This is a genomic window from uncultured Planococcus sp. (assembly GCF_947501725.1).
Classification (GTDB): Bacteria; Bacillota; Bacilli; order Bacillales_A; family Planococcaceae; genus Planococcus; species Planococcus donghaensis_C.
The window spans coordinates 1-220,212 of record NZ_CANMXD010000007.1 but is presented as its reverse complement, the minus strand read 5'-3'; the positions used below and the strand labels follow the sequence as shown (position 1 = coordinate 220,212).

General features: G+C 41.0%; 202 protein-coding genes, 10 pseudogenes and 1 CRISPR repeat array. Of the genes and pseudogenes, 112 read left to right on the top strand and 100 right to left on the bottom strand.

Features of this window, described 5'->3' with window-relative positions:
- The first annotated feature begins 545 nt into the window (after positions 1-545).
- Positions 546-1,625: an NAD/NADP-dependent octopine/nopaline dehydrogenase family protein gene (locus Q0785_RS12405; RefSeq protein ID WP_298830169.1), complete on the top strand. Its 1,080-nt coding sequence runs from the start codon at positions 546-548 to the stop codon at positions 1,623-1,625.
- Between the two features lie 41 nt (positions 1,626-1,666).
- Positions 1,667-1,939: pseudogene (locus Q0785_RS12400) on the top strand (alanine dehydrogenase); the annotation flags it as partial.
- A 22-nt stretch (positions 1,940-1,961) separates the two neighbouring features.
- On the opposite strand, the gene Q0785_RS12395 reads toward Q0785_RS12400, so the two are convergent.
- On the bottom strand, positions 1,962-2,651 hold the full coding sequence (locus Q0785_RS12395; RefSeq protein WP_298830167.1) for a FadR/GntR family transcriptional regulator: 690 nt from the start codon (positions 2,649-2,651) through the stop codon (positions 1,962-1,964).
- A gap of 335 nt (positions 2,652-2,986) precedes the next feature.
- Here Q0785_RS12395 and Q0785_RS12390 point away from each other — a divergent pair, with 335 nt between their 5' ends.
- On the top strand, positions 2,987-4,417 hold the full coding sequence (locus tag Q0785_RS12390) for a sodium:solute symporter family protein (protein WP_298830165.1): 1,431 nt from the start codon (positions 2,987-2,989) through the stop codon (positions 4,415-4,417).
- A gap of 779 nt (positions 4,418-5,196) precedes the next feature.
- Here Q0785_RS12390 and Q0785_RS12385 read toward each other — a convergent pair.
- The 12 genes from Q0785_RS12385 to Q0785_RS12335 form a co-directional block, all read right to left on the bottom strand.
- Positions 5,197-6,627, bottom strand: coding sequence for an aldehyde dehydrogenase family protein (locus Q0785_RS12385; protein ID WP_298830163.1), 1,431 nt, complete (start codon positions 6,625-6,627; stop codon positions 5,197-5,199).
- On the bottom strand, positions 6,624-7,826 hold the full coding sequence (locus Q0785_RS12380; RefSeq protein WP_298830161.1) for an iron-containing alcohol dehydrogenase: 1,203 nt from the start codon (positions 7,824-7,826) through the stop codon (positions 6,624-6,626). The genes Q0785_RS12385 and Q0785_RS12380 overlap by 4 nt, the downstream gene beginning before the upstream one ends.
- Before the next feature lie 62 nt (positions 7,827-7,888).
- Complete coding sequence (locus Q0785_RS12375; RefSeq protein ID WP_298830159.1) at positions 7,889-8,659, bottom strand: glucose 1-dehydrogenase; 771 nt, start codon at positions 8,657-8,659, stop codon at positions 7,889-7,891.
- Between the two features lie 116 nt (positions 8,660-8,775).
- Positions 8,776-9,105: a substrate-binding domain-containing protein gene (locus Q0785_RS20395; RefSeq protein ID WP_366522839.1), complete on the bottom strand. Its 330-nt coding sequence runs from the start codon at positions 9,103-9,105 to the stop codon at positions 8,776-8,778.
- Positions 9,106-9,114: 9 nt separating this feature from the next.
- Entirely contained in the window at positions 9,115-10,131 is a 1,017-nt protein-coding gene (locus Q0785_RS12370) for an ester cyclase (protein ID WP_298830157.1), read from the bottom strand.
- 33 nt (positions 10,132-10,164) lie between these two features.
- Positions 10,165-11,760, bottom strand: a complete 1,596-nt coding sequence (locus tag Q0785_RS12365; RefSeq protein WP_298830155.1) for a sodium/solute symporter — start codon at positions 11,758-11,760, stop codon at positions 10,165-10,167.
- Between the two features lie 69 nt (positions 11,761-11,829).
- The gene (locus Q0785_RS12360; RefSeq protein WP_298830153.1) at positions 11,830-12,588 is read right to left on the bottom strand and encodes an aldolase/citrate lyase family protein; all 759 of its coding nucleotides are present in this window, start codon (positions 12,586-12,588) and stop codon (positions 11,830-11,832) included.
- 31 nt (positions 12,589-12,619) lie between these two features.
- Positions 12,620-13,324 carry an alpha/beta hydrolase gene (locus Q0785_RS12355; RefSeq protein ID WP_298830151.1) on the bottom strand — a complete coding sequence of 235 codons (705 nt, stop codon included), beginning with the start codon at positions 13,322-13,324 and terminating at the stop codon, positions 12,620-12,622.
- A 3-nt stretch (positions 13,325-13,327) separates the two neighbouring features.
- Complete coding sequence (locus Q0785_RS12350; protein ID WP_298830149.1) at positions 13,328-13,948, bottom strand: cupin domain-containing protein; 621 nt, start codon at positions 13,946-13,948, stop codon at positions 13,328-13,330.
- Positions 13,949-14,059: 111 nt separating this feature from the next.
- Complete coding sequence (locus tag Q0785_RS12345; RefSeq protein WP_298830148.1) at positions 14,060-15,253, bottom strand: ester cyclase; 1,194 nt, start codon at positions 15,251-15,253, stop codon at positions 14,060-14,062.
- Between the two features lie 422 nt (positions 15,254-15,675).
- Entirely contained in the window at positions 15,676-16,710 is a 1,035-nt protein-coding gene (locus tag Q0785_RS12340) for a LacI family DNA-binding transcriptional regulator (protein ID WP_298830147.1), read from the bottom strand.
- A gap of 912 nt (positions 16,711-17,622) precedes the next feature.
- Positions 17,623-17,973, bottom strand: a complete 351-nt coding sequence (locus tag Q0785_RS12335) for an SMI1/KNR4 family protein (protein ID WP_298830146.1) — start codon at positions 17,971-17,973, stop codon at positions 17,623-17,625.
- 572 nt (positions 17,974-18,545) lie between these two features.
- Between Q0785_RS12335 and pepT the strand changes: the two genes are divergently transcribed.
- Positions 18,546-19,781, top strand: coding sequence for a peptidase T (gene pepT, locus Q0785_RS12330; RefSeq protein ID WP_298830145.1), 1,236 nt, complete (start codon positions 18,546-18,548; stop codon positions 19,779-19,781).
- A gap of 382 nt (positions 19,782-20,163) precedes the next feature.
- Here the strand turns inward: pepT and Q0785_RS12325 are convergent, their stop codons facing one another.
- The 6 genes from Q0785_RS12325 to Q0785_RS12300 all read right to left on the bottom strand — a co-directional run bounded on the left by Q0785_RS12325 (position 20,164) and on the right by Q0785_RS12300 (position 23,545).
- Positions 20,164-20,580, bottom strand: a complete 417-nt coding sequence (locus tag Q0785_RS12325; RefSeq protein ID WP_211656294.1) for a GNAT family N-acetyltransferase — start codon at positions 20,578-20,580, stop codon at positions 20,164-20,166.
- A 35-nt stretch (positions 20,581-20,615) separates the two neighbouring features.
- Positions 20,616-21,122 (bottom strand): CueP family metal-binding protein, encoded by a 507-nt coding sequence (locus Q0785_RS12320; protein WP_298830144.1) that lies wholly within the window; start codon positions 21,120-21,122, stop codon positions 20,616-20,618.
- 423 nt (positions 21,123-21,545) lie between these two features.
- The gene (locus Q0785_RS12315) at positions 21,546-21,800 is read right to left on the bottom strand and encodes a hypothetical protein (protein ID WP_298830143.1); all 255 of its coding nucleotides are present in this window, start codon (positions 21,798-21,800) and stop codon (positions 21,546-21,548) included.
- A gap of 129 nt (positions 21,801-21,929) precedes the next feature.
- On the bottom strand, positions 21,930-22,079 hold the full coding sequence (locus tag Q0785_RS12310) for a hypothetical protein (RefSeq protein WP_191715259.1): 150 nt from the start codon (positions 22,077-22,079) through the stop codon (positions 21,930-21,932).
- Between the two features lie 135 nt (positions 22,080-22,214).
- Positions 22,215-22,613, bottom strand: coding sequence for a hypothetical protein (locus Q0785_RS12305; protein WP_298830142.1), 399 nt, complete (start codon positions 22,611-22,613; stop codon positions 22,215-22,217).
- 482 nt (positions 22,614-23,095) lie between these two features.
- Positions 23,096-23,545 carry a hypothetical protein gene (locus Q0785_RS12300; RefSeq protein ID WP_298830141.1) on the bottom strand — a complete coding sequence of 150 codons (450 nt, stop codon included), beginning with the start codon at positions 23,543-23,545 and terminating at the stop codon, positions 23,096-23,098.
- A 309-nt stretch (positions 23,546-23,854) separates the two neighbouring features.
- Here Q0785_RS12300 and Q0785_RS12295 point away from each other — a divergent pair, with 309 nt between their 5' ends.
- On the top strand, positions 23,855-24,472 hold the full coding sequence (locus Q0785_RS12295) for a recombinase family protein (protein ID WP_298830140.1): 618 nt from the start codon (positions 23,855-23,857) through the stop codon (positions 24,470-24,472).
- Positions 24,473-24,527: 55 nt separating this feature from the next.
- Here Q0785_RS12295 and Q0785_RS12290 read toward each other — a convergent pair whose 3' ends face one another.
- The 14 genes from Q0785_RS12290 to Q0785_RS12225 form a co-directional block, all read right to left on the bottom strand.
- A complete protein-coding gene (locus Q0785_RS12290) occupies positions 24,528-25,307 on the bottom strand; it encodes a hypothetical protein (protein ID WP_298830139.1) in 780 nt (259 codons plus the stop codon).
- Positions 25,308-25,388: 81 nt separating this feature from the next.
- Positions 25,389-25,526, bottom strand: coding sequence for a hypothetical protein (locus Q0785_RS12285; RefSeq protein WP_298830138.1), 138 nt, complete (start codon positions 25,524-25,526; stop codon positions 25,389-25,391).
- Between the two features lie 188 nt (positions 25,527-25,714).
- Positions 25,715-25,846, bottom strand: coding sequence for a hypothetical protein (locus tag Q0785_RS12280; protein WP_298830137.1), 132 nt, complete (start codon positions 25,844-25,846; stop codon positions 25,715-25,717).
- Positions 25,847-26,038: 192 nt separating this feature from the next.
- Positions 26,039-26,164, bottom strand: coding sequence for a hypothetical protein (locus tag Q0785_RS12275; RefSeq protein ID WP_298830136.1), 126 nt, complete (start codon positions 26,162-26,164; stop codon positions 26,039-26,041).
- Between the two features lie 11 nt (positions 26,165-26,175).
- The gene (locus Q0785_RS12270) at positions 26,176-27,075 is read right to left on the bottom strand and encodes a hypothetical protein (RefSeq protein WP_298830134.1); all 900 of its coding nucleotides are present in this window, start codon (positions 27,073-27,075) and stop codon (positions 26,176-26,178) included.
- 73 nt (positions 27,076-27,148) lie between these two features.
- Positions 27,149-27,286 carry a hypothetical protein gene (locus Q0785_RS12265; RefSeq protein WP_298830133.1) on the bottom strand — a complete coding sequence of 46 codons (138 nt, stop codon included), beginning with the start codon at positions 27,284-27,286 and terminating at the stop codon, positions 27,149-27,151.
- A gap of 210 nt (positions 27,287-27,496) precedes the next feature.
- Positions 27,497-28,057, bottom strand: a complete 561-nt coding sequence (locus Q0785_RS12260; RefSeq protein WP_298830131.1) for a hypothetical protein — start codon at positions 28,055-28,057, stop codon at positions 27,497-27,499.
- 94 nt (positions 28,058-28,151) lie between these two features.
- The gene (locus Q0785_RS12255; RefSeq protein WP_298830129.1) at positions 28,152-29,021 is read right to left on the bottom strand and encodes an ATP-binding protein; all 870 of its coding nucleotides are present in this window, start codon (positions 29,019-29,021) and stop codon (positions 28,152-28,154) included.
- Between the two features lie 313 nt (positions 29,022-29,334).
- Positions 29,335-29,940: a hypothetical protein gene (locus Q0785_RS12250; protein ID WP_298830127.1), complete on the bottom strand. Its 606-nt coding sequence runs from the start codon at positions 29,938-29,940 to the stop codon at positions 29,335-29,337.
- Positions 29,930-30,757, bottom strand: a complete 828-nt coding sequence (locus Q0785_RS12245; RefSeq protein ID WP_298830125.1) for an ImmA/IrrE family metallo-endopeptidase — start codon at positions 30,755-30,757, stop codon at positions 29,930-29,932. The genes Q0785_RS12250 and Q0785_RS12245 overlap by 11 nt, the downstream gene beginning before the upstream one ends.
- 11 nt (positions 30,758-30,768) lie before the next feature.
- The gene (locus Q0785_RS12240) at positions 30,769-31,113 is read right to left on the bottom strand and encodes a helix-turn-helix transcriptional regulator (RefSeq protein ID WP_298830124.1); all 345 of its coding nucleotides are present in this window, start codon (positions 31,111-31,113) and stop codon (positions 30,769-30,771) included.
- 619 nt (positions 31,114-31,732) lie between these two features.
- Positions 31,733-32,959 (bottom strand): ABC transporter permease, encoded by a 1,227-nt coding sequence (locus Q0785_RS12235; protein WP_298830122.1) that lies wholly within the window; start codon positions 32,957-32,959, stop codon positions 31,733-31,735.
- Entirely contained in the window at positions 32,946-33,845 is a 900-nt protein-coding gene (locus Q0785_RS12230; protein WP_298830120.1) for an ATP-binding cassette domain-containing protein, read from the bottom strand. Before Q0785_RS12230 ends, Q0785_RS12235 begins: the two co-directional genes overlap by 14 nt.
- Before the next feature lie 365 nt (positions 33,846-34,210).
- Positions 34,211-34,690 carry a hypothetical protein gene (locus Q0785_RS12225; protein WP_298830118.1) on the bottom strand — a complete coding sequence of 160 codons (480 nt, stop codon included), beginning with the start codon at positions 34,688-34,690 and terminating at the stop codon, positions 34,211-34,213.
- Positions 34,691-35,187: 497 nt separating this feature from the next.
- On the opposite strand from Q0785_RS12225, the gene Q0785_RS12220 reads away from it, so the two are divergent.
- From Q0785_RS12220 to Q0785_RS12210, 3 genes are all read left to right on the top strand, one after another.
- The gene (locus Q0785_RS12220; protein ID WP_298830116.1) at positions 35,188-35,511 is read left to right on the top strand and encodes a hypothetical protein; all 324 of its coding nucleotides are present in this window, start codon (positions 35,188-35,190) and stop codon (positions 35,509-35,511) included.
- Between the two features lie 415 nt (positions 35,512-35,926).
- Positions 35,927-36,520: a type IV toxin-antitoxin system AbiEi family antitoxin domain-containing protein gene (locus Q0785_RS12215; protein WP_298830114.1), complete on the top strand. Its 594-nt coding sequence runs from the start codon at positions 35,927-35,929 to the stop codon at positions 36,518-36,520.
- The gene (locus tag Q0785_RS12210) at positions 36,517-37,383 is read left to right on the top strand and encodes a nucleotidyl transferase AbiEii/AbiGii toxin family protein (protein ID WP_298830112.1); all 867 of its coding nucleotides are present in this window, start codon (positions 36,517-36,519) and stop codon (positions 37,381-37,383) included. The genes Q0785_RS12215 and Q0785_RS12210 overlap by 4 nt, the downstream gene beginning before the upstream one ends.
- A gap of 279 nt (positions 37,384-37,662) precedes the next feature.
- Here the strand turns inward: Q0785_RS12210 and Q0785_RS12205 are convergent, their stop codons facing one another.
- Together Q0785_RS12205 and Q0785_RS12200 are read right to left on the bottom strand one after the other, a co-directional pair.
- Positions 37,663-39,021, bottom strand: coding sequence for an aspartate aminotransferase family protein (locus Q0785_RS12205; protein WP_298830110.1), 1,359 nt, complete (start codon positions 39,019-39,021; stop codon positions 37,663-37,665).
- Between the two features lie 20 nt (positions 39,022-39,041).
- Positions 39,042-40,511: a CoA-acylating methylmalonate-semialdehyde dehydrogenase gene (locus Q0785_RS12200; RefSeq protein ID WP_298830108.1), complete on the bottom strand. Its 1,470-nt coding sequence runs from the start codon at positions 40,509-40,511 to the stop codon at positions 39,042-39,044.
- Positions 40,512-40,659: 148 nt separating this feature from the next.
- Here Q0785_RS12200 and Q0785_RS12195 point away from each other — a divergent pair, with 148 nt between their 5' ends.
- The 3 genes and pseudogenes from Q0785_RS12195 (at position 40,660) to Q0785_RS12185 (ending at position 45,331) form a co-directional block, all read left to right on the top strand.
- Positions 40,660-42,282: a PucR family transcriptional regulator ligand-binding domain-containing protein gene (locus tag Q0785_RS12195; protein ID WP_298830106.1), complete on the top strand. Its 1,623-nt coding sequence runs from the start codon at positions 40,660-40,662 to the stop codon at positions 42,280-42,282.
- A 258-nt stretch (positions 42,283-42,540) separates the two neighbouring features.
- Positions 42,541-43,947: an amino acid permease gene (locus Q0785_RS12190; RefSeq protein ID WP_298830104.1), complete on the top strand. Its 1,407-nt coding sequence runs from the start codon at positions 42,541-42,543 to the stop codon at positions 43,945-43,947.
- A 183-nt stretch (positions 43,948-44,130) separates the two neighbouring features.
- Positions 44,131-45,331, top strand: a pseudogene (locus Q0785_RS12185) (IS3 family transposase).
- Positions 45,332-45,413: 82 nt separating this feature from the next.
- Here the strand turns inward: Q0785_RS12185 and Q0785_RS12180 are convergent.
- The 6 genes from Q0785_RS12180 to Q0785_RS12155 all read right to left on the bottom strand — a co-directional run bounded on the left by Q0785_RS12180 (position 45,414) and on the right by Q0785_RS12155 (position 52,641).
- A complete protein-coding gene (locus tag Q0785_RS12180) occupies positions 45,414-47,240 on the bottom strand; it encodes a DNA/RNA helicase domain-containing protein (protein WP_298830102.1) in 1,827 nt (608 codons plus the stop codon).
- Positions 47,241-47,306: 66 nt separating this feature from the next.
- Positions 47,307-48,155, bottom strand: a complete 849-nt coding sequence (locus tag Q0785_RS12175) for a site-specific integrase (protein WP_298830100.1) — start codon at positions 48,153-48,155, stop codon at positions 47,307-47,309.
- Positions 48,156-48,289: 134 nt separating this feature from the next.
- Positions 48,290-49,801, bottom strand: a complete 1,512-nt coding sequence (locus tag Q0785_RS12170) for a primase C-terminal domain-containing protein (RefSeq protein ID WP_298830096.1) — start codon at positions 49,799-49,801, stop codon at positions 48,290-48,292.
- Positions 49,802-50,300: 499 nt separating this feature from the next.
- Complete coding sequence (locus Q0785_RS12165; protein WP_223643453.1) at positions 50,301-50,654, bottom strand: DUF5388 domain-containing protein; 354 nt, start codon at positions 50,652-50,654, stop codon at positions 50,301-50,303.
- 1 nt (position 50,655) lies between these two features.
- Entirely contained in the window at positions 50,656-51,486 is an 831-nt protein-coding gene (locus tag Q0785_RS12160) for an AAA family ATPase (protein WP_223643451.1), read from the bottom strand.
- A 930-nt stretch (positions 51,487-52,416) separates the two neighbouring features.
- On the bottom strand, positions 52,417-52,641 hold the full coding sequence (locus tag Q0785_RS12155) for a helix-turn-helix transcriptional regulator (RefSeq protein ID WP_298830093.1): 225 nt from the start codon (positions 52,639-52,641) through the stop codon (positions 52,417-52,419).
- A gap of 449 nt (positions 52,642-53,090) precedes the next feature.
- Here Q0785_RS12155 and Q0785_RS12150 point away from each other — a divergent pair, with 449 nt between their 5' ends.
- From Q0785_RS12150 to Q0785_RS12055, 20 genes are all read left to right on the top strand, one after another.
- Positions 53,091-53,582, top strand: coding sequence for a helix-turn-helix transcriptional regulator (locus Q0785_RS12150; RefSeq protein WP_298830091.1), 492 nt, complete (start codon positions 53,091-53,093; stop codon positions 53,580-53,582).
- Positions 53,583-53,874: 292 nt separating this feature from the next.
- Positions 53,875-54,066: a hypothetical protein gene (locus tag Q0785_RS12145; RefSeq protein ID WP_298830089.1), complete on the top strand. Its 192-nt coding sequence runs from the start codon at positions 53,875-53,877 to the stop codon at positions 54,064-54,066.
- 27 nt (positions 54,067-54,093) lie between these two features.
- Positions 54,094-54,321, top strand: coding sequence for a hypothetical protein (locus Q0785_RS12140; RefSeq protein WP_223643441.1), 228 nt, complete (start codon positions 54,094-54,096; stop codon positions 54,319-54,321).
- A gap of 71 nt (positions 54,322-54,392) precedes the next feature.
- Positions 54,393-55,514 carry a hypothetical protein gene (locus Q0785_RS12135; protein ID WP_298830083.1) on the top strand — a complete coding sequence of 374 codons (1,122 nt, stop codon included), beginning with the start codon at positions 54,393-54,395 and terminating at the stop codon, positions 55,512-55,514.
- Between the two features lie 24 nt (positions 55,515-55,538).
- Positions 55,539-58,109, top strand: coding sequence for a VirD4-like conjugal transfer protein, CD1115 family (locus tag Q0785_RS12130; RefSeq protein ID WP_298830081.1), 2,571 nt, complete (start codon positions 55,539-55,541; stop codon positions 58,107-58,109).
- The gene (locus tag Q0785_RS12125; RefSeq protein ID WP_298830078.1) at positions 58,106-58,324 is read left to right on the top strand and encodes a hypothetical protein; all 219 of its coding nucleotides are present in this window, start codon (positions 58,106-58,108) and stop codon (positions 58,322-58,324) included. Before Q0785_RS12130 ends, Q0785_RS12125 begins: the two co-directional genes overlap by 4 nt.
- A gap of 42 nt (positions 58,325-58,366) precedes the next feature.
- Complete coding sequence (locus Q0785_RS12120; RefSeq protein ID WP_298830076.1) at positions 58,367-58,765, top strand: hypothetical protein; 399 nt, start codon at positions 58,367-58,369, stop codon at positions 58,763-58,765.
- 31 nt (positions 58,766-58,796) lie between these two features.
- Positions 58,797-61,379 (top strand): pLS20_p028 family conjugation system transmembrane protein, encoded by a 2,583-nt coding sequence (locus Q0785_RS12115; protein ID WP_298830074.1) that lies wholly within the window; start codon positions 58,797-58,799, stop codon positions 61,377-61,379.
- Positions 61,380-61,425: 46 nt separating this feature from the next.
- Positions 61,426-61,716: a DUF5592 family protein gene (locus tag Q0785_RS12110; RefSeq protein WP_298830072.1), complete on the top strand. Its 291-nt coding sequence runs from the start codon at positions 61,426-61,428 to the stop codon at positions 61,714-61,716.
- 2 nt (positions 61,717-61,718) lie between these two features.
- Entirely contained in the window at positions 61,719-62,348 is a 630-nt protein-coding gene (locus Q0785_RS12105; protein ID WP_298830070.1) for a hypothetical protein, read from the top strand.
- Between the two features lie 11 nt (positions 62,349-62,359).
- Positions 62,360-64,318: a type IV secretion system protein VirB4 gene (locus Q0785_RS12100; RefSeq protein WP_298830068.1), complete on the top strand. Its 1,959-nt coding sequence runs from the start codon at positions 62,360-62,362 to the stop codon at positions 64,316-64,318.
- 1 nt (position 64,319) lies between these two features.
- Complete coding sequence (locus Q0785_RS12095; protein ID WP_298830066.1) at positions 64,320-65,435, top strand: lysozyme family protein; 1,116 nt, start codon at positions 64,320-64,322, stop codon at positions 65,433-65,435.
- Between the two features lie 3 nt (positions 65,436-65,438).
- Positions 65,439-66,068, top strand: coding sequence for a hypothetical protein (locus Q0785_RS12090; protein WP_298830064.1), 630 nt, complete (start codon positions 65,439-65,441; stop codon positions 66,066-66,068).
- Positions 66,069-66,914, top strand: a complete 846-nt coding sequence (locus tag Q0785_RS12085) for a hypothetical protein (protein WP_298830062.1) — start codon at positions 66,069-66,071, stop codon at positions 66,912-66,914. It begins immediately after the preceding gene.
- A gap of 209 nt (positions 66,915-67,123) precedes the next feature.
- Positions 67,124-67,378, top strand: a complete 255-nt coding sequence (locus Q0785_RS12080) for a hypothetical protein (RefSeq protein ID WP_298830061.1) — start codon at positions 67,124-67,126, stop codon at positions 67,376-67,378.
- Entirely contained in the window at positions 67,368-68,510 is a 1,143-nt protein-coding gene (gene mobP2, locus Q0785_RS12075) for a MobP2 family relaxase (RefSeq protein WP_298830059.1), read from the top strand. The genes Q0785_RS12080 and mobP2 (Q0785_RS12075) overlap by 11 nt, the downstream gene beginning before the upstream one ends.
- A 15-nt stretch (positions 68,511-68,525) precedes the next feature.
- Positions 68,526-68,981: a hypothetical protein gene (locus Q0785_RS12070; protein WP_298830057.1), complete on the top strand. Its 456-nt coding sequence runs from the start codon at positions 68,526-68,528 to the stop codon at positions 68,979-68,981.
- Between the two features lie 18 nt (positions 68,982-68,999).
- A complete protein-coding gene (locus Q0785_RS12065) occupies positions 69,000-69,284 on the top strand; it encodes a hypothetical protein (protein ID WP_298830055.1) in 285 nt (94 codons plus the stop codon).
- 33 nt (positions 69,285-69,317) lie between these two features.
- Complete coding sequence (locus tag Q0785_RS12060) at positions 69,318-70,253, top strand: DUF3991 and TOPRIM domain-containing protein (RefSeq protein WP_298830053.1); 936 nt, start codon at positions 69,318-69,320, stop codon at positions 70,251-70,253.
- 8 nt (positions 70,254-70,261) lie between these two features.
- Positions 70,262-71,692, top strand: coding sequence for an ArdC-like ssDNA-binding domain-containing protein (locus Q0785_RS12055; protein ID WP_298830051.1), 1,431 nt, complete (start codon positions 70,262-70,264; stop codon positions 71,690-71,692).
- A 445-nt stretch (positions 71,693-72,137) separates the two neighbouring features.
- Here Q0785_RS12055 and Q0785_RS12050 read toward each other — a convergent pair whose 3' ends face one another.
- Positions 72,138-72,479, bottom strand: a complete 342-nt coding sequence (locus tag Q0785_RS12050; RefSeq protein ID WP_298830050.1) for a hypothetical protein — start codon at positions 72,477-72,479, stop codon at positions 72,138-72,140.
- Between the two features lie 237 nt (positions 72,480-72,716).
- Here Q0785_RS12050 and Q0785_RS12045 point away from each other — a divergent pair, with 237 nt between their 5' ends.
- The 6 genes from Q0785_RS12045 to Q0785_RS12015 all read left to right on the top strand — a co-directional run bounded on the left by Q0785_RS12045 (position 72,717) and on the right by Q0785_RS12015 (position 84,932).
- Positions 72,717-74,426 carry an S-layer homology domain-containing protein gene (locus Q0785_RS12045; protein WP_298830048.1) on the top strand — a complete coding sequence of 570 codons (1,710 nt, stop codon included), beginning with the start codon at positions 72,717-72,719 and terminating at the stop codon, positions 74,424-74,426.
- On the top strand, positions 74,413-74,664 hold the full coding sequence (locus Q0785_RS12040; RefSeq protein ID WP_298830046.1) for a DUF3006 domain-containing protein: 252 nt from the start codon (positions 74,413-74,415) through the stop codon (positions 74,662-74,664). The genes Q0785_RS12045 and Q0785_RS12040 overlap by 14 nt, the downstream gene beginning before the upstream one ends.
- A gap of 122 nt (positions 74,665-74,786) precedes the next feature.
- On the top strand, positions 74,787-75,149 hold the full coding sequence (locus Q0785_RS12035; RefSeq protein ID WP_298830044.1) for a YolD-like family protein: 363 nt from the start codon (positions 74,787-74,789) through the stop codon (positions 75,147-75,149).
- 881 nt (positions 75,150-76,030) lie between these two features.
- A complete protein-coding gene (locus Q0785_RS12025) occupies positions 76,031-78,697 on the top strand; it encodes a hypothetical protein (protein ID WP_366522836.1) in 2,667 nt (888 codons plus the stop codon).
- A 388-nt stretch (positions 78,698-79,085) separates the two neighbouring features.
- Entirely contained in the window at positions 79,086-83,762 is a 4,677-nt protein-coding gene (locus Q0785_RS12020; RefSeq protein ID WP_298830042.1) for a hypothetical protein, read from the top strand.
- A 195-nt stretch (positions 83,763-83,957) separates the two neighbouring features.
- Positions 83,958-84,932 carry a CBASS cGAMP-activated phospholipase gene (locus Q0785_RS12015; RefSeq protein WP_298830040.1) on the top strand — a complete coding sequence of 325 codons (975 nt, stop codon included), beginning with the start codon at positions 83,958-83,960 and terminating at the stop codon, positions 84,930-84,932.
- 180 nt (positions 84,933-85,112) lie between these two features.
- Here the strand turns inward: Q0785_RS12015 and xerS (Q0785_RS12010) are convergent, their stop codons facing one another.
- The 10 genes from xerS (Q0785_RS12010) to Q0785_RS11965 all read right to left on the bottom strand — a co-directional run bounded on the left by xerS (Q0785_RS12010) (position 85,113) and on the right by Q0785_RS11965 (position 97,124).
- Complete coding sequence (gene xerS / locus Q0785_RS12010; protein ID WP_223643620.1) at positions 85,113-86,240, bottom strand: tyrosine recombinase XerS; 1,128 nt, start codon at positions 86,238-86,240, stop codon at positions 85,113-85,115.
- Positions 86,241-86,361: 121 nt separating this feature from the next.
- A complete protein-coding gene (locus Q0785_RS12005) occupies positions 86,362-87,105 on the bottom strand; it encodes a Fic family protein (protein ID WP_223643618.1) in 744 nt (247 codons plus the stop codon).
- 168 nt (positions 87,106-87,273) lie between these two features.
- Entirely contained in the window at positions 87,274-87,870 is a 597-nt protein-coding gene (locus Q0785_RS12000; RefSeq protein ID WP_298830036.1) for a hypothetical protein, read from the bottom strand.
- 210 nt (positions 87,871-88,080) lie between these two features.
- The gene (locus tag Q0785_RS11995; protein ID WP_298830035.1) at positions 88,081-89,112 is read right to left on the bottom strand and encodes a stage II sporulation protein P; all 1,032 of its coding nucleotides are present in this window, start codon (positions 89,110-89,112) and stop codon (positions 88,081-88,083) included.
- A 123-nt stretch (positions 89,113-89,235) separates the two neighbouring features.
- Positions 89,236-90,675, bottom strand: coding sequence for a M23 family metallopeptidase (locus tag Q0785_RS11990; protein WP_298830033.1), 1,440 nt, complete (start codon positions 90,673-90,675; stop codon positions 89,236-89,238).
- A gap of 615 nt (positions 90,676-91,290) precedes the next feature.
- Positions 91,291-91,623: a hypothetical protein gene (locus Q0785_RS11985; RefSeq protein WP_298830031.1), complete on the bottom strand. Its 333-nt coding sequence runs from the start codon at positions 91,621-91,623 to the stop codon at positions 91,291-91,293.
- Positions 91,624-91,698: 75 nt separating this feature from the next.
- Positions 91,699-93,792, bottom strand: a complete 2,094-nt coding sequence (locus Q0785_RS11980) for a heavy metal translocating P-type ATPase (RefSeq protein WP_298830029.1) — start codon at positions 93,790-93,792, stop codon at positions 91,699-91,701.
- A gap of 244 nt (positions 93,793-94,036) precedes the next feature.
- On the bottom strand, positions 94,037-96,454 hold the full coding sequence (locus tag Q0785_RS11975; protein ID WP_298830027.1) for a heavy metal translocating P-type ATPase: 2,418 nt from the start codon (positions 96,452-96,454) through the stop codon (positions 94,037-94,039).
- Positions 96,455-96,554: 100 nt separating this feature from the next.
- Positions 96,555-96,758 (bottom strand): copper chaperone CopZ, encoded by a 204-nt coding sequence (copZ, locus tag Q0785_RS11970; RefSeq protein ID WP_298830025.1) that lies wholly within the window; start codon positions 96,756-96,758, stop codon positions 96,555-96,557.
- Between the two features lie 78 nt (positions 96,759-96,836).
- Positions 96,837-97,124 carry a metal-sensitive transcriptional regulator gene (locus tag Q0785_RS11965; protein WP_142830125.1) on the bottom strand — a complete coding sequence of 96 codons (288 nt, stop codon included), beginning with the start codon at positions 97,122-97,124 and terminating at the stop codon, positions 96,837-96,839.
- A 331-nt stretch (positions 97,125-97,455) separates the two neighbouring features.
- Here Q0785_RS11965 and Q0785_RS11960 point away from each other — a divergent pair, with 331 nt between their 5' ends.
- A complete protein-coding gene (locus Q0785_RS11960; protein WP_149457027.1) occupies positions 97,456-97,788 on the top strand; it encodes a four-helix bundle copper-binding protein in 333 nt (110 codons plus the stop codon).
- A gap of 64 nt (positions 97,789-97,852) precedes the next feature.
- Here Q0785_RS11960 and Q0785_RS11955 read toward each other — a convergent pair whose 3' ends face one another.
- From Q0785_RS11955 to Q0785_RS11945, 3 genes are all read right to left on the bottom strand, one after another.
- Entirely contained in the window at positions 97,853-98,527 is a 675-nt protein-coding gene (locus Q0785_RS11955) for a response regulator transcription factor (RefSeq protein ID WP_298830179.1), read from the bottom strand.
- Positions 98,520-99,908 carry a HAMP domain-containing sensor histidine kinase gene (locus Q0785_RS11950; protein WP_298830019.1) on the bottom strand — a complete coding sequence of 463 codons (1,389 nt, stop codon included), beginning with the start codon at positions 99,906-99,908 and terminating at the stop codon, positions 98,520-98,522. Before Q0785_RS11950 ends, Q0785_RS11955 begins: the two co-directional genes overlap by 8 nt.
- A 106-nt stretch (positions 99,909-100,014) precedes the next feature.
- On the bottom strand, positions 100,015-100,923 hold the full coding sequence (locus Q0785_RS11945; protein WP_298830016.1) for a F510_1955 family glycosylhydrolase: 909 nt from the start codon (positions 100,921-100,923) through the stop codon (positions 100,015-100,017).
- A 215-nt stretch (positions 100,924-101,138) separates the two neighbouring features.
- Between Q0785_RS11945 and Q0785_RS11940 the strand changes: the two genes are divergently transcribed.
- The 3 genes from Q0785_RS11940 (at position 101,139) to Q0785_RS11930 (ending at position 104,110) form a co-directional block, all read left to right on the top strand.
- Positions 101,139-101,747: a YdhK family protein gene (locus Q0785_RS11940; RefSeq protein WP_149456944.1), complete on the top strand. Its 609-nt coding sequence runs from the start codon at positions 101,139-101,141 to the stop codon at positions 101,745-101,747.
- A gap of 220 nt (positions 101,748-101,967) precedes the next feature.
- The gene (locus Q0785_RS11935) at positions 101,968-103,419 is read left to right on the top strand and encodes a UDP-N-acetylmuramoyl-L-alanyl-D-glutamate--2,6-diaminopimelate ligase (protein WP_298830014.1); all 1,452 of its coding nucleotides are present in this window, start codon (positions 101,968-101,970) and stop codon (positions 103,417-103,419) included.
- A 28-nt stretch (positions 103,420-103,447) separates the two neighbouring features.
- Positions 103,448-104,110, top strand: a complete 663-nt coding sequence (locus tag Q0785_RS11930; RefSeq protein ID WP_298830012.1) for a class I SAM-dependent methyltransferase — start codon at positions 103,448-103,450, stop codon at positions 104,108-104,110.
- 712 nt (positions 104,111-104,822) lie between these two features.
- Here the strand turns inward: Q0785_RS11930 and ccsB (Q0785_RS11925) are convergent.
- The 4 genes and pseudogenes from ccsB (Q0785_RS11925) to Q0785_RS11910 form a co-directional block, all read right to left on the bottom strand.
- Positions 104,823-106,007 carry a c-type cytochrome biogenesis protein CcsB gene (gene ccsB, locus Q0785_RS11925; RefSeq protein ID WP_149456941.1) on the bottom strand — a complete coding sequence of 395 codons (1,185 nt, stop codon included), beginning with the start codon at positions 106,005-106,007 and terminating at the stop codon, positions 104,823-104,825.
- A complete protein-coding gene (locus Q0785_RS11920; RefSeq protein WP_298830007.1) occupies positions 106,004-107,644 on the bottom strand; it encodes a cytochrome c biogenesis protein ResB in 1,641 nt (546 codons plus the stop codon). The genes ccsB (Q0785_RS11925) and Q0785_RS11920 overlap by 4 nt, the downstream gene beginning before the upstream one ends.
- Before the next feature lie 12 nt (positions 107,645-107,656).
- Positions 107,657-108,192: pseudogene (gene resA / locus Q0785_RS11915) on the bottom strand (thiol-disulfide oxidoreductase ResA).
- Positions 108,193-108,235: 43 nt separating this feature from the next.
- Entirely contained in the window at positions 108,236-108,943 is a 708-nt protein-coding gene (locus Q0785_RS11910; protein WP_149456938.1) for a cytochrome c biogenesis protein CcdA, read from the bottom strand.
- A gap of 618 nt (positions 108,944-109,561) precedes the next feature.
- Between Q0785_RS11910 and Q0785_RS20390 the strand changes: the two are divergent.
- Together Q0785_RS20390 and Q0785_RS20385 are read left to right on the top strand one after the other, a co-directional pair.
- Positions 109,562-109,708, top strand: a pseudogene (locus Q0785_RS20390) (NlpC/P60 family protein); the annotation flags it as partial.
- Positions 109,663-109,827, top strand: a complete 165-nt coding sequence (locus tag Q0785_RS20385; RefSeq protein ID WP_366522838.1) for an NlpC/P60 family protein — start codon at positions 109,663-109,665, stop codon at positions 109,825-109,827. The pseudogene Q0785_RS20390 and the gene Q0785_RS20385, both read left to right, overlap by 46 nt.
- On the opposite strand, the gene Q0785_RS11905 is transcribed toward Q0785_RS20385, so the two are convergent.
- Positions 109,822-109,989 (bottom strand): hypothetical protein, encoded by a 168-nt coding sequence (locus Q0785_RS11905; RefSeq protein ID WP_298830004.1) that lies wholly within the window; start codon positions 109,987-109,989, stop codon positions 109,822-109,824. The genes Q0785_RS20385 and Q0785_RS11905 overlap by 6 nt on opposite strands.
- Before the next feature lie 439 nt (positions 109,990-110,428).
- On the opposite strand from Q0785_RS11905, the gene Q0785_RS11900 reads away from it, so the two are divergent.
- Positions 110,429-110,809 carry a hypothetical protein gene (locus Q0785_RS11900; protein ID WP_149456936.1) on the top strand — a complete coding sequence of 127 codons (381 nt, stop codon included), beginning with the start codon at positions 110,429-110,431 and terminating at the stop codon, positions 110,807-110,809.
- A 512-nt stretch (positions 110,810-111,321) separates the two neighbouring features.
- On the opposite strand, the gene Q0785_RS11895 is transcribed toward Q0785_RS11900, so the two are convergent.
- Positions 111,322-112,392, bottom strand: coding sequence for a YncE family protein (locus Q0785_RS11895; protein ID WP_298830000.1), 1,071 nt, complete (start codon positions 112,390-112,392; stop codon positions 111,322-111,324).
- A 1,085-nt stretch (positions 112,393-113,477) separates the two neighbouring features.
- Between Q0785_RS11895 and Q0785_RS11890 the strand changes: the two genes are divergently transcribed.
- From Q0785_RS11890 to Q0785_RS11880, 3 genes are all read left to right on the top strand, one after another.
- Positions 113,478-114,971, top strand: coding sequence for a multicopper oxidase domain-containing protein (locus Q0785_RS11890; RefSeq protein ID WP_149456935.1), 1,494 nt, complete (start codon positions 113,478-113,480; stop codon positions 114,969-114,971).
- A 315-nt stretch (positions 114,972-115,286) separates the two neighbouring features.
- Positions 115,287-116,726, top strand: coding sequence for an MATE family efflux transporter (locus tag Q0785_RS11885; RefSeq protein WP_142830107.1), 1,440 nt, complete (start codon positions 115,287-115,289; stop codon positions 116,724-116,726).
- 24 nt (positions 116,727-116,750) lie between these two features.
- Entirely contained in the window at positions 116,751-117,467 is a 717-nt protein-coding gene (locus tag Q0785_RS11880; RefSeq protein WP_298829992.1) for a hypothetical protein, read from the top strand.
- 440 nt (positions 117,468-117,907) lie between these two features.
- On the opposite strand, the gene copZ (Q0785_RS11875) is transcribed toward Q0785_RS11880, so the two are convergent.
- The 5 genes from copZ (Q0785_RS11875) to merR form a co-directional block, all read right to left on the bottom strand.
- Entirely contained in the window at positions 117,908-118,114 is a 207-nt protein-coding gene (gene copZ / locus Q0785_RS11875) for a copper chaperone CopZ (protein ID WP_101802113.1), read from the bottom strand.
- A 52-nt stretch (positions 118,115-118,166) separates the two neighbouring features.
- Positions 118,167-119,171 carry a type I glyceraldehyde-3-phosphate dehydrogenase gene (gap, locus tag Q0785_RS11870; RefSeq protein WP_068870869.1) on the bottom strand — a complete coding sequence of 335 codons (1,005 nt, stop codon included), beginning with the start codon at positions 119,169-119,171 and terminating at the stop codon, positions 118,167-118,169.
- Between the two features lie 402 nt (positions 119,172-119,573).
- Complete coding sequence (locus Q0785_RS11865) at positions 119,574-119,900, bottom strand: YnfA family protein (RefSeq protein WP_101802364.1); 327 nt, start codon at positions 119,898-119,900, stop codon at positions 119,574-119,576.
- A 128-nt stretch (positions 119,901-120,028) separates the two neighbouring features.
- The gene (merA, locus tag Q0785_RS11860; protein ID WP_298829975.1) at positions 120,029-121,669 is read right to left on the bottom strand and encodes a mercury(II) reductase; all 1,641 of its coding nucleotides are present in this window, start codon (positions 121,667-121,669) and stop codon (positions 120,029-120,031) included.
- A gap of 2 nt (positions 121,670-121,671) precedes the next feature.
- Positions 121,672-122,073, bottom strand: coding sequence for an Hg(II)-responsive transcriptional regulator (gene merR / locus Q0785_RS11855; RefSeq protein WP_101802362.1), 402 nt, complete (start codon positions 122,071-122,073; stop codon positions 121,672-121,674).
- Between the two features lie 307 nt (positions 122,074-122,380).
- Here merR and Q0785_RS11850 point away from each other — a divergent pair, with 307 nt between their 5' ends.
- Entirely contained in the window at positions 122,381-122,998 is a 618-nt protein-coding gene (locus Q0785_RS11850) for a recombinase family protein (RefSeq protein WP_298829967.1), read from the top strand.
- 85 nt (positions 122,999-123,083) lie between these two features.
- Here Q0785_RS11850 and Q0785_RS11845 read toward each other — a convergent pair whose 3' ends face one another.
- The 12 genes from Q0785_RS11845 to Q0785_RS11790 all read right to left on the bottom strand — a co-directional run bounded on the left by Q0785_RS11845 (position 123,084) and on the right by Q0785_RS11790 (position 137,764).
- A complete protein-coding gene (locus Q0785_RS11845) occupies positions 123,084-123,209 on the bottom strand; it encodes a hypothetical protein (RefSeq protein ID WP_298829965.1) in 126 nt (41 codons plus the stop codon).
- A 69-nt stretch (positions 123,210-123,278) separates the two neighbouring features.
- Complete coding sequence (locus Q0785_RS11840; RefSeq protein ID WP_298829962.1) at positions 123,279-123,851, bottom strand: hypothetical protein; 573 nt, start codon at positions 123,849-123,851, stop codon at positions 123,279-123,281.
- A gap of 36 nt (positions 123,852-123,887) precedes the next feature.
- On the bottom strand, positions 123,888-125,012 hold the full coding sequence (locus tag Q0785_RS11835; RefSeq protein WP_298829960.1) for an SAVED domain-containing protein: 1,125 nt from the start codon (positions 125,010-125,012) through the stop codon (positions 123,888-123,890).
- 16 nt (positions 125,013-125,028) lie between these two features.
- The gene (locus tag Q0785_RS11830) at positions 125,029-125,514 is read right to left on the bottom strand and encodes a hypothetical protein (protein ID WP_298829957.1); all 486 of its coding nucleotides are present in this window, start codon (positions 125,512-125,514) and stop codon (positions 125,029-125,031) included.
- A complete protein-coding gene (locus Q0785_RS11825; RefSeq protein ID WP_298829955.1) occupies positions 125,504-126,661 on the bottom strand; it encodes a nucleotidyltransferase in 1,158 nt (385 codons plus the stop codon). The genes Q0785_RS11830 and Q0785_RS11825 overlap by 11 nt, the downstream gene beginning before the upstream one ends.
- 116 nt (positions 126,662-126,777) lie before the next feature.
- Entirely contained in the window at positions 126,778-127,794 is a 1,017-nt protein-coding gene (locus Q0785_RS11820) for a type II TA system antitoxin MqsA family protein (RefSeq protein ID WP_298829953.1), read from the bottom strand.
- Between the two features lie 49 nt (positions 127,795-127,843).
- Positions 127,844-128,185: a hypothetical protein gene (locus Q0785_RS11815; RefSeq protein ID WP_298829952.1), complete on the bottom strand. Its 342-nt coding sequence runs from the start codon at positions 128,183-128,185 to the stop codon at positions 127,844-127,846.
- A 141-nt stretch (positions 128,186-128,326) separates the two neighbouring features.
- Complete coding sequence (locus Q0785_RS11810) at positions 128,327-129,223, bottom strand: tyrosine-type recombinase/integrase (RefSeq protein ID WP_298829950.1); 897 nt, start codon at positions 129,221-129,223, stop codon at positions 128,327-128,329.
- Between the two features lie 217 nt (positions 129,224-129,440).
- Entirely contained in the window at positions 129,441-132,443 is a 3,003-nt protein-coding gene (locus Q0785_RS11805) for a DEAD/DEAH box helicase family protein (protein ID WP_298829948.1), read from the bottom strand.
- A 13-nt stretch (positions 132,444-132,456) separates the two neighbouring features.
- The gene (locus Q0785_RS11800; protein WP_298829946.1) at positions 132,457-134,358 is read right to left on the bottom strand and encodes a site-specific DNA-methyltransferase; all 1,902 of its coding nucleotides are present in this window, start codon (positions 134,356-134,358) and stop codon (positions 132,457-132,459) included.
- Positions 134,359-134,361: 3 nt separating this feature from the next.
- Positions 134,362-135,183, bottom strand: a complete 822-nt coding sequence (locus Q0785_RS11795; protein ID WP_298829944.1) for a PD-(D/E)XK nuclease family protein — start codon at positions 135,181-135,183, stop codon at positions 134,362-134,364.
- Entirely contained in the window at positions 135,176-137,764 is a 2,589-nt protein-coding gene (locus Q0785_RS11790; RefSeq protein WP_298829942.1) for an ATP-dependent helicase, read from the bottom strand. Before Q0785_RS11790 ends, Q0785_RS11795 begins: the two co-directional genes overlap by 8 nt.
- A 643-nt stretch (positions 137,765-138,407) precedes the next feature.
- On the opposite strand from Q0785_RS11790, the pseudogene Q0785_RS11785 reads away from it, so the two are divergent.
- From Q0785_RS11785 to Q0785_RS11770, 4 genes and pseudogenes are all read left to right on the top strand, one after another.
- A pseudogene (locus tag Q0785_RS11785) lies at positions 138,408-138,919 on the top strand (recombinase family protein).
- 113 nt (positions 138,920-139,032) lie between these two features.
- Positions 139,033-139,776, top strand: a complete 744-nt coding sequence (locus Q0785_RS11780) for a hypothetical protein (RefSeq protein WP_298829940.1) — start codon at positions 139,033-139,035, stop codon at positions 139,774-139,776.
- Between the two features lie 315 nt (positions 139,777-140,091).
- The gene (gene relB / locus Q0785_RS11775) at positions 140,092-140,304 is read left to right on the top strand and encodes a type II toxin-antitoxin system RelB family antitoxin (protein WP_149457001.1); all 213 of its coding nucleotides are present in this window, start codon (positions 140,092-140,094) and stop codon (positions 140,302-140,304) included.
- A gap of 6 nt (positions 140,305-140,310) precedes the next feature.
- Positions 140,311-140,574, top strand: coding sequence for a type II toxin-antitoxin system RelE/ParE family toxin (locus tag Q0785_RS11770; protein WP_149457000.1), 264 nt, complete (start codon positions 140,311-140,313; stop codon positions 140,572-140,574).
- Positions 140,575-140,671: 97 nt separating this feature from the next.
- On the opposite strand, the gene Q0785_RS11765 is transcribed toward Q0785_RS11770, so the two are convergent.
- The 3 genes from Q0785_RS11765 to Q0785_RS11755 all read right to left on the bottom strand — a co-directional run bounded on the left by Q0785_RS11765 (position 140,672) and on the right by Q0785_RS11755 (position 142,100).
- Positions 140,672-141,079 (bottom strand): hypothetical protein, encoded by a 408-nt coding sequence (locus Q0785_RS11765; RefSeq protein ID WP_149456999.1) that lies wholly within the window; start codon positions 141,077-141,079, stop codon positions 140,672-140,674.
- Positions 141,080-141,082: 3 nt separating this feature from the next.
- Positions 141,083-141,718, bottom strand: a complete 636-nt coding sequence (locus Q0785_RS11760; RefSeq protein WP_298829933.1) for a hypothetical protein — start codon at positions 141,716-141,718, stop codon at positions 141,083-141,085.
- Between the two features lie 226 nt (positions 141,719-141,944).
- Positions 141,945-142,100: a hypothetical protein gene (locus Q0785_RS11755; RefSeq protein ID WP_298829931.1), complete on the bottom strand. Its 156-nt coding sequence runs from the start codon at positions 142,098-142,100 to the stop codon at positions 141,945-141,947.
- A gap of 306 nt (positions 142,101-142,406) precedes the next feature.
- On the opposite strand from Q0785_RS11755, the gene Q0785_RS11750 reads away from it, so the two are divergent.
- Positions 142,407-142,694, top strand: coding sequence for a hypothetical protein (locus tag Q0785_RS11750; RefSeq protein ID WP_298829929.1), 288 nt, complete (start codon positions 142,407-142,409; stop codon positions 142,692-142,694).
- A 691-nt stretch (positions 142,695-143,385) separates the two neighbouring features.
- Here Q0785_RS11750 and Q0785_RS11745 read toward each other — a convergent pair.
- Positions 143,386-144,240: a site-specific integrase gene (locus Q0785_RS11745; RefSeq protein WP_298829927.1), complete on the bottom strand. Its 855-nt coding sequence runs from the start codon at positions 144,238-144,240 to the stop codon at positions 143,386-143,388.
- 143 nt (positions 144,241-144,383) lie between these two features.
- Positions 144,384-145,889 carry a primase C-terminal domain-containing protein gene (locus Q0785_RS11740; protein ID WP_298830177.1) on the bottom strand — a complete coding sequence of 502 codons (1,506 nt, stop codon included), beginning with the start codon at positions 145,887-145,889 and terminating at the stop codon, positions 144,384-144,386.
- A gap of 121 nt (positions 145,890-146,010) precedes the next feature.
- A CRISPR array of direct repeats spans positions 146,011-146,300; the repeat unit is 24 nt; unit sequence AAGTAGATATTTCTACTTTTCTAC.
- 529 nt (positions 146,301-146,829) lie between these two features.
- On the opposite strand from Q0785_RS11740, the gene Q0785_RS11735 reads away from it, so the two are divergent.
- The 3 genes from Q0785_RS11735 to Q0785_RS11725 all read left to right on the top strand — a co-directional run bounded on the left by Q0785_RS11735 (position 146,830) and on the right by Q0785_RS11725 (position 149,130).
- Positions 146,830-147,645, top strand: a complete 816-nt coding sequence (locus tag Q0785_RS11735) for a ParA family protein (RefSeq protein ID WP_203341333.1) — start codon at positions 146,830-146,832, stop codon at positions 147,643-147,645.
- Positions 147,638-148,099, top strand: a complete 462-nt coding sequence (locus Q0785_RS11730) for a hypothetical protein (protein WP_149456993.1) — start codon at positions 147,638-147,640, stop codon at positions 148,097-148,099. The genes Q0785_RS11735 and Q0785_RS11730 overlap by 8 nt, the downstream gene beginning before the upstream one ends.
- A 758-nt stretch (positions 148,100-148,857) precedes the next feature.
- Entirely contained in the window at positions 148,858-149,130 is a 273-nt protein-coding gene (locus Q0785_RS11725; RefSeq protein WP_149456992.1) for a hypothetical protein, read from the top strand.
- Positions 149,131-149,137: 7 nt separating this feature from the next.
- On the opposite strand, the gene Q0785_RS11720 is transcribed toward Q0785_RS11725, so the two are convergent.
- Entirely contained in the window at positions 149,138-149,362 is a 225-nt protein-coding gene (locus tag Q0785_RS11720; RefSeq protein ID WP_298829923.1) for a helix-turn-helix transcriptional regulator, read from the bottom strand.
- Positions 149,363-149,799: 437 nt separating this feature from the next.
- Between Q0785_RS11720 and Q0785_RS11715 the strand changes: the two genes are divergently transcribed.
- From Q0785_RS11715 to Q0785_RS11615, 21 genes are all read left to right on the top strand, one after another.
- A complete protein-coding gene (locus tag Q0785_RS11715) occupies positions 149,800-150,291 on the top strand; it encodes a helix-turn-helix transcriptional regulator (protein ID WP_298829921.1) in 492 nt (163 codons plus the stop codon).
- Positions 150,292-150,586: 295 nt separating this feature from the next.
- The gene (locus tag Q0785_RS11710; RefSeq protein WP_298829919.1) at positions 150,587-150,781 is read left to right on the top strand and encodes a hypothetical protein; all 195 of its coding nucleotides are present in this window, start codon (positions 150,587-150,589) and stop codon (positions 150,779-150,781) included.
- Positions 150,782-150,802: 21 nt separating this feature from the next.
- The gene (locus Q0785_RS11705; protein WP_149456988.1) at positions 150,803-151,030 is read left to right on the top strand and encodes a hypothetical protein; all 228 of its coding nucleotides are present in this window, start codon (positions 150,803-150,805) and stop codon (positions 151,028-151,030) included.
- Positions 151,031-151,102: 72 nt separating this feature from the next.
- Positions 151,103-152,224: a hypothetical protein gene (locus Q0785_RS11700; RefSeq protein WP_298829917.1), complete on the top strand. Its 1,122-nt coding sequence runs from the start codon at positions 151,103-151,105 to the stop codon at positions 152,222-152,224.
- 15 nt (positions 152,225-152,239) lie between these two features.
- Positions 152,240-154,765 (top strand): VirD4-like conjugal transfer protein, CD1115 family, encoded by a 2,526-nt coding sequence (locus Q0785_RS11695; protein ID WP_298829915.1) that lies wholly within the window; start codon positions 152,240-152,242, stop codon positions 154,763-154,765.
- On the top strand, positions 154,762-154,998 hold the full coding sequence (locus Q0785_RS11690; protein WP_298829913.1) for a hypothetical protein: 237 nt from the start codon (positions 154,762-154,764) through the stop codon (positions 154,996-154,998). The genes Q0785_RS11695 and Q0785_RS11690 overlap by 4 nt, the downstream gene beginning before the upstream one ends.
- On the top strand, positions 154,995-155,429 hold the full coding sequence (locus Q0785_RS11685; RefSeq protein ID WP_298829911.1) for a hypothetical protein: 435 nt from the start codon (positions 154,995-154,997) through the stop codon (positions 155,427-155,429). Before Q0785_RS11690 ends, Q0785_RS11685 begins: the two co-directional genes overlap by 4 nt.
- Positions 155,430-155,472: 43 nt before the next feature.
- The gene (locus Q0785_RS11680; RefSeq protein ID WP_149456983.1) at positions 155,473-155,871 is read left to right on the top strand and encodes a membrane lipoprotein lipid attachment site-containing protein; all 399 of its coding nucleotides are present in this window, start codon (positions 155,473-155,475) and stop codon (positions 155,869-155,871) included.
- 31 nt (positions 155,872-155,902) lie between these two features.
- Positions 155,903-158,269 (top strand): pLS20_p028 family conjugation system transmembrane protein, encoded by a 2,367-nt coding sequence (locus Q0785_RS11675; RefSeq protein WP_298829907.1) that lies wholly within the window; start codon positions 155,903-155,905, stop codon positions 158,267-158,269.
- A gap of 56 nt (positions 158,270-158,325) precedes the next feature.
- Positions 158,326-158,619: a DUF5592 family protein gene (locus Q0785_RS11670; RefSeq protein ID WP_149456981.1), complete on the top strand. Its 294-nt coding sequence runs from the start codon at positions 158,326-158,328 to the stop codon at positions 158,617-158,619.
- Positions 158,620-158,621: 2 nt separating this feature from the next.
- Positions 158,622-159,251: a hypothetical protein gene (locus tag Q0785_RS11665; RefSeq protein WP_149456980.1), complete on the top strand. Its 630-nt coding sequence runs from the start codon at positions 158,622-158,624 to the stop codon at positions 159,249-159,251.
- Between the two features lie 11 nt (positions 159,252-159,262).
- A complete protein-coding gene (locus tag Q0785_RS11660) occupies positions 159,263-161,221 on the top strand; it encodes a type IV secretion system protein VirB4 (protein ID WP_298829903.1) in 1,959 nt (652 codons plus the stop codon).
- Position 161,222: 1 nt separating this feature from the next.
- Positions 161,223-162,344, top strand: a complete 1,122-nt coding sequence (locus Q0785_RS11655; RefSeq protein ID WP_298829901.1) for a lysozyme family protein — start codon at positions 161,223-161,225, stop codon at positions 162,342-162,344.
- A 3-nt stretch (positions 162,345-162,347) separates the two neighbouring features.
- The gene (locus tag Q0785_RS11650) at positions 162,348-162,989 is read left to right on the top strand and encodes a hypothetical protein (protein ID WP_298829900.1); all 642 of its coding nucleotides are present in this window, start codon (positions 162,348-162,350) and stop codon (positions 162,987-162,989) included.
- Entirely contained in the window at positions 162,990-163,835 is an 846-nt protein-coding gene (locus Q0785_RS11645; protein WP_149456977.1) for a hypothetical protein, read from the top strand.
- Positions 163,836-164,054: 219 nt separating this feature from the next.
- On the top strand, positions 164,055-164,309 hold the full coding sequence (locus Q0785_RS11640; protein WP_149456976.1) for a hypothetical protein: 255 nt from the start codon (positions 164,055-164,057) through the stop codon (positions 164,307-164,309).
- A complete protein-coding gene (mobP2, locus tag Q0785_RS11635; protein WP_298829897.1) occupies positions 164,299-165,441 on the top strand; it encodes a MobP2 family relaxase in 1,143 nt (380 codons plus the stop codon). Before Q0785_RS11640 ends, mobP2 (Q0785_RS11635) begins: the two co-directional genes overlap by 11 nt.
- Before the next feature lie 137 nt (positions 165,442-165,578).
- Positions 165,579-166,034: a hypothetical protein gene (locus Q0785_RS11630; RefSeq protein ID WP_149456974.1), complete on the top strand. Its 456-nt coding sequence runs from the start codon at positions 165,579-165,581 to the stop codon at positions 166,032-166,034.
- 18 nt (positions 166,035-166,052) lie between these two features.
- On the top strand, positions 166,053-166,334 hold the full coding sequence (locus Q0785_RS11625; RefSeq protein ID WP_149456973.1) for a hypothetical protein: 282 nt from the start codon (positions 166,053-166,055) through the stop codon (positions 166,332-166,334).
- Positions 166,335-166,380: 46 nt separating this feature from the next.
- Positions 166,381-167,316: a DUF3991 and TOPRIM domain-containing protein gene (locus Q0785_RS11620; RefSeq protein ID WP_149456972.1), complete on the top strand. Its 936-nt coding sequence runs from the start codon at positions 166,381-166,383 to the stop codon at positions 167,314-167,316.
- Between the two features lie 8 nt (positions 167,317-167,324).
- Complete coding sequence (locus Q0785_RS11615; RefSeq protein ID WP_149456971.1) at positions 167,325-168,755, top strand: ArdC-like ssDNA-binding domain-containing protein; 1,431 nt, start codon at positions 167,325-167,327, stop codon at positions 168,753-168,755.
- A gap of 219 nt (positions 168,756-168,974) precedes the next feature.
- Here Q0785_RS11615 and Q0785_RS11610 read toward each other — a convergent pair whose 3' ends face one another.
- A complete protein-coding gene (locus Q0785_RS11610; RefSeq protein WP_298829893.1) occupies positions 168,975-169,730 on the bottom strand; it encodes a C40 family peptidase in 756 nt (251 codons plus the stop codon).
- Between the two features lie 924 nt (positions 169,731-170,654).
- On the opposite strand from Q0785_RS11610, the gene Q0785_RS11605 reads away from it, so the two are divergent.
- The 15 genes from Q0785_RS11605 (at position 170,655) to resA (Q0785_RS11535) (ending at position 182,112) form a co-directional block, all read left to right on the top strand.
- Positions 170,655-170,990 carry a hypothetical protein gene (locus tag Q0785_RS11605; protein WP_298829891.1) on the top strand — a complete coding sequence of 112 codons (336 nt, stop codon included), beginning with the start codon at positions 170,655-170,657 and terminating at the stop codon, positions 170,988-170,990.
- A 326-nt stretch (positions 170,991-171,316) separates the two neighbouring features.
- Positions 171,317-172,051: a sulfite exporter TauE/SafE family protein gene (locus Q0785_RS11600; RefSeq protein ID WP_298829890.1), complete on the top strand. Its 735-nt coding sequence runs from the start codon at positions 171,317-171,319 to the stop codon at positions 172,049-172,051.
- A gap of 73 nt (positions 172,052-172,124) precedes the next feature.
- Positions 172,125-172,937, top strand: coding sequence for a prolipoprotein diacylglyceryl transferase (gene lgt, locus Q0785_RS11595; protein ID WP_298829888.1), 813 nt, complete (start codon positions 172,125-172,127; stop codon positions 172,935-172,937).
- A gap of 18 nt (positions 172,938-172,955) precedes the next feature.
- Positions 172,956-173,849 carry a cytochrome c oxidase assembly protein gene (locus tag Q0785_RS11590; RefSeq protein ID WP_149456967.1) on the top strand — a complete coding sequence of 298 codons (894 nt, stop codon included), beginning with the start codon at positions 172,956-172,958 and terminating at the stop codon, positions 173,847-173,849.
- Between the two features lie 4 nt (positions 173,850-173,853).
- Entirely contained in the window at positions 173,854-173,979 is a 126-nt protein-coding gene (locus Q0785_RS11585) for a hypothetical protein (protein WP_262499814.1), read from the top strand.
- On the top strand, positions 173,976-175,382 hold the full coding sequence (locus tag Q0785_RS11580) for an ATP-binding protein (RefSeq protein WP_149456966.1): 1,407 nt from the start codon (positions 173,976-173,978) through the stop codon (positions 175,380-175,382). Before Q0785_RS11585 ends, Q0785_RS11580 begins: the two co-directional genes overlap by 4 nt.
- On the top strand, positions 175,379-175,576 hold the full coding sequence (locus Q0785_RS11575) for a hypothetical protein (RefSeq protein ID WP_149456965.1): 198 nt from the start codon (positions 175,379-175,381) through the stop codon (positions 175,574-175,576). The genes Q0785_RS11580 and Q0785_RS11575 overlap by 4 nt, the downstream gene beginning before the upstream one ends.
- 4 nt (positions 175,577-175,580) lie before the next feature.
- Complete coding sequence (locus Q0785_RS11570) at positions 175,581-176,627, top strand: F510_1955 family glycosylhydrolase (RefSeq protein ID WP_298829886.1); 1,047 nt, start codon at positions 175,581-175,583, stop codon at positions 176,625-176,627.
- 134 nt (positions 176,628-176,761) lie between these two features.
- Positions 176,762-177,328, top strand: a complete 567-nt coding sequence (gene resA / locus Q0785_RS11565; RefSeq protein WP_298829885.1) for a thiol-disulfide oxidoreductase ResA — start codon at positions 176,762-176,764, stop codon at positions 177,326-177,328.
- Between the two features lie 27 nt (positions 177,329-177,355).
- Positions 177,356-179,257: a copper resistance protein CopC gene (locus Q0785_RS11560; protein ID WP_298829884.1), complete on the top strand. Its 1,902-nt coding sequence runs from the start codon at positions 177,356-177,358 to the stop codon at positions 179,255-179,257.
- A 58-nt stretch (positions 179,258-179,315) separates the two neighbouring features.
- Positions 179,316-180,026: a cytochrome c biogenesis protein CcdA gene (locus Q0785_RS11555; RefSeq protein WP_149456961.1), complete on the top strand. Its 711-nt coding sequence runs from the start codon at positions 179,316-179,318 to the stop codon at positions 180,024-180,026.
- 127 nt (positions 180,027-180,153) lie between these two features.
- Positions 180,154-180,846, top strand: coding sequence for a response regulator transcription factor (locus Q0785_RS11550; RefSeq protein WP_149456960.1), 693 nt, complete (start codon positions 180,154-180,156; stop codon positions 180,844-180,846).
- Between the two features lie 66 nt (positions 180,847-180,912).
- Complete coding sequence (locus Q0785_RS11545) at positions 180,913-181,155, top strand: SHOCT domain-containing protein (RefSeq protein ID WP_149456959.1); 243 nt, start codon at positions 180,913-180,915, stop codon at positions 181,153-181,155.
- 79 nt (positions 181,156-181,234) lie between these two features.
- Entirely contained in the window at positions 181,235-181,498 is a 264-nt protein-coding gene (locus Q0785_RS11540) for a hypothetical protein (protein WP_149456958.1), read from the top strand.
- A 71-nt stretch (positions 181,499-181,569) separates the two neighbouring features.
- Positions 181,570-182,112 carry a thiol-disulfide oxidoreductase ResA gene (gene resA / locus Q0785_RS11535; RefSeq protein WP_298829870.1) on the top strand — a complete coding sequence of 181 codons (543 nt, stop codon included), beginning with the start codon at positions 181,570-181,572 and terminating at the stop codon, positions 182,110-182,112.
- A gap of 345 nt (positions 182,113-182,457) precedes the next feature.
- Here the strand turns inward: resA (Q0785_RS11535) and Q0785_RS11530 are convergent, their stop codons facing one another.
- The 5 genes from Q0785_RS11530 to Q0785_RS11510 all read right to left on the bottom strand — a co-directional run bounded on the left by Q0785_RS11530 (position 182,458) and on the right by Q0785_RS11510 (position 188,181).
- On the bottom strand, positions 182,458-183,120 hold the full coding sequence (locus Q0785_RS11530; RefSeq protein ID WP_298829868.1) for a class I SAM-dependent methyltransferase: 663 nt from the start codon (positions 183,118-183,120) through the stop codon (positions 182,458-182,460).
- Between the two features lie 184 nt (positions 183,121-183,304).
- Positions 183,305-184,723, bottom strand: a complete 1,419-nt coding sequence (gene lpdA / locus Q0785_RS11525; RefSeq protein WP_298829866.1) for a dihydrolipoyl dehydrogenase — start codon at positions 184,721-184,723, stop codon at positions 183,305-183,307.
- Positions 184,724-184,952: 229 nt separating this feature from the next.
- Positions 184,953-187,136, bottom strand: coding sequence for a heavy metal translocating P-type ATPase (locus Q0785_RS11520; protein WP_298829864.1), 2,184 nt, complete (start codon positions 187,134-187,136; stop codon positions 184,953-184,955).
- The gene (locus Q0785_RS11515) at positions 187,123-187,488 is read right to left on the bottom strand and encodes a metalloregulator ArsR/SmtB family transcription factor (RefSeq protein ID WP_298829862.1); all 366 of its coding nucleotides are present in this window, start codon (positions 187,486-187,488) and stop codon (positions 187,123-187,125) included. The genes Q0785_RS11520 and Q0785_RS11515 overlap by 14 nt, the downstream gene beginning before the upstream one ends.
- Before the next feature lie 78 nt (positions 187,489-187,566).
- Positions 187,567-188,181: a CadD family cadmium resistance transporter gene (locus tag Q0785_RS11510; protein WP_298830174.1), complete on the bottom strand. Its 615-nt coding sequence runs from the start codon at positions 188,179-188,181 to the stop codon at positions 187,567-187,569.
- A 450-nt stretch (positions 188,182-188,631) separates the two neighbouring features.
- Between Q0785_RS11510 and Q0785_RS11505 the strand changes: the two genes are divergently transcribed.
- Positions 188,632-189,480: a cation diffusion facilitator family transporter gene (locus tag Q0785_RS11505; protein WP_298829860.1), complete on the top strand. Its 849-nt coding sequence runs from the start codon at positions 188,632-188,634 to the stop codon at positions 189,478-189,480.
- A 189-nt stretch (positions 189,481-189,669) separates the two neighbouring features.
- Here the strand turns inward: Q0785_RS11505 and Q0785_RS11500 are convergent, their stop codons facing one another.
- The 3 genes and pseudogenes from Q0785_RS11500 to Q0785_RS11490 all read right to left on the bottom strand — a co-directional run bounded on the left by Q0785_RS11500 (position 189,670) and on the right by Q0785_RS11490 (position 192,784).
- On the bottom strand, positions 189,670-191,583 hold the full coding sequence (locus Q0785_RS11500; RefSeq protein WP_298829858.1) for a heavy metal translocating P-type ATPase: 1,914 nt from the start codon (positions 191,581-191,583) through the stop codon (positions 189,670-189,672).
- Between the two features lie 270 nt (positions 191,584-191,853).
- Positions 191,854-192,360: pseudogene (locus Q0785_RS11495) on the bottom strand (IS630 family transposase); the annotation flags it as partial.
- A gap of 97 nt (positions 192,361-192,457) precedes the next feature.
- Complete coding sequence (locus Q0785_RS11490) at positions 192,458-192,784, bottom strand: metalloregulator ArsR/SmtB family transcription factor (protein ID WP_298830172.1); 327 nt, start codon at positions 192,782-192,784, stop codon at positions 192,458-192,460.
- A 330-nt stretch (positions 192,785-193,114) separates the two neighbouring features.
- Between Q0785_RS11490 and Q0785_RS11485 the strand changes: the two genes are divergently transcribed.
- Positions 193,115-194,563: an N-acetylmuramoyl-L-alanine amidase gene (locus Q0785_RS11485; protein ID WP_298829856.1), complete on the top strand. Its 1,449-nt coding sequence runs from the start codon at positions 193,115-193,117 to the stop codon at positions 194,561-194,563.
- A 164-nt stretch (positions 194,564-194,727) separates the two neighbouring features.
- Here Q0785_RS11485 and Q0785_RS11480 read toward each other — a convergent pair whose 3' ends face one another.
- Complete coding sequence (locus Q0785_RS11480) at positions 194,728-194,976, bottom strand: hypothetical protein (protein WP_225218477.1); 249 nt, start codon at positions 194,974-194,976, stop codon at positions 194,728-194,730.
- Between the two features lie 316 nt (positions 194,977-195,292).
- On the opposite strand from Q0785_RS11480, the gene Q0785_RS11475 reads away from it, so the two are divergent.
- Positions 195,293-196,780, top strand: coding sequence for an alpha-amylase family glycosyl hydrolase (locus tag Q0785_RS11475; protein WP_298829855.1), 1,488 nt, complete (start codon positions 195,293-195,295; stop codon positions 196,778-196,780).
- A 384-nt stretch (positions 196,781-197,164) separates the two neighbouring features.
- Positions 197,165-198,577 carry a M23 family metallopeptidase gene (locus Q0785_RS11470; RefSeq protein ID WP_298829854.1) on the top strand — a complete coding sequence of 471 codons (1,413 nt, stop codon included), beginning with the start codon at positions 197,165-197,167 and terminating at the stop codon, positions 198,575-198,577.
- Positions 198,578-198,646: 69 nt separating this feature from the next.
- Here the strand turns inward: Q0785_RS11470 and Q0785_RS11465 are convergent.
- Together Q0785_RS11465 and Q0785_RS11460 are read right to left on the bottom strand one after the other, a co-directional pair.
- Positions 198,647-200,754 (bottom strand): annotated as a pseudogene (locus Q0785_RS11465) (heavy metal translocating P-type ATPase).
- Entirely contained in the window at positions 200,751-201,140 is a 390-nt protein-coding gene (locus tag Q0785_RS11460; protein ID WP_298829853.1) for a metalloregulator ArsR/SmtB family transcription factor, read from the bottom strand. Before Q0785_RS11460 ends, Q0785_RS11465 begins: the two are co-directional and overlap by 4 nt.
- Before the next feature lie 194 nt (positions 201,141-201,334).
- Here Q0785_RS11460 and Q0785_RS11455 point away from each other — a divergent pair, with 194 nt between their 5' ends.
- From Q0785_RS11455 to Q0785_RS11405, 11 genes and pseudogenes are all read left to right on the top strand, one after another.
- Positions 201,335-201,898, top strand: a complete 564-nt coding sequence (locus Q0785_RS11455; protein ID WP_298829852.1) for a copper resistance CopC family protein — start codon at positions 201,335-201,337, stop codon at positions 201,896-201,898.
- Positions 201,899-202,993 carry a CopD family protein gene (locus tag Q0785_RS11450; RefSeq protein WP_298829851.1) on the top strand — a complete coding sequence of 365 codons (1,095 nt, stop codon included), beginning with the start codon at positions 201,899-201,901 and terminating at the stop codon, positions 202,991-202,993.
- A gap of 28 nt (positions 202,994-203,021) precedes the next feature.
- A complete protein-coding gene (locus Q0785_RS11445; RefSeq protein ID WP_298829850.1) occupies positions 203,022-203,708 on the top strand; it encodes a DsbA family protein in 687 nt (228 codons plus the stop codon).
- Positions 203,708-204,148 (top strand): disulfide oxidoreductase, encoded by a 441-nt coding sequence (locus tag Q0785_RS11440; RefSeq protein WP_142830156.1) that lies wholly within the window; start codon positions 203,708-203,710, stop codon positions 204,146-204,148. The genes Q0785_RS11445 and Q0785_RS11440 overlap by 1 nt, the downstream gene beginning before the upstream one ends.
- 104 nt (positions 204,149-204,252) lie before the next feature.
- On the top strand, positions 204,253-204,960 hold the full coding sequence (locus Q0785_RS11435; protein ID WP_298829846.1) for a cytochrome c biogenesis protein CcdA: 708 nt from the start codon (positions 204,253-204,255) through the stop codon (positions 204,958-204,960).
- 28 nt (positions 204,961-204,988) lie between these two features.
- Positions 204,989-205,525 (top strand): thiol-disulfide oxidoreductase ResA, encoded by a 537-nt coding sequence (gene resA, locus Q0785_RS11430; RefSeq protein ID WP_298829844.1) that lies wholly within the window; start codon positions 204,989-204,991, stop codon positions 205,523-205,525.
- A gap of 13 nt (positions 205,526-205,538) precedes the next feature.
- On the top strand, positions 205,539-207,197 hold the full coding sequence (locus Q0785_RS11425) for a cytochrome c biogenesis protein ResB (protein ID WP_298829842.1): 1,659 nt from the start codon (positions 205,539-205,541) through the stop codon (positions 207,195-207,197).
- Complete coding sequence (gene ccsB, locus Q0785_RS11420) at positions 207,194-208,378, top strand: c-type cytochrome biogenesis protein CcsB (RefSeq protein WP_298829841.1); 1,185 nt, start codon at positions 207,194-207,196, stop codon at positions 208,376-208,378. Before Q0785_RS11425 ends, ccsB (Q0785_RS11420) begins: the two co-directional genes overlap by 4 nt.
- 210 nt (positions 208,379-208,588) lie before the next feature.
- Entirely contained in the window at positions 208,589-209,482 is an 894-nt protein-coding gene (locus Q0785_RS11415) for a hypothetical protein (RefSeq protein WP_298829839.1), read from the top strand.
- Between the two features lie 137 nt (positions 209,483-209,619).
- Positions 209,620-209,901, top strand: a pseudogene (locus Q0785_RS11410) (redoxin domain-containing protein); the annotation flags it as partial.
- Positions 209,902-210,139: 238 nt separating this feature from the next.
- Positions 210,140-210,664, top strand: coding sequence for a lytic transglycosylase domain-containing protein (locus Q0785_RS11405; protein WP_262499819.1), 525 nt, complete (start codon positions 210,140-210,142; stop codon positions 210,662-210,664).
- 103 nt (positions 210,665-210,767) lie between these two features.
- Here the strand turns inward: Q0785_RS11405 and Q0785_RS11400 are convergent, their stop codons facing one another.
- Complete coding sequence (locus tag Q0785_RS11400; RefSeq protein WP_149456931.1) at positions 210,768-212,654, bottom strand: LTA synthase family protein; 1,887 nt, start codon at positions 212,652-212,654, stop codon at positions 210,768-210,770.
- A gap of 612 nt (positions 212,655-213,266) precedes the next feature.
- Here Q0785_RS11400 and Q0785_RS11395 point away from each other — a divergent pair.
- The 3 genes and pseudogenes from Q0785_RS11395 to Q0785_RS11385 all read left to right on the top strand — a co-directional run.
- Entirely contained in the window at positions 213,267-213,614 is a 348-nt protein-coding gene (locus Q0785_RS11395; protein WP_262499809.1) for a hypothetical protein, read from the top strand.
- A 72-nt stretch (positions 213,615-213,686) separates the two neighbouring features.
- Positions 213,687-213,818 carry a hypothetical protein gene (locus Q0785_RS11390; RefSeq protein ID WP_262499810.1) on the top strand — a complete coding sequence of 44 codons (132 nt, stop codon included), beginning with the start codon at positions 213,687-213,689 and terminating at the stop codon, positions 213,816-213,818.
- A gap of 183 nt (positions 213,819-214,001) precedes the next feature.
- Positions 214,002-214,478: pseudogene (locus Q0785_RS11385) on the top strand (transposase); the annotation flags it as partial.
- A gap of 281 nt (positions 214,479-214,759) precedes the next feature.
- Here Q0785_RS11385 and ctaG read toward each other — a convergent pair.
- The gene (gene ctaG, locus Q0785_RS11380) at positions 214,760-215,683 is read right to left on the bottom strand and encodes a cytochrome c oxidase assembly factor CtaG (RefSeq protein WP_149456932.1); all 924 of its coding nucleotides are present in this window, start codon (positions 215,681-215,683) and stop codon (positions 214,760-214,762) included.
- 155 nt (positions 215,684-215,838) lie between these two features.
- On the opposite strand from ctaG, the pseudogene Q0785_RS11375 reads away from it, so the two are divergent.
- Together Q0785_RS11375 and Q0785_RS11370 are read left to right on the top strand one after the other, a co-directional pair.
- A pseudogene (locus Q0785_RS11375) lies at positions 215,839-216,510 on the top strand (response regulator transcription factor).
- A gap of 479 nt (positions 216,511-216,989) precedes the next feature.
- On the top strand, positions 216,990-217,727 hold the full coding sequence (locus Q0785_RS11370) for a hypothetical protein (protein WP_298829821.1): 738 nt from the start codon (positions 216,990-216,992) through the stop codon (positions 217,725-217,727).
- Positions 217,728-218,014: 287 nt separating this feature from the next.
- Here Q0785_RS11370 and xerS (Q0785_RS11365) read toward each other — a convergent pair whose 3' ends face one another.
- Positions 218,015-219,127, bottom strand: a complete 1,113-nt coding sequence (xerS, locus tag Q0785_RS11365) for a tyrosine recombinase XerS (RefSeq protein WP_298829819.1) — start codon at positions 219,125-219,127, stop codon at positions 218,015-218,017.
- Positions 219,128-219,243: 116 nt separating this feature from the next.
- Positions 219,244-219,987, bottom strand: coding sequence for a Fic family protein (locus Q0785_RS11360; RefSeq protein WP_298829817.1), 744 nt, complete (start codon positions 219,985-219,987; stop codon positions 219,244-219,246).
- Between the last annotated feature and the right edge of the window lie 225 nt (positions 219,988-220,212).

The window sequence follows — 220,212 nt, the reverse complement described above, 5'->3', positions numbered from 1 at the left end:
ACTATCTTCTTGGCATACTAATTGTCTTAAAAGATTTCTAGAGGGAAAGTAGTTCCGATAATCCCTCATATGTCAACAATGTCTTTATTTAAGAACTGGAATAGCTTTGCCAGCCATCAAATCTTCACAGATAAGATTGCGCTTTTAAAAAAGGCTGAGACAATTCTTTCATACTATAAATCGAATCCTTCATTTTCTTCAACTAAATCGCACACACTCCTTTTTAGAGGACTTTATAGCTCTTCCTGTCTCTTCCTTCTCTTCAGAAAACAAAGAATCCACTGTTCAAATTTCAGATTTTTTTATAACTTAAAAAATCTGCCCTTCGCATTTTACAATCTCTAGAGGTTTCCATAGTGGCATACTTTTACTCATAACTCCATCCTCTTTAGAAATAGATTTTTCTACCAAGCTTGTAAATTTATAAAGAAAGTCTTTTAAATTTTCAGATAAGAATGTATACTTAGTTTAATTGTTGGACATTTGGACATTAAGCCATTTAGTTTGATAATTAACATAAAATAATTCTTGAAAGGATGAAGAATATGAACGAGCCTAATTACGCAATAATCGGTGCTGGTAATGGAGGACATGCTTTTGCAGCCCACCTCAATCTGATGGGATTTAATGTTAATTTATACGATGTTGATCCAGAAAGGGTTAGAGAATTACAAAAAACACAAACAATAAAAACCACCGGTGCAGTAAACGGAGAAGCGCATATTGATTTAATTTCAAATAATATTGAAGAGGTTATCAAAGGGACGGATATTATTATGGTTGTAATTCCATCAGTGTATCATGCGAGCATTGCCCAAAAAATGGCACCTTATCTTGCAGATGATCAAATTGTAATATTGAATCCTGGTGCTACAGGAGGGGCCCTAGAAGTAAGCTTTATTTTCAAGAAAGAGAGTAACGCGAAAAGAGTTATAGTGGCGGAAACGAACACGCTGTTATATGCATGCAGAAGTCCTAAAGTTGGAGAAGTTATTATCAGTGGGGTGAAGGATTGTGTAAAAGTTGCGACCATCCCTAGCGAAGAGGCAAAAAGAATAGAAGGGTTATTGAATTTATCTTTTCCAGAGTTTAAATCTGTCCCAAATATCATGTGGACAAGTCTAGAAAATGTAAATGCATTGTTGCACCCTGCACCCACTCTTTTAAATGCTGGGAGAATTGAAACCAAAGTACCTTTTAAATACTATCTAGACGGCGTAACACCATCTATAGCTATGTTAATAGAGAAAATGGATGAAGAACGTTTGCGAATCGGAAAAATATTGGGCATAGAATTACCTTCTATTTTGGAGTGGTATAAATCAAGCTATGGGGTTGAAGGAAATTCACTATATGAAAGCATTCAAAAGGTAGAGGCCTATCAAGAAATAAATGGGCCTACTACTTTAAATACTAGATATCTTTTTGAAGATATACCTACTGGTTTGGTACCACTATCAGAACTGGGTAAAATGGTGGGCATAAGTACACCAACCATTGATGCAATAATTGACTTGGGAAGTGTTATTTTAAAAAGAAACTTTAGAGAAGATGGACGGTCATTGAGTAAGTTAGGGCTAGAAGAAAAAGGAATTCACGAAATTCATACATTACTTTCGATATAGTTGACTTCCCACAAAATTTCATTCTTTATTCAATGAATTAAATGGCCATTGGACTGGGAGCGAACGTCACCATTCTAGATGTTAACCTGGATTGGCTTCGCCAACTGGATGATTAATTCGATGGAAGGCTGAAGACATGGGCTTCCAACCCGTTGAATATCGCCAACTCAGTAAAAAAAGTCGATTTATTAGTCGGCTCCGTGTTGATTCCCAGAGCGCGCGCACCTCAACTCGTCACCGAAGAAATGGGCAAAACCATGCAGCCCGATGCAGTGATCGTCAATGTCGCCATCGACCAAGGCGGTTCTATCCAGTTGCGAAATAAAACGATAAAATTTAGTTTAAATTAAGATCTTCGAATGCATGGAGAAAGTGATCAAACATAGCGTCTCTAGCCTTTTCAGGTTCTGCTTCCTTTATTGCTTTCACAATTTTCACATGATCTTCAAGAGTTCTTTGTTTATTAATTTTATCTTGGTATACGGGGGTACGCTGTGCTTTTAATTCATCTGAATAGCTTTGAAATAACTTAATAATATACTTGTTTTGAGACAAGGTAACAATTAGCATATGGAATTCGAAGCCTTCAAGTGCATAGTTTTTGTCCTTTATTAGTTTCTCACCCAAAGTTTCTAAAAGAGATTCAAGTATTTCAATTTCCTCTGCGCTAGCATTTTGAGCCGCCAAGAATGCAGCTTGTGCTTCAAGAGCCATTCTAAAATGGAGAAAGTCAATTAAAGAGCTTCTGTGATCAGTAAGCAACTCAACTAATTCTGTATTTTCTATTTTCCGCAGTGCATTTTCAGTAACAAATGTCCCTTTCCCTGCTGAAGAGTGAATTATTCCAAGGATCTGCAAGCTTTTGAGTGATTCTCTAATAGAGTTCCGGCTAACTTCAAAGGTAAGGGCTAGTTCTTTTTCACCAGGAAACTTATCTCCTGGCTTCCAACTTCCCCTTTTGATCTCATTTATAAGTTGATTAATGATATCTTGATAAAGAGAACTTTTAGTAGCTGGTGTAATCATTATGCTCCTCCTTTTGTACAAATATCCTATAATGTACTTCTACTATACACCATCAGTTACTTATAAATATAACTTTACTTTATAATTGTATTATTATTAATTTTCTATAATTTAAAAATAAAAATTAAATTATTAGAAAAGTATATCTTTTCAAAAAAACAGTTGATACAATTGTTGGACATTACTACATTCAGACTTATCAGAAGGGAGATTTGGAAACAAATATCTACTAAATAGTTATTAATGATAAATTGAAAATTAGATAATGAACTAAAGTAAGCGATTTCATTTTTGAACATAATTCATTTCAGGTTATCATTTTAAGGAGGGGTATTATGAGTCCATTATTTGTTATCATTGCCAGCAGTTTGGGAGTTCTTATTTTTAGCGGGGCTATTGCGTTGTATATAGGAAGTAAAAATAAAGGAAGTGAAAATTGGGAAGTGGGAGGACGTTCACTCCCCGTTTATGTGGTCATTGGGACTCAATTTGCTACTGCTATGGGTGGAGGAATGCTAGTAGCCCATGTAGGAATTGGTTATGCATCTGGATGGTCTACCTTAACTTATGGATTAATTCTTAGTGTCGGTATTCTTACATTTGTGTTGATCGCACCTTGGCTCAGAAGCAAAAATTTCACCACTCTGCCAGATGTAATTCGTAGTATATACGGAAACCACCCTGTCTTAAGCGGAATGACTGCTCTTATGACCATTATTGTTCCTTTCGGTTGGGTAGCTACGCAACTTGTTGCATTTGGAAAATTATTAGAGCCCATCACGGGTATTTCTCCAACTATCCTAATGTTTTTCTTAGCTATATTCAGTTTAGTCTTCATTATTCCAGCAGGTCTTACTTCAATTGCCTGGACAGATTTCATTTTTGGAGTAGGAATGCTCATTATGACTGTCATATCCTCTTTTATGGTTATTAGTATGGCTGGAGGATGGAATGAAGTAATAAGTAGCAATCCAGCTACATCCTGGGAATTTCCTAGCGGTCTCGGGGCTGTGGGCATGTTGACCATTGTATTATGGACACTTTCGATTATTCCGGGGACATTGACCAATCAAATGTATTACCAACGAATTTATGCAGCCAAAAACACCAGCAGTATTCGCACTACTTTGATAGCAACTGCGATTATTATTATGCTCGTAGAAATTTGGGCGGCCGTTATGGGAATGTCGATTTTCACAATGAACCCTAATTTAGCAGGTCCAGAGTTAGCTGCTGGATGGTTTTTAACTCAAGTGCCTACTTGGTTCTTGGCTTTATACGCTAGTTTTATTATCGCTACAATTATGTCTACCGTTAATAGTGGGGTTCAATCTGTTGTTGTAAATATCACTAGAGATTTGTATCAGAATCATATCAATCCGGATGTAAGCGAGAAAAAACTTCTAGCTATGTCACGTTGGACTTCGGTTGTCATTATTGCCATAGCTTATGTTTTAGCAACTCAATTTACAGGTGCATTAAATTGGCTCGTTGCAACTTATGCATACTCTGCTGGTGCTCTGCTAGTACCAATATTCGGAGGGTACTTATTAAGAAACACATCTATAGTAACGCCCTATGGCGGTATTGGAGCAATGATATTCGGAATATTGGGTACCGGCATTGCTCACGCCATGGGCACCACTATTCCTTATGTCATTTATGGCTTAGGACTATCTTTAATCGGGTTATTTTTAGTCAGTTTCCTTACTCGAAATAAAGATTTTCAATCGAAAATGTTAATTGAACAGAAAAAATCTGTGTAAATAATTATTATTATGTTCAATAGGATAAACGGTAACAGAGGATGAGCTCACTTTCTACTGAGAGGTAGAAAGTGAGCTCATCTTTTTACCTTTCATTAAACATTTAGAACAAATTTCATATTCAATAATAGCAAAATAAACTGGTTTAACAAATCGTTTTTGAACATAAGTCTCAAATGGTTCTTTCCGCAGTTAGTTGAATTTACGCTCTTCGAGCAGTAATTATTTATTCCGTAGAAGTTCAAAACTGTTTCTGCCATACATCACGCGTTTAATGATTTCCAGCATATTGATGCTTCCTTCAGTTAAGCCTGCTCGTGGACAGACTTGCATCCTCTCCGCCTTGTCTAGCGAAAACCATGGTGTTCCTTGCCCTCAGCGAAAGTTCGTTCGATGGTGTAGTGAGGTCTTCAATAAAGGAAAAATCAATCAACGCATCTACCGTATCGAGACAGTAACCTGTTCATGAAGATAGTTTTTAACAGGACTAATCATGAGACCTCGCTCCTTCATTTTCTTTCAGGTCACCGTAAAAAAGTAACGAATAAACAAAAAAGGGAGAGTTGATGCTAATCAAAGCGCACCTTCTCTCCCTTCGTATTCCTGCAACTTCCGATAAGGGGTCATATGTTAACTATTTTTATAAAAATGAGAAAACACCTTTCAATGTTCTAATCTACTCAGAAAAAACAAAAGGTGTTTTTAATACAATATTTAGTTCACTGTACCATAAGCTCCTCCCTTATTTACTTTATTAATATAGACGATTACTTAACGATTTAGTCGGAAACCTTAAACACCACTAATTTTAATTCGGTCATCTCTTCTGTTGCATACTTTATTCCTTCACGCCCTGTACCACTGTTTTTCACACCGCCGTAAGGCATCTGATCAACTCGGAAAGATGGGATATCATTAATAATGACTCCTCCTGCCTCAATTTGCTCAATTGCTTGGAAGGACTTTTCAATTGAAGTAGTGTAAACACCTGCCTGAAGCCCATACTGTGAATCATTTACATACCTGAGTGCCTCTTCAAATTTCTCATACGTATTAATTAATACAATTGGCGCAAACGCCTCTTTACAATTTAATGATACATGCGCAGGAACCTTGGCGATAATAGTTGGATCAATAACCGAACCCTCTCTCTTTCCGCCACATAAAATTTCTGCTCCTGCATTTTTAGCTTCTTCAATCCATTCTTCAGCTCTTATAGCTTCTTTCTCCTGAATTAAAGCAGACATATCAGTTGATTCATTTGCAGGATCTCCGATTTTCCATTTTTCAACACTTTGAAGCATTGCTTGGCTAAATTCCTCATACAGTTCTTTCTTAACAAATATTCGTTGTAGAGAAATACATACTTGACCAGCAAAAGTGAAAGCTCCTTCTACACATCTATTTGCTACACTTTGAATATCCTCCACATCATCAATTACAACTGCTGAATTTGAACCTAACTCTAAAGTGGATTTTTTCAAACCGGACTTCGCCTTAATATCAAGCCCTACTTCTAAACTGCCCGTAAAGGTAATTAATTTAATATCGGGATGTGTAACCAGGATATCTCCTATATCACCACCCTTTCCAATCACAACATTTAGTGCACCAGCTGGAAGTCCAGCTTGCTCAAAAATCTCTGCTGTTTTTAAAGCACTCAACGGTGTTTGCGAAGCAGGCTTTAGTATAAGAGTGTTCCCAGCTGCAAAAGCAGGTCCTAATTTATGCGCTACTAGATTAAACGGAAAGTTAAATGGCGTAATTGCACCTATCACACCCACTGGTTCACGTCTAGTAAAACCAAATCTACCTTTACCACCTTTTGCAGCATCCATAGGTATAGTTTCTCCTGTAAGCTTCTTTGCTTCCTCCGCCGCAAATTTATACGTTTCAATTGTTCTTAATATCTCACCTCTGGCGGATTTAAGAGGTTTAGCATTCTCTTTAGTCAAAATAAGTGCGCATTCCTCAAACTGTTCCTCCAATAAATGAGCGACTTTCTCTAAAATAGTTGACCTTTCTAAAGCTGTTAGTGCTTTCATTTTTTCTTGAGCTAACTTTGCACTTTCAATAGCTTCGAAAACATCTTCTTTTGTTGAAAAAGATACTTGGGCTACCTTGTCTCTGTTATAGGGAGACTTCAATTCATAAGAAGTTTCTCCTTCTCTCCATTCACCATTGATAAACATTTTTTCTATATTAGTCATTTCCCATTAACACCGACCTTTCCATGATACGCATTTTCATATATTTCTTTGATCATTCTTTCAGACAACTTATAAGGCGTATTGGCTAATAGTCTTTCCACTTTTGAAGCACTTTCCGCTAATTCGGCTAATGCAATTTCTGGAATATCTAAATCTTTTAGATTTTTCGGCAAGTTGAGTGTATCTAATAATTCAAATAAATATTGGACTACAGATGGGAGTGCTTCTCTCGGCTGGCTAGAGTAATCACCTAATTGTAAGAATGAAGCTACTTCGACCATCTCACGAGTACATGTCGTCCCAATTTTATTAAATACATATGGCATTAGCAAGGCATTTGCTACACCATGCTCAATGTGATATTTTCCCCCAAGCGGATATGCCAAGGCATGAACTGCACCTACACCTCCATTAGCAAGCGATACTCCAGCTAAAGCACTCACCCAGCTCATACCTGTACGAGCTTCTAAATTAGAGCCGTTGTGGACCGCACTAGTGATATACTCAGGGAATAATCGCATAGCTTTCTCAGCAAAAATCTTGGTAAGTGGTGTAGCCTTTACTGATATATAAGATTCAATAGCGTGTGTAAAAGCATCTATGCCAGATGATGCAGATACTCTTGGAGGACATGAAATCGTTAACCCTGGATCAATTATAGCCAAGTCAGGCAGTAATGCCGGACTAACTATACCTCTTTTTAACTCTTTTTCTTCATCACCAAAAATAGCGTTCATTGTCACTTCAGACCCCGTGCCAGATGTTGTCGGTACAAGAATGCATGGTGTTTGACGCTTTCCAATCTGTTGAGTGCCACTCAGATAAAGATCAACGTCCTCAGTCAGGAGAAGAGCAGCCGAGGCCTTTGCTACGTCTAACGCACTTCCTCCTCCAACACCTATTACAAGATCAACATTTTCTTCTTGAAGTTTCTTAGTTACATTCTTAACTAACTTGAAGGTTGGTTCACCTGATATATCTGTAAATGTATAAATTGGAACATCTGTAGATTTTAACACCTTTTTTAACTTGTCTACTATACCTGCTTGTGCTACCCCTTTATCACTTACAATCGCTATTTTTTTTGGAGAGTATTTTTGGATCTCCTCAGGCAAACTTTTGTGGGCTCCACACCCGAATTTAAAATTAGTGGGCATTCTGAAATCAGAAATATTTAGTTTTTCATTCGTAATTACCATAGATATCAACCACCTAACTTTATTTTATAATTTAGGAATACTTATTCTTTAAATTGAAAATTTCACCAAACTGTCCATCCGCCGTCGACAACAAGTGTATGGCCTGTCACCATGTCTGATGCACCAGAGGATAAATACAAAATTGCGCCATAGAGATCCTCTGATTTAGCCAAACGTCCAAGCGGTATTCTACTTAACACTTCATTTTTGAACTTTTCATCTTTAAACATATTCTTAGTCATTGAAGTTTCAATGAAAGTAGGTGCTATAGCATTAACATTTATTTGGTAAGGCGCCCATTCAATAGCGAGCGCTTTCATCATTTGAGTGACACCACCCTTACTTGCACAATAAACTGAACGATTATAATACCCTACAAAGGCCATTTGAGATGTAATATTTACAATCTTTCCTGCCTTCTGTTTTTGCATATATCTACCAACTTCTTTTGTTATAAAGAATAAGCTTTTAACATTTAAGTCAGTGACCAAATCCCATTCTTGCTCAGTAATTTCTATAGCCGGTTTAGGAATGTTTGTTCCAGCATTATTGATTAATATATCAATTTTTCCGTACTCTTTGAAAACCTGCTTTACTATTGTCGAAGTAGATTCAATATCCATTAAGTCCGCCGGTATCGCTAAGACTCGGCGGCCTTTCGCTTCTATTTCTTCGGAAAGCATTTGAAGTTCTTCTTCATTGCGGGCTATAATAGCTAAATCCGCTCCTGCTTCAGCTAAAAGCAAAGCTATGTTCCGGCCGATTCCTTTACTTGCACCAGTAACTATCGCTACCTTGCCTGATAAATTAAAAATTTCTTGAATAGAAAGCAATTACTTTACCTCCTTACCACGTTGTGTTTTTCGCACAGATGTTGCCGATCTAACAATCAATTCTGGTTTTAATGTTATTTGGAAAGGTAGTTCATTATCATCGTTGTTAACAACATTTAGTAATTTTTTAAAGCCATTTTCGTCATATCCTGTTTGTTCTGTGAAATAGTAGTTAGATTAATATGAGGATTGGCGGCAATATCAATATTGTCAAAGCCTACAATAGAAAAATCCTCTGGAACTTTTAATCCCATTTCTGTTAACAAGTCAATCACTATCATCGCAATTTGGTCAGAAGCAGTATATAAACTTGTAGGCGGGTTTTTACCATTAAGGATTTTTTCTAAGAAATTCTTAATTTCTAAAGTACTGACATGTCCGTTATATACAATTTTCGAATCCCCGGTAATATTGTAGTTTGTAAGCGCTCTCTTATAATACGCAATTTCGATCGCTTATTTTAATTTAGGATTGGTAATATTAACTGTGCGTTCCAAGATATCCACTCCCTGTTGTTTTAGCCAATAAGGGATATCAATTAACACCCAATTTTCCTCGAGCTTATCCCCTTCTCGGCGATAGACATCAACAACTTGCATATCTGCACAAACGTCTCCTCCTGGTAATCCTAAGAATCCACCAATAGGTGTGTTCGTTAAGTTTGGCCAACCAAAAAAGCAGGCAAAGTTTCCTTCTGAAAAACGGCATACATGACCATTAAACTTTTTATCTTTCAGGTTGTTTCGGAAAGGGAGTTGATGCTGTTTTTGATAACTAGGGATGGTATAACTTGCACCGATGCCCCCTGGTCCATACCAAATCATATTTTCTGACCAAGTCCGTGCCAATAACTCCGGCGGACAATCCATTGAGCCTGTTTCATTAAGTTCAGACAGATCATTTACCATCTTATTTACTAGATCAAGCGTCTTTTGGCTTTTCTCTGCATCTGCATCTTCAAAAAGAAGCCCATCATGGTTTTTTGGTCCAGGGTATACAAAGTAATTTCCGGTATCTGGTGGTAGTGGATTAATACCCACTTGTTGCATGAATCCAATAATATCAACAAACAAACCAGTTTGAGAAATCTTCCCGTCTTCAATACAGTTAAATTCCGCATATCTTAAATTGATCATTTTTCCAGTCGCGCGAATCCCCAGCCAATCTGACTCGAAGTTCCCCATAAAATGCCCCATACTCATGACCCATTCTTCATCGTCGTTTTCGTTATTGCCTGCAATAAAAATATCCTGGCGCCTTTGCATTCTGATTAAACTCTTCTTTAACGGTTGCCAAAACTCTCTCGCCACATCTGTTTGGTTATTTATTTTACGGAAAGGATATACTCCTCTCCACAAATAATTGGCTGTTGTATATTTTGTTAGTATTTCTTCTACAGTATCGGAGGTAGCTTCTTCCAGTTCATTAAAATAATCTAATACGAGTTTCTTACTAGCGGAAAAGTTGCCCATTGCCCTCTCTCCTTCCTATCAATCAACAGCTCTCTAAATGAACTGTAAAACGACGAGCACCAGTGTCTGTATAGCAAAGAATCCTAAAAGAATATATGCATATTTATCAATTGTTCCTGGAAGAACCGAAACTCCATTTTCATCTGTTGTTCTGCCTTCAGCAATCAGCTTGTTTCTCTGACCTTTAAAGGTAAATTCATCGTAATTTACAGCATGCTTTTCATTAATGAGCATACTTGCTGCATATCCGATACTCGTAGTTAACAAAAATCCGACTGGATAGTTCCATAACCAGTTGACAATGCCTAATTTACCAAAGAAAATTGTGAGCGCGATTCCTAAGACAAAGCCAATAGCGACACCGATATCCCCTGCTTTTTTTGTGAACATCGCCAATACGAACATAGCAATCATAGCGCCTGAAAAATAAGACAAATAACTTCCTATAATCGCTAAAATTGAAGCAGTTGTGTCTCCAAATGCCATAAGTGTAAATCCAATAAGCAGAAGTCCGAATATGAACGTGAATACTTTGGAAACCTTCAGTGAAGCTTCCTTTCCTTTGGTAAAGTATTTTTCATATATATCTTTTACAAATACAGTTGTTACCGAGTTTAATACAGAGTCAATACTGGACATGGCTGCAGCAAATACAGCAGCGATAACAATTCCTAAAAAGCCTATCGGAATATTTTCAGCCAAGAAAGTGATCATCACATCATTAGCATTTTCGAATTGTTTACCATCATAGAAAATATATAATAGAACTCCAAGTATGATAAATAGGAAATAAATTGTATTCATTACAATACCACTGATGGCAATCGACTTTTTCACTTCACGGACGGATTTTGCTGCAATCATTCGTTGAGTTTGTGTTTGGTCCGTAGCGAAATATTTAAGCCATAAGAACGAACCTCCAATTAAAGCTGCCCAAAATCCGTTTTCCAATTGTAAGTCGAAAGAAAAGTCCAACGGTTTAAATTTCCCCGCATCTTTCGCAACATTGATTCCTTCAAAAAATCCAATATCTAATTTCATAATGACTATGATAAAAATCAAAAATAACCCGCCGAATAGAACCACCATTTGGATTGCATCCGTCCAAATAACCGCTTTCAAGCCGCCAAGCAATGTATATAGTATAGAAACCGCGACTACAATTGGTACGATAAGTATTAATGACCAACCTGTAAATGTCTGAATGATTAAAGAAGGGATAAATATAAACGAACCGATTTGGATAACATTAGAAACCAAAAATCCTAAAACGATCAATAACCTACTTTTACTGCCAAGCCGCATTTCTATATACTCATAGATAGATGTCACTTTCAAATTATAGTAAAACGGCAAAAACACCACTAATGTGACTACAAGGACTAAAGGGATACTGAAATTCAACATAAATGCGTTTAACCCATTAGTATAAGAATAGCCGGGACCGCCGATAAATCCATTCGCACTTAACGTCGTTGCTGCAATTGACAACGCAATGGGGATCGTCGCGACCGTTCTACCACCAATAAAGAAATCCTCTTGCGTTTTATTGCCTTTTCCTAATCTATAACCCATGTAGACGAGCACTAACATATAAACTACCACTATCATTATGTCAATTGGACCCATATATCAAACACCTTCTTTTTAGATTATTGTAAAATATAGTTCTTCATTCAGTCTCAACATACAAGTCCATCAACTTTCACTTTGTCCAACTAGATTCTTCAACCCTTCAAATATGACCGTATTCGTTACAACACCCACATATTTCGCACCCTTATCAAACGCATCATTTACACTAGTTAAATCTCCAGCCACTGTGCCTATTGTATAATTATTTTTTTGGGCGGTTTCATATAAGCGGGCGATTCTTTTTTGCACGTCGGGATGTTTTGCGCCTTCTTTTTTAAAGCCCATATTAACGGATAAATCCGTCGAACCGATGAACGCAATATCAATTCCTGCAACACTCATAATTTCTTCAAAGTTTTCAGTCGCCTCGACTGTTTCAATATGTGGAATCACTAATATTTCCTCGTTAGAAGAATCTATGAAAGCTTCTCCGTTGTCCATCCCATATCGGGCAGCACGATGCGAAAAGGCCACTCCTCTATTTCCAAAGGGAGGAAACTTGGCTTGAGCAATTACATTTTCTGCATCTTCTTTTGTATTGACCATCGGCACTTGAATTCCTTTTGCACCTCGATCTAATGCTTTTTGAATACTTGAAGGATCATAGGAGACACGAACGAGTGGAACTAAGCCTACATTCTCCGCAGTTCGGATCAAGTTCTCCAATTCTGTATAACTGAAAGCTGCGTGTTCATCGTCAATTACGATAAAATTAAACCCTGCATATCCAATCATTTCAACTAGATTCGGAGAATACATCCCGACAAACCCGCCTAGGACACGCTCTCCATTTTTAATCTGGTCTTTCAATGTATTCTTCATGATTTCGACTCCCCACATTGCACGTTTTATCTTAAACTTTACTTAACCATTCTCTTAACGCATTCGTCACTGCTTCGGGCTGCTCCATACTGCTTAGATGTCCACACTCTTTCACAATGATTATTCCAGAATTTGGTATATGATCATGCATTTCTTTATGTAAAGATACCGGACAAATCGTATCTTCTTTCCCTACTAAAATAAGTGTGGGACATGGAATGGACTGCAAGTAAGGAACATAATTGATTCGAGTAGCAACTGCATGTAATTGACGTAAGTAAGCATCCGGCCCTACCGCTTCCGCCATCTCAATAATCGCAGAAGTTAATTCTACATTTGTTAAATGATTTGGATGAACTAAATAAGGCAACAAATGATCTTTCGTGATTTCATTGAAACGACCTTCATTCACCAAATTTATGAAACCGTTCCAAGCCGTTCTCTGTTCAGGCTTCGGACCTGTTGGATTGGTATTCAGTAACGCCAGCCGATTCACCCGTTCAGGGGCTTGTTTGATAATCTCTAATGCCACCATTCCACCGAGTGATAATCCCGCTAGCGAAAATTTTGCCGGTGCTTTTGCCAACACTGTGTTCGCCATCTCTTTCAACGTATCGCCGCTTGTCACGTCTCCGATTGTAATGTCTGCAATGGCAGACAAGTGGTCTATCTGGTGTTCCCACTGCCTGGCATCGCATAACGTTCCGGGTAATAACACTAGATTATCTTTACTCATTTCTTATCGTTCGCCTGCTTTTAACTTTTCAGCCATTTTCTTCTCAAGTTCGCTAAAGTTGGCAGGCTTAATCATTTTACCGGTTTCGTCTGCATAAAATCCGTGCTCTTTTGCCTTTCTGGTCACTTCGGGTGCCCAGTAAGGATCTTTCCCTTGATATGCTTCATGCTCTTCGAGAATCGCGAATATCCACGCGTCTTCTTCACTAATATTTTCAAATCCTCTCCACAGTCCTGGTGGTAGAGAAATCATATCCCATTCTTCTATTATGGTTTCCCCTTCAATCTTATCTTCACTATTGCCCCAGTAAAAGCGCCATTTTCCTGTCAATGGAAGAAACGTCTCAATGTAATCATGGGTATGATACGCTGGTCCATTTCCTTTAGGTGCTTTAACCATTCCAATTTGAAACCCATGCTTTTCTGTGATTGCCGGAGTATACGCATCGTTTTCACTTGCTGTATCCCCAATAAGTGAATAATTTAACCGCTGATGTCCAGGGATGATGCTGTCAATAAACATTAACGGAATAGAATTTTTCCTTAATTCGTCAAAACGCACAATCCAATTTTTTTCCATTTCGTCATTTGTAACTACTTTTTTCACCTTTGGTTGATCTGTCATTTTTATGTCCCCTTTATAATTAATTTTATTTATACATTGCCTTTCAGCTTACAAGAGTTAGTTTTGAAGCATCACCCCTTTCAATTCATGATTTATTAAACTGTCATATAATTAAGCAAGGGCTTCTTCTTTCGCTTTTTTATTGGAATCATTTTCTATTTGCATATAAATCTGTTTCAGTACATCTAGACCATCAAATGTAAGCCATTCTTCTGTTACTTTTTCATCCTGTATCTGTAAATGCGAGATACCTAATATTTTTATCGGTTGCCCGCTAGGTGTACCGAAATACCCAATTCCTTCATGCAATCCTTGCAATCTCCATCTAACCGCAACGTCCCATGAACCTTCTTGATTCCTCTCATTACACGTCACGCGATCCACAAAGAAGGCAGCATTTGGAAATGACGCAAACAAACTAATCAACATGCCTTGAATTTGTTGCGAACCGGTTAAATCTGTACCACAGATGAAGTGAACGTTTGCATTCTCCGCATAAAAGTCATTCACGTAATTAAATAGTCTACGTTCCCAAATCTTGTTATACAATTCCAAAGTGAAATCACCAATTTCAAACGCGGTGGATTTTCTTATAAATTCCTCAGGCATAAATTGCCCCTTTCGAACCTCACTTATTCCGAAATGACTCTGCAATGCTGGACCTTTATGTGCAGATTGTTTTGCGAGGAGTTTCGCGACTTCAACCGGATTATATCCGAGTTGCTTCACAATGTAGAGATTGTCGCGTACCAGCCATTCCTCGACTATTCGATTGGAATGGACGAAGCAGTCGACAATCGTTCGAAACATGACTTTCTTTCCCGTTGCCGGTCCAAAGGATGAATCTCCCAAATTGGTCGTATTTGAAACAATCCGATGTGATGATAAAAACCCTTCCTTATCGTTTCCTGACCAAATTACATTTTCTCCGTATAGTTTACGATCAGGAAAGGCATGTAGTGTTTGAAGTGTTCCAGATACTACTTCATTCACACCTTGAATTGAATTCACGCCTGTATGCATCACCACATCGTTATGGTAAGTTTCATAAATGACGCCAATTCCTTTTTCCTCCCAAATTTTATGGGTAATCGACATAATATAGTCAATAATATCTCGATATTCTTTGGCAAATCCTTCCATGCTCTGAATCCTTTTTGTGCTTTTCGAAAACTCATTGTAGTCCATAAAACCTACTGGCTGGACTTCTGCAGAATCCCCATAAAAGACGTTGCTAGGTTTCGCACTTGTCACATGTTCTACTTCCTTTACAGTTCCCAACTTATTTTCGCTCATTGATTTCATCCTCTTTCCCTCGTTTTGAATGCGCATTCAAAACGATTAAATAGTAGCCCATTTACCCTTTTGTGGTTACTTTGTCATTTCCAAAGCATCTTTTAAAATATTCACTCCTGCGTTAGTCCCTAATCCATCCCAATCGCTTATTTGTTTGACTGCTTCATCGCTCAATTGATAAATTTTACCGACATGTATCAGGTTACACAAATGTAAGAACAATTCGCGTTCTAGTTCAGGAGTTCTTCTATAGCCAATTTCATCTTATCCTCATTTCTGTCTGCTATCACCACACATGTATCTAATTCGGCAATCCCAATCGTAATTTATTTTCCAATTCCTTCGCTATCGCTTTTAACAATGATTTTTTATTTTCAGATCAGGAAAGTGACTCACTTCACTCTCCCTTTCCTAGTCTATTTTCAACACCTTCATCGAACGCCTGTCGTTTTTCTTGAAAACACTTCAGCATCCAGCACAATTTGAACTGGTACTGTACTGACTTCCTTATTACTTTTTCTTTCCATAATGACAATCAGGTTTTCCAATGCCAACCTTGCCATCTTTTTCATCGGCTGCGCAACGGTTGATAATCCTATGTAACTATTTCCAGCAAGACTTATATTATCGAAACCGATTACTGATAATTGACTCGGAATCTCAATATTTTCACTGGAAGCCGCATCTAGTACAGCAAATGCCATTTGATCAGATGCAACAAATAAACAACTAGGACGCTCTGGCTGACGGAGCAACTTTTTCGTAAATGCATAGACTTTTTCATACAGAAATTCATCTGTATAGACAAAATTAGGGTTCAAAATCAAATTATAATTTGCAAGTGCTGACTTGAATCCGATATTGCGTAAATGAGTCGTTACATATTTTTCCGGCCCAGCAATATATCCGATATCACGATGTCCCAACTCATACAAGTGTTCAACCGCAAGCCGTGCACCTTGATAATTATTCACTGCAACGTAATTCGCTTTATCATGTTCAATAATGCTGTTGTATAAAATGACTGGGAAGTGTTGATCAAAGAGTTCTATGATTTTCTTATTGTCCTTATCAGCCCCGGCAATAATTATCCCATCAACACGCTTTCCTTTCAGACTGTCAATATATTGCACTAAACTTTCTTCATCATGATTTGTATTACATAAAATGACATTATAATCATTCTCTTGTGCAATCCGGGTAATCACTTTTGCAGATTCTGCAAAAAAGGCATTTGTGATATCTCCGACAATTAGCCCTATTGTTCTCGTTTCCCGGTTCGCTAAACTTCTCGCAATTTCATCCCTCGTGAATTCCAAATCTTCGATCGCCTGCAGGACTTTCTCTTTCGTTTCTTTTTTTATAAATTGATAATCATTCAGCACTCGGGAAACAGTTGACTGCGAGACACCCGCCTTTTTTGCAACATCATATGCATTAATAGATTTTTTCATGATTTTTTTCACTCACTTTCCTCCACCTTTTGGAAGCGCATTCATTTACTATAATAGGTTATTGAAAAGTAAATTCTTCCATTGTTACCTCAATAGCTTTTAGAATAACTAAGCAATTGAACTTTATTTTTTCAGCTAAAATAGTAGCTTCATTTATATGTAACAAGAAACTATGCTTATTTGATTGTTAGTGTATTCTGTATTTTATATGAATGCGCATTCAAAACAAAATATTTCTTAATCTTTACTAGCACCTAAAATCGTTTCTCTCATGAAGCCGCAAGAATTGCTTACAGTCCATGAAAATAAAGTTCCATCGATACAATAAATAATCAGCGAACTTCTAAAAGATTATAATAGTTTAAGTCATGACTCTTTAAACTCGTAAAAAGTAGAGAAACAGCCCATTTCACTCAATTGAATTCTGATTATCAGTTAACTTAACATACTGAATATTTAAATACAATAGTTTTTAAAAAGTTATTTTTCGAAATTTTTTAGCCCATCAACGGAATGGCCGTCTAGACTAATAAAATATTCAGAATTTTGATTTTTGATTTCCTTTTAAAAAGGAGATTTCTAGAAAATTTTCTGTGGCTATAACATGTGCCGTAGTGGAAGCCAAAAATTTGAACCCGATGATTCTTATAAAAACAGTAATACTTATATGTAAAGATACTTTATTACTTTTATCTGTTAAATCTACCCTCAATTCTATTTTTTAAAAATTTTATTATACCAAAAAAGTAGAATTTTAATGTAACTGAACTGCACTTATGTTACATTCAAAACCTAATCTTTGCCCCAAAATTTCCACTTACATTTTGCTGGGGCTGTTTTTAATTCGTCCAGATCGTTTTTTAGCTACTGAACGATGGCAAAAAGCTGTTCTTTCCATTTCTCGGCTCTTTTTTTCATCTAATTTTAAAGATATTTTAAAATAGAAATTCCCCCAGTAATCCATCCCTTAATATACTCTTTCAATGAGGAAGCAATCCAAGTTCGACTGTCATCTTCATGATTCCAAACATAAATGTCTTCACTTTGAATATGTCCATTCAAAACTGCATAACCAAATAAATCTCCGTTTCCAGCATTTGAAAAAAAAAAAGAGATGATCAAAAGGCATATAAAGATCTTTAAAATCTTCCCATCCTCTAAAATAGAGGTTTTCTTCGATAATTTATTGATTGACCAGATGAAAAGACAAATAAATTCATCATACACTCCATCTGTTTCACTCAATAAATCTTCTAACTCTTTTGGTAAGTCCACATTCAGCTTTTTCTTGATTAAACGTCCATCTTTACAGTATCAGGTTGTGTAGTCTAATAATCGCTTGATACATTTTCTATAAAGCTTTTCCAATTCATCATAAAATCCTTCTTCCAAATTTATTAAGACTACTGCATATAGCTGAACTGCATACCAATTGCATTCTAATTTAAGTCTTTGTTCCCAAAACTTCCATTCGAATCTTGTAGTGGTTTTTCATTTTTCAAATCATGGAACAAAATTCTTATATTCAATATACTCAGAACTCAAAATAACAGCTAGATAATTCTGGAAATAAAGCCGTTCGTAAAAGTACACTTACATGAACCAAAAAAGGAAGAGACTTTCTAGGAAGTCCCTTCCCTACCGATAATCCCGAATATGTAAACTTCTAGATATCCAATCAAAACAACTATATGAATACTTCCTACCAGATACCAAACCTTTTAATTACTCACCACTCAGAATACGTGAGCCATCCTGCTGGTTTTTTTCTTCCTGATTCTCAATCAATAATCCCGATAACCTATGCTAAGATAAAAGAGACATAGCTAAGGAAGGGATTGAATCTTTTGAAACAAGAACTAGTGGACAGATTTATTACATACGTGAAGGTCGATACTGAATCGAATGACAGCATCTCATCTACACCCTCTACTCCTGGTCAGCTCGTACTGGCAAATATGCTGGTAGATGAATTGATTGAACTCGGGATGGAGGATGTAACCATTAATGAGTTTGGCTACGTAATGGCAACATTACCTGCCAATCTAGAAAAAGACCTTCCTACTATTGGATTTATTGCTCATTTAGATACTTCAGAGGATTTCACAGGAAAGAATGTCCAGCCTCAGATTATTGAAAACTACAACGGAGAAGACATCCTGTTGAATTCAGCTTTAGGTATTGTTTTATCAACGAACGATTTTCCTGAATTGCCTAGCTATAAAGGGCATACACTAGTAACTACAGATGGCACGACCCTCTTAGGCGCTGATGATAAAGCAGGAATCGCAGAAATCATGACCGCGATGGCTTACTTGATTCAGCATCCTGAAATTAAACATGGACCCATTCGAGTTGCATTTACGCCAGATGAAGAGACCTCAAAAGGGCCACGTGAGTTTGACGTGGAGGCTTTTGGTGCTCAATTTGCTTATACCGTAGATGGAGGCCCACTTGGCGAATTAGAATGGGAAAGTTTTAATGCAGCGGGGGCGAAAATCACCATTCATGGGAGAAATGTTCATCCCGGCACAGCCAAAAATAAACTGATCAATTCAAGTAAAATCGCGATGGAGTTAGATCGCATGCTTCCTGTGGGAGAAGCTCCTGAAACAACGGATGGGTATGAGGGATTTTATCACTTGATCACTTTTGAAGGAAGTGTGGAACTTACCACGTTGGAGTACTTGATCAGAGATTTTGATCGAGATAAATTTACTGCGCGTAAAGATTTTCTCACGCAAAGCGTCAGAAAGCTGCAAGAAAAATACGGGGAGCATTGTCTCCAAATTGACATCACGGATGAATACTACAATATGAAAGAAAAAATAGCTCCTGTTTACGAAATAGTGGAGTTGGCCGAACAAGCCATGAAGAACTTGGACATCAAACCCGATATCAAAGCCATTCGCGGCGGAACGGATGGGTCTGTTCTTTCCTATATGGGGCTCCCGACTCCCAACATCTTCACCGGCGGGGAAAACTATCACAGCAAATACGAATATGCCTCCGTTAACAATATGGTAAAGGCTACCTGCGTGATTATCGAGATTGCACGGTTAGTTGCAGAGAAGAACAAATAACCTATTTTCCTCACAAAAATCTAACACCTATCTTTTCATCGTTAGTTTTTTGTTAAGCAGGAACAGAGAATTACGAACTGAACCCTTAATGTATGTTGCAGAAAAAGCAACCTCATATGGGGTTCAGTTATTTTCAGTGCTCTGTCTCTTCCGATAACCTCATGATATGTAAACTAAATATTAGAAAAGTCTTTTCTTTCTACCCCATTTACACAAGATATTTTACGCTCTCCAAATATACTTTTTCTCTAAAAGCAATAAATAGAAAAAGCAAGAAAGTTGGTTGAAACTTAACTTTTCTTGCTCTTTCTATTATGTAATTTTTAGTGTAATCAGGACACATAAACTAGATTAAGAACGGATAAAACAACATTACTTTATTTCAGAGATTTTTGTACAAATAGTAATGCGTGAAACCTTTCGGAAAATCTTTCAATTCTCCAAAAACCTTAAATCCTAATTTCTTATAAAAATCAGGCGCTTGGAAGCTGAAGGTTTCCAGTCTCATCAACCGGCATTGTTGACCGCGTGCATACGCTTCAGCCGTCTCCAGTAATTCCTGACCTTTTCCCATACCACGCAGGGAATCATCCACCCACAGGAGATCCACGAAAAAGCATTCCCAGTCTGTATGGCCGACGAGCCCTCCAAGGATATCACCTTGTTCATCCTTCAACACAAAGCTCATTTTCTCTTCTTCGGTATACGCGACTTTCGATTTGTTGTGCCTGACCAAATTGTATCGGATAAATCCGGCTTCCTCTTCATCATATCCGACGTGCATGCGGATGTTCGTCATTATCACCACTCCTTGTTTACTCCATTAAAACATCTTTAGCTTAACGCTATGGTGGTCAAACACGTTGGCTCACCACTGAATGTAGAGAATTGAAGTTCTCCGATTTTATCGTCTGCTTCGATTTCAACCGTATAGGTTTGATCCCGCGGTAGCCACAAATCGATGAATCCATTCGCTGGTGTTGTCATCAGCTTGTCTACATGGACTTCTCCTTGTTCATCCGTCACGGTGATTTTCATTTCTTTTTCCGCTAGCTCCCCTTGGCATCCCGTTAAGCTATGGATTTCGCATGGATGCGTATACGTTTCATACGGGGCAATCGAGACAAAGAACTCTTCTTCCGGCAATGGATAAATCGTTGTTTTTTCCTCGTCTTCCACCTTCAGTTCTCGATCGTCAATCGAAGCTGCACTGACTTCATCACTTCCGCTCAAATCAGCTACCAACTCTTTTACTTCTGTTTCATTCAACGTGGAGTCGTCTGTACATCCGGCTAAAAAGCCCAATAAAGCCACCATCAATACTATGAATGGCACTCTCATATAATCTCTCCTCTCTTCCCTACTATATCAAAGCCCTAGCCTGCCTGAGGGACCGAATTCGTACGACTTTATGAACCTACTTTTTCACCTATGTTTCCATAAAAAAGAAGAAGCGCAGCACCAACTTCATTTAAAGCTCCTTCTCTTGATGAGTCTTAAAATGTAAAATATACACTTCACGATTCCGTCTCTAAAACCTTATAGAATTGTCTTTTGAATGTATCATTTGTTTTATTGAGTTTAATTTCGCTTCGTCTTCTGATTAAGTCAATGAAATGAAGAAACTGAATGTAACTTAATTAGGATTAAGTTACATTCAGATTCATGCTCTTTACTTCAAATAAAAAAGTTATCGAGACAAGGACTTTCCCCTGTAGCTTTTTTAAAATAAATGAGAATGAGTTCTTAGAAAGAATTATACATTCATTTTTCTTGCACTTTTTTATAAGAAATTGTGAAAACAATGATAGCTAGTGCAAAGAAAAAAACGCCAATAGCTGTAGGTATATATAAAAATCCATTCATCATGCTTTCAGATGTTGTCCATGATCCGGCACCCGAAGGTCTCGAAATAAATATGGCCGCTGCTTCCCCGTTTATACCTAGTATTAAAGCTAAGACACCTAAACAAAAGAAAACTACAACCAACTTATATGAATTCGAAAAGCTATTTTTCACGTAAATCCTCCTTTTTACTTGTCCTCAATAACTTTCCGAATCACTCAACTGTCCGCATATTGCCTGCAGATTCAATAAAAAGCCGGACTCTTTTTCGAATGCGGCTTTGAATTAGTGAATTTAGATAAATTATCTTCTGTATTCGAATTTTTTTATAAGGTGATCGATTCTGAGCGCAATGTAAATGAGCACCATTGCCGCAATAGCCTCCCAAATCCCCCCGAAAAAGAACCCGATGGCTGCACCGAAAGCAATGTAAATGACCAGCGTTTTTTCCATCCCAATAACCCCCTCTATTTCTAAAAATTAGTATAACTTAAAAATCGATGAGGTTATTTTTTTTTTTTTTTAAGCCCTTGTGAATTGTGCATTTGAATGTAACTTACTTGCTATTAAGTTACATTCAATAAAAGTTTATTTAAAGTCGTACTCCGGAATTTCACTTTTTACAACCATCTTTATGAAATCATTATAGGGGTGTTCCAAAACTCTCTTTTTTACTTCGGTTTTTAGGATTCTAAAGTTTTCTCTATCTGAAAGTTCTTCAGATAGACTCATCTGTTGAATAAATTGCTTTGTGTATTTGACTATATCGGCATATTCTCTATTCGCCTTATCAATTAGAAATATAAAGTTTTTTTGCTTCTTTGTTTTAAGATCCAGATAAATCACAGCATATCCTACAACCTCTTTTAATCTCCCATCCCAATATTCATCAAAATCATCCGAATCATTTACCCCGATAATAAAAAAGAATTCAATGTTTTCGTCCCTATATAATCGAGAAAAAGAATAATTTTCAAATTCAGCCACTTGTTATTACCCCTTTTAAATTCATTAAAGTGCTTGGTAAACAAACTGAATGTAACTTAATTCACATTAAGTTACATTCGGAACAAGGTAAAACTGAAGTTTAAAGAAAAAGACTACTAATGGTTATTTTTTTTTGATTTTTTTGACTTGATTACAACAGCTACAATAAAAGTAATTACACTGATCCAAAAAACTGAATATATAATATCAAACATTGTTCTTAACATCTCCTTTTACCAGATATTATTTTAAGATAGGCATTTGTTTAAAGACATTATAAAACTAGTGAATGTAACTTAACTGCACTTAAGTTACATTCACTTTCCTAGTTTAGCGTCTTCCACTTAACCGAGAAACTGTCTCTGGCGGACTGCTGATAATTTCAGGTATATATAAACTCGTACATACTAAAAAGGCAACTCAAAATCCTTGCATAGTATCACTCTCGATTTCTAAATCTCTAGTAAGCTCGTACGGGCTTATTATTTTCCTTCGTATTCAACGGTTTCTTTTATATACTCAACATCACTTTCATCAGTTTTATAAAAATCAATCTGATTCCAACTCTCACCTGCTCGTTTCCCAATAATCGCACCATCATCGACAAACCATACTTTTGAATCAATTAAACCGACAGAAGCATTTGGATTATTTAACTCAATATACATATCTGGATTTTCCAAGTCTATATTTGGATTCTCAATCTCCTTGGCGTTCAAGTAAATCATGATGAAATTATCGATAGTAGTTGAATTTTCTACATCAGTAAAAACTTTTTCGTAAATTACTTTGCTTGAATTCTCAACGTCCTCATAACCAATTTTTATTTCTTTCATAATTTCTGCCTTACTTATATTTCCTACGAAAAAGCCTCCCAAAAATATAAGTCCTACAATTACCAAGCTAATAATTAATTTTACTATTTTACTCACATATATCTCTCCCTCATATTATTATTAGAAAATTTAATCCAAAACTATTAGTTAGCTTAACTATACCAATTTCATCCATTTTAAACTATGTAAAAATCAAAACTTTCAGTTATTTATACTTATATTTCACTCCGTCAAACCGTTCGTAAAAGTACACTTTTACGAACGCTTTGAAAAGGGCTGAAAATGGGCAAAAAGGGCGTTCGTAAACGTGTCAAATGACTTTACGAACGTTCGCGAAATTGCTTATACTTTTACGAACGCTTTTCAGGTATAATGAGAGGAAACAATCGTTTATAGAGGTGAATTATGGAACATCGCAAATTTGGCTACATAAGAGTCAGCAGCAAAGATCAAAATGAAGCCCGCCAATTAGAAGCCATGAGAAAAATTGGAATCAACGAACGGGATATTTATCTGGACAAACAAAGTGGGAAAAACTTCGAGCGTGCGAACTATCAGTTACTCAAACGGGTTATCCGGAAAGGTGACATTTTGTACATCCACTCGCTGGATCGGTTTGGCCGGAACAAAGAAGAGATTCTCCAGGAATGGAATGACCTCACGAAAAATATTGAAGCGGATATTGTGGTGCTGGATATGCCGTTACTCGATACGACACAGTACAAAGACAGCATGGGAACATTCATTGCGGATTTGGTGTTGCAGATTCTTTCGTGGATGGCTGAAGAAGAACGGGAACGCATCCGGAAACGGCAGCGTGAAGGAATTGATCTGGCGTTACAGAATGGCATTCAGTTTGGCAGAACCCCCGTTCTTGTTTCAGAGGAATTTGAAGAGGTTTATAGAAAATGGAAAGCAAAAGAATTAACTGCAGTGGAAGCCATGCGTGAAGCCGGGGTTAAGAAGACAAGTTTTTATAAATTAGTAAGAGCGTACGAAGAGGAATTAAAAACGTATATATAATAGAAGGAGCTCAATAAGAAAAGCCTTTGCTAAATACAAGCAAAGGCTTTTCTTGCTATGAAGTCATTGACCTTTTCAATTGATCAATCGTTAAATCTTGCGGAATTCGGATTTTTTCACTCCATTTTTTTATAGATTGAAAAACGAATTTTTGCTCTAATATGTTTTTAGAAGGCTTATCCTGCTGTTTTCGATAACCCGGATAGGTACCTAAATCTGAAAGCATATGACAGTTAACATAGCTTTCTCCTTTGCCACAACGACACATCCCTAAAGGATTTATAAATTCTGGGTAAGCACTGGATGGCAATGGTTTGCCCTCAAGCCCAATCCATTCTCCTTTTGCGATAAACTTCCTTGTTTCAACCCACACTTGATGTCTGAATAACCAAATAGAGATTTTACAAAAAGCTTGCAGCATTCTTTCATATGCGTCATTTCCTAAACTAGCTGGATCATCGATATAACAAAAAGAATCCGGAAGAAAGAAGTTTTCTCCGTTTACCCTGTTAGTGATATAACCTGGATTTAAATGAGGATGATCAGGATATAATTGATAATTAATTTGTGGTTCAAGTGCTATCGCAACCGGTTGTCCTCCATAAATATTCGTTGCTCCCGGATAAACAGCTACAATGAACTTTTGATCTTCAAGATTTCCAATTACATTCTTAACTAATTGAGGAATGTTATGATTTGTTCTTGTACAATCTTCAGAATGTAAAGCTTGTCCCCAAGAGACATCGATAACATTATCCTTAATAATGTCGGCAACTACTAATTCCAACTCATCTAAAGGCGGCAAGGGACTGATTTCTAAAAGAAACCATCCCACGTGCTTACTCCCTCTTAGTGGATTTTGGAACCATTTAGCCGGAAATACATTTTCTAAACGGTCTATAACCCTTTGCTCCATTTACTTTACCAGAGCATGAGAAGTTCCAGGCTTGGTAGGAATCCGGGGTTTACCTTCCCCTTGGTGCCCTTTTTGGTCTTTTCCATTTTCAGGTTTTGGATCCTGATGTCCTTTTTGCTTACCGTTATTTTTTTCCATGATTCTAATCATCCTTTTCATTTTGTCTTTTAATCTAATCTGAACATTCCTTTTAAGTTCAGAAAGATATGTAGCATTTCTATCTAAATTTAAAACCAGGAACGTAAGTTCCAGGTTCTCAGAAGATAGAAAGTAGTTTAATATACAGTATTATAAGTTTTTGTGAGCCGTTGAGATGTTGCAGCATTTCAACGGCTTATTTTTCTTACTTCCAACTCTATTTTACGTTCTAGTTTGTTCAATTCTTTTTTCATATCTCTTTCAAGCTTTCTTTGAGCTTGCTTCATTTGGCTTTTAATCCTCGCCTTACTAATGGCCATTCTTTTTTCCTCCTTTCTTTTGATAATTCTTCCTTTTACACACCTCCTTCATACCAACAATTTTATCATTATTCAGAAATAAACACAACATGTGGTATCAATATAAAATTTAAAACTACATATAGATTTTTGTCCACTAATAAAATCAAGCAAGTTAAATATTAAAATTACTTTGTTTCTAATATCGCGTTATCAATGCTTATTATCTTGATGCTTCTTTAGAGTTTTTGCAGCTGTGCTTTTTTGATTTTTAGTCGAAGACTTACTTTGAAGTACTTTTCCTGCTTTGCCAACCTTACCACCTGAATGTTTTGTCATTTAGTTTCCTCCTAAGATTTTATAGTAGTAAATTTTTGTTTTTTATTCAGCACTCTATCTGTTCTTCTTCCGAGGCGCTCTTTTCTAGAATTTGATTTAGGCACTGAAGATGTATCAAAATGGTTGCCCTGATTATTAAAGTATTTTTTATAGTAGTAAGTTAGAGCTTTATCAATTATTTTTTTTTGAAATTCATAATTGTTATAAGTATTTGTTTTAGATAATGACATTTCATATGAAATAGTAGTGAGTTCAATTTTTAACCTCTGAAACCTTGCCTGATTGCGTGAAAAAGGTGAAAACTCCTTTATAAAGTATTTAATGTTGGCAACGTTCATATTTAAAAGAACTATGATTATAAGAGAAACTCCCACTATGGCAGCCCCAGTATTAAAATCGTTTATTGATCTAAAAAGTCGTGTACTTGCCGCTGACCAAACCGGAATAAATAAAACTAAGGTTATCCCTGTAATAAGAGGCGAATAATTTTTAACTTGATTTTCCGCCTTTTCAATTATTACATTTTTTAAATCATTGGTTAGTTCTTTATCAACAACCCCGTTTGATATTAAAAATTCTTTTAATAAAGCTAATCTAAATCCTATCCATTCTTTTGTTGAAAATGGCGCAAACACATTCTTCCTAATCGATATTCCGTATTTTTCTTTTAAAACAACTTTTACTGGTGTACTTATTAGAAAGAATATGGAGACATGCAATAAACCAAATCCTAAAGGAATTAAAATTACAATCAATAGCCAATCACTAAGAGAAATTAAGTAAACAAAAACAGCAAACAAGAGAATGCTAGTTATAGCGAATAGTATGAGGGATTTTATCATGTACCTAAACACTAAATCCCAACTACTCAACCCCTTTTTATAAAAATGAAGAAGATTTTCAATAATCATCTAATTTGATCCCACCTATATATAAGTTAATATATTGCCTCTTAATTAAGCTGAAAATATTTTACTTAACTGTCTATCCTTCTTTTCTAACTCCTTTAAAAGCCCGACCAGTTTGGGTATCGCCTTTGACCCAGTTTCCATTAGGAGACTTGAATTGGCTACGACTGTCTACTGCTCCTTTTCTAAATCCCTTACCTGTATTTTTGGCCATTACACTCACCTCCTATTCTGTCGCCTTGTAAAATATTTCATGAAAATATGACAGGAGGTTTTCTTCCTAAAGAAAAATTCCATTTATTAATCAACGTTACTTTCTTACCTTCTAAAATGATTTCAATTAAAAAATTGAAATCAAAATTAGTTTATATCGTATTCAATTTAAAAATTGAATACGATGATTTAAAATAAGGAGGCGATCTCCTTAAAATAAACTGGAATAGATGTATTGCCGACCGCCTTCTTGGAGCTGCTCTTCTTGTCGGCTTATTAACCGGTACTCATACAATTTTGTAAGATGCGTCGCAATCAGCGTGTGTTTTTTATTTAAGGTTGCAGCTAAATCACTTGCTGACACTTGTTTCTGTGCATAAATAAGTTTTAATAACTCAATTTGGGCTGCACCGGCTTTGCTGCCGATAATTTCGTAAGATTCTCCATTGAATGAAAGAACGGATACCTTCTCTTTATTGCACGTTATTTGGATGTTATATAAGTGATCATACTCCTCACTTAAATTCTTTAACACCAAATACTTATCATGCAATTTGAAGTTCTCATATAGCCACTGGAGAGGTTTTACAACAATTTCGTGAATACCTGACCCATTTACCTCTCTCACTTCGGTAAAGTCGTAGTAAAATGTCGTACCTTTTGGCGCTTCTTCCATTATTTCAATTATTCTTTCCTTGAGAGGAACAGTCGGCCTTCTACCTACTAAATCAATAAACTCTTCATCTTTTTGCATTAAGCTGATAAGACGCATAGTATCCACCATTCATCTTAATTTATTTGGTTTCAATAAAATAATTGAAACCTATATTTATAATAATATATCATTTCGTTGAAGTCAAGATTATTCAAGGCATCTCAATAACAATATAAAAGTAAGTTCCAAAATAGTAATCCCCTGTTTCAATTTTTTGTATTTGGTTAGGAAAAACTTGATAGGCACTATCATGAGTTCTTACATAAAATTGTGAAATACGGGACCAATCGAATGTTCTTTGTTGAACTTCCATTAACCCTCTCCCTCTATCTTCGTGTTCAACTCCACTTGCTTCTGTAAAAATTGCTTTTTCAACCACTTCATGTATGGAAGTGAAAGAGACAAAATCTTTCAGTGATTCTATTATTCCTTTTCCATAATCACATATTGCAATTTCTACTTTCTTTTGTTGAGGATAGTATTGAACACAAGGAAAACAGGGAGATTCCCCGTGTTCTATCGCGTTATTTGCCAATTCCCCGATAATACTGGCTATATCCGAAACTCGATTGGGAGAAATTCGCCCTCTCATAATATCGCGGATTGATTTTTGGAGTGGACCTACTTCTTTGTAATCCTTAACTCGTTTTAATTCCGACAACCCATTCGTCTGATCATTGCGATGCCTCTTATAGTATTTAGTCATATCGCATGAATTTTCAAAGGCAACTCGAACTTCCGGAGGACATATTTTAAAGAAATCCATTCTTTCCATATAACCAATTACTTTATCAGAATGTTCATTTTCAGGTATTAACGTCCTGACATCGTATTGCAAGGTGAGCTTATGTAATGTAGCTGCCAAAGTACTAATGCCGGCTGGTGAAATCCACTTTAAATGCCTTAAATCTACCTTTAATTTTTGGTTATTCTGCATTTTAGCGGCCAGTGCAGCACAGTTATTTAACCATACATGAATATCTTCTATACTTTTTAACTTACTAGGAGAAAGCAGTTTCACTTAGCATGTCCACCTTTTTTAAATAGCTAGTTTCAATTATTATAACCTTTTTATTGGAAGAAGCGAATGTGCTTAAACTCGTCAAAATAGTTGAAAGATATCAGTAATAATTTTTAAAAAATTCCCCTTCTAAACAGTCTATTCTTCGGAATTCAGTTCAAATTTTCTTTACCGATTAAAATTCTATAATAAAAACTGCAACGAATTGCTTAACCAATTCGTTGCAGTTTAAAGGAGAAAAGATAAAGTTTTTATTAAATTTGAAAATAATAATTCTTAAAAATACAATAAGTTTTCTTCTTTAAACTACCCGTTAATCTTGTGGCCATATTTCCTCATCGAACGCCTTCTTTGCTTGTTCTCTACTTTCTATTTTTCGGGAAGGATCAAATGTTGCCACTAACCATATTTTTTTACATTCTTTCCGCTTATATCCTGCTTCCTTCAAAGCTAAAATAAAATCTTTTACACGAATTACTTTAATATCCTGTTCGTTTCCACTATTTAAATATTCATCTGCAATACTTTGTAGTGTACTTTCATCTGATAGAAAGTATGGTATGTTATTGGCCTTAGCATAAGCCAATGAAACTGTCTCTCCCCAATTTTTGCCATTTTCTCTTGTACTAGGATCTGTTTCCTTTAACAAAGTAATCATATCTTGATACAAAACTTTTTCTACTTGGGTTGGTAAGGTGCTTAAATCTACTATTTCAGCTTTTCCGTTTTCTAATAACTCATCAATTTGATTTCGGACACTCTGAGGAGTCAGTATTTCCTTTTCATAAATATGACGATGTATATAAATTTTTTCTATTAAAGCACCAACATGAGTTACAATTATTTTTTCTTGATCAAGTTTTCCCATTTTAAATGTAAAATCAGCATCTAATAAGGCGCTTTCCCATTTAATTGTCATCTTCGCAATCCTCTAATAGCATTTTTAAATCATCGTCTGTCATTTCCGGATAACCAAAATCACCTGGAGTTTGATTAACTAAAGCTAGAAATTCACGTAGTTCATTATAGGAAAATTCTCCTTGATCATAGGCTTTCAATATATTTCCAGTGAAACCATCTAAAACGATGTTTTTAGACCGACTTTGTAAACTTAAGGGTAATTGTAATACTTTCATTTGAAATAAAACGCCTTTTGTTTCGTCTCTATCAGGTATAGCTAAAAATTCTTCACATTCATTCTCATTAATAGCGCGAATCTCTCTCAAACGTAAAACCATTGTTTTATAAGGTACTTGAAAAATTGGAAGTAATTGAACAATATCCTTTAATTGAATTTTCTCCGTTGCTATATTCAATAATCGCATATGCTGAAGCAATACTGTTTTAGGAACAAGTAACATTGCAGCAAAACGATTGGCCATTTTTTCGCTTTTAATAGTTGGCTCATTTTCAAGTGTTGAATTATTTAAAATTTCTACTTGATCTAACCGCTCTTGCTCATACCATATATGGTAAAGCTCATGAGCTGCTGCAAATATTTGTTTATCTTGAGGAATATAACTATTTATATAAGAAAATATTTTATCTCTTTTTTTACAAACAAAGGCACATAATTCATCATCTTCAATTGGATATTGAAGAAAATGTGTTTCTTTTTGTAGTAATAAAAATACATTTTCTCTTAAGATTTGATTAGTCATTTGTAGTTTTCCAAGTTGTTCATTTACACGATCTTCTAACAAATGAATGTCTTCTTTTGATAGTTCTTGCACCATGGCATTCACCTCTAATTAACTTTTTGTTCTACATTTAACATTTGATCCATTACGTAATCAAGAAAACGTAACTTCTCTTTGGTTTGCTCATTGTCAGTTTTTCCGACCATATAAAGAATCGGATCTGTAATTGCTGCTGGTTGTTGTACTTCCCCAATCAACTCATCCATTGAAAGTGACATGACTGAAGCAATCTTTTGGATTTCTATAGCATTAACTGCTTTTTTTCCTTGCACAATTTTATTCATAACTTGTGGAGAAACATTTAATTTCTCAGCGAATTCTTTTTGTGAAATGTTTTGATCATTGATGAACTTTTGAATGCGTTCTCCAATAATATTATATAGAGATTTCATCTTTTTCATCTCCTTCTTTTTAATTATTATACATCATACAAAGAGAAATAAACATTATGTTGATTTAATTATTTTTTTCAAAAAAAAATTAACGTTCCATTAATTTATAAATACTATTAATAGTTATGTACTAAATTTAATTTTTTTTATTATTTCTTTTAAAATCCTTGTTTGCAGTTAATACAAAATACTTTGTTTTAAATAAACCAAGAAATCACTCCATTTGTCTGATTATTAACTGTATAAATGATTAAAGTGTTTAATAAAATAATAACTAAAGATAATCCTCTATTTTTATAACCAAGTAGTATTCTTACATGCAGATACCACTATTCATCATTTAATTATGAATTTTAAGAGCAAAATAAATAAAAGATTTCATACAAATTTATCCTGTGTAAGGGGCATGGTTCATGAAACAAATGAGTTTATTCTAAAGTCGGCCCAAGTAGAAAAACAAAATATTGCGTACGGTGCTGGTACATTTCAACTATCTTTTAGAACAGTTCGATTCAGCGTAGCGAAAAAAACAGCTAGAAAAATGGGCATTAAATTGCATTTCTTATGCGCAGGTTTAGACCTCCATAAAAAAGAACCTTGCTCGCACAAGGCTCTTGAACTATTTTTTGAAAGATTTGATTACATCTTTAAATTTGAGACGGTTTCCATAATTTAATGCTCCAAATTTATAAATGTGAATGGATAACGCGGCAAATAACGCTACTGTTAACACCATTATCGCGCTTGATATTAAAAGAGATGCGATTGGCACGCTTGTCAGCATATAACGAATCGGCATCGTAAATAACGAGATAAACGGGATAAACGATGTGACTTTCACAATGGTATTATCGGGCGCATTCGTTGCAAATGTTGCAGCGAAATAAGCCAGGATAAACAAGAATGTTATCGGTGTAACTGCAGAGTTCACATCTTCCACCTTTGAAACCAAACTTCCTAAAGCAGCATAGATAAACAAGTATAAGATGTAACCTAATACTGAAAATAAAATATAAACCAGAACCACATCCATCGTCATGGATCCTTGAAGCATATCAATTAGAAACTCAGGATAGTTTCCTTTATTTAGCATAAATCCAATCACAGCAAATATAATTATTGAAGCGACCTGTAAAATACCGGTCAATCCGACTGCCCCTACTTTTCCTAATATCAATGTTCGCGGATTACTGGATGTGATGAGCAGTTCCATCGTACGCGAGTCTTTTTCTCTAGCTACTGAGGTCGCTACATTTGCTCCATACAAAAGAATTAGTAAATACATTGTAATCAAGACACCAAAGGCAATAGCTGTTCCTGATCCAGAATCTTTCCCTAGAAACACAGTTTCCTGTTCAATGGGTTGATTCAAAATTTCGCGGACTTGTTGACTATCCATGCCGTTTTCGTCAAACAATCGATTTTCATTGAGTTGTTTTAATTGTGACTCAAAAGACACTTGTTCAGCTGGATAAGCTGTGCTGTCGTAGGTGACATAGGTATAGCGATCATAATCCTCCACGACAAATCCGGAAGCGACTTCCTCATTCTGAACCGCATCTCTCAATTCCTCTTCCGAGGGATAGGTTTCTTCTCCTAAAACCGGACTGATGGCTTCTCTAAGCTCTTCATTTTCATATACCAACGTAAATTCTTCAGCAGCTCCCCCGTTTCCATTAGGATCTTCTTCGGTTCCTGTTTCTTCCCCACCAAACCAAATCATGAAAGTAGGGATCGTGGTAAGCAGCAGCGTAATAATGCACATGATGGCCGTTGTCACGAGCAGGCTTTTCTTTTGGATCATTCCACGCAATTCGAAATTAAAAACGGTTTTAAGCTTTAACATTGTTATCACCTGTTTTCTCAATGAATATTTCCTGAAGACTTGGTAAGTAATCCATAAACATCGTAAGTTCGATTCCTTGGCTGAATAAGCCTTCAATGAATGACTTTTTCGTTTCATTTGGAGGAAGCGTTAAAATAACGTCTTCTCTTTCAATTGTATAATCATATGCTGCTAAAAAATCCTGGTTTTGCTGATCAGCAAATCTCAAACGAAGCTTGCCTTCGCCCATTTGTTTTCTGATTGCATTCAAATCCCCATCCAGTACAATCTTCCCGTCATTTATAATGGCAATATCGTCGCAAAAAGATTCGATATACCCCATTTGATGGGAAGAAAAGATAATGATTCGGTCTTCTCTTATGTAATTCAATAAAGAATCCTGAAAGATTTTCGAATTGACCGGATCCAGCCCCGAGAAAGGTTCATCCAAAATCAAAATATCCGGTTCACAAATAAAAGCTTGTGCAATTTGAACTTTTTGCTGGTTTCCTTTTGATAGGGTCTCAAGCTTTTGGTCTAAATAAATATCAATACCAAACTCTTCGGCCCACTTCTTCATGGAATGCTGAGCTTCTTTTTTGGTAGCACCTCGGAGTTCGGCAAAATAAACCAATTGATCTTTCACTTTAAATTTCGCATACATCCCGCGTTCTTCAGGCAAGTATCCAATTCGATAGTCTGTCGGTTTAAATTCTTTTCCATCGATCGTAATGGATCCACTATCGCCTTTAAATACATCCATCAGAATTCGCATGGATGTCGTTTTTCCAGCGCCATTTCTCCCCAGGTAACCAAAAATCTGTCCTGAGTTAATCGTTAAGTTAATCCCTTTTAATACCTGTTTGTCATTAAATGATTTGTTTAAATCTTTGATAACTAAATCCATTTTGACCCCTCCATAAATTGAATCAGTGCAGATTTTTTAAAAGTTTTACTTTTCTAAGTCCCAACATATATCTTAACATAGACTATTCCCATTAAATGGGGGAATCTTATAACCAAAACCTTATATTTTAAAAAATACCAGGCTCACCTTAAAAAGAATTAAATCATAACCGTAGATTCGCTAATCGCCACTTTCCGAACCGCGAATTTGTGATGACAATCCTCTATTATTTTCACTTGTAAAAAACATGATATGTTATCTACTTTTTCGCTTCGGAACTCTGTACTTTTATTTGCATTACACACTTTTAAAAGAAGATTATTTTTTGCGCAAAAAAAAGAGCCAAAGTTCAGCCCCACTATCCCTTAAACCACGTCTGTATAGACTTTAATAAATTCCTTTAGGCGCTCCTTCGTATCCAAGACCTCAATGCGTCTGGCCCAGCCCCACTCTTTTACAAGAAACGGCTCTCCCTGCCACAGAATCTCTACGTGTCTGCGATGCCTGGAATCTTCACTTGATGCTCCCTCTTCATAATAGGCATTATCTTTGATTCTGACGATGGCACGCACTTTGAATTTAGAAACTTGTCCAGTTCCCAATACCAAAATATCTCCTGGCACAACGTCATCATAGAAACGGTCAAAGAAGGTTCTGATTAGGCCCCAACGACGATTAGTTGTGGAATCCTTCTCCAGTTGCTTAAATAAACTGATTTTTTTGGCATCCGTCAATTGCCCGTAATCAACACCCACCCCTGGTTCGTCGATTGCTACATATGGTTGATCCCCTTCCATAAAGCGCTCTGCCCACTCTTGAAATGTCTTCATCAAATAGATATTCATTTCCCATTCCTCCTAAGTAACAAGTATTATTAATAAAAACACTTGTAAAACATCTATATATCGACGTTTGCAAGTATCTTTTTTAATTCATATAAATATAATATAACTACTTACAGAAGTAAAGTAAGTATTTTTTTTATTTTAACTTAGTGAAAAAAAAAACGAGCTAAGTCAGTTCATGCTGTTCATCTTCAATTGACCAAGCTGTACCAGTAAATAAGCATTTTGACTCGGCAGATTCTGCATCGATATTAAAATAGGGAACATTTTTCAAGTGCGAAATATAGACACTCCTCTATTCTTAATAAGAATGCCCGATGGAATAGTCATAGCAAATGACAAGGTTTTCTATATAAAAGAGCGTTTATAGTGTCCAAACATGATGTTTTAACTTGTTAAACGTTTAAAATGCCTATCCAAAAACACAAAATGGCTCTTTGCTGGTTTTCTTTCTTTCCATTACGATAATGTCAGTTATAACAAATGGAGAGATTGTGATGGATTACGATTTGGAATTACCGGAAGAATTTGAGGGAATGGAATTACTGCAGACGTTGCTCAGTCCGGCAAAGTCGGATAGGGGGATTATGATTCTTGGCAAAAATTATTCAGACGGGGTAGAACGACCAACTGTGCGGATTTACTTGATAAGTATTGAAGAAAACGAATGGGATCTTGAAGAAGAACTCCAAGCATTCACATTTCTAAACTTTGGGAGCGCGAAACGATTTGTTGAGGGTTTGCCAAGTATGTCGGCCATCGATCTGCTACTATTGCTGAACGGGCATCAAGCCCCCTATACTAATAAAAAGATTATGTAATGAAATGGTCTACGAACTATAAGAAAGCCTTTAAATAGAGACACTTGCCTCAATGTAGAATCCCTTTTTTCACAATAAACTATTGATTGACCGGGGTGATTTTTCACCCTTTCGAGTCCACTAAAAAATTGAGTGCGATAATGGCTATTTCCACACTCAACTTTTTAAGTTTGATAACCCTCTATTTAATATAACGAAATAAAAAATGGACGCTTTAAATGCTTAAATGTATATTGATATTTATAGAACCCACCACGCCTCTTCACAATGCGGACCACGGTGGGTCGTTTTGTTTTATCATCTTTGTATTCTTCATGAATTTAGAGATCAAAAAGAACTGTTAAGTCTAGAATTTTTGCATTTATACTTAACTATTATATAATATAAGTATAAATGCAAAAAAGGGGTGTTATAGATGCCGTATAAAACTCAACTCATTGACTTGATCCATCAGCAGGATGGCCTCGTCTTGACACGAGATGCTGAAGCCGCGGGAATTCCCCGTTATTATTTAACGGTATTGGCCCGAGAAGGCGTGATCGAGCGCGTCAGTCACGGTATTTACGTGACCCCTGACACATTGGGAGACGATCTGTATATACTGCAGGCACGGAGCCCGCAATTGATCTTCTCTCACGAAACGGCGCTGTATCTGCACGACTTAACGGACAGGGACCCTATTACTTATTCCGTTACCGTACCACTGGGATATCACAGTCAGCTTCTCACTGACAACGGCGTACAGGTCTATTCGGTAAAAAAAGAATGGCATGAGCTTGGAGTAACCGAAACCGCTACAATCCATGGCCGGCCGATTCGACTTTACGATGCTGAACGGACTCTTTGTGACCTGTTCAGACAGCGGAACAAAGTGGATGCCGACCTACTGAACGACGGCATGAAGCGTTACTTAGCGCGGAAAGAGAAGAATATTCCGCAGCTGCTTCGTTATGCTGAACAGTTCCGGGTCTCTTCGCCAATCCGCCACTATGTGGAGATTCTGCTGTGAAGAGCTCGCGCCAAGTGAAAGACCTCATTAAAAATATGTCCAAACAAAAAGGAATCCATGCACAACTGCTTCTCCGAAATTATATGTTCGAACGTTTGCTTGAGCGAATTGCCTATTCGGATTTCAATCAGCACTTTGTGCTAAAAGGCGGTGTCCTCGTGGCTTCCCTAATCGGGGTAGATTTGCGTTCCACCATGGACATGGATGCGACCATCCAAGGGTACCCCATGAACCGGGAAGCCATTGAAAAAGCATTCCTGGATATCGTGGCCATCCCCCTTGAAGATGGTGTCACCTTAAGTGTAGAAAAAGTGGAACCGATTCGAGATGAAGCGGAGTATAATGGCTTCCGCTTGTCCATACTTGCACAAATGAATCAAGTGCGTCTGCCTTTAAAAATGGACTTGACGACGGGTGACAAAATCACGCCGAAAAAAATTCAGTATCATTACCAGCTGTTGCTGGAAGAGCGAAAGATCGACATCCTCGCTTACACGATTGAAACGGTACTTGCCGAAAAGCTGGAGACGATGATTTACCGAGGAACAGCCAATACCAGACTTCGAGACTTCTACGACATCTCTGCTTTGTTCAGTACGCAGGAAGAAAACTTGCTAGACGGTCAGGTGAAAAAAGCACTCCTCTCTACCGCAAACCACCGCGGATCTGTTGGTTTACTGGAAGAAAGCGATGCGCTTATTCAAGAGAAAATCCAAACCTATCAGCCAAAAGCCATCTGTTTTGTCAGCAAAGGCGAATACAAGGAATACAGCAAAAAACGGTCGATCCACACTTGGGCGGTCAGGATGAACCAATTGTACCAGTCACCATTGAGTACGTTTGTCTTTCAACTAGTAGTCTGATGCGCATTAAGCCATATGACATTGTTGAAAAAACTCACTTAAACCACCCTCACAATCTTCCTAATAATGGAATTTCGGATAATTAAAAGCTAGACCAACTTTTAATGTATTGAACAAAACACTCATTCAAATTAAAGGTTCAACTCCCTGTACTGCTGTTGAGTTAAAAAGAATTCATTCATTTCAAGAATTTAGAGACAGAAAAAAATCAAATGGTAGCCATTGTAAACAACGGCTACCATTTGATTTTTTATAGCATAAAATTATTAAAAATAGATTTCATTCGTTGTCTTTGAATACTTTTTTTAACACAGAAACAATAAAGTCGAAATCTTCATCAGTGCAGGACAGTGGCGGACTGAGTGCTAAGATGTTGTTGAATCCTGCTACGGTATCTCCATTTCTCCCTATAATTAGTCCGTTTGCTTTACAAGCCCCAATAATTTTTGTCATGCGTTCATTAGAAGCCGGTTCTTTTGTTTCTTTGTTTTCAACCATTTCAATTCCCAAAAGAAATCCAAGCCCCCGAATATCTCCGACATATGGATGATCTTTTAGGATGTCCAGTTCTTTCAGCAAGCGGTCGCCCAGATCGGCTGAACGCTCGACCAAGTTTTCCTGCTCCAGAATCTCCAGGTTTTTCAAGGCTACTGCACATGCTGACGGATTTCCGCCAAAGGTATTGACATGTCGAAAATGACTATTTTCTTTTTCAGTATCGAAACATTCATAAATATCTTTTCGGATGGCTGTGACAGAAAGCGGCAAATAAGCGCTTGTTAAGCCTTTTGCCATTGTGATGATGTCCGGTTTAATATTAAAATGCTGATGTCCGAACATTTTTCCGGTTCTGCCGAAGCCGCAAATGACTTCGTCTATAATGAGCAGTACACCGTGGCGGTTACAAATTTCTTGTACTTTTTCCACATAGACAGGATGCGGAATTAAGATGCCGCCACCTGTAATTAAAGGTTCCATAATGATTCCAGCAATTGTCTCTTTTTGTTCCCAAATAATTTTCTCTTCGAATTCTTGGGCACGTTGAAGGTTATACTCTTCGATAGATTGACCGGCTGGACGCCGGTAATTATCCGGCGGTGCAATATGCAAAAATCCGGGTGCTAACGGTTCATATTTAAATTTGCGCAATGCTTGCCCTGTCGCCGACATTGCCCCCATTGAACTGCCATGGTATGCCCGATAACGAGAGATGAACTTGAACCGGGAATGCTCCCCATTTTGCTGATGGTATTGGCGAGCCAATTTAAAAGCCACTTCATTGGCATCCGATCCGCTATTGGAATAAAAGATTTTATAATCGTCTCCCAGCATGCTGTTCAGCTTCTCTGCAAGCTCAATAGCCGGTTCATGGCTCTGTGTCATCGGCACGTAGGCCAATTTCTTCATCTGCTCATAAGCCGCCGCCGCCAGTTCTTCGCGGCCGTATCCAACGTTCACACACCAAAGTCCTGACATTCCGTCCAGGTAACGGTTGCCTTCGTGATCCGTGATCCATGCACCTTCTCCGCTTTCCACTACCATTGGCCTTTTCGTTTCATTGTAAGAAGATATATGGTGCCATACATTTTCGCGGTCTTTTTCCACTAATGTTTTGGATATTTCTTTTGCAGTAGCCATCTATTTTCCCCTCCCCTTTTTTAGAACGAGTGTCGTGCAGTCATCATTTTCTTGCGTGTATAGAATTCAACACCGTCACGGCCGTTGGCATGCAGATCACCATAGAACGATTTTTTATAACCTGAGAATGGAAAAAATGCCATCGGTGCCGGAACACCCAGGTTGATGCCGAGCATACCTGCGTCGATTTCTTCTCTGAATTTGCGGATGGCTTTAGCGCTGTCCGTGAACAGGCACGCTCCGTTTGCAAAATCGGATTTATTGGCAAATTCAATCGCTTCATCCAAGGTCTCTACTCGGACAATTGAGAGGACAGGAGCAAAGATTTCCTCTTTCCAGATTTTCATCTCTTGTGTAACGCCGTCGAAAATTGTTGGCCCGATAAAATATCCGCCTTTAGTAGAAGATTGGTCATTCCGCCCATCCCGTAGCAATTTAGCACCTTCTTCAATGCCTGACTCGATATAAGTGACTGTTTTGTCTCTATGAGAATCTCTGATGACCGGACCTAGGAAGACATCTTTTTCCAAGCCATTGCCGATTGTCAGTTTATTGGATTCTTCAACAAGTCTCTCCGCCAGCTCGTCCGCTACGTCACCGACTGCTACGACTACTGCACATGCCATGCACCGTTCTCCTGCCGAACCGAAAGCTGCATTGATGATATTAGTCAATGTCAGATCCATATCTGCATCTGGCATAACGATTGTGTGGTTTTTCGCACCAGCAAGCGCCTGTACTCTTTTGCCATGCGCCGTCCCTGTTTTATAGACATACTCAGCAACTGGCTGTGAACCTACAAACGAAATTGCCGGAATATCCGGATGGCTGAGAATTCCATTGACGATATCATGGGCACCGTGGACAACATTGAGCACACCATCTGGCAGACCCGCTTCTTGGAAAAGTTCCGCCAAACGGTTTGCCAAAAGAGGCGTGCGTTCAGATGGTTTTAAGATGAATGTATTTCCACTGGCGATAGCTAAGGGGAACATCCAACATGGCACCATCATAGGGAAGTTGAAAGGCGTGATTCCGCCAACGACACCAATTGGGTAACGATACATGCCTGATTCGATATTTGTTGCGATGTCCGGAAGTTGCTGGCCCATCATCAATGTCGGTGCGCCTGCAGCGAATTCGACACATTCTATGCCACGCTGAACTTCTCCATATGCTTCACCAAAATTTTTACCATTTTCAATCGTAATAATTTTCGCTAGCGCTTCCCAGTTTTCGATCAATAGTTGTTGATATTTAAAAAGAATTCTTGCTCGTTGAGGAACTGCTACCTTTCTCCATTTCTTAAAAGCTTGTTTAGCCGCTGCTACAGCTTTCTCCAAATCTTCAGTCGTTGAAATTGGAACTTCTGCCAAAATTTCGCCCGTCGCTGGATTAGGAACTTTCTCGTATTTATCTGTTGTCGACTTTACCCATTGTCCACCGATAAAATTTGTAAGCGTTTTCTTTTCTGTTGCTGCCATTGTCATTATTATTCCTCCATTCGAATGTTCTTGCCATATTTTTATTAACTCTTTAAACTACTAACTGTACTTTACAAATAATTCTGATTACTATCAATTGACACTTTGTATAATAATCAAAAGATTTTTTTGACGTTATGGAGGGCTCTACTATATGGAAAAGTTAAAATTGACTATTAGAGAAGTATTGAAAAGAAAAAGTTTTGCTGATGCACGCTTGATTGCAGGTGAAGAAGGCATCGACAGGCAAGTGAAATGGTCACATATTTTGGAAGTGAAAGAGCTTGATACATTAATTAACGGCGGCGAACTAATTCTCACGACTGGAGTAGGCTTACAACTAGAGCTTCAAACGCAGCTGAAATATGTAAGAAGACTGATTGATAAAAATGTTGCTGGTATATGTATAGAAATCGGTCCTTATTTTAAAGAAATTCCAGAAGAGATCATTGAACTGGCTGATCACTGTGCTTTTCCGGTCATTATCTTTGAAAAGACTGTCCGATTTGTCGATATCACGCAGGATCTGCATACTTTCATTATCAATCAGCACCATCAAATGCTTTCGCAACTGGACTCCTTGTCCAGAAAATTCAATTCACTTTCCTTGACACATAACGGAATTTTAAAAATTTTACAGGAACTACATCAATTCTTTCAGCAGCGTGCCATTTTTATTACGGACAACGAAAAACCCTATTATTTCCCTTCTAATAGCAAAGTATGGGAAAAAGAAATCCGATATCTGTTGGATCAGTCGCCCAATGAATACATAGAACAAGGTTTACTGATTGTTGAAGGTTCGACATTTGCCGTTATGCCGGTGGAAGGACTCGGTCAAGTGCTAGGCCATGTATGTATGCAGTTAGACCAGCCACACCCTGAAGAGTTTTCTTTTCTCATTTTGGATAGAGCGGCCCTTGCTATTGCGCAAATTTTGCTTCGACATAGAACCATCGAAGAACGCAAACAAAATAATGAGGACGAATTTGTCCGCAATCTTATAAATGGCCAAACAGTCGAGCTAGATGAGCTTCAAGTTTACCTTCCGCCGCCAAGCCACAATACCTATTACAGGGTCTTCACGATTAATACCAAATCCAACGATTGGGAACTACAGCAAAGCGATTGGGAAGAAATCAAATTGCAGAGGTTGATGAGCGTGCGCGCTCTTTTTAAGCGGGCTGGTTTTTTCCCGGCTTTATCCTGCAGCAAAAGCGAAATTGTGGCCATTGCTTCGTTTATATCCGCTGAACATTTAAAAAATGAAACCTCCCGTTCTTTGCAGCTCGTCCAGCAAATGATCGATATGAACAGTCTCCATTTTATTGATGGAAAAAGTTGCACTTGCGGTGTCAGTTCAGTTTATCAAGATATTGAAAATGCTGTAAAAGCTTACGGAGAAGCTGGAAAGGCTGCCCAAATGATGCATAAAGGTATTGTTGAATCACCATTATATGAAGAACTGGGAATTTACAAACTTTTACTAGAGTTTGAAGATGACGGTTTTCTGAAATCTTATGCCGAAAGTTATCTAGCGCCAGTCTTTGAATACGATCAAAAAATGGGCAGCACTTTGTTTTTGACGTTAACCATTTTTTTAGAATCTAATGGTTCAAAAAAAGTGACGGCAGATCGTTTGTTCGTCGTCCGCCAAACACTTTATCTGAGGCTCGAAAAATTAGAAGCACTTCTCGGCAAAGACTTCATGGCTCCTGCAAAACGGTTGGCTCTTGAAAGTGCAGTAATGGCTTTTCAGCTTTTAGAGACGAAATAAACAGCCCAAGAATCATCTAACAGATAGACGCCATTGCTCAATGCTATATTTTCAAGAAGATGCAAAGTTTTATAAACTTCATCTGAATTAACAAATAGTAAATCCTATTGTCAGGATTCGTTTACAACTTGTCTACATGTTTCCTAAAGAATTTTATGTATCATAATCTTCAAGGTTTAATTTTCAGATTTTTGTAAACGTTTACATTCAGTATTTATAAGTATTGCATTAATTTAAAATTGAAGGAGGGCAAAGCACATGACAAAGCAACAATTGAATCCGGACTTGAAAATCCGGCACATTAGTATGATTTCAATCGCCGGAGTGATTGGAGCAGGACTGTTTATCGGTAGCGGAGCGGTCATCAATTCCACAGGACCCGGAGCAGTCTTATCGTACGCACTGGCCGGAACCCTCGTCGTATTGGTGATGCGAATGCTTGGTGAGATGTCGGCAGCTAATCCGACAAGCGGTTCTTTCGCGACTTATGCTAATGAATCCATCGGCCAATGGGCAGGATTTACAATTGGCTGGCTCTACTGGTTTTTCTGGGTAGTCGTCATTGCGATTGAAGCTATTGCTGGCGCCGCCATTATGCAGTACTGGCTGCCGGATTTCCCACTTTGGCTTATGGCATTGATCTTGACCATTGCATTGACATTAACGAACTTATTTTCCGTTAAGTCATTCGGTGAATTTGAGTATTGGTTTTCACTCATCAAAGTGGTCAGCATTACTTTATTCCTTGTGATTGGTTTATGTGTTGTCTTCGGCTGGTATCCGGGTGTAGATTCTCCAGGAACTACGAATTTACTCGGAAGCGGCGGATTCATGCCATCTGGTATCGGTTCTGTATTGCTCGGAATCACCGTGGTCATTTTCTCATTCATGGGAACTGAAATTGTTACCATTGCCGCCGGGGAATCTGATCATCCTGCCAAAGCAGTTCGGATTGCCACCAATAGTGTCATCTGGCGTATTTTGATTTTCTATATCGGTTCTATAGCACTAGTTGTTACTTTACTGCCATGGAATTCAGCCAACATACTCGTTAGTCCATTTGTAGCCGTTCTTGACCATATAGGCATTCCTGCTGCTGCTCAAATCATGAACTTTGTTGTACTGACAGCCGTGCTATCTTGCTTGAATTCTGCCTTATATGCAAATTCACGGATGCTGTACGGAATGGCAAAGAAAGGGGATGCACCCAAAGCTTTCTTAAAACTCAGCAAAAAAGGTGTCCCTGTACGCGCCATTTTATTTAGCACTGTATTTTCATATGTCGCAGTCATATTCAGCTATATCTCACCGGATAAGATTTTCCTTTTCTTGATCAATTCATCCGGCGCTGTCGCTCTTTTAGTTTATTTGGTTATTGCATTTTCCCATTTGCGCATGCGCCGCAAATTTGATCGTGAAAATCCAGAAGCCCTACAAATCAAGATGTGGCTCTTCCCTTACTTGACATATGCCACAATCTTGGCCATTTCGAGTATATATATCGCTATGCTATTTATTGAGTCACTTCGCTTACAGGCTACGTTAACTTCATTGATTGCGGGCTTCACCGTAGCAGCGTACTTCATTTTTGTCCGGAAGAAAAATATGATCAATAACCTAGAAGAAAGTGCTTTGCAAGAATCAGCAGATACTACACGCATTTGATGAACATTTTAAAATGTCTGCAAGATAATAAAGAAATCCGCTTCAGCCAGTTTGAACTGAACCCCAAATGGTAAACACTTTTAAAAAAGTGACCCATTTGGGGTTTTTCTTACGATTAGTCAATAGAATTCCTTCAACTTTAACGCAATTCTTTTGAGATTTCCTTTCTCCTTGAACGCGCATATGAATGTCACTTCCATATCCGATCGTGCAATTTAGTACACATCAGAATTCAAGATTCACGCCGTAAAGGAGAGTCTAGCGAGCAAAGCTCCTTCCCAGATCCTTAGTGAAGTGGGTTTGATTTAACTGTTATCGGTTCAAAAAAAAGCGACGTCTTCCTTGAACCGGTGACGAACAACGTTTAGAAATTATGGAAAAGAAGGCTTCTTTGAAGAGCGCTGCGCAAAAGGCAGTATGGCCCCGCTTCTACGGAAGATCTATCTGCTAAGAAAAAGCTGGAGAAGGCGGAAGGACGCATCAAATATCTAGAAGGGGAAAATGAGTTGCTAAAAAAGCTCGAGGAACTTGAGAGGCAGGTGAAGAAACACAGCGGATCACAGCGGAAAAATACGAAACAATTAACGCGGTGGTTTAAAAGTTTCAATTGAAATAGGGCATCATTTCTCTCTGTCAAATTGCAAAGGTCAGCCGAAGTGGCTATTATGCTTGGTTGAAAAAGGCTGAACAGTACACTAATCGTGAAGAACATGACTACCTGTTGCTCAAAAGTATCTACGATCGATGTGCATCGTCGGGAAATAGGTAGCGTATCTTCTATATGATACTCACCGAACTGCTGGAAATACCGATGAACCACAAAAAGATCCTGCATCTCACGCACAAATTTAACTTATTTACCAAAATTCGGCGAACGAATTTCCTATAAGCAAATCGACAACGGCACACAAGAACACGCCGTCTATCCCAACCTGTTAAACCGGGAGTTCAATCAAGATGAATCCGGCAAGGTATTCGTCACCGGTATCACTTACTTGCCCAACCATTCGAGGAAAATGGCGTATCTTTCTGCCGTGAAAATGGAAATTGTTCACCCCACGTTACGTTTAAAAAAACTGAAGGAATCGTTGGATGGAAATCTTGAACGGAAGCGATGATCCATTCCGATCAAGATTTCTACTATACCTACCCAAAATATCAACAACGCGTGAAGGATACAGGATTGACCCAGTTGGTGCCCCACCGAGGCAACTGTATCGACAACGCCCCTGTGTAGTCCTTTTTTGGTCACTTTAAAGATGATGTCGAGTTTAATGAAAGCGCTGGTGGATAATTACATGGCGTATTACAATGGAACGCATAAGCAATGGAATTTTAAAAAATGACACCGGCACAATACCGGTATCATCTGATCACAGCCTAGCTGTAGGATACTTTTATTAAACTATCCGTTAAATCGGGTTCAGTTCACTCATTGTGGATTGGCGTTTTCTTCTTAGTAAAATTCACATCAATTCTAAGCCCATCATTTTAAAGAGCTTATATGTCTCATCTAGTTGTGGATCTTGCGGAATGTAAATTATCATCCCGTCCCTTCCCCTCGTCAAAAGAACACGATAACTATTGATTCGAAGGAGATGCGCGTCTTTCGCCTTTGGATTTCGATGGTTATTAGAAGACCACTTTCCATTCTTCCAAACCAAATCTTCTCCCCAAGAAACGATTGGAAAATCCAATTCAAGACCCTGGCATGAAAATTCAGTGGCCACAGTCTTTAAGCTGCATCCAGATTCAGCGTTTAATGGGTCTTCATTAAACCACTTCGCAATATTAACGTTGCTAGTTCCTTGAAATGATGTATCTACACCAAAACGCGGTAAAATTTTCGAGCGAGACGATGCGATCAATCCATATCTTTTGTTTTGATCTTCAAAATAGCGGTTTTTCACATAACGTTTTGCCTTCTCTAGATCACGTGTAAGGTAAATAGAAAATTGCTGATCGTATATGTTTTGCAACAACGTTCCAGCCTCATCTAATGATCCTCCTAATAGCATGGTGGCAAATTGACTAACATCCTCTGCTATATGAGAGCGTAAGGAAGTATTCAAATCCAGCTTATCACTATAAGTAATTTCCCTTTGCAAATCCTTAAAATTTTTTTGCAACTTAGATGGTGAATAGATCTCCCAATCTCCCTCACTATTGGTAACTGCCTCTGCCCATTGACTAATTCCTGCTTCTTCCCCAATATGTATTTCCTGTCCTTCTCCTACTAAGCCTAGGACGACAGTCCACCCTTGGATCTTATCCGCTATTTGAATCAGTAGTTCCGGTTCAGAAGCATCGTGTCTGTGCTTAGCATTGACTTGTTCACGGTCCCAGGCACGTTGGGCTTCATCAAATACAATAATTCGCTCAGGAGATGCGTTGGTCTCATTAAAGCCATAATGCTTAATAAAGTTTCTTAATGGTTGGATAAATACCTTACTTTCTAGGGCATCTTGGAGTACTTGAACAAGTGGTCCGTTCCCTGATAGGAAAATTGCTGATTTAGTTTCCTCATCCAAATATGTTTCGTATACAAATTGAAGGCCTAGAAGTGTTTTACCAGATCCAGGGATACCAGTCGCCAAGATCAACACTTTTTTATTGTCTTTTTTCGCCCTATGAACTATAGACTGCAATTCTGCTAATGCCTCAGGTAACCCACTACTATTTGCACGGTGTATACTTGGCAATTTCTTATTAGAATAAATCAGCTTCGCTGCTTCAACGATGGAAGGAAGCGGTTCATAACTTGAATTTAACCAGTCCTCTATATTCCCACTAAAAGAATTGGCACAATACGCCTTGATATCTGACAGTAATAAATCCGGTGAAATCGCGGTTACATGATGAATTATCCTTTTTCGACCTATTGCTTGGGTTGGTACAAGATAGGAGATCACTTTTTTTTCAAGAGATTTTTGGTGATAATGTTGAATATCACGAGTATAAGCACTTACCTGATCTACATCTGCTTGTTGAAACCTTGCCTTTTCTTTAAACTCAATAACAAGTACTTCACTTGAAGTTACTATGAGTAAATCTGGTCTTCTCCCCCCCTCACGAGGTAACACATATTCAAAGATCATATAAACCTGAAATTTTTTCAGCTCACTCAAATGTGTATTCAACATAATAAAAGAATCTTTCCATGCATTTTCTTGTAATATATGTGCCGCTTCGCCACAAATATCTATGTAATTTAATTTCATTTGATTCATGAACTCTTCTAACGACATTTGAAAAAATTTTTTTGCACTCACTGTTAAACAACTATTTTTCATTTTTTCCACCATCCTTAACAGAAAATCCTTACACGAATTTAAGACTTCCTGTGGTTTTTCATTCACTTATTGATAACGCTCAAAAACAAGTTTTAAGACCGATGTAAGCGACGCGGGCATAATTCCCAATAACCCCGCCATTTCATCAAACGACTTCTCCTGGACCTTATAGAGATCGTAAATATACGCAATCCGAACCTCTTCTGTCTTAAACGGCTTCGGTAACAGAGCTGTTAGACCCGAATAGATATCCTTCATGTTATTCCGCACATAATCCGGTCCATACTTCTTATCCGATGCGACCAGATAATCATGCTCCCGGAAAACCGCTCGCTCCATCACCTGGACAATCACCGCTATTTCTGTCGGATCCTCAAAAGTTAACTGCCAAAAAACATCCTGAGACGTCACAAAATTCATTTCCACTCGGTCCCCTAAATCACGAAAATGTCTGCTTCGTAACCGTTCAATCTCCCGCATTCTAAATCCGGCCATCGCAAACAAGAAATAAAGCTTCGCATTCAACATCAAAGTCGGATGCTGCAACACCTTTTTCTTTTCTATCACAAACTCCGAATACAGAAGCTGCCCCACTGGTTTCTCGATTACCAATTCATATTCAAATTTAGGCATGAAATCAATCGGCACTTTCCCGACTTTCCACAGATAGTGAAAGTACTGACGAATATGGGACAATTTCCGTTTGACTGTACTCGCTTTCAACCCTTTTGCCTTTTCTTGGTCCAAGAATGCCCGGACATCGGCAGGACTAATTTCATACGGCTCCACCTGCTTGTCATTCCACAAGTTCACAAAACGAACAAATGACTTCAGTAGCTCCAATTCCGTCACCAACGTACCAGGAGAAATCCCTTCTTTTAAACGATACTCCTCATAACCATACAGCATCTTCATTCCCCTGCCCTTCTGTATAGTTAGTTTAACAGGTCAGAGAAAATCCCCAAAATGAATCCGCTAAGCTACAAAAAGATTCCTGATGCAAGAAAATAAGACACACGTATACAGATATGTATTGGCAGACTGGACACTTACGAAGAATTGAATTTTTTTCCAGTTAAAGACTGATTTTCAGGGAATTTTGTCAGTAAAGCTATTTGGTTTTCAAGCTCCCATAAGGCGCTTGCATTCTCACGCGATCTGTTCATTAAGTTAATGGCTTCGTAGTAGAGGGCACGATGCTCCTGGTTGAATTCAAGGGCACACTGAAGAAGCATCGCAACAGAGGTCAAACCGGTCTGTGCGCTGCGCCCTTTTCCAATTCGCTTGATGAGAAGTTTCTTGGATTTGCGGATCACTTCGTTGAACGTACTACGGGGAATGCCGACCGCTTCGCACACCGCCTTCTGCGTGGTCCATAAAATCGGCTGGACCGTACTGGCTTCCGACTGGATGTAAGCCAACAGGTCCCCTTCCCATTCATCGTAATGGCTGCGGACGCGATCCTTCCGTTCCTTCTTGAATTTGTACCAGCCACCCAAGTGATTCGTCACCGGTATATCCTTCCCGGGAAGCCAAGCCTCCAGAAGTTCCTGGATATAGGTCTGGCTCGCTCCTTTGAAACGGCCCTTGTAGGCGCTCTTGACGATTTTCCGGACCTCACTGTGGCGCACAGGCACTTCCAGAGAGGAATTGTATTCGTCCAGCAGGTCAAGCGTCTCTCCCTGCCCTTTCCCGGAACTGTAGCAGGCCAAAGAGAGCGTGTACATCAGGTTGTCGCGTCCGATCTGCCCGTCACTTCCTTTTACGTGACGTGTAGCTAATAATTCCCGGAACCACTCGGCATGTGTCGGGTCAAGCCCCTCCCCTTTCGATTCCACGACGAATAATCCACGGTTCTGGTCATCGTCCTGCCGTTTCGACCAGGCGATCAGGTTGTGCAGGGAAAAGACCATCTTGTCGGAGAACCAGCGGATGTTGTCTTCCGAAGGCATGCGGAAAAAGCCAAAGTCATTGCAGGAAAGATCCACTCCCTGCAACACCTCGGCCAAGCTGCGCCGGATGTTTTCGGAAATGCGTTTGGCCACCTTCAAGCCCCGGTAGTCATTCTGGTTGCTGATGAACAGCGGCGTCTCCAACACAAAATAGACCTGAAACCCTTTCGGAGTCTCCAGGACCATGGTCGGGATTCCTACGCTGTGATCGAGTGCAGCGGTCAGGATTTCCGTATACGGTTGTTTCTTCGTATCGATGTCGACAACGAACGTATTGATTTGCTGCAGGTTCGTTTCGGTGTGTCCCTTGAGATGCCGCCTTTCTTTATCGCTATACCCTAAGTAGTTATGTACATTGGGGGTCCAGTGAGAAAGTTCAAAAAAATCCTCCAAGAGAGTCTCTTTCGACGTAACCACATATCCTTTGACACCAGCAGGTGTTGATAAATCTTCCTTGGAACGTGTAACACATATTGCACCTTTTTTATGTCTCTTTGACTTCTTTTGGGCTTCAATTAAATGAGGAAGAGATGCAGCAGATCCTCTCTTTTTAAAAGTATCAATTCCTTCATGCAAAATTGACAAGATTATCTTCTGTATTGTCTCCACTGCTCCCCCACCTCTCATTTTACTTCATATTTTCTAATTTGTTTAAAGTATAAGAGAGTGAAATGCTTGTTACAATAGGGTTTTAAGGAGTTTTTTTAAGTCGTATACCAGCATACTCGCATGCTGGTATGCTGGTATACTGGTATATGCGCATGCTTGCATATCAATATACTGGTATATGTATATGCTGGTATATTGATATGCAAGCATATAAACATACCAGCATATTTTTAGAAGAAAAAACACTTACTCTTCTAAAAGCCTTCTATATCAACGATTTAGAGGGTGTGAAAGGAGATATACTAGCATGCTTGCATACCGGTATATACATATACCAGCATGCCGGTATATGTATATACAAATATACCCGCATGCTGGTATGCAGGTATATTTGCATGCTTGCATATACGTATACTGGTATATTTGCATGCCAGTATGCAGATTTTATAATTAAACAAAAAACGCCTTAGTCTCAGAATTAAAGACTAAGGCGTTTTGATTAACCTTTTGATTTATAAAGTTCTAAAATTAACTCAAATTGTTTTTTCTCATCTTTTAAAAGATTAGCAGACATATATTCTTCAATCATTATGTCCAACAAATCATCGATTGTTTCTGCTTTGTTTAAACTAACCAAAGCATTTAATTTATTTCTTGTTGATTTTCTTACTCTAACACTTGTCGCTTTTCTTTCTGAAGAGGCCGCTTTCTTAATTTCAGAATTTTGGACCGGTTCTGCAACAACTCGTTCAGTTTGTTCAACCGACTCCATTTTGAACTGGTTTGTTGGAGCAATATTTGGCCCACGATCCAATAACTTCTTTTTCGGATTTTTATTTAATAAATTACTCATCTTATATGTTCACCCTTTCAAGTTCAGCATTTAGCCTTGAAATAAATTCTTTTGCAATCTCTTTATAACTATCATGCACTTTTCGATCATGCATATCGTAATCAGTAATACCAGTAATGTCAAAACGTTTTAAACGCTCCATGTTTTTGACGACAATTTTGAAAAGATTTTCTTCCCCAAAGATATTTCTAGCATTCTCTAGTGTAGCCAAATCAACAGCAGCTCCATTTTTGAGTAAAACAGGAAGGATACCAATAATATCTAAATCAGCACCATATTCATCAATAAGAGATTGCAAATATGTAGTAAATACCTCTGCACCTTGTAAACTACGTTCCTGAGTTTGCAAAACTACCACCACATAATCTGAAGCGTAGAGCGCCGAGTCTGTAATAATTGATATGGTCGGAGGAACATCTATGAAAATAAAATCAAAATCATTTTTAAGCGGTCCGATTAACTTTGAAAAGTATTGGACCCGATCGACTTCCTTAGGGAACTTTTTCTCCAAGAATCTCGGATATAACGCAAAATCGCTAAAGCTTGGCAAGAGAAACAGGTTTTCTTTTATTTCTGTAATAATTTCTCCTAAATTTTCCTCTTGAATAGCCGTCATTAATGTCTTTTTAAAACTTACGATTTCACCGGAAATCTCGGATTTAGTTTTAAGATATAAACTGGTAGCATTCGCTTGTGGATCTTGATCACTTAATAAAACCTTATAACCCATATTCGAGAGTGCATAGGCAATCATAGTGCTATTCGTCGTCTTTCCAGTTCCACCTTTAAAATTTCCAAACGTAACTACTGTTGCTCGACCTTTACCTTTCATCTTCTCATCTCCCTTAATTAAGATATACTTAAAATTGGTATAAACTGTTTTCGCTACTCATATGCAAGTATATCACTGCGGAAAAGTATGTACAAAATATTTTATTAAATTCTGTGAATATGGAAGTTCATTTGATAAGACACAGCATTTTTAATTCAATAATCGAGAAAAATTGAGGTTAATACTACTATTAAAAGTTTCCTTCAGTTGCATACCAATATGCTAGCATATCTGTATATTAGCATGCGAGTATATTAGCATACGAGCATGCCTGCATATTGGTATGCTCGTATACATTAGTGTGATGTTCTGTAAGAGGAGAAAGGAGAGTTTAGTTATTGAGAAAAGATATAAATTTCCCCTTTGATATTAGATTTGCTTTGGAATTATTCTCTTTGCAGAAAACTAAATAGACATGAGAAGGTGAGTCTATATTTCTTTTGCTAAAAAAGAAGTGTCTAAAACCCTCAAATAAACTAATAAACTTTACTCTTTAATTTCACCAAAGAATCATGGTCATTAGTTTATGAAATTCCATTTACTTTTACTAACAAATCCCCATACCTAAGTTAAGTAGAAATATCTACTTGAGTTAGGTATGGGGATTTGATGTAATTTGCTTAAAGTTTTAGTTTATCGTATGCTAGCATACATGTATATGCATATGCCAGCATGCGTATATCTGATAGTGATTATAAAAGGCTTTAGATTCTATATATCATCTTAAATTTGAAAGTATAGGATTTTAAAGTAACTCACTCTATTAAAACTACATATAACAGAAGAATAGAATTTAATTGAGTAAACAATTATAGAACAAATCAAAAGGGCTGAGAATCACTTCTCAGCCCTTTTTCATATTCCTTTATAAATCTGGTGAAAACATGAAGCCTTCTTCTTTTATATAAACCTTTTTATATTATAACTTACTCATTCTTCAAACATATCATGGTCAAAAAACTCCGATAACGTCATTCCGAAACCGTGAGCAATCTTTTGAACTGTGCTAATCCGGGGAAACTTCGATCTGCCAGCCATGATTTCCGAGATTGTGGATTGCTTGATACCTGAGCGTTTAATCAATTCATTGGGTGTCCAGCCTCTTTCTTCCAGTAGCTGCTGGATACGAGTCGTTACGGCCTCATCAATTTGCATACAATACCTCTTCTCATTCCCATTCTGGTCGATATTGTGGATTGTCAGATGCATCGAGCTACACGCGTCATTCCGAAATCTTTAACTCAAGATATTTTAACATCAATAAACTAAAGCTACCAATGGCAATAAGACCTTTTTGAAGAAAAAAGAACAAAAGTTAAAAATGATTACATAGTCGTTATGGGATGAGCGTTTTTTCCTAGTACTTCAAATAATTTATTTTCTGGTAAAGAAAAATCTATTACTTTCCCCATTCATATTCAACCTATTTCACTTTAAAAACTGTGAAATCATTTTTTCTTTATATCCTATTCTTAAAGCTTTCACAGACTTTAGTATCAGTATACTGTTTTATTAAACAGTATACTGTTGAAATAATATTAGCATGCTGATAAACTCGGACTAATCCATTGGGACATTCACGACTCGATGAAAGGAGGGAGGAGATGCCCGTATGGTTTGGCGACTGGATCAAGGAACAACGGAAGGCACTCGGCATTTCCCAATCCGAGTTATCCGACAGGACCGGCAAACAGATTCCGCAAAGCACCATCAGCATGTGGGAACAGCGGAAGAACGAAAACCCTTCCGCCCAAAATGTCCGGCTGCTGGTGGAGTCATTGGGGATGTCCATGCAGAACTTCCCCTGGGAACATGTCCGGTTCAAGGACAAGAATACGGAAGCGAGGTGTAATCAGATGGCAGAGCGGTTCTATCTATACGACTTAGCATCAGCATCCAGCTTAAGAACGTTCGAAGGAAAAACATACGAACTGAAAGGGGCTGTCGGCGTCGAGAAGGAGTCGGGAGAAGTTCGCCACATCACGGATCTCTACTACCGCACACGGTCGGTGATTTCGGACAAACGGCTGTTGGCCAAACGAAAAAATGCCGAGGACGAATTGCAGAAAGTAAAAGGCATCAAAAAAGTGAAATGAGTCTAGTAGCACACCCTTAAGAACAGTAAGCAACACAAAGGACAACTTCATAGTGCGTGTCTGTCGCAACTGGCAACTTGCGGTATGGATATACGACGAGATGGTTTGGCCAGAGTCTCCTAAAACTGGCTGTTGTTCTGTTGCCAGATTCTAGTTCTGGGTGTGCTAAAAACCCTGTGCGCTGTAGCTATAGGCTGCAGAGAGTTAGCGAATGAACCGGCTATAAATTCGCCTATCCTTACTGTTCTTAAGGGTGTGCTACTACCAATCAAAGTGAAAGGCGGTTTTAGGAATGGCAGCAACAAAAGAACAAAAAGAATTAAAGACGAATGCAGAGGATCTCCTAGCCTATAACGGCAAAGATTACGATGACTGGTTAGAGGAGAAGCACCGGGAAGTGATTTCCGCAAACATTCCGCTGTTGATGAACCTCTTAAAGAAAGAACGAAAAGCCGCCAGTCCTGGCTTGGCTTCACAAAACTAAGTAATTAATAGCAGGGGAGGGTTTTAAATGGATGGATTAATCGAGACAGGTCTAGCGATATTGGAATGGGCGCAAAGATTAGGCTTAATCGCCGCGGCGATTGCTTTTTGTGTGGGCGGTTTCTTTCTAATACTCGGCGGCGATCGTGGACGACCAAAAGCGATTGGCTTTTTTATTGGAGCAGCGGCAGGGTTGGTCATTGTGATGGGTGCCTACGGTATTGCAGAAAGCATTGACAGCAACATTAAATTTTAATAAGTACAAAGGAAGAGCCGCTCCGGAATGAGTGGCTTTTTTCTATTAACCGGCTAAAGGAGAACTGCTACATGTTGAAGATATTATTTGTGGGCACACCAGCTGACACAATACCGAATCACGAAAAACTCGATTTTGGCCAAGCCGTTGCGTTGACACATGAGTTGGAATTGACGTATCGCAACGAACAGCGAGAAGCAGCTGCGGAGTTCTTTGTGATTGGCAAAGACGGCCTTGATCTCTATAAAGGGGCGTTTAACTTCGGGTCCTATGATTACCCGAACATTTATCACCAGATCAAAGACAAAGCAACGAAGATCCGCGTGGATAAAGAAAAACAGGCCGACAAGCTCTTTTTGCTGGAACAGATTGAAAAGCTGACGCCGGAAGAATTCAAAAAAGAAGAAACGATCGATCGGACGCTGATCAACGTCGACAAAGACCGCATCTCCCGATTAAAGAAGTGGCAGCGGGTCGCGATCTACTCGCTGGCTGCCGCCTTAGGAGCAGGACTGCTGCTCTTGGGGATTTCGCACTCTCTCCAGAAAGCTCAGTACGAAGAAGCCTTAGAGGAAGGACGCGGCATTGTCAGCCAGCAGGAAGAGATAATCGAAACCTATGAATACGGTCTTTTAGGAGAAGAGGCAGAGTTCCTGAAATCCCTCGAAGCAAAGGACGAGCTGACCGAAAGCCAAAAGCGGATCTTGGCCAACCTTTACTTAGAGAAGAATGAATTCGAGAAGGCCGTCCAGATCATGGAGGATACCGTGTACGTGGAAACACTCCTCCTAAAGAATCCGCAATTGGCCAAAGAGGAAAAAATCAAGAAAATCAACGCGTTCAACCAGCTGTACCCGACGAACGAAGCCCGTTTCGATCTGGCCTATTTTGAAGGGGATTACGAACTGATGATGAACCTTCCTTCTATTAACATGACGGTCGAGCGTTCGGAAATGAAAACCTATGGCCTTCTGAAGCTTGGGAAGGTCGAAGAGGCAAAAGTAGAGCTGAACAACAACAATAGTGAAGAGCTGAAGCAAAAAGTAGATTCGTACGAAGTGCTGACGGCCGAAATCAAGACACTCGAGACCAACTTAGCGGATGCAAAAAAAGCATCGAAAAAGGATGACAAGGCGATTAAAGGAATCAATGCGGAACTGAAAAAGAAAAAAAACGAACTGGCTACACTTTAGCTGAAGAGGGGAGGCAAATAAAGCATGTTCAATGACCATTTCACCTATTACGTAAAGAAGATTGGAATCCCGTTGCTGATACTAGCATTGTCGTTCTCACTCTTTTTTCTTACGCTTAACTTCCTGGTGAATGGAGTGGTTGAAGTGTTCCAAAAAACACTCGGCACCGGCAATCTACTCAAACCAGAGCCGATTCGCCTGACCACTTCGATGATTTACAGTTTTCCTTACGCGGAGACAGCAATCGGCTTTTACGGAATGATGCTCCTCGTCTCATTCGTAGCATCTGCCGTGATGGTCTTCAAATACATCACAAACTACGGCCAAATCAGGAAAGAACAGAAAGGCAGCGCCCGCTTCACCACGTTCAAGGAGATCCAGCAACAGTACCGGGATGTCCCCGAAAAAGGGAAGCGGTTCAAAGGAAGCGGCGGCGTGCCAGTGGGCCGCTACAAAAAAAGTCTCTTCATCGATGACAGCCCAGTGAACAATATGGTGATCGGGACCACGCGAAGCGGGAAAGGGGAGACGTTCGTGTTCTCGGCCATCGACATCTACAGCCGCGCAGAACAGCAAGCCAGCATGATCCTGAATGATCCGAAAGGGGAGCTCTATGCCGCTTCCAAAGATACGCTCGAAGGGCTTGGCTATCACGTCGAAGTGCTAAATCTCATGAATCCAATTCAGAGCATGTCCTACAATCTGCTGCAGCTCACCATCGATGCATTCATGGAGGGCAACTTTTCGTTGTCGCAACAATACGCCCGCTCCGTAGCCTTCATGCTTTACCACGACCCGAAAGCGAAGGACCCATTTTGGGCGAACTCGGCGACGGATTTGTGTACCGCGCTGATTCTGGCATTATGCGAGCAATGCAAGCACGAGCGGGAAAAAATCAACATGTACAATGTGGCGTTGATGCTCTCGGATTTAGGGACACGGACAGTCAAAAACAAAGCCGAGGAGGAAGTCAGTGCCCTGGACGATTTCTTTTCCAAGTTTCCAGAAAATCATCCGGCCAAAATGCAATACGCCACCATCAACTTCTCCGGTGGCCAAACCCGAGCCAGCATCTTAGCCAACGCCAATGCCAAACTCGGTGTCTTCACTCTGGACGGTACGGCAAAACTGACATCCCGGAATTCATTCGATATGTCGAAAATCGGATTTTCACGCTGGATCAAAGGGAAAGCTGCTCCAGACACGCGGATCCATGTGACATTCTCCGGTAATCAAACCGCAACCATCCGAACCGATGCGGATGGCATGTTCACGCTATTCCATAAGAACCCGTTAAAAGTTGACGACTCCTTCACCATAACCGTCGGCAAAGAAAAAACGGCGGTGAACATTACGGGATTGGTCAAGCGGGAGCGGAAAGATGGCCAGCTGATTCACGAAGGACTTCTGGAACACGAAGTGGCGAACGGGAACGTCGAGATTCAAGCCATTATGGAATTCGACAAGCCGACCGCGGTATTCATGATTGTGCCAGATTACGATGCCACGTTGAACGTCATTGCGTCACTTTACGTCAAGCAGGTCTATACGAACTTAGCCCGCATCGCCTCGAACTCAGAAGGCGGCAAATGCCACCGGGAAGTGATCTTCATCCTGGATGAATTCGGGAATATGCCCGCGATTGAAGGCATGGCCAATATCGTGACGGTCTGCCTGGGCCGGAACATCCGCTTCAACTTGGTCATCCAGGCGTATGCCCAGCTGGAAAACCTTTATGGCGACGATTGGAAGACCATCGACGGCAACTGCGGGAACACACTCTATCTGTTGACTGCGGATGAATCCACGGCGGAATTGATCTCCAAGAAGCTCGGCGATGAAACGATCCTCACGAAGTCCCGCTCTGGCCAGACGCTATCCGTGAGCAAATCCAAAACGGAGAGCGTGGATTCCAGGAGACTGATGACGGCCACGGAAGTCATGGGATTGAAAGAAGGGGAGATGATTGTCATCCGCATCATCAAGCGCCAGGACAAGGAGCGGAAGCGGATCAAATCTTACCCAATTTTCTTGACCGGCAAAACCGCGCTGAAGTACCGCTGGGAATACCTGTCGGAGTACTACAACACCGATAACTCCATTAATGACATCGACATTCCGTGCGAGCATTCCATGACGGACCTGAACCAGCTGCGTGCTTCGTTCGATACCAATAACTTTGCCGATAACCTGCTGACTGTTGCCAATGATCAAGCGGATGAACGAACAGATGCAGCGGAACAAAAACAGTTGGCAGAAAAACAAAGAGCCGTTGAAGCGGATATGGTCTCGGTCAAACAGAACAGCAGCTCTTTGAGGCATCAAAAACGAAAAGCCGAAATACAAAAAGAATTTGAATTTAATGATTACGTGAATGAGTACTATAAAGTGGAACAGCTTTTCAACAGCACTTTCCTTCGGAATGTTGACGCTGATAATCCGGAACACTACCTGAATATGGGCATCGTCGACTTTCGGGAATTCGTATTGGCCAACAATCATCAAATCGAAGACAAGTTCTGCTCCGTTATTTTAACGAAGATAAACGGCGTCTTAACGAAACTAAAAGAAGAACAGGAGCGTGTAAACGTATGAATGAGAAACTGGAGCTGCTGGACCGCTATTTACTTTCCTGCGAAAATCGGCTCGACGCAGGAGACGTGTTAACTGTTAAACTGATAGATGGAATGTTGACGGTCTATAAAGAAGAGGATCTCGAAAGCGGAGAGAAGAAACAGGTTACATTGATTGAAAAGTTCGATGATCAATTGGACATAACGATTGAGGACTTGCTTGTGAATCAATTATAGGTAGTGACGCATTTCCATAACTAATATATAGGAGTGGTTTTAATGAAAAAAATTATGGTTCTATTAGCTGTAGTTCTGATATTGGCCGGCTGTGGCGAAAAAGAATACTTCAAACAGATTTATCTCGAAGACGTAAAAGGATATATGGAAGAAGATAAAGATGGATTTATGCTGATTGTTACAGACAATGGTGAATCATTTCAGAGCTATGTAGAAGATGTAGCAGAAAGCGAAGAAGTTGATATCGATATGTACAACGTTTATCAATCTAAAGAAGGAGCCGAAGATGAGCGCCCAGTACTCCCTTACGATGAAATCAAGCGGTTTAGTGAACTCTATTATATAGAGGATAATAAAGTGCAAGGAGCTCTTCGAGTCAAAGATTATGAGGATATGAAACTGACTGAAGAGGTTAAGCACTTTGTGAATCTTTATGAATAGTGTTCGTTGGGGGGATAAGGAGTGATTGTACATGAAAGATACAGAAATTGTAGAAAAGATTGAAGAATTTAGTGAGTTTTTAAGCATCGGTACCGCAATTAGTGACATGGTTCGCTGGTTGGGCTGGGTGTTTGTCAAAGGGCTTGCCTTTATAGTAGATGGACTCGAAAGCGTGACAGATGAGGTACTACTCGTCAAACAGTTCTTTCAGAATCCAGAAATTGCGACGTTCGTTGACACGATACGTCCTTTTTTGTACATTCTTTTAGCGTTCAGCCTGCTTTATACAGGCTATTTGCTGATATTCCAGAAGAAATTCGATCGCGAAGGCATGGCCATGAACTTGTTTATTGCGCTGGCCATCGTTGTAGCTTTGTCTCAAGGAATGGGCAAGGCAAACGAATTTACGGATGATGCCATCAACGCAATCAATACGACGGAATTATACGATGAAGGTGAAGGTTCTTTATCTGACAACATCATTTCAAGGCAGCTCACGGATTTATTGGAATTCGATAAAAAGGGATGGGAAACAGCAGATTTGGATCCGTCGAACACACTGCCACTTTCTATGATTAGTCATCTATCCGTTACGGAAAAGATGAACGTTGACCGAAAAGAGTTAGAGCTAACCCCTGAAGGAAAAGACATTATTTCACATAAACTAACATGGTCTATTTCTGAAAAAGAATTGGTAGAGCTGGAGAACAGCACACTAATGCCTTGGACAAACGAATCCTATTACCGCTATGACATCAACTGGCTCACGCTGTTGACGACGTTGGCAGTCATGGCGTTCACGCTTTTCTCAATCGCATACAAACTGGCCAGGTTGTCTTTTGAATTAACGTTCAACTACATCCTGGCCTTACTTGTGGCTCCGGCCGATATACACGATGGCCAAAAAACAAAAAAAATTATGCAGTCCATCTTAAATACGTTTCTCGTGATTATCTTAATTTTCCTCTCCATGAAGATTTACATGATCAGCACCGCTTATGTGGCAACTGAATTGGATGGTTTGGCATATTTAATTGCCTTAATCGCCTTCTCGGTCGCCGTTATAGACGGACCGAACATTGTGGAACGATTATTCGGCATTGACGCCGGCCTTAAAAACGGCTGGGGCGTCTTGGCTGGCGCTTATGCTGGTAGCAAGTTGATTTCTGGTGCCAGCGGAGCGGTAATGAACACCATGAACCGCTCCAGTGGTTCTGACGGTACCGAAAAAGACAATGGCCAGGGTGAGAAACTGAATGGTCGTCAGAATAAGAATGGAGTTGCTGCTGAAAATGCCATGTCGCCGAATGACGGTGAAGGAAAAGGAACAGCACAAACCGGATTGGCTGGTGGTGGAATTGCGGCAGGTTCGGCCATTACTAATACCGGCAAGAAAGGAAACCAGGCAGGAACGGACGAACATATAGGGAGTGAGAAAACCAGCCAAACTCCTTCTCCGAATGAGGACATCGAGCTTTCGAAAGAAAATACTAAGGAAAGTCCGGAATCAAGCGGGATATCCGGAAACGGCGATGCCGCTCCTGAAAGTGCCAATTCAGACAAAGCCACTTTATTAGGCAATCAAAAAGGGTCACAGGAGCCCTCACAAGGCGGGGGAGCATTGGGAGGACCTTTGCCTTCACCAAATGATTTAGAAGGTAACGATTCTAGCGCTTTTGGCGTCCATGCAAGAACGGTTAGTTCAAATGGTTCTGCCCCATCACCGAACGATGCTAATCGTACAAGTGGCGGAACTGCTGCTGGCAATATCCAGAACGAACGCATGGAACAACGAACACTTGGCCATAGGAATGACGAAGCCGAAAGCATCCATGAACAGGCGGGAGGCATTTCCAGAGTTCGTGGCAGTTCGACAGGAAGTTCTGGTCCACGTGCAGCGGCAAGTCCGAATACGGACATCACAACGTCGCCGTCTTCTGCAGCAACTCAAAACCAGAATGGTACTGCTCCTTCTGGAGGTCCGCAAAGCACTACCAGCGTCAATCACTCCGGTGGTGATCAAGCGATCGACGAAGAGATTATCATGAACGAAACCCAAGGCACGACAACGCTGGGAGCCAGTAACGTAAGCACGAATACGAGTGGCGCTTCTAATGCGAACGCTGTAGCTAGTTCGAATACCGGCAACACAGCTGCTCCTTCATCCACAGGAGGACAAAGCCGCAATGAAACCGGCAACGGTCCTTCAGGGCGTCAGCAAAACACGACCACCATCACCCGCTCCGGCGGTGATCAAACCATCGATGAAAATGTCGTGGTGAACGAAACACAAGGCAACACTGCGCAAGGAACCAATAACGTGACTTCGAATACGAGTGGTGCTTCTGGGTCGAGCGGATTCACTTCCGAAGTGCCTGCTGATTCAGGCGCTTCGTCTACATCAAGCAGCGGATCCAATCGGACGATTAATCAAGATAGTACTTCTCGCGAAAACATCGTGAATGAAACAACGGTCAACCGGAATCATCAGCAACATACACAACAGACAGACAGAACCAGCGTGAACGATATACGGCGACCGCGAACGCATAATCTGAACCAAGAAAGCTCAAACACACTGGACCGAATCAAGAATTATCGGAGAGGGAGATAGCTGCAAGCAGCTATCTCTTTTTTCGTTCCTAAAGGAGCTGCCATCAATGAAAATCTACCAAATTCCGAATGAAATTACGACTGAATTGAAAATTAACAAAGCGCTGTATCTGTTCGATCTGTTTCTAATCATCGGATTGATCGTTTTCCGAATGATCGCCCTGCCGTTTGTACATTCATCACTGATTTGGCCGTTCACGCTATTCCTAATCCTGTTTGGGCTTTTCTTGATTATCCGGCCCACCACGAATCCACAGAAACGAATGAATCAAGCGATTCTGTATGCGATGGTCCGAAAAAAAGACACCTACAGCGCGATTGACTATGAGGAGGAATGAAGATGGCTCTATTTGACGAAACAACGACACGCACGAAATCCAAAAGCCGGACCGCCTTGCTAGACGAGCGGGACATTGCTGCGGAACGGAAAGCGCACGGCACGAAAAAGAAAGTCCTATCCTCGTTTGCGGATATTTCCCCAATCGTCGACATCACCGATTCCGAGTTCTTTGAAATGCGAAACGGCGAATTCATGGAGATTCTTCAAATCACCAGCAAGGATATCTATTCATTGAACGACACCGATAAAGACAACGATATCTATTCGCTCGCCCACTTTTTCCAGGCATATTTGCCATCCGTCAAAGTGATTCCGCTCAATACACCCGTCAATCTGGAGATCCCGAAACGGCAGGTCATGCGGGACATCCGGCGAAACCAGAATCCGTATTACCTGCCGCATCTGGAAAAGAAGCTGAGAGACCTGGAGTTTCTCGAAAACAACCGGACAGACCGGGAGTTTTTTCTGTTCATCTACAGCAACGACGAAAAAGCCATGCTGGAGAACAAAGTTCATGCGCGGAAGCTGATGGCGCGCAGTAACCCGCTCCGTGAATTAACACTGGAAAAGAAGCTGAGCATCCTGTACCAGTTGGCCAACTTGAATTCCAAACCACTATCCGACGTATAGGAGGAACAGACATGCTGAATTTTTTAAGCACCATACTGAAACCGAAGAATGACGAGGAAGTGAAAACTCAAAAAGGATACAACCCTTATCTACTTTCGAAGATCCAACCACAGGGCGGCATCAAATTCGAGAGCGGCTATGTGAAGACGGGAGATGGATATGTTTCTTGCATTCATGTCTACAAGTACCAATCACTGGTCGGTGACTTCTGGCTCGAAGAGTTGATGCGGATTGAACATGCCGTCGTCACACTGGATGTCGCCACAGCGGATAAGAAAGAGATCATCGAATCCATCAACAAGTCCATGGCCGAACAAAATACCCGCTACCAAACGGCAAAGGATAATGTGGATCGCATCGATGCCAGAGCCAGTTATGAAGAGCTCGATGGGGTCTATAAGCAGATTACCAAAGGGGAAATCATGAAACGCATCCATCTTCGCGCTTACGTGAAGGCCAAGACATTCGAAGAGCTGGAGCAGCGCGTACGGCATGTCTTAGATGAACTGGAAAGCCTCAACTTCCGCGGCTCGGTCTTGCTGAACGAGCAGGATTATCTGTGGTCCGGCATTTTTGCCAGTTATGATAACCAGTTGCAATTCATCAACAAACGAAAAGGGAAGGAGATTCAAGCCCTGTCGGTTGCCGGCGGCTATCCGTTCCATTACACAAGCCTGACAGACGAACATGGCACCTATTACGGGACCACCGAGACAAATGGCAGCGTCGTCTTTGACCTCTTTCACAAAGACAAAAACCGCAAATCCTATAACGCGTTGATGGTCGGGAAGATGGGCTCCGGCAAATCCACGTTATTGAAAAAAACGGTGATGGATCAAGCGAGTAAAGGAAACAAAGTCCGCATCCTGGACGTGACTGGTGAATTCAGAAACATCGTGGAGGAATTGGGTGGTAAAGAAATTGCATTGGACGGATCTCGTGGCATCATCAATCCGCTCCAGGTATTCAAGACAGTGACGAATGAGGAAGACGGTTCCACCAATGAAACACAATCCTTTACGCAGCACCTATCCAAAATGAGCGTCTTCTATAACTTCATCAACCCGCAAGCTAATGCGACCGAAAGCACCGAATTTGAAATCCTTCTCCGGAAATTATATGTGGAGCGGAACATGTGGTCCAGAGATCAAGAGGTGATCATTCCGATCACCCAATTTCAAGCGAGTGACTATCCGACATTCTCAGACCTTTTGGCTCTCGTCAGAACGGAACTGTACAAAGATTTTGAGGAGCAGATCCGGCACGAGAACTTAGCACAGGAGCGGGAGCTGCGGCTATCGAATATCGAGCTGTCCCTGACCAACCTCGTGGACAACTACGGCAGCATCTTTGATGGCACGTCTTCCATCGAGAGCTTCGATGACGAAGGCATTGTATCTTTCCCTCTGCGGAATCTGACCAACTTGAAATCGGAAATCTACCAGGCGCAGATCTTCAGCATTCTGAACATGCTATGGGACAGCATGATTTCGGAAGGCGCACCGCAGTTCAATGCCTACAATAAAGGAAAGCTGGCGTTCGAAGATGCTTCGAAGTTTCTCGTCCTAATAGATGAGGGACATCACCTCATCAATACACGGGAAGTTTCCCAGCCGGCAGTACTATACCTGAACAAGTTCATGCGGGAAGCGCGGAAGTATTTCGGTGGTCTTTTCTTCGCCTCGCATCTGATTTCCGACTTCGTACCGGACGGTTCCAACAACGAATACGCGGAAAATGTCAAAGCGTTGTTCGATTTGACGCAATACAAATTCATCGGCCAACAAGACGCACAATCCTTATCGGCCATCCAGAATGTATTCAAAGGCCAGCTGACGGAATCGGAGACACGGGTCATTCCGTATCTTGAAACCGGAAAGGTCGTTCTTTCCATCTCGGGTGATCAGAACATCGTCTTTTCCGTAGATGTATCGAAACGGGAACTGGCGATGTTTGGTGGAGGTGCATAAGATGGGACAGCCACGGTCGAAAGCGCAACTGGCCAAGACCGCGCTAAAATTAGCGTTGCTGAAATACAATCCAATTGGCATGCAAGCCAAACTAATCATCGCCGGATCCGCTCTTGCAGTAGTACTCTTGCTCATCTTCACGGCTGGCCTCTTTTCCATGTTTTCCAGCTCCGACGACAGCTCTTCAGGAGTCGGTGTGGGGATGGGTCCGGCATCGGTTACTCCAGAAGTGGCCCAATATCGGGAGGCTATCTCGAGTGAGCTTGCCAAATACAACATGGAAGGTCAGACCGAATTGTTGCTCGCGCTAATGATGCAGGAATCCGGCGGGAAAGGGAACGATCCGATGCAAGCCAGTGAGTCGAAATGCGGATCTGTTGGCTGCATCACCTCTCCGGATGAAAGCATTACGTACGGCGTACAACATTTTGTTTCCGTCTTTGAAAGCACTGGGGAAGACATCAAGCTGACACTGCAGAGTTACAACTTCGGGAGTGGCTTCATTGATTATGTACTGAAGAATGGCGGCTCCTATACCAAGGAGCTGGCCATTGCCTTTTCGCAATTGCAGTACCAGAAATTAGCGCACACCGGCATCTATAAATGCAGCCGTCCGGAAGCCATTAAGCACAACGCGTGTTATGGAGACATCGGGTATGTGGACGCCGTACTTAAGTATTTGCCGTCTGCCAGTATGGGGAATTCCGACATGATTGCAGGAGATTTTGCATCGCCTGTCAGTAATGAGTTGCGCGTCACCTCGAAGTACGGATGGCGAAACATCGGAGCGGGACCGGAACATCATGACGGCATTGATTTAGGGTGCAGTGAAGCAGATTCTATCCATTCCATCAAAGCCGGCACCATCGTTTATGCCGGCACGTATGGCGGTTACGGGAACGTGGTCACCATTCAGCACGCCGCCAATTCGTTCTCCACCTACGCGCATTTAAGCCGCATTGGTGTCCAGGTAAATCAAAAAGTCGAAAGCGGCAATCAAGTCGGCATGTGCGGTGATACCGGCCGTTCCTTCGGTTCGCACTTACACTTTGAAATCAAAACGCAGATGTGGGGCGGGTATATGGATCCCGCTCCTTTCTTATTTAAGGAGGCCTAACGTATGCAACTTACACAGAAATCCTTGTTGATTCCTCTGTCTTTTCTTCTATCAATTTCATTGGCGGCCAATGTCTATAGCTTTTCTGCAGACGAAGAAAAGAGCAATGAAGCAGAGAATCAGGCTGCACAATACGAAAGGGAGTTAGTAGAAAAAGAGAACGACCTTGCATCCCTGCAGGAAGAACTCGACGCCAAAGAAGTCACCGCTCCAGCTGATGCAGAAGAAGTGGAGTTGGCAGCTCCAGAGTCCGTAGCGGAACCGGATGAACTCATCAACACCGCGGAACGGTTTGTCGAATATGCCTTCGAAACCGATTCAGAGACATATGTTGCACGGAAAAAATTGGCGCAGAATTACATGATCGAGAGTCTCTACGAAACCTTATACGCTTCGGACGGCATGGATGAAGAACAACAAAAAATAGCCGTGCACATCAAAGATGCGAGCGTATACCCACATGGCAAAAATGAAAAAGAGGCTATCGTTTATTACATCTACGAAGAAGAAATTCTTTCTTCCGGATACAAAAAGCAAAAGAAAATGTATGTGAAACTTTCATTCATAGAAGAGGACAACCAATTGAAGGTGGCTGAAATTGAACCGCTCGAAAATGACTACGGGGGAATCTAAATGGACAAAAAGAAAAAGAAAAACCTGAAGTTGAACATGTCGAATTTCTATATCACGTTGGCTTTCCTATTCATTCTGGGCTTCGGCTTTTTCGGAACCTCGAAGCTGTTCATGGCTGAAGACATTCCGATTAATCAAACCGAATTGAACGAAGAATACGATTTGCGGGCGAATGGAAAGTTCACCGTAAAAGAATGGAGCTACGATAAAGAAGAAAACATGATGGAAATCACACTGGTCACAAACGGTATAGAAGATTACATGACGATGTTGGATTTCACCGCAGTCAGCCGAGAGAATCTATCTGCCGAGCTGCCGACAGAAGTCGTTTATGACGAAAGCGAAATTTACATCGTCCATATCCATGAGGTCCCAAAAGACTTCAATCAGATTGCCCTTCGGTTCAATAAAGGCGAAAAGAGTTACGACGAATTGTTTACTGAAGGGGACTTGGAAGAAAAACAAAATCAAGTAATTTCCACGATTTATACAGATCAGCGAGTGGTCAAAGAGGAACCAATCACTGATCGAAACTTTACGGAGTACGCAAAGGAAATCACCAGTGAATTGATCGCAGAAGCAGAACGGGACATCGAAAAATTAGAAGAAAAGAGCCGCATGACAGACGATGTGATCGTTGATATCCGCAAAGAGATTGAGCAGTTGCAAGCGGACCTTTTGTATCAAACCCTTGATGAACAAGTCGAAACGAACAACGATGTTTTCCAGCTGAAGAAGCGTATTGAAGACTACGAGCGGGATAAGCAAGCCCTAAGCGACGATGCCAAAACGATTCGCGCGAAAGTCGAGCGCTTGAAACAAAAACAGTACGATTTGAACATTTAGCAGGTGCCTCCATATGGAGGCACACGGCCTTTTCTGGGTGCTTCCATATGGAGGCATCTAGGCCTTTTTCGCGATATCACTCAAACCCCAGGCTTCGCCTGGTCTAGCACTGAAAGTGATAGCAGTTTTCCCTTATGCTCTTCCCTTCCCTACACCCAGAATCAGCCTATATCAGCATTCTGATAACCAATGAACAAGGAGGTTTTGACATGGATCTTTTAATCCGGGATATCGATCCCCACGCCGTCAAAAAAATTGATGAATGGGCCAAGAAAAAGAAGGTTTCGCGGCAAATCTACTTAAAAGAATTGATTGAAAAAGCAACAATGCTGGAAATGATTTCGAACGCGGAAGATAGTTTTGAGAAGCAGCTTCAAGTCAATACACTATTCCTCGAGAAAACATCCGACAGTCTGGATGGATTAGTCGAAATTCTGAAGGAGTTGATGACCGATGACGACTAGACCGGCGGTTGTCATCAAGTCAAAATTTATCGCCGGTAGTAATGGCGGGACCTCATTTAACAACTACTTGAATTACATGGACCGGGCGGAAACGCATGACAAAGTGAATGATTTTGAGAAGTACCAGGATTACATGAGCAACGAAGAGAAGTCCACTGGGCTCTTCACGTCAAACAAGGACAGTCTTAGTGATGAAGACAAGGAATATTTTAAGGAGGAATTCAAAAAGGCGCAGGAAAGTGGCAGCGTCTTATGGCAGGACGTTATCTCTTTTGATAACGAATGGCTGAAAGAGAGCGGCGTCTTGCATGAACAAAACATCGACACGAAGCAGATTCAAGATGCCACTCGCTCCGCCGTACAGGACATGTTGAAGAAGGAAGGCATGATTGATTCAGCCATCTGGACAGGCGCTATCCATTACAACACGGATAACATCCATGTCCATGTCGCCATCGTGCAGACAAAGAACTTTAAGGAGCGGGGGAAACGGAAACAAGGCTCCATTGATTCTATGAAATCGAAAGTGGCCAATAAAATAATAGACCGCTCCAAGCACAACGAAAAACTCAATGTGTTTATCCGGGAGCGGGTCATTGATTCCAAACGAGACGATCCGCTGCTCAGTTTAAAGAATCAAGTGATGAATCGCGAGTTGGTCCGGCAGTTTAAGAAAGTTCATCAGTTGCTGCCAGAAGACAAACGGATGTGGCGCTACAACATGAATGCGCTTAAAGAAGTCCGGCCAGAGATCGATAAGCTGACCACGCTTTACATTGAGAAGAACTTCAAAGAGGAATTCAAAGACTTCCAGAAGCAGCTGGAGAAAGAAGTCGAGATTCATAAACGGATGTATGGAAACTCAGAGAAATCGGAGAACTATCGTGAGACCAAAATGACGGACTTGTATACACGGATGGGCAATACCATCCTCAAAGAAGCAAGTGCCTATGACGGGAAACAAAAAGAGTTGGGTAGAAAAAGCAACAAAAAGCCGAGCGCATTTTTTGTCCAGCGGGATCTTAACAAGGCGGTTTATCTCGTGAACCGTTATGCCAAAGATGATTGGGAAAACGCAAAAAACCAAAAGGCTTATGAAGAGCTGCAGAAAGAGCAGGAATACGAAAGATAGAAAGAGGGTGACGTCATGGATGAACGATATCCGCACACTAAAAACCAGTATCGCTACCGCATTGATGAAAATATCCATCAGTACATCAAAGACTATTCTGTAAAGAAAGAACTGCCGAGAGAAAGCACTTCCCAGGCCTTGGAGTTAATTGTCCGTGAGCATAAGCAGCTGCTCTCCGAAAAAGTAAATAGCAATTTTCTGGCACAAGTTATTTCACAAAATGTAACGTCCGCTGTCGAAGAAATGATTGGAGCCGGCATCACAAAAGAGCTAGCTAAAGTGCGACTCGGAACCAACAACACCGATCGCAACACGCAAAAACTCATTGAATTGGTCCAGGGCCTTCTTCAGTTACAGAACATTGACCACATCATGACCACGGATATGAATGCCCCCCCGTTTTTAAAACAGGTGGATGATTTGATTGAGTCACGGATTACCGAACAAAAGCAGCGGAAAGACAATCAATAGAAAAAGGAGCGGATGACAATGGCCGTATTCAGCCACAACTACACACTCGGTTTAATCAAGGAAGTGGGAGAAGAAGATGTCTTGATTTCGGTGAATGGTGAAGATATCGAAGTCGTGCTGAAGGAGACTGATCGTGAAGTACTCCTTCATATGGTGACGGAAAATGTTTTTCTGGTGCCGGTGGATTCCCATACAAACGAACTCATCTTGAATATGGATGAGGCGACAATGCGCGAAGCGTTTCCGGAAATGGAATTAGCCGAACTGCTGGGAGCGGCCGAAGAATTCGATGACGAAGCGTAATCTTTTTTCAAGCAATCAAAAGGAGTGAATGAGGTGGGGGATCGAGTGGGAAAAGAAGAAGTTCGAAAAGCCAATGAGGTTCATGTACTGGATTATTTGCATGCGAAAGGCGAGACCTTGGAGCGGCAGGGACACTACTACCGGCATCCGGAACACGATTCCCTTGTCATCAAAGATACCGGGCATTGGTACTGGAACAGCCGGAGCAAGGGCGGATACGGCGCCATCAGTTTCGCTCGGGAGTATTATGAGCTGACCTTCCAGGATGCGGTCCGGGATGTTAATGCACAGGATCACTCGAAGACCTTTTCGCGAGAAGCAGAGCGGCGTACCGCACAGGAATTTGACTATCCGCTCCATCAAGAAGTGAAAGGACAGGAAAACATTTCGACGTATTTGATCAACGAGCGGAAGCTGGATCCGAAAATTGTCGCTGCTCTGATTCGGAACGATTTGCTGGCCGAGGACAAATTAAAGAACGGAATTTTTAAGTGGAAAGACTCTGCCGGTAAGATCGTCGGTGGGGATCGGCAAGGCACCGTGAAGATGGCAAACAAGCGCGGCTCCTTCAAACAGATCATGGCCAACAGCAAAGAAGATGGTGGATTCCGTGTGGACATCGGCTCGCCCAACAAGATTGCGTTATTCGAAAGCCCGATTGACGCGCTCAGTTATTTCGAGTTGAAGCGGCCGGAAAACATCCGCCTGCTGTCCATGTCCGGACTGAAAGACCAATCCGCAACCGCTGGCATACGGGACTTAATTAAGGATTGCAAGGAGCGCGGAGCGGTCGTGGAGCAGGTCATCTTTGCGGTCGACAACGATGCAGCCGGTGAACAATTCGTGGATCGCTGGTCCAATTATCTAACAACTCCTGAAGTCGACAAGCCCAAGAATAAAGACTGGAACATTGATTTGGTGGAAGCGAAAACTCCTGCCAAAGAAAAAGTAGTCGAGATGGAAAGGTGATGGACTGAATGGCCTTCAAAGGCAAAAAGAAAACCCCGGAAGAGAAGATGAAGGAAATTGAAGAGCTGACTGCAGGGATGGACCAGCAGATCGAATCGTATTTCGTTTCCGAAAAATCAATGCGGGAACACCTGGCATTCATGGCCAAATTTCATAATTATTCGCAGCGCAATATGACGTTAATCGATAAGCAGTTCAGGGGAGCCCAAGCAGTGGGCTCCTTTAATTTTTGGAAAAGCAAAGGAGCGGCTGTCCAGAAAGGGGAGAAGGGTATCAAAATCCTGGTACCAACGCCGATCCAGTTTTTCAAGAAGAATGGCATCGATGTGCCGGTATCCTCCGCCACTAAGCAGGAAACAGAATTGATTGAGAAGAAGCAACTGGAAACATCGAAAAAAACGTTCTTTAAGATTGGCCATGTATTCGAATACACGCAGACCAATGCACGCGAAATGAATCTGTCGGTCTCTGAAATCTTCGGTAAGTACCACCGTGACGGCAGCCTGGAAAGCAGCAGGGAAATGATATCCGCCTTAAATAAAGTCGCACACAAGCTAGATTTCACCATTGTCGATGAAGCGCCTTTCGAACTCGGCACGGCCAAAGGAGCAGCCGCTCCGCATGAAAAGATTATTGCCTTAAATCCGCGGAACACGGAATTCGAAAACGTTTCTGTGCTGATCCATGAGCTGGCACACGCGAAGATGCACACGCCGGAACTGTCCAAAGAGCTGTCGACGAATGAAAAGGAGTTTCAGGCGGAAATGGTTTCCTATGTGGTCGCCAATCGGTATGGCATCGATACAGAAGACTTCACGCTTTCTTATTTGGCCAACTGGACACAAGGGACTGAATTGAAAGACAAGGAGCGGCTGCTGAAGGAAGTCCAAAGCACCGCCAGTGAGTTTATTGACGAAATTGATTTGCATTTTGATCAGGTAAAAGAAAAAGAGTTGCAGCAAAGCAAAGCGGATGATATTTCCTACAACCTCACGGACCAAGCATTGAAGGAGCATGAGGCGCATTCCGGAAAAGAATTGACTAACGAAGAACCGGAAATGTTTATACACGGCATCAGCAAGGAATTTAGACCGTTCGGGGAAATGAACAACCTCGACTTCGATCAGCACAACCAAGAGCGTACAGCCTATACCGTGGCCATTCCACAGGATACTGGCCTTACTCTAACAGTCAGTTCCCAATACGAGAAAGGCGATTATACTCACCCGCTCCATCAACTGGAGAAGGAGCAGCTGATGGACAAGGAGACTTACGCGACGTTGGAAAACATTTATCATGACGAGCTGCTGAAACAAGACGATGACTATATCAAATCGTTCGCCGCTCGGTTGAGAAAAGAAGTTTCTAAAGAGGATGTGCTACCAGTCGACCAGAATAAACAATACCCGAAAACAAAAACAGTGGAAATCGAAAGGTGAAGTTGAAGAAGGGTTCAGATGAAACAATTGAATGGAATCATCCACTTGAAATCACTTCACGGGAGTAGAACAAGACCAAGACAGGTGTGAAGTCAGATTGTTGGTCTTAAAGAATGGAGCCACTACTTCTCTGTTAAACAACGGTTCTCATCGATAGTATAGTAAACAATAAAGGGCCGTGACTCATTTAATTAAAGTAAATGGCGGCCCGGTTATTGTTTGGTGAAAAAAGCACATAATGAACTGGTTTAAATAATAAGTGAGATTTGTGAGAGCTGTAGTACTGGTATAAGTAGGTCTTCAACAAATAGCTAGAAGTATAGCAGATAAAAATAGCTAAGGGACAAATATTTCAAGATTGTCTAACCTGGATCATTACAATACTATTCCTCGTTAGTTCGAAACTAGTTACCAGTTGATGCTAAAAGAATTTCTTTATTACAGATTACTGAAAGAAAACCGGTTGATGACTTTTCGAACCATGCCCACTCATCACTAACATTAAATCCAATGCAGACATAGACGGCAAATTGATAATAAAGCGCTGAGCGCTGGCTAAACTCAAAAAAGCAAAGGCCTGTAGTTCATCCTGGATAAACCATTCTGTCTCCTCGTTTCCTAATAGATAAATTCGAACGACGACGTGATCAGCATCCTCATGATAATTCTCTCCAATAATCAAAATTCCAATTCCCGAAAGCGCAGGACTGAAAATAGTTGTAATGACCTCCATATTGTCTTCAAGTTGATCTTTAATTCCAATTGGTATTTCGAATGGTTTTTCCATTTCACTTCTCCTCATCGTTCTCATCTGGAATTTCTTGATATAGGCCAAAATACTTCTATCCCTAAACTGAAATATATCATATGTCTTAGAAATTTCAATTAGATAATTGAATATTTTTAATAAATAATAATATCCAGATAAAATTACCTTTATTTCTCATATAGTTATAAATTTGCATAGACTTACTTACATGTCGCCTATATGATTAACTTATCTTACAAGAAATGGGGAGGAAAAATGAAGAAGATACTAATGTTCATGCTGGCGACTGTCTTGTTACTTTCGTTGGTGCCAATGAACAACGCAGAGGCTGCAACGTATAGTGACGTTCCCGTTAATCATCGATTCTATGATGACATTGCCTATCTCTATGAAAATGACGTAGTTGGATATAACAGCCGGTATGGAGTTGATAAGAAACTAACTCGGGAAGAAGCAGCTGTCATGCTTTCAAAAGCGCTTAAATTAGATGGCACGCAAGCAAACACTAAATTTAAAGATGTGGATGCTTCGTCTCCCTGGTCCGGATACATCAATTCGGCTGTGAAAGCAGGAATCATCACTGGATTCCCGGATGGAACATATCGGCCAAAAGAAATCATGGATCGCGGCCAGATGGCAATTGTCATGGCCAGAGCCTTCAACTTAACCACGGAATCAACGAAAACGTTCAAAGATGTCGGACCGAATATGGCTGCCTATTCTTATGTAAAAAGAATCGTCCATGCCAATATCACGCTCGGTTATCCAGACGGGACGTACCGTCCAACCGAAAAGCTAACCAAAGGCCAGATGTCCGCCTTCTTAGCGCGCGCACTGATCACGAAAGAAACGGGAGACAAGCAGGCGAAAGTTCATTTTATTAATGTTGGGCAAGGAGATTCCATCCTGATTCAATCCGGCAACGGCAAGAACATGCTGATTGACGGTGGAACGAAAGCTCAGGGTGCGAAAGTCGTTTCGTTTCTGGAATCAAAAGGCGTGACCAAACTCGATGCTGTCGTCGCGACGCATCCGGATGCGGATCACATCGGTGGATTGATCTCTGTCTTGAACAGCTTCCCTGTAACCAAGTTCTACGACTCAGGGAAAGTGCATACGACCGATACGTATTATGAGTTGCTTCAGTTAATTGATGCCAAGAACATTGCGTTTGAAGTGCCGAAAGTTGGCCAGAAACTGCCATTCGACAGTGTCTTAGGTGTACAAGTGCTGAATGTGGACTCACAAGCAAGTGACAACAACGATGCATCGATTGTCTTGAAAGCCAAATACGGCAAAGTGAGCTTCTTATTGACAGGCGATGCAGATGTTGCCATCGAAAATACGATGTTGCCAAAATATGATTTGAAGAGCACGTATTTGAAAGCGGGACATCATGGATCCAACACCAGTTCATCGGCCAACTTCATCAATGAAGTTTACCCGGTGGGGACCGTTCTTTCTTATGGAAAGGACAATTCTTACGGTCACCCGCATAAAGAAGTTGTTTCTCGTCTAACAAATGTAAAGTCGAAAATCTATTCCACAGCTGTTTCCGGTGATGTGACCGTGACAACCAATGGCCAGGCTCACAGTGTAAGTGCCAAGGCTTGGACACCTCCGGTCACAAAACCACCGGTAACGACTCCGCCACCAGCCGGCACCACAGGCAAGCTACAGATCGTGAAGAAAGACCTGTCAACTGAAATCGTCTCGATTCAAAACGTTGGAACGACCGATGTGGCAATGGCTGGCTGGAAACTTGTTTCCGTGCAAGGAAACCAGTCCTTCACGTTCCCGACCTACACGCTAAAAGCAGGAGCGAATGTCCATGTCACCAGTGGACCGAATGCGAAATCAGGGGGCAACTACTTGAAGTGGACCACGGCCAACATGTGGTTGAACAGTGGGGATCCGGCGAAACTCTATGATTCCAAAGGAGTGCTGATCCATGAAGTCAACTAAGTACACATTAGATCGATACGACGAGGAGTTTGCCGTTCTGGTGGAAAAGGGAAATGAATCCCACCAGGAGCTGATCGAACGTTCCAAGCTGGAAAGCTATGCCAAAGAAGGCGACATTCTCGACGTGGAATGGAATCCGGATGGCTCCTTTAAAGAAGCGTCTGTGTTGCAAGAAGAAACGGATACGCGCAAAAAAGACGTTTCAGATCTCATTGAGAAGTTAAAGAATAAACAGTAGTGAGAAGCCCTCCACCTTAAGCGGTAGAGGGCTTTTTTTATTTTCCCAAAAAGGATTGCCTACCGTATTTAAGTGTTATTATAAGAACGTATGTTCTTATAATAATGAGGAGGTGGTCAAAAATGAAGAAGAATAAATACCTGAAACAGGTAGGGGACATTAAGGACCGCGGGATTATCAAGTGGCAGGGAATGATGTTGACCGAGCATGTGGAAATGATACGAGCCTGGTACGAAGAGGATAAGCACGATGCGAAGCCGGACTTGGATGAAACTGACCTGCAGTTGTTGCAGGAAGAACTGGTATTGGCCGCACAACGCAAGTGCCAGGTAAAGATGAAGTCGTGGAAGGAGAAGAAGTTTCATTATCACATTGGAACTATTCGGGAATTAAACGCAAAGAACCGATTAATTGTTTATGAAGATCCTGAAGGATTGCACCGGCTGCCGATAAACGAGCTGATCGGTATCTGGTTAATTGATTGAAGATATTTAGAGTCAGTTATCTTCGAGTAAAACCAAGAGAACAATGGTTATCTTGTCATTAGTGAGCAATTAATCAATTTTTAGAGTGAAGAAAAAACAGCCAGTTCTAAATTTTTCTAATGAATATTATGTTTGTTTCCCAAGTCATCAGGGTTAAGTAAAAGACTCGATTCACCGTATTTTTCAAACCAATTCCCTGCACATGAAGAAGCGCATTGGGGAAAGGTCCTTAGAAAGAAATTAATCTAGTTAGTCATAGTTACGTATTAAGCGACCTGTCGGTCGCTTTTTTCATCCTCCACTCTAAAGATTCACGTTGTCTCTATATCGGCATTAGAAAATTTCTTACCCGAAAACTTCCTATCGTTCTCTTGAATTTTTTTAAAACGACAGGGTGTCTTTCAAATGTTACGTCTTCCATAACTACTTGGCACTTCCTAATCAGGAAAGAACTTAAAAGGCTTTAAAAAACAGAGAAGATTGAATAAAATAAACTAAAATTTCTGATTATTTAAAATAAATATATATGAATTATCAAAAATATGATATTATGTAGGTGAAAAATCATAATAATATCTTTTTCGTCAGAGTTGAAACCCATATAGTGTAACATTCTTTTGCAATTTTTTAACATTGATTTCTATAGAACAAAAAGCTTCAACTACCTCTTTAAACTTTTCCTTTCTCAGAAATGATTTATACATAAACGTGAGTCTTTTCCTAAAGTTCTCCAACTTCTCAACTTCAATGGGGACATGAGTGCTTCCTTATTTTTGTATTTCCGTTTTGTTATTTGAGGTAAACATGAGTTCTGCAAAAGAAATACCCATGAAAAAGCTACAAGCTAAAAAAATATAGATTCCATTAAGGAGGAGAGTTTGATGCCAACCAATGTTGCCGGCTTTACCATTTTCGGTGCCATTGAACAAAAGTGGCTCGCTACAGGCGGCCAGAATGGGCCGCTCAATCTGCCGACGAGCAACGAGACTGCCACTTTCGACGGGGTGGGACGGTTCCAGACCTTTAAAGGAGGCACCATTTCCTGGCACCCGGAAACGGGGGCCCACGCCATTTGGGGATTGATCAATGCCAAGTGGCAAGAAATTGGCCGCGAACGTTACGGCTACCCGATCACCAGCGAGCTGCCGACCCCGGACGGCAAGGGACGTTTCAATCATTTCCGCTCCCTGCACGAGCCGGGCAAACCGGAAAAGTCTCTCTACTGGCACCCGGAAACGGGTGCGCATCAAGTATTCGGCGCAGTTCGCGGGTGTTGGATAGCGCAGCGCTGGGAGACCGGACCGTTAGGTTATCCCGTCGGTGCGGAGACCCCGACCTTTGACAACGTGGGACGGGCGCAGAAATTTCAAAGAGGCACCATTTCCTGGCACCCGGAAACGGGGGCCCACGCCATTTGGGGATTGATCAATGCCAAGTGGCAAGAAATTGGCCGCGAACGTTACGGCTACCCGATCACCAGCGAGCTGCCGACCCCGGACGGCAAGGGACGTTTCAATCATTTTCGCTCCCTGCACGAGCCGGGCAAACCGGAGAAGTCCATTTACTGGCATCCGGAAACAGGTGCGCATCAAGTGTTCGGTGCCATCCGCGGACGCTGGGCAGCGCTCGGCTGGGAGAAGGGACCATTAGGCTATCCCGTCAGTGCGGAGACCCCGACCTTTGACAACGTGGGCCGCATGCAGCGGTTTCAGCGGGGCGTCATTTCCTGGCACCCGGAAACAGGAGCCCACGCCATCTGGGGAGAAATCAGCGCGAAGTGGTGGGGAATCGGGCTCGAGAAATTCGGCTATCCAATTACTGACGAGCTGCCGACCCCTGACGGCAAGGGACGTTTCAATCATTTCCGCTCCCTGCACGAGCCGGGCAAACCGGAGAAGTCCATCTACTGGCACCCGGAAACGGGTGCGCATCAAGTGTTCGGTGCCATCCGCGGACGCTGGGCAGCGCTCGGCTGGGAGAAGGGGCCATTAGGCTATCCCGTCAGTGCGGAGACCCCGACCTTTGACAACGTGGGCCGCATGCAGCGGTTTCAGCGGGGCGTCATTTCCTGGCACCCGGAAACAGGAGCCCACGCCATCTGGGGAGAAATCAGCGCGAAATGGTGGGGAATCGGGCTCGAGAAATTCGGCTATCCAATTACTGACGAGCTGCCAACCCCCGATGGCCAAGGACGTTTCAATCATTTCCGCTCCCTGCACGAGCCGGGCAAACCGGAGAAGTCCATCTACTGGTATCCGAATATCGGAGCCCAGGAGGTGTATGGGGGAATTCGTGAACACTGGAAGAACTTGGGTTGGGAACGTAGTTCCCTAGGATATCCTATTAGCCCAGAGCGGGATCGGCCAGGCGGTGGGCGCATGCAAGACTTCCAGAATGGGACAATTGGGTGGACACTCATCCGCGGGCCATTCGTTGAAGTGGTGCGTATGCACCGAAGAATCATCACCCCCAGCGGAGTTGCATTGGGGGGGTGGGCGGAACTAGAATTGCGCCAAGACGGCCACTATACCTTCCGCGGACACTTACATGACAGCGGATTCCTCGATTACCAGTTTCAAGTGAGGGCGTCAATTGCCACGAATGCGGGAATGGCTCTGGTGGTCCAGAAGTCCGGTACCGTGGAGGGCACAGAGAGCGGTTTGAGTCCACGAAGAGACTTTGACTGGGATGAACGGGATCACAGTAAACTGATCCAACTGGAGTGGCCGACGCTTCAATTTGGCACCTTACAGATCGCCAAAGCTTATGAATACAGCGGGGTCGTTGGCGGACTGGAGTCGGTTGTGAAAGATGTCGTGGAGTTTTTGGTTGTCAATGTGGCGCTAGGCCCGCAGGCAGCCATCATCCATTTTATCGGAAAAGAACTAGGGGCCATCACTAAAGCCAATGTGGTTGGAGTCGGAGGCATTCCAGCGTTGCTGGCAACGGCCGGCGCTTCGTTTCTCTTGAGTCCTACTTTGGCCATCCCGGTGTTTGTCGGGACCCTGGCTGCGACCAACGCCTTGGTGAAGCATCGCCCGATGTCAGTAGAAGAGTACGCCTTTGCCAATTTGGTGTTCAAGGGCACGCTTCCGCCGCGTGAACGGATCATCCTGACCAATTTGACCGGACTTGGAGGTAGGATTTTCGTGGCTCCCAATATCGATGGTGGGGTTCTTCTAAATCTAGGAGACGAAGTCTTCCAAAACCCAATGGGAACAACACGCGGTAGTAACTACCCAACCCCCGGAGAGGTGTTCATCCATGAATTGGTCCATGCTTGGCAGCTTGAACGGGACAGCTTCATCCCTGGATGGGTATGTAAAGGCGCAACTAGTTCCGAATATACGCCGAAATCGGGACAAGCATGGAATACTATGAATATTGAGCAGAAGGCAACTGTGGTAAACCTATGGTACCGAGCGGCCACGATAGGCGAGACATGGACAAACCTCCAGAAGCTGGAGGAGTTGCTTACCCGTCCAAAAGTCCTCCAAAATGAGTACTTTCATTACGTTCACAATCAGATCCGGGCGGCTCAGGACTAACTCATTTTTTAACAACAACTCATCAGGGCACGGATATTTCGTCCATTTATCTTCGAGGACAGTCTACTACCTAGGAAGACAAATTACTAATCAGTTATTAAAATCAAAGAGTCTGCATGCATGCTCTTACAAATGGAGAAACCTAACACCACAGTAATTCGAGGGTAGCTAGGTTTCTTCATATACGTAAAAAATTTTGTTTTTATTAGAGAGTCTAATGAAAGAAATGAATAGATTATAGAGAAATCTACTTAACTCTAATTACTACTTTATCTATCACCAAATCTCCATCTAGATTAATCTGTCTGTTAATTACTTCATAACTTAGACCGAACGTAATCAAGTTCTTCCATAAACTCCAATTATTTCAAAAGGAGAGATGATTCACATGGATTATGAACTTCCTGCACACGCCGTTGCTATGGATGGAACCCCAGCTCACGCATTTGCTAGTCACAGTTTTAGAGCAAGTGCTATTGCTAACGAATATGCAAGCAGACATTCTTTAGCTGATGTGAATGGTTTTTTAGATGAGAATAAAACAATTATTCTAATTTCTCATCTACAGACTGCTCAAGACAGCCTTGATTCAAGAATTCCAGAAGAGGACCAAAAACACTTGGCCGTGGAAACAGTAAATGCGCTAAAAAGGTTGGAGGTAGAACACGGTAAAGTGGGAACATCGATTCATGATGAAGAACTAGTATTAGGAATTAAGTTAAATCGTCAAGGCGACTATGATATGGCTCTCAAAGGCTTAATGGTCATTATCTATCGATACCGCCATTTTTTGACCGATTATGATTTAAGGCTTATCCTAGACAAATTTGTCCCCGCAGAAATAAGCGGACCCCATAACCCGGTGCATGAATCATTTAAACTTCTTCCAACGGAAGAAATTCCAGAAACTGAAAACCATCTTTTAATGATCAATAGTACCAAGTATTTGGTGAATCAACTCTTATTTGACGAGACTGGTGATGAGAGCTACGACAACACCAATAGGAACGGGTTAACTAAATGGCTATTAGATTATATGCATACAATTGCAAAATATGATTTTCTTGAATTCAACTCTCGTCCTTATCAACGGCTCACTTTGCATGCGATCCTGAATCTTTACGAGTTCGCTCGGGACGAATCAATTCGAACCGCTGCGCAAATTTTGCTTGATTATACTACGATGAAATTCGCAGTCTCGAGTAACAGGCAGCGACGAATCAATCCTTTTCGCCGGTTGAAGGAGTTTGTCAACCTTCCGACCAATGAGCATAACGAGCTATTGAGACCGCAAGGAAAAGGCAAGGATGCGGTCATTGGCTTTTTTCTCATGTATGCTGGTCCCACTGATATAGAAGGAAAGCCAACAAACCAATTTCCTGCCGGGTGGGCTTTTGAAGCTTTGATTGCTGGACTTGCCACCTATCGTCCTCCAGTGGCTGCATATATTCTCGCTATGAAACCGAGCACTGTGGCTCAAGCTTTCCAACATCGTTTCTACCATGGGAAACGACCGGTGTTACAAGGGACAAATGACCAAGCCGAAGGAGGGATAGAAATCTACTATAACTCTCCTTCGTTTTTGCTAACGGCTGGTGGTACATTTTTAAATAGTGGCTATGGAGGGGATGAATTTACAAAATATAAACAAACGGCTATTGCTCAATCAACAACTCTTCTCCCTACCAAAGCCGATGTCCGATTCGCAGACCTTATTCGTTTTGACCCTTACCCGGATGAACGTCGTGCTGTAAACAACGCCGTGCATATGGGATTTGCTTGCGGAGCAAACTTGCGCCCTTCCGAAAAAAAAGTATTTAACGATACCTCAACCCATGCTCCATCGCTTAGTTCTTACGATGGACAACTATTTTTGGCCTGGAAAGGCTCTGGTAATAAGAATTTGAATTCGGCCAAGGTCTACACAACAGACAAACTTAAACTTCCAGGTATTGAAAGTCTTGAAGGTAAAGTAGTCATGAATGACACTAGCGATGAATCGCCAGCTATAGCTTTTCATAATGGTCGATTATTCTTGGCATGGAAAGGGGCTGGTAATAACAATTTAAATTTAATGGCCTCCAATATAGAAAGAACAAGCTTTCCTATTAAGAAAACGTTTAAAGATACCACCCCTTACGCTCCAGCTCTAGTTTCCCATGAAGGGAATTTATTTTTAGCATGGACAGGCGTAGGAGAAGGGAAACTTAATGTTGCCAAAGTGGCTATAAGTGATATAGAAGGACTGAGAATTAATGGTTTGGAAGGTAAGGTGGTACTAAACGATACCAGTGAAAAGTCACCAGCCTTAACTTCCCATAACGGTCGGTTATTCTTGGCGTGGAAGGGTGCAGGTAATGACAACCTTAACCTAATGTTCTCCAATAATAATGAGCTGCATTTTCATGGAAAGAAAGTATTTGGTGACACCAGCCATTACTCGCCAGCTCTGGTTTCTCATGGCGGGCGTTTGTATATGGCATGGACGGGCAGGGGAAAGGGGAATCTTAATATTTCCAAAGTGGCACTCTTTAGCAATACAACAGGAGCTTTCGGAATTGAAGGACTGGAAGGTACTGTAGTACTAGGCGACACCAGTGAGCAATCACCCACTCTTGCCTCTCATGCCAATCGCTTGTTCTTAGGTTGGAAGGGTGCCGGCAACGATAACTTAAACCTTCTTTCTTCTCATGACGGATCATTTCAGATGGAGCGATGGCTCTTTATTGATCTTGAACAAATGGGTCTGTATCTTTCTATTTACCGGACCCCGCCTGCGCAGTCCAATCAACTCGATACCCCACTTGAAAACTTGGGAATGCTATATGCTTATGATCTTAAAGCTCAGTCAGCACCTCTAGACTTCGAGACATTTAAACGGCTAACGCTGGAGCGTAATGTTACTCTTCCAGATAAACTTGCTTACGGTGGGAATTATGTATTTCATACGGCAGACGACCGTCATTTTAAAGTCTGGCTTCACCCATCTTTGGAAAAATATCGAGCGAGAATTTTCCTTATGGATGAAGAGAATCCAGTAGTGGATTTTACATCATTACCACTAATTGAAGGCGAGTATTTGAATTCACCTGGCGGTCATGAAGCTTATATTACAATTGGCCACCCTGGTTGTGACGTTCCTATTGTTCTTGATTTTCAAAATACTGAGAAGCCGGTCATCGAAGATAATATACTAGCTTGTCCGCAACCTTGGATTGACCGGGCTCACGCGTTTCTTTCATTAGCTTCAACACTAGCTAATATAGGAAAACCCAAGGAAGGTGCTATGGCAATACGTGAGCGAATTAAGATTTACGAACGTCTTGCCAAGCTCGATCCACTCAAGTATCAATCCGATTTAGCTGCGGCTTTATTTTGGCTTCTCCATTACCACCGGTCAGGGCTGGATGCGGCTTCGGCAGATGCCCTATCCCAACAGGGACTTGAGGTATACGAAGAATTGGCTGGTTTGCGCCCGCCCGGTTCACAAGCACCGGTCGACTACAACCAGCTAAATTCCTTCACCCCCAATGAGTATTGGGAATGGCCATACTTGAGTGGCGCATTGTATAACCTAGCGTGGCTGAACCGAGAGGCTGGGAATCACCCGGCAGCGGCCAGCTGGACAGCCAAACGTGCCAAAGTTTACGAACGCCTTGCGCAAGTGGATTTGGCCAAGCATCAGCCTACTTTAGCAGCAACGCTCTTCGAGCTGCTCCATTACCACCGGTCAGGGCTGGATGCGGCTTCGGCAGATGCCCTATCCCAACAGGGACTTGAGGTATACGAAGAATTGGCTGGTTTGCGCCCGCCCGGTTCACAAGCACCGGTCGACTACAACCAGCTAAATTCCTTCACCCCCAATGAGCATTGGGAGTGGCCATACTTGAGTGGCGCATTGTATAACCTAGCGTGGCTGAACCGAGAGGCTGGGAATCACCCGGCAGCGGCCAGCTGGACAGCCAAACGTGCCAAAGTTTACGAACGCCTTGCGCAAGTGGATTTGGCCAAGCATCAGCCTACTTTAGCAGCAACGCTCTTCGAGCTGCTCCATTACCACCGGTCAGGGCTGGATGCGGCTTCGGCAGATGCCCTATCCCAACAGGGACTTGAGGTATACGAAGAATTGGCTGGCTTGCGCCCGCCCGGTTCACAAGCACCGGTCGACTACAATCAGCTAAATTCCTTCACCCCCAATGAGTATTGGGAATGGCCATACTTGAGTGGCGCATTGTATAACCTAGCGTGGCTGAACCGAGAGGCTGGGAATCACCCGGCAGCGGCCAGCTGGACAGCCAAACGTGCCAAAGTTTACGAACGCCTTGCGCAAGTGGATTTGGCCAAGCATCAGCCTACTTTAGCAGCAACGCTCTTCGAGCTGCTCCATTACCACCGGTCAGGGCTGGATGCGGCTTCGGCAGATGTCCTATCCCAACAGGGACTTGAGGTATACGAAGAATTGGCTGGTTTGCGCCCGCCCGGTTCACAAGCACCGGTCGACTACAACCAGCTAAATTCCTTCACCCCCAATGAGCATTGGGAGTGGCCATACTTGAGTGGCGCATTGTATAACCTAGCGTGGCTGAACCGAGAGGCTGGGAATCACCCGGCAGCGGCCAGCTGGACAGCCAAACGTGCCAAAGTTTACGAACGCCTTGCGCAAGTGGATTTGGCCAAGCATCAGCCTACTTTAGCAGCAACGCTCTTCGAGCTGCTCCATTACCACCGGTCAGGGCTGGATGCGGCTTCGGCAGATGTCCTATCCCAACAGGGACTTGAGGTATACGAAGAATTGGCTGGCTTGCGCCCGCCCGGTTCACAAGCACCGGTCGACTACAATCAGCTAAATTCCTTCACCCCCAATGAGCATTGGGAGTGGCCATACTTGAGTGGCGCATTGTATAACCTAGCGTGGGTAAACCGTGAAGCCGGGAATCTTTCGGGAGCGATGAGCAGGATGATGGAGCGGGTAAAAGTTTTAGAACGACTAAACCAAATTGATTCTGTCAAATATTCGCATTTACTAGCGCAAGCGCAGCAAGAAGCAAATAACTTCGCCAATTAATAAGTTAATTCTCTGTTTAATGAAAACTAGATCGACTATAAGTTGAAGTAGCTACATTAATTATTTTTCTTGAATGTTTATTTAGAAGCTTTTTACTATCATTAATATTTTTTGTATAAATATCTATGACACTCTTAAATAGTATTGAGTATTCCTCTTATATCATTCAATAAGGAAGGAAAGGAGATGAGAAAGATGAAAAAAATACTCTCGATTGACGGTGGTGGGATTAGGGGAATCATTCCTGCTCGTATATTAGCTGATATTGAGAGACGAACTGAAACAAAAATCAATGAGCTATTCGATTTGATCGTAGGAACATCAACTGGAGGAATTTTGGCTCTTGGCCTTGTGAAGCCTGATGAAACAGGTGCAGCTGAATACAGTGCTAGAAAACTGTTAACTTTATATGAGGAAAAAGGAGAGGAAATTTTTTCACCAGTTAATTCAAGTCGCTGGAATGATAAAATACGTATAATCATAGAACAGCGATACGATTCAGAAGGAATAGACAATGTTCTAAAGGAATACTTTGGAGATACAAAACTTTCCGATTCTTTAAAGGAAGTTTTAATTGTTTGTTATGAACTAGAAAGAAGAAAACCATGGATTTTTAAAAGTAAGAAAGCAAAGTCCCGCGGATATGAGAGGATTAACCAGGATGCACTCATGAGAGAAATCGCTAGAGCCACATCTTCAGCACCAACTTATTTTGATCCCAAGAAAATTAGCATGGAAGATGATTTTTCGTTTATTGATGGAGGATTATATGCAAATAATCCTGCTATGTGTGCTTATGTAGAAGCAAAAACAATGTTTAAAGACGAAGAAGACATTTTAATTGTATCTCTAGGTACCGGCGAGCAAACTCGTCCTATTTTTCATAATGAAGCGATTGAATGGGGATTAATAGAATGGGCGCCTGTAATCTTAGATATTGTTTTTGATGGAGTAAACAGCACGGTAGATTATCAGTTAGCTCAACTTCTTCCAAATCGGTATGGAAAAAAAAGATACTATCGATTCCAGACAAGGCTAGATTACGTGAATGACAATTTAGATGATGTCTCACCAAAAAACATTGAGGCTTTAAAAAACACAGCTAACCGCCTAGTAGAACAGGAAGAAGATACTATTAAGGAATTATGTAAGCAACTTAAATCAAATTAAAAGAATTTGGTTAAATAAAAAAGTTCGGAATTGGAAAAGGTGACAAAACCTCGAAAGATACCGAATAATGTCTTTCGGGGTTTTGTAAAGCTATCTATTGTTTTTTTCCTATAAACTTAACTAGAAAGTAGAATTTAATCTTCCACTTAGATAGGAGTTCTAAATGGAATAGCTAGCTTTTTACTTCTCTTTATCTTTTGAGTTTAACCGATTTTCATGCATACGTGTCAACACCTGCTCATTGTCTTTATTGGACAGGTTAGTATAGAGGGAAGTAGTCTCGATGTTGCTGTGGCCCAATTGATCACGAAGTAGAACAATGCTTCCGCCATTTCGAATGTAGTCCGCTGCAAAACTATGTCGGAGCTTGTGAGGACTCATGCCTTCTCCTTGAGCAAATGCAGCAGTGTACTTGGTCACCAAATTTTCAATCGCTCGTCTTGATATAGGACGCACTGTTCCTCCGTAAAGGGTCACAAATAGGAAAGGGACTTCTTTTGAACCGGGATAACGACTTTCCCGGATTTCCAAATAGGATTTCAAATGTTGGATGGCCTGGTCCATAACATGGACCGTGTCTTCCTTAGCACCTTTCCGCTTGATATCAATAAGCTGTTTCTTCAAATTTATTTTCTTTACAAGAATGCGTGCGGTTTCTCCAAGTCGGATGCCGCTACCAAGAAAAAGGGAGAGGATGGCTAGATCGCGTTCCTTGTCCCGGTTGAATCGTTGTAGTGCAAGCCCACTTTCCAAAGTAACTTTATAGTCTTGTTCCACGAACTGCAGGAAATCGTTGATTTCATGTTCATTCAGAATAACGGAACTGATTTTCTGCGCGCGTCGGCTGGCCGTCTCTTTTTTATTGTGCAGTACAATCTTGCTCATAACATTGCGGTAGAAGTACGATTCTCCGTCTTCATTTTCGGTCTCTTTAGTAAGATAATTAAAGAGTGACTTTAACGCGTTAACGGAAAGGGCAACAACTGCCTGGCCCCGCTTCCTCACAGATGTCTTCTCATGCAAGATGGATTCTTCCTTTAGGAATTCGATATATAGTTCAATATCGTGTTTCTTCAATTCTGCTAAAACGGTAAGGGGGATAGATTTCACATCTTTTACCTTAGTCAGGTTTTCACGAAGCAGCCACTGGAAGAAATGCTGATAACGGTAGAGATACTGCAACAAGGTATCGTCTGAAAGACCAGCCCGTTTTTTGGAACGGACATACTCTACGACATAGAAGGGCGTGCTCTTTAGTTGTTTTTCAATCCGTTGGAGAACTTGAAGCTCTTCAGGTGTCAATGCCATATTATTCTATTGGCCTCCTTTTGGTTATGTATTTCTATATGTTCGCAAAATGTAATTTAAACGAATATATAGAGATGGGAAGTACTTTTTCTAGAAAATTAAGAAGTTAAAGAAACCACTCCTATAAAATCGCTTTTAAGTACGTCGTTAAACTTTCTTCCACGCATTGTGTAATTAACTCGATGAAAGGCAGTGTATTGCCTTGTATGCTCGCGGTTTCCAACGTTTCGTAATACGTTAAGCGTTGGGCGTTTTCCGCTTTGACAATAGCGGGAGGGAAGCCATGACCCATGAGAATCAAATTCATTAGCAACCTCGCCGTCCGGCCATTGCCATCTGCAAAGGGATGAGTATAGACGAATTTAAAATGAAACAATGCGGCCAGCTCCACTGGATGCAGACGGTCTTTCTCTTGCTCATACCAGGCGAAAAGCTCTTGCATATCGTTCGCCACCTGCAGAAAATGCGGTGGTTCATGCTGACTACCGGAGATTCTCACGTTGATGGAGCGATATCTACCCGCGTTTTCATCGTCGATGTTCTTTAAAATCAAATGATGAATTGTCTTTAGTGTACGCTCATCCAACGGCTCGGTCTGATTGACCTGTTCCTCGATAAAACTAATCGCTTCGGCATGATTGATGACTTCGAAGTGCTCCTGCAGCCGTTTGCCGCCAATTGTTAAGCCATCTTCCATTACTACTTTGGTTTCAATCAATGATAATGTATTTCCTTCGATGGCATTCGAATTATACGTCCATTCTACCCGGTAGACATCGCGCAGGTTTTTGACTGCAGCGGCGGGTAGCGGCCGGTGTTGATCTAATTGTGTTTTTAATTCATCGACGCGATTAAATGGGCTCATTTTGTAACACCTGCTTTTTATGGGATGAAAGGAACTATTGCTTAATTTCAGTAAAATTGATGCGAACTGCCTTAATACCCTTTATTTTATCATATGCTTACTTTATATGTTCGTTAAATTGATATTTTGCGAACATATGTAAAGTGAGGACAAGGGTTCGCTTTCCTGTTACTCGTACCCTTCTCTTCTTCTATGTGGATCTCGGTATTCATTCCGCAGGTATTCAATTAGTGAAAAGACAATCTGCTCTTCTCTTCCACTGAAATCCGAGTCAAACTTCAGACGATTCCCTTCAAAGTCGAAGGTATCCAGTATATATACTACTCCCGGCGTCGCGTGACCGCGTTTATGCTCCATTATTCGGTTTAGGATATAAGCACGAAGCGAACGATTTTCGAGACGTCGGTGATCCAGACAGTCAGTAATGAACTTTTTCTTAAAAACAAAACGACCTTCCCAGATGTGGTTTGCAGCCAGTCGGTAAAAAATCTCTTGCCGCCCTTCTTCACGCAACTGTTCTTGTTCGGCCTCAGATAACACAACATTTGTTGTGACTTCTGTTGGTTTTAACTCAACATTCTCTGGCAGCCGTTCCTTCAAGAAGCTTTCCAATGCTTCTTCGCTCACCTGCCAGCCGTTCTTCTTTGGCCCGCCTCCTTTGGTTCCGACGATTTTCCCTTGCCGAAGCCAGCGCCGGACACTTTCCTTGTTCGTAGTGATCTTGTTGCGTTTTAGGATATCGAACAGGTCATCTAATTCATACATTGTCCCAACCTCCATTAACAACAATTGTTGTCTTTAATTCATTGTACAACAATTGTTGAAATCATGACAATGCCAAAAATCATGAAGAACTGAAGACTATTTATAAACTGCTTACTCTTCCACTATCTTCTTGGCATACTAATTGTCTTAAAAGATTTCTAGAGGGAAAGTAGTTCCGATAATCCCTCATATGTCAACTCAATATCTGACTTACTTTTCTCTATGCCAATAAGAATCGCTTAACACATCAGCCAACGCTTCTACTGTACGGTGAAGTTCTTCTACCGTATTATCGACTCCGCCAATTTCAACAATGACTGAGTTGGGAGACAGATTCTGATTGTAGACACCGTTCCCTTGGCTGCTGTCTTTTTCAAGTATTCCTTTGGACAATCCCGGATATTCAATTTCAAGCTGTTGATGTAAATCTTCCGTGAATGCTAGATTCTTTTCGAATTCCTTGTGGCCTGTTCCAACTACAAATAACAGCCGCGCATAACCTTCTTCATTCAGTTCGATAGTGGTAGAATCTTTGCGCAATGAATCCCTGTGTATATCCAAGAAAATCTCCAATTCACTGTTTTCTTTTTGAGCTGTCTTCACGTGTTCTCCCGAAACAGCATAAGAACTGCCATAGTCTAGTCCTTTTGAATCCAATTCTTGAACGATGTCAGTAGAATTGACTGTTGTCCCTAAGCCTCTTCGTTCCAAGGATTTTCCCAACATCTCGCCAACCAACGTAATGTTGGCTTTTGAATGATAGGCATCTTCTGGTTGATCTGTCTTTTTTAAATAAGGTAAAAAAGCTTCTCTGCTGTGCGAGTGATAAATGTAAATGACCTCTCTACCGAAAGTCGAGTGCCCTGTGTTTAGTTTATCTGAGGAACTTATATTTCCAAATATATCTTCGACATTCTCTGGAGAAAGATCCCTGTCTTTAAACAGATCTTTCATGGCAGGTTGAAATTCATCTCTTGTTAGTTGCTCCGCATGTAATGTGGTACCCTCTTCCGAATTGAGAATGCCGTTTGAAGAACCAGTGGTTCCATCTGCCGGCTTAAGGAGTTGAAAGTTAAAATTTGATGAAGTCAAATCGGATGTTGCTTGAGATTTTAGATCATCCGACTCAAAATTTTCACGGTCATTTCCTTCTATATTGAAGTATATCAACGCCAAAGCAATGACCAGGAGAGAAGTAGAGAGAAAAAGTGCCAAATAGTATAAACCTGTTAATGCAGACATCTTCTTCTTGCTTTTTTTAGTGTTTGCTTGAGTTCTTGGCAATATGATTGGACCTCGCTTCCATTAAGATTGTATAGAAGAAAAAACAATCGGCATAGTAGAAAATGCCGATTGTTTACAGGGTCACCTAATATACTGGGCTGGATTTACAGCATTCGAACGTGCACCGTTCCAAGGCCCTACGTGAACTTCAAAATGCAGATGGGTTCCTGTAGAACGTCCCGTATTCCCCATGCCTCCGACTTGCTGCCCTTGTGAAACAGACTGGCCGACCGAGACGTTGATGGAATTCATATGTGCGTAAACTGTCGCGTGAGTCTGTCCATTAATTGAATGAGTAACAATCACGACATTTCCATATCCCCCCATTACACCGGCATAGGATACAAAACCTTCTGCTGCTGCCACGATAGGTGTGTTCGTTACATTAGCAATGTCGTACCCTAAATGCGTTTCAGCCCCATCCCCGATGTCCCGACCGCCAAATCCGGATGTATGCCGGCCTGCTGCCGGTCTGATAAAGGGAGAGCTTGTTGTAGCTACAGGGGCTGTATAACTAGATTCCGGCTTTTCGACAGGTCTTATTATACTTGAAGCATTCGCGTCGTCAGTATTTTTTGATGCAATTGTCGCTTTGCGGTCTGCCGCCGCACGTTCTTCCTCCGCTTCCTTTTTAGCGGTTGCTTGGCGCTGTTTTTCGGCTTCAGCCGCCGCTTGAAGCTGTCGTTCTTCTTCGGCGGCTAATTTCCGTTGTCGTTCTTCTTCCGCTATCCTTGCCAATTCAGCGAGACGGGCTTGCTCAGCCACGATTTGTTTCTCCAAATCCACACTGATTTCTATTTCTTCTTCAAATCGATTTTCCAATTCGGATTTTGCACTCGCTAATCGGTTCTGTTCCGCTGTCAGCTCTTTCACTAGCCCATTTTGCTCGCTTTTTTGAGAGGCAAGTGAATTTTGAAGCTCTTGAAGCTCCGTTTGGCGTTCTCTTTGTGCGGTGAGCTTCGTTTCCACTTCGGCTTTCTGTTCAGCTAAAAGTTCTTTGTCTTGCGCTTGTTGCAGCATAATTTCTCGATCTGCTTCAATTAATGTATTCACGGCAGAGAACCGGTCGATAAAATCAATAAAGCTATTAGCACCAAGCAAGACATCTATGTAATCCACCGATCCGCCACTCATTTGAATGGCACGGGCACGCTCCTTAAGCAACTCTGTTCGCTCGTCAATTTTCTCCTCGAGTTCTTCAATTGATTTTTTCAACTCATCAATTTCACTTTTCGTTTGATCGATTTCTTCTTGAACTGCAGTAATTTTGAATTCAGTTTCTTTGATTTTATTATCCAGTTCCGTGATTTTCGTCATAATTCCGGTTAACTTCGTTTGATTTTCGCTGATTGCATTTGATTTTTCGTTAATTCCAGAATCTAATTCACTTTTTTTCTGTTCCGTTTCCTGCTGCTTTTTTTCAAGTTCGCTTAACGTATCTGCATTCGTTGTTGGCAAGTACATGGTGAGGGCTAACACAGTTGAAACACCGGTCACCATCCATTTCGATTTCAAGTTCACCTTCATATTCCCCTTCCGGATGTTCATTATTTAGTTATTGCCCATTAGAAATCAAGATTTATCCTAATCGGCAACAATCATCACTCTATATATGGTAACTCATCAGTTTTTTCTTAAAGGTTCTCGTTGCTATTTATTTGTTATCACACTTCAGCTCAAAAGTTGCTTCAATTTTCAATAGATCAATTTAGCTTTCTAAAAAAATTGCAATCTAATTTGCAAGAAATAATAGCGTCTCAAAACTCTTCTTATAATAAGGGAAACTTATGGAGAAATTATCGAGACTGAGTTAAATAGGTAAATGTACGTACTTTGTATTGGTTAAGAATAGCCACCTCCACTATGACTGTTTCTTAAAAGCACCTTCCACTTGTCTTGATAATTGTCATAACCATATATTATATTCGTCTGTTATTTGCTTTAACACTGCTATCTGTACGTTGTCAGAAATGGTGCTTGCGAGCATCATACAGTCCATGCTTCCACTTATTGAAAAAGAGCATCTTCAGCTAATACATAGCTGAAGATGCTCTTTAATGTATGACTCTGAAAGAACTTTTGATAAAACTTGATAACTCATCTGTATGGTGTTTTTAATCGATTCTTATACTTCATTTAAAATCCAATAAGATCGATTAATTGAAAGTCATTTAAGGTAATCCGATCCCCGCATCCTCTGCAGGTGAAACTCAATTCAAAATCGACGGTTTCAGCAAACGTATTCCTTGCTATCCCGGTCTCTAAGATTTCTTTTCGTTCCTCGTTTGAAGTGGCCTTGCCCAATTTGTCGATGAAATCTTCTTGAAAGTTCTCAATAACTTCGTTCTTCCAGCTCACGCCTACGAGAAATTTCTGATTTACTGTTCGGATACCCACTTTTTCATCTTTGCGGCGAGGGAGAAATTCCGCAATTGTGCTACAGTTCTCACATATGATTTGAATTTTCATTTCACCCCTCCTTAAGTTAAATAGTCTCTTGAATGCAACTTCCGTCAAATTCTAACTTTCCTACATACAATAATTTTATGCTTTTAAAAGTTTTGCATTGATGGCGACAATGATGGTGCTTAAACTCATGAATACGGCGCCAATCGCAGGACTGACCACAATTCCCCAGGGAGCTAGGACACCCGCAGCCAGCGGAATCGCGAAAATATTGTATCCAGTGGCCCACCATAAATTTTGCACCATTTTCCGATAGGTCTTTTTCGATAAATCCATCAATGCAACCACATCGTTCGGATTGCTTCGAACAAGAATCACATCTGCCGTTTCCATGGCGACATCAGTCCCAGCCCCGATAGCGATTCCGAGATCGGCTGTTGCAAGTGCCGGTGCATCATTTACACCATCTCCGGTCATCGCCACTTTCCAGCCTTTTTCTTTGATTTTCTTGATTTGATTGGCTTTGTCATCCGGCAATACTTCTGCATAGACTTCGTCGATGCCCACTTGTCTTGCTACCCAATCTGCCACTTTCTTGTTGTCGCCTGTCAGCATAATAGAATGAATGCCCTGTTCCTTCAATGTCGCAACGGCTTCTTTGGCCGTTTCACGGACCATATCGGCAAGGGCAACCATTCCGGCAAGTTTATCTTCCACTAATACAAACACGACCGTTTTTCCTTCTTCTGATAGTTCAGTGAACTGTTGCTGATTGTAGCTTAGCTTGTTGCTGTTCATATAACCGGGGCTGACAACGTTAACTTTCTGACCATCTACTTGCCCTTGAATGCCTTTTCCAGTAATCGATTCAAAATCACTGACTCTTCCTAATTCGATTCCTTTTTCTTTTGCTGAATTCACAATGCCAGTCGCAATTGGGTGCTCCGAATTCTGTTCGATAGCAGCAGCAAACCTTAAAACGTCTTCTTTTGTGTACTCGCCGTTTGGCACAATATTTGTGACGCCGAATTCTCCTTTTGTTAACGTTCCTGTTTTATCAAAAACGACGGCATTCAAGTTACGGGCATCTTCGAAGCCGGTCCGATTTCGGATCAATAAGCCTTTTTTTGCCGATATGGAAGTCGAAACTGCTACGACAAGCGGCGCCGCTAATCCCAATGCATGAGGACATGTAATGACCATGACCGTCACCATGCGTTCAACCGCAATATCCAAGGAGTAACCGAGCAGCAGCCATGCAGAGAATGTTGCAAGACCTGCCACTATCGCCAGATAAAACAGCCATTTGGCTGCACGATTCGTCAAGTCCTGTGTTCTGGATTTGGATTCCTGCGCTTCTTTGACCATCTTGATCACTTGCGATAAGTAGGACTCTTGCCCGGTTTTCTCCACTTCCACAGTCAGGGAACCTTCCTTGTTCACCGAACCGCCGATGACATCATCGCCTTCTGTTTTGTCGATGGGCATGGATTCTCCGGTTAGCATGGATTCATCCACTGTGGATTTCCCTTCCACAATTAAGCCATCTACCGGAATCTTTTCACCCGGTTTAACCAGCAACCGATCTTTATTTTTGATTTCGGATAACGGCACATCCTGGACTTGGTTATTGTCGTCCAATTTATGTGCTTCGTTTGGCATCAACTGAATCAGCTGTTCAAGTGCATTGGAAGCCCCCATGATCGAACGCATTTCAATCCAATGTCCGAGCAACATGATGACGACCAGCGTGGCCAGTTCCCAGAACAGCTGATTGCCATCCCAACCGAAGACCACCATGGTGCTGTAACCATAAGCAATCGTAATGGCCAGAGCAATTAAGGTCATCATGCCAGGGTTTCTGTCTTTCAACTCGCTGATGCCACCGGTTAGAAACGGCCATCCCCCATAAAAGAAAACGATAGTCGATAGGCCAAATAACAGGTACATATCATTGCCAAAGCGCCAATCAACTCCCATGAAATGCTGGATCATCGGGGATAATGCCAGAATCGGAAGCGTCAGAATCAATGAAATAAAGAACCGTTTTTTGAAATCTTCCACCATATCGCCATGTCCGTGATGTCCGTGATGGTCATGGCCCCCAGATTTCCCATCCGCATTCTCTTCCTGGATCGTGGGTTCGTCGTGATGATGTTCTGAATGATGATGATCCTGTTCAGTTGAATCTAAATGTTCATGAGAACTGTGTTGATTTTGATTTTTCTTCATTAATATCTCTCCTCATATCGTATGATCAATATCCTTCTAAACCAACCTTATCTTCTCTATATTGATAGCCAAATTACCGGCTTGGCATGGATATTTCGAGGTAGTTACAGCTAACGACTCTAAACCAGCTGTGGCAATTCTTTGATTTTCAGTTTATACAATCTTTTTCGAGAAACTGTGGAGAAACTACAGAAAAATAGCCCAAACTCCAGTTAATTTCATTAGAACCAGGGTTTGGGTTATCTTATTTTAGTAAATTCGTTCGTTGTAGGCGCAAGGCATTCAAAACAACGGATACTGAACTGAACGCCATTGCAGCTCCTGCTACCCAAGGAGCAAGAAGCCCGATTGCTGCAATTGGAATACCGATGGTGTTATAAATAAACGCGAAAAATAGATTCTGTTTAATGTTGCGCATCGTTTTGCGACTCATGATAATCGCATCCGCTGCGCTATTCAGATCTCCACGCATGAGCGTAATATCTGCCGCTTCAATCGCAATATCCGTGCCTGTTCCGACAGCCATGCCGATATCCGCAGTCGCCAGTGCCGGTGCGTCATTAATCCCATCACCAACCATGGCCACTTTTTTGCCCTGCGCCTGCAGTTTCTTAATCTCATCGCTCTTTTCTTCCGGCAGGACTTCCGAAATGACGTTTGTAATGCCCACCTGTTTTGCCACGGCTTGTGCAGTGCGGCTATTATCGCCTGTCAGCATAATCACGTCGATTCCTAGCTTCTGCAATCGGCTGACCGCTTCTTTCGATGTCTCTTTGACCGTATCTGCCACTGCCACAACACCGACTGCTCGTTTATTCACTGCGACAAGCATCGCGGTTTTCCCTTCACTTTCCAGCTGTTCCATAAGTGTTTCTAATTCCGTAAACGCAACTTCATGCTGAGTCAACAGTTTCCGTGTACCTGCAAGCAGTTCTTTGCCATCCACGACTGCATGAATGCCGTATCCTGGCAATGCTTCAAATTCAGTGGGATTCGAAAGCTCATAGCCTGCTTCTTTTGCACCGTTGACTATGGCTTGTGCCAGCGGATGTTCCGAAGCACTTTCTGCTGAACCAATCAACTGAAGCAGTTCAGCTTCGGGGAAACCGCCTGTAACCACAACATCCGTTAGTGCTGGCTCTCCTTTTGTTACGGTTCCGGTTTTATCCAACACGATGGTGTCAATGGATTGTGTATTTTCCAGGTGTTCTCCACCTTTAAACAGCAAACCCATTTCTGCAGCCCGGCCAGAGCCAGCCATAATCGATGTCGGTGTTGCTAGACCGAGAGCACATGGACAAGCAATGACAAGGATAGAGATGGTTGGGATAAGTGCTGCGCGGAAATCGCCAGGTGACACGACAAAATACCAGATCAGAAATGTCACAGCCGCAATTCCGACAACGATTGGCACAAAGATGCCGGAAATTTTATCTGCTAAACGTTGGATATCCGCTTTAGAACCCTGTGCATCTTCAACGACTTTTACAATTTGAGCGAGTGCAGTATCTTTGCCAACTTTCACAGCCTGCAACTTCAGCGAGCCATTTTTGTTGATGGTTGCTCCGATGACTGTATCCCCACTTATTTTATCGACCGGCATGCTTTCCCCGGTTAGCATCGATTCATCTACTGCTGATTGTCCTTCCAACACTTGCGCATCAACCGGTATTTTTTCACCCGGCTTAACTAATAGAGTGTCGCCAGCTACCACTTGTGCAATTGGCACCTCCACTTCCATGCCATCTCGCAGGAGGCGCGCTGTTTTTGCCTGCAGCCCCAAAAGCTTTTGTATGGCTTGGCTTGTTTTTCCTTTTGCCCGGGCCTCAAATAGCTTGCCAAGTACAATCAAGGTAATAATTACAGCAGAAGCTTCATAATATAGCTCTGCCATTCCCATACTTCCCGCAGTTGCCCATTCTATCGTCAAGAAGAGACTATAGAAAAACGCAGCACTTGTTCCAAGGGCGACAAGCACATCCATGTTCGCACTTTTGTTTCGAAGCGCATTAAACGCACCCTTATAGAATTGTGCTCCGACAATGAATTGTACCGGGGCCGCTAACGCCAACTGAACCCAAGGGTTCATCAGAAACATTGGCAAATATAAAAAAGATAAAAATTCGAAATGACTAATCATTGTCCAGGCCAACGGAAGCGTCAGTACCAGTGACAGTAAAAATTTCCTCGTCTGAGAACGAATCTCCTGTTCTTTATGATCCAGCTTATTTTCGCTGTCTTGTTTTGGGATAAGGTCATACCCGAGCTTCTTGACTGTTTCCATCATGTCCGAAGGCGTGACTTGATTTGCGTCATAACTCACCGTAATTTTCTCTAAAGCAAAATTGACATTCGCGCTTGAAATACCGTCCATTTTACTGACCCTTTTTTCAATCCGGCTGGCACATGCTGCGCAAGTCATCCCTGAAACATCAAAATCCACTTTCTCTTCGACCACATTATAGCCAAGCTTTCCGACTTTCTCTTTGAACTCCTGGATATTCGTTTTATCCGGATCATATACAATTGTGGAGCGTTCCAATGCAAAATTGACGTTTGCTTTTTCAACGCCCTCGATTTTCGAAAGCCCTTTTTCAATCCGGTTCGCACACGCAGCACAAGTCATGCCGCTGATCTGCAATGTTTTTTCTTTGGTCTTCATCTTTATCCCTCCCATACTATGCCGGGGTATATCTTTTTGAAAAAGAAAGGTCACACGCGGGGTATGACCTTATCTTCTAATTACTAGATAGCTAAAAAAGTTAGGCAACGGAATAGCCTTGCTCCTCAATTGCCTCTTGAATTTCATTCAATGACGTTTTGGTTTCATCATAAGCAACTGCTACTTCGCCTTTTCCCAAGTCTACTTTTACGCTCGAGACACCTTGGATTTCACCGACGCTTGTTTCAACTGCATTCACGCAGTGGCCACAAGACATACCTTGTACTTTCAATTTTTCATTCATACTTTTCACCCCCAAGAATAATATTAGTTAAACCCTAACATACCCTCTACGGGTATAACAACTATTTTTTCAATTATTTTATTTTGTCATGGTTTTCATAACGTCCATAAGTTCACTAATTGCTTCTTCGCCTTTGTTTTCTTTGATGGCTTTTGTTACACAGTGATGCGTATGATCTTCCAGCAAAGCGAGTGATACTCTATTCATGGCTGATTGGATTGCGCTTACTTGATGCAAAATATCCACACAGTAACGATCGTTTTCCACCATTTGATGAACGCCACGAACTTGTCCTTCAATCCGCTTCAACCGATTCAATAGTTGTTCTTTATTGGGTTGTACCGTTGTCTTCAACGTTTTTTCCATTGGTTCATTCCTCCTCAAATATACCCTGCGCCCGTATTATACGTTGTTTAAGAGTTTTCGTCAAAGTAACGGATTCTGTGAAGATTTCACTTTATAGCAGCAGCTCTTTCACTACTTTAATTTACGGTAGATATCCCCCTTTTACTGTTTTCAATTGATGAGTAGAAAAGCTTAAAAATTAAGATGGTTAACTGTTTTAACCACCAATGCACTTGCATGGATGGAAATGAAAATTGTGCAGTTTCTATGGAGTTTCTAAATTTTCGTTTAATTATAAAAACAACGGGAACTTTAACTGGGAAGCACAAATACAAAAATGGAGGTTTTAGGAATGGCACACGAACAACACCAAGAACTCATTCAGGCCTTGCACGATTGTGCAGCGGAATGTAATCACTGTTTTGACGCTTGTCTGCAGGAAGAAGATGTCAAGATGATGGCTCAGTGTATTCGATTAGACCGGGAATGCGCCGATATCTGCGCATTTTTAGAACATGCAATCACCAGAAACTCGCCGTTTGTTTCACAATTGGCACAAGTATGCGCAGAAATATGTGAAGCTTGTGGCAACGAATGCGATAAACATGCAGATCATCACGAACACTGCAAACGCTGCGCGGAAGCTTGCCACAGATGTGCCGAAGCGTGCAGAAATATAGCGTAAGATTTTAACAAAGCCCTCGTACAAAAGAATCTTTTGTACGGGGGCTTTGTTTTGTTACAACTAGTTATGGCATATTGATCCACTTGTATCCAATACCCCAGACCGTAAGAAAATGCTCGTCAATCGGAAACCCGGCTTGCCGAATTTTTTCTCGTACATTTCGAACATGTGAATCGATGGTTCTTCCCTCTGTTTTTGAATCAAATCCCCAGATTAAATCAATCAATTGTTCCCTCGCAAAGACCTTGTTCGGATTTCCCATTAAGAGCCCCATCATGGCGAATTCTTTCGGGGTTAACTTGATTGGCTCCTTCTTGAACGAAAGTTCGAACCGATCTCCTTCCCAAAGCAATCCGTTTACTTCAATGAACTTCACCGGGGTTCTTCTCCGCAATAGAGCTTCCATGCGCGCGAGTAGCTCTTCCTCATCAAAAGGTTTGGTAATGTAGTCATCCGCCCCCAGTTTTAACCCTTTGATAACATCCTCTTGCTGCTCTCGCGCTGTCAGCATAATAATTGGCACATCTGAAAAATTCCTGATTTCTCGGCAAAGCGACCATCCATCCATTTCGGGCATCATGACATCCAATAAGATGATGTCAACTTCCTCTTCTTTCAAATAGGAGAGAGCTTCGTATGCTCCGAGCGCTTTTTTACAATGATAATTATGTGGTCTCAGGTACAACGCAACTAAATCCAGCATCCGTTGTTCATCGTCCACTAACAGCACTTTATAAATGAGAATTCCCCCTCTCCAATTCAATCAGGACCGTCGTCCCTTTCCCTCGTTCACTTTCAATGGAAATATGTCCCCCGTGTGATTCAACGATTTCTTTGGCAATCGCTAATCCAAGACCACTTCCACCGCTTTGTCTGGACCTTGATTTTTCCACCCGGTACAGCCGTTCGAACACGAAAGGCAGATCTTCTTCCGGTATGCCTTCTCCTTCATCAATCACGCTGATGCTAATTGTTTCTTCATTTTGCATACCCTGGAGAGTCACCTTGGTCCCTTCTCCAGAATGTTTTTTGGCGTTATCCAATACATTTAACAACACTTGCTGGAAACGTTCCGGATCGACAACAGCGATAATTTCCTGATCGCAACTGACCGACAACGAAATGTTTTTTTCATCAAAGGCCGGCCGAACCAGGCCACTGACACTGTTAAAGAGCATGGCCAGTGAAAAGTTCTCTTTTTTTATCAAGAACTGGTTGTGATCCATCTTAGCTAATTCAAACAATTGCTGGATTAACCCGGTTAAGTGTGTCGTCTCTTCCCGGATAATACCGATATATTCCTTTTGTTCTTGCGGGGAAGTGGTTGATCGGCTCACAATATCAGCATACCCTTTGATATAGGTAAGCGGTGTCCGCAGTTCATGCGAGATACTGGCTAAAAACTCATTCCGCGCCGTTTTTAAACGATCCAGATCATCTGATAAAGTGGTAATCGCATTCGCCAACTCGCCCAATTCGTCCTTCCGTTCCATATTGAGTTTGACGTGGTTGTTTCCTTTACTCAGTTGCTCGGTCGCTTCCTTCATGCGGATCAACGGCAGTGTAATCAATCGGGACAACACCAAAATGGTAAAAATTGTCAGAAAAATGGCAACCAGCCCTATTACTAAGAACTGCTCTGTTAAATGATCGACGATTTGTTTAATATGGCTCGTTTCCGCAAACATAAAGACATGTCCTTGGTGTTCTCCGTTGATGGTAATCGGACTGTCCGTGGCAATGTACTTTTTCTCCTTCCATTGCTCTTCCACGATTCTTCCATCTGTCGGAATTTCATCAAAGTCCGTATGGTTGAGCACTTCGGTCATTTCAGATTCAATCAAGTCAGAATTCACTAGCCGGTTTCCTTCTACATCCGTAATAATCACAATGAAATCAGATGCTGATTCCATCATACCGACATGGTTCAATGTGGTTTGTTCGAAACTGTCTTCCAAAACTTCACTATGGGTATTTCCTCTGGCTAATAAATTGTCCATCACTTCATCCACCCGGTCGTTCACAAAGGTGAAATACAAAGTCAGAAACAAAATCGATTCAATGATGACAATAAAGACAAAAAACAGCAAACCAATTTTTAATGACAGTCTATTAAACATCGCAACCTCCTTTATGACCAAACTGGTTAATCGATTTGCAAACCACTAAAAAACAGTTGAATCTACAAGATTCACTAGGTTATTCCATTCGCCTATATCCCCGTATTTATTGGACATTTCCGTCTTCAAGCAATGGAAGCCAGGTCTTTGTATCATCTTCTGATAAAAAGGCTTGTCCTTGCAAGGTATAAAACGCAAGTTCTTTGGTGTCATTTGGATTTCGGAAGATAAAGGCTATTCCGTCTTCTTTGAGATCCGGTAAATTCAGCATCTCTTCTTCTTGAGTTTCCACCGTATATTTCATCAATGACGGGCCAGTACCATAGCTTGCAAAAAACAGCGAATCTTCATCGAAGAAAACAGCTGTCCCCCGCTCGCTTTCCTGAGTCACGAGTTCAAAGTTTTCTCCTCCATCTTCCGATACATAGATCCCAGTAGAAGTAGCTGCGGCAACTAAGCTGGAATCGGTTGGATGAAGAGCCAACGCAGAAACTTCACCCTCCAATCCTGCAGCATTCACTGCCTCCCAAGTTTTTCCTTCGTCCGTGCTTTTATGGAAACCCGTTTCCAATTGGGAATTTTTCGCTGGATTCAACAGAAAAATGTCATGGCTATTATATCCGACGGCCATGGCATGATAATCGGTTTCTCCTTCAAACGCGATACGCTCCAAGGATCTTCCTCCATCCAAACTGCGCTGAATTCCAAGTGGATTGGGCAAATCAGAATCAGCACTTGGATGTCCCGAAGTATAAAACCCTTCGTCTACTGCATTAAATCCCATGTAATCATGGAAATTATCCGATGTTTCAAACCAATCACCTTCCCGATAAATCTTTAGGCCGCTGTGAGAGGCAAAATACAGCCCATTATCATTTCCAGCGTAGCCTATTCCATGAACATGGCTCAATTCACCCTCAAACGGAACTTCAAACGCTTCATCGCCACTATTGGTGCATCCCGTTATAAAGAATCCAGCCATTACCGTAATCAACGCAAATTTCTTTTTAATCATTTTTTATTTCCTCCACTTTCTTGCTCAATTTATTTTATCCTATTCCAATCGATTATCTTTAAGTTTACCTAAAAAGTTTCGACTTTCTGTGCAGATTCTTCTAACCTTTTTAGCTATTTAACTCTTTATACAACTAAATGTCATCATTCCTGCACTGGATTTGCATACTTATTGGGTAAAGTAAAAAGAGATTATAAAAGAAAGAGGGATAAACGATGATAAAAAAGAAGTTTATGATGGGAACGATGTCGCTCTTAGCTGCATTTACGCTAGCTGCTTGCAATAGTAACGACGAAGGAATGAATCCGGCTGAAAACGACGAACAAATGGAAATGGATTCTAGTGAAGACATGAATATGGATTCTGATGAAGATATGGATATGGGAGGGATGAACCACTCCAGCTCAGGTGAAGTTCCTGAGGATCTAGCAGAGGCAGAAAATCCAACTTATGAAGTCGGAAGTCAGGCCATCATTGAAACGGATCATATGGAAGGAATGAAAGGGGCCGAAGCCACGATTGTCGGCGCTTATGATACAACGGCTTATGCTTTGACCTATACGCCGACTACCGGCGGGGAACCAGTTGAAAACCACAAATGGGTGATTCACGAGGAACTTGAAAATCCGGGAGACCTAACCTTGAAACCGGGCGATGAAGCAACAATAGCCGCTGATCACATGGAGGGCATGGACGGCGCAACGGCTACCATTGATTCAATCGAGGACACAACCGTCTATATGGTCGATTTCACACCTACGACTGGCGGGGAACCGGTTACCAATCACAAATGGGTAACCGAAAGTGAATTGTCAGGTAAATAAAATCGATAAAGCCTGAGATCTTGTCTACAAGATCTCGGGTTTTTTATTGAAATGAGGAAGTAGGTTTTTATTTCCACTGAAACTCGATGAGTTTCAGTTTTGTTACAAGAAAATTAAGTTTTTCTTGTTAAGCTTATCGGTTCGAATTCTGCACATTTTCTCAACATCCATCATATAGAATGAATCGAATTTAAATTGTTTGAGAGAGGTTACCCAATCAATGAAAACAAGTCAACTTTTGCATGAACTCGATCTGGTCACCCGATTAGATTCCAGAACTTTAGAATTAGACATCCAAGGTATTGCCGACAACTCCAAGGTAGTGGAAGAAGGGTTTGCATTTATCGCCATTGAAGGTTTTGAAAGTGATGGCCATCTGTATATTGAACAGGCAGTTGAAAAAGGGGCTGTAATTGTCATCGGGGAACAGGCTATCACCGGTTTATCCGTCCCTTATCTCCAAGTTGCAAATAGCCGCAAAACCCTTGGCAGGATGGCGAGGAACTTCTATGGCCACCCATCTAACCAGAAAGTGATGATTGGCATTACAGGAACCAACGGGAAAACGACCACAAGCTATATGCTGCAGCACTTTTTAGAAAGCAACGGGATATCTTGTTCCGTTATCGGAACCATCCAAAACATAATCAATGGAAAAAAAATAAAAACTGCCAACACCACGCCAAATTCACTAGCTCTGCATCAACTGTTATCTATCAGTGAGGATGATGTCATTATTATGGAAGTTTCTTCTCACGGATTAGCCCAATACCGTTTGGAAGGGATTGAATTTGATTACGGCCTGTTTACTAATCTTCATCATGAACACTTGGATTATCACGGTTCCATGGAGGAGTACTTCCAGACGAAGGTATTGATGTTCAATCAGTTGAAAGAACGTGGAACCGCAGTGGTGAATGGGGACAATGCGTGGGGGCGAAAGCTCTTGGAGATCCTGCGAAGGGATGGGAAATCGGTGTATGTGATAGGCAAATCCGCTGATTACAGTTTAAGCGTTGTCCAATTCAATTCACTGACCAATTCTATTATTGTGAAAGAACAGAACGAAACGTATCAAATAAACTCCGCGATAGATGGAATACACAATATGTACAATACTATAATGGCATATGGAACTTCAAGACTGTTGGGTATTCCTAAAGAAAAGCTCTTGAATTCCATTCCGCTTTTTCAGGGGGTGGAAGGCCGATTTGAAATCACCAGACTAGCCAATGGCTCGATTGTTGTTGTGGACTATGCCCATACCCCGGATGCCATTTCTTACTGCTTGAAGACTGCGAAACTGCAGGGCGCCCAAAGAATCATCCATATTTTCGGCTTTCGAGGTGATCGAGACCCCAGCAAGCGAAGCGCCATGGTGTCTTTAGCCGCTGAATTGAGTGACCAGTACATTTTGACGTTGGATGACCTGAATACGGTTTCTCAAAGCACTATGGTGAAAGCCTTAAATCAATTAAATGAGGGCTACGGCAATCTTAAAGGAAACATCATTCCAGACCGTACACTCGCCATTCAGAAAGCGATCGATGAAAGCAGAGAAGGTGATTGGATTGTGATCACCGGCAAAGGACATGAGAAATATCAGCAATCCTACCAATTGCCGACAACCACTGACCGAGAAACGGTTGATTTGGTAATCGAATTCGAATAAACCCACCTAAAAAGAGGAGGCGACTTCCATGAAGATCCCCCAAAAGAAAGCCTATATACCGGCACTCAAATATCATTGGCTGACTCGCTTCTATGATCCGTTAATTGAATGGGGCATGCAAGAAAAAAAGATGAAAATGAAGCTGGTCAACCAAGCTTCCCTTCAACCTGGTGAACAAGTAATGGATTTGGCTTGCGGCACTGGGACGCTTGCCCTTTTACTTCAGCAATCCCAACCGGGTATACAAGTGATTGGTGTCGATGCCGATCCGGAAATCCTAGCCATCGCGAATAGTAAAATGAAAGAAAACCGGGCTAATTCAATCCTTTTTGAGGAAGGTTTTTCGGATCAGCTCCCCTTTTCGACTAACCTGTTTCATCATGTCTTTACCAGTTTGTTCATCCACCATCTGACACTGGAGAAGAAGAAGGAAACGTTTGAAGAAGTTCGTCGGGTACTCAAATCGGGCGGCCAGTTCCATCTTCTTGATTTTGAGAAACCGCAATATGGGATGATGCGCGCTGCCTTTCTTCCTGTCCAAATCTTGGATGGATTTAAAACCACTTCACCACATGTCAAAGGCATCATTCCGGATTTGTTGAAAGAAACCGAATTTGCGGCAATTGAAGAAACAGGGCAATTTTCAACCATTCTTGGAACGTTGAGGACATACAGAGCTTTTAAACCGTGAATTGTTGCGATATTTGCGAACTTTCTTTTAATTGAATAACATGTAAAGTAGTGTAATTGTAGTTTCTAATTACCTGAATAAACAGTTTATAAAAGTTGAAAAATTAGATACTAAAGTTAGTCTTACTAATAGTTTTTCCTTTACCGTTTTGCGTATGAGATTACTGTTAAACTCTAAAAACTTTATTGAAGAAGTTGAAAAACCAATATTATGTTCTGTAAATTTTCTTCTTTTCTCAGCTTTCAGTGTTGAATACCGTTAACTCATTAGCATTCAGAACCGGTTACTTACATGAACTTCATAAAGATATATGCTTCAACAAGAGATTAAAGTTTCTCAGAATAAAAATGAAACGACAGGAAAGATTCCAAGTCGCCTCATTTCTAAACAGTTTTTGATTATTTTAAAAAACGATTTTTATGGTGAACAATGCTCTTAACTTCACCATGAATAAAAAAATGCCTACTAATATTATTCCCTTTTACATGGAGTCCTTTTTCTTCATCGAATGTATTACGTAAATAGGCTCCTGTTACTAATAAATCGTATATAAAATAAGATTTCACCTGCAACTGACACTATCCAAGGTTTTAGTAATTCAGAGAGTTTTAAGAGAAGGCAATGTAGCGGTAAGAAATTTTACCACTGCCATATTGATTAACAAAACAGTCCTAACCATTTTGTTCCTTTTTATTTCTAGAAAAAAATTTTCTTACGCGTACGAATGCAATCCCGCAATAATCAGATTAACGACAATTAAGTTAAACATAATAATCGCAAAGCCAATTACACCCAGCCATGCTGATTTTTCTCCTTGCCAGCCTTTTCCAAGTCGCAAGTGAAGATAAGCCGCATAGAAGAGCCACGTAATCAATGCCCATACTTCTTTCGGATCCCAGCCCCAGAAACGGGACCAGGTAATTTGGGCCCATATCATAGCGAAAACGAGTGCCCCTAACGTGAATAGCGGAAAGCCGATGATAACGGCTCGGTAATTGATTTCGTCCATCAATTGGGTGCTGACATTTCTCATCATGGGCTGAAGGAGCTGGGAAATCCACCGACGGGTAACCACGCGTATCAACACATATAAAACAGTTCCAACCAACAACGACCAGGTGATCGTCGTCAGTTTTCTGGCGTCAATCAGCGGCGGGGTTTCCATGAACGGGGTTAGGGTTTCCTCTGTCGCGGGAACGGACTCATTCATGCCGAAAACCGGCGGCATATTATACGTGACGGAAGCTTCTTGTCCGTCTTTGTTAACATACTGAAAATTGGCTTCATAGTTCGTCAAGGCAAAATAGGAACTAGAAATGATAAAACCAAGAACCAGCACTAGTGTATACAGAATGGTCTCCAGCCAAAACCGTTGCTTTGATTTTTTAGTCAAGTCTACAACTTTTAACAAGTAAATTAATCCGGCTGCTGCACTTATGGCCAATATCCCTTCCGCAATTACGACTGTGCTGACATGAATCGTCAGCCAGTTCGTTTGAAGTGCGGGAATCAGTGGACTGATTTCTTTCGGAAACATACTGGCATACGCAATAATCAGTAAGGCGACTGGCAGGACGACCATCCCCAACACTGCTGTCTTATAGAGGAAGTAGATAAGGATAAATCCTCCGACCAGCGTCATGCCAAACGCTGTCGTGAATTCAAACATATTACTCAGCGGTGCATGCCCGGATACTGTCCATCGGGTGAAAAAATAACCTAGATTTGCAAGGAAACCAAAAATAGTAATGGCAATTGCGGCTTTCCCCCACCGCTGTTCCGAGTCGAATGTTCCTTTTTTGTTCCCTTTGACGGCCCCTCCAAACACGAATGTGGCAATTAGATACGCAATGAACGCCGTGTACAGTAAATTTGAGCTGATAGCGGTTAATGTCATGATTGCGGTTTACCTTCCTTTTCCATGTCTTCCTGCTGGTCTGTAAAAGCAGGAAGTAATGCATATTCAGAAACTTGATCGAGATCTTTCTTCAAACTGTACCAGTTTTTGTTGGTATGTCCCGCAAGCAGGATGTCACCGTTGTCGGTTTGCTGCAACCAGAAACGACGGTGGTTAAAGTACATCCCTTGCGCCACCCCTATCATAAAAATAAATCCTCCAAGACCCAGGATTGGTAAGGTTCGGTCTTTTCGGACAGTCAGACCGGATACATTGCGTGTTTCAGCGCTTTGAAAGGTCAATTTATATTGATTGTCGCCGAAAGGCTCGATAGTATTTTGAATTGTAATGAAACTGGTTTCCCCTTTCGGTGTTGTCGGTGTGGTCATCTCAACAAGAAAACCCGGATTGTCTGGGAGTGGGCTTGCCGTTTGTGGTTCTCCATTTTCAAAACCGGAGAAATTCGGGTAATAGCCCAGCAACTCCACTGTCGACCCGTTCTTCAATTCATACCTTTCATCGGGATTAATCAAATCAATGGTCAATTCTCCCAGCGATTCCTCTGTTTGTTGGTCTGTCAACGCGAACGTCATTGTTTTAAGTTCATCCAATTTGTAATCCATCTGATACATGGCATAACCATCAAACTTTAATGGCTGATTCACACGCAATGGATACTCTTTTACAAATTCCAAGTTCTCCGTTGCTCCTGGTAAGCTGCCTTCAGGCTGCTGATACAGCACAACATCAGTCTGGTAATTTTTTACGACTGTTCCTACACGATCAATTGCTTCACTGAATCTTGCATCTTCTCCTTCGCCGTTATAAGTTTCTACCTTAAATTTCAAATTTTCCAAGGAATAGCCTGGGGCTTCGGGAATAGCCCTCGTCTCGCCTTCACGAAGCCACAGTGTTTCATCAACATAAAACCCGGGAATCATCCTTAACATGACACCAGAGAGGAAAATAATCAAACCGATATGATTGACATACGGTCCCCATCTGGAGAATCGTCCTTTTTCCGCCAAAAGCCCGTTTTTATCCATTCGGACTTTGTACTTTAATTCCTTCAATTTGGCTTCGGCTTTATGCAACGTATCGTCAGCTCCAGGACCCTGCCCATAGATGCGCTGCTTATTCATAAAGCTGGGATGACGCAGTACCCGCTGGCTTTTCAATGATCGGTAAAGGGGCACAAAGCGATCCAGGCTGGCAATAATCAACGAAATCGCAAGCATGCCGACCAAAACGATAAACCAAACTGAACTGTACATGTCATGGAATCCTAAAAAGTGATAAACACGGCCGATGCTGCCATACACATCTGAGTAATAAGCTTTAATGGCGGTTTCGCCAGTTGCCGGTACATACATGTGCTGGGGCAGGATTGTGCCTATCGCTGCCGCTATCAAAATTACTACGATTAGCCCAACTCCGACTTTGACACTGGAAAAGAAGTTCCAAACTTTATCAATAATTGATTTATTATATGTCTGTGATCGTCTTGCTACCCCTTCATATCGCATGTCGGCAAGTAGTTTATTTTGTTCTTTCTCAGTTAATGACCGCCCACAGGTTTCACAAAGGTTGGTTCCTGGCGGGTTCACATACCCGCATTTACATTGTGTTTTCTCCATCAATAAATCTCCTTACACTGGTTTGATTTGTTCCATGTAGCTTTTGATGTCTTCCTCCGACATTTCGCCAGTGATGATTTTAACGATGTTGCCCTCGGCGTTCACCAGCAGGGTTGTCGGCAGCGGGATGATGTTATAAGCTTCCATGACGCTCTTGGTTTTATCAATGACAATCGGGAACGTCAAATCGCGTTGTTCCGCATATTGCCTCACTTCGTAATCCGACTGGGCGATATTGACTGCCAAAATTTGGACTCCTTGGTCCTTATAAACCTGATACTGTCTTTCCATCAGTGGAAATTCCTTTTCGCACGGTTTGCACCAAGTCCCCAGAAGTTGACAAATACCCCTTGTCCCTTGTAGTCAGACAGTTGATGCTCTTCTCCGTTCAAATCTGTTAATTTAAAGTCCGGTGCTGGATCTCCAACTTGGAGCATTTCCCTGTTCTCCTTATTTGCGTTGTTATAGAGTGTAAAAACAACTGCTCCGACGAGGACTAGTAAAATGGCTGTCCTCACGAAAAACCGGTTCTTCTTCTTTCTTGCCATGCCACATTCATTCCTTTCTTTTTCATCTAATCAAGCTATACCGTCAGAATCCGGTAAATCCACCAGTAAACTGCGAGAGAAACGCGATAATGTCTGTCATCATGTCGAAGTACAGCATGAGGCCCATAAGCACCATCAAGCCCCCACCCACTGACATGAACTGGGCACTCCGCTTCTTCAGGAAGGTCATTTTCTCAATGAAGAACGACATCAGTAAAAACGGAATGGCAAAGCCCAGGACGTAGAACAGCATATACAAGAGCCCGCGGCTTGGATCGGCTATTCCCATCGCCATAACGCCGGCCAGAATCGGTCCTGTACAAGGCGTCCATCCAGCTGCAAAACCTAGCCCGATTACCACGGAACCGGTATAGCCCGACGGCCGTTTCTGAAAGTGAACTTTTTTATCTGAAAGCAGGAAGTCGAATTTCAAGACGCCTGTCAGCACTAAGCCGAAAAACACCATCAAGATGGCTCCCAGCTGACGCAGCAGGTCTGCGTTCTCAAAAAAGAGCGCGCCGATGAACGAGGTCGACAACCCTAGCGCCAGAAAGATGATGGAAAACCCGACCAAAAACAGGATCGTATGAATCAGGGCACTCTTTTTCATTGCCCCTTTTCCCGTTTTCAGCTCATTGACGGATACACCGGTAACATAGGACAGAAAAGCCGGATATAACGGAAGCGCACAAGGCGAGAGGAACGATAACAGCCCGGCACCGAACGCCAGCAATAAACTTACTTCTGCCATAAAAAAATCTCCTTTTTGATGAATTTACTTTTTCACGCCTAACCCATTGCATCTTCCTCTTCTTTGAAAAAAGAGAACAGCAGACTATAGGCAGGTGATATGTATTAACTTGCTACTTTCTCCATAAAAACTAACTAATGTAGAATCAGATATGTATCTTCAACTTTTAAATTCTGCCCTCCACAATCTCTTTGTAGACAGTAAAAAATAAAAGCACCTACAAGAACTAGCAAATTGAAACTTCTCAAAAGGAGATGCTTCTTCTTTTTATTAGTCATTGTGGTCTTAGAGCCTTTCTGTTTATCCTTTTATTATATTAGGGATGCATTTGAGAATTCCTAGGGGTTATTATTATGGATACTCGCGGTGATAATATTCAATCCTCCTTGTAGTAAGAAACCCACTTTAATTTCTCGCCTTAAACCCTGACTACAACAAATGAATATACCTTAAACATTTGAAGAAAATGTGCAGTTATTACTATTAGTAAAAATTCCTGTTTGAAATTTGTCTAAAGTTTCACAAATGAATTTTTTATTTTTTCAAACAATTAATAGTTCATCATCAATCGATTCTTAAGCCGTTTCTACTGGATTATCCCTTCAAGGAACACCGTACAAGTGGAGCAGTATGACACTAGTTGGATTCGACTGCAGTGGTTTTCTCCAGTGCGTATACAATAAAACTGGCCAATCAATTTCACGCACAACCCTTCCTATATTCTCAGAAACAAAACAATTATCATCCCAAAGCCAGGAGACTTGATCTTCTTTACGAACACGTGCCGTCCAAGAATTTCGGATGCTGGAATCTACATCGGCAACAACCAGTTCGTCCACTCTGGTGAATCGAAAGCTGAAATTGTCGGTTTGAACAATTCATAATGGAAATCTAAATTCCACAGCTTCAGAAGCTTCTAATAATAATTTCAAAAGGCCAACACCGGAAACAACGGCGTTGGCCTTTTTTGTGTGCTCTCTTTTTCTAAGGAATGCACGATTGCAGCCGTTTCCCGCTGATTTCTTTTGCCAGGCTGTCATTTTCAACAAGCACCTTCCAACGGATTATAGAATTCAGCAGTTACTCCGACTACTATCGCCAGTGGTTAAATAGTATAGGCCAACCTCATGCTAGCCAATTAACTACATAAATAAACCTCGAACTTTAAGGGGCCACTACCGATACCCTTCTTTTCAATAAGTGGCGATATGCAAACCGAGCATTTACAGGAATTTCTCTATTTATTTACATAAGTTATTTTATGCTCTTTTTCAAACACCTCGAATTGATAAGCAACGTGAATCGTGGTAAAACTAAAGTGATTACAGAAATCAGAAAGACATAGCTACAATTTGATCTTCACGAGATGAAAAATTTTAGTATAGAGCCGAGTCAACGGATAAATTTGATGATTTCCCATCTAAACATTTTAAGTAAGAATATCTTTACCTTTTACTAAAATATACGAATGAGGAGGTCGAAAGCATGTGCATTTCCAATAATGAAATTGAACGTCAAGCTTATATCATGAGTGAAAAAATCAGAAACAATTCTATCTACAAGTCTATCGGAATGGAATTTGTTGGAACAGAAAATCTAGTGTTCCAGAATCAACCTTTAGAAGACATTTTGGCCAAAAAAGACCTTCCTTTAGTTAGCAAAGTAATCTTAGAAGACAGCAAAGGCATGCGCTTCGCTATTGAACCAAATGAAATTGGATTAAGTTATGCTAAAGGAGAAATCACTTATAAGGAATACAAACAGATGCAGAATAAAGAGAGCAAATTGTTTATAGGATACCTCGTAGCCCTATCAAGTGGGTTCTTTTTAGTAAGCTGGGCAGCTCTAAGATTGTTTTTTATGTAGATACCAACTCAGCAACTGCATCTTCTATTAATCGAAACGGAATTACATTCGCTTTTCGGTAAACAGAATGTCCAATAGACATAACTAGGTCATAAAATCTATCACTGGAGTTATAAAAGCAGAAGTAGCGTCCCAATCGTTACTTCTGTTTTCTTTGATAAACTCGGATAAAGCTTCTCTCTTTATAAACGATTGACTATACAGCTTAGACAGGCGAAGAAGTGAACAATCAAATATGGTAATGGAAACCGGAAATTCTACTGAGTAGTGAGAAACCCTTAAGTAGACATTGCTCAAATGTTTGGAGCTAAAACAACAACAAAAATATCTATGGCAATGGATAATTCCCATTCTACTTTAAGCCGAAAGGGAAATAAGATTTCACTATTTCCACCTCATATAACTTGAATGAATATTGATTTTAATCAATAAGTTTGCCGAATCTTTGAATATAGCAGAAAAAAAGAACAGTTATGAAAAACTGTTCTTAGGGTCTGATTTAGAAGTAGATTTTATGGCATTATACTGATACCATTCGGCTTTTTACCTACTTTTATTGTTTTTATCGTTTTATTTTGTTCATTGTCAATCACACTGACTGTATCCTCAAACAGATTTGTAACATATGTGAATTTACTGTCAGTACTTGTTACGATTCCATGTGAACCTTCACCTGTATCGATTGTTGCACTAACCTTTTTCGATTTCAAATCAACTTTTGTTACAGAATTATCGGGATTATCCTCCGTTCCTTGGTTGGCAACGTAAGCGAATTGATTGTCAGGCTCTATGTAAACCTGTACCGGACCATTTCCGACGTCTATTTTATTGATTTCGCCCGATTTCAAATCAATAATAGCAAGTGCATTATCTTTGTTTATGGTAGCTATCAACGTATTTCCATCAGAAGTAACTCCAGTTGTAGCTGGAGCCGTACCCACTTGAATTTTTTCCTTCTCTTTGAAACTTTGAAGGTCTATTACGCTAACGCTATCTTCTCCCATGTTTGCTACATAAGCAATTTTACTATCGTTAGAAATTCGGAAACCGTGTGGACCCTTTCCAGTTGAAATGGTTTCAATAATTGAATAGTCTTTCGCATCAATGACCGAAACCGTATTGTCCTCATTATTTGTCACTAATACATATTTCCCATCTTCTGTAAATACTATATGAGCAGGGTGATTACCCACTTCCACTTCTTCTATCATCTCATTAGTTTCAGGATTAAAATAGATTGCTTTTCCCTTCATTTCCATTAACTCGCCATGTCCATCACTCATATCCGGAACAACCACTGCTCCAACGACTTTTCCATCAGGTGACACTTGAATATTATGGACAGCCCCGTCTATCTCGAATGTTTCAACTAATTTTTGCTGTTCGACATTTATTTTAGAAATACTTCCTCCTTCATTTGCTGTGAAAATAAAGCGATCATCCTCACTTGCTGCGGAATCAGTCACATCATCAGTCTCGTCCTTCACTGTTTTTGAACCTTCTTCTTTTGTATTACTGCATCTTGCGATAACGAATATAAGTAACAAAATAATGGATAATAGTAACCCGGAATATTTTTTCATTTCTTTATTCCTCCTAATTCCTAAGATATATATTACTTCCGTATAGATATAACTCTACCAAGTAAATAACCAGAAACTGCGGACTTTTTTATTATCACCAAATATATTAGACTGGACTAAATATTGTTTTGTAATTTTAAAACCCACTCCTATTAGAAATAGCCTGACACCAGATATAATCATAAATTCATGGAAAATCGACCTTTAATTAGCTGGTTTTCTGAAATTAAAAAGCATTTTAATACTCTTTATCTGCATATTTGAACTTAAATTCGGAGTACCGTAAAGGAAATATGTGCGATTACAGAGGTCAGTCAAGCAGCATTTTATCGTAAGCAAAGGGAACTGGAAAAAGATAATGTACCTCATGAAAGCCGGATTCTATAGCCAGTGGATTCTGGCTTTTTCACATTAAATTCCCCTAACATTGTAACTCTACATTTTTCTGGCAAGATTCCAAAAAGAAGAGTAAAAGCAACGTTATTTGAAGCATTCGTAACAAACAAAAAGGAAGTTAAAAAGCTCTAGTTTAACTTCTTCTCTTCCCTCCTGCTTGAGTTATTTTATAGTTGCTCAATAAGCGATCATATCGAAATAATTTTGCCTATTTTTCCATCGCCTCATGATTTTGTATATAATACTCATACTTTTTTGAATATCATTCTTGATGCTTTCTCGATTGATAAATATATTCTCCCCACTCATTTCTCCATAATTTTTGCACAACTTGCGCGTATAGTACATTAGTAAACTCATAGAATGGAGGATGAGCAATAAAACTTTAAATCTCTCACCCGATTATCGAACAAAAAATGTTGAGAGAGTCAAGATTTACGTGAAAATAGATAAATCCTTTTTTGTATGTATCGTATCTACTAACTTCGTTGAACATCTCAGTCAGCTCTGCGCGAGCTTGGTTGAATCCTAAATGGCAGCAGTATCCGTACATGAGCCTGACAAGTGAAAGAAAGTAATTTATTTGAAGTCCTCTACAAGAAACGCAGAGGACTTCAACTGACGGGCTTCCTGCAAACAAATTTTGAAGACTCAATTAAAAAAAGTTGCAATGAAAGGAAATTACAGAAATGAGAAAAATTATTTTAGGTTCATTCGCCCTCAGTTTCATCTTAATCGGCTGCAGCGCCAATGAAAGTTCTAAACAATCACAGGAGTCACCGATGAACAATGGAAATATGGATGGTCAGAGCATGGGCGGCATGAATCAAGAAGGTGCGATGGACCATGGCAATGTTCCGTCCCTCGAATCCTCTGAGGGAATAAACGAGCTGCCTATTCCCCCTGTGTTGGAAAAGAAGCAAGGTCAAGAATTCGATTATGAAGTCACCGCCCAAGAAGGTGCCACTGAATTTTTCGAGGGCGTCTCGACTGACACCTATGGGTATAACGGCAATCTGCTTGGTCCCACGCTTAGGTTGGAAGAAGGCGAACGTGTAAATGTCAAAATCACAAATGAATTGGATGAGCCGACAACATTCCATTGGCACGGTCTTGAAGTTCCTGGTGAAATAGATGGCGGTCCACGCGGTGAAATTCAGCCCGGTGACAGCCAAATCATCACTTTAGAAGCGGATCAGCCGGCCGCCACCCTTTGGTACCATCCTCATGTTCATGGCTCGACAGCCGAACAAGTTTTCAAAGGCCTTTCCGGGATGCTGCTCATTGATGAGGCCTCTGGCTCTGAGTCAGAGCTTCCTAATGAGTACGGAGTTGATGATATCCCCCTCATTTTCCAGGACCGCTTGTTTGATGAAAACAAGCAATTGAACTACGACAGTCTTATGGACGTTGACGGAACCTTAGGCGATACCTCCATCGTCAATGGAACCGTTAATCCCAAACTGACTGTCACCAAACCCGTCATGCGCTTTCGGCTTTTGAACGGAGCTAATGCGCGAAATTACACATTCCGCTTGAGCAACGGCGCCAGCTTCACTCAAATCGCTTCTGATGGGAGCTTGCTGGATGAACCTGTTGAAATCGAAACGTTGACACTAGCAGCTTCGGAGCGCGCTGAAATTCTTATCGACTTTTCATCAATGACTGATGAGGAGTCCCTCGCCATTATCAATGATGAAGGCGCAGAATTACTACCGTTTGATGTAGCTCTCGATGGTTCTCCCGTTGATTCAACCGAAAAGTGGACAGCTGATGAGCCATTCCTGAGCGAACAGGAAAAAGCGATGCCTGTCACGAAGGAAATTGAGTTGTTTGGAATGATGGATATGGTGACGATCAACGGGAAGAAATTTGATCCGGACCGCATTGATTTGCGCCAGGAAAAAGGCGTTACAGAAGTATGGGAAATTTATAATAAACCTGATATGATGGGCGGAATGATCCACCCCTTCCATATTCACGGCACTCAATTCAAAATTATTTCCCGTGATGGCAAGGAAACGCAACCGAATGAACAAGGGTTAAAAGATAGCGTGTTGGTCGAGCCTGGTGAAAGGGTGAAATTACTTGTCACATTCCCTGAAGAAGGTATTTTCGTTTTTCATTGCCATATCTTGGAACATGAAGATAATGGCATGATGGGGCAAGTTGAAGTGTACTAGCAAAGAAAAAGAAGCTGAAATCGCCCCTTTATGCACTCCTGATGAGCAGCAAAAGTGCTGGAATATTTCAAGCACCTTAGGAATGAATAGTCGACTTTAAGTTTACAGTTTTAAATCACCTCTACAGCAGTGAAACAAGAATTGTTGTGATGAAAGTAAAAAAATCACTTTCTATAAAAGGTTTCCAACTTACTTCATTCTGAAAAGGTTTTGTAAGCTGTAACACGACATCTTAGAATTCTTAACGCTTGGAACATAGCACACTTTACGTGTGCTTTTGTTTTGTAAGCAGGAGTTCCGGGAAGGAGAAAATCGATGAAAGAGCAGTTGCTGACCCACCAACCTCTTCAACCTAAGACAGACAGAGAACGACTGAAGATAATTGCCATTTTAGCTATACCCGCTGTAATAGAGAACTTCTTTCAAACATTGCTGGGTTTCGTAGATACGTACTTTGTTTCTCACCTTAGTTTGGCAGCCGTGTCAGCAGTCGGAATCACGAATGCGGTCCTTGCGGTTTACTTCGCCCTTTTTATGGCAATCGGTGTTGCAGCCAATGTTCGAATTGCTAACTTTCTGGGTGCGAACCAACCAGAAAAAGCCAGGCACATTTCCCAGCAGTCCATTATTCTAGCTGTTCTTTTTGGAATTCTCACCGGTCTCGCTACGTGGTTCTTTGCAGAGCCGCTGCTTCGGCTCATGGGCATTGAAGATGAAGTCCTGGAGTTGGGGGCGCAGTATTTCCGGATTGTCGGAATCCCTTCTGTCATCATGTCTTTAATGTTTGTAATGAGTGCAATTCTGCGTGGAGCCGGTGATACTAAAACGCCTATGAAGATCAGTATAGTTATTAACGGCATCAATGCTTTGCTTGATTATGTGTTGATATTCGGTTTCTTGTTCATTCCGGAACTCGGAATTGCCGGGGCTGCCATAGCTACGGTAATTTCCCGTTTGATTGGCACTTTAGCCCTTTTCTATTACATCAACAAAGAAAAAGTGCTGGCATTCAGAAAAGAATATTGGAAGCCAGACAAACAACATCTAATGGAACTCTCTACTCTTGGCGCTCCTGCAGCAGGTGAACGATTGGTCATGCGGGCCGGACAGATTGTCTATTTCGGCTTCGTCGTCGCACTTGGAACCAATGCCTTTGCGGCTCATCAAATTGCCGGAAATGTTGAAGTATTCTCTTACATGATCGGATATGGCTTTGCTACCGCGGCAACGATTTTGGTTGGCCAGCAGATTGGTGCCGGCAATCTGGAAGAAGCCAAAAAGTATGCGAAGCTTTCCACTCAGTTCACGGTAGTATGTATGACGTTATTGGGGGGAGTCTTGTTCTTCTTTGGAGAATGGGCCGCCACTTTCTTTACAGAAGACCCCGAAGTGATCAATGATATCGGAACAGCTTTAAAAATATCGGGTGTTTTTCAACCATTTCTTGCAGTACTCATGGTCTTGACCGGGGCATTTCAAGGGGCGAACAACACAAAATTTCCTATGTATCTGACCGCTTTTGGTATGTGGGCCATCCGCACACTGCTTGTATACCTGTTAGGAATACAGTTGGGCTGGGGTTTGGCTGGCGTGTGGATGGCGATAGGCATTGATATTGCTTTTCGTGCAGTAGTGTTAGTGATTCAATTCAGTCGCGGGAGATGGATGGCACTGGAGAAAGCACCAGAACCTGAGGCACAATGCCATCCACAAACAACTAAAGAAAACATGTCTACAAATGCAAACAACTACTAATGGAGAAAAAAGGAGGAGTTTCTTTTGGAACATGAACATCACAATGAACATCACAAAAATCGTAAATATCATGATATGGATGAAAAACTTCCCGAAGTCCAAATAAATATCACTTATAACTACGGGATAGTGACGATTAAAGTTCGTGATAAAGAAAACAATGCTGTAGCTTTAACTGAAACTCACGAAAAAAGAATGCACCTGGTTATTACCAGTGCAGATTTAGAAACTTTTTTACATGTCCACCCCATCGAAAATGCTTCTGGAGATTTCGAAGTGGTGTTGGAACTGCCTCCGGGAAGTTACCTTGCTTTCGCGGATATCAATCCTGTAAGAATGACTTATGTTATCGAGCCAATTACGATAACAGTCGGCAAGGTTACTGACACCCCAAGCATCGATTGGGAGATGCTTGCGGAAAGGGATAGTGCTACAAAAGAAGTCGAGGGTAAAACCGTTACGTTTCACCATCCAAAGCTGACTGCCGGAAAATCAGCTGCTCTATCTTTTGATTTAAACGGCGAAACTCCTTTGCCTTACTTAGGGGCATTAGGCCATGTAGTTGTGCTGGATGAACAAGGAGAAAAATTTATCCACGTCCATCCAGTATCAGAAGACAAACCCGTATTTGAAGCTCAGTTCCCTTCACCTGGTTTTTATAAACTATGGGTTGAATTCAAATTCTCAGACGCGGGCGTTCTCGCTTTTCCATTTGTCATGAAAGTCGCTGATAGAAATTAACTTGCAAGAAAGAGCATAAATTAATTCGGTATCACTTTGGACATTAACCTAAAAACATAAACTAAAAAACGCCTTGCATTGAAAAAAGGTATGAAAATACCAAAATTCTATGCAAGGCGTTTTTCTGTATGGCTTCAAAAAGGGGGCAAAAAAGGGTACTGAAACAACTCTATCCTGAGAAAGAAATCCAATGTCATCCAGATGAAGCGCAACGGCAACTATACAAATGCGGAAATTATGGAAATTTACCAAATCACAAATAGATTGCAAATCGAAACCTAAATGTCACGGAACTAGGCAGGCGAAACGTACCGGATAGTGAGGTCTCTTTTGCTAACCGGCATACCAGATGGTGATGTTTGGATGGCGTCCACCTCAAATAAGCAAATTTCAAAAAAACCGAGCTTTCAATATAGGAAACTCACTTATATCATCTATTTTTATGCTACGTCATAGCCTTGTTCCTCAACAGCTTCTTTCATATTCTCTGAGGAAACTTTTGATTCGTCATAGGTAACTTCCACTTTACCAGAGTTTAGATCTACCTCTGCAGCAGATACTCCTTCTAAACCTTTTAGCGCGCCTTCTACTGATATTTTGCAGTGGCCACAAGTCATTCCCCTAACATCTAAAGTTTTGGTTTGCATGTTTTCTCACCTCCCTTTTTGAAGATTTAAAACCGGCTATTTCAATTGACATTTATTTAATGACTTGAGCAAAATGTTCAGTCAAACGAACCAGATTAGATACAAATCCATATTCGCTGTCGTACCAAGAAACAGTTTTAACAAGCTGCTTATCCCCATTTTCAACGATATCAGTTAATGTGGCATCAAAAATACCTCCGGCTGAGGTTCCAACAACGTCTGAGGACACAATTAGCTTTTCAGAGTATTCAAACGAGGGACTCGCAGCTTCTTTCATGGCTTCATTCACTTCTTCAATTGTTACTTTTCTTTCTAAGTTTGTATAAAACTCCACTATTGCCCCACCTAAAAGTGGTACTCTCACTGCCGTTCCGTCAATAATTCCGGTTAATTCAGGAATGACTCTTCCGACAGCTTTTGCTGCTCCAGTAGAAGTCGGAATTGCATTCATCGCTCCTGCCCGTCCGCGTCTCATATCCGTATTAGGGCTATCATGTAATTTTTGCGAAGGTGTATAGGCTTTAATTGTAGTCATATAACCAGTTATAATTCCAAAGTTATCATGTAATACTTTCGCAACTGGAGCTAAATCATTAGTTGTACAAGAAGCTGAAGAAATGATCATGTCGTCTTTTGTAACAATGCTCTCATTAACACCGTAAACAATCATCTTCGTTTCCTGATCTGCTGGAGCAGTTATAATTACTCTTTTAGCACCTGCGTCAAGATGTGCCTGAGCCTTATCAGCCGTTTTATAAATACCGGTTGCTTCTAACACGATATCAATTTGCAACTCATTCCACGGGAGATCTTTTGCATCAGCTTCTTGGTAGAATTTAATTTCCTTCTCACCAACAACCAAGACATTTTCATGTACCTGAACATCATGCTTTAATCGCCCATAAGTTGTATCAAATTCTAATAAATAAGCTAAGTTTTCAATATTAGCTAAATCATTAACAGCAACCAGTTCCAGTTCCGAATTTGTATCTACTAATCTTCTTAATGTTGTTCTTCCTACACGTCCAAACCCATTAATAGCTAATCTAGTGGTCATTTATTTTCCTCCTCTAATATAGATTCAGACATCTTTTAGCTCGAATAAACAGGCAGCCCGATTCTACTAAGTTATTACAAGTATTGCACGACTTTCATTTCATATCTTTCTATTCCTACTTAGAAAACTCCTTCATTCCGTAAATTAATTCTTTAATTGTTTTATTTCCTGCTTTTCACTGAATAACGTTACTTATCCAGCGAATGATAAGTCGTTCTGCTGGGGTGAATCCTACATTTGAATTGCAGCTTAAATTGATATATCCACACAATTGCGAAACTGTATTTTAAAGTACAACAATAGAGAAAAGGGAGAGTAGATGCTATTCCAAGCGCATCTTCCGTCCCTTCCTCTTTGTGCAGCTTCCGATAAATTCATGATATGCAAACCAATTAGATTTTATTATCCACGTGGAGCCCACAACATCACGGAAACACCAACTAAACAAATACCTGCCCCGATCCAGTCATAGAAATCAGGTGTTTTTTTATCGACTCCCCATCCCCATAAAACGGAAAGGATGATGAACACTCCGCCGTAGGCAGCATAAATCCGGCCGAATGAAGAGAACGATTGGAACGTCGCAATCACTCCGTATAGAGCTAATGCGATACCGCCAAAAATCCCTAAATACAACGGCTTACCTTCTCGCAGCCATAACCAAATCAAATAACCTCCGCCAATTTCAGCTATTCCTGCGATGACGAATAAGAAAATCGTATAAATCAACTTTAATGCTCCCTTCAACCTTTGAGTTCTATTGGCAAATAGTTTCTTTTCTGATTTCGATCTACTTAACCCTGACCATAGCAACTAGGGAATCCTATTTTCCATTAGAATTTACTTGTTTAACCCTTTTAACCGGCACAGCAAGACAGTTGGGAAACATCCTTGTCGAACGTGAGGGCAGCCAATTTCACCCCTTCCGCCATGGTTAAATACGGCGCAAAGGTGTCGCTAATGTTTTCGATGGTCAAACCGAACTTCACAGCAAGTGTCACTGCATAAATGACATCTCCTGCATTTTCCGCTACGATATGCCCGCCCAGCAGCTGGCGTGTTTTCGCATCCGCCACCAGTTTGAACACGCCGGTCGTCTCCCGGTTCACTTGCGCTCGCGGAACAGCCTCCAACGGCAGGACGGAAGTGATAACGTCATAGCCGTTTTCTTTTGCCTGTTTCTCTGTCAAGCCGACGGTGGCAACCGCCGGCGCTGTAAACGTAACACCCGGCACAATGGCCAAATCCAACTTTTCCTTCTGCCCACCGAGCGCATTTCCTGCTGCCACTCGCCCTTGATAAGCCGCGACATAAACAAACTGAGGACCGAGCGTAACGTCGCCTGCTGCATAAATTCGTTCATTGGTGGTCTTGGCATAATCATCAATCCGAACTTCTCCGAGGCGCCCTGTTTCAACACCCGCCGCGTTCAAATTCAAGCTTTCCGTATTGGGCGTTCGGCCGGCTGCAATCAGCAGTTGATCGGATTCAATGATTCGCTTCTGACCGTCCACCTCGACATATACTTTTTTCACCTCTCCGTCCTGTTCAATTCGCTCGTACGTGGCACCGGTCACTAACCGAATGCCTTGCTCGGTCAAAGCTTTCGTGAGGGCTTCCGAGATTTCCGGATCGTATTCCTGGAACAGGCGCGAACTTCTTTGCATCAGTGTGACTTCGGATCCGAGGTGGTGAAATAACTGACCCAATTCCACACCAATATAGCCGGAACCGATGACCGTCAGGCGTTTCGGCACTTTCTTTAGCTCCAATAAGGTTGTGCTGGTCAAGTAATCCACTTCTTCCAGTCCGGAAATGGCTGGCATAGCCGGAGCCGCCCCCGTCGCAATCAGAAACTGTTTGGCAGAAAGCTTCATGCCGGCCACTTCAATAGTGTGTTCATCTATAAATCTGGCTTCCCCTTTGATCAACTCAAAACCGTAGTCTTCAACCAAATCGACATATTTCTTGTTCCGGAGATCCGTCACCAATTCCTCTTTCTGTTTGACCAGCGGAGCCAAATCCACTTCCCCCGCTGAGGTGTGCAGCCCGATAAACGGATTATTCCTGGCCAAGTGATTGATTTCTCCGGCCCGTAACAAGGTTTTGGAAGGAACACAGCCAATGTTCACACAGGTACCGCCTACCGTTCCCCGTTCAATCATCGCCACTTTCGCCCCATGTTTCACAGCTTCGATGGCGGAAGAAAAGGCAGCGCCCCCGGAACCGATGATGATGTAGTCATACTCGCCTTCTTCATCTGGGCGGAGTGCTTCTTGGGCTCGGACTTCTTCTGCTTCCCCCGGCTGATACTTGGCATCAGCAATTGCTTTTTGTGCCTTTTGAACCTCCATGTTTTCCGGCAGTTCAAATACAGCTTCACCTTTTCGAAAATCAGCTTGGATTTCTTTTGCGCCAATCGCTTCAAGCGCGACTACCACGTGTTCTTCGCATCCGGTGCAGGTCATCGCTTGGACATCCACTCGATATTTTTTCATGTCTACTCCTCCTCCATCAAAACATCAATAATCGGGCATTCATGCAGCTCTTTTTCATTTGGACACCGCTCTTTCAACTCGCTCAGCATCCGTTCCGCACGCTTTAGATCCTCAATCTGCTTTCGGACTTCCACTTCTTTTCTGGACACAAAATCGAACATATCTTCACAGCGCACATCGTCTTTGTCGACCACCCCTAACAATTTATAAATCTCATTCAACGAAAATCCCAGTTCCTGCAGTCGCCGGATAAATCCTACCCGTTTGACCGTTTCCTTCGAATAAATCCGATACCCCGAATTATTCCGGACCGGTTCTTGCAATAGCTCTTTTCGTTCATAGTATCGGATGGTTTCCTTATTCACTTCACATAGGGTTGCAAGTTCACTGATTCGATAGCTCAATTTTCTTCACCTCAGAAAAAGTATAAACCATGTACTTAGGTACATGGTCAAACATCTACACTTCAATACTTTCTTTCTATATATAAAATTTCAAGTTACTAAAACTAGATTTAAAATAGTCGTTTATTAAAAATAAAGCGTTCGTAAAAGTACACTTTTACGAACGCTTTGAAAAGGGCTGAAAATGGCCAAAAGGAGCGTTCGTAAACGTGTCAAATGACTTTACGAACGTTCGCGAATTCGCATACACTTTTACGAACGGTTTTCAGGTATAATTAGAGGAAACAATCGTTTATAGAGGTGAATTATGGAACATCGCAAGTTTGGTTACATACGTGTCAGCAGCAAAGATCAAAATGAAGGCCGTCAGTTAGAAGCCATGAAAAAAATGGACATCACTGATCGGGACATTTATTTAGACAAGCAAAGTGGAAAAAACTTTGAACGGGCAAACTATCAATTACTGAAACGGGTTATTCGAAAAGGGGACATTTTGTATATCCACTCCTTGGATCGGTTTGGCCGGAACAAAGAAGAGATTCTTCAAGAGTGGAATGATCTCACAAAAAATATTGAAGCGGATATTGTGGTGCTGGATATGCCGTTATTGGATACGACTCAATATAAAGACAGCATGGGGACATTCATTGCGGATTTGGTTTTGCAGATTCTTTCCTGGATGGCTGAAGAGGAACGGGAACGCATCCGGAAACGGCAGCGGGAAGGAATCGACCTAGCATTACAGAATGGCATTCAGTTTGGCAGGCCGACCGTTTTTGTTTCAGAGGAATTTGAAGAGGTTTATAGAAAATGGAAAGCAAAAGAATTAACTGCAGTGGAAGCCATGCAAGAAGCTGGAGTTAAAAAGACCAGTTTTTATAAATTAGTAAGAGCACTCGAAGAAAAAACAATCAACACATTATAATAGAAGAAACTCAAATACAAAAGAGGATTTCAGTAAATGAAAATCCTCTTTTGTATTTAGATTACTTTCTTAACAGTAGGTATTATTAGTGCTTATTATCTTGATGTTTCTTTAAAGTTTTTCCAGCATCGCTCTTTTGTTTTTTTGTTGAGGACTTACTTTTTAGAGTTTTACCTGCTTTACCAACTTTTCCACCTGAATGTTTTGTCATTTAATTTCCTCCTTTGTTTTCTCAATGATATTTTCATTAATTAACTACAAAATATGGAACTAAAGAGTATTATGAATAAAATCGATCTGAAACTAGTTGCAGCACTTTATTCTTAACAGGTTTATCTACTTCAACTCTTTTTAACTTCACTTTCATTAAATCCTCTTTTTTCAACAATATAAACTCGTCGCTTGCATTATCCAAGTCAAGATCCGGGTTTTTAGCGCATATACAGATTTCACTGTCTATCATTTTAATCAAATATAATTCCCCATAGTCATCAAATGATAATTTATATTTTATATGGTAGGGAATTAGCAAATACCGAATAGTTTTTATTAAAGGATTAGTTCCTACCAAGATGACGATAAACCAGAATAAGCAAATAGACATCAGGTTTCCCCACTCCAAATGTTCCCATTTGATTTTCAGGAAATAAATTTGAATTACAAGATAAAAATAACTTATTAAAAAGGTTATATAAATAGCGCTTACTATACTTATTGTAAATTGATGAATTATCTTTAACCTAGGAGTCAGAAAAATTTTTTCAACCTGCGTTTTTTCCCACAGCTCTTTCCCTGACACAAGTAATCCAAATGAAAATATTAGAAATCCTATTACTCCAGATACACTACCCACTATATCTATATTCTCCTTTTTTATACTTGGTAAATATTAAATTAAATCTATCGCTTTTTTAAAACCACCGCTTTGCCGGTTTTCATCATATATCACAAAAGGCAAATCTGCCTTAGGCATACGTACCCTCCCAATTTCTAATCCAATGGAGACCGGTACCGCTGGGAAAACATGCAATTCTTCCGCATTGCCATGAACAGCTTTTATTTCATTCAATACTTTTCTCAAAATCTCTCTGAACATTTGCAGTTGTTCCTTACTTTTGAGGAAATCATTGTAGGGATTCTTGATTGCAATGGTCCATATTGAAGCATCTTCTCCAAGAACACTTGTAATTCGTTCGTTATTGATAGTTGCACTTAATGAGAGGTTAAGCGCAACTACAGAAGAAGAATTCTTGGGTTTTCTGATTATAAAATCAAATTCTTCAGGATGTGATTGCCAACTCCACCCTTGTGGCTCTCGATGTAACTGATAGACGTCAGCTGTCGGAATATCCGATAATAAATGACCGAAATAGATCAATAAAGGGATTGGTGCTAAAGGAAATATAGAAAGGTGTTGATTTTGCTCCAAATGAAATCTGCCCTTAATTCTTTCATTAAATTGCCTATTCAGGTTTTCTTTTTCAAGTATCCAATATAACTCTTCTTTATCTTCAAAAGAGCTATTTTTCATACTTAATTCGATTGCTTCTTTCTCAGCAGGGTATTTTAACGGCTGTAGTGCTTGTGCAGCTCTATCCCATCTTAGGAAGGAGCCATGTTTCCCAATATTTGCTCCATATAAAACGATGTTACTTTGAAAATCATCAGTTATTGAAGTAGCTATTTCTATTCTTCTTTCATGAGTGGCTTTCATCTCTTGTAGCCTCTCTACTGGATGGCCTTCTACATCAATCTTATCAATAAGCCGGTGGTGTTCATCACACATCAGCATTATATTGCTAAGTTCTTTTCCTAATTTCGTTGATAGTTCTTCATGACCTCTTGGACCATCAGGTTTATCTGCCACAATATGAGCAATATAAGCAATGTTAAATTCATTTTGTGTTAAATCGTCTTTCCATAAGGGATGATTGCATCCAGTATATTGACATCTACCAGCGGCTTTTCCCCATAGCAAAAGCCTAGTTGAAAGTGGAACAGAAGAAACTGACATAGGAAAACCTCTTCTCTCAATTTTTATAGTATTCAGAGCTTTCTTCAATCACAGGATTTCCATGATCAATTCCTCCACCCAGCCATTCACCAGTTACCACCCATATCTCATAATAGTTTAACCAAAGACTTATCCAAGGTATGGTTGTTTTGTATATCCACATACTTCGCTTCCACTCTTTTGCTTTTGGATAAAAGAGACAAAGGGTTTCTTGGCTGTACATATGTGGAATAGGTTTATCCTTATAAGATTTTAAAGGTGGATCCTCTATCCATACACTCGGTGGTCCCTGCAATTCATATTCAATTCTAATTTTATAAATTGCACTTAAAGGCTGCGGTTGTAATATTCCTACCCATGTTACTTTATGTTCCGATAGAGTAGCTTGGAACTGCGGAAACCGATTTACAAGCGAATAAGATTGTTCGCTCAATGAAAGAGACCTCTCTTTTATGGTCCCATGTTTCTTATTAGGCTTTCGCTTAAATTCATCATTCACCATAAAATGTATTCCGTTTTACAGAAGTAAATTCTTCAGCTGCTGCAGTAGGCGCAAAACCTACCAAGCCTGCAGCCGTAATACCTAGTTTCCCTGATTTTCTAAATGCTTCATTCACTTTAGCCTGTTTGTTCAACCCTTTGCTAATTGGTTCTTCGCCAAACATTTCCTTCAAAAGAATCGCTACTTCTATAAATCCTTTTTCTTTTGCATCATTGATTTCTGTCCACTTTACTCGAAAATCACGAATAAATAGAAGGAAGGAATCATATAACTCTGGTTTCTCGTCCCAACGTTCACTCAAGATTTCCAATTTATTCTGCGGATTATACACTGTGATTTTGCCTTTTTGAGCAGCATTCAAAATTCCGTCCAGTATACCTTCGATTGCGTCGTTTACGGAAGACTGGTTGCCGTAAAATTCCCCCGCTAATGTCGTAAGCACAATACTGATTGGTGCTTTTTTTGGACTTTTTTCAAAATAAATATCTCGGTATCTCTTCATTAATTGAACAGCACGTTTTAAAGGTGGTTTGATTTGGATCGGTTCTACTCCAGGCATTTTCTCAATTTCCGCACTTTTTTCTAGAAGGATTTGATTATTGAAAGAAACATCATAATCCTTAGCAGTCTCTTCAAACCAACTGGCATAGCCTTTTGGATTGCTGTCTTTCCAATCGACTAACTTTCTGTCTGGGACTTTGACACATCCCTGTGAAGCATTCTTAACCGGACATGCAGGTAGAATATCCATATGAAAGTTCCGTTTATAATTTAATCTGATGCATCTATTTTTCCGTTCCACCATAGGAGCATAAACTTCATGTTCAAGTAATCTTTCTTCAATTAAATCAAGTATTTCAATTGGATCTTCATACATTTCCCAATTCAAATTTATTTCACAAACAAAATCCAAATCAAACTCTTGATTGAAAATTGGATGAACAGTGGTACCGGTTTTAAGGGAGCCTTGGGGGTATATATCAATATCAACTTCCGGGAAACGTTTTTCATCTTCTGATAACCATTTCGCTACAGCATTGTAGGAAGTTTCAGCTTGGTCATATTGACTCTTACTTATTTGTAGTTCCTCACAAATACTTTGGAATAGTTCATCCAATTGATGGTCTCTTGAATAAGTTTGATACATAATATTCCCCCTTAATAATTTAATAGTTTATTAATACCAGCTCTCTAAAATTTCATGACCAACTTCAAAAATTTGATTCATCCATCGCGAAGCACCTTTTAAGTCTTACCAGAGTTTTATTGTAGATTTATTGATTTTGCAAAAGAGTAGGATATTACTTCTTCCTCTTTAGTTTGTTTCCATGCTTCTTCTTGATGTGAGTAGTCACTGATTGCTTTAGAACCAAAGGTTGCAAAAAAATCTTCGACAAACTTCATAGTAGTTAGCTCTTCTTCTGTAAAATAAGCATCATTAAAAGGTACATCAGACTTTACAATCATTTTGGTATAACCAGTCGCAATATCTTCTTCTTCATTTATAGAAAAGATATTTAAAGCTGTACCGGAGCCAAGAACCGTATCATGTTCCACAGGGACCGGTCCAAATTCTTTGTGCCAATAAGGTACTCCACTTATAGAGTGCTCTTGTTTTTGATACATTAAGAAATCTGTATACCATAGTAATTTCATTAGCTTAGTTTTTAAAACTCCATTTCTAGAGAAAAATAAAATCATATTAAAAAGTTTTTCGGGCTGAAATTTAGAATACCCATTAGCAAGTTGATTCTCATATTTAGAATAAAGTAACTGTAGTACCTCATATGTTGATTTTTCCAGAGTTTCAGAAGTTAAAACATTTAACTTTTTATAGAGTATTTCTTGTTCTTGTTGACTGAATGAACTTTTGTTTTCTTCATAAAACTTTAATATTAAACCAGGATTTTTTTGTAACATCTTTAAAATACCCAATTGCGTACCATCCGGTAAGGAGGTACCTACTTCATATCTTTTAATCGTAGCTTCACCCATATTAAGAATTTTTGCGAATAAAGTCTGAGTTAAACCTGTCGATTTTCGAATCTTTTTAATATCTTCAGAAGTAAAAGAATGCTTGCTTTGATACAAGTGACTCAACTGTTGAAGTGTGTGTGTTGCCATCTCTTCATGATAGACGTCTTCCCCACAAGTCAAACATTGAGCATATTGTTCAATAATATCAAAGGGCTCTTTTCTGAAATTATAAGTAGCTGGACGTTCTTTTATAACGATTTCTCGATTGCCATTACATACTTCACAATAATGTTTCTCTGTCATTTTAATCACTCCATTTTTAGTTTAGAAGTGGAAGGAATCTCCCACTTCTCTAAGGCTGATCTTCATGGAAAGATATACAGACACATCCACGGTTTGATTCTTCATCTTTTAGTTTGATGTAGGTTATTACTCCGTTCACTTCCACTTTATAAATCCAAACCACTTTCCCAAGGCTCCGATCATCCCAATCATACTGAGGACCCCCAGTGCAATGACCGACTTCCAGATTTAAAACGACTTCCCAAGCTTCCTCTATATTCGTTAATCCTAGGTCCGCCAGTTGTTGGATATAGGGAACACCATTCCGGTTCCTTCTTACGAAATAACGATTTCCGTTCCGAATCATCATTTGAAATTTTTCCAAGGCTGCTGCTTTTTCATCTTCTTCCATCTGGGGCATCCCTCCTCTGTTGTATTCAAAGCAGAAGTATCATTTGATACTTTTATAAATTATATCATGAGGATTAAAAAGTATCAAATGATACTTAACATATATATTTTTTAAAACTCACTTTGTATTCACCTCTTTTCCTTACAAATATTTGTCTATAGTTATTTCCGATACTGTTAGATAATGCTGAATCAGTGTTTCAAGTGATTGATGGCCCGTTTGTTGCGCAATAGTTGATATATCTGCACCGGCTGCATGCATCGCTACTACTTGGCTTTTCCTGAAGTTGTACCCGGTAAGCCCAGTCCAACGCTGCAAAAAACTATAGTACCCGATTTCACTGATCTCTGTGCTTTCATAGCGTCCATTCTTATACACCCTTCCCACAAAGTAATTATCTGGTTTTAGATGATATTCGCGTATGTATACGCCGATTGCCTGGGTAACTTCTGACGTGAGCCGTTTCGTATGCCATCTTTTTTGCTTTTTCAAATAAACATGTACGCATTTGTTATTTAAATCAAAATCACTAATTTTTAACCGTACCATTTCGCTAGGTCTGTTAGCGGTTACTAAATTTACTAGACAAATCGCCTTTGCTCTTGTCGGGAGACAATGGAGCATATCCATCAACTCTTTCTTATTAAGGGCCGACTTCCCTCGAACTTGAGTCAAATGAGCGTACTGATCTTCCTGATACATTTTCCGTATTCCCGAAAGCTCATACGCCACCCCAGCTTCTCCTTTGAGATCTATTTTATGAATGACATTTAAGTACTTTCGAATAGCTGCCAATCGGCGTTCCCACGTTGTTTTCTTAATTTGCTGTTCAGTCAGTGAGATGTACAAATAATCCAGCATCGCCTCTGTGCCAATCATTTGGCCGGTGCTGCAGCAATAGTTCTTGTATCTCCGAATATCGCCTTCATACTGTTTTGGGATTTCCTCCATCTTTTTTTCAATATGAATCTTTCTGTTTTGATAACGTTTCTGAGTCTCCAGAGTGTCCTGGTGAATTGCCAGTTTGAAACCTGTCATTCTTCTTCCCCATTTCTTTTCAAAATCATTGTGAAACAACATTTATGATAGATTGATTTTGAAAAAAGTAATGGGACAAAGCAAAAGAGCCAGAAAAGAAAATTGACGCCTTCTTCTCTGACTCTTATAAACCATCGTTTTTGATAGATAATCTTGTTAGACATTACACTATGCTAAAAGGGTATTAATTCAAAAAATCATTCTAATACGTTTTTCATTAGTCGGTTAGTGTTAATTGCTTTGATTCAGTTGATTCCATCCAGTCATAACTATCACTTGTAACTACTCTATAACTAACACCTAATTTTTCAAAGTATTTCATTGCACAAAGAATTTTTCTCTTTTCATGTGGAAAGCGTAAATCATCTAGTTTGACGCCACCTTTTGTTTCTCGTACCAGTTCAAGTTTCAATTTTTCATCATACTTTCTTACAATAGCCCAGTCCGGATTATAATTACCAATAATTTTAGGTAAAAGTATTTTAAACTTTGGAGGAAATTTAAAATAAAGTATTGTATTGTTTTTCAAAACATCGAGCAGAACAAGATTTTGAATAAAATCCCGCTCTACATCAGAATCGACTTGAACTTTATCATATAGTCCAGCTATACCTGCATCAATTAACTCACGTTGAGGTTGTTTGACTAATTGAGGAAACAATTCTTCTGTATCGTAAATTTCTGTCTGAGAATCAAACTCAAATTCAATATTTTCTACAATATGATCACTCAAGGTAATTCGTATTTGAGATAGAAACTCTGATATCCACCCTTCGGGATTAAAGAAAATCAGTTCTTTTTGTTCTAGTTTCATCCTTTTAAAGATTTCTACAATCGTTTTTTTCGTCAGTTTTATCTCTTCAGCCGTACGGTTGATAAAATCTGGTACAGAGTATTTAGTTTTATCCCCTTGTTCAATTTGCTTTTTAGTTTTTTCAGTACGCTCTGTTTGAAATTTATATGGTTCAAATCTTTTTACTATTACTTCATTAGTAAATTTTATATATGGCTCACCATACATTTCACCTAGATGAAGAACTTTAAACCCTCTTAGTCTCTCATCTTTTGTTACTTTCATTAGATCATCATTGGCTTTTATATCAAATTCATTCTTCCATCGCTGACCATTTGAATCTTCCATCTCGATATTTATTTTTGCCCGTTCGCCTTCAGCAACTATTAATGAAATTTTATATTCACAAATAATAAAACGACCTTTTGTAATTTCAATAAGAGGAGAAGGAAACTTAATGTTGTTCAAACGCTCAACACACTCTTCAATTAATTTTTCTGTATCAACTTCAACTTTATAATTCATTTTTTTATTTAACTTTTTCCAGAACTCTTTGAACTCAATAGAATTAAAAATTTCGTCCTTTCTTCGAACTATACTTTGCTCTGGTTTTTTAGGTGCTGGAGGAGCGTAAGTACCATCTTCCATGTACTCCTGTTGTAAACGAGATACAAATGCCTCGTATTGTTCATTAGCAATAACAGTAAGAACATTAATATCATGATTTTCTGCTCGAATTCCATCTTGATTTACTGCTAACCGAAGTCCACGTCCAATTTCCTGACGTTTTTTCATCGTTGAGTTGGTTTGATTCAGTGTACAAATTTGAAAGACATTTGGATTATCCCATCCCTCTTTTAAAGCAGAGTGGGCAAAAATAAATGAAACAGGTTCTTCGAAGCTTAAAAGTCGCTCCTTCTCTTTCATTATCAGTTCAAAAGCTTGTTTTTCCATTTCTCGTTGTTTTTGATTTTTACCTTCAGTATCTATAGCATCTTCTTCAGGAGAATCTGTTTTAGGTTTAGCGAAATACCCTTGTCTCACCTGATGTGCACTTAAATTTTCATATTCCGGATAATGATTTTTTATCCTTTCAAAACTTTCATCAAAAAGTCTTTTAATTAAGCCTTCAGAAGAGGTGTAATTTTTAACTCTATCAATAAAAAATAATGATAACACTTTGATTCCCTGTGCCTTTAATTGTTGCTGACGTTGCATATGCACACTAATCGTACGTTCAATCTGGGCTCTGAAGATACTTTCTTTTGATAGTAAAGAGTCACTCAATGATAAAATCACTCCATTTTCAAAAGAAATAGTTTGCTGGTCCTCTTGACTTCCATACCGTATTTCTTCGACAATAAATTGCTGATAATCTGGATTTTTTGTTTTCGCAAACAAATCGTCCCCTTGCTTTAAAGTAATGTCTCTTTCTACGGTCTCACCTTGATCATGTACTATGGCTCTTATAACAGCAGTAAGTGGAGTTCGTTTAATTTCTAATAATCGAAGCATACGTTCATTAAGGTTGTCTAATTCTGACACACCCATTACTTCAATTTGTTTGACGAGATTATTTCTAAATGCATCTATTGGTGTCAATCGGTAAACCAAATTCGGGACTTCTCTATGTGTAGCAGAATAACGTAATACCGCTAAGGGTTTTAGAGTTCGAATTGCTTCTTTTGCTTTTTTAGATTCAAAGTTTTGTGCTTCATCTAAGATGAGAATTGGCCTCGTGGATTGTATATACTCATAAGGTTTCCATTCACCTGGCAATTTTTCTGTATTTTTATATATATTATTACTCGCTTTATTAAAAGCGTCTATTGTCATAATCATAACTGTTAAATCAGTATTGCTTGCAAAGCTACTCAAGTCACCAATTTTGCTACTATCATATGAGATGAGAGAAACATCCTGGTTATTATACAAATGACGAAAGTGATTTCTCATTGTATCTAGGGATTTCAAAACACCTTGATAAATTGCAATACTCGGGACGATAATTACAAATTTTGTAAAACCATATCTTTTTTTTAATTCATATATGGTGCGTAGATAGACATAAGTTTTTCCTGTCCCTGTCTCCATTTCAACAGTAAAGTGAGGCACACGAATTGAATCATTTCCTGCTGCTTCAAGCACCATTCCGTCGTCTACAGTAAGGTCGCTTGAAAAAGTCAGTTCGCTTCCTCGTTTTTCTTCATTATTACGATTTTGTATGATTTGCAGATTTTCAAACAATAATATTTCATCGATTATTTCATTTGGAGGATAGTTTGGAGTAATATCATTAATTGCTCCTGTAAGAAGATCCTTTTGTTCTTGATATGGAATACCTTTGAATAAATCTACCACACTGGAGATGGCATCTAACTGGAATTGTTGATCGTCTTTATATTGTAATGTTAATTTCTTAACCATTAGCCCCTCTCCTTTAAATAGTTTTAACATTCATTTTTTCACTTAACAGGATTTTTTGCTTATTGGTCAAAGCATCGTCTATACAGATGAAAGTCGCTCCTTCAAAATCAACTGACATGATATTCTCCAATTCTTCATGTAATTTTTCCTCTAAATAAACTACAATAGGAAATTGAAAATCTTCATGTTTAACAAGCCAGTATGAATTATTGTTAATTTCAACCTTTTCAATTTTGCTCTCAAGAGGAAAACCTTGGTGAAGCATCAACTCTATTACAATATCAATGTCATTTGATTCCGTATTAATAGGACTAGAAGAAAATAAATCTAATTTTTGTGTTAGAGAACTAATATCTCTTCCATCAGCTTCATTCATTTCCCATTTTTTAAGATTAGACCGTTCCAACTTATAAGCTTTGAACCCCCTGTCATATCCATGAATATTCTCACATTCATTATTTAGTTTATTAATACTTCTCCTAATTCTTTCTTTGGTAATCTCCGAAATTTTCGGATACTCCTTGTTATTTATTCTTTCAGGAAGTTGAACTAATATAAATTTACATTTTTTTTCTTTCTCTTCGTTAAACTCCATTACCGCTTGAGCTGTTGAACCAGAACCCGCATAAAAATCAAGAACTATGTCATTCTCTGACAAAGATTGATTGAGGCAATATTTTATTAATCCTAATGGCTTTGGATTTTGAAAGACATTATTCTTGAAGAGTTGCTTATAAGATAACGTTCCTGAGTCGCTTGAAAATTCACTCCCCATCCAAAAAGACTTTGGTTTTACCGTTTTTTCTTTGCCATCTTTGTGTAAATAATCTTTTTGATAAACATCGTATTCATTTCTTGAAGAAATATACTTTGCAGTTAGTAATTCAATGTTCTCTTTTGAAGTATCTATTCCCCATCGCCATCGACCATCAGACCCATCTGAAAGTTTTGGTAGAATTTTAAAACTATTAGGCATTTCTTCTAAACTCAAAAGGTCATTTGAAGAGTCATAATAGAAAGGATAATACATTTTTGGTCTATCTTCTCTTTTCGAACTGGAGCCCCTTTTTCTTAAGCCTTGAAGTCTATATTTTCCACGCTCATCTTCCTCATTATATTCACCAATATACTCTTCAGGTAACGGAACACCTAAAGTTGTAAAATTTCCTTTTTGATATATCAATAAGTATTCATGGGCAGTAGCGATATATTTTTCATCACTTCTTCCCTTAAAGTTATTTACTACAGAGACACATCCAATGAAATTCACTTCACCAAAAATCTCATCCATCACTTTCTTAAGGTTTGCTTGCTCGTTGTCATCAATACTTACAAAAATGATTCCATCATCTTTCAATAATGATTTTGATAATCTTAGTCTCGGATAAATCATATTTAACCAATTCGCATGATACCTTCCATTAGCTTTAGGATTGCTCGTTAATAAACCCTCGTCATCTGCCTGAAGAGATTTTTGCAAGTAGGATTCTACAGGTTCCTTAAAATCATCTTTATATATTAAATCGTTTCCTGTGTTATAGGGTGGATCAATGTATATCATTTTAATTTTTCCAGAGTAACTTTTTTGAAGAAGACGCAATACTTCTAAGTTATCTCCTTCAATAAAAATATTTTTTGTCTGTTCTTCATTGATTCCTTCACCTTCTAAAATTTTTAGTGTTCCTTTAGGCGGAAGAACTGAAAGTTTTCTTGCTTCCTTTTTCCCTACCCATTGAAAGCCATAAAATTCTTCAATATTATCTTCTAAAACATCTTCATCCAATCTATATATTTCGTCCCTCAAAGTCTCGATGTTTAATTTTCCATCTCCAAAAGCCTCCGGAAATAACTCCTTTAACTTTTCAATTCTCTCTTCATCAATACGTTCTGGTCTTTTTAATTCTTCTATCGACATTACTTACACTCCTTCTTCATCTAGTGCTGCCTCAATCATTTCAGTCCGCTCTTGCTCTAATCCATAATCGTCATAAAAGGCCATAGAGTCGTTTCTTGCACGGCTTGATGTAAAAGCATACTCTTTATATGAATCGCATGAAAAACGCACGTCGCAGTTACGGCAGGCATGATCTACAAACGATTTATTATCCTTTAATTTACTTCGTAACTTTTCTACAGGTGGAGCTTGGAACAGGTGATTTTCAATCATATCAACTACTTCTCCAAAAGACTCTATATAATAATCGACTTTTTCCATCTCTAACTCAATTGGAATTTCTGGTTCCCACTGTTCAAGAGCGTCTTCTAAATACTGCTTATTATTTGATTGGAAAGCCCGTTGTTTAGCTCTTCTTAATGCTTCTGTTTCGCCAGTAGCAAGGATTGATGTTCCATACAAATCTTGGCCACGAATAGACTGCCAAATATGGGCATATACATTTAATTGTCCCTCATAATCAGCTTTATTACTTCTAACAAAGTCTGCATCGTGTGTTTTAATATCATACATTACTGTTCTTTCATCTTCTTTTACAACATCAACGATCCCTTGGATTGTATATGGCCTTCCAGTAGGAGTCTTTTGTTGTGGAAGAGTAAGTCTTACTTCCGTATCGGAAACATTTTCAGCAACGTTCCGGAGCTTCTTCCAGTAGTTTTCCACTTGTTCTAATGCCAATTTTTTTACGTGTGGTGATAGCGAGTGACCACCTTGCAGCCTTAATAACTCATAGTTTTCTTCAAATGCCTCCTCGATAAATTGTAACATCTTTTCATCATTCATTATTATCGCCCCTCGATGCAATTATTAGATTGTGAAGATCTTCAATTGTTTGATGCACAAGGTTTCCGAAAAGCATAGTTTGCGAACGCGAAGGAACAAATCTATACTTTTTAAAAGTCATATAATTTCGTGGACACTTTAAATAGAGGAGATAATCGCTCGTATATGAATAGACCTTAGGTATCTCATCCGTTTTTGGCTGCGCATTCGATAATTTATTAACATCAACGTTTGGTATTAATGGGTAATTCATTTCTTCAAAAAGTTGTTTAAAAGCAGGATCTATTACTTGTCCTCTTCCTCTAAGGTGAGTAATAATTAGTCCTTTTTCCGCCCTGGATAAAGCTACATAAAATAACCGCATCGTATCGAATTCATTCATTCTCTCTAAGGGCTCGTTATCCGTTGCCAATAATGGTCTCACAATCTCTTCCACTCTTGGAACACCCCAATTTCGTTTTCCCGGTGTTCCAAGTACCACGTATGGAAATTCAAGTCCTTTGGATTGATGAATTGTTAAAAAAGGAATACGGCCTTTAGGAAATGGAGTTTCTTCATTTTCTACTTCTGACTCACCTACTCTAAACAACCCATAAACGTAACGACCAAAAAAATCATTTGAAAATCGACTTTCTAGTAATTTTGAACCGGTAACTACGGAGCTGGACTGCTCCATATAACGTGATAGATATTCGGAAATCATTGATAAATTAGTGATGGGTCCTTCATCTGTTCCATCTTCTGCAATTCTGAACATGTTATTAAAGTAAGGGAAACCGCAAATACGATAGAATAAATCCAAGATGTTCCAGTCTACTGATGTGGCTCTATTTAAGATGTATTGAAGTGTAAAAGGATTACCTTGTTTTATTCTTTGATCAATTATTTTATCCAAACGTTCTGATCCCAATCCTCTAAGTGCTTGCTGTGATAAGAGAGAAGCACTGGAAAGAATTCTTTTATGCTTTTTAGGAATATAAATGTCGTTTAATGCCCAACCATTATCACTTATAGTTTTCAATAATCGAATATAGTCTTCTTTACAGCGGCTTAATTCTTGAGCTTTGACTTGTATAAACCGTTCCAATCTATCATTTTGCTGCATCAATTCTTTTGCTATATCTTCTGCAATATCTAACCAATCATGATAATCCTTATACACACCCGAAAAGTCTTGTCTCTCTGGCTTCCCAAAAATCAATGTAAGTATCCCAAACATCGCTTTTGCCTCTTCAACTTCTAAAAACCTACCTGCCCGGGGTGCATATACGTTAATTCCTTCTTCTTCCAACGCCTTTTTTAAGCGCTGGACATGAACATTATTTTTTAAAGCTGGAAATAAAAAAGCTATTTGGTTGGGATCATCCACTTTTTTTTCATCTATTAATTTTCTAGCAAATTGTGCAAGTTCTTTCGAAACACTCTCTGAATCACCTGGTGTTGTAGATAATACAGACAAATCACTATCCTGCTGGTAAGATTGGATATTTTTTTCATGTAAACGATAATATCCTTTGCCATCTTCCCTTCTCCAATTGATCTTTTCGATAAAACTAGTGTAGGTCTTTACGATATGTTTTTTTGAACGATAATTAATGTTTAACTTTATTTTTTTAGGTAAAATACGTAAATTTAATTGAGAGCGCTCTGGAAATTGAACAAAATTTTCTACCGTCGCTCCTCGGAAACGGTAAAGAGCCTGGTCATCATCTCCTACGATACAAAGATTCTTATGACCATTTGCTAAGCGAAAGAAGAGCTGCTCTTGAATTCTGTTTGTATCTTGAAATTCATCAATAATTATATGGTCAAATTCATAAATTACATGATCACTTTTTAAAAGCTGATTATATGCGCGTTGTTGTAATAAAGAAAAATCAACTGAATTAGTTACCTCTAGTCTTTGTTTATACCAAACATACAATTTACCGATTTGATATAACGTTGTATCTTCTTCATTTGATGCATGGACAAAAATTTCATCCGCTGTTATATTTTCTTCGGAAAAACGATTGAACAAAGAAATAATTGACAGAGAGGTATCATGCCTTGAATCTGATCGTTTGGAAAAATACTGTTTTATTTCTATACGCCATTCTTTTTCATTAACTTGAAGTATCTCTTCGACAGATTTCCAAAACAAACCAGAGTTCACAAAAAAGTATTGGTCTAATTCATCTAATAATATCGGTGGCTTTATTCTAGCGCGATCTTTTACAAAACGTCGATCTCCTATTATTTTTTGGCATAACGAATGAATGGTGCCTATATACATTCGAGAAATATCATAAGGAATGCCTGTAAGATTTGTTACAGACCCCAAAATCGATTGCAGACCATCTTTCAATTGTTTGGCTGCTTTTTCAGTAAAAGTAGATAGAAAAATTTTCTCTGGAGCTATACTATGAAAAACAATAGCATTTACAGCTCTCCATAATAGGACTCTTGTTTTGCCGGAACCAGGGCCAGCCATTAGAAATAACGGGCCGTCTAATGAAGTAATTGCTTCATACTGGCCTTCATTAGGTGCGAAGTCATGAATTTCAAACAAATCCTCCAATTTAATAGAAGTCGATTTCATTATCTCAAATCCTTTCTTCAATTTTTCTTTTATATTACATAGTGATTAATACATAGATTTTTAATTTTTATAATAAGTCATTTAAATGTATCCATTATTTGTAACTAATTATATTATACTACTCGATTTTCTATAATAATATGTAGTTGGTACCAAATTAAGTTAGGTTTACACTATATTTCTGCCTTTTAAATTTAAAAAATATATTTAAAAAATTAGAAGCCGTCCAAGACAACATATTTGGACGGCTTCTAATTTCTCTAAATCCCTTAAGTTCTAAGTTGTGGTTATTACAATCCATTTTTTTCTTCATTATTGATTCAATGTAGAATTTTCTCTTACCTCTATACTTATAGACATTCCTTTGATACTAATAGCTGCTGAAAATCACAAAAAGGAATATAAGTGATGATGATACTTTTTCTATCTTCCATGCTAAATAACTCTTGAATAATGTGCAAAATATCACTTAAAGTGACAGTGAGGAATATTGATATAAATTTTTTTTAAGCCTCTCATTTACACTTCTCAAATAGAGAGGTGTTTTTTTGAATTATTTCAGACCTATTTTATGGATTGGTGGATAGTTTTGTTTTTAACTAGTTAAACTTTGAATAGTAAAATATTTAAGAAGAAATGCCAAATGAAGTACGGGTATGCAAGAGTAAGCAGCGTAGGTCAAAATTTAGATTCTCAAATTAAAGAATTAAAAGAATATGTGGTTGATGAAATAGTTATCGAAAAAGTTTGTGGAGCTTCGGCCAATAAGATTAAACAAAATGAATTACTAGAATAGTTAAAGGAAGGGGATCTGGTTGTTGTTACTCGACTGGATAGACTCGGAAGAAATACAATCCCATTGCTGAAACTAGTTGAGGATTTTAAAAATCTTGGGACTGGACTCTAAGTACTTTAAAGAAGGAATAGATACACGAACAACAGCAGGAAGGAATAGCACTAGCGAAGAAAAAAGGGGGTTATAAGGGGCGTGTTAAAAAGTATACTTTAAAAAGTTACGATGTTAAACATGCTATTGAATTAAGAGAAACCACCGACAAGACGGTTAAAGAAATATGTAGAATTACAATGATTAGCATTGCTAGTTTCTATAGAATATATTGTGAGTATAAAAAGGAAAAGACAACAGAACCATAATGATTTTTAACACACGAAAAGGCAACCTCGAAGAGATTGCCCTTTCTCACACAATAGAAATAACATAACAAATTAAAAAATTGTAAAGAAAAGATACCTACAGGAGTGGAAAAATGGAAATGAAACAGGACTATTATTTACGAATATCTGATAAAGTTACTAACGAAATACACTTTAGAGAAAAGTTTGAATATAAAACGTTCAGAGAAGCAAAGTATCAAGCAGAAAAATATTTAGTAAACGATACAGCATTAAAAAGAAATATTTACCCTATTATCGAAGTTTGCCTTACAACAATAAGCTCCAGAAAGATTATAAAGAATACAATGAACTGGGAATGTGATTCCAATGGAAATGTATCTTTAAAAGGTTGGGATAACTATTTGAATGGAAAAAAATATAAAGCAAATAAAAGTTTTGCTTTAAAATCAGCAATAGTGACAACAACCTTTTTCATAGGATTTTCTGTTAGTAGTTTTTTAATCTTGCTGCTAAGTTCGTTTATGTCTAGTTACGATAATTTCAATTCAATAAAATCGTTTTTTGGTATCCTTACCTTTTTATTGCTTCTAATTTATACTGGGATTCTTCCTATACTAAAAGATGAATTCAATTCTAATGCTGAAACCACAGAAAAAATTAAGTGGAATAATTTTAAACTAGAAATACCTTCAATTTTTGCAACCGCAATTACAATAACTAATTTCACTACTGAAGAAACATTTAATCAATCTCCAATATATATATTGCTCCCTGTAGCACTACTTATAGCATTAGTAGGGATTGCAGGAAAACTTATGTTTGAGAATTCTTATGATATTGACAGGTTTTATGATAATAAAAGAAAGCATTTATAAATGAAAGAAGTGGAATAACAAATTTAAAATATTAAAGAAAAAAACCATCCCTTTCTGGCAGTGACACACCCCAAAAATTAGAGTTCAAATCTAACTTTCGGGGTGTTTTATATGGAAAAAGTTTCTATAGAGTAAATGAAAATAAATGGTCGGATATGAAAATAGTATCGACAATCCTCTATTATTCATACGGATACTTATATATGGATAGAACCTATAAAGATACTATTTACATGAAGAGGTTTAGGTCAATCATTTTACAAACAAGATAATTTGTAATACAATGTATTACAAAGAACTGAAGGAGGTTTATCCATGGCCACCATTTCCTTGCGTGTGGATGATCGCGACAGCAAACTCATCCGCGATTACGCCAAACTAAAAAAGACATCTGTTTCTGATTTAATGAGAAATGCCATCATTGAAAAGATTGAGGATGAAATCGATGTAGAGAATTTTAATCGGGTCCTTGCCAATATAGAAAAAACCCATTCCTTGGATGACGTCAAAAAAGAATTGGGTTTATAACAGACGATGTATGCTGTTCATTTTTCAGATGTCGCGTTGAAGAAATTAAAAAAGATGGACCGGTACCAGGCCTCTCTCCTGATTGGTTGGATCGAAAAGAACTTGCAGGATGCCAGCGATCCCCGAATACATGGAAAGGCTTTGGTCGCGAACCACAAAGGCAAGTGGCGTTATCGTGTCGGTGATTACCGCATCCTGGCGTTAATCGAAGACGAAAAAATCATTATTACCATTATCGATGTCGGGCATCGAAAAGATATTTATGAATAATAAAACAGATACAGCCCCTGTATTGAACTGAGCCCCAAATGGGTCACTTTTTAAAGTGTCTACCATTTGGGGCTCAATTCATAATTGGCTTCTTTTTTTACTTTACGGAGTTATAGGCTGCTTCTAACGTTTGTTCAAACACACTGCGGTAAGCGTCTCTTTCTTCTTCAGAAAGCATACCTAATTCACCGCTCATTAGACCCATAATCTTTTTCAACTCGGATATTTGTCCGCTCATACCCAATGCTTCTTGTTGATTCTTATCAATCGATTTAATAGCAATAAAAGTTAGGTTCTTTTCATAATCTTGATTGGCAAATCCGCCACCGTTAGTCCAATGCTTCCATGCAGTTTTTATATTCTCTGCTCCTTTGAATGCTTCGGCATCTTCTTTAGAATAATCTTCTGGAATTCCACCTTCTACAGTAGCAAGGTTAACCCAAGCGATTGAAATTGCCAATGAAATAAGAACCACAAAAGGTGCGGCAAAAATAAATTTCTTCATTGCTTAATTCTCTCCTCTTTCATTAATTAAATCTTTCATTTTTTGAAGCTCGTTATAGCCCTCTTTAAGAAGAGCTTGTCTTTCATCTCCTGAATCCAAGTTCTGAGCTTCATCAAGAAGACTGGCTGTTTCTTGAGACCATTCTTTTAACGGTTCAAAATCAGTAAGCTCGCTAATTTGATTAAGTCTAGAAATAGGGTGTGACATTTGTTCGTTATAATTCGTTACTGTCATATCTTCAAAATCTCCTAACTCTGCAGCATCAACCAGGAACCCCATGATGACCCCAGTCTTCTGATCTTCAGTAGGTTCATTAACGGTCTCATCCTCGTTCCATTCTCTGCCAATCATGAATTTTGTTTCTTTATCAAAGGTATAGCCATTTTTATAAGAGACGAGTCTGCCATCTACTTTTCCACCATCTGGAAGTTCATAGTTTTCAAAGTGCTCTTTAATTTCTTTGTGAGGCGATTCTAAAATAACTTCTTCTTCAGCTTCTGAGGCAGTAGCAACCTCAGTTGAAATTTGTTCTCCTTGAGCTTCGCTTTCAGGATTCTCAACTTTCGCTTCTTCCGAAGTTCCACATGCTGCCAATAACAATGCTGCTGAAATTCCAAATCCTAAAATATACTTCTTCATTTTATCCTTTCCTCTTCATCACTTTTATCGTAACATATCTACATCCATTTTTTATCCAGAAAATCCAATTTACAGGAAATGAAAAAGGATTGCTATCAAAGCAATCCTAGTGATTCAAAAAACTATCCTATTCGAATTATGAAGTAGAGAATGACTGGTATATAAAATATAAGAGCGCCGATAAAAATTACTGAAGTGAATATCTTAAAGTCATCATATGTAATCTCTAGATAAGAATGATCGACAAAATACAGAAAATAGCGGACGGTATAAAACCAGTAGCTTCAAATACGATATGTGATGATACAAACATTAAAATTGGAAAGGCTATTGAAAGTACTTTGTGAGCTTTAGGAGGAACAACTTCTTCTTTAGTATTCATTTAATTCACCTCTTAATTACTATTGTAGATTTTGTAATAAAATGGTAAATTAATCTTGAATTAATACGGCTGAACTTTTTCTGAAATTTTTCCATCTGTTTGCTCTAATATCATTCCTCTTTCTCTCTAAATAAAAATCTCAGAATCTTTCAATATGATTTTCTATGAAGTTTGTCATTAGGGTTGATTTAACTTCTGATAATTGATTTTATATTAATTTGTATCTTTCGTTTTAAAAGTTTCTTTTACTAGTTACGAGAAAGGGTAGTTAAAAAGAGAGAGAGTTCAAGTAGAGGAGAGCAAATTATGGAACGCATCATAATACTAGTATTGATTGTGGGAACGACGATAATAGCGTACCTGTTACATTCTTATCAGAAAAAAAGAGAGGAAAAAAGACACGTTGGAAAGTCACTCTTTATGGGAACTTTTACTGTTTCACTGGTTGTATTTCCCGTTAGCTTTCTAATGAAGGAGCCATTCGCTTATTACATGGGCGTATCAGCTATTTTTCTCTTTTTCCTTTCGATTAATGGTTTTGCCATAACTAAAATCCTTGAAATGTCAGAGGCAAGACAGCAACAGAATCTTTGATTTGCCTATCAGGATTGATCAAAATTACATAAACGAAAAAAGAGAAAGAGCACAAGTATTTTTTAAAAGTAAGTGAATCGGTTTACATATCACAAGTTACCGGAAGTTAGAGGCTGAAAAAATGATAAGGGAGGAATTTCTTTGAATTCCGATCAATATGGTTCGGGTATAATAACCCTACTCTTGGGGGTTGCTTGTTTAGTAGTAAGAATAGTCTCCATAAAGAAAAAAAGATTTCTTGAGACAAATGATTTTAGCGGATTTCAAAATACACTATTCCTTCCACCAATCGTAAATTTCTGGCTGTTAAAATTGTTTTTAATCATAAGCGGTTCGCTTTTTATATCATTCGGTATCTATTTAATCGTAATCGGTGTATTTTGAATAAAATTTCTGCGACAGGCTATCAGAAGTAGCAGTAATTCTAATAACCAAATAGGATGGCCTCCTAAAGTTAAACGACGTTCTAAATAAACTTAACGAAAAAAAGGACATAGCCTGAAATTGCAGTTCCGTATTTGTAATTCGAATTTTTTACGAATTACAAATTATAAGAGCCATTAAGGAGAGAAAGAAGATGCTAAACCAATAGCCCATTCTTTCTCTTTTCAAATTTCCGACAGATAATAGGACTGTTAAGTAAGGAATCATCTATAAAAAAATAAGATTACGATTCATTTACTTAACAGTCCTATATTTCATTATAACGTTCAAAAACGAGTTTTAAGGCGGATGTAAGCGACGTTGGCGTAATTCCTAGTAATTCCACCATTTCATCAAAAGACTTCCCCTGAACCTTATACAAGTCGTAAATATAGGCAATCCGAACTTCTTCCGTCTTAAATGGTTTCGGTAACAGCGAAGTTAGACCCGAATAGATATCCTTCATGTTGTTCCTTACATAATCCGGTCCGTATTTCTTATCCGATGAGACCAAATAATCATGCTCCCGAAAAACCGCGCGTTCCATTGCCTGCACAATTACCGCTACGTCTGTCGGATCCTCAAAAACCAACTGCCAGAAAACATCTTGTGACGTCACAAAGTTCATTTCCACTCGGTCTCCTAAATCACGAAAATGCCTGCTTCGTAACCGTTCAATTTCCCTCATCCGGAACCCGACCATCGCAAACAGGAAATAAAGCTTAGCATTCAACATCAAAGTCGGATGCTGCAGCACCTTTTTCTTTTCCTTCAAAAATTCCAGATATACAAGCTGCGCCACTGGTTTCTCTATGACCAACTGATATTCAAATTTAGGCATGAAATCAACCGGCACCTTCCCCACCTTCCACAAGTAATGGAAATACTGACGGATATGGGACAGTTTCCTTTTGACGGTACCTGGCTTTAATCCTTTCGCCTTCTCCTGATCCAGAAATGCCCGAACATCCGCAGGTTTGATTTCATACGGCTCCAGCTGTTTCTCGTTTCGCAAGTTCACAAAACGAACAAATGACTTCAACAGTTCCAATTCCGTCACCAGCGTACCAGGAGAAATCCCTTCTTTTAATCGATACTCCTCATAGCCATACAGCATCCTCATTCCCCTGCCCTTCTTTACATTTAGTTTAACAGGTCGACAGAAGATCCCCAAAATCAATTCGTTAAACCACAAAAGAGCCTATAGGTAAAATACAGATCTCGAAACAGAACACGTATACAGATATGTATTGGCAGATTGGACAATTAAGAAGAATTGAATTTTTTTCCAGTTAAAGGCCGGTTTTCAGAGAAGCGGGTCAGCACCGCGAGTTGGTTTTCAAGTTCCCACAAAGCGCTTGCGTTCTCACGTGAACCATTCATTAACGAGATTGCTTCGTAGTACAGAGCCCGATGTTGCTGGTTGAATTCAAGGGCACACTGAAGAAGCACCGCCACAGAGGTTAACCCGGTCTGCGCACCGCGCCCTTTTCCGATTCGTTTAATGAGAATTTTTTTGGATTTCCGGATGACTTCGTTGAATGTGCTGCGTGGAATGCCCACGGCTTCACATAATGCGCTTTGGGTTGTCCATTTGATTGGCTGAACCGTACTGGTCTCCGATTGGATATAGGCAAGCAGATCCTCTTCCCACTCGTCGTAGTGGCTGCGGACGCGATCCTTCCGTTCCTTCTTGAATTTGTACCAGCCTCCGAGGTGATTCGTGACCGGAATATCTTTTCCTGGCAACCAGGCTTCTAATAGCTCCTGAATATAAATCTGACTTGCTCCTTTGAAACGGCCCTTATAGGCGCTCTTGACGATTTTCTGAACCTCAGTGTGTCGCACAGGCGCTTCGAGAGAGGAATTGTATTCGTCTAGCAGATCCAGCGTCTCCCCCTGTCCTTTTCCGGCGCTGTAACAAGCCAAGGCGAGCGTGTACATCAAGTTGTCCCGGCCAATCTGTCCGTCGCTTCCTTTTACGTGACGTGTGGCCAATAATTCCCGGAACCACTCGGCATGTGTCGGATCAAGCCCCTCCCCTTTCGATTCCACGACGAATAATCCACGGTTTTGGTCATCGTCCTGCCGTTTCGACCACGAAATCAGTTTGTGCAGGGAAAAGACCATCTTTTCAGAGAACCAGCGGACGTTGTCTTCTGAAGGCATGCGGAAAAAGCCAAAGTCATTACAGGAGAGATCCACTCCCTGCAAAACCTTGGCCAAGCTGCGCCGGATGTTCTCCGAAATGCGTTTTGCGACCTTCAATCCGCGATAGTCGTTCTGGTTGCTGATGAAAAGCGGCGTTTCCAACACAAAATAGACCTGAAACCCTTTCGGCGTCTCCAGGACCATCGTTGGAATTCCCACACTGTAATCGAGCGCAGCGGTCAGAATTTCCGTATAAGGCTGTTTTTTCGTGTCGATGTCGACAATAAACGTATTGATTTGCTGCAGGTTCTTTTCGGTGTGTCCCTTGAGATGCCGCTTTTCTTTATCGACGTACCCTAAGTAATTGTGTACATTGGGGGTCCAATGAGAAAGTTCAACAGAATCCTCCAAGAGAGTCTCTTTCGACGTAATCACGTACCCTTTGACACCACCAGGTGTCGATAGATCTTCCTTGGAACGCGTAACGCCAATCGCACCTTTTTTATGTTTCTTTGTTTGTTTCTGATCTTCGATTAAGTGAGGAAGAGGGGTAGATGAGTTTTTTTTCTTGTAACTATGGATTCCTTCATGGAGAAGTATTTCAAAAACATTAGTCATCATTAACACAAAGCAGCCCCCTTCCCTATCCAATAATAACTCTACAGATTTCCTTCTACCTCATAACCTAAAGCAACGAATAGAGTCTGTAAATAGCGTTATATCAGGGTTTCTAAGGGTACAAAAGTAGATATTTCCACTTTTCTACTTTTGTTAGAATAAAATTCTTTTTCGCATAAGTAGATATTTCTACTTTTCTACTTATGTTATAAACGAGAGCATTCTAGCATAAGTAGATATTTCCACTTTTCTACTTTAGTGAGAATATATCATTATTATTGCACAAGTAGATATTTCTACTTTTCTACTTGTGTTAGAATATTTTTCATTCTCACACAAGTAGATATTTCTACTTTTCTACCTACGTAATATTTAGTATGAACTTCGCAGAAGTAGATATTTCTACTTTTCTACTTATGTAGTTAGCGTGATAATTTACGAGCACTTTATATTGTCTACAAACATTGTCTCCTAAGGGTTTAAAATAAAATTTCTTCTAATTACTTTATAACAGAAGTAGATATTTCTACTTCTGTTATAAAGTAATTCATTTTAACGCAAGTAGATATTTCTACTTTTCTACTTATGTTAATAATAAATCTATTCTCACATAAGTAGATATTTCTACTTTTCTACTTATAGCTAATTAAGCTCAGTTTATAAATGAAGTAGATATTTCCACTTTTCTACCTATGTTAGAACTATCTCTATTCTCACATAAGTAGATATTTCCACTTATCTACTTACGTTAATAACAAGTTTATCCTCACACAAGTAGATATTTCTACTTTTCTACTTATGGTTAGATCTTTCATCAAATATTACAGTTGTATTACATTTAACTTTATATTCTCACGAACTTCCACTTGTGTTATTATCAGATATATACAGAAGTAGAAGTTTGTTAGGTAGAAGTTTGTTTAGAAGATAAAAATTAGGAGGAATAGCGATGGTAGCCAAAACAATAGTTGTAGGTAATTTTAAAGGTGGAGTAGGAAAAACCAAAGTCTCGGTAATGACGAGCTGGGAGTATGCAAAAGTACATAATAAAAAGGTATTGCTTGTTGATATGGACCCCCAGGGAAATGCGAGTACCTTGATTGCTCGATCAGCAGGAATTGAAGAGATTAATCAAACTATATTTGATGGCTTCAAGAATGGTAATCTCCGAGATGTGGTTGTCAAAGTTACAGAAAATCTTGATTTGATTCCTGCAGCTGTTTCTTTCAAAAACTTTTCAAAATTTTTATATCAAAACTATCAAAATGATTTAGATCAAATTACTTTATTAAAAACACTACTAGAACCATTAAAAGCAGATTATGACTATATTTTCATTGATGTACCACCGACTATCAGTGATTACTCTGACAATGCCATGATGGCTTCTGATTATGTCCTTATTATATTGCAAGCCCAAGAACTATCTTTGGAAGGTGCCGAAACTTATGTATCGTATCTGCAATTTATGGCAGACGAATATGAAGCAGATATACAAGTTCTTGGTGTATTGCCAGTTCTTCTTAGAGCAGGGGGCCGAGTTGATCAAAGTACAGTTGAACGTGCCACTGAACTTTTTGGAGAGGATAATGTCTTCAAAAATGTTATAAAGCATTTAGAACGCTTAAAGGCTTGGGATGTAACCGGAATTAAAAACGAGGATCATCATGATCGTAAAGCACATCAAACCTTTTTAGATGTAGTGGATGAAATCGAGGAAAAACTTGCAAGATTTGAGGAGGAAAATACCCATGTCTGAAAACTCAAAGAAAGGACCTTTAATTAAGAAAAAAACAAAAACTAATACTCTTGAGAGACCAAAACCTGTAGTAATAAGTAGCCAAAACGATTTTAAGTTTAATAATGAGCAATCAAATCGACTACAACTTACAAGTAATGAGCCTATCAATAAAGAAAAGGCTGTCTCAATTCCTCCAGTAGAGAAAAAAACTGCAATTCCAGTTTCTGAACTAAAGACAAAACCTGCTCGCAAAACTAAGTCGGTAGTGGGTAAAAATAATAATGTCAAATCTATTAAAGTTCCTCATGATCTTCATACTCAAATTGGAGTCCTTGGAAAATTCATGGACGAAAATAAAACCTATGCTATCATTTCAGAACTTGTAGAATATTACACAAAAAATGAATTGACTGACAGACAACAAAAGCAATTTGAGTATATGACAGAATTCTTTAATGAAAATGAAGAATAATCATATTGAGTTCTTATTATTCTTTCCTTAAAAACCATCCACCTAACACAAGTAGATATTTCTACTTGTGTTAGGTGGATATTTCTACTTTTGCGAGGTAGATTTTTCTACCTTTGTTAGGTAGATAATTAAACAGATTTTATTTTAGAAGATTTAGTCAGATGTATGCTTGCATACGTGTATACGCCAAGCATGCCAGTATCTGATAACAATTAAAAATGCTGAGGGTTTCATGTTTTACAAAAGAAAATATAGAATGATTGTAAATCATATCTGATTGGCTACTAGTTTCATATAGAAGTGATAGAGGATAAAGATTGCAAATGATTTGAGCTCCGTGTGTAAAATTTTGTGCCAGTCAATGAGGAATGAAGAACCAGTAAATAAAACTATTATTGAAGTGCTAAAATGAAAAAGAAAATCAACTATTTAATTGTACTTTTAACGACCATCTTTATGTTAGGCTGGACCGAATCAGAAAAAATCCGCAAGAGATTGTTACCCTTGAAACAGATGTTCAAGAAGGAACCTAGCTGAAACAAATAAAAGGAAGGAAAAGAAGAAATGACCCCTGCGGTGTTAATGAACCAGTAGTAGAGAACACACCTACACAAGCCAATAATGAATAGTTCGAAGGATACGAACTTATTGAAATGGATAGTGGTGATTTGTCTAGATATCGTGAACTCAACACTATCGTTGTAAGTGTACCGGACTCAACAGTTGATAAGTTTTTATAAAAGAAGGAGGGAATAGCGATGGAAATTGCGAGAGTAAAAGAGAAGTTCATGAATGCGGATATTAAATTGAAGGGGCTTTTTTTTCTGGGGATCATCCTATTTGTAGCAACACTTCCCAAAGGCTTATTTTTACCATTGGGCGTGTTGGTAGTTTTGGCCATGTTTTCTGAAAGCCTTTGGAGCGGACTGGTTTACATCTTTAAAACAATCCTTCGGTTCGCTATCGGGATTGCTACGCTGCTCCTTGCATTTTACCTAATCATGCTAATCGTAACGTATTTCTTTACTTGATAGCTTCTTAATCCTCGAAAATTTTGTGATCGAAAAATTCGGACAGCGTCATGCCGAATCCATGAGCAATATTCTTAATCGTGTTGATCCGCGGATACTTGGATCTGCCAGACATTATTTCGGCCATGGTGGATTGTTTGACGCCCGAGCGTCTGATCAACTCGTTTGCAGTCCATCCTCTTTCCTTCAATAGCTGCTGAATTCGAGTAGTCACTGCCTCATCAATTTGCATACAATACCTCTTTTCATTTACATTCTGGTTTATGCCATGTACCGCTTGTACTCACCAGATCATTTATAAATCTTTAATACAAGATATTTTACCTCAAACTATAATCCCTAACAATGGCAATAGATTTCCTACAAAATTCAGATAAAATCAAAATGATACATAAGTCATCGTGTCGGGTGTGTATATGCCCACTTTTCGTGTTCCTTTATCCCGAACTGCAAAAACCCTCCTACAATACCCACCTATATTCGACACCATTCGACTTAAAAACTAAAAACGCCGCTCTTACAAAAAACCCTAGAAATAGGGCTTTATCGGCCTAAAGTATCGGTATACTGTTTTATTTATCAGCATACCGTTGTAATATTATCGGTATGCTGATACACTCAAATCACTAAATTGCTATGTTTTTAGAACCGTTGATAGGGGGATTTAAAATGCCTGTATGGTTTGGCGATTGGATCAAGGAACAACGAATGGCACTCGGCATTTCCCAGTCGGAGTTATCCGACAGGACCGGCAAACAGATTCCGCAAAGCACCATCAGTATGTGGGAACAGCGAAAAAACGAAAACCCGACCGCTCAGAATGTGAGATTACTGGTCGAGTCACTGGGAATATCCATGAAGAACTTTCCTTGGGAGCATGTCTGGTTTAAAGACAAGAACACGGAAGCGAGGTGTAATCAGATGGCAGAGCGGTTTTATCTATATGAATTGGCATCGGCATCCAGCTTAAAAACATTCGAAGGAAAGACGTATGAATTGAAAGGGGCTGTTGGTGTGGAGAAAGAGTCCGGCGAAGTTCGTCACATTGCGGATCTCTACTATCGAACGCGTTCAGTGATTTCGGACAAACAGCTTTTGGCCAAACGGAAGAATGCCCACGACGAATTGTTGAAAGTAAACGGTATTAAAAAAGTAAAATGAGCCATCAGTAGCATGCCATTAAGAACAGTAAGCAACAAAAAGGACAACTTCATAGTGCGTGTCTGTCGCAAATGGCAACTTGCGGTATAGATATACGTCGAGATGGTTTGGCCAGAGTCTCCTAAAACTGGCTGTTGTCCCGTTGCCACATTGTAGTTCTGGGTGAGCTAAAAACCCTGTGCGTTGCAGCTATACGCTGCATAGAGTTAGCGAATGAACCGGCTATAAATTCGCCTATCCTTACTGTTCTTAATGGTGTGCTACTACCAACCAAAAACGAAAGGCGGTTTTATGAATGGCAGCAACAAAGGAACAAAAGGAACTGAAGGCGAATGCGGAGGATCTCTTGGCCTTTAACGGCAAAGATTACGATGACTGGTTAGAAGAAAAACACCGGGAAGTGGTTTCCGAAAACATCCCGTTATTAATGAACCTCTTGAAGAAAGAACGCAAAGCCGCTAACACCGGAACAGCTTTACAGAATTCCTAAAAATAAAAGGAGGGGTTTTAAATGGATGGAGCAATGAGCACTGGTGTCGCCGTACTAGAATGGGCGCAAAGATTCGGCATACTTTCTTCAGCTATCGCGATTTGTATAGGAGGGTATTACCTTATATGGGGCGGAGATCGCGGGCGTCCAAAAGCGATTGGCTTTTTCATTGGGGCGGTAGTCGGTTTGGTCATTGTAATGGGAGCCTACAACATGGCCGAAAGCATCAACGACAACATCAAATTTTAATAGCTACACAAGAAGAAGCCACTCCGGAATGAGTGGCTTTTTTCTATTAATCGGATAAAGGAGACTATTTCTATGTTAAAAATACTCTTTGTGGGAGCTCCTGCTGATTCCATTCCAAACCATGAGAAGCTGGAGTTTAGCCAAGCGGTGGCACTCACACACGAACTGGAGCTGGCTTACCGCAATGAACAACGCGAAGCAGCTGCGGAGTTCTTTGTAATTGGCAAAGACGGCCTGGATCTCTATAAAGGGGTCTTCAATTTCGGATCCTATGATTACCCGAACCTGTATCACCAAATCAAAGACCGGGCCACGAAAATCCGCGTCGAGAAGGAAAAGCAGGGCGACAAGCTCTTTTTGCTGGAACAGATTGAACAGTTGACGCCGGAAGAATTCAAAAAAGAAGAAACCATCGACCGAACACTCGTCAATGTCGGTAAAGACCGCATCTCCCGACTGAAGAAGTGGCAGCGGGTCACGGTGTACACACTGGCTGCTGCCTTCGGCGCCGGTCTGTTGTTCGTGACGGCTTTATTCTTCCTGCAGAAAGCGCAGTATGAGGAAGCTCTCAAGGAAGGCCGCGGCATTGTCAGCCAACAGGAACAAACGATTGAAACCTATGAATACGGCTTATTGGGAGAAGAGGAAGAGTTCTTGGAATCCCTCGAAGCCCAGGACACGTTGAGCGAAAGCCAAAAACGGATACTGGCCGCTCTTTATCTCGAAAAAAGTGAATTCGAGAAGGCTGTAGAGATTATGGAGGATACCGTGTACGTGGAAACGCTCATCCTGAAGAATCCCCAATTGGAGAAAGAGGAGAAAATCATGCAGATCAGTGAGTTCAATCAGCTGTACCCGACAAACGAAGCCCGATTCGATTTGGCTTACTTTGAAGGAGACTACGAATTGATGATGAATCTCCCTTCCATCAACATGACGGTCGAACGTTCGGAGATGAAAACGTATGGCCTGCTGAAGCTCGGAAAGCTTGAAGAAGCCAAAGCAGAGCTGCACAACAACAACAGTGATGAACTGGAGCAGAAGATCGATTTGCACGAGGTCCTGACAGCGGAAATCAAAACACTTGAGGACAAGTTAGCAGATGCCAAAAAAGCTTCTAAAAAGGACGACAAGGCCATTAAAGGCATCACGGATGAATTGAAGAAGAAACAAGACGAATTGGCGATGCTCTAAAGGAGGAAGAGATGGATGTTCAATGAAAGTTTTATTTATTACCTGAAGAAGATCGGGATTCCATTGCTGCTACTGGCGATGTCATTCTCGGTCTTCTTTCTTACACTGAATGCCTTGTTGAATGCAATCGTTGAAGTATTCCAGAAGACATTCAATACCGGAAGCCTACTTGAACCGGAGCCGATCAATCTGACAACGGAAATGTTTTATACTTTCCCCTTCTTAGAAACAGCAAGCCTTGTCTATGCTGTGCTGTTCTTGCTCGCGTTTGTGCCGGCTGTTGTACTTACATTCAAATACATCACCAACTTCGGCCAAATCAAGAAAGAGCAGAAAGGCAGTGCCCGCTTCACCACGTTCAAGGAAATCCAGCAACAGTACCGAGATGTCCCCGAAAAAGGGGAGAAGTTCAAAGGCAGCGGCGGGGTGCCGGTAGCCCGGCATAAGAAGCGGATCTTCATCGACGACAGTCCCGTGAATAACATGGTCATCGGTACCACACGAAGCGGGAAGGGGGAAACATTCGTCTTCTCGGCCATCGACATCTACAGCCGTGCTGAGAAGCAAGCCAGCATGATTCTGAACGATCCAAAAGGCGAACTGTACGCAGCTTCCAAAGATACGCTCGAAGGGCTGGGGTATCACGTCGAAGTCCTGAATCTGATGAATCCCATCCAGAGCATGTCCTACAATCTGCTGCAGCTCACCATCGATGCGTTCATAGAAGGCAACTATTCCTTATCACAGCAATACGCCCGCTCTGTGGCCTTCATGCTTTACCACGATCCGAAAGCAAAGGATCCCTTCTGGGCGAACTCGGCAACGGATTTATGTACCGCGCTTATCTTAGCTTTGTGCGAACAATGCAAACTGGAGCGGGAGAAAATCAACATGTACAACGTCGCGTTGATGCTCTCGGATTTAGGGACGCGCACAGTGATGAATGAAGACGAAGAGGAAGTAAGTGCCCTGGACGATTTCTTTTCCAAGTTCCCTGAGAATCATCCGGCCAAGATGCAGTATGCAACAATCAACTTCTCCAGCGGTCAAACGCGGGCCAGCATCTTAGCCAACGCCAATGCCAAGCTCGGCGTCTTCACATTGGACGGAACGGCAAAGCTGACATCGCGAAATTCATTCGATATGTCGAAAATCGGCTTTTCCCGCTGGATCAAAGGGAAGACCACTCCAGATACACGCATTCATGTCACTTTTTCTAATAAAGAAACGGCCACGATCCGGACGGACGCAGACGGCATGTTCACGCTGTTCCATAAGCACCCGCTACAGGTTGGCGATTCCTTCACTATAAAGGTTGGCAAAGAGGAAACTGTGGTGAATGTCACCGGATTGATTGAACGGGAGCGGAAAGATGGCGTGATGATTCACGAAGGGCTTCTGGAACACGAAGTAGGGAGCGGTAACGTGGAAATACAAGCCATCATGGAATTCGATAAGCCGACCGCGGTCTTCATGATTGTGCCGGATTACGATGCCACATTGAATGTCATCGGGTCCCTTTACGTCAAGCAAGTCTATACGAACTTAGCCCGCATCGCTTCGAACTCGGAAGGCGGCAAGTGTCATCGTGAAGTCATCTTTATCCTGGATGAATTCGGGAACATGCCGGCGATTGAAGGGATGGCCAATATCGTCACGGTTTGCCTAGGCCGAAACATCCGTTTTAATTTGGTCATCCAAGCCTACGCGCAGCTTGAAAACCTGTATGGCGACGACTGGAAGACCATCGACGGGAACTGCGGGAACACGCTGTATCTATTGACCGCAGACGAATCGACGGCTGAATTGATTTCTAAGAAACTGGGCGATGAAACGATCCTCACGAAGTCCCGCTCCGGCCAGACATTGTCCATGAGCAAGTCCAAGACAGAGAGTGTGGATTCGAGGAGACTGATGACGGCCACCGAAGTCATGGGGCTGAAAGAAGGGGAGATGATTGTGATCCGCATCATCAAGCGGCAGGACAAGGACCGGAAGCGCATCAAGTCCTACCCGATTTTCTTGACCGGAAAGACCGCGCTCAAATATCGCTGGGAGTACCTGTCGGCGTATTACAATACCGATAATTCCATTAACGACATCGACATCCCATGCGAGCATTCCATGACGGACTTGAACCAGCTTCGGGCTTCATTTACTACGAATAACTTTGCGGATAACTTAATCAAACAGTTGCTAGAAAAGGAGGGTACTGAAAAATCGGCAGCCGTCGCTTCCGTCAAACAGAAGAATGCCGCTGCTCGGCACGAGAAACGAAGAGCGGAGATGCAGAAAGAGATCGACTTCAATCAGTTCGTGAATGATCATTACAAGGTCCAGCAGCTCTTCAACAGCACCTTCCTTAAAAATGTGGATGCTGAAAACCCAGAGGGATATCTGGATATGGGCATCATCGATTTCCGAGAGTTCATCTTGGCCAATGATCACCAAGTTGAAGACAAGTTCTGCTCCGTCATCTTAACGAAGATAAACAGCACATTGACGAAAATAAAAGAAGAAGAGGAGCGTGTAACTGGATGAACGAGAAAATAGAGCAGCTGGACCGCTATTTGCTGTCGCGCGAAGACCGGCTCGAGGCTGGAGACATCTTGACCGTTAAACTAACGGACGGCATGCTGACGGTGTATAAAGAAGAGAATCCGGATGGCGAAAAGAAAGTTGTCACGTTGATTGAACAGTTTGACGACCAATTGGATCTAGCGGTACACGATTTACTAGCACAGCACCCGACTAAAGGAGGTCACCTAAAATGAATTACGCAGTTTCGTTTCTCTACCAGAGCGATGAATTCGAAATATCGGTCGGTACCAATCACGTCTTTGAAGCACAGAATAGGGAAGAAGCGATGAAGAAGGCCGCAACCCTGCAAAAACTGTCAGATTATTTCTCGCCCTATTACACCAAAACGGAAGGCGATATTGTATTTGATGTGATGGAAAACAACTATTTTGATCAGGTATTTGTATTCGAGTATACCTTTTATGATGAAACCAAAGGCGATTATCTAACCGTGGATGTAGGTGACGGAAAGGTCCTATCCCCTGTAATGAACCCAGCTTGTTATGTTAAGTTAGACAGAAGTGCATTTCTTCAATGCTTCAAAGAACATTACCCAGGCAAAGAGGTAGTGACTTTCGGCTCCTTAAGTTACGGAGTGGAGGAAACCAGCGCGAAACGAAGGTAATGGTAATGAAGCATTGTCATAACTAATAATTAGGAGTGATTTTATGAAAAGAATCGTCGCTTTGGTAGGCATCGTTTTTCTATTAGCCGCTTGCAGTGAAAAGGAATACTTCAAACAGATTTACATCGGAGACATGAAAGAGTACATGGAAGAAGATAAAGATGGCTTTTTGTTAATCGTGAATGAAAACGACCAAGACTTTCAGGCGTATGTGAAAGAGGTAGCGGAGAACGAAAAGGTTGAAATCGGCATGTACAATTCGTATCTATCGGAAGAAGGAGCGGAAGAAAGCAATCCCGTCTTGCCGTTCGATGGCTTTGACCGGTACAACGAGCTTTATTATGTTGAGGACAATGAGGTGAAAGGGAATTTGGATGTGGAAAGTTACGAAGACATGGAGTTGACGCAAGAACTTGAGCATTTTGTAAATCTCCATAAATGATTTCCTGCGGTTTGATAAGGAGTGAGGTTGTATGAAAGACGCGGAAATTGTAGAAAAGATTGAGGAATTTAGCGAGTTTTTAAGCGTCGGTACTCCTATTAGCGACATGGTGCGCTGGTTGGGTTGGGTGTTTATCAAAGGGCTTGCCTTTATAGTAGATGGACTCGAAAGCGTGACAGACGACGTGTTGCTCGTCAAACAATTCTTTCAGAATCCAGAAATTGCGGCGTTCGTTGACACGATACGCCCTTTTTTGTACATTCTTTTAGCGTTCAGCCTGCTCTACGCCGGTTATATGCTGATATTCCAGAAGAAATTCGACCGAGAAGGCATGGCCATGAACTTGTTTATCGCCCTGATCATCGTCGTCGCCCTGTCCCAAGGAATGGGCAAAGCCAATGAATTTACCGATGAGGCCATCAATGCCATCAATACAACCGAGCTGTACGATGAAGGAAAAGGTTCTTTATCGGACAACATTGTTTCGAGGCAGCTCACGGATTTAATGGAGTTTGATAAAGGCGGATGGGAAACAACCGATATCGATCCATCCAATACGCTGCCACTTTCCATGATTGGGCATCTTTCCGTTACAGAAAAGCTGGATAAAAAGCGGACAGAATTGGAACTGACACCGGACGGGAGAGAAATACTCGCGCATAAATTAACATGGTCTGTGAGTGAAAAAGAATTGGTAGAATTGGAAGACAGTAAACTGATGCCCTGGACGAATGAACGGTATTATCGCTACGACGTGAATTGGCTGACATTGCTGACGACATTGGCTGTCATGGCGTTCACGCTTTTCTCAATCGCATACAAACTGGCCAGGCTGTCTTTTGAATTAACGTTCAACTACATCCTGGCCTTACTTGTGGCACCGGCCGATATCCACGATGGCCAAAAGACCAAAAAAATCATGCAATCGATTCTGAATACATTTCTCGTCATCATCCTGATCTTCCTCTCCATGAAAATTTACATGATTGGCACCGCTTATGTGGCTGCTGAACTGGATGGTTTGGCGTATTTGATTGCATTGATTGCGTTCTCGGTTGCCGTAATCGACGGACCGAACATCGTAGAACGGTTATTCGGCATTGATGCCGGCCTGAAAAACGGCTGGGGCGTCTTAGCAGGCGCGTATGCCGGCGGTAAACTGATTTCGGGTGCCGGAGGCGCTGTCATGAATACCATGAGTCGTGCCAAGGGTCCCCGTGGTTCCGGTGATTCAGAAGAAGACGATGAAGAGGGCAAGAGCGGAACGGCAACTGGCGGACGTACCAAGAATGGTTCCGCTACCGAAAGTGCCGCGTCACCGAATGCCAGTGAAGATGCAGGTGGGGCACACGGTGCAGGGGGTACAGCCGCTGGAATTGCTGTTGGCGGAATGGCCGGCAACAAAGGAACCAACACTGGATTGGCTGAAAAAAATGAGGACGCTAAAAACGAACAGGCGCCATCACCGAATGACGGCATTAAACTTTCGAAAGGCAAAACAGAACCAAACGGAACATCCGGAAACGGCAACAACTCTCCAGGAAACGCCAATTCAGCTAAAGGAAATCTACCTAGTGACGAAAAAGGCCCTCAGGAGCCCTCGCAAGGCACGGGAGCATCCGGAGGACATAAACCTTCGCCAAACGATTTAGAACGCGTCGATTCTAGTATTTCTGGAGGCAATGCAAGACAAGTCGGATCAAGTGGTTCTGCACCATCACCAAACGATGCAGATCGTTCGAGTGGCGGGTCGTCAGCGGCATCAACTGCCGAAAGTGTCCAAAATGAACGCAGGGAGCAACGGACAACAGGCCGGACGGATTACGAGGTCGAAAGCATCAATGAACAGGCAGACGGACATACAACGGTTCGTGATAACTCAGCCGGAAGTTCGGGTTGGGGTCCAAGTGCTGCAGCCAGTCCGAATACAAGCAGCTCTGCTCCTTCTTCAACAACTGCACAAAATCGCACAGAAAACAGCAGCGGCTCTTCTGGACGGCAGCAAACGACCACCACTATCAATCGCTCGGCCAGCGACCAAACAATGGATGAAAACGTTGTGGTAACTGAATCGCAAGGCAATACCACGCAGGGTTCCCGAAACGTAACCGAGAATACGAGTCGTGGTTCGGGTGCAGGCGGCTTTAATTCTGAAGCACCAGCTGCTTCGGGAGGTTCAGCGACATCGAGGAGCGGAAGCAGCCGCACAATCAACCAAGACAGTTCTTCCCGCGAGAACATCGTGAATGAAACGACAGTCAATCAGAATCAGCACCAGGACACGCAACAGACCGATAGAACGCGTGTAAATGAGAGCCGCCGACCGCGCATGCATAACTTGAATCAACAAGAGTCGAACACACTGGACCGCATCAAGAATTACAGAAGAAATAGATAACCGATGAGGACGGCGCAAAACTGCGCTGTCCTTTTTTTATAAAGGAGCTGGCAACGATGAGAATCTACCAAATCCCGAATGAAATTACAACGGAGCTGAAAATCAACAAAGCGCTGTACCTGTTCGACCTTTTTCTAATAATCGGGTTGATCTTGCTGCGGATGATTGTCTTGCCTTTTGTTCATTCGTCACTGGTCTGGCCGTTTACAGGCTTCATTGTGCTGTTCGGGCTGTTCTTAATTATCCGCCCTGCCACGAACCCGCAGAAACGAATGAACCAAGCCATACTCTACGCAATGGTCCGAAAAAAAGACACGTACAGTGCCATTGATTACGAAGAGGGGGAATAAAAATGGCTTTATTTGAAGAAACAAAGAAACGGTCGACATCCAAAAGCCGACCCGCCTTGCTGGATGAGCAGGACATCGCGGCCGAGCGGAAAGCGCGCAGCACGAAAAAGAAAGTCCTGTCCTCTTTCGCGGACATCGCGCCCATCGTCGACATCACCGATTCCGAATTCTTTGAAATGCGGAACGGCGAATTCATGGAAATCCTTCAAGTCACCAGCAAGGACATCTATTCATTGAATGAGACGGATAAAGACAACGATATCTATTCACTGGCCCACTTTTTCCAGGCCTATCTGCCCTCGGTTAAAGTGGTCCCGCTCAATACGCCCGTCAATCTGGAGATTCCGAAACGGCATGTCCTGCGCGACATTCGGCGGAATCAGAATCCCTATTACCTGCCGCACTTGGAAAAGAAATTGAAAGACCTGGAGTTTCTAGAAAACAACCGCACAGACCGCGAATTCTTCCTGTTCCTCTACAGCAATGATGAGAAAGCCATGCTGGAGAACAAGGTTCATGCCCGAAAGTTAATGGCACGCAGCAACCCGCTCGTTGAACTGCCGCTAGATAAAAAGCTGAGTATCTTGTACCAGCTAGCGAATTTAAACTCTAAACCACTATCCGAAGTATAGGAGGACGCGACATGCTGAATGTTTTAAGCGCATTACTGAAACCAAAGAATGACGAAGAAGTGAAAGCAGAAAGAGGATTCAATCCTTATCTGCTGTCGAAAATTCAACCACAAGGCGGCATTAAGTTCGAGAGCGGCTATGTGAAAACAGGGGATGGTTATGTTTCCTGCATTCATGTTTATAAGTACCAATCGCTGGTCAGTGACTTCTGGCTGGAGGAACTGATGCGGATTGAACATGCAGTCGTCACGTTGGATGTGGCCACAGCCGACAAGAAAGAAATTATCGAGTCCATCAACAAGTCCATGGCCGAACAAAATACTCGCTATCAAACTGCGAAAGATAACGTCGATCGCATCGATGCCAAGGCCAGTTACGAAGAGCTTGATGGCGTCTACAAGCAAATCACCAAAGGCGAAATCATGAAGCGTATCCATCTCCGGGCTTACGTGAAAGCCAAAACATTCGAGGAACTGGAGCAACGGGTGCGCCAAGTATTGGATGAACTGGAAAGCCTCAACTTCCGAGGTTCGGTCTTGCTGAATGAACAGGATTATTTGTGGTCCGGCATCTTCGCCAGCTACGACAACCAGCTGCAGTTCATCAACAAACGGAAAGGGAAAGAGATTCAAGCCCTGTCGGTGGCTGGCGGTTATCCTTTCCATTACACCAGCCTGACAGACGAACATGGCACTTATTACGGAACCACTGAGACAAACGGCAGCGTCGTCTTTGACCTCTTCCACAAAGATAAAAACCGCAAGTCCTATAACGCCTTGATGGTTGGGAAGATGGGCTCCGGGAAATCTACGCTGTTAAAGAAAACGGTGATGGATCAAGCCAGTAAAGGCAATAAAGTCCGCATCCTGGACGTGACCGGAGAATTCAGAAGCCTGGTCGAAGAGATGGGCGGTAAAGAGATTGCACTCGATGGATCTCGTGGCATCATCAATCCGCTCCAGGTATTCAAGACGGTGACGAACGAGGAAGATGGTTCGACAAACGAGATGCAATCTTTTACGCAGCACCTATCCAAAATGAGCGTGTTCTACAACTTCATCAATCCACAAGCGAACCCAACGGAGGGTACGGAGTTTGAAATTCTGCTTCGTAAACTCTATGTCGAACGGAAGTTATGGTCAAGAGATCCGGATGAAATCATTCCGATTACCAAATTCAAAGCGAGTGAATACCCGACGTTCTCAGACCTTCTTTTTCTAGTAAGGGCGGAACTGTACCAAGACTTTGAACAGCAAATCCGGCATGAGAATTTAGCGCAGGAGCGGGAGCTACGGCTATCAAATATCGAACTGTCCCTAACAAACTTGGTCGACAACTATGGCAGCATTTTTGATGGTACATCTTCCATTGAAAGCTTCGACGATGAAGGAATCGTATCGTTCCCGCTCCGAAATCTAACCAACTTGAAATCGGAAATCTACCAGGCGCAGATTTTCAGCATTCTCAATATGTTGTGGGACAGCATGATTTCAGAAGGTGCACCGCAGTTCAATGCCTACAACAAAGGAAAGCTCGCGTTTGAGGATGCATCGAAGTTCTTGGTCCTAATCGATGAAGGCCATCACCTCATCAACACACGGGAAGTTTCACAGCCAGCGGTGCTGTATTTGAATAAATTCATGCGGGAAGCGCGGAAGTATTTTGGCGGATTGTTCTTCGCATCGCATCTAATTTCCGACTTTGTTCCAGACGGCTCCAATAATGAATATGCGGAAAACGTTAAAGCCTTGTTCGATTTGACGCAATACAAATTTATCGGCCAGCAAGACGCGCAATCCTTATCGGCCATTCAGAATGTATTCAAAGGCCAGCTGACAGATTCGGAGACAAGGGTCATTCCGCATCTAGAAACTGGGAAGGTTGTTCTCTCAATTTCCGGAGATAAAAACATTGTCTTTTCAGTAGATGTATCGAAACGCGAACTGGCGATGTTTGGTGGAGGTGCGTAAAATGCCGCAGCCTCGTTCAAAGGCTCAACTGGCCAAGACCGCGCTGAAATTAGCGTTACTGAAATACAATCCAATTGGTCTGCAAGCCAAACTGATCATTGCCGGTTCCGCTCTGGCAATCGTGATTATCTTGATTTTCACAGCAGGCATCTTCTCTATGTTCTCCAGTCCGGATGATGGTTCTTCGGGAGATGGCATCGGTGCCGGCGTCGGTCCGGCATCCGTTTCGCCGGAGGTTGCTCAATACCGAGATGCCATCTCGAGTGAACTTGCCAAGTACGATATGGAAGGACAGACCGAGTTGCTACTGGCGTTGATGATGCAGGAATCCGGAGGGAAAGGAAACGATCCGATGCAAGCCAGTGAATCGAAATGCGGTTCGATTGGCTGCATCACCGATCCAGACGAAAGTATATCCTACGGCGTAGAGCATTTCGTTTCTGTCTTCAAAAGTGCCAAGAAAGATGTGAAATTGACTTTGCAAAGCTACAACTTTGGGAGCGGTTTTATCGATTATGTATTGAAGAATGGCGGCTCCTATACAAAGGAACTGGCCATTTCCTTCTCGCAATTGCAGTACCAGAAATTGAAGCACACCGGCATCTATAAATGCAATCGGCCGGAAGCGATTCAGCACAGTGCGTGTTATGGAGACATCGGTTATGTGGAAGCGGTACTGAAGTATCTACCCTCTGCCAGCACAGGGAACTCAGCAATGATTGCAGGAGACTTGGCCGCTCCTGTCCGCAACACAATGCGCGTGACCTCTAACTATGGATGGCGGAACATCGGAGCGGGACCAGAGCACCATGACGGCATCGACTTGGGCTGCAGCGAGGCTGATTCCATCCACTCAGTGAAAGATGGCACTATCGTTTTTGCCGGCATGTATGGCGGTTACGGAAATGTTGTCACCGTTCAACATGCAGCCAATTCATTCACCACCTACGCACATTTAAGTCGCATCAGTGTCCAGGTAAACCAAAAAGTCGAGGGCGGCAATAAAGTCGGTATGTGCGGCAATACCGGACGTTCTTTCGGTTCGCATTTACACTTTGAAATCAAAACCCAGATGTGGGGCGGCTATATGGATCCCGCTCCTTTCTTATTTAAGGAGGCATAACGCATGCAATTCACAACTAAATCATTGCTCATTCTCCTCTCGTTTCTTCTAGTAATATCACTGGCAGTTAATATTTACAGCTTCACTTCAGAGTACTCCGTAGACCGCGGAGACCTTGATGAACAGAAGAAGGCGGAAGCGCAATACGAAAGTGAGTTAGTAGAAAAAGAGGATACGATTGCATCACTTCAAAAAGAATTGGATGCGAATGAAGTTACCGCTCCGGTTGAGGTAGAAGAGGCAGAACAAGCAGCTCCAGAGACCGGAGCGGAACCGGATGAACTCATCAACACTGCGCAACGGTTTATTGAATACGCGTTCGAAAGTGATCCTGAGTCGTATGCCACACGAAAGAAATTGGCGCTTAATTACATGACGGAGAGCCTGTATGAAACGTTATATCCTGCTGACGGAATGGATCAAGAACAGCAGAAAATATCTATTGAAATCAATGAGGTGAACGTTTTTGCTGATGGCCAGAACGAAAACGAAGCTATCGTGCATTACACCTACAGTGAAGAAATCCTTTCTTCCGGATACGAAGAAGAAAAGGAAATGTACGCAAAATTATTGTTCACAGTAGAAGAAAATCTCTTGAAAGTGGCTGAAATCAAGCCGCTCGAAAACGAGTACGGAGGGATCTAGATGGCGAAAAAGAAAAAGAAAAACCTAAAGCTCAACATGTCGACGCTGTATATCACATTGGCTTTTATGTTCATTCTCGGCTTCGGATTTTTCGGAACATCGAAGCTCTTCATGGCAGAAGATATTCCGCTCAATCAAACCGAATTGAATGAAGAATTTGATTTAAAGGCAAACGGAAATTTCACTATAAAGGAATGGGCATACGATAAAGAACAGAACATGATGGAGGTCACACTGATTACGAATGGCATTGAGGACTACATGACGAAGTTGGATTTCACTGCAGTCAGTCGAGAAAGATTATCGGATGAACTTCCCACAGAAATTGTTTATGACGAGAGCGATATTTACATTATTCACATCAAGGATGTCCCAAAAGATTTCAATCAGATTGCGCTCCGATTCAATAAAGGTAAAAAGAGTTATGATGATTTGTTCGCCGAAGGAGAAGCAGAGGAAGGTAAAGAGAAAGTCATTTCCACTGTCTACACAGATCAGCGAGTGGTCAAAGAAGAAGCAATACCTGATCGGAACTTTACGGAATACGCGCTGGAAATTACCGGCGAATTGATTACAAAAGCAGAGCAAGACATCAATGAATTGGAAGATAAGAGCGGCATGACAGACGATGTAATTGCTGAGATTCTGAAAGAGATTGAGCAGCTCCAAGTGGACCTTCTTTATCAAACGGTAGACGAACAAGTCGAAACAAACAATGACGTTTTCCAACTGGAGAAGAGCATAGAAGGCTACGAAAAAGAGAAAGAAATTATGGCCGACGACATCAAAAATATTCGTGCAAAAGTGGAGCGCTTGAAACAAAAACAATACGATTTGAATATTTAACGGTCAATTTTAAGGGCTTCCATATGGAGGCAAATGGCTTTTTAAAGGGCTTCCATATGGAAGCCTTAAGCTGTTTTTAGTGATATCACCTCAAACCCAGGCTCCGCCTGGTCTAGCACTGAAAGTGATAGCAGATTTCCCTTATGCTCTTCTCTTCCCTACACCAGGTATCAGACTATATCGGTATTCTGATATACACTTAACGAAGGAGGTTTTGACATGGATCTTATCATTCGGGATGTTGATCCCCACGCGGTCAAAAAGATTGATGAATGGGCCAAAAAAAAGAATGTATCCCGTCAAGTTTACCTAAAAGAATTTATTGAAAAGGCAACGATGTTGGAAATGATTTCGAATGCGGACGACAGTTTCGAGAAGCAGCTTCAAGTCAATACGCTGTTCATGGAGAAGACGGCAGACAGTCTTGATCAGTTGGTCGGTGTTCTTCGGGAGTTGATGGCCGATGACGAGTAAACCGGCTGTTGTCATCAAGTCGAAATTTATTGCCGGCAGCGATGGAGGAACGTCGTTTAACGATTACTTGAATTACATGGACCGGGCAGAAACGCACGACAAAGTAAATGCTTTTGAAAAATATCAGGACTACATGAGCAACGAAGAGAAGTCGACCGGGCTCTTCACGTTAAGCAAGGACAGCCTTAACGATAAAGACAAGGAATACTTCAAGGAAGAATTTAAAAAGGCGCAGGAGAGCGGCAGCATCTTGTGGCAGGACGTCATCTCTTTTGATAACGACTGGCTGAAAGAAAGCGGCGTGCTGGAAGGCAAGAACATCGATAACAAACAAATCCAAGACGCAACCCGCTCCGCTGTCCAAGACATGTTGAAGAAGGAAGGCATGATCGATTCGGCCATCTGGACAGGCGCCATCCATTACAACACGGATAACATTCATGTCCATGTCGCCATCGTGCAGACGAAGAATCTTAAAGAGCGGGGCAAACGAAAACAAGCTTCCATTGATTCGATGAAATCAAAAGTGGCCAACAAGATAACCGACCGCTCCAAGCACAACGAAAAGCTCAATGAATTTATCCGAGAGCGGGTCATCACTTCCAAGCGCAACGACCCGCTTACAAGCTTAAAGAACCAAGTCATGAACCGCGAGTTGCTCCGGCAGTTTAAGAAGATCCATAAGCAGCTGCCGGATGACAAACGGATGTGGCGCTATAACATGAACGCCATTCAAGAAGTCCGTCCGGAGATAGACAAGCTCACTACTCTATACATCGAAAAGAATTTCAAAGAAGAATTCAAAGACTTCCAGAAGCAGCTGGACAAAGAAGTGGACGTTCATAAACGGATGTATGGCAACTCGGTCAATTCAGAGCGGTACCGCGAAACAAAGATGACGGATTTGTATACACGCATGGGCAACACCATCCTCAAAGAAGTAAGCGAATACGATTGGAAACAAAAAGAGTTTTCTAGAAAAAACGGCAAAAAGCCGAGCAGGTTTATTGTTCAGCGCGATCTCAACAAGGCCGTCTATTTGGCCAATTGTTTTGCCAAAGATGATTTAGAAACAAGCAAAAACCAAAAGGCTTACGAAGAATTGCAGCAGGAGAAGGAATACGAAAGGTGATTTTCAGTTGGGACCAATTTGGTCGGTACTTTCAGTGCTAACCAACTTGGTTAGTGCTCCCAGCTGTCGTCAAGTTGCGGACAACTCGAAGTTGATACCGATTTGGTACTAACTGAAAAAAGAAAGAAGGCGACGTCATGGATGAACAATATGAGCACTCGAAAAGGCAACATCGTTACCGCATTGATGAAGATGTACATGAGTACTTAAAGGATTACGCCATTAAAAACGAGCTGCCGCGAGAGAGCAGTTCCCGGGCTTTAGAATTGGTTATCCGAGAGCACAAGCAGCTGACCTCTGAAAAGGTCAATACGAATATGCTGGCACAAATCGTTTCGCAAAACGTGACGGATTCTGTCAGTGAATTGATTGAGGCGGGTGTTGCAAAAGAAGTAAATAAGATTCGTTTAGGCACCAACAACACAGATCGCAACACGCAGAAACTCATTGAATTGGTCCAAGGACTTCTGCAGCTCCAGAACATCGATCACATCATGACGACGGATATGAACGCCCCTCCGTTCTTGAAACAGGTGGATGAGTTGATTGAGTCGCGGATCACTGAACAGAAGCAGCGGAAAGACAATCAATAGAAAAGGGAGCGGATGACAATGGCCGTATTCAGCCACAATTACACACTGGGTTTGATCAAGGAAGTCGGAGAAGAGGATGTATTGGTTTCGGTGAATGGAGAAGACATTGAAATTGAATTGAAGGAATCGGATCGTGAAGTGCTGCTCAATATGGTGACAGAGAACGTCTTCTTAGTTCCAGTAGATTCGGACACAAACGAACTCATTTTAAACATCGAAGAGTCAGTCATACAGGAAGAGTTTCCGGAAATGGATTTAACAGAATTGATTGGAGCGGCTGAAGAATTCGATGAAGAATAAATCCTGAAGAAAATCTTTTTTCTAGTAATCAAAAGGAGTGATTGGGGTGGGTGATCGCGTGGACAGAGAAGAAGTTCGAAAAGCCAATGAAGTTCATGTACTGGATTATTTGCACGCAAAAGGCGAGAGCTTGGAGCGGCAGGGACATTATTACCGGCATCCGGAACACGATTCACTGGTAATTAAAGACAGCGGGCATTGGTACTGGAACAGTCGAAGCAAGGGCGGCTATGGTGCCATCAGCTTTGCCCGTGAGTATAACGACATGACATTCCAGGATGCAGTTCGGGATGTGAATGCGCAAGATTCTTCCAAGACTTTTTCTAGGGAATCGGAGCGGCGCGCGTCAAAAGAATTCGAATACCCGAACCATCAAGAAGTTCCGAAACAGGAAAACATATCGAAGTATTTAATTGATGAGCGGAAGCTGGATCCAAAAATTGTTGCCGCTCTAGTTCGTAATGATTTGCTGGCTGAAGATAAATTAAAGAACGGTATTTTTAAATGGAAAGATTCTGCCGGCAAGATTGTCGGCGGTGATCGGCAAGGCACTGTGAAGATGGATAACAAGCGCGGTTCCTTTAAACAGATCTTGGCGAATAGTAAAGAAGATGGTGGATTTAGGCTGGATATAGGTACGCCAAACAAGATTGCGTTATTCGAAAGCCCGATTGATGCGCTCAGTTATTTTGAATTGAAACGGCCCGAAAACATCCGTCTGCTGTCCATGTCCGGCCTTAAAGACCAATCCGCTACTGCTGGTATTCGGGACTTGATCAAGGACTGCAAGGAGCGAGGAGCGGTTGTGGAACAGGTCATCTTTGCCGTCGACAATGATGCAGCCGGTGAACAGTTTGTAGATCGCTGGTCTAATTATCTAACTAATTTTGAAGTTGACAAGCCGAAGAATAAAGACTGGAACATTGATTTAGTTGAAACGAAAACATTCACAAAAGAGAAAGTAGTTGAAATAGAAAGGTGATGGTCTGAATGGCGTTCAAAGGCAAAAAGAAAACCCCGGAAGAGAAGATGAAGGAAATCGAAGAATTGACTGCTGGCATGGATCAGCAGATTGAATCATATTTCGTTTCTGAAAAAGCGATGAGGGAGCACCTGGCCTTCATGGCCAACTTCCACAACTACTCGCAGCGCAATATGGTATTAATCGATAAGCAATTCATGGGAGCCCAAGCTGTGGGCTCCTTTAATTTTTGGAAGAGCAAAGGGGCAGCTGTGCAAAAAGGGGAGAAGGGTATCAAGATCCTCGTCCCCACGCCGGTCCAGTTTTTCAAGAAGAACGGAATTGATGTGCCAGTCTCTTCTGCCAGCAAGCAAGAACGTGATTTGATCGATAAGAAGCAGCTGGAGACATCCAAAAAAACGTTCTTTAAAATTGGCCATGTCTTTGAATACACGCAGACCAATGCCCGGGAATTGAATCTGTCGGTCTCAGAGATATTCGGAAAATACCACCGGGACGGAAGCCTTGAAAGCAGCAAAGAAATGATGGTTGCACTGGATAAAGTTGCTACAAAATTAGATTTTACTATTGTTGACGAGGCACCATTCGAACTCGGGACAGCCAAAGGAGCAGCCGCTCCGAACGAAAAGATTATTGCTTTGAATCCGCGCAATACGGAATTCGAGAATGTTTCGGTGTTAATCCACGAACTGGCACACGCGAAAATGCACACGCCGGAGAGAGCCAAAGAGTTATCGACGAACGAAAAGGAATTCCAGGCCGAAATGGTTTCGTATGTGGTAGCCAATCGCTACGGCATCGATACAGAAGACTTCACGCTTTCCTACCTGGCCAACTGGACGAAGGGTAGCGAATTGAAGGACAAGGAGCGGCTGCTGAAGGAAGTCCAAAGCACAGCCAGCGAGTTTATCGACGAAATCGACTCGCATTTTGAGCAAGTAAAAGAGAAGGAGCTACTACAAAGCAAGGCGGATGATATCGCCTACAATCTCACGGACCAAGCACTGAAGGTCCACGCGTCTCATTCTGGACAGGAATTGAATCATAAAGATCCCGCTATGTTTATCCATGGCATCAGCAGTGAGTTTCAGCCTTTTGGGGAAGTGAATAACTTAGACTTCGATCAATACAGGCAAGAGCGAACAGCCTATACCGTGGCCATTCCACAAGACACCGGCCTTACGCTCGTCATCAGTTCTCAATATGAAAAGGGGGAATACATTCACCCGCTCCACCAATTGGATAAGGAGCAGCTGGTGGACAAGCAGACGTACACCACATTAGAAAACGGGTATCATGATGTCCTGCTGAAACAAGACGAGGGCTACATCCAATCGTTCGCCGCTCGGTTAAGGACGGAAATCTATCAAGAAAAGGGTCCTGCAGCCGATAAGAAAAAACAGAATCCCAAAACAAACACAGTCGAAATCGAAAGGTGAGATCAATCACACAAGAAAGCAGTTGTCGGATCCACCAGTAGGATAAGTGATCAATCAAACTGAAATATAAAAACTTAACGAGAAGAAACTTTTTTGAACCCATACAGAAAAACACCTCCAGTTTGTCGTTAGTAACTACATACGACGTTGGGGGTGTTTTTCCTTGTCTCATTTTATTGGGTTACTCTAGTTTCCGGTGGTGGCCTTTTGAAATTATTATTAAAAGCTTCTGAAGCTGTGGAATTTAGGTCCCCAGTACGAATTGTTCAAGCTGACAACTTCAGCTTTCGATCCGCCAGAGTGAACGAACTGGTTGTTGCCGATGTAAATTCCGGCATGCGAAATTCCTGGACGGTACGTGTTCGCAAAGAAGACCAAGTCTCCCGGCTGTGGAGATGATACTTGTTTTGTTTCTGAGAATATAGAAAGGGTTGTGCGTGAAATTGATTGGCCAGCTTTATTGTATACGTATTGGAGAAAACCACTGCAGTCGAATCCAGCTGGTGTTGTACCGCCCCACTTGTATGGTGTTCCTTGAAGGGATAATCCAATAGAAACGACTTTAGAGTCGATTGATGAAGAACTAGAAACTGTTTTAACTGATGAATACTTAGAAACTAAAGAACTCAGTACCCATCCGGTATTTGTGCTGGTTTTAATTTTAAACCAAGTTTTGCCGTTTACTGTTTTCTTGTGAGTAGCAGTAGTAATAGCGCCTTTTTTAGCGACGGTGACAACTTTATATTGGGTACCCGCATCTTGGCGGACATTAGTAGCATAGTTGAATTTGTATGTTCCAGACATTGCAACTGCTTTGCTTATTGAAACTTGCTCGACGTTTTGACTGTTTGTAGTTTCATATGCAACCGCTGTATTAGCCTTTGATGTAGAGTTAATCATCGCTTCGGCATCCATAGCTGAGTTAGATAAGATTAATGAACCTGCAGTTAAAATTGAAAAGACTAGTTTTTTCATTGTTTTCCCCTAACGTTTTTTATTATCCAAAGATAAGGATTCAATGTTTCTTACTCTGTAACTTACTATAGGGGGAGAAAGTAAGGAATACAACGTTAGTTAGATTGCAGTAATATTACAATTGTATTACAATAGTATTTTTTTGCTAAAAAAGCTGATGTGCCAACGTTTCTAATTTATTAAAAATAACAAAAAAATGTTTAGAATCAAATAAAAGAGAAATTTCAACTTAAAACGTAAATTTTTTTTTACAAATTTATAAAATTAATTACAATATTTTCTTTTATTAAATTTAATTATATCAATTATTTGATTTAATATAGGAGAAATAGTCTTGTTTTTTTCTTATGAATTATTCAACTACCGCAAAAAACTTAATTATATTTTATTTCCTTTTGTAGAAAAATTTTAAATAAGACTTTATGTATCAAGCTGATTTGGAAAACTCTAAAAAATCTAATTAAAGTTTGTTATAGATTAAATAATTAATAGAACGAAAGTTTGTTCAAACTATAATATTTCTATGACATTTTTTTTTTGAAAAAACTACAATTAATAAATATTGAAAGAAAAAATATTATTTTGATATTTAAAAACAAAATATATTTTGTATAGCAAATTTTTAATGATGCATCTCCTTTTTTCATAATGTTTAACTGTAAAGAAGTTAATATAGAAAAAGAGCTACGGCAGTATGGTACTGACCTATTAATTTGAAATAAAAACAACTTTTATTGAAAAATAGGTATGGAAAATTCGAAGAAAACTGTATTTACCTAAATATTAATAGGAGTTAGAAGAAAAATGCTCCTCATGAAAAAACTTCTTTCAGTCCCGGTCATAGCAAACCGATTCTTCCTGGAAGTAGAATGGACCGAATACTTAAAAGCACTGATATAACTCATTCCTCACAAGCATTTCGGGATGCCTGGCAGCATTCAAAAGCATACGTTAGTCTACACGATTGTATTGGCTATGATTCTCACTATCTTTTTTGACCTGAGCCGAATCGCCTCGGTGGGCGCAATTCTATACCTGTTTATGGACATGATTATCCATTGGGGTGTATTCAAGCATTCGCGAGGGAAAGTAGGGGCGAACCCTTTCGTCGTCTTGACCGCCTTCACCTTAGATGGCATTGTACTCGCGGCATTTGTTTGGGTAAAGGTGAACTCTGACTTGTTCGTTGTCGCCGTATCGGTTGTGTTTATCATTGCAATTTTTGCGGTGGAACGTTTCTTTATAAAACGTGCAGCCTAAAGTTTTTGCGAAAGATATGTGAAGATCAGTTATGGCATCGCCATTTAACTTCCGCTCTCATCTGCTAAAATAGAATTGACTTCAAGCAAAAGATTTATTCTTTATAAACCACAAAAGACCTTTTATCAGATATATAACTGACAAAAGGTCTTTTGTATTGATTTTTTACCTTTTTTAAAATATTTTCCATACATTCCTTAGGTTCAATGGGTAGCCTATATCAGAAACTCGTCTGAAGTTAGAAGTAAGGTTTTAACTTCATACTTTCTACAAACTTTTCCCTTAATATGAAGAAGTCAAAAATGCGATTAAGTTGGTGAGTTCTGTTGTATGAATTTATTAGTCAGATGAGCAATACCATGATGCAGCCTTTTATCACTCTTTCAAATAGTTTTATGAGTACCCCTCTTCTCTTTGCTTTTTTGCTCGGGATCGTAGGAGCCATGGCTCCTTGTCAGTTCACGGGAAATATTGGTGCCATTACCCTGTATGGGAATAAGTCGCTTCAAAAAGAAACAGCCTGGGCTGAAGTTATCTTTTTTGCACTAGGAAAGATCACTGTGTTTACCGGGCTGGGACTGCTGGTATGGATGTTAGGGAATGAATTTGAGTCCCGGCTCACACTGTACTTCCCCTGGTTCAGAAAAGTAGTGGGGCCATTATTTATCGTTGTTGGTATTTTTATGCTGGGAATTTTTAAGCTGAAAGGGACTTTAACATTCCTGGAAGTGCCAAAGAAGTTTTTTAAAAAGGGGGAAATGGGATCCTTTTTCCTCGGTGTCAGCTTTTCGTTTGGGTTTTGTCCGACGATGTTTGTCCTATTCTTTGTGACATTAATGCCTGTTGTTCTTTCCACTTCCTACGGGGTGGTGTTGCCTAGCTTGTTCGCCATCGGAACTTCCGTGCCGTTGTTCATTGCCATTTTTCTGATTTGGTATTTCGGAGCTGGTGGAGCTGTGATGAAAAAGGGTAGAAAACTCGGATGGTATATGCAAAAAGGGTCCGGAGTAATTTTAATTATGTTAGGTGTACTGGACACCATTACTTACTGGAGTATCTGAGTCTTATAGAATTTTGTTAAATCTAAAGAAAAAAGTAAGTAGGATGATTTAACGGATTAGAAAGGGGTAGCATATGCATCAGATTTTAGCGACAATAGACCCCATTGCGTTTTCACTGGGACCAATCGATGTTCGCTGGTACGGCGTCATTATCGCCACAGGAATTATCATTGCTTTTTTGGTCGGGCAGCGAGAGATGGTCAAAAGAGGGCTCCATCCTGATTTTTTGACAGACCTGCTGATTTGGGCAGTGCCATTGGCAATCATTGGAGCGCGTATTTATTACGTGGCGTTTGAGTGGGAGCAGTACAAAGACAATCCGGCAGACATTATAGCTATTTGGAATGGCGGAATCGCCATTCATGGAGCATTGATCGCTTCTGTCATCGTCGCTTATGTCTTTACCAAAAAGCGCAATACGTCATTTCTCAAAGTGGCGGATATTTTGGCCCCGAGCATTTTAATCGGCCAGGCAATTGGACGCTGGGGTAATTTCATTAATCAGGAGGCGCATGGCGGAGAAGTGTCCCGTGCGTTTCTGGAAAGCTTGTTCCTTCCCGATTGGATCGTTAACCAGATGTACATAGACGGCGCTTATTATCATCCGACGTTTTTGTATGAATCACTGTGGAGCTTGGCGGGCATTGTTATTTTGTTGCTGCTTCGAAAAGTCAATTTAGTTCGCGGGGAGCTGTTCTTTTTCTATATTATTTGGTATTCCTTTGGTCGATTTTTCATTGAAGCCATGCGGACAGACAGCCTGTATGTAATCGGCGAACTCCGGGCAGCGCAGCTGGTTTCCGTGATGGCGATTATACTAGCGTTCGGATTACTTATTTATAGACGTGTCGTACTTAAAAAACCAGCACATTATGAGGACAAGTAGAAAGAAGTGAGAAAGACAGTGAAAGTAATTGGGATATTGTTTAGCGTTCTACTAGTGTTGTTTTTGAATCCGGCAGAAAGCGGCTTGGCGCATAATGGCGTTGATGAAGCAACCGAAGCAGCTAATTTGTTTTCACACTGGAACCTTTGGATGGCGGTGGTTTTGGTCATCATCTTAGGGGTCTATGTTTATCAATTCAAAACGGAAGAAGATTTTTTCAAGAATTTCGGTTTTTTCTTTTCGGCTTTAGTGGTGCTGTATGTAACACTAGGAAGCCCGTTGCATGTACTTGGTGATCATTATTTATTCAGCGCTCATATGCTGGAGCAATCGTTAATATACACCCTTTTGCCGCCCTTATTGTTGCTGGGTCTTCCGAAACGATTTGTTGAACCTATAATCCGAATCGGTTTGCGGACTAAAATATTAAGTTTCTTGAAACGTCCGCTGTTTCCATTGCTTTTGTTTAATGTATTGTTTTCATTTTATCATCTTCCCCTCATATTTAACTTAGTTGTAGGAAATAGTATGCTGCATAATTTAATGCATTTTATTCTAACGGTGACAGCTTTCTTTATGTGGATTCCGCTTATCCCTATGGTAAAAGAATTGGATAAGTTGTCCGAAATCCATAAAATCGGATACATTTTTGCGGCAGGAATGCTGCTGACACCGGCCTGCGCCCTTATCATTTTTTCAGACCAATCGTTTTATACGGTATACTCAGATGCTCCACAGCTGTTTGCTTCTCTTCCGCCGCTGGAAGATCAGAGAACCGGTGGTATTGTCATGAAAGTTGTCCAGGAGATTGTATACAGTACAGTGATCGGTTATATTTTCTTTAAATGGGCACGGAAAGAAAAAGTGGATGAAATTGATGCATTGCCGAGTAAATTTACTGTTGGGGAGTGAATCAATGAGAAAAATTAAAGAAGCATTAGCGAAAGAAGGAGTCAACGATCATCTGAGAGAACCTATTCAGATTAAGCGTGCTGGGGCAGAGAAGGTTCGCGTATTTCAGCGTTTGGATGAAGAACTATGAAAGGGAACAGCATTGTAGTTAAATTAGGTTCCAGCATATTGCTGCTCGTGTTGGTAATTTTATTGCCGCTTGGTTTTGTAGTGAACCAAATTTTCTCCGGCTTTTATTTTAGCAAGGTACAAGAAGAAGTAGAAGAAGCATCGGACCGCTATGCAAATTCAATCGACTCACTTGATGAACAGCAGCTGGAATTGTTCGAGTTGCTTGCCTCAGTAACAGAACAAGAAATTATTATTGTTGATGAACAAGGAATAGTCGTTGCGAATTCAGGTATTCCAAGTTTGCCGGTAGGAGAAGGTATCCGTTCTGAAGACCTTGCTGTGATGGCAAATAATGCTGATATTCGAAGTGAATATTATGATGATATTAACAATAGACGTTATCTTCAAGTTGGAAAGCCTATTTACTCGGACGATGAGCAGCTAATCGGTGGAATTTTTGTTTTGTCTTCTGTCGAAGACTTGTATCAGTCGCTGGAGTTAGTTAAAAGAGCAATAATCCTAGCGGGAATAGGGGCAGTTTTCTTGGCGGTCGGTTTTACCTTCATTTTATCGCGTAAATTATCCAGTCCTCTTCTAGAAATGGAGCAAGCAACTCGGAAAATAGCTGCAGGCGATTTGAATACAAGAGTCTCGCGCAGTTCAATGGATGAAATTGGTACGCTGGCCGCAGCTATAAATGATCTGGCGATCGAACTTCATCGATATCGTTCCAATCGACGGGAATTTTTAGCCAATATATCGCATGAGTTGCAAACGCCAATTACGTATTTGGAAGGTTATACAAGCGCATTAAGGAATCACCTTTATGAAACAGAAGAAGAAAAAGAACAGTATCTGCAGATCATCCAACTGGAAGCTGTAAGGATGTCGAATCTGGTCTCAGATTTATTTGAGCTATCAAAAATGGAAGATGGAAAGATAGCGTTGGTCTTCGAAGAAGTGGATTTGGTGGAAGTGATAGAAAATGCGCTTCTCAAGACGAAAATGAACGCACAAGCGAAAGGGCTTCAATTGGAGTTTAACCAACCATATGACTTCCCGAGTATAAATGCTGATGGATTAAGAATGGAACAAATCATCAGCAATTTACTTGAAAATGCCATCCGCTATACTGAAAGTGGTTTCGTAAAAGTTAAACTTTTCAGTGACATCACTACTGTAAAAGTACTCGTTGAAGACACGGGCATTGGAATTCCACAAGAAGATATCCCGTTTTTGTTTGAACGTTTTTATCGGGTAGAAAAATCAAGGTCGAGGGAGTTCGGAGGAACAGGACTTGGATTGGCGATTGTCAAACAGCTGGTCGAATTGCAGGGAGGAGCCATTACAGTGGAAAGCCAGATTGAAAAGGGCACATGTTTTGAACTTGCTTTCCCAATCATAAGGAGGGAATCTCCATGAGAAGGATTGAGGTTTTTTTAGCCATTTTGTTGGTTGTTATTGGAATACTCTGCTTAACGATGTCTGGAACATTAATGCTGGAAACCGGATTGACGGTTTTCTTAACAACATTTGTCCAAGTATGTTTATGGATGGGCATTCCGCTGATATTGACAGGAGTAATTTATTGGCAGTATACAAAAAAGAGGAGGTAACAAAATGAAGAATTTTACATTTGCGCTCCTGATAGCGCTATTGGCGGGTAGTATCGCGGCATGCTCAAGTGAAGAAGAAGCTATGGATAATGCAGCAATTGAAGAAGTGGCTGAAGACCAGTCCGCGAATGAGGAAACAAACGAAGAAGAAACTGGTGAAGAAGGCGAAGCAGGGACGACAACTGCCGAAGAAAACACACCAGAAGTGAGCGATATTGAAATGATGCACGTACACGGGCTTGGTTTCTCAGGAGACGGAGCCAGATTATATGTCCCTTCCCATGATGGATTGAAAGTGTTCGAAAATGGCGTCTGGAGCGAAGCAGCAGCTGAGCCGCATGATTACATGGGCTTTGTCATGGTTGATGATGGATTTTACAGCAGTGGTCATCCAGGTCCAGGTTCTTCACTGAAAAATCCATTTGGTGTGGTTAAAACAACTGATATGGGGCAAAACTTGGAAATGTTGGATCTGTATCAGGAAGTGGATTTTCATGGAATGGCAGTCGGATATAATTCACATGCCATTTATGTGATCAATCCGCAGACAAATTCAAGAATGGATGACATTGGTTTATATTATTCCACAGACGAAACAGAGACTTGGACGAAAAGTGAGATGACGGGTTTGCAAGGCCCGATATTTTCAATAGCCGTTCACCCGACAGATGAAGCAACTGTTGCTCTAGGGACAAGCGAAGGAGTCTTTCTGTCAAACGATTTTGGACAGACCTTTGATCCAGTATCAGACTCTCCCACTACAGCAGTCACTTTCTCTCCAGCAGGTAACTTGGTTGCAGGAAGTGTTTCTGGGGAAGTGACTTTAACAATATTCGATAGCGAAACAAATGAGCCGCAACTCATTTCAATCCCTGAATTGAGTGAAGAAAACACAATCGGCTATATCGCGGGCAATCCGCAGGACGAAAACCAAATCACATTTACAACGGTTGAAAAAGATATGTACATGACCAAAGATTTTGGCGGGAACTGGAGCCAGATAGCTGAAAAAGGGACAGGCATTAACTTAGAAGCAGGTACAAAACAGTAGTTTTCTTAGCTACTGTGAAGTAGCAAATTTCAAGGTTGATCAAAATCCGCAGGAAATGGTAACCGCAAACAGGTTACCATTTTTTTCTGGAACTGTTCCAGTGTATTAACTTCAAACTTTAGGAGTGTCAGGATTTGAGTGATAAAAAACGATCCATTATAAAAACAAGTCTCTTAGTCGGGTTTGCCGCCGTTATAATCTACGTGCTTTTCACCAATCTCTCAGACATCAAAAAGAATGGAGAAGCCCTTTCCGTTGGAGATGTAGCTCCTGACTTTCAACTTACTACGCTTGAAGGAGAAACTGTAAAGTTGAGCGATTATAGAGGAAAAGGTGTATTTTTGAATTTTTGGGCCACTTATTGTCCCCCCTGTAAAAAGGAAATGCCATTCATGCAAAATCAGTATGAACTGTTTAAAGAAAAAGGGGTTACAATTTTAGCGATAGATGTGGCAGAGCCACAACCAGTAGTCGAAAAGTTTGCGGTGAAATACGGATTGACTTTTCCTATCTTGCTTGATCTGAACCAAGAAACGATGAATTTGTATGATGTAGCGGCAATTCCCGTCAGCTTTCTGATAGACGAAAACGGAAAAGTGGTAGACCGAATCACTGCCGGTTTAACGGAATCCCAAATAGCTGATTATATGAAACAGATAATGCCGGAATCTGAAATTGATAAAACGTCTATTACGCACTAATTTCAAAGCTGTAAGGAGGTGATTATTATGAAGTTTGTCCATAAATTTTTTGCTTTATTCGTCACTTTGCTTTTGATGCACGCTGTTTTTCCGGAAATCCATGGTCTTGCTCATTCTACTTTGGAAGAAACCAATCCATCAGAAGGAGAAAGGCTAACTGAAAGTCCTTCAACGCTCGAATTTTGGTTTCAGGACCCTGTTGTTCTGCACGCTGAATCTATTCAGTTAAAGAGTCAATCTGGAACTAGAATTGAATTAGAGGATACACGAGTTGATCCTGACGATAAGACGCATATTATCAGTAACTTGAATGATGAATTACCGCCCGGCAGTTACGTGGCCATGATAAGTGTCATCGCTTTGGATGGCGACATAATGGAAGAGAATCTGAATTTCCAAGTAGTTAAAAAAGAAAAAACACAGCAACAGACGGATTTTGAAATTATTCAAAATTATCCCGAAGATGGAGAAATTACAGATGGTTCTCCCCGAAAAATGAATCTTTGGTTCAATCAGCCTGCTGACATAACCGCTATTGGGGTTTTTGATGACAGGCAACAATCGATCAGTATCAAGGAACCTGTTATGAATCCTGATGATCCAAATCATGTAATTATTGAGTTCAATGAAGAACTGCCGAAAGGATCCTACCAAGTTACCTGGTACGCCCGGCCCGCTGCCTCAGAAGATATTAGCCTACCAGATACCATAGGCGTGTTTTATTTTGCTGTCGATGAATTTACTGCGATTCAACAGCCAAGTGAAGGAGAGCCAGTCGGATCTGCCTGGTTTGCCAGTATAGGATTAAAACAAACGGGATACTGGTTGTTTTTCATCGGCATGATGGCTTTATTTGGCTTAGCGTTTTTTCATACGGTCATACATAAAGAAGCCGCTTCGCTGAAACGGAATCCACTTTCTTTTTTCCTGCTGTTTTTTGTATTCACTGGCGTGGTTCTCGTTCTTGTGGCTCAAAAAAGCGAACTTGAAAGCCTGTCATTCATTCAGTTTCTTTCGCTGAAATTTGTTTGGATTCCGTTGTTGCAGATTGGTTTATTGCTGCTTGGCGTCTTCTTAACAAAAGTGAGACTGCTGTTTTTTGCAGCTGCGCTGTTGCTGATTCCCTTTATAACCGGGCATGCGGCATATCCTCGATATGGCGGCTACTTTTCAATGTTTATGAATGCGCTGCATCTAATGGCGTCTTCCATTTGGATTGGCGGTTTACTGGGATTACTGACGTTTCCCAAGAAAGAGGAGATGAAAAAATTTTTACGAAGCACGCTGCCGGCTTTTTCGAATTGGGCATTCGTCAGTTTATCGGTCATTATTGTAACCGGGTTATATATGACAATGAAATATGTCCCTTCTTATACAATTGAGAGCTTTTGGAAAAGTGAATGGGGGAAAACAATTGTTTTAAAAATGGCGTTAACCCTCGCTGTTTTGGTGATTGGATTTTTCCAAAGAAGATTAATCAAAAAATTGACTGAGAAGGCTGTGTCTAAAGTGGCAAAACGGGTGCGGGTCGAGATAATTTATGCGGCTTTGTTTTTACTGTTTGCATCTGTTTTGGTTGTTTCAACACCCGGTTCAGCTGAACAAGGCGTTTACCCTGCCATCATAGAAAAAGAGGACGTTGAATTGGATGTCCGTTTCTCTCCTTTGAAGTTGGGGTTAAACGTTTTAACCATGGATTTCGAAGGTGAACCGATTGAGGAAGTGGAAGTAACGTTATCCATGCCGCCGAATTACCAGGTGAACTATAAAGCATTCCAAGTTGAAGAAGGTGTGTTTAAACTTACGGGAAACCTTCTTCATGCTGCTGGCACAATGAATATGACGGTGACGGCGGAAAAATCGAACGGAGAAGAAGTGGAATTTGCTTTTCGAGTCGTTATACCGGGGGAAATGCGGTTTAATGAGTAGCGGTTCTAAATGTGCATAAAAAAATCCAAAAAACTAATTTAGAAAGGGCGGGATGGGAATGGAAGATGTAAATTTATTATTAGCTTTCGCTGCTGGGGTGTTATCTTTTGTATCCCCCTGCTGCCTGCCGCTATATCCAGCATTTTTGTCGTATATAACCGGAATGTCTGTGGATGAATTACAGAATGGCAAAGGGATACTGAGAAAACGGGCATTGCTGCATACCACGTTCTTTCTGCTTGGATTTTCCCTCATTTTTATTGCTCTTGGATTCTCCACCTCCTTGTTCGGCAACTTATTCAGCTATTATGGAGATCTGATCCGGCAGATCGGGGCAATCTTAATCGTCTTGCTGGGTCTGGTCATACTGGGAGTGTTTAAACCCCAATTCCTGATGCAGGAAAAAAGAATGACGTTTAAAGACCGGCCAAGCGGCTATCTGGGTTCAAGTGTCATTGGCATTGCCTTCGCCGCCGGATGGACACCATGTACCGGCCCTATTTTAGCAGGTGTTATTGCGCTGGGAGTTTCAAATCCGAACCAGGCGTTGGTTTATATGATTGCCTATATCCTCGGTTTCTCAATTCCTTTTTTCTTTATGTCATTTTTTATCGGAAGGATGAAGTGGGTAAAGACATATAGCGGACTTATTATGAAGGTAGGCGGAGTTACTATGATCATCATGGGGGTATTCCTCTATTTTGATTGGATGACTAAGATAATTTCATTTTTGTCTAACAATTTCTTTAACGGTTTTACGGGATTATGAGCAACTGAGTCACAGAATTTTCGGCTGCCTTCAGTGAAATGAAAAGAACGGAAATCGGAAAACTTCACAGTAACTACAAACTTGAAGGCTATAGTTAGGTTAAGCAATCAAAAAGTGAGGGCTTAAAATGAAAAACAAAATTTTAGTGGTCGATGATGAATGGAATATGAGAAACCTTGTGAAAATTTATTTATCAAAAGAGCACTATCAGGTAGACGAAGCCCGAGGGGGGCATGAAGCCATACAGATGGCCAGGCAAAACTCTTACGATTTACTGGTATTGGATATCATGTTGCCGGATATTGATGGATGGGAAGTTTGCTCTGCCATACGTCAGACTACACAAGTGCCGATTCTAATGCTGACCGCTCGAAATGACGTTCAGGACCGCGTTCGGGGCTTAAATATTGGAGCTGATGATTATCTGGTTAAACCATTTGCCCCCGAAGAATTGGTGGCCCGTGTCAATGCGCTACTTCGCCGGGAAAAGGTTAAAAAAGAGGGGGCTCAAGGCGTTTTGGTAACTTTTGAAGATTTGCTTATCGATAGTGAAAGCAGAGAAGTAAAGGTGAAGAGCGTTTCCGTCGAGTTGACGCCGAAAGAGTTCGACATTCTTTATATGGCCGCAAGCCAGCCCAAAAGAGTTTTCACCCGGGACATTTTATTGGATACCATTTGGGAGCCGGAAGACTTTCGCGACTTGCGAACGATTGATACCCATGTAAAAAACGTACGGGAAAAGCTTCGGAAAGCCGGATTATCTTACAACCCCATCAAAACAGTGTGGGGTGTCGGATATAAATTTAATACGCAGGATTGAACTGAGTGGAATTTTTGAAAACAAGTTGATTGAGAATATATTCCATGATAATTGGAGGTTATAAAAATGATGTCGATGATGGGTGGAGGCATGATTCTGACTATGATTTTTTGGGTTATTGCAGTGGGTTTAATTATCTATGGAATCGTATTATTTACTATGAAACTGGCTACAAAGAAAGGAGATTCTGAAGAAGTTGAAAATCGGGAAGATTCTTCAATGGAAATCCTCCGGGAAAGATTTGCGCGCGGAGAAATAGATGAACAAGATTTTGAAGAAAGAAAAGCGTTTTTACAAAATAAACAATAAGACTTTCGCATCTTCACAAATTCAACAAACTTAGTGTCTATACTTTAATTGTACAGTCATAAAAGAAGGAGAGGAAGAAATGCAAATGAAAAAAACGCCTTTTATCTTGTCGTTTGCTTTGTCGACCCTGCTAGTAGTAGGAACAACCGCATTTGCCAGTGGATCAGATAGCGGTAGCGCTGGTAAAATGATGAATGCTAATGAAAACGGAATGACGAACATGATGGAGAATGGCAATATGTCGAATATGATGAATGCAATGAATTCGCCTAAAGGACAGGAAATGATGGATACCTGTGCAAGTTTTATGGGAGCCGCTGGTGATGCAAAAGAAGCTGAATAATATCACTCTCGAATAAGGTCTCTAGATGAGACCTTATTTTATTCTTTAAAAAATTAAGGAGCTAAGATAAGATGGCCACGAAAAAGAAGAACCGACTATTGATGAGGACAACCATTTTGCTGGTCATGATGGGGGCTGTTGCGTTTACCATCTACAATGGTGTAACGAAGGAAAAAAGTGAATTGCTGCAGATTGGAGATACGGCACCCGATTTTGCGCTGACAGATTTGAATGGGGAACGTCATCAGCTATCTGATTACAAAGGACAAGGGGTGTTTGTGAACTTTTGGGGGACCTGGTGCAAACCGTGTGAAAAAGAATTTCCTTTAATGGAAAAGCAGTATCAAGTATACAAAGACCAAGGTGTGGAGATACTGGCCGTCAACATCGCCCAGTCAGATTATGAAGTGGAACAATATGCTGAACGGAAAAGTTTAACTTTCCCGATTGTCATCGACAAAGATAAAAGTGTTATGGAAACTTACAACATCCGGCCACTGCCGACGACCGTCCTGGTCAATCCGAATGGGGAAATCGAGAAAATCATTACAGGTGAAATGTCCGAGGAGGATATTCGAAGTTACATGGAACTGATTAAGCCAGCAGAGTTTTAAAAGATATTATGATGCCGATGGATGGTCTATCATCACACAGCATCTAAGGGATAAACTCATTTTTTACTAATTTCGATTGAAAACATCTTGTTGTAAAATTTAGAATCACGTATTTAAAAGTTTACATATGACCGCTTATCAGAAGTTGCTTAAATACAAAGAGAGAGAGGCTGATTTAAAACAGCCTCTCTCTCTTCGTAGCTGTAAAAGCGTACTTTTACGAACTCTTTCCTAATAACCTTTTTAAGTTTTGCTCCTCATGATTACAAAGTGAATTTAATGAAAATAGATAGATAGAAAATGCAAGTACGTAAGGTAAAAGAAAATAGCTGAATATCGAGAAATTTATGGCTTAAAAGCTTTGTATGCCCGTAACGTTCCAACCACGGTTGAAAATTGTCCCGTCTCTTCAATTGCAGCAAATCCGGTTTCTTTCAAGAGATTCGGAATAATGCCTTTGACATGGGGTGAAGTGGTTTCAAACCCGTCTAGGAATTGGACGGGGAAGAAGGCAACACGCATCAAGCCATTTTGCGGTTTATCGAAATCCAGAAGATGAAATTGGCCGCCTAATTTGAGTGTCCGATGAACTTCTTCAAATGTTTTCCTCTTCTTCTCTAGCGTCAAATGATGAATAAATAAACTGGTAAAGACACGATGAAATAAATGATTGGCAAAAGGAAGCCGATCGGAAAATCCTTCCTCAAATCGGATGTGATGGACCTGATCTTCTTTTACCTTCTTTTTGGCGACGGCTAATATTTCGGGATCAGCGTCGACTCCAACCACATGCACTCCGGGTTGTGAACGTTGAAGAAAAAGAGCAAGCGTCCCTGTGCCACAAGCCAGATCCATTACCACTTCCCCAGGTTGAAGGACTGCTTGATGGACCAGATGCATTTTCAACTTCTTTTCCTGCATCCCCCATTGAATTAACGGATCATAGAACCGGGTCATCCAATGGTATTTGAGTGCCGGTATATACGCTCCTTTTTTGTCTGCCTTCATGAAGATCGCATCCTTTCAATATAAGTAGATTTTCATCATAAGGAACTCTTGTGTGGGAACAGCGAGTAAATTGATCATCTAGTCTGTTAATCATCGCCCCGGCAGGTCACAAATACACGAATGTAAAAAATCCGGCCTGCGCTTATGAATGTGCAGGCCGTCCTTGATGTGTGTTCGCTATAAATTATTTTTTATTCAACATATGAATTGGGTGTCCCATGATTCCTTCCGCAGCTTCCATCAATGGCTCCGGCAACGTAGGATGGGCGTGAATCGTCAGGCTGAGGTCTTCGGCAGTCGCTCCGGTCTCAATGGCAAACACAGCCTCGGCAATAAGAGACGATACTTCCGGTCCGACCATCTGGACGCCCAACACTCTTTTCGTCTCTTTTTCAGCCACAATCTGTACAAAGCCATCGGCATCGGAAATGGATAAGGCGCGGCCGTTCGCCTGGAACGGAAAACGACTGGAAACTGTTTCATAGCCCTGTTCTTTTGCCGCTTTTTCGGTCAACCCGGTATACGCAACTTCCGGATCGCTGAAGATAACAAACGGCATCGCTTGGAAATCAATCACACTTTTTTGTCCGCTTGCTACCTCTGCAGCAATCTTACCTTCATAACTCGCTTTGTGGGCCAAAAGGTCACCGCCTGCACAATCGCCGATTGCGTACACATGGTCAATCGTGGTTCGACATTGGTTATTTATCTTGATAAACCCACGTTGATCAAGTTCCACACCAATATTTTCTAAGCCAATTTTTCCGGTGTTCGGTTTTCTTCCAATAGAAACCAGACAGTAATCGCCATTAATGACTTCATCCTTGCCATCCACTTGAACCCGGACATTGACTTCTTCACCTGTATTTTCACCGCCTTGGACCATGGCATTGGTGATGACGGTGATTCCCAAGTCTTTTAAGTGACGTTTTACTACATTTGTCAGTGCAGAGTCCGTTCCCGGAAGAATGGTATCCGTTCCTTCCAGGATGGTCACTTTGGCTCCGAATTTGGCATACGCTGTTCCGAGTTCCAATCCGATATACCCGCCGCCGACCACCACGAGATGTTTCGGCACTTCCTGGAGTGTCAAGGCTTCTGTTGACGAGAGAATCCGTTCTTGATCGAACGGCAGGCTTTTCAGTTCGGTCGGCAGGGAACCGATTGCCAGAATCAGATCTTTGTAGGTATAGAGCTGTTCTTCGTCTGCAGTTTTGACTTTTACCTGATGGGATTCCGTCAGATAAGCTTCCCCGCTAATGACTTCCACGCCATTGCCTTTCAGCAAGGTCTGGACGCCACTCGTGAGTTTATTTACAATTCCATCCTTCCATTTCACAACTTCCGGCATGTCTACCACTACTTCACCCGAAACCTTGATGCCCATGGAGCCGGCATGCTGGATGTGTTTCACCCGCTCCGAAGCACTGATAAGCGCTTTGGAAGGGATACACCCGCGGTTCAGGCAAACTCCACCTAATTCGGCCTTATCCACCAATACCACTTTTCTCCCTAACTGTGCCGCACGTATGGCCGCTACATAGCCGCCTGATCCAGCACCGATTACCAATAAGTCCAGATCCTTTTTTGTTTCATCCGTCATTTCTGTTTCCTCCTTCGGCATTTGGTCATTGAATAAAATGATGATTCTGCTTATTTTTATTTCAAAAGAGACGAACCGGCACTAACAAGGGGCGCTTCGTGCCAGGGGTGCCTCTTCTAAAATCCATACCCTTTATCTTGAGGATTAAATAAGATTGTGCTGCAGACTGGATGAGTAGCAGTATGTATTTCTGAAAAGAGCTTTCCAGACAAATGGAAAGCTCTTTTCGTTACTCTTTTACGCGCATTAGCCGTAAGCTGTTGAGCGCGACCAGAAGGGTAGCGCCCATATCGGACATAATGGCGATCCATAGCGTCAGCCAACCCGGGATGACCAGCAGCAACGCGATCACTTTGATGCCGATTGCAAATGCGATATTCGCTTTGATGATGTTCAATGATTTCCGGCTTAACTTCACCGTGAACGGCAGTTTGCTCAAATCATCGCCCATCAAGACCACATCAGCGGTCTCCATAGCGGTATCAGTTCCAGCGCCGCCCATGGCAATTCCGACAGTAGAAGCCGCGAGTGCCGGAGCATCATTCACGCCGTCTCCAATCATCGCGACGTTGCCGTATTCAGCTCGTAAGCGTTTGATGAAATTCAGTTTATCCTCCGGCATCAGTTCGGCCTGGATTTCGGTGACGCCGATCTGCTGGCCGATGGCGTTACCCGTTCCTTTGTTGTCGCCCGTCAGCATGATCGTCTTCTTGATGCCCATTTGATGTAGCTTCTGGATGACTTCCTTGCTGGATTCACGGACTTCATCCGCCACGGCAATGACCGCGAGGATAGTTTGTTCCGTCCCAATAATCATGGCGGTCTTGCCCTGGTTTTGAAGGGCTGTTACCTTCTGTTCCAAATTCTCATCGGCACTTGCGGCGCCCAGCTCGTTGAAGAGAATCGGACTTCCGATATAGTACGTGATGCCTTCGACAGTTCCTTTAATCCCTTTGCCGGTGATGGAAGAGAAGTCCTCGACCAAGACCGAAGAATAAGAAATATTTTCTGCATCCGCTTTTTTCATGATGGCCGAAGCAAGGGGATGCTGGGATCGATATTCGAGAGCTGTGATGATGGAAAGCAGTTCTTTTTCATTGGTACCCTTGTTCAATACCTCAAAGTCTGTGACGACAGGAACCCCTTTGGTCAGGGTGCCGGTCTTGTCAAACGCGATCGCTTTGATAGCGCCCATTTCTTCCAGGTACACGCCGCCTTTTACCAAAACGCCTTTTTTCGCTGCATTACCAATAGCGGATACAATCGAAATCGGAGTCGAAATGACCAAAGCACACGGGCAGCCTACGACTAGCACAGCCAATCCTTGGTAGACCCAGGTTTCCCAGCTGGCATCAAACAGAAGGGGAGGAACGATGGCTACAAGCGCAGCAACGACCATGATAATCGGTGTATAATATTTGGCAAATTTATCGACAAACGCCTGCGAAGGAGCCCGTTCGCCTTGTGCTTCCTCAACCAGGTGGATGATTTTCGCAATGGTTGTGTCTTCAACCAACTTCGTGACTTTGACTTCGAGCAAGCCTTCTTCATTCAGCGTGCCGGCGAAGACGTCATCATCCAGCGTTTTGGCGACGGGCACGGATTCACCCGTGATGGCCGCTTGATTGACCGACGAATACCCGTTGACCACCATGCCGTCCATTGCAATCTTTTGTCCGGGTTTGACGATCATGGTATCCCCGATGGCAATGTCGTCCACCGAAATCAACTGTTCTTGTCCATTGCGCCGGACAAGTGCCTCTTTCGGGGCAATGTCCATTAACGAACGGATGGATTGTCGGGCCCGGTCCATGGAATAGCGTTCCAGTGCTTCACTGATGGCAAAGAGAATGACGACGATGGACGCTTCCGCCCATTCGCCGATAAAGGCTGCCCCAATGACCGCGACGGTCATGAGGGTCTTCATGTCGAAATCCAGTCGTATTAAATTCTGGAAACCGACTTTAAAGAGCGAGTAGCCGCCAATGACAATGGACGCTACGAATAGGAGGGATGTTATCAAATTTTCTTCTCCATTTGCGTACTGGGAAATGTACCCGAAGACGATCAACAGGGTGGAGTAGAGCAAAGTGCTGTGCTTTTGGTAGAACGGTACTTTCTTTTCTTTTGCAGTCGTCGTTTTTTCGGTTTCCGTTTTCGGACCAGCTTGCCGACTTGTGATTTCAGGAGCGACCTTCAAATTTTCAAAAGCGCCGGCTTTTTCCAATTCTTCAACCGAGGCCGTCCCGTAAACGGAAATTTTCGAAGCGCCGAAATTCACTTTCGCATCCTCAACACCTGAAAGGTTTTTGACGTTCTTCTCGAATTTTCCGGCACAGTTGGCGCACGAAAATCCTTCCACACGGTAGACTGTTTTTTCTTCTTCTATCTTTGCTTTCTCAACCAACTTCAACAACCCCCTTCTGATGAGCGAAGGCCACTTGAACCAGATGTTTCACATGTGCATCATCCAACGAATAATAGACCAATTTTCCTTCTTTGCGGTATTTCGCCAAACCCATATTTTTTAACAGGCGCAGGTGGTAGGAAGCCGTCGCTGTAGAAGAGCCGATGATATTGGCGACGTCGCAAACACAGAGTTTGTCTTCCAGCGATAAGGCATAAGCGATTTTGATTCTCGTATCGTCGGACAATGCCTTGAAAATTTTCGCCACTTCCAACGGATTTTGTTCTGCCAGCTGTTGCTGGACTCTCTCCACCTTTTCCTCGTCTACACAGACCACATCACAAATATCTTTTGCCAATTTCTTTCACTCCTTTTTCTGACTCGCTGTTTTACAGCAGTCTTTCTCTTCTATAGAAAACAAAACTCGAAAACCATATCAGCTCACTAAACTCCAAAGGAAACGGAATGTCCCGTTCTCCACCATAATCAAGATGCCCAGTCCGATAAAGACGACCGGCACAATCCAGCGTTCCCATTTCTCGATCGTTTCCGAGATTGATTTAACAGAGGCCAGGCGGTAACTGAGATAACATAAAATGGCGACCATGACGGCAAAGACAACCAGCATCACAATAGTTTCACTCGGATTCAAGGTTGAGAAATAAGGTATGTAGACGCCGATGTTGTCGCCGCCAGCCGCCAGTGTAATGACGGTGATGGTTACAAATAAGCGATTGGACTTTCCGGAAGACAAGCGAGACAGGAGATCCTCTTCATCGTTCTCTTCTTCCTCTCGCTTCCAAACCTTGATTCCCAGATATATCGGAATGAGACCCAGCAGGCCGACCCAGTGAGATGGGACGAGCGTCAAGCCATACGCAGCCAATAGACTGACGCCCACTAATATGGCTGTTCCCAGGTATTGACCGATAACAATGGATTTTAACTGACCTTTTTTCATCGTCTGCGAAAACAGGATCAGCAAAATGATGACATAATCAATGCTGGTCGCAACGTAGGCTGCAACGGCGGAAAAAATCGTCGTAATCAGCACCACCAACTCCTTTATGGATACTAGAGCCAACTAATATCTTTACAATAGTTAAACATTCAAACGAACGTTTGATTAATTTAAGTGTACAAAGATTTCGCCAGATTGTCAATTATACATTCAAATGATTGTTTTAGTATTTGAACATACTTGTTAAAATGAACGAAGTAATAGATTTTGCGATTATAAATACATTACATGACGAATTTAAAATATCACCTGTAATCTATGGCAAATCAGTTGCGATAGGAAAACAAGTTGAATATTAATTTAGCCGTTGAGTAAGCACATCCACATGAACAATTGGCCACTTATTAATGCTCTGCATAATTTGATGTTTCGGGGGAATAGATGACTAAAGGACAGATGATGATTCTGCTGTGCATTTAGAATCCATGTAATTTTTCTAAAATCGAAACTAAAACAGGAGTCAAGGAAAGGGGACGCATCATGGCAAAAGCTCATAAATCCACCAAGAACATCAAATTGGCTTTCGTAATCAACCTTCTATTTTCAATAGGAGAACTCATTGGCGGCTTTTTAATTAACAGCGTCGCAATCATGTCTGATGCTATTCATGATTTAGGAGATGCCATTGCTTTAGGTATTTCCTGGTTTCTACAAAACTTTTCAAATAAAGAAGGGGATAAGAAGTTTTCGTTCGGTTATAAACGTTTTTCCCTTTTGGGCGCATTAATCAATGCAGCTGTTTTGATCGCTGGCTCTATTTATATTTTTACTCAGGCTATCCCTTTGCTGTTTAATCCGGAACATTCCAATGCCCAAGGGATGATTTGGTTTGCCATTGTAGGCGTTCTTTTAAATGGTTATGCAGCTTTCAAGTTACATAAAGGGAAATCAGTAAATGAAGGAGTCTTGTCTTGGCATATGCTCGAAGATGTTTTAGGATGGGTGGCAGTGCTGATTGTCGGCATTGTTCTGCTGTTCAAGGATATCCATATCCTCGACCCGATTTTATCCCTGGCAATTGCTCTGTTTATTTTGGTGAACGTTGTGCGCAATCTTACTAAAACCATGAAAGTTCTGTTAGAGGGCGTGCCCGAAGGAATTGATATAGAAGAAATACAGGCGAAAATCGAGAAAATTCCAGGGGTATTGTCTGTCGGGGATTTAAACATTTGGTCAATCGACGGAGAAGAGAATGCATTGAATCTACATCTTTCTGTCGAGGGAGATAGCCTTGCGGATTCAACCGTAATAAAAGAAAAAGTAAGAATGGCCACTTCCGACCTGAAGATTGTCCATTCCGCCATTGAACTGGAATGGAAAGACCGCTAATAACCTTCCTTTTAGTGCGTGTGATTTCTAAGGGAACTTTCAATAGCTTTCTAGGAGTTGCTTAAGTAAAAGAGAGAAAAGGGCAAATTTAAAAGCCTCTTTTCTCTCTTTTGGTCTGTATAAGTTTGTAAAAAAGTACTTTTACAAACACTTTATAGTAAATCCTATTTTAAAAAAGTCTGGACCAGATTATCTAGATTTTAACAAACGAAGCCCATTTAGAATTACAACCAATGTACTTCCTTCATGAATAATGACGCTGATTGCTATATCCGTTAATCCTAATAAGCTAACGACAATTAGAAATGCTACAACTGCCATTGAGAAAATAATATTTTGCCAAATAACACGATTCATTTTTAAAGAAATCTGATGAGCTTTTACTAATTTGGATAAATCGTTTTTCATTAAAACTAGATCAGATACATCTACTGCAACATCCGTACCATCTCCCATAGCAATTCCGACATCTGCTTTCACAAGAGCAGGTGCGTCATTTACACCATCGCCCACCATAGCGGTTATGCCATAGTTTTCTTTTTGTTGATCTATAATATTAGATTTGTCTTCCGGCATAACATTAGCGATAACTTCATCCAGTCCTAACTGTTCAGCAACCGCCTTCCCGGTCATTTCAGAATCACCAGTAATTAAAGTAGTGTGTATACCTAGTTTTTTAAAATACTCAATAGTTTCTTTCGCATGTTCACTTGGAATATCCATTAGCCCAATCAGACCAATGACCTCTTCATCTTCTGCTACATATACGACTGTCTTACCTTCTGACGCCCATTCACTATTTAAATGAATATATTCATCTGTAACACCGTCAAAAGAAGTCGGCTTTCCTATTCGATAATTTTTACCTTTGTAATCTCCTGTCAATCCTCTACCAATCTGATTTTCTACTTCAATAGCTAGTTTATTTTTTTGTTCAAACTTTCTTAGAATAGCATCTGCTAAGGGGTGGTTGGATTCCTTTTCAAGAGCCACTACGATATCAATAATATTTTCTTCGTCTACAGAATTAGTAAAATAATAATTGGTTACTTCAGGTTTTCCTTTCGTTAAGGTTCCCGTTTTATCAAAGGCAATTGCTTGAATCCCGGCTAATTGAGACAAATAGGAACTTCCTTTTGAAAGCACGCCTCTTTTAGCTAGATTTGAAGTGGCTGACAAAGTTACGGATACGGTAGCTGCTGCTAGAGCACACGGCGAAGCTGCGACTAAAAGAACTAATCCTCTATAGGTACTTTGTGACCAAGTCCAATCTAAAATCATGGGAGTGAGTAAAATGAAGAGCGGTATTGCAATTAAAACAACTGTAACGTATTTTGGTTCGAATTTCTGGATAATACTGGCGGCTTTTGTTTGATTATTTTGATTTTGATTGACTAGTTGTAAAATTTTTGAAAAGACAGTATCTTTATTTTCTTTTGAGACTTCCATTGTGAAAGTACCTGTTCCATTAATCGTACTCCCAAAAACCACATCTCCTTTGGATTTTTCTTCAGGGATACTTTCTCCATTGATAGAAGATTCATCAATGGAGGTATTTCCAGATAAAATGACTCCGTCAATGGGTACTTGATCTCCATTCAATACTTGGAGCCGATCTCCCACTTTTAATTCATTAACATCAACAATCTTTGTATTGCCATCAGAAATGATCAATCTGGCAGTCGTTGGATTCAGTTTAAGTAATTTTGTGATTTCTCGTTTGCTTCTACCTTCAGCATAATCTTCTAAAAAATGCGCACCAGAAAAAATGAGAATCAGCAACGTTCCTTCCCAAAAATTCCCCATCAGTGAAGCACCAAGTGCAGCTAATCCCATTAAAATGTGAGAATTAGGTGTGAATTTATTTTTGGCTTTTGTATTCTCAACTGTTTCTCCAATTCCTTCAAGAAGAATGACATGATAGCCCGCACTAATTGTTGCAATTGAAAATAAAATGTTCTTAGTAATTGTATACTCTCCATTTAAAAATAAAGCAATAAGCGCTAGGGCTAAACCAATGAAGTACAAAATAATGGGCATCTTTCCGTGATCATGGTCGTGGTTATGTGTTTCATGAGATTGTTGTTCTTTAACAGTCTCCATTTCTATCACCTCTTTAAATATAGTCTCTTTGATTTTTGTATACTTATTGTTTGTGTCCATAGATTTTGTGGACTTATTCCCTCTAAACTAAAAAAAGTGGCGTGTAATATCTTCTATACAAGTTGAATTAATGTTTAATAATCTCACGCACAACCGTTCAATCGTTTCTTTTTTCGGCGCATGACGTCCTGAAGAAACGCACTGACAGCCAGAATAATTTTCTGGAGGTTGCCAAAAAAATACATTGTTAATGACTGTTTCCTTTAACTATTTCCAGACACCTTCCATTATGTTCAATATGGGACTACTTGGAGGCAAAAAGACCATTTGAAGGCGACATTGATTTTCTTCCAAGAATGGCTGAATCAATTTGGCATGGTGAATCCTAGCGTTGTCTAAAATCATGACAATTTTACCCATTGGCTAAATCGCTAAAATTCTCGAGAGGAAGCGTAGAAAAGCACGGGCATTATACTATTCTTCTTCGATGCAGAAAATTGCACCGGTCTCATAATCCGCCGTACCAATCAGCTTCACGCCCTTATGCTGGCCATAGGTGGGAATGAGTCGCTGTTTTCCTTTGAGGAACCAGGTACGGCCAATGTCTTGGTAATCACGAATCATCTTCAAATTCAGGTGATCAATCTCACCGTCTATCAATTTTTTAAATGTTGGAAAGGTCTCTCAAACTAAAGTGTCTGGCTTTTTGGGATCCGATTTTTGAAGTGTATAAGTCGGTCGTGTATAGCTTAATCCCATTGAATGCAGGAGATTGGAAGCGTCTTTTTGTAATCGGTTATGATCATGTGCCATTCTTTTTTACTCCTTTCAACGCATAGGATGTCCAGCTGTGAATCTTGTAATTAAACGTTTTTCAATGATGGATCGCGTGTTCAATGGCCTGCTTTAAAAGATTCATGACATGATCATCGTCTTCCGAATAGTAGAGTGTGGTTCCAGCTCTACGATATTTCACTAATCGCAACTGTTTCAGAAAACGCAGTTGATGCGACACCGTGGATTGGCCCAAATTCAACTTTTCTGCCAGGTCATTGACGGAGTATTCACCGGAACACAGCAGATTCAAAATGCGAATTCGAGTAGGGTCACTTAATGCTTTAAATGTTTGGGAGACGACAAAGAGGGTTTCTTCATCTAACCGGTTACTCGTGGCGGAAACTTCTTCTTTCTCAAAATCCATACTCATCTTCTAAAGACCTCCAAAGATATATTTTAACCTTATAATCAATATATGAGCATATGTTCATATATTGATTATAAGGTTTTCTTTTATTAATTGTCAAGTATATTCCCAGAGTCTTCTTTTTAGCTTGAAATTGTCGAATTGCACCCGTATAACCAGCTTAATCCCATTGGAAAAGCCGAATCTCTATCATAAAACATATCTTTCTACCCAGACTTTCCGATTAAATTGATAAAACAAAATAAAAATTAAATACAATGTCAGATGTGTATTCAATTAGAAACAGTTTAAAGTATGTAGTAGGTATAAAATAGGAGGTATTATGAGTTGAAAAAATGGATAATAATGCTTGTAATGATTTTGCTAGTCTCGATATACACGCCAAAAAGTTATGCAAATACAAATCTCACTTTCGTAGATGTAGCTAATCATCGAGCTCAAGCTGAAATCTCGTATCTCGTGACTCGTGGTTTTGTCCATGGGGTAACGAAAACAACTTTTGTGCCTAACCGACAGGTAACCCGAGGTGAAGCAGCCGCTATGCTCGGCAGATCACTGGGGTTAAACGGAGTTAAAAGAAATACCAAATTCTCTGACGTAAAAGTAGGCAACTTCGCTTCAGGATATGTGGATGAATTAGTTCGGAAAGGAATAATATCAGGTTATCCCGATGGCTCGTTTCAACCATATAAAGTTCTATCTCGTGGAGAGATGGCTCTTCTGATAAATAGGAGTTTTAATTTGGGTGGAACCAGTGTCTCTACTTCGGTGGACAACTTAATGCGAAAAGGAATTGCACAAGGCTTTCCTGATGGCAGTTTTCGAACGGATGAGACCATCATTCGAGCAGACTTTGCAATTTTTTTGGCAAGAAGCTTAAATGAAAATTTTAGAGTTAAACCGGAGGGTGTTTCATTTAGTAAGACAATGTATGTTAATACAGGTGCTGATACTTTAAATATGCGTTCTGGTCCCAGCACTTTGGATAAAGTAATAAGCAGTTTGAAACATGGAACAACCGTTAATGTTGCGTCATCAAAAAATGGCTGGTCACATGTTCAGGTGAATGGTGTTATTGGTTACGTCAGTACAAATTATCTTGTAGCTTTAAAGCCAACTGTTCCCGCGCCAGTTTCCACTTCCCTAGGAACGAGTGATTTGAAAGTTATTATAGATCCCGGTCATGGGGGGACAGATCCGGGATCCGTAGCTAATGGTTTTCAAGAAAAGATGATTACTTTAAATGTCGGAAAACACATGAAAAATTATTTTGATCAAACACCGATTGCTACTACAATGACACGCAGTACCGACGTTTTCATTGAGTTAAGTGACCGTGCTAAGGCAGCAGCAAAAAATGATGGAGATGTTTTTGTTAGCATTCATACCAATAAATTTAATGGCGAAGTAAACGGACAAGAAACCTTTTACTATGCGAAAACAACAGCGACAAATCCGAACGTCCAAGAGTCACGTGCGCTTTCCATTTATCTGCAGGCACGCATGCAAGAAGCATGGAAGTTGACCAATCGTCAAGTTAAAGTAGGGAATTTAGCCGTGCTGCGTGAAAACACAGTTCCTGCCTCCCTAACTGAAATAGGATTTATCGATAATTCGAAGGATCTTCAATTCATAAAATCGGAGTTGGAGCGTCAAAGAATGGGGAAAGCGTTATTTCTAGGTACACTGGACTATTTTTACCATTACGAAAAACGAACTGATGTATTGCCATACTACAAAAAAGCTGGAGCTTCGCTCAGCAAAAAGCTGCATTGAGCTACAACTATTTTTATGTACTGCTTCTGTAATGAAGGAAAAGATTGAATATCTTGTATTTGAATAATTTTCAGCATTTTTAGCCAACTCTTTTTAAATGGAGAAGGATGAGTTTTATATGAATTTACCTTTTGTCCTGTTCGGATTCGAAAGAAATTCTGTCATTAAGTTTTTTTAAAACTATTTTTAGTTTCAGCAAGTTGTTTAACTAGTTGTTGGTGGTAAAACACTTTTGACCAAAGGTAAATAGCCAGTCCAATAAGCAAAATGGGCATTTGCCATCCCGTTTTATCATTCAAAACAAAATCATAAAGGGCCCAAACAAAGAGAGCCACACTATAAAAGAGGAATCCGTATGTTGAGGATCTCTCTTTTTTTTGTTTTCTTTTGTTCTCTTTTTTCGTTGCTGTCATCTTTTTCTTCCCTCACTTCATCTGTTTCGGTATTTTTACTAACTGAACTTATCTCGTCAGTTATCTCTAACTCTAATGTAATTAAGCGATTAATCAACTAACTGATATGTCAATTCAATGAAAAAAGCGGTTGCTTGGTTACTTAGAAAAAATGTGGAATTAACTATAAAGAAAAACGTCTATCTTCACAGTTTCGACGAAACTAAGCTAGAGATACTTGATTTTTGACAACATTGCATAGTAGCGATGCCAGCTGTTTGATAAACTAGACCGGACGTAAGGAAATCGATGAGTTTTACCGAAGGAGGAAGTTGGATTGAAAGCAAAGTGGTTTTTAGCAATTATAATTGGGATTTTCTTAGTGAGCTTAGTAAATCCAGCAGCGGCAAATGACAATAACTCGCTGCAAGATGAAATCATATACGATCTGTTAGTTGATCGTTACTTCAACAAAGTTATACAGAATGATTACGAAGTGGATTCCCAGGATATAACCGCATTCAATGGTGGCGATTTTAAAGGATTGGCCAGCGAAATGCAATACATCAAAGACATGGGCTTTACAATGGTATCTATTGGTCCGGTATTTTCCACTGCTACTTATGATGGGAAAGAAGTAATCGACTATCAACAGTTTGAACGCCATTTTGGTACAAAGGAAGAGTTTCAAGAGGCAATTGATAGCATCCATGAATTGGATATGAAAGTCATGATCGATCTTCCGACTCAACAGGTCAGCAAGGAACACGTATGGAATCAAGAGAATCCAGAGTGGTTCACTGAAAATGAAGATGGTACGATGGCACTGGATACAACAAATCCGGAAGCTCAAAGAAAATTAATTGATTGGTTCAGTGAATTTGTCGAAGAATATGAAATAGATGGAATTCGCCTGCAAACTGCAGATCAATTGGATGAAGATTTCATGAGTCAATTTTCAGAAACCATGAAAAGGATTCGGGATGTCTATATCATAAGCGACTTAGAAATGGGACCTCAATCCGGACTGGATGCGGTTGTGAAGCCGGGTATGGAAAAGGATTTGCGAAACAGTTATAAAAATTTCGATCCCCTTTCAACCACTTCTCCGGATTTTGAAGAAACAGCCGAGGGCCAATTAACTCGAGTGGATTCCCTTTTAAGCGATCGCTTTACATCTGATATCGTGGAAGTGAGAGGATTCCCCCCAACGAGATGGAACTTATTGATGTTTCAGTTATTGACCATGCCCGGAATCCCAATTGTTCAATACGGCTCGGAAATCGCTATGAACGGAAGTGCACCACCAGCATCTCACTCTATTCTAAATATGGGAGTAGACGAAGAGCTGATTGACCATATTATAAGTTTGACTTCACTTCGAAATCAATCGGAGGCACTTCGGACAGGAGAAACGGAAGTCTTGCATGAAAAAGATGGCTGGCTGGTTTATAAACGGTCCAATAAGGAGGAGTCATGGATTATCGCCATAAATAATTCATCCTCAACGAAGAGTTTGACGATACCAGCTGAAGTGATTGGCGAGGACAAAGAAATGCGGGGATTATTTGAAAATCACGTGATTCGTCAGAACGATGATGGTGATTACCAAATTACATTGGATCGTGAATTAGGGGAAGCCTTTAACGTGATCGAGCAAAAGGGATTTAATAAAGCCTATATTGCTGCCTTAATTCTTCTTTATACGCTGTTTATAAGTTTTCTTGTGTTGGCTTGGCGTAGAGGACGAAAACGGAACTTAGCTAAAGCAAATAAATCAAAGAATAGTGATGTTGAAGAATTTCCAAAGCCCGACCGCGGATGAACTGAATCTCACATGTCAACGCCCGAATGTGTGTTGAAAGAGTAGTGATAGTAAATAAGTATACAAGTAAGCAATCCGACTTATATTTATGAGTCGGATTTTTCTATCCACCAATATTTTCAAGTAGAAATGTTAAATTGTTATTATTTTAAACCTAAATGAAATGTGACTGTAACAAACCAAACCGTGTGAGGTGTTACAATAACAGAGCCGGAATTTATAGGAAACCTAAAACAGCGATACTAAACTGGGTTTTTAAACTCATGAAGTTAATTAATAGCTACTTAGGAAATGACTTTAACGGATGTACACGCATAGTTTAATTTTTTCTAAATAGAACGATATAGAGAGAAATGAATTGGGATTTGAAAGGGGAAACGAAACATGATATCGAAATGGATGTTGACTGGTTTGACTTCTGTATTGGCTTTATCAATGCTGGTACCAACAGCAAGTGCTGATACACTAAGTGAACTAGAAGAAAAAAAACAGGAAGTTGAACAGAGGCAAGGCGAATTAAACTCTGGAATCAACGAAAAGTCGAATGAAATATCTAAAAATAAGTCCACATTGGAAGAAATCATGTCACAAATTCAGGTACTTGATGCTAAAATTCAAGAAACTGGAGCGAAAATCGCTAGCGTTGAAGGCACTATTGCACAAACAAAAGAGGAAATTGAAGAATTAAAGGCTTCAATTGCTGAACTTGAGCAAAAAATTGCTGAACGTACGGAGTTACTACAAGAACGGGCACGTGCCATCCAATTAAGTGGAGGTTCGGTGGATTACATAGATGTATTACTGGGCGCAAACAGCTTTGTTGATTTCATCGATCGATTTTCAGCCGTTAATACGTTAATCGAAGCAGACCGTGACATCATGCGTGAACAGGCGGCAGACAAACAATTGTTAGCTGAGCAAAAAGCACAAGTTGAAACAAAACTTGCTGAGCAAGAAGAACGTCGCGCAGAATTAGAAACCCTTAAATCTTCACTTGATGGGCAGAAAGCGGAACAAGCAGGTCTTGGGAGAGAATTACAAGCTGAACAAGAACGTTTAGCAAGTGAGAAATCCAATTTAGAGGGTCAGCGTGCCGAAGCTCTGGACATCAGTGCGGAACTGGAAACACAAATTGTAAATGAACAGAAGCGTCTTGCAGAAGTGGCCAGAAAAGCAGAAGAAGAACGTCAGCGCAAGTTGGCAGCAGAACGACAAGCTGCAGCGGAACGGGCGGCGGCTGAACAACAAGCAGCGGAAGAAGAACGACAAGCTGCGGCTGAGAGTAGCACAAAATCAGCAGCTGTGAAAACACCGAGCGTGGAAAAATCTGTAGAAGCGAGTGCACCAGCACCAGCCATTGAAAACGAAGCTCCTGCAGCAACTCCGGGGTCTCCGTTTATCCGACCAGCAGCAGGCAGAAACACCTCTAATTTTGGATGGCGTGATATTGGAGATGGACCTGAATTTACCGCAGGCATGGACATTGCTAATGTTCCAGGTACACAGGTAATGGCAGCAGCCAACGGCTACGTTTCGAGTGCTGGTACGATGGGCGGATTAGGAAATGCGGTTGTCATTACGCATTCAGTCAATGGGCAAACGATGACGACCGTATACGGTCATTTGAACTCCATTGACGTTTCTGTTGGTCAAGCAGTATCTCAGGGACAACGAATTGGTGGCATGGGGAATACCGGACGTTCGACCGGACCCCACCTCCATTTCGAAACACATATCGGCATCTGGAACGGTTCAAGTTCCAATGCAGTCGATCCACGAAATTATATTGGATCTTAACGAAAACAGCCGACATCTCTTGGGATGTCGGCTGTTTTTCTATATCTGCTTCTTTTTCAAACTAGTTGTTTAATATTTATTTTTCATCAGTCGAAGTGAGTTAAGCACGACAATTAGTGTGGCACCCATATCTGCGAAGATAGCCATCCAGAGTGTTAGCCACCCTGGAATAATCATAAGCAATGCCACTAGCTTCAATCCCAGTGCAAAAGCCACATTCTGATAAATGATGGTCAAGGTTTTGCGGCTAAGTCCGATAGTGTAGGGCAACTTGTCCAAATCATCTGCCATGAGGGCAATGTCAGCTGTTTCCAAGGCAGTGTCTGTTCCGGCACCACCCATTGCAATTCCCACCGTGGAACTTGCCAGCGCAGGAGCATCATTGACACCATCCCCAACCATGGCTACTTTGCCAAATTGCGCTCGAAGCGATTTGATGGTACTCAGTTTATCCTCTGGCATCAATTCGGACTTAACCTCTGACATATTCAGCTGGTTTCCGATGCCGTCTGCGGCTAACTGGTTATCCCCGGTTAACATAATGGTTTTCTCGATGCCCAAATCATAAAGTTTTTGGATAATTGTCGAACTGCTTGATCTGACTTGATCGGCTACAGCAATATAACCTTTGATTTCGTTGTCTGAACCTAGCAGCATTACTGTTTTGCCAGCAGCTTGAAGAGCTGTAATCTCTTTTTTAATGTCTCCTGACGTTTCCAATAGATCCGTGAATAAGTTCGGGCTGCCAATATAGAAGGTTTGTCCGTCAATATCGGCTTTTGCGCCTTTTCCGGTAATCGATTGAAAGTCAGTCACTTCGATTAAGTCGATCGCAGACTTATCTGCGTTGCGCAAGATTGCCGAAGCTAACGGGTGTTGAGATAATTTTTCGATAGATGCAGCTGTCTGCACAACTTCTTTTGAACTCATCGTGGATAAGGAAGCAATGTTTGTTACTTCCGGTGTCCCATGGGTTAAGGTTCCCGTTTTATCGAATGCAATGACTTTCAGGCGACCAGTTTCTTCTAAATGAATTCCGCCTTTAATCAAGACACCATTTCTTGCGGCGTTTCCGATGGCTGTGACAATTGCGACTGGTGTAGAAATCACCAGAGCACAAGGGCAACCGACAACCAAAACGGCAAGGGCGCGGTAAATCCATTCATTCCACTCGCCACCGAAAAACAGCGGAGGGAGTACCGCAACCAACAAAGAAATCAGCAAGATGGCTGGTGTATAGTATTTGGCGAACTTATCAACGAATTGCTGGGAAGGGGCACGTTCTGCTTGAGCTTCTTCCACCAAATGAATAATTTTTGCAATGGTGGTGTCTTCAGCTCTTTTCGTCACTCGCACTTCCAAAGAGCCTTCTTCATTAAGGGTTCCGGCAAATACTTCATCGCCTACTGATTTATGTGTGGGAACAGATTCGCCGGTAATCGCTGCCTGATTTATGGATGAGTCGCCTTTTATGACTTCTCCATCCATAGCCAGTTTCTGCCCCGGTTTGATGATCATAATGTCATCGATTTGAATATCATCCACATCGATTTCAAATTCTTTTGTTCCGCGTCTGATGGTTGCTGTATTCGGGGCAATGTCCATTAAGGAGCGAATTGAATTTCTTGCTTTATCCATCGAGTAGGTTTCCAATGCCTCACTAATCGCAAAGAGAAAGACGACAACCGCACCTTCTCCCCATTCCCCGATAAGAGCAGCCCCAATAACTGCGATAGTCATGAGTGTGGTCATACGAATTGCAGTTTGGTCAAATTGCCAAAACCTTCTTTAAATAAACTAAATCCGCCAACGAGAATAGCCGTTGCGAAAAGTAAAGTCGAGACCACATGCTCTTCTCCTACTAAAACGGTGGACGTATACCCCAGAATCACGAAAAATAAGGAAAGCAAGGTCGTCTGGTTTTCCCGTTTCTTCCAAAAAGGTTCTTTTGGTTCTATAATGCGTTGTTTGGCCGGATACACTTTAATGCCGTCGAATGAGCCTGCTTTTTCTAGCTCTTCAATGGATGCTTCGCCGGCAATGGTGATTTTTGAAGCGCCAAAATTCAACTGAACATCTTGGACAGAAGGAATGTCCCGAATGTTTTTCTCGAATTTTGCCGCACAGTTGGTGCAGGACAGATTGCGCAGTTGATAAACATTCGTTTCTTTGCTCATTTGTATCGATCCTCCTCGGCATGCTCAAATGCAATGCGTACCAATTGCTTTACGTGATCGTCTGTCAGTGAATAAAAGACCAATTTTCCTCTTTTCTCATGCTTTGCTAAGCCCATATTTCGTAAATAACGAAGATGGTGAGAGGCTGTGGCCGTGGTGGTCTCAAGAATGTTGGCGACATCACATACACACAGTTCTTTTTCCAGCGTTAACGCATAGGTAATCTTTAAGCGCGTTGCATCTGAAAGTGCTTTGAAAATCAACTCCACTCCACTGATTCCCACGAGCTTTGGCTGAATTCGCTCAATTACTTCTTCGTCATAGCAGAAAGTTTGGCAAGTTTCTTGTTTTGTTCCAGGTTTAATTTTGATTTTTAGTTCTTCCATGCTCTCACCTCATTCAAATGGTTGTTTGATTATGTTCAGTGTAGAAAAAATTCGGAACTTTGTCAATCTTATATTCAAACGATTGTTTAAATGTTGTGGTTCGCCTGTTAAAATGAATGGGGAATAAAAAGAAAAAGTGTTGGAAAAGCATCAGTTTTACAAGAAAAAAGTTACGAGTAAAGAGGTGAAGTCTAGTGAAAAAAGTGGTCTTATTCCTATTATTTTTCTTATTTCTATCATCACCAGTCGTCTTTGCGCACACCGCATTGGAAAGTGCTAACCCTGCAGAGGGAGATGTAGTCACCGAGGAATTGCAAGAAATGGTATTGGAATTCAATACCGACTTGGAACAAGGTAGTTCTTTTACGGTGGAAGATGAAAGAGGACAGGAAGTTCCAATAGGTGTTGAAATTGGTGGACAGTCCATGACAGGGACGTTAGGGGCGGCAATAGCAAACGGCACCTATACGGTCAACTGGGAGATTATCGGGGCTGATGGCCATCCCATTGAAGGAACTTATGCCTTTACCCTGGAAGTCAGTGAGGATTCGGTTCCTTCAGAGGGAGCAGAAGAAGCAGCACCCTCCACTGAGGACGAATCAGCAGATCAAAGTGGAACGGAAGATTCCCAAAATGAAAATCTAGCGGCTCCACAGGAAACGACTAATGCACCTTATGTAATGGTGATCGTCTTGATGGTACTTGGAGTGATAGCTGTCGGCACGTTGATGTGGGTATCGAACAGAAGGGGCAGTTAAATGATTTGGATTTATGTAACAGAGACTCTGTTGTACCTGTGTTTTTCCCTGCTGATTGGTTCATTGGTGATTCAACTGGTTCCATCTCATCTAAAGCCCCACTTGAAAATCAGCAAACGTGTGTTGCAAGTGGCCATTCTGGGAATCGCCTTCTTGTCTGCGGCACCGGTCATTCGGTTAATTCTGTTTCTCTATGAAGATATCGGTCTTTTATTAACAACTCAAAATGTCATAGGAGAATTCGAAGTTGGGCAAGCCTGGACCGTGACTGTTTTTATTTCGGTATTTTTCTACCTTTTTGTGTCGCTTGTTCCAGTCTTTAAAAGAAAAGTATTTATAGGCATTGCGCTTGTTTTTTCCTTTATTCTGCTTTTGGCGGTGGGGTGGGCAAGCCATGCGGCTTCCCTGACCGACTGGAGTGGCTTTGTTGTTCATACGCTGCATTTTTCAGCTGTCACGGTTTGGGTAGGCTTGTTGTTAGTGGTGAGTTGGTTTTCGACCACTGCTCAAAACTGGCTATCCTTTTTAAAATGGTATACACCGGTAGCCCTCAGTTGTTTGGTGATTGTCATCGGTTCAGGAATTTTTATCATGACATTGGCGGTGGATGTAACGGAGTATCAAGATGCTTGGATGATGCCCTACGGTCAAGCCATCTTGTTGAAGCATTTACTGGTACTACCTGTTTTGTTGTTCGCTTGGATTAATGGAGTCTGGATGAGAAGAAAACTCCAACGTGGAGAAGACATAAATCCGGTTCCCTGGTCAAAGGCAGAAAGCGTCGTCTTGCTGTTGGTTTTCGCAGCAACTGCCGTATTGGGGCAGCAAGAGCCTCCTCATTCCATTGAAGCCTACTTGAAGGGGAGTGGTGCCTCCGATCTTTTCCGTTACTTTTATTCAGGACAGATTGATCCGGCGATGCACCTGCAAGTCGATTTCACTCTTCTGGGCTCGTTGTTCTTTGGGGTAGCCGTCGTTTTTATTTTTCTTGTTCTCTACTGCTTCAAGCAGAAGGCCCCGTCATTCGTTTCCTTATTAATGAGCCTTTTCAGTGTTTTGGCATTGTATGTAGGATTAATGATGAGTATTTATTAAATAAACCCATACAGAAAAGAGGAAGATTATGAAGAACAATCAGAAAAAAGCTAAGCCATCCGGTTTAAAGTTTGCGGTTCTCTTAACATCTTTAGCAGTTGTGATTTTGGCCGCGATTGTGGTTTTAACGAATCAACAGGAAGCGCCGGCAGTGGAAACGGCGCAAATCGATCTCAGCGGACAGCCGATTTTAGGTGAAGAAGAAGCTCCAGTTACAGTCGTCGAATTTGGAGACTTCAAATGTCCTTCTTGTAAAGCGTGGGGAGAAACGGTTTATCCGCAACTCGTTCAGGATTATGTGGACACAGGAGAGGTGAAGTTTTCCTATATCAACGTTCTTTTCCATGGAGAGGAATCGACGTTGGCTTCTCTAGCGGCAGAATCCGTGTATCAGCAAAGCCCGGATGTATATTGGGATTTCCACAAAGCCCTATTTGACGCACAACCAGAAGTAAATCATGACGGAGCTTGGATCACTCCTGAAAAAGTTCTGGAAGTGGCAGCAGCTTATCCATCAATCGATCAAACGAAATTGAAAGAAGATATGGAACAGCAAGCCACAATGGACGCTGTGGAAATTGACACGGCGTTAGTGGAAGAAGCTGGAGTTGCCCAAACACCGACGATTGTTATCAATGGGCAGACATTGGAAGATCCGTTTGACTATGAAGCGATTAAAGAGCTGATTGAGCAAGAATTGACGGGTGAGGAGTAATGGAGAAAGAAAGAACACAATCCAGTCAAAATGCGATTTTGTTATACGGTGCCTGGTTTGTGGCATTGATTGCGACACTTGGCAGTCTGTATTTCAGTGAAATCAAAGGATTCATTCCTTGTGAACTTTGTTGGTATCAGCGGATCGCGATGTATCCACTGGTCTTGATTTTAGGAATCGCCACATTCCGGAACGATGCAAAGGTATTTATATACGTATTGCCTTTATCGCTTTTGGGAGGAAGCATTTCGATTCTCCATTACCTGGAACAGAAAGTACCTGGCTTCGGGGGGATTAAACCCTGTGTCAGTGGCGTTCCTTGCAGTTCTGAGTACATCAACTGGTTTGGGTTTGCGACAATTCCCTTTCTTGCGCTTATTGCCTTCATCTTGATTTCAGTTGCGATGGTGGTCTTAGCGGTTAGAAACAAGAAGAATTGACCTTCGATTTTTCATCGTTACCTATCGATTCCGTAAGAAGCCCGTCTAAATCATAAATAGGCATGAGTGGTTCATGCTGTAAATTTTTATAAGGAGATGACCATGTGGCAGAAGTCAGTTTACTTCTAGCGTTTGGTGCAGGACTGTTATCATTTATTTCTCCCTGTTCCCTTCCGCTGTATCCAGCTTTTCTCTCGTACATTACCGGTGTTTCAGTGAATGACTTGAAAACCGAAAAAGGCGTGATGAGGCGCAATGCGTTGATTCACACCATTCTCTTTTTAATCGGCTTTTCCATCATCTTTTTAGCATTAGGATTATCCACTTCATTTATCGGATCGTTCTTCTTGGAAAACCAAGCTCTTTTACGGCAATTAGGTGCGATTTTGATGGTGTTTTTCGGTTTGGTACTTACAGGTATTTTGAAGTTTGATTTTTTGCTGTCAGATAAAAAAGTCCATTTTCAAAAAAGGCCCTCTGGATATGCCGGTTCTGTTTTGATTGGCATTGGATTTGCGGCAGGGTGGACGCCTTGTACGGGACCGATTTTGGCAGGGGTCATTGCACTTGGCGTAGCCGATCCGGATAGAGGACTCCTCTATATGCTGTTTTATGTGTTAGGCTTTGCGATCCCCTTCCTTGTGATGTCCCTGTTCATTGAGAAAATGAGCTTTCTAAAGAAAAAGAGTGCGCTTTTCATGTCAATTGGCGGCGCATTGATGATTCTGATGGGTGTTTTATTGTATTTTGATATGATGACAGAAATTATCGCGTTCCTTTCCCAATTCACAGGAGGATTTACAGGATTCTAACTGAGTAGATAGAAATGAGGGTTTTCATATGACGGTTAAAAAGAAAAAGCGGTCTTATGTACGGGCGGCTATCTTACTGGTGATGGCAGGAGCCATCGTTTTTACGATTTACAACAGCTTTGCAGGGGGAAAAAGTGAACTACTGCAAGTGGGAGATGAAGCTCCGGACTTTGCCTTAGTGGATCTTGAAGGTAAAAAACATCAATTATCGGATTACCAAGGCCAAGGCGTGTTTGTCAACTTCTGGGGCACCTGGTGCAAACCGTGTGAGAAAGAATTTCCGCTGATGGAAAACCAATATCAAGTGTACAAGGATCAAGGCGTTCAAATCCTGGCCGTTAATATTGCCCAATCCGATTATGAAGTGAGACAATTTGCGGAGCAACGGGATCTGACGTTTCCGATTGTGATTGATAAAACCAAGAGTGTGATGGAAGCTTACAACATTCGTCCCTTGCCGACTACACTGCTGGTCAATCCTGAAGGGAAGATCACGAAAATCATTACCGGGGAGATGTCTGAAGAGGACATTGCCAGCTACATGGAAGAAATCAAACCCGAATAAGGAGATTTTTTAGATGGAAAACGTACAATGCCAATGTGGCCATACGAATCCTCCTGGCACGAAGCTTTGTGAGTCGTGCGGGCGCTCTTTGACTGAAAAAGATCAAAACAGCAAGCTAGTGGATATGCGCTATGAAGGAACGGCTAGACGTTCGCAAACCTATAACAAATCGATCATCGATAAAATCTGGAACTTCTTTTCAAGCGTGAAAGTGGGCGTCAGTATTATTGTCATTTTGCTGGTGGCTGCAGCCATTGGGACAATCCTGCCGCAGCAAGCTTTTGTTCCAGCGAGTACCGAAGCAACGATTAAAGCTTATTATGCCGATACGTACGGCAGTGTTGGACGCGTCTATCATGCGCTTGGGTTCCATGACTTGTACAGTTCCTATTGGTTTATCACATTAGTGGGAATGTTGGCCATTTCGTTGGTAATTGCGAGCTTAGACCGGTTCGTTCCGCTTTATAAATCGTTGAAAAACCAGCGGGTTCTGCGCCATCCGAGCTTTATGGACAAGCAGCGCATTTATGGCAGCGGCGCTGGCTCAGAAGATACACTGGAAAAAGCAGAAGCTAAATTAAAGGAATTGAAATACAAGGTGCGCACGGATAAAAGTGGATTGTTGGCTGAAAAAGGCCGTTTTTCCAGATGGGGCCCCTATGTCAATCACATCGGCTTAATCATCTTCCTTTTCGGCGTCATGCTGCGGATGATGCCCGGATTTTATGTCGATGAAACGCTTTGGCTGCGCGAAGGCGAAACCAGAGCGATTCCTGAGGTACCGGGTTACTACCTGGAAAACAAAAATTTCAAGTTGGAAACGTATACGGGTGAAGGGGAAGACGCGAAGTTCGGGGAAGCAATCGACCGGGTGGGAACGGTCGTGAAGAACTATCAAACAGATATCGTTCTTTATCAAGAGCCGGAAGATAGCTTGCCCGGTGCAACCGATAACTTGGAAGTCGTCCAAGAATACCCGATCCGCGTCAACCAGCCGTTGAAATTTGATGGCTATGCCGTGTACCAAATGGATTATAAACTGAATGAATTAAAGGCAATGACATTCGCGTTGACGAACAAAGAAACGGAAGAATCACTGGGGGAATTGACAATCGACTTGATTAACCCGGCTGAACTGTACGAATTGGAGACGGGATCAACAGTGGAGCTGCTTGGTTATTACCCGGATTTTTCTGGTTTTGAAGATGGAGAACCGCAAACTGCGACCCCTTTGCCAAACAATCCCGGTTTCCTGGTGAAACTGACTACCCCGGAAACACCAGAAGGGGAAACAAGCTTTATCACCATCCAGAATACGGTGGAACCACTCGGTGAAAATCAATACAAATTAACCTTTCAGAATGCGGATACGCGTAATGTCTCCGGTTTAACGGTTCGCAAAGACAGCACCTTGCCGATTCTTGGACTTGGCGGTTTGATTTTCATGATAGGTGTCGCGCAAGGGATGTACTTTAACCACCGCCGTTTCTGGATTCAGCAGAAGGCGGATGGCACGATCCTATTAGCTGGCCATACCAACAAAAACTGGTTCGGCTTGAAGAAAGATCTGGATCGAGTGGTTGAATCTGCAAAATTGCCTGCTTACACAGATCAGCAGGATGAAATCGATAAAAAAGAGAAAGCGGAAAAGGAAGGTGAGATTTCGTCATGACATTAACCGAGATTAGCTCGAATTTACTGTACGTTGCATTCTTTTCTTACCTGATTGCCACTTTCGTTTTTGGTGGAGCTGTTAAAGGCAATAAGAAAGGAACGTTCAACTCGGAACAGCGCTGGGGAAAAGTAGCGATTACGATCACCGTGATTGGTTTTCTTGCAAACATCGGCTATTTCTTCACCCGATGGATCGTATCGGGACATGCACCTCTCAGCAATATGTTTGAATTTACGACAGCGTTCGGTATGACGCTTGTAGGAGGATTCATCATTCTTTATTCCCTCTATAAAACACCCGTTTTAGGAATGGTTGTATTGCCGGTTGCCTTGTTGATTATTGCGTATGCAAGCATGTTCCCGAGTGAAGTCAGCCCGCTTATCCCGGCGCTTCAAACAAACTGGTTGGCGATTCACGTCAGCACAGTTGTCATTGCGGAAGGAATCTTGGCCATGAGTGCGGCAGCGGGATTGATTTACTTGCTCAAAGTGGTTGATTTGTCGAAAAAGTCAAAGCAGCGATTTTGGCTGGAAGGGATTCTGTATTTTTTGGTGTTAGTCGTAGGTTTTGTTATTTCAAGTTCTTACTTCACCCTAACAGATTATGAAAACACCTTTCAGTATGTCAACAAAGATGATCAAGAAGCCACAATCATTTACAACATGCCCCCTATTTTCGGTATGAATGAATCGGTTTCATTGACAGAGGATGCCATGACACCACTCGTCGAAACCCCAGCGTTAGTAGATGCTAGTAAACTGACGACTGTCACGTGGTCTTTGTTAGTTGGAACTGTTCTATATGTCCTAATTAGATTGATTACCCGCCGGAGAATATCGCAACTTATTCAACCACTAATGAAAAATGTCAATCTTCAACTGATGGATGAAATTAATTACCGTGCAGTGATTATCGGCTTTCCATTATTTACTCTAGGCGCGCTAGTCTTTGCCATGATTTGGGCCCAAATCACCTGGTCCCGTTTCTGGGGCTGGGATCCGAAAGAAGTCTGGGCGTTGGTTACTTGGTTATTTTATGCGGCCTATCTGCATTTACGTCTCGGCAAAGGCTGGCAAGGTGAAAAATCAGCCTGGTTGGGTGTAATCGGTTTTGCGATTATCATGTTCAATTTAATAGTTGTCAACTTGATCATTGCGGGACTGCATTCATACGCGTAAAAAAAGGCGCCTCTAGGGCGCTTTTTTTACTGTTAGCTTTAATTTATGAACGACTCTGGACGCGACTCAACCAAGTTTCATTGGCTTACGGACAGCTTATCAAAACATCTTCATTTTCCGTTCATTCGCTGCTTCATTATGCGATTTTTTCTTTTGCTTCAGAAACTCTAACCAAAACTAGCTACAATACAGAAAACTGAGGTGGAAAATATGTTCAGGAAATTAGTGATTTTATTATTCGTCGTATTTTTCATGGTGCTGATTATTTTTACAGCTATCATGTTTTTGAAAAATGAAGTCGAGGTCTATTCGGATAAAGAAGTGACGTTGGCGATTGAAAAGCCTATGTTCATCAACTTAAGTGAATCGGCAGCCACTGAAAAAGGCAGCGATATGACAGTTGTCTATGACATGTCTTTGCTTGGCTTGAATGTTGGAACTTACACACTTGTCGAACGGACACTTGAAAACGGGACATCGCTCATTTTCGAAGAAATTGAAAATACCGGATGGATTCCATATGCGCTATCCTTGAACGTCAAAAATCTAGCTGAGGCCGACTTCAAGTCCTGGAACCCGGAAGCTGCGGCGAGTCTGGACGAGGAAATTTACGGTCCAGACCCGACAACCAATCCTTATGGAGTCTTCACTAGAGGAAATACAGAAATTTTGCAGGGGAATGTCTTTGTTTCACGTAACCTGCAGCTGAGCAATGGAGACGGGGTACAGGAACTTCGCCACGAAATCCCTGAATTTACTTTAGAGGAAGGTGTTCTAGCTAAAAATTACTGGCTGCCGCCAAGACATCAGAACCAAACCTGGTTGATGATTGCGCAAGAACCATTGTTCGAAACGGAAGAAGCAGAAGATGAGTGGATCACTTTTTCGCTTGAAAACCGCCAAGCCCAGTTAAACTGGCTGACGCCTGAAGGGCCATTGGTCAAACTGCAGTTGACCGATGATCCTCGTACACAACTGGCTTATGGCTATACAACCGACCAGACAGCAAACGTAAGTTTCATCGAATGGAATGAAAACTTCCCTTCGCTGTTCTTTGAATCCATGATGTTGAATTCAGAAAACGATTATGTATTGATGAATTGAACAGCCAATGCCAGCAATCAATTCCTGTTCGCTATGAAGTCTATCGAATTCCTGTAACTCCTTAGAGCCGCAAGGGCTCGGAATTATGAAATTGGTTCATTTAATATATATGTGACAGCAGGTGAGAAAACTAAACTGCTATGGACAAACAGTATCAAGTATACAAGGACCAAGGTGTGCAGATACTGGCTGTCAACATTGCCCAATCGGATTATGAAGTGAGGCAATATGCCGAACAGCGTAATCTGACGTTTCCCATTGTCATCGATAAGGATAAAAGCGTGATGGAAGTTTACAACATTCGCCCCCTTCCTATCACGATCTTGGCCAATCCAGAGGGGAAAATCGTAAAAATCATTACAGGTGAAATGTCCGAGCAGGATATTGCAAGCTACATGGAGCAGATAAAACCGGGCTGATCCAAGGGGAATTCCTAAAAACATTATGGGGTTCGGGCTTTTGAAGAATTGATGCAAAGGGAAAAACGGGAAAAAATATTTTTCTTGAGGATGGAATAGGTTAACAGAAATAGTGATGTCAGGTGTGAAAAATATGAAAACGAAAATCAGGAAAAGAAAGCGAAACGGTGCAAATAGGCAATTCGTTGCTTTTTGGTCGGTTATTGCTATCTTATCTATATTGGTAATCTTTGCATTGATGCTAGTTTCCGGAAAAGCGGACGATAGTCCTCTGAAGAAGTTTGCTCAACATATGTTTGAACCGGAAGTGCCAGAGGACTATATTCCTTTATATCAAGAAGCTGCGAACGCTTACGATATCCCATGGACCTTATTGGCTGCACATCATCGCGTTGAAACAAAATTCTCTACGATGGATCCTCTTCTGTCACCAGCAGGTGCGGAAGGCCATTTGCAATTTATGCCGTGCACATTTGTTGGCTGGAGCCACCCGACCTGTACGGGTCTTGGCAAAGGCGATATTGACGATAGTGAAAAAACGGACCCCATTGCGATTCAAAAGTATGGAGGATACGGTGTGGATGGCAATAAAGACGGTGTGGCGGACCCATATAATTTAAAAGATGCCTTATACAGCGCAGCAAACTATTTATCCCAAAGCGGTGCTTCACAAGGGAATCTCGAGCAGGCAATTTCCACTTACAACCATAGCGAAGAGTATGTGGAGGACGTACTATTCTATTACAACAAATACGAAGAATAGTATCAAAAAGAATAAACGGCTTTACGATTATGTTAAATATAGGCCAATACAAAAAGGACAAATGGGCTGCAACCAGCCGTTTGTCCTTTTTGTATTGCTAATATTAATCGGCAAGCAGTAGTTCACCGGTTTTTTTATCGTAGAACCGCAGCAAATCCCCGGTAATAATCGATTCCGAGTACTGCAGTTCAGTAAGAGCCTGTTCGATGTAAGGCGCACATAGCTGTTTATCAACTTCTTCGCCAGTGCCATTCTCATAACAAATATTTTCTGCAAAGACATATTGATCGGTTACAAAGCGTCCATCGCGAAAGATAACAAACTCCTCTCGCTCTTCTGAAAACAAATCATTGCCGAATTGCAAATCTGTCGAAGTATCGATGCCCATCAAGTTAAGGATTGTCGGACGCATATCGATTTGACCGCCAATTTCTTCATTGACACCGCCTTTTCCTGAACCGGGAATGTGGACGAAAAATGGTACCCGTTGCAGCTTGGCAGATTCATAAGGTGTAATTTCCTTGCCCAAATATTGGGCCATGGCTTCGTTATGATTTTCTGAAATCCCATAATGGTCACCATACATTACAATGATGGAATTTTCATAAAGTCCTTTTTCTTTCAACTCTTCGAACAAGGACTTAACAGCCTCATCCAAGTAACGGACTGTTTGGAAATAGCGGTTCAACGTCCCTGAATTCGAGTCAAACTCATCAATCATCTTATCTTGTTCGTCCAGCGTAAATGGGTAATGGTTAGTCAAGGTAATTAAACGGCTGTAGAAAGGCTCCTGCATTTCAGTCATATTCGCAACAGACTGTTCAAAGAAAGGAATATCCTTCAAGCCCCAGTTGACGGCTTGGCCTTCTTCTACCGTAAAGCTGTCCAAATCTAAAAATTCGTCGATGCTCAGTGAGTCATACATCATGTCACGATTCCAGAAACTTTTCGTATTCGCGTGTTGCACACTCGTGGAATAACCTTTGTTTCCAAGCTTTTCAGCCATGGAATTAAACGTATTTCCACTATGAGTGAAGAATACGGCACCACCGCTTCGAGGATACAAGGACGTTTCCAGCAGAAATTCGGAATCTGAGGTTTTCCCAAGCCCAGTTTGATGATAGAAGTTTGGGAAATAAATAGTGTCTTCATCTTCGGTCAATTCATTCAAGAAAGGTGTGATGGTTTGTCCGTTCATTTCATTATTAATCGGAAACGACTGCATGGATTCCAAGGCTACTATAATCAGGTTTTTTCCTTCAGCTATTCCAGACATTTCAGCCGACGGATCTATTTGATTGCTGCGTATATAATTATTCACCTCTACCAGATCTGAACTCTCAGCAAATGTTCGCTGTACCTGGGAACGGGACTGGATAAAAAGATCGTAAAGATGATAATTATACATACCTAAATTCTTTACCAGCATTTCCCGGTCAAAACTGCGTGTCAGAAGTTGGGGCCTTTCCGTTTCAGCCAGACCCAAGTTCAAGAACAGGACAGCGGCAGATAAGATGAAATAGACCTTGCGCTGAACCATAGGGGATTCTGACGCATGGGTTTTTACTCGAATAAATTTGATGGCCAGCCACAATACAATGACATCGGTGAAATATAATACATCCGTCATATAAATGCTGGCTACTGTGCTTGCACCAAGATCCCCGAAGTTGTCTGTCTGAAAGAGCACAGGCAATGTGATAAAGTCAGTAAAAAATCGATAGAACACGACATTTGCATACAAAACAACGGAAGTAAAAAGAGTTGCAATGAATAAATAACGGTTTTGATTTTTCACGCTTTTAAAAAATAGGGAAAGTCCATAAAAAAATAACAATAAACTTAAAGGACTCAAAAAAAGGATGAGTTCCTGAAGAGGATTATCGATTGTAATTGAAAAACTGGTTTTATAGACTGTATAAGTTTTGAGCCAAGTTGCAATGAGGGCAATTGCCAAGATTGAGTACTTCGGCCATTCTTTTTTCAGCATGTAAATTCTCCTTTGTAATTCTGCCTGGAAAGAGTTTCTCGCTTTCCAGGTAATGATGAAAGTCTTGAGACTTCTGGCAGGCATTTTGCGCCAGACTAGTAACTCGAGATAACACCCGTATTTAATAAATTGTATTTAGCGTAACATAAATACAACGAAAAATCGTTTCCAGCAGGTTCTTAGCCAGATGGGTTTTTATTGTTAATATACTTTTATAAATGACTAAGCAATAAAGGGGTGAGCCTGTTTCAAAACTGACGGTCATAACATCCAAATGGAATATGCCTCTCATATACGATATAAAGAAAAAGTATTCGAATCGCCTGTTGAAACAAGAGAACCGTTGATACCTCTGCATAATTTCATTGACACAGGTGATCTTCTACATTTTATAACTTGGTGTTATTTCAAATGTTTCGAAAAAGCGAAGTATTAACTTGCATTCTGCTTTGGTAAAAAAATTTGGAATTAAAACCAATTTATCTATTGAGTAAGATACGGTTCATTCTTCTTAAGAATTCTTCAAACCTATATAGAAAATTTGAGTGATAATGTTATATCCGGTTTTTAACGGGTAGGAAGCGGTATGGAGTAAAATATAAAGAGGGAGGAGTGGAAATAATAAACTCATTTATTAAAAAGGCTTTCCTTATTTATATCTTGTTTCTTTTCACAACTCTCAGCGGCAGCCCGATTCTGGAGACCGACTCTTCACCCTCAGAAGGGGAACTGGCTTTCCAGCAAATGAAAGAACAAATTTCCGAAAAAACTGTTCAGCGGGAAACTGCATTTGAAGAAGAAATTTTGAAAAAAGACTTTTCCGTTCATTCGTTCCAGCCTGCAAGAGAAGATACAGAGGAAAAACAACCTGGCGTCATGCCAGCACTCATTGAAATACCGGCAATCGATGCACGTGCAACAGTGATTCCGGTCGGCCAAACTGCAGACGGCAGAATGTAAGCACCGAAAAGCATCTATGAAATTGGGTGGTATGAGCCTGGAATAAGACCAGGCGATAATGGCAATGCCGTTTTGGCTGGTCATGTAGATGGCTTTTCCCAGCCTGGAACTTTTTATGATTTGAAAAAATTAGAACCGGGAGATGATATTTGGCGACAGTTCAGAATCACATTTAAACCTAATCACTTGTACAGGCGTTTTTGATGAAAGTACAGGTGAGTACGAGGAACGGTTGGTCATTTATACAGACTTGGTTGAAAGTTAGAGAGGGCGAACTCCAACAGAGTCTAAAGGCACCTAAAAAACAATATTCATTTGAAGAATACAGTTATTTACCGATGGATTCTGTTATGTGATAACGAATTTAGACATGAGATATTCATTTCAAAAGAGAATCTCCAATACGCGGAGAAGAACCACATCTGTCTTATCTCCAAGCTGAACCCCATTTCAATAAAGACGTTGACATGTACGTTTGTAAAGTAGATCATATGGTCATCCGGAAAGCTCGGCAGGGAAAAAAGAGAGGGGCTTAGTCAAAGGAATTTTGTGAACGCTGTCCGCTAAGAGAAGACTGTTAAAAGGAAGGAGCCAAAAGCAAGACCTATTCGATGACCAGTTAATCCATAGAACATACAAACCAGTTTGTCTTCCAATAAAGTGAGTTCTTCAAGCAGACCGCCAAGGAGCGATATAAAATCGAAGCCAAGAACAGCGAACTGAAGAATCGGCATGGATAATCATGGGGCATCCGGAGCTGGATTCAGCGGCATGGCAGTGCAAGGAGCCATGTTGATTTTTACGGTGAACTTGAAACAAATCCTTCGGTTACTGGGTGAGCGCGGGGAAGCAGCAGAGCAATAATCGAACAAAAAAGGAGGCAGGAGGCAGAAAAGTCTGCCATTCTGCCTCTTTTTGTGTCTCCTATTGATTTCAAAGGAGGGTTTTTCAGTGACCTCGTAGAATACCGGAGTCATCTTATGGTAAGCCTAACTGCAGGGTACTTTTTTATAAACTGCCCTTAAATGGAAATCAGTTCATGATAAGTGTACCATTTCGAAGGTGTTTTATATTGCCCCATTTTTTTGTGTTAATTTAGTAGGCTATAGCGGTAAATTCATTCTCTTTAATCCCTTTTTCTTGCTTCAACCATTATGTCGGTGATAAGCCATCTCTTTTCGGTCCTTTAAAACTTGGGCGGTAATTTCATCGGCATTTTCGTTTTCATTGCGCAGCCATTCATAAAATGCCAGCCATATAAACACGGTAAAAACCAACTCTTGTATAATCTTCATCGTAATGCCACCGGTCCGCTGATCTTCAATTAAGGACATAGAAGAAAACAACTCGGGACCAGACAAATTCAACTGGGATAAAGTACCGATTGGTACGCATAAAGTCATTGCCTGCAGCCATAAATCTGCATCGCTGTATGTTGCATAAAATGGTGAATCACTGAAGATGATCAATGCACACGCCGGTGTCATCAAAACGCTTAAGCCGAAAAGGAAGCCGAGTTTTTTCAGTCCATGGAATTTGTGCATGCCTTCCAATTTGTTGACCAACGGCCACCAATAGAAAATCGCCAGTATGAAAAGTGTCCCGTTCATTAACGAATGGAGCAATATGTCCTGTTTTACAAAATCGAATACCAGGGGCAAATGGTATACCGAAAAGAAAATCCCGAACAATAATAACGCGAGCATCGGTTTTGTGAAGAACAGAAATAGCGGTTTGATAATCGGCAAATCGATAAACCATCTCCACAGCCACGTTGGAATCCCCATAATCAATAGGGGTGGTACCAGAAGCAGTAACAGCGCCATCTGAACCATGTGCATCGTGAACATGATGTGGCCGAGCAGATCAATCGGTGAGCCTTTTATAACATATAACAAAACCATCCCTGAAACGAACAGCAGAGCTTCTTTCTGATGTAAAGGTTCACTGTCTTTAAATTTCCCCCGCCATTTGATTGTGATGAAAAAATAAAAGACCGTGATCAAGATAAGGACTCCTAAGTAAGACGGACTCCATAAAGCCTGAAATCCGAAAATACTGATTGGCATGCCAAACATACCTCCTTTTCCTCAAGTATCCTCATTATAAAGCGGAAACAACGGTATATCAATGAACGAATCATGACGTTTCCAGCGGAGACCTGTTTTTATAAGTAATGCTTTGATTCCTTCTTTTTATTTCTTTCTATAATAATCTTCAAAAAATTGGTCTATTAATCGTTGATTCTCCCCTTTTTTTGTGAAGGCCTAAAGCGAGTTTTGGAAATGGATATGGATTTACGAATTGTAGCTGAAGGAAAGAATGGGATGGAACTTCTTCCGTTATATAAGCAGTATCGGTCTGATGCTGTACTAATCGAGGTAAATCTTCCACGTAAAAACGGAATTGAGGCCATGCAGGAACTTCTTCAGCAATTTCCGTTTTCAAAAGTGCTCATTTTTTCAATCGTTGATGATTTTTCGTGCGTTTCTCAAGCGATCAAGGGAAGAGCCTCGGGTTATCTGCTGAAGGAAATGGATTCTGCTTCAATAGCCAGTGCCATTAAAACGGTTGTCAATGGCGGCTTTTACTTGCACCCAAAGGTCACAAAGGACTTTTTCGCTGAGTTTAATAAGCTGGTCATAAAGGAGAACCTAGGTACTTTACTTCAAACAGAGGTCAGGGGCGTCCGTATCATTTACTCACGGCCCGGGAATCAGCGATTTTGCAGCTGCTGGCAGATGGTCACAGCAATCGATCCTTAGGCGGAGTGTTGGAAATCAGCGAAAAGACGGTTAAGAATTCTGTTTCTGCTATTTTACGAAAGATGGAGCTTCATGATCGAACACAAGCTGTTGTAACAGCTTTAAAGAATGGCTGGGTAGAACTGAAGTAACCTCTTAATTTTTTATCTAAGCTGGCGGGAATCTCTTTTTTACAGTTTATTTGTAAACTTTACATATGAGGGATTATCGGAAGATGGAAATAGAATTGGTTTATCAATTTGATATCGAACCTAGCGTATTCCACATAATATGTCAGAAAAATAAAGCAACCTCAGTACAATAACAGCTAAACAAATGGATTGCTCCTCCCGATATAAATAAGCGAGAAGAGTGAAAAAGATGCAGATCGATTTTTCTCAAGTAGATACGGGTGTCTTTGACCGAATGGCACTATTTATTGCCATATTAAGATGATCAGTGAGCAGCGCTTGGCAAATGAAAACATCCTCATTGGCTTGAAAGAGTATGATGAAACTTACTTCTATAAAGCTGGAGACCATTTAGAAAACGTAACTGATATGTATTTACAAGATTATGAACTAGTGAATTAAGAGTTTTCAGTACAAAATACAGTATAAAGGAGAAACAAATGCTCATTCCTTTGATAAATGCATATAGAATTTATTTTGAGATGAAAGCTGAAAATAAAGCGAAGGAAATACCCGATCCAGTAAAGGTTGTTGAACAACCAAAAAGGTTCATAACTAAGAAAAGTGTTCGTAACGATATTGTTAATTGGTTTATATACGATGAGAAAGAGAAGAGTAAGCTTAACGAATATTTTAACTCAAGCCAAGCCAGTTCGTTAGTTTTTAGTTTAAATAATAGAATTGATTGGGATACCTCAGAAAGATACCATAGCGTTAGTTACCCTGGTAGCCTTGGCAAGTCTCCAGGATATCAACTCTTAGACTTGCATAAATTTGAGGTTGTTTGCTGGTTTGCTGACGAAAATGAAGCTAAAAAAAGAGCTTTTTCATGTAATGCTTTATTAGATGAAAATTTTTTAGAACTGGCTAAACAAAGTGTGAGTGAATTTAAGAATTCAGAAAGAGGAAGAGAAAGATATTGTCTAACAGAAGATAAGAATTATTCGAGCTGGATAAAATATGATAAAAAAGACAGAAAGCTTTACCCTTCTTTTGGCATTTATGATAAAAAAGACAGGAAGTACATGGTTTTTCTTCGAGAATATATACCAGGCTATATGGAATATCAAAGTCAGTCATTAGAAGAAGCTAGCGTTAAAGCTCATTTATTAAACTTAATAGAAGAAGGAAAAATTGATACTAAAAGTCTAAGGGGAAAAAATAAAGAATTGCTATAGAAAGTTATCAGAGAAGGGATAGGAAGAACTTATTCCTCCCTCTTCTGGTTTTGAGGGAAAATAATTTAGATATTAACTTTAACTGTTCGCTAAAATTCTATTTAGCGTAAAATAAGATTGAAATTGTTTTCTTCTATCACCCTGCCTTTACTTTGATTAAGTTGCAAATTTGTTAGCAAAATATTAATTAAAATAACATTCATTATTAAAAATCCTCAAGATAAAAAGGACAAACGTCTTTCTAGAGTCGTTTGTCCTTTTTTCATAGCCACTAATGGTTATCATGTCTACTGCTTTAATCGATTTTCTTCCATCCGTGTTAAGACCTGTTCATTGTCTTTGTTGGACAAATTGGTATAGAGAGAAGTGGTCTCGATATTGCTGTGGCCTAACTGATCGCGCAACAGAACAATACTACCCCCATTGCGGATGAAATCCGCCGCAAAACTGTGTCGAAGCTTGTGCGGGCTCATGCCTTCTCCTTGCGCAAATGCCGCGGTATATTTGCTCACCAGGTTCTCAATGGCACGACGGGAGAGGGGGCGTGTTATCCCTCCGTAAAGCGTGACAAACAGGAATGGAACTTCTTTCGATCCGCTATACCGAGCTTCCCGGATTTCTATGTAGTCTTTTACGTGTTGAATTGCTTGATCCATCACCCGCACAGTATCTTCTTTCGCGCCTTTCCGCTTGATGTCAATCAATTGTTTTTTGAGATTCACTTTCTTGACGAGAATCCGGGCCATTTCTCCAAGACGGATGCCGCTTCCAAGGAAAAGAGAGAGAATCGCTAAATCCCGCTCCTTATCTCGGTTAAAACGCTGACGTGCTAGTCCACTCGTCAAAGTGGTTTCATACTCCTGATCCATGAATTGGAGGAAATCATTGATTTCATGCTCATTCAGGATGACGGAGCTGATTTTTTGCGCGCGGCGGCTGGCTGTCTCTTTTTTCGTGTGCAGCACAATTTTGCTCATGACATTCCGGTAGAAGTACGATTCGCCGTCTTCGTTTTCCGTCTCTTTTGTCAGGTAGTTGAAGAGCGATTTTAATGCATTCACGGAGAGCGTCACGACGGCATTGCCGCGTTTTTTCACGGTGTTGTTTTCATGGGTAATGGATTCTTCCTTTAAAAACTCAATATAGAGTTCCACGTCCTGCTTCTTCAATTCAGCCAACACAGCAAAGGGGATAGAAGGCGTATCCTTAGCCTCTGTAAGTCCTTCACGGAGCAGCCATTGGAAAAAGTGTTGATACCGGTAAAGATACTGCAGCAAGGTGTCGGCCGAAAGACCAGCGCGTTTTTTGGAACGTACATATTCTACGACATAAAAAGGCATGTCCTTCAGCTGTTTTTCAATCCGTTGGAGGACTTGTAATTCTTCAGGTGTCAGCGCCATATCATAATAGCCTCCATTTTCATGTATTTCTATATGTTCGCAAAATGTAATTTAAGCGAACATATAGTGGTGATAAGTGCTTTTTCTAGAAAATTATCAAGTTAATAGACTAACTGCTATAGAATCGCTTTTAAATACGTCGTCAAACTTTCTTCTACGCACTGCTTAATCAACTCGATGAAAGGCTGTGTATCGCCTTGTACGCTCGCTGTTTCCAGCACTTTGTAATAGGTTAAGCGCTGCGTATCTTCCGCTTTGACGATAGCAGGAGGGAAGCCGTGACCCATCAGAATCAAGTTCATCAGCAATCTTGCAGTCCGTCCATTGCCATCTGCAAACGGATGAATATAAACAAATTTGAAATGAAATAATGCGGCCAGTTCCACCGGGTGCATACGATCTTTTTCTTGTTCATACCAAGCGAAAAGCTCCTGCATTTCATTTGCGACCTGCAGAAAATGCGGTGGTTCATGCCGGCTACCGGAAATTCTCACGTTAATCGAGCGATACCTGCCGGCGTTTTCATCGTCGATGTTCTTTAAGATCAAGTGATGAATCGTCTTTAGCGTGCGCTCATCCAATGGCTCAGTTTGAGTGACCTGTTCCTCAATAAAGGTAATGGCTTCTGCGTGGTTGATGACTTCGAAGTGCTCCTGCAGTCGCTTGCCGCCAATCGTTAAGCCATCTTCCATAACTACTTTGGTTTCAATCAGCGATAAAGTATTGCCTTCGATGGCATTCGAATTGTACGTCCATTCCACCCGGTATACATCGCGCAGGTTCTTCACAGCTGCGGCCGGAAGAGGTCTGTATTGATCTAATTGCTTTTTTAATTCGTCGACGCGATTAAATGGGTTCAATTTGTAACACCTGCTTTTCAGAGGATTAAGTGAATAATTGCATGATTTGAGTAAATTTGATGATAACTACCTTGATACTCTTTATTTTATCATATGCCTACTCTATTTGTTCGTTAAATTGATATTTTGCGAACATATGTAAAGTGAAGACAAGGGTTCGCTTTCCTGTTACTCGTACCCTTCTCTTCTTCTATGTGGATCTCGGTATTCATTCCGCAGGTATTC

Coding starts and splice junctions, on each gene's coding strand:
- Q0785_RS12405 (WP_298830169.1), top strand. CDS start 546: ATGAACGAGCCTAATTACGCAATAATCGGTGCTGGTAATGGAGGACAT.
- Q0785_RS12395 (WP_298830167.1), bottom strand. CDS start 2,651: ATGATTACACCAGCTACTAAAAGTTCTCTTTATCAAGATATCATTAAT.
- Q0785_RS12390 (WP_298830165.1), top strand. CDS start 2,987: ATGAGTCCATTATTTGTTATCATTGCCAGCAGTTTGGGAGTTCTTATT.
- Q0785_RS12385 (WP_298830163.1), bottom strand. CDS start 6,627: ATGACTAATATAGAAAAAATGTTTATCAATGGTGAATGGAGAGAAGGA.
- Q0785_RS12380 (WP_298830161.1), bottom strand. CDS start 7,826: ATGGTAATTACGAATGAAAAACTAAATATTTCTGATTTCAGAATGCCC.
- Q0785_RS12370 (WP_298830157.1), bottom strand. CDS start 10,131: ATGGGCAACTTTTCCGCTAGTAAGAAACTCGTATTAGATTATTTTAAT.
- Q0785_RS12365 (WP_298830155.1), bottom strand. CDS start 11,760: ATGGGTCCAATTGACATAATGATAGTGGTAGTTTATATGTTAGTGCTC.
- Q0785_RS12360 (WP_298830153.1), bottom strand. CDS start 12,588: ATGAAGAATACATTGAAAGACCAGATTAAAAATGGAGAGCGTGTCCTA.
- Q0785_RS12355 (WP_298830151.1), bottom strand. CDS start 13,324: ATGAGTAAAGATAATCTAGTGTTATTACCCGGAACGTTATGCGATGCC.
- Q0785_RS12350 (WP_298830149.1), bottom strand. CDS start 13,948: ATGACAGATCAACCAAAGGTGAAAAAAGTAGTTACAAATGACGAAATG.
- Q0785_RS12345 (WP_298830148.1), bottom strand. CDS start 15,253: ATGAAATCAATGAGCGAAAATAAGTTGGGAACTGTAAAGGAAGTAGAA.
- Q0785_RS12325 (WP_211656294.1), bottom strand. CDS start 20,580: ATGACGAACATCCGCATGCACGTCGGATATGATGAAGAGGAAGCCGGA.
- Q0785_RS12320 (WP_298830144.1), bottom strand. CDS start 21,122: ATGAGAGTGCCATTCATAGTATTGATGGTGGCTTTATTGGGCTTTTTA.
- Q0785_RS12310 (WP_191715259.1), bottom strand. CDS start 22,079: ATGGAAAAAACGCTGGTCATTTACATTGCTTTCGGTGCAGCCATCGGG.
- Q0785_RS12295 (WP_298830140.1), top strand. CDS start 23,855: ATGGAACATCGCAAATTTGGCTACATAAGAGTCAGCAGCAAAGATCAA.
- Q0785_RS12285 (WP_298830138.1), bottom strand. CDS start 25,526: ATGGAAAAAAATAACGGTAAGCAAAAAGGACATCAGGATCCAAAACCT.
- Q0785_RS12280 (WP_298830137.1), bottom strand. CDS start 25,846: ATGGCCATTAGTAAGGCGAGGATTAAAAGCCAAATGAAGCAAGCTCAA.
- Q0785_RS12275 (WP_298830136.1), bottom strand. CDS start 26,164: ATGACAAAACATTCAGGTGGTAAGGTTGGCAAAGCAGGAAAAGTACTT.
- Q0785_RS12270 (WP_298830134.1), bottom strand. CDS start 27,075: ATGATTATTGAAAATCTTCTTCATTTTTATAAAAAGGGGTTGAGTAGT.
- Q0785_RS12265 (WP_298830133.1), bottom strand. CDS start 27,286: ATGGCCAAAAATACAGGTAAGGGATTTAGAAAAGGAGCAGTAGACAGT.
- Q0785_RS12260 (WP_298830131.1), bottom strand. CDS start 28,057: ATGCGTCTTATCAGCTTAATGCAAAAAGATGAAGAGTTTATTGATTTA.
- Q0785_RS12250 (WP_298830127.1), bottom strand. CDS start 29,940: ATGACAATTAAATGGGAAAGCGCCTTATTAGATGCTGATTTTACATTT.
- Q0785_RS12245 (WP_298830125.1), bottom strand. CDS start 30,757: ATGGTGCAAGAACTATCAAAAGAAGACATTCATTTGTTAGAAGATCGT.
- Q0785_RS12240 (WP_298830124.1), bottom strand. CDS start 31,113: ATGAAATCTCTATATAATATTATTGGAGAACGCATTCAAAAGTTCATC.
- Q0785_RS12235 (WP_298830122.1), bottom strand. CDS start 32,959: ATGTTAAAGCTTAAAACCGTTTTTAATTTCGAATTGCGTGGAATGATC.
- Q0785_RS12230 (WP_298830120.1), bottom strand. CDS start 33,845: ATGGATTTAGTTATCAAAGATTTAAACAAATCATTTAATGACAAACAG.
- Q0785_RS12225 (WP_298830118.1), bottom strand. CDS start 34,690: ATGAATATCTATTTGATGAAGACATTTCAAGAGTGGGCAGAGCGCTTT.
- Q0785_RS12220 (WP_298830116.1), top strand. CDS start 35,188: ATGGATTACGATTTGGAATTACCGGAAGAATTTGAGGGAATGGAATTA.
- Q0785_RS12215 (WP_298830114.1), top strand. CDS start 35,927: ATGCCGTATAAAACTCAACTCATTGACTTGATCCATCAGCAGGATGGC.
- Q0785_RS12205 (WP_298830110.1), bottom strand. CDS start 39,021: ATGGCTACTGCAAAAGAAATATCCAAAACATTAGTGGAAAAAGACCGC.
- Q0785_RS12200 (WP_298830108.1), bottom strand. CDS start 40,511: ATGACAATGGCAGCAACAGAAAAGAAAACGCTTACAAATTTTATCGGT.
- Q0785_RS12195 (WP_298830106.1), top strand. CDS start 40,660: ATGGAAAAGTTAAAATTGACTATTAGAGAAGTATTGAAAAGAAAAAGT.
- Q0785_RS12190 (WP_298830104.1), top strand. CDS start 42,541: ATGACAAAGCAACAATTGAATCCGGACTTGAAAATCCGGCACATTAGT.
- Q0785_RS12180 (WP_298830102.1), bottom strand. CDS start 47,240: ATGAAAAATAGTTGTTTAACAGTGAGTGCAAAAAAATTTTTTCAAATG.
- Q0785_RS12175 (WP_298830100.1), bottom strand. CDS start 48,155: ATGAAGATGCTGTATGGTTATGAGGAGTATCGTTTAAAAGAAGGGATT.
- Q0785_RS12165 (WP_223643453.1), bottom strand. CDS start 50,654: ATGAGTAATTTATTAAATAAAAATCCGAAAAAGAAGTTATTGGATCGT.
- Q0785_RS12160 (WP_223643451.1), bottom strand. CDS start 51,486: ATGAAAGGTAAAGGTCGAGCAACAGTAGTTACGTTTGGAAATTTTAAA.
- Q0785_RS12155 (WP_298830093.1), bottom strand. CDS start 52,641: ATGCAAATTGATGAGGCCGTAACGACTCGTATCCAGCAGCTACTGGAA.
- Q0785_RS12150 (WP_298830091.1), top strand. CDS start 53,091: ATGCCCGTATGGTTTGGCGACTGGATCAAGGAACAACGGAAGGCACTC.
- Q0785_RS12145 (WP_298830089.1), top strand. CDS start 53,875: ATGGCAGCAACAAAAGAACAAAAAGAATTAAAGACGAATGCAGAGGAT.
- Q0785_RS12140 (WP_223643441.1), top strand. CDS start 54,094: ATGGATGGATTAATCGAGACAGGTCTAGCGATATTGGAATGGGCGCAA.
- Q0785_RS12135 (WP_298830083.1), top strand. CDS start 54,393: ATGTTGAAGATATTATTTGTGGGCACACCAGCTGACACAATACCGAAT.
- Q0785_RS12130 (WP_298830081.1), top strand. CDS start 55,539: ATGTTCAATGACCATTTCACCTATTACGTAAAGAAGATTGGAATCCCG.
- Q0785_RS12125 (WP_298830078.1), top strand. CDS start 58,106: ATGAATGAGAAACTGGAGCTGCTGGACCGCTATTTACTTTCCTGCGAA.
- Q0785_RS12120 (WP_298830076.1), top strand. CDS start 58,367: ATGAAAAAAATTATGGTTCTATTAGCTGTAGTTCTGATATTGGCCGGC.
- Q0785_RS12115 (WP_298830074.1), top strand. CDS start 58,797: ATGAAAGATACAGAAATTGTAGAAAAGATTGAAGAATTTAGTGAGTTT.
- Q0785_RS12110 (WP_298830072.1), top strand. CDS start 61,426: ATGAAAATCTACCAAATTCCGAATGAAATTACGACTGAATTGAAAATT.
- Q0785_RS12105 (WP_298830070.1), top strand. CDS start 61,719: ATGGCTCTATTTGACGAAACAACGACACGCACGAAATCCAAAAGCCGG.
- Q0785_RS12100 (WP_298830068.1), top strand. CDS start 62,360: ATGCTGAATTTTTTAAGCACCATACTGAAACCGAAGAATGACGAGGAA.
- Q0785_RS12095 (WP_298830066.1), top strand. CDS start 64,320: ATGGGACAGCCACGGTCGAAAGCGCAACTGGCCAAGACCGCGCTAAAA.
- Q0785_RS12090 (WP_298830064.1), top strand. CDS start 65,439: ATGCAACTTACACAGAAATCCTTGTTGATTCCTCTGTCTTTTCTTCTA.
- Q0785_RS12085 (WP_298830062.1), top strand. CDS start 66,069: ATGGACAAAAAGAAAAAGAAAAACCTGAAGTTGAACATGTCGAATTTC.
- Q0785_RS12080 (WP_298830061.1), top strand. CDS start 67,124: ATGGATCTTTTAATCCGGGATATCGATCCCCACGCCGTCAAAAAAATT.
- mobP2 (WP_298830059.1), top strand. CDS start 67,368: ATGACGACTAGACCGGCGGTTGTCATCAAGTCAAAATTTATCGCCGGT.
- Q0785_RS12070 (WP_298830057.1), top strand. CDS start 68,526: ATGGATGAACGATATCCGCACACTAAAAACCAGTATCGCTACCGCATT.
- Q0785_RS12065 (WP_298830055.1), top strand. CDS start 69,000: ATGGCCGTATTCAGCCACAACTACACACTCGGTTTAATCAAGGAAGTG.
- Q0785_RS12055 (WP_298830051.1), top strand. CDS start 70,262: ATGGCCTTCAAAGGCAAAAAGAAAACCCCGGAAGAGAAGATGAAGGAA.
- Q0785_RS12050 (WP_298830050.1), bottom strand. CDS start 72,479: ATGGAAAAACCATTCGAAATACCAATTGGAATTAAAGATCAACTTGAA.
- Q0785_RS12045 (WP_298830048.1), top strand. CDS start 72,717: ATGAAGAAGATACTAATGTTCATGCTGGCGACTGTCTTGTTACTTTCG.
- Q0785_RS12040 (WP_298830046.1), top strand. CDS start 74,413: ATGAAGTCAACTAAGTACACATTAGATCGATACGACGAGGAGTTTGCC.
- Q0785_RS12035 (WP_298830044.1), top strand. CDS start 74,787: ATGAAGAAGAATAAATACCTGAAACAGGTAGGGGACATTAAGGACCGC.
- Q0785_RS12025 (WP_366522836.1), top strand. CDS start 76,031: ATGCCAACCAATGTTGCCGGCTTTACCATTTTCGGTGCCATTGAACAA.
- Q0785_RS12020 (WP_298830042.1), top strand. CDS start 79,086: ATGGATTATGAACTTCCTGCACACGCCGTTGCTATGGATGGAACCCCA.
- Q0785_RS12015 (WP_298830040.1), top strand. CDS start 83,958: ATGAAAAAAATACTCTCGATTGACGGTGGTGGGATTAGGGGAATCATT.
- xerS (WP_223643620.1), bottom strand. CDS start 86,240: ATGGCATTGACACCTGAAGAGCTTCAAGTTCTCCAACGGATTGAAAAA.
- Q0785_RS12005 (WP_223643618.1), bottom strand. CDS start 87,105: ATGAGCCCATTTAATCGCGTCGATGAATTAAAAACACAATTAGATCAA.
- Q0785_RS12000 (WP_298830036.1), bottom strand. CDS start 87,870: ATGTATGAATTAGATGACCTGTTCGATATCCTAAAACGCAACAAGATC.
- Q0785_RS11995 (WP_298830035.1), bottom strand. CDS start 89,112: ATGTCTGCATTAACAGGTTTATACTATTTGGCACTTTTTCTCTCTACT.
- Q0785_RS11985 (WP_298830031.1), bottom strand. CDS start 91,623: ATGAAAATTCAAATCATATGTGAGAACTGTAGCACAATTGCGGAATTT.
- Q0785_RS11980 (WP_298830029.1), bottom strand. CDS start 93,792: ATGAAGAAAAATCAAAATCAACACAGTTCTCATGAACATTTAGATTCA.
- Q0785_RS11975 (WP_298830027.1), bottom strand. CDS start 96,454: ATGAAGACCAAAGAAAAAACATTGCAGATCAGCGGCATGACTTGTGCT.
- copZ (WP_298830025.1), bottom strand. CDS start 96,758: ATGAATGAAAAATTGAAAGTACAAGGTATGTCTTGTGGCCACTGCGTG.
- Q0785_RS11965 (WP_142830125.1), bottom strand. CDS start 97,124: ATGGAAAAAACGTTGAAGACAACGGTACAACCCAATAAAGAACAACTA.
- Q0785_RS11960 (WP_149457027.1), top strand. CDS start 97,456: ATGGCACACGAACAACACCAAGAACTCATTCAGGCCTTGCACGATTGT.
- Q0785_RS11950 (WP_298830019.1), bottom strand. CDS start 99,908: ATGTTTAATAGACTGTCATTAAAAATTGGTTTGCTGTTTTTTGTCTTT.
- Q0785_RS11945 (WP_298830016.1), bottom strand. CDS start 100,923: ATGATTAAAAAGAAATTTGCGTTGATTACGGTAATGGCTGGATTCTTT.
- Q0785_RS11940 (WP_149456944.1), top strand. CDS start 101,139: ATGATAAAAAAGAAGTTTATGATGGGAACGATGTCGCTCTTAGCTGCA.
- Q0785_RS11935 (WP_298830014.1), top strand. CDS start 101,968: ATGAAAACAAGTCAACTTTTGCATGAACTCGATCTGGTCACCCGATTA.
- Q0785_RS11930 (WP_298830012.1), top strand. CDS start 103,448: ATGAAGATCCCCCAAAAGAAAGCCTATATACCGGCACTCAAATATCAT.
- ccsB (WP_149456941.1), bottom strand. CDS start 106,007: ATGACATTAACCGCTATCAGCTCAAATTTACTGTACACGGCGTTCATT.
- Q0785_RS11920 (WP_298830007.1), bottom strand. CDS start 107,644: ATGGAGAAAACACAATGTAAATGCGGGTATGTGAACCCGCCAGGAACC.
- Q0785_RS11910 (WP_149456938.1), bottom strand. CDS start 108,943: ATGGCAGAAGTAAGTTTATTGCTGGCGTTCGGTGCCGGGCTGTTATCG.
- Q0785_RS11900 (WP_149456936.1), top strand. CDS start 110,429: ATGTGCATTTCCAATAATGAAATTGAACGTCAAGCTTATATCATGAGT.
- Q0785_RS11895 (WP_298830000.1), bottom strand. CDS start 112,392: ATGAAAAAATATTCCGGGTTACTATTATCCATTATTTTGTTACTTATA.
- Q0785_RS11890 (WP_149456935.1), top strand. CDS start 113,478: ATGAGAAAAATTATTTTAGGTTCATTCGCCCTCAGTTTCATCTTAATC.
- Q0785_RS11885 (WP_142830107.1), top strand. CDS start 115,287: ATGAAAGAGCAGTTGCTGACCCACCAACCTCTTCAACCTAAGACAGAC.
- copZ (WP_101802113.1), bottom strand. CDS start 118,114: ATGCAAACCAAAACTTTAGATGTTAGGGGAATGACTTGTGGCCACTGC.
- gap (WP_068870869.1), bottom strand. CDS start 119,171: ATGACCACTAGATTAGCTATTAATGGGTTTGGACGTGTAGGAAGAACA.
- merA (WP_298829975.1), bottom strand. CDS start 121,669: ATGAAAAAATATCGAGTGGATGTCCAAGCGATGACCTGCACCGGATGC.
- Q0785_RS11850 (WP_298829967.1), top strand. CDS start 122,381: ATGGAACATCGCAAGTTTGGTTACATACGTGTCAGCAGCAAAGATCAA.
- Q0785_RS11845 (WP_298829965.1), bottom strand. CDS start 123,209: ATGACAAAACATTCAGGTGGAAAAGTTGGTAAAGCAGGTAAAACTCTA.
- Q0785_RS11835 (WP_298829960.1), bottom strand. CDS start 125,012: ATGTCAGTTTCTTCTGTTCCACTTTCAACTAGGCTTTTGCTATGGGGA.
- Q0785_RS11830 (WP_298829957.1), bottom strand. CDS start 125,514: ATGGTGAATGATGAATTTAAGCGAAAGCCTAATAAGAAACATGGGACC.
- Q0785_RS11825 (WP_298829955.1), bottom strand. CDS start 126,661: ATGTATCAAACTTATTCAAGAGACCATCAATTGGATGAACTATTCCAA.
- Q0785_RS11820 (WP_298829953.1), bottom strand. CDS start 127,794: ATGACAGAGAAACATTATTGTGAAGTATGTAATGGCAATCGAGAAATC.
- Q0785_RS11815 (WP_298829952.1), bottom strand. CDS start 128,185: ATGGAAGAAGATGAAAAAGCAGCAGCCTTGGAAAAATTTCAAATGATG.
- Q0785_RS11810 (WP_298829950.1), bottom strand. CDS start 129,223: ATGACAGGTTTCAAACTGGCAATTCACCAGGACACTCTGGAGACTCAG.
- Q0785_RS11805 (WP_298829948.1), bottom strand. CDS start 132,443: ATGGTTAAGAAATTAACATTACAATATAAAGACGATCAACAATTCCAG.
- Q0785_RS11800 (WP_298829946.1), bottom strand. CDS start 134,358: ATGTCGATAGAAGAATTAAAAAGACCAGAACGTATTGATGAAGAGAGA.
- Q0785_RS11795 (WP_298829944.1), bottom strand. CDS start 135,183: ATGAATGATGAAAAGATGTTACAATTTATCGAGGAGGCATTTGAAGAA.
- Q0785_RS11790 (WP_298829942.1), bottom strand. CDS start 137,764: ATGAAATCGACTTCTATTAAATTGGAGGATTTGTTTGAAATTCATGAC.
- Q0785_RS11780 (WP_298829940.1), top strand. CDS start 139,033: ATGGAAATGAAACAGGACTATTATTTACGAATATCTGATAAAGTTACT.
- relB (WP_149457001.1), top strand. CDS start 140,092: ATGGCCACCATTTCCTTGCGTGTGGATGATCGCGACAGCAAACTCATC.
- Q0785_RS11770 (WP_149457000.1), top strand. CDS start 140,311: ATGTATGCTGTTCATTTTTCAGATGTCGCGTTGAAGAAATTAAAAAAG.
- Q0785_RS11765 (WP_149456999.1), bottom strand. CDS start 141,079: ATGAAGAAATTTATTTTTGCCGCACCTTTTGTGGTTCTTATTTCATTG.
- Q0785_RS11760 (WP_298829933.1), bottom strand. CDS start 141,718: ATGAAGAAGTATATTTTAGGATTTGGAATTTCAGCAGCATTGTTATTG.
- Q0785_RS11755 (WP_298829931.1), bottom strand. CDS start 142,100: ATGAATACTAAAGAAGAAGTTGTTCCTCCTAAAGCTCACAAAGTACTT.
- Q0785_RS11750 (WP_298829929.1), top strand. CDS start 142,407: ATGGAACGCATCATAATACTAGTATTGATTGTGGGAACGACGATAATA.
- Q0785_RS11745 (WP_298829927.1), bottom strand. CDS start 144,240: ATGAGGATGCTGTATGGCTATGAGGAGTATCGATTAAAAGAAGGGATT.
- Q0785_RS11740 (WP_298830177.1), bottom strand. CDS start 145,889: ATGATGACTAATGTTTTTGAAATACTTCTCCATGAAGGAATCCATAGT.
- Q0785_RS11730 (WP_149456993.1), top strand. CDS start 147,638: ATGTCTGAAAACTCAAAGAAAGGACCTTTAATTAAGAAAAAAACAAAA.
- Q0785_RS11725 (WP_149456992.1), top strand. CDS start 148,858: ATGGAAATTGCGAGAGTAAAAGAGAAGTTCATGAATGCGGATATTAAA.
- Q0785_RS11720 (WP_298829923.1), bottom strand. CDS start 149,362: ATGCAAATTGATGAGGCAGTGACTACTCGAATTCAGCAGCTATTGAAG.
- Q0785_RS11715 (WP_298829921.1), top strand. CDS start 149,800: ATGCCTGTATGGTTTGGCGATTGGATCAAGGAACAACGAATGGCACTC.
- Q0785_RS11710 (WP_298829919.1), top strand. CDS start 150,587: ATGGCAGCAACAAAGGAACAAAAGGAACTGAAGGCGAATGCGGAGGAT.
- Q0785_RS11705 (WP_149456988.1), top strand. CDS start 150,803: ATGGATGGAGCAATGAGCACTGGTGTCGCCGTACTAGAATGGGCGCAA.
- Q0785_RS11700 (WP_298829917.1), top strand. CDS start 151,103: ATGTTAAAAATACTCTTTGTGGGAGCTCCTGCTGATTCCATTCCAAAC.
- Q0785_RS11695 (WP_298829915.1), top strand. CDS start 152,240: ATGTTCAATGAAAGTTTTATTTATTACCTGAAGAAGATCGGGATTCCA.
- Q0785_RS11690 (WP_298829913.1), top strand. CDS start 154,762: ATGAACGAGAAAATAGAGCAGCTGGACCGCTATTTGCTGTCGCGCGAA.
- Q0785_RS11685 (WP_298829911.1), top strand. CDS start 154,995: ATGAATTACGCAGTTTCGTTTCTCTACCAGAGCGATGAATTCGAAATA.
- Q0785_RS11680 (WP_149456983.1), top strand. CDS start 155,473: ATGAAAAGAATCGTCGCTTTGGTAGGCATCGTTTTTCTATTAGCCGCT.
- Q0785_RS11675 (WP_298829907.1), top strand. CDS start 155,903: ATGAAAGACGCGGAAATTGTAGAAAAGATTGAGGAATTTAGCGAGTTT.
- Q0785_RS11670 (WP_149456981.1), top strand. CDS start 158,326: ATGAGAATCTACCAAATCCCGAATGAAATTACAACGGAGCTGAAAATC.
- Q0785_RS11665 (WP_149456980.1), top strand. CDS start 158,622: ATGGCTTTATTTGAAGAAACAAAGAAACGGTCGACATCCAAAAGCCGA.
- Q0785_RS11660 (WP_298829903.1), top strand. CDS start 159,263: ATGCTGAATGTTTTAAGCGCATTACTGAAACCAAAGAATGACGAAGAA.
- Q0785_RS11655 (WP_298829901.1), top strand. CDS start 161,223: ATGCCGCAGCCTCGTTCAAAGGCTCAACTGGCCAAGACCGCGCTGAAA.
- Q0785_RS11650 (WP_298829900.1), top strand. CDS start 162,348: ATGCAATTCACAACTAAATCATTGCTCATTCTCCTCTCGTTTCTTCTA.
- Q0785_RS11645 (WP_149456977.1), top strand. CDS start 162,990: ATGGCGAAAAAGAAAAAGAAAAACCTAAAGCTCAACATGTCGACGCTG.
- Q0785_RS11640 (WP_149456976.1), top strand. CDS start 164,055: ATGGATCTTATCATTCGGGATGTTGATCCCCACGCGGTCAAAAAGATT.
- mobP2 (WP_298829897.1), top strand. CDS start 164,299: ATGACGAGTAAACCGGCTGTTGTCATCAAGTCGAAATTTATTGCCGGC.
- Q0785_RS11630 (WP_149456974.1), top strand. CDS start 165,579: ATGGATGAACAATATGAGCACTCGAAAAGGCAACATCGTTACCGCATT.
- Q0785_RS11625 (WP_149456973.1), top strand. CDS start 166,053: ATGGCCGTATTCAGCCACAATTACACACTGGGTTTGATCAAGGAAGTC.
- Q0785_RS11615 (WP_149456971.1), top strand. CDS start 167,325: ATGGCGTTCAAAGGCAAAAAGAAAACCCCGGAAGAGAAGATGAAGGAA.
- Q0785_RS11610 (WP_298829893.1), bottom strand. CDS start 169,730: ATGAAAAAACTAGTCTTTTCAATTTTAACTGCAGGTTCATTAATCTTA.
- Q0785_RS11605 (WP_298829891.1), top strand. CDS start 170,655: ATGCCTGGCAGCATTCAAAAGCATACGTTAGTCTACACGATTGTATTG.
- lgt (WP_298829888.1), top strand. CDS start 172,125: ATGCATCAGATTTTAGCGACAATAGACCCCATTGCGTTTTCACTGGGA.
- Q0785_RS11585 (WP_262499814.1), top strand. CDS start 173,854: ATGAGAAAAATTAAAGAAGCATTAGCGAAAGAAGGAGTCAACGATCAT.
- Q0785_RS11580 (WP_149456966.1), top strand. CDS start 173,976: ATGAAAGGGAACAGCATTGTAGTTAAATTAGGTTCCAGCATATTGCTG.
- Q0785_RS11575 (WP_149456965.1), top strand. CDS start 175,379: ATGAGAAGGATTGAGGTTTTTTTAGCCATTTTGTTGGTTGTTATTGGA.
- Q0785_RS11570 (WP_298829886.1), top strand. CDS start 175,581: ATGAAGAATTTTACATTTGCGCTCCTGATAGCGCTATTGGCGGGTAGT.
- Q0785_RS11560 (WP_298829884.1), top strand. CDS start 177,356: ATGAAGTTTGTCCATAAATTTTTTGCTTTATTCGTCACTTTGCTTTTG.
- Q0785_RS11555 (WP_149456961.1), top strand. CDS start 179,316: ATGGAAGATGTAAATTTATTATTAGCTTTCGCTGCTGGGGTGTTATCT.
- Q0785_RS11550 (WP_149456960.1), top strand. CDS start 180,154: ATGAAAAACAAAATTTTAGTGGTCGATGATGAATGGAATATGAGAAAC.
- Q0785_RS11545 (WP_149456959.1), top strand. CDS start 180,913: ATGATGTCGATGATGGGTGGAGGCATGATTCTGACTATGATTTTTTGG.
- Q0785_RS11540 (WP_149456958.1), top strand. CDS start 181,235: ATGCAAATGAAAAAAACGCCTTTTATCTTGTCGTTTGCTTTGTCGACC.
- resA (WP_298829870.1), top strand. CDS start 181,570: ATGGCCACGAAAAAGAAGAACCGACTATTGATGAGGACAACCATTTTG.
- Q0785_RS11530 (WP_298829868.1), bottom strand. CDS start 183,120: ATGAAGGCAGACAAAAAAGGAGCGTATATACCGGCACTCAAATACCAT.
- lpdA (WP_298829866.1), bottom strand. CDS start 184,723: ATGACGGATGAAACAAAAAAGGATCTGGACTTATTGGTAATCGGTGCT.
- Q0785_RS11505 (WP_298829860.1), top strand. CDS start 188,632: ATGGCAAAAGCTCATAAATCCACCAAGAACATCAAATTGGCTTTCGTA.
- Q0785_RS11500 (WP_298829858.1), bottom strand. CDS start 191,583: ATGGAGACTGTTAAAGAACAACAATCTCATGAAACACATAACCACGAC.
- Q0785_RS11490 (WP_298830172.1), bottom strand. CDS start 192,784: ATGGATTTTGAGAAAGAAGAAGTTTCCGCCACGAGTAACCGGTTAGAT.
- Q0785_RS11480 (WP_225218477.1), bottom strand. CDS start 194,976: ATGACAGCAACGAAAAAAGAGAACAAAAGAAAACAAAAAAAAGAGAGA.
- Q0785_RS11470 (WP_298829854.1), top strand. CDS start 197,165: ATGATATCGAAATGGATGTTGACTGGTTTGACTTCTGTATTGGCTTTA.
- Q0785_RS11460 (WP_298829853.1), bottom strand. CDS start 201,140: ATGGAAGAACTAAAAATCAAAATTAAACCTGGAACAAAACAAGAAACT.
- Q0785_RS11450 (WP_298829851.1), top strand. CDS start 201,899: ATGATTTGGATTTATGTAACAGAGACTCTGTTGTACCTGTGTTTTTCC.
- Q0785_RS11445 (WP_298829850.1), top strand. CDS start 203,022: ATGAAGAACAATCAGAAAAAAGCTAAGCCATCCGGTTTAAAGTTTGCG.
- Q0785_RS11440 (WP_142830156.1), top strand. CDS start 203,708: ATGGAGAAAGAAAGAACACAATCCAGTCAAAATGCGATTTTGTTATAC.
- resA (WP_298829844.1), top strand. CDS start 204,989: ATGACGGTTAAAAAGAAAAAGCGGTCTTATGTACGGGCGGCTATCTTA.
- Q0785_RS11425 (WP_298829842.1), top strand. CDS start 205,539: ATGGAAAACGTACAATGCCAATGTGGCCATACGAATCCTCCTGGCACG.
- ccsB (WP_298829841.1), top strand. CDS start 207,194: ATGACATTAACCGAGATTAGCTCGAATTTACTGTACGTTGCATTCTTT.
- Q0785_RS11415 (WP_298829839.1), top strand. CDS start 208,589: ATGTTCAGGAAATTAGTGATTTTATTATTCGTCGTATTTTTCATGGTG.
- Q0785_RS11405 (WP_262499819.1), top strand. CDS start 210,140: ATGCTAGTTTCCGGAAAAGCGGACGATAGTCCTCTGAAGAAGTTTGCT.
- Q0785_RS11400 (WP_149456931.1), bottom strand. CDS start 212,654: ATGCTGAAAAAAGAATGGCCGAAGTACTCAATCTTGGCAATTGCCCTC.
- ctaG (WP_149456932.1), bottom strand. CDS start 215,683: ATGCCAATCAGTATTTTCGGATTTCAGGCTTTATGGAGTCCGTCTTAC.
- Q0785_RS11370 (WP_298829821.1), top strand. CDS start 216,990: ATGCTCATTCCTTTGATAAATGCATATAGAATTTATTTTGAGATGAAA.
- xerS (WP_298829819.1), bottom strand. CDS start 219,127: ATGGCGCTGACACCTGAAGAATTACAAGTCCTCCAACGGATTGAAAAA.